Genomic DNA, 195,488 nt, shown 5'->3' with positions numbered 1-195,488 from the left:
GCCTGAGGATTCTACCACAGCCGCCAATCCTTGTCAAATCGAGCGCTGCGGGCGATTTTCTCAGTTGTGAGTGTCCTGTCTGGCGAACCAGACGCTTCGTTGACAGCCCGGGGATTCTACCGCAGATTGGCGGCGTTGTCAAATGCCACATTCCTGATCCACGCGCGCATGAACGGACGGAACCGCGAAGGGCACGAAGACCGCGAAGGGATCGGGGCGAGGGGCTATAGGTTTTTTGCCTATACGCTGGCCCCTCGCCCCTGCCCCCCGATCCCTCATATGTTGTATGTTCTATGTGTAATGGTTCATCACGTTAACCACCATCGTTCTTTTCCACCCTTCCGTCCCGCCAGCGGGAAACGCAGGGGGCTTTAATCCCCCTGCACCCCCTCAAGGGCACGACGCGACCAAACGCCATCCATTGATGAACCTGCGGATGCGTGGTGGACAGCGAAAACCAACCCTCGATGGGGGTGGATTGCGGCAATACACTGGTTGCCAACGCAATGAACCAATCCAGCTATGTTCTCTGCTCTCTGTTCTGAGTTCCTTTATGATTTGCGTTGCTTGCTAAATTCTTTGCGAAATTTTTGGACTTTGGGTGACACCACCGCCATACAATAGGGCTGGAATGGGTGATGAGCAAAATATTCTTGGTGATAATCCTCGGCCTCATAGTAATTATTAATTGGCGTAACTTCGGTCACAATCGGGTCGGGCCATTGACCACTCGCGTTCAAATTGGCAATCGCTTGTTCTGCCAGCACCTTTTGCTCACCATCGTGATAAAAAATGACTGAGCGATACTGTGGCCCTACATCATTACCTTGGCGGTTCAATGTTGTTGGGTTATGGGTGGCAAAAAAGACATCCAAGATTTGGCTAAAATTGAGCACGCTTGGATCATAGGTTAAGCGCACAACTTCTGCATGGCCCGTTTTTTTACCACAAACCTCTTCATAGGTTGGGTTAGCAACATGGCCACCAGCATACCCCGATTCAACACTAATAATTCCTTGAAGGTCATCAAATACGGCCTCAGTACACCAAAAACAACCATTACCAAGCGTTGCTTGGGCATATTGTTGAGTCATTTAGTTAACTATCCTTTGCTATCACAGCTCCTAGCTAGAGAGCTAGACAGAATAAAATTTCCCACTAGAAAGGCCTAAATCGTCCGTTATTAAGTATACTCCAATTCTTGACGAAAATACACTAGAATAATTCTTGACTTTGTTTATCAAGTATGTTATATTCCTCGCAGCTTAACAATCTATACCCGTTGCACTCATCCAGAGGAGCGGAGGGATCGGCCCGACGAAGCTCCAGCAACCATCCTTAACCTGATCAGTTAAGTATAAGGTGCTAATTCCGACAGTGATGTCTGACAGATGAGCAGTAGTGTGTGACAGCAATGCCACGATCCCTGCTCCTCATCTGCCCAATATACAGATGAGGTTTTTTTATGGTCATGCACGCAACTCTGCCAAGCCGCGAGGCGCTAACAGCCCTCGATACACAATTAACTAGCCAAACTCCACAAGCAATTGTGCGGTGGGCGATCGATCACTATTTTCCAAACCTCGCCCTGACGTGCTCGTTTGGTGGCTCTTCTGGCATGGTGTTGCTCGATATGGCGCTCAAAATCGAGCCAAATCTGCCAGTGTTGGTGCTTGATACTGGCTTGCTCTTCAGCGAAACCTATGCCTTGGTTGAGCAAATCGAAAAGCACTACGGAATTACGGTGCAATATTCGCGCCCAACCCAAACCGTGGCCGAACAAGCTGCAACCCACGGCCCAGAGCTTTGGGGCACGAATCCCGATTTGTGCTGCAAGCTGCGGAAGGTCGAGCCACTCAAAAATGTGCTTGCGCCATACGACGCGTGGCTCACCGCGCTGCGCCGCGACCAAAGCAGCACTCGCGCCAATACGCCGGTGGTTTCTTGGAACGACAAACATCAATTGGTTAAAATTTGCCCCCTAGCCTTGTGGACTGAACGCGATATCTGGCGTTACATTCATGCCAATGGTGTGCCATATAATCCATTGCTTGACCAAGGTTATACCAGCCTCGGATGTCATACTTGTACAAGCCACCCTGTGAACGGTGACCCACGCAGCGGACGCTGGGCTGGCTTTAATAAAACCGAGTGTGGACTCCATATCTAAGTTTCAAGCTTTCGTTATGTTATGTGTAATCAATGCTGATTATCATAAAGTCACTACTTTATGGTAGCTATTATTCTATGTTCGAGGGTGTGCTTCAATGGCTGTTTCATCATTAATTTTGCCTCACGGCGGCACGTTGGTCAATCGGATTCCTACTGGTTTGCTGCGCGAAAACTTGTTGCAATCGGCCCAAGAGTTGCCGCAGATTGTGCTCGACGAACCACATCGCGCTGATCTCTTAATGCTTGGGATTGGCTCGTACAGCCCCTTAACTGGTTTCTTGAATCGCCACGACTATAAGACGGTCGTTGAAACTATGCACCTCAAAAATGGCTTACCTTGGTCGATTCCCATCACCTTGCCAATCAGCGAAGACCAAGCCTACGATTTGGTGCTTGATCAGCCAGTGGCCTTAACCGACGAGCAAGGCACAATTTTGGCAGTGCTCGAAGTTGAAGATATTTTCCCCGTCGATGTTGAATACGAAGCCCAACATGTGTATCGCACAACCGAAGGCACACACCCAGGCGTTGCGCGCTTGTATGCGGCACCCCGCTGGCGAGTTGGCGGCTCGATTTGGTTGTTGCAGGTTGAACAAGGCGCGTTTCCACACTTGCCACGCACACCCCAAGAAGTTCGTCAATCGATTAGCGACGCTGGCTGGCGCACGGTTGTTGGTTTCCAAACCCGCAATCCTGTGCATCGTGCCCACGAATATATTCAAAAATGTGCCTTAGAAGTTGTTGATGGCTTGTTATTGCACCCCTTGGTTGGCACTACCAAGAGCGATGATGTTCCTGCTCCAGCTCGCGTGCGTTCCTACGAGCGCTTGCTGCGGGAATATTATCCCGCTAATCGAGTGTTGCTTGGCGTTTTCCCTGCGCCAATGCGCTATGCAGGCCCACGCGAAGCGATTTTCCACGCCTTGAATCGCAAAAACTATGGCTGCACCCACTTTATCGTTGGCCGCGATCACGCTGGGGTTGGCAATTATTACGGCACCTACGATGCGCAAGCGATTTTCAGCGAGTTTGATCCTGCTGCCTTGGGCATTACGCCATTGTTCTTTGAACATACCTTCTACTGCCAACGCTGTGGCGCGATGGCCTCGGCCAAAACCTGCCCTCACTCCCACGAACACCACGTTATTTTGAGTGGCACTGCCGTGCGCGCGCTCTTGTCACGCGGCGAATTGCCACCACCAGAGTTCAGCCGCCGCGAAGTTATCGAAGAACTGATCGCTGCTTGAGCTAGAGAACATAGAACATAGAGCATAGAACATAAAATAGACAGTTCTGTGCTCTCACAACAAGGAATTTGTGTATGAGCCAAGGTTATATTATTTGGTTTACCGGATTATCAGGCGCAGGCAAATCGACGATAGCTGCGGCATTGGCTGAAGTGCTACGCGAACGCGATCAACGAGTTGAAGTGCTTGACGGCGATGTAGTGCGCACCCATTTGAGCAAAGGCTTGGGCTTCTCCAAAGAAGATCGCGATACTAATGTACGCCGGATTGGCTGGGTTTGTGATTTAGTTGCGCGCCATGGCGGAGTGGCAATTGCCGCCGCTATCTCGCCCTATCGCCAAACTCGCGAGGAAATTCGCGCCAGCACCGCCCGTTTTGTCGAAGTCTATATCGATTGTCCCTTGGAAGTGTGCATCGACCGCGATGTTAAGGGCTTGTATGCCAAAGCCTTGGCTGGCGAAATTCCCCATTTCACTGGAGTTTCCGACCCATACGAACCACCAACCAACCCTGAGGTGGTGATTCCAAGCCATGCCGAAGCGCTCGATGCCAGTGTTGCTCGCATTATCAACAAACTTGAAGAACTTGGCTATCTACTGACGGTTGCCGCCGTTGAGGAGGTCGCATGACTGCTACAACCCAAAAACTTAACCCTGTAGAACTACAAAAACTCGAAAAAGATGGCTTGGCGGTGCTCGACGATATTTATCGCTACGCCCAAAGCGGCGATATTAATAACGTAACCGAAAGCGATATGAACCGTTTCAAATGGTATGGTTTGTATCACGATAAGCCCAAAGATGGCTTTTTTATGTTGCGAGTGCGCTTGCCAGGCGGCATTATGACTGCCGATCAGGCTGATGCAATCGTACACTTGGCTGAAACTGTCGCTCCAGGGCGGGTCGAAATCACCACCCGCCAAACCTTCCAATTGCATACGATTGCCCTGCGCGATATTCCAACCGTGTTTCAGACCTTGGAAAGCGTTGGCCTTTCGTCAATTGAGGCTTGTGGCGATGTGCCACGCAACGTCGTGAGTAGCCCAGTTGCAGGCATTGCCGCGGATGAATGGCTCGATCCACGGCCATTTTTCAAGGCACTCGACGAGCATTTTGCTTATAACAGCGATTACTCCAACTTGCCGCGCAAATATAAAATTTCGGTCGCTGGCGGCGGCCTCGACGCAACCCAAGCTCCAATCAACGACTTGGCCTTTACCCCAGGCCGCAAAGAAATTGATGGCGAAAGTGTGCTGGGCTATAACGTTTGGGTTGGTGGCGGGCTTTCGCACGAGCCGTATCTGGCGCAGAATATTGATGTTTTTGTGCCTGCCGATCCTGAATTGGTGGTTGAAGTAGCGCGTGCAGTAACCTTGGTTTATCGTGATTTTGGCTACCGCGAAAAGCGCAACCATGCACGGCTCAAATATCTGATTGCCGATTGGGGCGCAGAACGCTTCCGCGAAGAGGTCGAGCGCTATCTTGGCCATACCTTGGAACGAGCGGCAACCGATGTGCCGCCAGCAGTCTATAGCGGCGATGTGGTTGGCGTGTTTCGCCAAAAACAGCCAAATCTGTATTGGGTTGGCTTGCTTGTGCCAACTGGCCGCATTACGCCAGCCCAAATTCGCGAGGCTGCCCGTTTATCACGCGAATATGGCCAAAGCGAAATTCGCCTGACCCACAGCCAAAACTTGCTACTGCCCTACATTCCCGAAGCTCGCTTGGAGGCCTTGCTGGCCGAGCCGTTATTGCAAGAATTACAGCCAAATGGGCCGCGGATTCAACGCACGGTGGTGGCTTGTACTGGTTTGCCCTACTGCAACTTTGCCACGATCGAAACCAAAGAAGCTGCATGGCAATTGGCCGGAGCTTTGGATAGCAGAGTTGAGCTTGATGTGCCGTTGCGCATCCATCTTTCAGCCTGCCCACACTCGTGCAGCCAACATAGCATCGCCGATATTGGCTTGCAGGGCGGCGTTATTCGCAACCCAGATGGCAGCAAAAACAAGTTACCAGCAGCCGATATTTTGCTTGGTGGCGCCTTGGGCGACGATGCAACAATTGCCCGCCGCGTCGCAACCAAAGTACCTTGGTCGGAGCTAGCCGAGCGTTTGGGCAACTTGGTAACGACCTACCAAGCCCAACGCACCAGCCCCGAAGACCAGTTTCGGCATTGGGCCAAGCGCCAAAGCGACGAGCAATTGCGCGACTATCTCGGCTTTGGCCAGCCAGAAACTGAAGAAGGCGTTTGGACTGAAGAAGGCTCGTGGAATAAAAGCCGCTAGGATGCAGGATGCAGGATGAGGGATGAGGGATGAGGGATGAAATAGAGAACATAGAACATAGAACATAGAGCAGAGGGGGCGGGGCGAGGCGCACTACCAATCCGCAAGTTCATCAGCAACGCTTGCGTACCGCAAAATGTCCTTGAGGGGGTACAGGGGGATTAAAGCCCCCTGTGTCTCCCGCTGGCGAGACGGAAGGGTGGAAAACCGCAGGATGAAGGATGAGGGATAAAAGATGAAGATTGATCGGTTTATCAATGGATGCGGTTCAGCCATCAATTGCCCTTATGCTGGTTAACAACCTTGCAAGTGATGGCTCGGGGTGAGGGCCGCTCATCATGGCGCAAATTCAATAGAAAATAGTTGCTTTATGGCTTCGCAAAAGCGCAATGTTGTTTATACTAGGCTTGCCCACATGATCTGCAATGTTGCTTTTGCCCAACCACCGCTGTTTGGCGCTGCTGTTGCTTCAGCGGCTCAAGGCTGATCGTTATGTATCCAATAGTGTTGACCAATTTAGCCCAACAACGCTGTGTTGTGGTTGGCGGTGGCACGGTAGCTGAGCGCAAAGTTGCAGGCTTAATTGCAGGCGGCGCAACGCCAATCGTTATCAGCCCCGACCTCACAACCCAACTTCAGCACTGGCAAGCCAACGGCCAAATTCAGCACCTTGCCCGTGAATACCAAACTGGTGATTGTGATCAGGCGTTTTTGGTTGTTGCCGCAACCAATCAGCGCTCAATCAACCAGCAAATCGCCCAAGAATGCCACAACCACCCAATCCTCCTCAATATCGCCGATGCTGCTGAAGAGGGTAATTTCATCACAACCGCAAGCCATCGCCAAGGCTCATTGTTGTTTAGCGTCAGTAGCAGCGGGGCTAGCCCAGCCTTGAGCCGCTATCTACGCCAACAGCTGAGCAGCTATTTTGATCAACGCTATGCCACGCTGGCCGATGTTGTCGCAAGCCAACGCAGCCAACTTGCCAGCCTCAGCAGCGCCGAACGCGAGCGCTATTTTGATCAATTGCTCGCTGCATTAGCTGAAGAGCCAACCACGAGACCCAATCACTTGCCAACGGAGGATCTATGACACGCGAAGGCTTTGTTTCATTAGTTGGAGCTGGCCCAGGCTCCGCCGATTTAATCACGGTCAAAGGCTTACGCCGTTTGCAAAGTGCCGATGTGATCGTATTCGATGCCCTAGTTTTGCCCGAATTATTGGCCGAAGCTCGCAGCGATGCCGAATTAATTCCGGCTGGCAAGCGCGGCGGCCAACATTCTGCCAGCCAAGATTGGATTAACGCAACCTTGATTGAGCATGCCCAACGCGGCAAATTAGTCGTGCGGCTCAAAGGCGGCGATCCATTCGTGTTTGGGCGGGGCGGTGAGGAAGCAGCAGCGCTCAGCGCCGCCGGAATTGCATGGGAAGTTGTGCCAGGCATTTCTTCAGCGATTGCCGCCCCTGCCTATGCTGGCATTCCAGTCACCCATCGCGACGTTGCTTCATCGGTGGTATTTGTAACTGGCCACGAAGATCCCACCAAGCCAACCAGCCGCATCAATTGGCAGGCTTTGGCCCAAGGCGTTGATACCTTGGTCTTTTTGATGGGGATCTCGCGGATTACCCACACAGTTGCCAGCTTGATTGCCAATGGGCGGCCAGCCGATACCCCAACCGCAGTAATTCGTTGGGGTACGACTGAGCAGCAAAAAACCGTGGTCGCGCCGCTTGATCAGATTGAGGCCGCAGTTAAAGCCGCTGGCATTAGCGCACCAGCAATTTTGATTGTAGGCGAAGTCGTGGCGCTACGCGAACAACTCAACTGGTTTGAATCGACGGTGCTCGAAATGCCCGAAGTTGTGCGCGCATTTGCGTAGCGAGAGCATAGAGCAAAGAACATAGAACATAGTTTCAACCGCGAAGAACGCGAAGGTCACGAAACTTAGTTTTCGCGTTCTTCGTGTTCTTCGTGGTTAAATCTCATCCTGCATCGCTAACAATTAGCCCCTTTTCAAAACACCCCTGCTATAATGCTGCTAGCACCCACATGACGAGGAGCATCATTATGTCAAAACTGCGGCTAGCAGTCATTTTGAATCCCCATTCCAATCGCCAACGAGCAGCTCAGCAAGCGCCTCACATTATGGCAATGTTGCGCCATTTTGGGCTTGAAGCAAGTTTATTTAAGACCACTCACGTTGGTCATGCCACGAGTTTAGCCCAACAGTGCGTTGCCGAAGGCAGGTGGGATGGCATCATTGCTGCTGGCGGCGATGGCACGATCAACGAAATTGTGAATGGCATGGCTGGCTCGCAACTGCCGCTCAGCTTTGTGCCGCTTGGCACGGGCAACGATTTTGTCAAAATGCTCAAATTACCAAGCAATAGCATTGTTGAGGCAATTCGTTCGATTGCCAATAATCAACTACGCCAGATCGATCTGGGCATGATTAATCAGCATTGGTTTATCAATGGCGTGGGTATTGGCTTGGATGCGAATGTGGCAATTGAGGCCCAAAAACTCAAACGGATCAAAGGTGGCTTGGTCTATATCATTGCGGTGCTTAAATCGATTTTGCGCTACGAAGCCCGCGATCTGCTGATTGAAACCGACGATTTAACTCTGCAACAACGGATCAACATGGCGACGGTTGGCAATGGTGGCTATCATGGCGGTGGCTTTTGGGTCACACCTGCGGCCAAAATTGATGATGGCTTGCTCGATGTGTGCCTAACTGGCGAGCAATCGCGCTGGTCGATGGTGCGCGATTCAACTCGGGTGCGTCAAGGCAGCCATGGCAATTTACCAAGTGTGACAATGCTCAAAACCCGCACCTTTAAGCTCTATAGCGAGCGGGGCGTACCCGTTCATGTCGATGGCGAAGTGTTTAGTGCCAACCTGAACGAGATCAGCATCAGCATTCAGCCAGCAGCATTGACAATTCGGGTGTAGAGGGTTTGTTATGCAAATTATATTATTGGGCATTTTAGGCTATTTAATTGGCGGAATCCCCTTCGCTGTGCCAGTAGTGCGCTGGCTGAGCGGCCACGATGTGCGTGCGACTGGCTCGGGCAATGTGGGGGCGCGCAACTCGTTGCGAGTGGCTGGGGCTAGGGCTGGCGTGTTAGTTTTAGTCCTCGATGCGCTGAAAGCAGCAATTCCTATGCTGGTAACTGATGCGCTATTTGCCAACACATTGGCAGTTGCAGTAGTTGGAGTGGCTGCGGTTTTGGGCCATTGCTACTCGCCCTATTTATTGCTGCGCAGTTTTGCAACCCCATGGCAACATTGGCGGCACTGGATGCTGCTTGTCGGCGGCCAAGGTTTAGCTACCGGGCTAGGCGTGATTAGCGTGTTCACACCAATTTTGGCTTTGCCACTTTTAGCTGTAGGCGCATTTTTTGCCTTGGTGCTGAAGCGTAGCAGTTGGGCAGCCCTGGTGATGATCAGCGCTGCCCCAATCGCAGCCTATCTGCTTGGCTATCCAGATGTTATTTGGCTCAGCATTACAGCATGTGCCATCGTCATCCTCACCAAGCTTTGGCAAGATTATCCATTTAAAGATTGATATTTAACCACGAAGAATACGAAGGACACGAAGGGCGAGAGCTAATGATTATAATAATCGCTGATCCCTCGCCCTTGAACCCTGACCCCTACCTACTAGCGCCCCCAATCGATGCTACCTTCTGCATCGACATTTTGAATCAACGTGGTGCTAAGTTTGGTTTTGGGATCGTACAGTTGAATCGTGCCACTGCCACCTGGGGTGCACGCATAGCCATCATTAGCACACACCACCAAGGCCAAAATTTCGCCAGCAGGTGCCCAAGTAGCTTGCGAAACAAACTCGGTGCCATATTCCACCAAAGCTGAAACCTCAATCGCTGAGCCAATATAATCGGCAACTTGGGGTTGATTGCCAGTACTCATCACATTCAACATTGGGCTACCTTTGGCTCCGAGTGAGATATAGGCAGCGCCATCGCCGCGCAAGGTTGGCCGCACGCTAGCACTTTGTACATCCATCGCCAAACCAATCGGCTTTGTGCCACCATTAATCGGATCGATCTCTTCAAGCGTGCTGAAATCGATCAAGATCCGATAGCCAATAAAGCCAAAGCTATACAACCTGCTGCCATCGCGATTCCAGAACGGCGCATAGAAAATCCGCCGTGGATCAGGGAAAGCGGCGTTTTGCACTGGCGCGCTGACCGGAGTCCAGCCATTTTGACCTTGGCGTCCAACGAGGCCAACCGTGTTGAAGCCTTCGTTAATATCGCCAATTGTTGGCGACACATAAGCCAGGCGTTTGCCATCTGGCGACCATGCTGGTTGGCAGCCTTGGGCAAGGGTTGTGCTGGTATTGCTGTTCAAATCGACCACGATCAATTGGCTATCATTGGCACATGCCAAGGGATAGCGATTGTCGGTGCTCCCGCTGACCACTGCCAAGGCCGTGCTATCTGGTGCCCAACGCGGCGCTTCGTTAACATTGGTGGTCAAGGCTTGGGCATTTTCACCATCACGATCGGCCACAAACAAGGTGCGATTAGCCAAATAGGCGATTTTGGTGCCATTTGGCGAAACCCGCGCCAACTCGCCACGTTCAGCAACTAATTGTTCGGTTTTGAGCTTAACATCGTAGCTCCACAAGCCACCAGCCCGCTCAAAATAGATCCAGCCGCTGTTGGCGCTTGGTGGCGCTGGGGTTGCGGTTGGTTCGGGCGTTGGGGTTGCGGTTGGCAAGGGAGTCTCGGTTGGCGTTGGGCTTTCCAAGGGTGTTGCGGTTGGCAACGGCGTGACCGTAATTGGGCCAAGATTGAGGGTTGGGGTTGCCTGCACAGCGCTTGAGCGGGTTGGCGTTGGCGCGCCAGGCTCAGCGGTTACGGTTGCTGTGGCAGTTGGGCGTTGCAGCGCTTGGTTTACTAAAGCAATAGCCGTTGCAGTTTGTTGACGTAAATTCGGGGTAACGGTGAGATTAACAGTTGCTGGCGTTGCGCTACATCCTCCGAGGATTAGCGCCAAGAGCAACCAAGAAACCAATCGACGCATACGCCTTTTCTCCTACACAGTAACTTAGTCGTACCCAGTCAGCGCTCGCTGCGCGTGCTGAGTCAATAATGTCCAATAGAGTTGCTCAATCTGGGCAACAACCACCGGCGCGGCCAATCTGGTTTGCGCGGTTTGGTGGGCAGCTTGGCCTAATTGTTTGGCTCGCTGCGGGTTTGCCAGCAATTCTGCCGCTAATCGACCAAGTTGTTGGGCTGAGTGAGCCAAGTAGCCGTTATAGCCATGAGTAATCAGATCTGGCGTGCCGCCCGTGGCCATTGCCACAATGGGCATGCCAACTGCACATGCCTCCAGCAAAACTCGACTCAGCGGCTCGCCCCAGGTTGAGGGAAAGAGCAACAATTTGGCCCCCGCCATCAGGCGCAAAACCTCGTCATGCTCAACCCAATCCAGTGCCAGCACCTCAACACCTTGAGCTTGAATTGCTGCCACGAGAGCTGGATTCTGGCCACCAGCAATCACTAAGGTTGTATTGCCACCAGCAGCGCGCATGCTTGCCATGATTTCAGGCAGCAAATAGGCACCTTTGTTGCTGGCCAATTTGCCAGTGAACAACACATACGGTTGATTAATGGTCGTTTGGGCAGGTGTTGCTAGCACTTTGGCAATCGCAGGCAGATTAACCATATTTGGGATAGGCCATAGTTTTTCGGGCGCAATCAGCGGGCTAAGCCGCTGCGTAATGTAAGCGCTCAACGAAATGACTGCATCGCAGGCCTGCAAAAGCTGTCGGCGCCAACGCATATGGGCCTGAACATAGGGCATAGCCAACAACGAGAGCGCTCCCAACAAAGGCTTGCGTCGCGCCAGCAAATCAGTCGCGGTTGCCGCCCAACCAAACTTGTCTAAGGGAACATTATCGCCATGTAAGTTGGTGCCAAAATAATGGTTTGGCCAATGATCGCGCACCGTTGCCACCACAGGCAGATTAAGCTGTTGCCCGGCAAGCACTGCTGCGCCAATGCCTTGGACGTGCTGACCATGGATAATCACATGTTCGCGTTGATCGCCAATAGTTTCGACAATTGCTTGAGCAAATTGCGGCCAGAACAATTCAAAGCGCGACCAATTAGCCACAAACGGCAAGCGTGAAGGTTGATAGCCAACCTCAATCACAGGCACGCCTGCCTCAACCCGTCGTTGTAAGCCGCGAAGCCCAGCTTTGGGAACCAAAGCAGTTACCTGATGGCCGCGTTCGAGCAACGCCAGTGCTAAGGCATGGCTGCTCCAGCCTGCGCCACCAGTTCGCGGCGGAAACACATCGCTTGGCAAAAGCACATGCAGCGGTTTCAGCGCTGGGTGATCATCGTTTGTAGAATTTGCTTCAAGGCTTGGCAATGTTGCTCCCATGAATAATGTTCAACCACACGTTGGCGAGCATTTTGGCCCCATTGTTGGCGTTGCGGGTCGTTGGCAACTGCCTGCATTACCCGCGCAAGATCGGCAATATTGCCTGCTTCAAACAACCCGCCTTCCTGCTGTGGTCGAATAATCGTATCCAACGGCGGAATGTTTGCCGTCACCACGGGCAAGCCTGCGGCCATATATTCGTAAATTTTCAGCGGCGACCAAAAGAAACCTGCTGCTTGCAAAGCCGGATGGCGCACCGGATTGAATGGCGCAACCCCAACGCTCGCTTGAGCCAATAAGCCAGGCACACGTTCATGAGCCACGGCGCCAGCCCACTCAAAATGTTCAGCATAGGGCGCTGCGAGTCGTTGCGCTTCTGCTTGTTCAGGGCCGCTGCCAATTAATAAAAATTTCGCCGTGCTGCCTTGCTGAATCAAACGAATTGCCGCTTGAATAAAATCAGTCACGCCATGCCAATGCCGAAACGAGCCAAGAAACACAAACACTGGCTGAGCTGGAGGCTTGGTTTGGGAGCTGAATGCCTGCACATTCGCGCCCCATGGCAATTCAACAATTCGGCTGCGCTCGATTTCTGGCGGCACCGTTGTATGGAGCGGAGTTACAATTTTGCTGCTATGCCGACATTGCCACGCAGCCCAACGCCGCATTGGCCCAGAACTGCCAGGTAAAAGCCAGCTCAAAGCATCGTCTAGTTGGCGTTTGCGCACCTGTGGCGGGTCAACAATTAAGGCATTAACTTCCAACAAGGTTGGAATCTTTTGGCGAGCCGCCGCCAAAATGCCTGCGCCAGCAAAGTTGTAATAGCGCTCCATCACTGCATCGGGCTGCAACTCGCGGACTAAGCGCGCAATCGCTGGATAGCCCAACAAACTTAAGGGCTTCGGCAAATCGGCTTCATACCACGTAATTGAGCCAGTTTGACGCTTGGGCAATTGCCATGGCTTGCGCCGTTGGCCTTGGGCTGGGCGCGTCACCACATGCATTTCCACGCCAAGTTGGGCTAGCCCTTGGGCGACTTCGGTTGTATGAATTGCGCCACCAAACGCGCCAGGCACCCGAATACCACTGGCGATATATAAGACTTTCACAGGCAATCCCTACAGTTTGTCGTTCAAGCTTTATTATAGCTGCAAACGCCCAGCATAGAACAAAGAATATAGGGGCTGGGGATCAGGGATCAGGATGTTTGGCTATTGACTATTGATTTTTGATTTCAGCTACGTTAAATTAAAAAAGATAGAGATCGAGCTACCACAAAGCCCGATCCCCATCAACCAACAACCGATCTCCAATCATCTCGGCTCTCGTTTTGACTTCTGACTTTTGCCCTTTGATTTCGCGCTTATTCTGCGGTTTGCTCTAAGGCAGCTTGCACAAAATCGCGGAATAATGGATGTGGATTATTTGGCCGCGATTTGAATTCAGGGTGGAATTGCGAAGCCACAAACCATGGATGGTCGCGCAACTCAACAATCTCGACCAAACGGCCATCAGGCGAGTGCCCGCTAATCACAAAGCCTGCTGCTTCCATGGCTTTGCGATATTTGTTGTTAAATTCAAAACGATGGCGATGGCGTTCCAGCGCCAATTCACGCCCATAGGCTTTGGCTGCTTTGCTGCCTGGCGCTAAAATACAGGGGTACACGCCCAACCGCATCGTGCCGCCCTTGTCGCTAATATCCAATTGATCAGGCATAAAGTCGATCACCGGTAGCTTGGTATTAGGATTAAACTCGGTTGAGTTGGCATCGGGAGCATTTAATGCAAAGCGTGCAAATTCAATCGTGGCGCATTGCATACCCAAGCACAAGCCCAAGAAGGGAATCTTGTTTTCGCGGGCATAACGCACAGCGCGAATTTTGCCCTCAACGCCGCGATAGCCAAAGCCGCCAGGCACGATAATGCCTTGCACATCGCCAAGCATCGTCACTGGATCGGCAACTTCGAGTTCTTCCGATGAGACCCATTTGATCGCAACCTGAATATCTTGGGCCCAACCAGCATGACGCACCGATTCGGCAACGCTCATATAGGCATCGCGCAATTCAACATATTTGCCAACGATTGCCACGGTTGTATGGCGTTTTGGTTGTTTGATACGGGCAACCAACGAGCGCCATTCATCGAGCTGCACTGGCTGCGCAGCCAAGGCCAAGCGTTCACAAATTAAAGCGCCTAAGCCTGCTTCTTCCAAAACCAACGGCACTTCGTAGATCGTTTCGACGGTTGGCAGGGCTACCACAGCTTCGGTGGGCAAATCAGCAAATAGCGCGATTTTCTCGCGAATTTCATCATCAACTGGCAAATCGGAGCGACAAAGCACGACCGCTGGCGAGATGCCGACGCGGCGCAATTCGGCAATTGAGTGTTGGGTTGGCTTGGTTTTGAGTTCGCCGCTGGCTTGCAAATAGGGCAGCAACGTGACGTGAATATAGATCACATTATCGCGGCCTACATCTTTTTTCATTTGGCGAATTGCTTCGAGGAATGGCAAGCTTTCAATATCGCCAACCGTGCCGCCAATTTCCACAATCACCACATCGGCGCTAGTATTTTTGGCCACCAAAGCCACGCGGCTCTTAATTTCGTTGGTAATATGCGGAATAACCTGAATCGTGCCGCCGAGGAAATCGCCACGGCGCTCTTTTTGAATCACTGAAGAATAAATTTGACCGGTTGTGATGTTATTAACGCGGGACAAATTTTCATCAATAAAGCGTTCGTAATGGCCCAAGTCGAGGTCGGTTTCGGCACCATCTTCGGTCACAAAGACCTCACCATGTTGGTAGGGCGACATTGTGCCGGGGTCAACATTGATATATGGATCAAGTTTCTGAATTGAAACGCTAATACCACGACTTTTCAGCAAACGGCCCAGCGAGGCCACGGTGATCCCTTTGCCCACCGATGATGCTACGCCACCCGTTACGAAAATATACTTCGTCATTGACTGTGCTCCGCGTTAAATAAAAAATCCGCACTGAATACATCAGTACGGGCCTTGATTATACCATAGATGGGTTGATTGTAGATTGTGGCTTAAATGAAAGCTACCAAGTTTAAGTTTAAGGTTTCATCAATTTAAATCGATCACCACCCCTCCGCCCCGCCGTTAGGCGGGGAACGCAGGGGGTTTTCATCCCCCCGCACCCCCTAAAGGGCAATTTGTGCATTGTAATCGGACTAAAAGCTAGCCAGAATTATTCTTTTGACGCGAATTGCTTAATCTTAATCAGGGTTATTGGCCTCAACCGAAGCCATTACTTGGTGCAGCAAGCGTTTAAGCTCAAAATAATCGCTCGCAGTGAGGCCGAGTGCCTTAAAAATCGAGGCTGGGACGTTGCTAGCCTGTTGGCGCAAAGCCCGCCCAGCATCGGTTAATTGAATTTCAACTTCACGTTCATCGCTGGCGCGGCGTTGGCGCTGCAAAAAGCCAGCACTTTCTAGTCGTTTGAGCAATGGCGAAAGCGTCCCCGAATCAAGCTGAAGCTGCTCACCAAGCTGCTTGACGGTTTGGGCTTCGTGCTGCCACAACACCAACATCACCAAATATTGCGGGTAGGTCAAACCCAACGCCTCTAAAAGTGGCCGATACGCCTTGTTAATTGCGCGTGAGGCCGCGTACACATCGAAGCACAATTGCAGCTCCAACAATAAGCCTTGGTCTGCCAAATTCATCGTCGGCCTCCTGTGTTTTACATAGCAGCACCGTAGCATGAAAATTAGCTCTTGACAAATTGAATTGCGCACAATATAATTGCTATAAATATAAATTCATTATGTTTGTAAGGAGATTTAGATTATGGCACTTAAAACCTTATATACGACCACGATGACTGCAAGCGGTGGACGCGCTGGCCAAGTAACCGCACCTGATGGCAGCTTGACCCTCGATTTAGCAGCGCCCAAGGAATTAGGCGGGCCTGGTGGGGCGACCAACCCTGAGCAATTGTTTGCTGCTGGCTATGCTGCCTGCTTCCATAGCGCCTTGAGCTTGGTTGCCAAACATGCCAAAGCCGATGCTAGCGATTCAAGCGTGACTGGCACGGTCAGCCTTGGCGCAAATGCCCAAGGTGGCTATGGTTTGGCCGTAACCTTGACCGTTGATTTGCCCAAGGTCGAGCGCGAAACTGCCTTGGCGTTGGTCGAAAAAGCGCATACCGTTTGCCCTTATAGCAACGCAACTCGTGGCAATATCGACGTTGAATTGATCGTAAAATAACCAGCAATCACAACTAATACAGCATAGATTTAACGCAGCGGCGCAGAGAATAGTTTTTTCTCTGCGCTGTTGCGTTAATCGCAATAGGATGATTTTCGAGTATAAACAACCTTAGGCTTGCAGAACGTACAAATCTTTAGTTGCTTAACCCCGTGATGCGTTGCAAGCGCTCAGCAGCGGGTAATAATGGGCAATCGTTACAGTTTTGGCCGCCCTCAACTTGATAGTACAAGCAACAACCACCACGCTGCAGGAACGTTGCACATTGATCACTGGCCGTATTCAGCTTCATATAGCCAGTTTTGCTGGCCTTCATAGCAGAACCTTTGGCGCCAACGAAGGCCAAGCCTTCTGCACAGGCAACATCAACTTGCTCAAGGCGCTGGCCAACCCGCAAGAAAATGCCTGCACAGCGATCAGCAATAATGTTCCATTGGGCACGTTGGCCTAAGCCTGATTGCTCAGCGACCAATTGCACTACCGGAACCAGATGCTGCTCGAATTGCTGGCGTAATTGTTCGCGCAGGCTAGCTTTATCTGCAAGCACAGTCACTCCAGCGTGGGTTTGATCAGCTGCTAAGCCGAAAAAACGCTGCGAGCCAAAGGCGACTGTGGCCTGATTACCATTGGCGTTGCTGGGGAAACGCGCCAATACATTTGAGCGATCCATGTCGGGAATTCGTTGATCGATCAATAAACTAGCAATCGCCGCCCCAGCCAAATACCAAACATATGAACTAATAAAGAACGAACCTGCCAGCCGACGCTTGGTCAGTTTGCGAGCTTCGGCAAAGCTTTCAAGAATGCTGCTCAGCACCGCTGGATCGGTCAATGCTGTAGCCGAGACCCAATCTGGCTCGTTTGGTTCGACAATCTGCGCAACTAAGTATTGATCCAAGGTCGCGGCGCGTTCGAAGCTTTGGGCAAGTGGGCTACGTTCTACATGCATAATCATATCCTCGATGAATCGCTAGGTTTATTGCTTGGTCAAGCTCTTGACAACGCGTTGGGCCAGCACTTCTGCTGATAAAGGGCCACCAAAGAACCAAACATCGCCACCCAATGGATAGGCTTGGCCCTTCTTCACAAAATCAAGGCTATCCCAAAATGGTTTGATCGTCCCGCTAGCAAATGGGTTGTCATCATCGGCCACAACATACATAAAATGCACGTCGCCCAGCCCAGCCAAGACTTCGCTGCTTACGGTCGAGAAGCCATAGACTTGGAAGCTGCTGTCAGTCCAGGCATTTTTAAGGCCAGTTTTAGCGATCAATTTGGCAATCATCGAGTTGTCGGTAAACAAGCGAATTTCGGCGGCGCTGTTTGAGGTGTAGGCTTGCGCCAACACATAGGGAGCATTTTCAAAGCCTGCTGCGGCCAAGGTTTGTTTGGCTTCGGCGTAGGTTTGCTCCATCTTGGCCAACACAGCCTTGGCTTCATCGGTCTTGCCTAGCACATCGGCAATCGTGTTAAAGGTTTCGATCATTTCAGTGTATTGATCGCCTGATTCAGGATAGGGATTGAAGACCAAGGTAGGGGCAATGGCGCTATATTGAGCATAGTTCTTTTCAGCATCATATTTAAGCGCAATAATCAGATCAGGCTTGATTGCAGCAATCGTTTCGAGGTTGGCCTCGCCACGGGTGCCAACATCAACCGCAGCTGGGCCTAATTCAACGGGAACATCGACCCATTTGTTGTAGCCTTCGATGTCGGCAACCCCAGCTGGTTGCACGCCCAAAGCCAAAAGATTTTCCACATAGACCCATTCGAGCACAACAACCTTTTGGGGCACGCCAGTGATCGTGGTTTCGCCCATCACGTGCTTGATCGTGCGCGTGCCAGTAGCATCAGCTGGAGCAGTTGTTGCTTCAGCAGCAGCTTCGGTGGCAGCAACAGTTGCTTCGGGCGCAGTCGTCGCGGTTGCGGCGGCAGCGGTGGTTGGGGCAGTTGTAGGGGCTTGGGTTGCTGCCGATGAACCACAGGCAGCCAAAATGCTGACCAAGCCAATTAATGCCAAAAATCGTTGCATTGTTGTATCTATTCCTGCTGGCAGCTTGCAATTCTCAAACGGCCAGCGCTAAATCAGGCTTATTTGCTTTCCGACAAGAGTGCTTCGGTGACCCGTTGAGCAAAGACTTCGGCGGCAATAGGGCCACCAAACGTCCAGGTTTGGCTATCCAAGATGTGGGCCTTGCCAGCTTTGACAAACTCTAGGCTATCCCAGTAGGGCTTGATCGCAGCACTTTGGAAGGGATCGTTATTTTCTTCGGTAATGTAGAGCATGTGAATATCGCTGAACTGAGCCAAGGCTTCAGTGCCAACCGACGAGAAGCCCCAAACTTGATAGGTTGGGTCTGACCAAGCGTTTTTCAAGCCCAAACGTTTGACAATTTCCATCACCGCGGCGTTGTCGGTAAACAAACGCACTTCGGCAGCGTTGTTGCTGGCGTAGGTTTGAGCAACCAAGACCTTGGCATCAGCCAAACCAGCAGCAGCCAACTGTTCTTTGGAATCAGCAAAGGTTTGTTCCATCTTGGCCAACACTTGCGCGCCTTCAGTTTCTTTGCCCAAAACGGCGGCAATTGTGCTGAAGGTTGTGGTCATTTCATCGTATGGATGGCCTTCACCCTCTTTCAAGTAGGGATTGAACATCATGGTTGGCGCGATTGCATTCAATTGATCGTAGATTGTTTCGCCGCGCAACGAGCCAACCAAAATCAGGTCTGGCTTCAATGCAGCAATCGTTTCAAAATCTGGCGAAGGATTTGCCCCAATTGAAACTACGCTCGAATCAATCGTCAGCGGCAAATCGACCCACTCAGGATAATTTTCCAAATCGATAGCGCCAACTGGTTGCACACCCAAGGCTACAACATCTTCCAAATACATCCAATCAAGGGCAATCACCCGCTGGGGAACATTGGGAATGCTGATTTCGCCCAACGCATGACTGAAGGTGCGGGTGCCACTGATGGCAGTTGTATCGCTAGCAGCGGTGGCAGTTGGTTGAGCCACAGCGGCTTCGGTTGGCGCAGTTGTTGCGGTCGCGGCGGCGCTGGCCTCGGTTGGAGCCGTCGTCGCGGTCGCTGAAGGGGCGCTGGTTGGGGTGCTAGCTGCACCGCCACAGGCTGCTAACACCGTCAATAGCAAGCCACAAGAGAGTAAACGAGTAAAACGAACCATTGAAAGTTACTCCTAGGGTTAAGCGCGGCTGCCAACAGCATCCGCATATAGGGTATCTGTAGGTTCCGCAGCACACAGACCATACGGAATGCACAATGGCACACCGCTGCGCGGATCAGGGATAACTTCAGCTTCGATGCCAAATACAGCGCGTAATAACGACGGTGTAATTACCTCGCGCGGCGATCCGGCGGCTTGCACAACGCCAGCCCGCAGCGCAATCACATGATCAGCATGGCGCGTGGCATGGTTCAAATCATGCACTACCATCACAATCGTGCGGCCTGATTGGCGATTAAGCTGTTCTAAAAGCTGTAAGACTTCAACTTGATGGGCCAAATCCAAAAAGGTCGTTGGCTCGTCAAGCAGGATAATATCGGTTTCTTGGGCAAGGGTCATAGCGATCCATGCGCGTTGGCGTTGGCCGCCAGAAAGCGCATCGACCGCCCGATCAGCCAATTCGACCATGTTGGTAATTTCAAGCGCCGAGCGCACGGCTTGCTCATCTGCCGCCGACCATTGTTGAAACCAGCGCTGATGCGGATAGCGACCTTGGGCCACCAACTCACGCACAGTCAAGCCTTCAGGCGCAACCGGATTTTGCGGCAAAATACCGAGTTGGGTTGCCAATTGGCGGGTCGGGATGCGTTGCACATCGTGGCCATCAAGCACAACTGCGCCATGCTTGGGCTTGATCAAACGGGCCAAACCACGTAACAAGGTCGATTTGCCACAGCCATTGGGGCCAATCAAAGCGGTAATCTGCCCAGCAGGCAGCGTGATCGACAACTGATCGAGAATGTTGGGGCCATCGTAGCCCAAGGTTAATGTATCGGTTGCTAACATCACGTCCTCACTTTGTTTTGGCATGCTGGTAGAGCATTGTCAGGAAAAACGGTACGCCAATCACGGCGGTCACAAGCCCACAGGGAATTTCGTTGGGCGCGGCAATCGTCCGGCCAATCCAGTCGGCGGCTACCAACAACAGCGCGCCAAGCATGCCAGCGGTCGGCACAAGCCCCGTGTGATCGGTACCAACCAAACGCCGAGCGACATGCGGCGCAATCAAGCCAACAAAGCTAATTACCCCAGCCACGGCAACGCTTGCGCCAGCCAAAGCCACCGCAATCAATAAGATCCAAGCCCGTTGGCGACCAACGCTTACGCCCAAACCTAAGGCGACATCTTCGCCAAGGTGCAGGCTATTCAGTTGGCGCGCTTGAAACCACGCCAAAGGCACAGCAATCGCGACCCACGGCGCAAAGGCCCAAAAATCGGCCCACGAGCGGCCATAAACGCTGCCCGTTAGCCAAATCATGGCCCGTTGTACATCGTAGATATTGCCAATCGTAATCACCAAGGTTGTGACGGCAGAACCAACCGCACTCAAGCCAACCCCGATTAAGATCAAGCGCATCGGCGAATCGCCACCCTTGCGCCAAGCCAAAACATACATCAAACCAGCAGCAACCAAAGCGCCAGCAAAGGCCGCGACGGGAATCCAGCGAGCAGGAAAATCGCGCACCAAGATTGTCAACACGACTGCGACTAAACCAGCACCAGTGTTGATGCCCATAATGCTTGGGTCGGCCAATGGATTGCGGGTCAAGCCTTGCAGCAATGCGCCAGATGTGCCAAGCGCCAAGCCAACCAAGGCCGAAAGCAGCATCCGTGGCAAGCGCAGGGTCCGCACAATCAGCACATGTTGCGGATCGCCTGTTTCCATGCCGAGCAAGGTTTTAACCACATCCAATGGGCTAATTTTATATTCGCCAACGCCCATGTTGATGATCATAATTGCCAGCACCAGCAGCCCAACAAGCAGCCCAACCCTGGGCAAACGGCGGTCGATGCGCAACGAAAAGCGCACATGCTTGGGGCGAATGGTAATCCATGGAAATGTTTTCATCGTTGCACCCGCCAGCGTACAAGGTAAATAAACATTGGGCCGCCGAGTAGGGCGGTAACAACGCCAACTGGAATTTCCATCGGGCGCACAACAACCCGCCCAATAATATCGGCCACGACCAGCAGCAAAGCACCGCCAATGATGCAATAGGGCAAAAGCCAACGATAATCGATGCCAACAATAAAGCGCATAATGTGCGGCACCAACAAGCCCAAAAAGCCAATTGGTCCCGCCAAGGCAACCGCGCTGCCAGCCAAAAGCACCACGGCAATTGCCGCAATCACTTTGACCCAGCCAGTGCGTTGGCCTAAGCCCCGCGCCACATCTTCGCCCAAGGCCATTGCAGTGAGCGAGCGCCCAAGGCTCAGCGCCAAAACCATGCCAACTCCAACGTAGGGCAGGCTAGCGGCGATTAAGCCCAAATCGCGTCCGGCAACCGTGCCCGCTAACCACAAGCGCACTTCATCAAGTGTTTGTTGATTGAGAATCAGAATGGCGCTGGTAAACGAGCTACAGAAGGCTGTGATCATGGCTCCGGCTAGGGTTAATTTGAGCGGAGTTGGCCCGCCACGGCCCAAAGAGCCAAGGCTATAGACCAGCACAGCAGTAACCGCTGCCCCAGCAAAGGCAAAAATCGAATACAAATTGAGGGTTTTGATCTCGAAGAAGGTGATTGCCAGCACCACGCCCAAGGCTGCGCCGCTTTCAATGCCCAACAAACCTGCGTCGGCAAGTGGATTGCGGGTCAAGCCCTGCATAATTGCTCCCGCCAAAGCCAAAATAGCTCCAACAATCGCTGCCACCAGTACCCGGGGCATGCGTAGGGTGCGAATAATCAGGTGTTGGGTTGAAGTAGGATCGTAGTTAAATAATGCTGCCCAGACTGTGCTTGGCGCAACATCGGCTGCCCCAAAATTAATGCTGAGCGTCATAATCACCAGCAACAGACCAGTTGCTAGGAGCAGGCCGATGGCTAAAGCAGCAGCGGCGCGACGTTTCGGTTTGGGCTGCGATGTTGATTGTGCAAGAGTAACCGCCACGTTGATAACTCCGTCGATCAACCGTTTTTAAGCGCAACAAGACGACCAACGCCCAAATGCTTGGCTCGGAAATCGTACATTGCTCAACGGTTGGGGTAAACTTCGCCGCAAAATTCAGCTTGAATAATCCAAAACTGAATTAATAAAGACAATTTAATCTGTCTTTATTGTCTTTATTGCGGCTAAGTATAGTCGCTTCAGGCTATTTGTCAAATCAATGATTGGAAGAAGTTCTAGTTAAAACAGTTTACTCTATATTATCCGTCTTTATTATTGAAATGATTGGCTAAAAGACCCAAGCATCGAGAAGAATCGCAGCATCGATGCTGACAATGAGATCATCGATGTTAATAGAATATTTGTGCTATAAACAAACGATTTAGGGTATCATAAAGCCATAAATTACTATTTCGCTTACTGCTCAATTTGCTTGCTGAAGCAGATTAATCGCAGCCATGGAGCTATTCAAACCATTCAGAAGCTATGTGGACAAAGCTTCACCCACGTGCAGCAAGTGTTTCACCTAAACTGAGTTTTAAGCGATAATATAGAAGGTAAAGATGCCACGTCGGAACAGATAAAGGAGTCAGTAATGACTGGGGTACTTTCTTTCTACCGAACATCCATCGGGAAGAAGGTCGTGATGGCCGTGACGGGCCTGATTGGCGTGGGCTTCGTCATCGGGCATATGCTTGGCAATCTCCAAATTTATTTGGGAGCCGAAGCATTGAACAAGTATGCGGCGTTTCTCAAGAGCACTGGCGAGTTGCTAGTGGTTGTGCGGGTTGTGCTGCTCACCGCAGTTATTCTGCACATCATCGCTGCCGTGCAATTGACGATTGAAAACCGCAAATCGCGACCGCAACGTTACGTCAAGAAACAACACGTCGAATCGACCTTCGCCAGCCGCACCATGCGCTATGGCGGGGTAATTTTGCTGTTGTTTATCGTCTACCACATTTTGCACTTTACCATCGGTAAAGCGCCTGGTGGACCACAACCGTTTGACGTACACAATGTTTACAACAATGTGGTCTATGGCTTCCGCAATGTTTGGGTTTCGCTCTTTTATATTCTAGCGATGCTCGCCCTTGGGTTGCACATGGCTCACGGGGTTTGGAGCTTGTTCCAAACTTTAGGCTTAAACAACCGCCGTTTTAATCGGTTGCTGCGTAATGCTGCCCTCGGCATTGGCACCTTGTTGTTTTTGGGAAATATTTCGATTCCGATTGCGGTCTTAGTTGGTTTCCTAGAACCAGTAGCGAAATAGGTGACGCATTATGCAATTGAATGCCAAAATTCCAGCAGGGCCGCTGGAAGATAAATGGGATCAGCACCGCTTCGACATGAAGTTGGTCAATCCTGCCAATAAGCGTAAATACACCGTTTTGGTGGTTGGCTCAGGTTTGGCAGGCGCTTCTGCTGCTGCTTCATTGGCCGAGCTTGGCTATAACGTCAAGTGTTTCTGCTTCCAAGATAGCCCCCGTCGTGCCCACAGTATCGCGGCGCAAGGTGGCATCAACGCTGCCAAGAACTATCAAAACGACGGCGATAGTGTGCGCCGTTTGTTCTACGATACGATCAAAGGCGGCGATTATCGCGCCCGCGAAGCAAATGTGTATCGTTTGGCGCAAGTCAGCGTCAACATTATCGACCAATGTGTGGCCCAAGGTGTACCATTCGCCCGCGAGTACGGCGGCGTGATGGCCAACCGTTCGTTCGGTGGCGCCCAAGTTTCGCGTACCTTCTACGCGCGAGGCCAAACCGGCCAACAATTGTTGCTCGGCGCATACTCAGCGCTCGAACGCCAAATTGGCTTGAAAAAAGTCGCCATGTATTCGCGCTGCGAAATGTTGGATATTGTTTTGGTTGATGGCAAAGCGCGTGGGATTATCACCCGCGATTTGATCAACGGCAAGATCGAACGCCACGCAGGCGATGCAGTTGTGTTGGCAACTGGTGGTTACGGCAACGTTTTCTACCTTTCAACCAACGCCAAAGGCTGTAACGTAACGGCCAGCTATCGCGCTTACAAACGTGGCGCGGCGTTTGCCAACCCATGTTTTACCCAAATTCACCCAACCTGTATTCCAGTTGCTGGCGATCACCAATCAAAATTGACCTTGATGAGCGAATCGTTGCGCAACGACGGCCGGATTTGGGTTCCCAAGAAGGCTGGCGACACTCGCGCTGCCAAGGATATTCCCGAAAGCGAACGCGATTATTATCTCGAACGCAAATATCCTTCATTCGGCAACCTCTCGCCGCGTGATATTTCCTCACGCGCTGCCAAAGAAGTGTGTGATGAAGGTCGTGGCGTAGGCCCAGGCGGCTTGGGCGTGTATCTCGATTTTGCCGATTCGATCAAGCGCTTGGGTAAAAACACCATCGCCGAACGGTATGGCAACTTGTTTGAGATGTACGAACGAATCACTGGCGAAAACCCCTACGAAGTGCCAATGCGGATTTATCCCGCCGTGCACTACACGATGGGCGGCTTGTGGGTCGACTACAACTTGATGAGCAACGTTGAAGGCTTGCACGTTTTGGGCGAAGCCAACTTCTCTGACCACGGCGCCAACCGCTTGGGTGCGAGCGCCTTGATGCAAGGCTTGGCCGATGGCTACTTCATTTTGCCCTACACGATTGGCAACTATATTGCCAGCGCCAAATTAAACCCAGTCACAACCGATCACCCAGCCTTTGTGGAAACAGAGCGCGAAGTAACTACCCGCCTGAGCCAATTGCTGCAAATCAATGGCAAACGCTCAGTCGATGATTTCCACCGCGAACTTGGCAAAGTGATGTGGGATTATTGTGGAATGGCGCGCAACGATGCTGGCTTACGCACCGCCTTAGAACGCATTCCACAAATTCGCGAAGAATTCTGGCGCGACGTGCGCGTGCCAGGCAATGGCGAATACTTCAACCAAGAGTTGGAAAAAGCAGGCCGCTTGGCCGACTTCCTCGAATTTGCCGAATTGATGTGCCACGATGCCTTGATGCGCACCGAATCGTGTGGCGGTCACTTCCGCACCGAAAGCCAAACCGAGGATGGCGAAGCCAAACGCGATGACGAAAACTTCACCTTTGTGGCCGCTTGGGAATACAAGGGCGTTGGCACCAAACCAACCATGCACAAAGAAGTTCTCGAATTCGAAAACGTTCACCTTTCAACTCGTTCGTACAAGTAATCGCTGAGGTGCTTCAATGAAGTTAAAATTGCACATTTGGCGACAAGATAACGCCAAAACAGCGGGCAAAATGGTTAGCTACGATGCCAACCATGTCAGCCCCGATATGTCATTTCTCGAAATGCTCGATGTGCTCAACCAAGAGTTGATCACCAAAGGCGAAGATCCAGTTGCCTTCGACCACGACTGCCGCGAAGGCATTTGCGGTGCATGTTCGATGGTGATCAACGGGATTCCTCACGGGCCACAACGGGCAACCACCACCTGCCAATTGCACATGCGCTCATTCAAAGATGGCGACGAAGTGTATATTGAGCCATGGCGTGCCGAGCCATTCCCTGTGATCAAGGATTTGGCCGTTGATCGCGCTGCCCTCGACCGGATTATTGCCGCTGGTGGCTTTATTTCGGTTGGCACTGGCGCACCACCAGATGGCAATGCAATTCCGATTGCCAAAGAAATTTCCGATTTGGCAATGGATGCTGCTGCTTGTATTGGCTGTGGGGCGTGTGTCGCCGCATGTCCAAACGGCTCGGCAATGTTGTTCACCGCCGCCAAGGTCTCACACCTGAACTTGCTGCCTCAAGGCGAGCCAGAAAAAGACCAACGGGTGATCAACATGGTTGCCCAAATGGATGCAGAAGGCTTTGGCAACTGTACCAACTATGCAGAATGCCAAGCAGCCTGTCCAAAAGAAATTAGCATTCAATTCATCGCCAAGATGAACCGCGACCTGATTCGGGCCAAGCTACGCGAAGGCAACAACGCAGGCTCGGGCAAAACCGGCGGGGCGTAAGAACTAGGGATCGGTTGTCGGTAAAAGGGGATCGGGCTGGTACTAGCTCGATCCCCTTTTTTGATTCACGAAGCGCCCGAAGAGCACGAAGGGATGAAACCGCGAAGGACACGAAGAACGCGAAGTTTTTAGCCACAGATTGACACAGATTAGCTCAGATTATTATGTCCCAAAGCCTTTAGCCTCTCACCTCTGATCCCTGACCCCTATGTTCTATGTTCTATGTGTACTGGTTCATTGCATTAGCAACCGCAGCATTCCCGCATCGCAACCCTATCCCAAGGGTTGGTTGCGACTGAATACCACCCACGGAACACCACCCATCCGCAGGGTCATCAACAGATGCGGTTCGGTCACGAATGGTCCTTGCGGGGGTGCAGGGGGATGAAAGCCCCCTGCGTCTCCCGCTGGCGGGACGTTTAAGGGCGGACAGGGACGCACACCGCGTGTTCACACAACGACCTCGGGTTGGTATACTGGGTGGTGACGAAACCAAACCCATCCCAAAACCGAGGTCGTATGCTGAGTATACCAGCCCTTACCGCGTGGATCAACACCATCCTGCTCACCGCCGTCCCGACTCTGTCGCCCTGGACGGCCCGGCGGCTCACCGATTGGCGCGTCAGTATCCTGCTCATGCAGTCCATCACCACCCGCGTCGTGGCCTGGGGCTGTGCCCTTGGACTGTCCACCGCTGCCCGCGCCGCCAGTCACGAACGGCGACTGCGCCGCACCTATCGGGATCCCCAGCTGTCGTGGTCGTTCCATCGGGCCATCCTGACCACCACCCTACGCTTCGCCCCTGCGGAAGCGGTCACCGTCATCATCGATGAAACGACCCATACCGACCACTGGACGCTCCTCACCGCTGCCCTCTGGTATCACGGACGCGCCATTCCGCTGGCGTGGGTGCTCCATCCCGGCAACACCCGCCGCGCCACCGCCTTCTGGACGGATACCGCCACCCTGCTCGATCGCGTGCGCCAGGTCATTCCGCCCACCACGCCCGTCATTGTCGTCGCCGATCGTGCCTTTGGCTGTCCCGTCTTTACCGATCAGGTGGCAGCGCACGGCTGGCACTGGGTCGTGCGCGTGCAAGGCCACACCCGGCTGCGGCTGCGGGGCCACACCGAAACCATGATCCGCACCCTAGTGACGCGGGGCCAGCGCGTGGCACGGCGCGGACTGGCCTTCAAGAAGGCGGGCTGGCGGACGGTGACGGTGGTCGCGACGTGGGCCGCCGACGCACAGGAACCGTTGCTGCTGGTGAGTAATCTGGCAGGGATTGGCATGATCCGGCATGCCTATGGGCGGCGGTCCGCGATTGAAGCGCTGTTCCGGGATTGGAAAACGGCAGGCTGGCAGTGGGAGGCGAGCCACACGCGGAGCCGCACGACCCAAGAAGCGCTCGTGCTGGGCATGGCGATCGCGACCGTGCTGCTGCTGCAGATCGGGACAGCGGAGGCGGAGGGGGTACTCGCCGAGCGGGGAGACTGCCCCAGCCCGCGCCGCCCATGGGCGGCGCGGGACAGTCTGTTTCGGTTGGGGCGGTATGGGCTGCTACGCTGGCTATGGACGGGCACGATGCCCGCGCTCGGGGATCGGCTGTCGCTGGCGGGAACGGCGCTGCACGAACGGTGGGCAACGACCGTGACGCGCGGTGGCCGGCTCGGAACCGTCATGCCCTAACATCCATGACTACCCATTTCCTAACCTGTCCGCCCTTAAACTGGCGGGACGGAAGGGTGGAAAAGAACGATGGTGGTTTATGTAATGAACCATTACATCTATGTTCTATGTCCTTTGCTCTATGTTCTACTCTTCAACGAGGATAAACAATCATAGGAATAACCTTGCCAAGGGCGAGCGGCACGCTTTGTTGACCAGTCATAATATCGCAAAAAATCAACAAGGCTTGGTTATCAACATAGGCAATCATTCCGAGCAGCGTGGGGCTAACCAACTTAATCGAGCCAGTGTGCGCAGGCAAAACAATTGTCGTTAATTGTTGCTGATCTGCGACTCGAAATACTAAGCCCTGCCGTTGCTGTTGAATTGGCGAAGCTGCATCACAACTTGGACCAGAAGGTCGCCATTGCCATGGAGTGCGGGGGTCGCAACTGAGGGCCAAAAGATACTGGCTATCTGGTGTCCATAGCATCATCGTAGGATCAAATGGTGAGCTATGATGGTCAAAACGCTTGCGCACCATATCGGGATTAATGCCCGTGGCCAAATCACCCAATGGCTGCTGCTGCTCAAGCGAATATAAACGAATCGTACCCGAAGTTGGCTCAACAGCTTCGCTTACCGTAGGATGATAGAGATAGGCTAAATAACGGCCATCCGGCGAGATGGATAGATTGTCAATGTCGGTTGTATCAGTATTCTGCCCAATAATCAGATCGGTCTCGGTTTGCAGATTCTTAATTCCAAAGTTGGGATGCCAAGAGCTGCCGCCATGGGCCAATAAGCCATGCTCAATATCTAAAAACGTGTCGCCAATTCCACCTTCGCCAGTAAGCTGAATTGATTGCTTGAGATCAGCTTGGGTTGGATCAAAGAGCCTAATTGATGCCGATGACATTGGTCCATTGATTGAAGAGAGTTCATAAATGCCACTCGCAGTCCACCCAATAAACCAGTCAGTAACTTTCAGGTTGCCTTGAGATTCGTTCAATAACTGCCTAGCCCCTGTTTGTAGATTGATCATTTCAAGTTGGGTTCTATCCGCTAAACTGGTTGCACCCAAACTAAAAGTTCGCATCGCTACATAATCAAGCTTGGGTGAAAATTGAAAGTGTCTGCGCCACGAAATCTCGATGTGATCAGTAAATATCTGAGCTGCAAACGCTTGGTCAGGCAGCGGATTTGGCCGATAGAGGATAGGCAAGGGCAATCCTTGCTCTCGATAGATCAACCCATCGGTTTCGGTGGTAATCATGGTTTGCTGACCGAGGCCATTGATCGCAAGCAGGGGTGCAGGATAAATACTTTCCTCAACCCCAACCTCAGCAGAAGTCAAATGAATTGCCTCAGGATCTTTTTTGGTTAAGGCCAACCAAACTAATGGCTCAGTTTGGGTCAGCACTAAGGGGTTAGTTAACGATGTGGCTTGCAAATCGGTGGTTATCGTAATCGTTAAAGGGCCTGTCTGAGTCAATGTTGGGGTAATTTGATCGGTCTGACTGCTGCTAATCTGTGGTGCTGAACACGCTACAAGCAAGCATAAAACGCTCAATAGGCCACAAAACCCAATCCACCAAGCTTTGCGCATGGTTCCTGTCCTCACTCATAAACTAGGATCTCTCGTACTATAGTAAGCACAGGATGTCTTCAAATGTTATTGAACTGATAAATTGCTGAAACAATGGGATCAGGCTGGTGCTAGCTCGATCCCATTGTTTGATCCACGAAGGGGAATAAGGATAGTGGCGTTGGACTAAGCGCAATCCATAGACGATAGCCTGATATTCCGCCATATTATTGGTTGCGGCAGGCGCTTGTTGCAGCGCCCAATACAAAATTGTGCCATCATTTTGGCGAATCACAATCCCTAGACCAGCCCAACCTTGCAGCTTGCCAGGGGTTGCATCAATTTGCAGCCAAATATTCATTGCGCCCTCAACACAATCATGCTACTTACGATACAACTTAGGCCAAGGAGCATTGCCAACACGACAAAACAACCACGCACCGACCATTGAAGGGTTTGGAATCGCTGGCCATTTGGTAAGGCAACCAACACCAACAGGCTGACCAAGGCAAGAAGCAGGAATAGTCCAACCAAGCATGCCATTGATCAATCCTTTCATTTCAGCCGTTTATTCAATACGACAATCACCCCAGCGAGTGCGCCGAGAATTGCCAAGAGCAACAGCCCAATTAAACATGCCATGTGCTACTCCTTTCTGATAAATATGCATCTTTATCCTATCATTTTGATGTATCTTATTCTCTGTATTGTGCGTGAATATTGGTGTGTAGTAGGCGTTATTAGCCTACAGCAAACCCTAAATACCTAAAAAAGGGTATATATATGCGGTACTTTAGGGCGATGGTCTATGGCAAAAGGAGGCTGAATGATGGCCGAAATTATCAAGCTGGAGCAGATTTGCCAAGCGGTTGGTGACGGATTTCGCTTAGTTCAAGGTCAACGTGGTTGCTCGATGGCGGCTACAGAACACTATGTTGCTGATTGTTTAGGCATGGGCGTTGAAACACTCCGTTCATTGCGCTATCGCTCACGCAACCGCGCTACCGTCGACGATAAAACATTAGCAATGTTGGTTTGGATTGCGCTCGCTGAAGGTCGGGCTTCGCTGTAATGGCTCAAAACGATAATGAGCGCCACTAGTCTGATTCTGCCTGAACCGCTGAATAGCTCATGGCTTGAACGCTATCTGCAAAGCCCGTTTAAACAACCGCTTGAACCAGTATTGATCAAGCAGGTTGTGCAGGGCCTGATTGGGATTGAACTGCCACACCACGCCACGCTGGTCAAAACACCATTAGCGCAACATCCAAAATCCGGTAATGCAGCCTTTAAGCTCATAACCATGGTGATCGTGCTGCTCATTATGGGAGTCCTTATGCTCTAGCAGCATTGGGCTTTCTGCGCTAGAATTGGAGCTATTCAGCAAACAACGGCGTTCGGATGAGCGTCGTTGTTTGCTGAATGAAAGCCGCTGAATTCCCAAGCATAGGCCAGCATGCTTGACAGATTGTGTATACTGGAAAAAGTGGACACAAACATCTAGCTAATTACATTTCAGTTGACTATAATCGAAGGCTGTTATATCTGATGATAGCTTATGGTAAATCAATAACCCTGCATGGAACTACCAGAGCACATTCATTTTGAAAAGTGGACACAGGAGTTTATCTCACGGCCCCGACCGCGAGGGGTTTAAAACTTTGATCAAGCTCAAAATCCTGCGAAACAACACGGGTTGGTTCATCTCACTGCCCCCAACCGCAAGGGGATTAAAACGGCTAGTGCTAAAAGCCAGTAATACCTGTATGTATTGTTCATCGCACTGCCCCGACGGCGAGGGGATTAAAACTTGCTCCGCCCATTCAATGCGAACAATCTCTACCGAGGTTCAGATCACTGCCCCGACCGCGAGGGGTTTAACCTAACTTGGTGAGCCGGATGGGGATCGAACCCACGACCAAGTTTAAATTAGTTTCCCGCTAGTCAGGGGTTTAAAACAGTGCGCCTCAGTATGGCTGAGGATGTTGAAGCATTTAATGTGGCCCAAACCTCTGGAAGTTACGCTTGTGGATTTTCCTATATTCGTAAAAAATGCGCAGCCCTCGCGACCATAGCGGTCGCGAGGGCTTTTGTTGTGGTTGCAAAAATCGCTTCAAGCTTAGCTTCGTGGCACTTCGTGTTCTTCGTGGTTTCAAACGTCATCGGTCTAGTCACAGATTACTCAGATGTCCCCTTGTTCTTCATCCTTCATCCCTCATCCTTATCAACGCTCTGCGCCTCTGCGTTAAAAGTGTGACCTATAAGCTTCGTTGGATTATGTCCTATAGCCTCATCCCTCATATTTTCATCCCTCGTTCTTCATCCTTCATCCTTATCAATGTTCTATGTTCTTTTTACTCGATAACCAACACTCCGCCGCTATCGCTCATTTGTGTGCCACCTTGGCTGATGCTCACGCTGTTGCCGTTGCGCTGCACGCTGTAGCCAGTGTTTGGCTGCAAGCCTGTGATCAACTGCAAGTTGGCAGCACTTGGCGTGCTATATTCGATTGTGGCAAACGCTTGATTAACATTAATCGGGAACAGCACCACCTGCGAGCCGATTTGCGCCCCAACATAATTGCCCGAAGTCGCCTGAATTAAGCTCACGCTGACTGGCGTAATGCCACTATCGGTCGCTTGGAGCACTTGCAAAAAGCGCACATCCTGCGGATTACCAGGCGCGTCGATCCGCAAACGCACGTTCATTGGATCATCGCTAGCAGCGGTATTTTCAACCTGTTGATCGCTGGTGTTGACGGCGGTTAATGTGGCGTTGGCTGGCAATAAACTCGTGATATTCAGGCTTTGGCCGCCAGCTGTCGTCATCGTCGCTCGATTGGCGTTGATCGTCGCCGGCGTGGGCAATTGTAGCCACCAGCGCTTGAAGCGATTGGCGGTTTGCGACGTGCCACGATCATAGGTCACAATCGCATCAGGCTTGAGCCAAACAATCGAGCGGCTGGCGTGGCTAATGTCGGTCGTTGCCTCATTTTCGCTGTTGTAGAGATTGGTAGCATCGCCCAACGCATAGACAAAACGGCTATCAAGGCTATTCGCGACCAACATAGGATCGCCAGTTGGCACTAAATTCCATTGCGAGCCACGGCGCCAGAGATCGATCCGCCAATCGCTTGGGTCGCGATCAGGTTGATCGTTTTCGAGCGCGATCAGGTTGCGAAACTCGGAGCTAGCAATGCCTTCGGCAATATCGGCGTAGCCAGTGCGCGCCTTGGTCAGCCATTCGCCTTTGCGATACCACTCAAAATGGTTGCCATCGGCCTGTTGATGGTCGATAAAATTCCAGCTTAGGCTGAAATTGAACCAGCCTGCATCATCGGCCCAGCTGCTACGCGAGAAAATTTTGTGCATGCCCTCGGCGTAAAAATCAAGCGCCATGCTTGGCCGTGGGTCGCTCGCCGCAGCTGCGGTTGGGTCAAACAGCATAAAATAGATGATTGCATCGCGAAAATCATTCGGGTTGCCAACCCGTTCGATCAAGCCCTCAGCGCCACCAGGCGGGGTCACGGTTTCGATCCAGCGCACTTTGGCCAAACGTGCAGCATTGCCAGTCCGTTGATCGTACATCCCCAACGAGCCAAAGGCGTTGATAAAATCAACCAAATGATAGCTCTGGGCATCGCCATACCACGCTGGCTGATAGACCAAGCCATGATTGGGATCGTTGGTGGGATTAGAACTCAGCGAATGCAAATAGCTGGTGACAAAATCATCCCAAAATGGATTTTCGCTGAGTTTGCAATGCTGGCCACACGTATCTTTGCCTGCTGTTTGCAAGGCCAGCAAAAATTGAATCGCATAGCTGGCGGTTTGCGGGCTATATTCAAAGCCTTCGGGCAACAGGCCGCCCTTGCTATCGGTGCGGGTCAGATGATCAAAAATATACAACCAAGCACCCGTGGCATTATCCAAATAATTACGCAATTGGTTATTAGGGTCGTCGTTGGCATCAAATGCTAATGCCATCATGCCCAAATTGCGCATATGGGCCACAAAATAATTATTGCCAGCCCAACGCACTTGCTCAGTATTGGCAATTAAGCTGGGATCGTTGATCACGCCAATTGGCTCTGGATGATGGTAGGCGCGTTGAACAATTTCATCTGACCAGCGCAAAAATACGCCGCGAATCGCTGCTTTATCACTAGCACTCAAGACTGGATAAATCCAATCAACAACCAGCGGAAAGGCCTCGCCATGCCAGCGCGCGCGGTTAGAATCCTCGGTGAAAAAGCGCGGACTACGAAATGGTGGATAGCCAGTCGATTGAGTTTCAGGGCAGAGATAATCATCATTTTCGGCTGGGCCTTGGGCGGCAATATTAATAATGTACAGCAACAAGGTTCGCGCCCGTTGGGCATAATCGGCGCGCGCTGCCTCGTTCGGCTCGATCAACGACATAAAAGCAAACAGCTCTGCATACATTTCGGTCGGAAATTCTTCATATTCGGTGCTGCCACAATCGCGGCTTGGCACGTCGCCAGCATCCATGGTGATTTTGGCTTCTTCCGCCACCAATTTTAAGCCATCACGATAGAGCGGGTTGCTATCGCTGGTCCAGGCTCGCAGCCGAGGCAAATCTGCTTGGGTCAACCACAAGCGTGGATGCGCATTAGGGTCGCCAGTCATCACCACGGGCAAGCTGGTTTTGGTCGAATCGGGCGGCAAATTGGTAGCTTCAGGATTAACGCTTACGCTGGTGGAGCCACTTGGAGCTGGTGCTGCAACTCCACAACCCATCAAGATTAGCAGCACAACAAACATTGATATACGTCGCATACATCCTCCACAATTAATTAGCGTTTGGCAAAGGGCAAATAGACTTGAGCTAACAGCGCCGCCGCTTCGACCGCGCCAATATCACAACCAGCAACTCGGGCTGCGCCCCGTTGATCGCTCACTGGGCAAAGGTTGGGGTCGGCAGCATTGATTAATGGGCTGGTTGCGAGCGGCGTATAAACAGGCATGGCAATCCGCCCACCATTCACTTGCAACCCAGAAAGCTTAAGATCGCTCAGGTTTTGCTGATCGCTGGCAGTGTCCAAGCCAGCACATGTGCCATCGCTCAGATTAAAGCCCAACGATTGCACAGCGCTGCCGCCACAGTTGTTGCTTGCGCCCGCCACAACGCTATTGCCAATTTGAATAATTCTTGGTTGCTCAGTCGTCAAAGGCGAATCTTCATACAGTTCGGTGCCCGCCAAGGCTGTGTTGTTGTAAAACGTGCTGTTGGTAATTACTGCATACCGCGCTTTGTGATAGAGGCCACCGCCAAATTGATCAGCCTGATTTTCGGCAACCGTCACGTTGCTCAAGGTCAAGTTATCATCAGAATCTTGGTAAATTGCGCCACCATGGCCAGCAGTTGCCACATTGCGAATCAGGCTCGCATTGCTGATAAAGAGTGTGCCATTATCGTGAAAAATGCCACCGCCGCCGTTTGTGCCAGTCGCCATATTGCCCTCGATCAGCAGATCGACTAATTCGGCGTGGCTGCCATAACTGCTGATTGCGCCGCCTTCATCTGCTTGGTTGCCAAGCAAGCGCGAGCGTTTGAGCAACAAGCGTCCACCACTATTCCAAATTGCGCCGCCCGTCCCGCTGACAGTGTTGGCTTGCAACAAGCTATCGGTGATCGTCAGGCCGCCAGTATTTTCCAGCGCGCCGCCATAACCGCCACTATTTTCGAGAAAATTACTAAATCTGATGGTTACTGAGGCTTGATTGTGGATGAAGATTGCGCCACCATCACGTGCCTGATTCTGGTAAAAGCGCGTATTGTTGATGCTGGTTGGCCCAACGCTATAAATCGCGCCGCCGAAGGAGTTAATATTGTTGGTTGGTGCTATATTCGCTGTAAAATCGCTATTGTCAATGGTTAATGCGCAGCCATCGCTATAAATTGCACCGCCTGAGGCCGAGCGATTGCCAGCAAAACTGCTATTGCGAATCGTCAAGCTGCTACCGCTGCCTTCAAAACAATAGATTGCCCCGCCTTGATCAGTCGCTTGATGGTTGTTGAAATGCACCCGATCGAGCACAACCGTCGCCCCAACCAACTCTAAGGCGCCGCCGCCAACTGGCGAAAAACCAGCTTCGAGCGTGAGATTACGCAACGTAAACTGAATTTCGCCATTGGCAACGAACAAACGATTGAGATTACGCCCGCTCAGCGTAATTTGATTTGCCCCATCAATCGTGGTAGAACTAACCAAAATCTTATCGCTGCTCAGGTTGATTGTGGCTGGGCCGCCGCAATTAAAGCTGATAGTGCCGCCATTGGTGAGCGCAACATCAAGCGCCGCCTCGCTGCAACTTGCTGGCGTGCCAGTCCCCACAACCCCAGCCATTGGCGCAGCCTGAACCTGAAATGCCAACGCCAACGTACAACAACCGATCACCAGAACGTATAAAAAGCGCATTCCAACCTCCAGCGTTGTTTTTGTTCTTGGTTGGTTATAGCAGCAGCAAGCAGCAAAAACTTGACATTTCCTACCAGTCAAGCGGATTGGCCCAAACGCAGCAGGCGCAATCGGGCAGGCGCAATCCTAGCTACGAGGACTGAACAATGACTCAACATGCCATCAATTCACCAGCGTTTGGCAAGCAATTACGCTTGTTGCGCCGTCGGGCGCGCCTAACCCAAGCAGAATTAGGGATTGCGGTTGGCTATAGCGATGCCCAAATTTGTCGGCTTGAAACAGGTCGTCGCCCGCCCGACTTGATTACCTTGATTGCGCTCTTTCTGCCAGCGTTGGATCTTGAGGCCCAATCGCAGGAAGCGCAGCAGCTTTTGGAATTAGCGGCGGTTGCGCGCGAAGAATTAATCGCCGAGCCAGCCAACGGGCCAACCACTCCAATTTCCAAGCAAGCAAGCCCATTGCTGGCGAGCCATTTGCCAAGCCCAACCAGTCACTTTTTCGGGCGCAAGCCAGAACAAGAACGAATGCTGCACTGGCTGAACAATCCCCAAATTCGCTTAATCAGCCTCGTTGGCTTGGCAGGGATTGGCAAAACCCAACTGGCGCTACACTGTTTGCATCAATTTGCCAGCCAAGCTCAATATCAATGTGTGTTTGTTGATCTGGTTAGCGCCAGCGAGCCAGAATCAATGATTCAGGCGATTAATAAAGCGCTTGATCTGACGGAAAGCCCCGATGAGCAACCGATCATTTCAACGATTAACCAGCTTAGCCAACAACCAAGCTGTTTGCTGCTCGATAATTGTGAGCAAATTCAAGCAGCAAGTCGGGTGATCAACCAATTGCTACAAGCCGTGCCAAACCTCAAATTGATCGTTACCAGCCAACTTGCCTTGCGCTTGAACGACGAATATGTGCTGCAAATTACACCTTTGGCCGTGCCAAATTTGTTGGCTTTGCCAGCGTTGGCCGAATTAGCCCAAATCGAAGCCATGGCCTTGTTGTTGGCTCGTTTACAGGTGCATCACCCCAAGCTTGAACTGACTGAGAAAAATGCACTGGCACTGGCTGCCTTGTGTGTGAGGGTCGATGGTGTGCCGCTGGCGCTGGAGTTGGTTGCCGCTTCTGGGCGCTTGTTCGATCCCGAAGCTTTGTTGAGCGAATTGGCTAGCCATTTTTTGAGTATGCGGCGGCGAGGCCGCGATTTGCCTTCGCGCCATTATTCGGTCACAACCGCGCTAACCTGGAGCTACCAACAGCTTGATTCAGCGACGCAACGTTTGTTCGAGCGGCTGAGCGTGTTTGTGAGTGGGTGGACGGTCGAGAGTGCGCTGGCGGTTTGTAGTGCAGAACATGAGCGCCATGAGTTAATCGAACAATTAAATAGCTTGCTTGATCATAGCCTAATTCAACAACAGAACAACGAAGCTTCAACCCGCATGCGTATGTTGACCATGGTGCGCACGTTTGCCCAAGAGCAAGCCCAAAAGCATACTGAAACCGATCTGCTTAATCAGCGCATGCTTGCTTATCAGATTGAATTGGCGCGCCAAGCAGAACAGGCTTTACGCACGGGCAATAGTCAGGCGCAATGGATTCAGCATCTCGAAGCTGAACACGATAACATTCGAACGGCGCTAAATTGGGCTTGGCAACATAACGCCCAGCAGCAAGCAATTCAGTTAATCGGCTATATTTGGCGTTTTTGGTATATGCGTGGCTATTTGCGCGAAGGGCGGCGTTGGTTTGAAAAACTGCTAATCAGCTATGAACCAAATGCCGATGTGGATTTTGCGCGGGCGCTCGATGGCGCGGGCATTTTGGCTTGGCGCCAAAGCGATTATCAACAAGCTGAACAATGGTATCAACAAGCCCTAGCCATCTACCAAACCAACCAACACCGCTCAGGGCAAGCGCAGGTGTTAGGCCATTTGGGCTTGGTGGCGATGGATACTGGCGCATATCATCAAGCGGCAGCCTATTACGAACAAAGCTTGCCGCTCTATCAAGCGCTTGCTGATCAAGCGGGCGTTGCAGCAACCTTACACAATTTGGGCAATCTGTATTGCCAGCAATCAGAAAATCAACGAGCTAGCGAGTTATATCAAGCGTGTTTGCAGATTTATGCGCAGTTGGGCGACCAATCGGGCGTTGCCTTAATTGCCTTGGGCCTTGGCGCAATTGCCCGCGATGAACAACGCTTGGAAGCAGCCCAAGCTTCATTTGAACAAAGCCTGAATTTAGCACGCGAGCTAGGCGACGAGTGGAATGAGGCAACAGCGCTGATTAATTTGGGTAATATTGCAGCCGATGTGCACCAGCCAGCCCATGCCTTAACCCATTATCGAACCGCAAAGCAAATTTTTGAGCGTTTAGGCGACCAACAATCGCTGTGTTTGCTCGAAAATCGGATTGCCAATGCCTATTGGCTGCTCGGCGAGCATGCTCAAGCCCAAATTGGCTATCGTCAATGCCTGATGTTAGCCCATGCAATTGGCTTCGATGGCGGCATTATTGAAGGCTTAGAAGGCATCGCCCATTGTTTGAGCCAAAGCCTGCCGACCAGCGCCGCCCAACTGCTGGCCTACGCTGCTCACTTGCGCAACACCAAAGGCTATCCAATGATTCCCGCCGATCAACAGAGCTATAATCAGATTGCGCAAACAATTCAAGCGCAGTTAAGTGCCGAAGCATGGCAACAAGCCACGCAACAATGCCAGCAATTGAGCTTGCAACGAGCTATCAGTTTGGCGCTTGCCAATTAACTCCTGCTTGCGCTTGATTGACGATCAAGCTTGGCTGATTATAATGGTTCATTGGATTGACCAAAGCATGGTTTCTGCTCACCCCAACCTCTCTCCCACGATGAGGGACAAGGGGTGCTTTTGCTGGTTGCTGTTATTTAGGTATTAGCACAATAGTCTGTTGCTTATAGTTCTCTGCTCAGAACCCAGAAATGACAGGTTCATCACTGTATGCTTTCGTACCACCCAATGTTCTTTAAGGGGTGCAGGGGGCTGAAACCCCCCTGCGTCTCCCGCCTTGAGGCGGGACGGAAGGGTGGTGAACCTGATATATGCCAATATTCCTTGATTCGGTAAACATGGTCTTAAGTGAACAAGGAGTAATGATCACTGCTGCGGGCCAATCCAATAAACCATTACATATAAGGAAGCATATGCGTACCATTGATCTTGCTACATGGCCCCGTCGCCAGCACTTTGCCCACTACCATAGCATGACCTACCCGCACTTTAGTTTAGCTGCCAACATTGATATTCAAACCTGGTATCAGGCGATCAAAGCCCGCCAAATGCGATTAAGCACCAGCCTAACCTTTGTTTTTGCCCGAGCCGCCAACGAGCAAGTGGCGTTTCGCTGGCGCATTCGCGGCGATAGCGTGGTTGAACACGATCAGGTTGATCCATCGCCAACGGTGTTGCTCGATAACGATTTATTTAGCTTTTGCGTTATTCCCTATCGCCCAACGTATGCTGAATTCGAGCCACTTGCTGAGGCCAAAGTTGCCGCAGTCAAGACCAACCCAACGATGAGCGACGAGCCAGGCCAAGATAATCTGCTCTACATGACCAGTATTCCGTGGGTCAGTTTTACGGGCATCATGCACCCAGTTCACCTCAACCCAATCGATTCAGTGCCACGGATTTCGTGGGGCAAGCACACGCTTGAAGGCCAACGCCGCCTTATGCCCTTAGCCGTGCAAGTCCATCATAGCTTGATGGATGGCTTACATGTTGGGCGGTTCTATGAGCGCGTTCAAGCCATTTTAGATAATCCCGATGAGTTTTTAGGCTAGTTGAGGCTAAAAAGAAATGCGAGTGGGCATGCTGCTCATCATTGCCCGCTTGCATTCAGTAACGTTCTTAGCAAAATTGACGTATACACTCCTGCATTCAATTTGTTAAAGCTATGAGGGATGTATGCGTCGAGGTTTGTTACTTGGGCTTGGGATTTTATTGTTGGCTAGCTGTGGTCGGGCCAAAAATACGGTGATGCCAACGAGTGTTGCCCGTTCTGTCGTGAACGTATCCAATACGCCGCTGCCCAGCCCAATGTTGGTTGAAGCCACGCCCTTGGTCAGTTCGGTGCGTTCGGCTTCGAACCTGCGCGCCGAGCCAAATACCGAGGCAGCGATTATTACTACGGTTGATCCGCAAGCTACGATTGTGATTTTGGCGCAACGCAACGATGCTGATCAGCTGTGGTATCGGGTGCGGGTCAATGATTATCTTGGTTGGATGAGCGCCAGTGTCTTCAATTTGCCAGCTCAGCAACAAGCCAGCTTGCCTTGGGAATATGCCCTAATTGCAACCGCCTCGCCAACATTTCGGCCAACGACTCGGCCATACGCAACCACCCGACCCTATGCAACAGCTCGGCCACGGGCAACGACCAGACCGCAGGCTCCCAGTCGCCCAAACAAGCCAAAGCCGCCGACAACCAATAAACCACAGCCCGCCAAGCCGAAGCCGCCGACAACTAATAAGCCACCAAAATCAAAACCACGCCGCTAATGCCACCGAGAATTAGCAAGCGTGATTAGGAATGAGCAGCTGTTTATGTACCAAAGCGCTGGGCATTACGGGCCTGCGCTTTGTGCTTTTCAGTCTCACGATCTTTAGCTGGGCTGGTTGTTTGCAACGCATCCAAAAGGGTTTGGGCATTGGCAGTTATCGCCATAACCGCAGCCTCAAAGGCCTCGCGATTGGCAGCAGAAGGCTGATTGAAGCCGCTAATTTTACGCACAAATTGTAGCGCAGCAGCTTCGACCTCAGCTTCACTAGCTGGTGGCTCAAAATTAAACAATGGACGAATATTGCGACACATCAGGCCTTACTCCGCTGCTGGTTCAATACGCTGATATTTCAGCATTGCCACGCCAGTGCTCATGGTGCGGGTTTCGACCAGTTTGAGGGTTGCGCTTGTGCCTTGGTGAAAGAGGCGTTGGCCTTCGCCAAGCACAACGGGATAGATCAACAGCCGATATTCATCAATCAAATTTTGCTTGATCAAGCTATCGGATAAAACGGTGCTACCGTAAATCAACAAATTTTGCTCTTTACGCAGCTCGCGAATTTGATCTATAACATCGCCCTTCAAAAAAGTAGCGTTCCACTCTGGGGTTTCGAGTGTGCTAGTTGGTACATATTTGGGCAAGGCATTCATGTGTTCAGCGCCTTCGTCTTTGGATTCGGGCCATGCTTGGGCAAAACCCTCATAGGTTACCCGACCAAGAAGCAACGCCGTACATTCAGCAGATTCTTCAGCCTTGAATGCGGCAATATCATCAGCCCAATACGGCATCGACCAGCCTGGATTTTCGACCACACCATCGAGCGAGACAAACATGGTTAGTACAATCTTACCCATACGTACATTCCCTTTACACTAATAGAACATATTTGCTATAATATAAGCACTACTTCAAAAAGTCAAGCCCTAATTTCAGGTATACTTGTAGATAATCCTATTGTTGAAGTATATGTTAAAGCATGATGAATAATCGCAGTTACAATCAATATTGTGGGCTATCTTATGCCCTCGAAATTCTCGGCGAGCGTTGGACAATACTCGTGATTCGTGAGCTTATTGCTGGGCCACGGCGCTTTAAGGATTTGCTTAACGGCCTGCCGGGGATTAGCACCAACCTGCTCACCGAGCGGCTCAAACATCTTGAACAGCAGGGCCTAATCGGGCGCCAAGTGCTAGCACCACCAGCTGGCTCAACCGTCTATGGCCTGACCGATGTAGGCCGTGGGCTTGAGCCAAGTTTGCTCGAATTGGGTAAATGGGGCAGCCAATTTATTCCCGTTAACAGCGAGCATGTGCATCTGTTGAATATTGGCTCGTATGCCTTAACGCTCAAAACCTTTTTTCGCCCACAGCAAGCCCAATTCCACGAACGCTATCAATGGCATGTTGATGGCGAATTGCTGAGCGTGACGATTGATCATGGTCAATTAATCGTTCAGCAAGGGCCAAGCCAGCAGCCAGCAATCATTCTGCACACCACCATTGAGCACTATTTACAACTATTGCAAGGTGCGCTCACGCCTGAGCAAGCAATTGCCCAAGGCCTTGTCCAGGTTCAGGGTGAGCCGAGCGGCCTCACCCGTTTCCTTAGGTGTTGTGCAATTAATCCACCAGAGTAACTAGCCTTGGCCTACAATCAACAACGCTAAAGATTTTTTGCAGGCTTGACAAACCTTTAAATTCCATTAATATAGTCGGTATCGTTTCCGGAAACGATACCGACTATATATTTTTAGCAGTACGATGCAGGTTTCCGTTCCGCAGGCCCACCATATCGCATTGTTGGATAGCTGATTTCGAGGATGAAACTGGGTTTAATCGACGGAGGAACGCAATGCTTACTCATGTTTGGCGTAAACTGGCGGCGCTTGGCCTTGCCCTCAGCATGCTGTTTACGTTTATTACAGCGGCTCCCCAAGCGGCATTTGCCGCAGCACCACTCAACCAAACCATTTGGCTCCGCGCAGTTTCCAGCGGCAAATATGTTTCGGCGGATAGTAATCGCGGAGCCAATACGCCGTTGGTCGCCGACCGCGATGCTGCCAGCGGTTGGGAACAATTTCAGGTTGTCGATGCAGGCAATGGCAATATTGGCCTGCGTGCCGTGGCCAATGGCAAGTTTGTTTCAGCAGACCAAAATTTTGCCAATACACCCTTAGTTGCCGATCGCGCCACAATGAGCGGCTGGGAAGTGTTTCAATGGGTCGATGTGACGGCGGGCCAAGTGCAATTGCGCTCGGTTGGCAATAACAATTTCGTTTCCAGCGATCTCAATCTCGGTGCTCACGCGCCCTTGGTTGCCAACCGCCCAAGCGCTTCTGGCTGGGAAACCTTCAATTGGGGCATCGTTGGGGCCAATCCAACCCCAATTCCAACCACCCCACCAGGCACAACGCCTGATTTCGGCCCAAATGTTTTGCTGTTTGACCCATCAATGTCAACCGCTTCGATTCAAAATCAAATCAATACTGTGTATGGGATTCAGCAAAATAGCCAATTTGGCTCAGAGCGTTATACCTTAATGTTTAAACCAGGCACCTACAACGGCCTAAATATTCCGGTTGGTTTCTATACCCAACTGCTCGGCGTTGGCGCATCGCCAGATAGCGTCAACATCAATGGCAGTGTCTATTCAAATGCCTATTTGGGCAACGATAATGCGACCTGTAATTTCTGGCGCGGCGCAGAAGGCTTGTCGATTACGCCTGCCAACGGCACAATGCAGTGGGCAGTTTCGCAGGCCGTGCCCTTCCGCCGCATGCACATTCGCGGCAATATGAAGCTCAACCAAAATAACGGTTGGTCGAGCGGTGGCTGGATGGCGGATGTGTTGGTTGATGGCAATGTTAATTCTGGCACGCAGCAACAATGGATTTCGCGTAACACCCAATGGGGCAGTTGGACTGGCTCGAATTGGAATATGGTGTTTGTTGGCGTGACCAATCCGCCAGCAGGCAATTGGCCAAACCCACCATATACCAAAATCGATCAAACCCCGATTGTGCGTGAAAAACCCTTTGTGACGGTCGATGCTGCTGGCAATTGGGGCGTGCGCGTGCCAAGTTTGCGCACAAACAGCAGCGGCATCACATGGGCTGGCGGTTCAACTCCAGGCACAACCATCGCCATGAGCCAATTCTTTATTGCCAAACCAAGCGATAGTGCAGCTACAATCAACGCTCAATTGGCGGCAGGCAAGCATTTGTTGTTGACGCCAGGCATTTACGCCTTGAACGACACAATTCGGGTCAATAACCCAAATACTGTGGTGTTGGGCTTGGGCTTTGCAACCTTGCGCCCAACCACAGGCTTGGCTGCAATGACTGTGGCCGATGTTGATGGTGTAACGATTGCTGGCGTCTTGTTTGATGCAGGCGTAATCAACTCGCCAGTATTGTTGGAAGTTGGGACAAACGGCAGCAACGCCAACCATGCAGCCAACCCAATCGTCTTGCACGATGTGATTTTCCGCGTTGGCGGGGCCGCCGCCGGCAAAGCTTCAACCAGTTTGCGCATCAACAGCCATAACACGATTGTTGACCACACCTGGGTTTGGCGCGCCGACCACGGCGATGGCGTTGCTTGGAACAGCAACACCGCCGCAAATGGCTTGATCGTCAATGGCAATAATGTGACGATTTACGGCCTGTTTGTCGAGCACTATCAACAATATCAAGTGCTTTGGCAAGGCAATGGTGGCCGCGTCTACTTCTATCAATCGGAAATTCCCTACGATCCGCCAACCCAAGATAGCTGGCGCAGCGCGGCGGGAGTCAACGGCTGGGCATCATACAAAGTTGCCGATAACGTGACCAGCCACGAAGCTTGGGGCTTGGGCATTTACAGCGTTTTCACCTACCCCAACGTTTGGCTAACCCGCGCGATTGAAGCGCCAAACAACCCCAATGTACGCTTTCACAACATGATTTCGGTGGCAATTGGGGCCAATGGCGGCATTAGCAACGTCATTAATAATACTGGTGGCTCGACCCAACCCAATGTCAGCTACACCCCCAAAGTAACCAATTATCCCTAATTAACGCCGTTGGATAGCTCAAAACAGCGCTTGGTTGGTAGCCAAGCGCTGTTTTTTGGTAGACGCTGCTCGCGGGCTATGTTAAACTTGCGCCGCAAGCCAAAACCTGCATCCAAAGGAGTGTGCAATGTCGCAAGCATTAACCTATGCCAGTTATTTGAAAATTGACGAACTGCTAAATTTACAAGCTCCCCGCAGTCATGGATCCAATGGCCCTGAGCACGACGAATTATTGTTCATTGTGATTCATCAGGTCTATGAGCTGTGGTTTAAGCAAATTTTGCATGAGCTTGATTATTTGGGCGAACTGCTACGCGCCAACGACACAGGCCGCGCTAACCAAACCATCCGTCGCATTTTGACAATTCTCAAAACGATTGTGGCCCAAGTTGATGTGATGGAAACGATGACTCCATTGCAATTCAATGCCTTTCGTGGCTCGCTCGAATCGGCCAGCGGCTTTCAATCGCTGCAATTTCGCGAGATTGAATTTGCACTTGGCCACAAACGGCCAGCAATTTTGCAGCATTTTAGCGCCTTGCCAAGCCATGAACGGCTCGAACAACGCTATCAGCAAGCAAGCTTGTGGGATAGCTTTTTGCACTATTTGCAATTGAATGGCTATGCAATTCCGCAGGCGCAAATTGAGCGCGACGTAACCCAAGCGCTAGCAGCAGCGCCCGAAATTCAAGCAATCTTAATTACGGTCTATCGCCAAAACCCCTTGGTGAGCAACCTCTGCGAACGATTAATCGACCTTGATGAAGGCTTTCAAGAATGGCGCTATCGCCATGTAAAAATGGTTGAGCGCACAATTGGCATCAAGCAAGGCACTGGTGGCTCAAGCGGCGCGGCCTATCTCGCCAGCACGATCAAGCCATTCTTCCCTGATTTATGGGCAATTCGCGCCGATTTATAAGCCCAAAAAGTGCTCGGATCAGCAGTTGATTCGAGCACTTTAATCATTATGTCATCTCAACGGCGAGCAATTGGCACATACACCCGAATATTGCTCGGAACTTGATATTCGATGCGTGGGCCATAGTGCGGCAGTGGCTTGCCCAATTCAAACGCGCCCAAATCGGGCTGGTTATCAGTTACAAACGGATCGTTGAGGTTGGCAATCACAGCGCCTTTGTTGATTGCCACCGATGTGCTTTTCAAGCGCAAATCTGCTTCGCCAACTGGCGAGGCCACATCGACCGAAGCTGGCAAGGTAGCGTTATTTACATCGTTAAAACTGACGGTTACGCCATGGGTTTCGACCCCAATTGCTTGCAAATCGCTCAAGCGCTGATAGCGTTCGTTATTCCATTTGAAATCGGGAGCCGATGCTGAATCGCTGGCATGGTTAGTTCCCCAGCCATTGTAATCAACATCGCGAAAGCCTTCATCGGCGATGGTCATAAACTCAAAGGCATAGCGCGTGCCCAACATCAGATTATTGCGAATAATTGTGTTACGCCATTGTTGACCATCGTCGCTAAAAGCATTGCCGATGCGGGCTGAGCTATTGTGGGCAATAAACAGGCCGGTTGGCTGGTTGTGTAATTTAAACGGCGTACCAGCAAGATTAAAAAAGCTATTGCGGAACAGATAGGCAGGCCCGCCATAAATTGGCTGAACACTAATCCCCATGCGCGCATTGGTTACGCGATTATTCCAAACCCGCGTGTTGGCTTGGTTATAATCAATTTCGATCCCATCGTCAACACAAAATGCAGCATCGTTGTTGTGCACATCTTGGCCATAGGTGCTTTGAGCAGCCCATGGTTGCAGCGAAATACAATCACCAAAATTCATGACGCTGTTAAAAGCCACAATATTGCCAGTACCGCGTAAATCGATGCCCCGTTCGCTGGGAATACCTGTGCCTGGCCAAGGAATACGGCCAATAATCGTATTATCGAGCACCGTTTGATTGTATTCTTGGTGAGTTTGGCGGCGGTTGTAAATGCCAAAGCCAACATCACGAATAAGATTGCGGCTAATCAGAATATCGTGGGTATGTTGGGCATCAATGCCCCAAGCACCATGTTGAATCGTCAAGTTTTCGATAATCACAAAGCCAAGGGTTTGATTGCTCTCACCGAGGGTTATTACGCCACGGGTTGTATTGGCGCCATCGATAATCGCCCGCTGATTGGATGGGCCGCTGATGCGGATTGGCTGAGTTTGGGTGCCGCTGGTCAGAATTTGAAACGGCTGATACGTACCAGCTGCCAAGGTAAAAGTATCGCCTGGCTCGGCAGCGTCAACTGCTGCTTGGATACCCTTAAATGGATCATTGAGCGTGCCAGTACCGCCGCCATTGCCGGGAATCACAAAGCGTGTGCGCACGGTTGGGCCAAAATCGGCAAGGCTGCGCGTGCGTTTGGTGAGCGTGCGGGTTGTGCTACCGCCATCGGGGTCGGTTAATGTAGCCCGTAGTTCATACTCGGTGCCAGCATTAAGCCACATGGCGCTGGCTGCGTGATAGTTACGATTGAGGGCTGCGCCTTGGACAATCGTGCTGGGGTTGGCTCGCATTGCAGGTGCAGCAGCCCGCCAAACTGTACTTCCAACCAAGCGATATTCTAAGTTTAGGCTGCTATCGCGATCAGTATCGCCGCTGATTGCCCATGTTACGCCAATATGAGCGAAGCTGGCATCGGCGCGTAATTCGCCTGCCACAACCGCGCTTTGCGGAGCAGCCACCCCAACCTGAGCCACCAATACACCGAGAAGAAGTGCGATAAGGATGGATTTCAAGCCTGCCTCCAAAAAATTAATAATAGTTAGGCAATGAAGGCAGGATTATAGCATGGATAATTTAAGCTAAAACAAAACAACGTGAGGGTTACTCACGTTGTTTCTTGGCGGGAAGGGAGGGATTCGAACCCTCGGAAGGTGTGACCCTTCGACGGTTTAGCAAACCGTTGCTTTCGTCCACTCAGCCACCTTCCCGTATCTATGGTGGAGGAGCAGGTGGGATTCGAACCCACGAGGGCTTTGACACCCTAACTATTTTCAAGACAGTCGCCTTCAACCGCTCGGCCACTGCTCCGGACGAAATTCGTATTTACTTGTTTACGAGGCGTAATTATACCAGCGAAGCGCTTGCTTGTCAAATTCTGTGCTGCTGGAGGTTGAGGATCAGGGTTTAGGGATCGGTTGATCGTGCGCTTGTTTCACCACCCTTCCGTCCCGCCAGCGGGAAACGCAGGGGGTTTTCATCCCCCTGCACCCCCAAATGTTTCTCCGTGGATTATTGATATGCTTTACTTCCCAACCTTCGTGCTCTTTGTGCCCTTCGTGGATCAAAACTTCGCGTTCTTCGTGGTTTCAGGTTTTCCAGACCCCGATTCCCAACAACCGATCCCCAGCGTTATTGCTTGCGAGTAAACAGATAGGTTTCGGTGCCAATATCCATCGTCAAGGTTGGTTGGTTGTTGGCATCAACATCGGTTTTGAAGGGAATGCCAGTGAGTGGTGGCGTTACTGAGAGGTAGCCATCAGGCTCGCCTTGTTCGTTCAGCAAGGGCTTAAATTGGGTCTGAATCGCCCCAATATCGAGCCATAATTCCTCACCATTGAGCAGCAAGGTCACATCGCCCAAGGCTGGGTTGGTATAGTTGCCCAACAATGGCTCGGCACTGGCAGGGTCAAATTCGGGTGCAATTTGTTTGCTGATTTTGCCTAGCGATTCGTCGATGGTTTGAGCGCTATAGGCTGAGGTTTCGGCGGCTTTGCTTGGTTGATTGAAGGCTAATTCAAAGTAGCGGTCGCTAATGCTGGTGGCAAAATGGTTGGCATATTGGCCGTTGCTCAACACAACAATCCCAATCTTGGCCGCTGGAATAAAGGCAAACTCCGATGAGAAGCCAAAGGTCGTGCCGCCGTGGGCAATAAATTCCAAGCCATGATAATCGCTGATCATCCAGCCCAGCCCGTAGCTGGTTTTGGCATCGATCGCAACTTGCGGCTCCCACAATACATCAAGATTTTGATCGGAGACTAAGCGCTCGCCGCTAGGTGTAATGCCATGATTGAGCAGGGTAATCAAGTAGTTGCCCATATCGTTGGCCGTCGACCATTCGGTTGCGCCTGCTGGAGCCACGCCCTTGATCGCGAATTCCATACTAATTGGCATGGTTTGGTAGGTTGAAGTGGTCAGATCCAAGCCATGGGGCAAGGCATGGTTGGGGCTGGCTTCAACAACTGCTTGCTCAAGCGTAGTGTTGTTCATACCCATAGGTTTGAGCACCCGTTCGGTGAGTGCTTGGGCAAAAGTTTGATCAAGCTGCGTTGGATCGCCACCGCTGGCAGCTGCTGCCGCAAAGCCACCAATTGCGACCATCTGATTGCTATATTGGAAGGCCTCACCAAAATCGGTAAAAAACTCAAAATCAGCAACCGAGGCAATAATCCCTTGAGCATCCAAATCTTCGGCGTTGAAAATCATCTCGAAATCGCGGCGCGGCACGCCAGTACAGGCACAAACCAAGTGACGCACGGTAATTTGCTTGGTGCGCTCAGGATCTTTAACTTTGAAGTTTGGCAGCAGATCAACAACTGGTGTATCCCAATCGAGCTTACCTTGATCGACCAAGGTCGCCATCAATAAGGTCGTTAAACTTTTGCCTGTTGAGCCAATCATCAGCTGGGTATCTGCATCGATGGGTGCTTGTGAAACGACGTCGCGCACGCCAAAGCCATTGCTATAGACGATTTTGCCATCTTGGACAATCGCCACGCTTACCCCAGGAACCTTATATTTGGCTTGCTCAGTTTGAATAAAATTTTCTAATTCGCTGATCAGTTCTGGCCCAACATCAACTCGTTGATCAGCAGTAACTATAGTTTTGTTCAGTGCCAAAATTGTATAGCCCGATTGAATGATGCCAACTTGGGATTGGCGTTTGGCAATCGTGGCATTATCGCCTTGAATCAACATCAAATAGGCTACATCTTCGTGCAATTGAGCCATTGCCACCGTCGATTGGCTGGGATTTTTGGTATCGTAGGCAGCAACCAAGGTTTTTTCGGCTCCGTTGGGCGAAGGCACTTCTTGGCTATCATCGGGCGTGAGTTTAAAGCTTGGGTCTGCTTGTTGCCAGCCCAATTCAATTGCTTTGGCAAGGTCGGCTTCCTCAACACTTAGCAGAGCAATCTTTATTTTCTGCTCAGGATCGTTGAGCCGCACAATTCCAGCTTCTTCGGCAAGTTGCCAGTTGGTAGGAATTGGCACCGAGAATAATTGGCTGGTGCTGGTATAGATCGTTGAGCTTTCAACACCAGCACTTGGGCTGCTTGGGGCCGTGGTGGCAGTAGCGGCGCTGGTTGGTACAGCAGTTGCCGCACTTACGCTGGTTGGCGCAACCGTCGCAGTTATTGCGCTTGTCGCGGTTGATTGGGGATTAGCAGAAGTACAACTGGTTAAGAGCATTGCCGCCGTCCCGGTCAGCAACATCCAGCGTTGCCATTGGGGCAAAAATTTAGCAAAATTCGACATAAACTACCTTTCAACCTAACACAATCCAACAATCACGTTTCCAAAAGAACGTTTATGAACATTGCAGTGATTGCAGAAAGCATAGTTGATTGATAGCTGCTTGAGCTAGGTTAATAATGCTGAATTGCTCTCGCTCAAAATACAAAGCTAGCCACTCAATCTAGCAGGTAGGCTCTCGTACCAAAGATCGAGACTGGCTCATCTTGTTTAAGGATTAGCGTTTCAAACGGCGCTGAGCCTCTCGTCCACTAAACAAACGAGAGGCTCAGCATAGAAAGTTCGTTTAGCAATTACGAACATTATCGATCATGGTATCCAAACAAGATATAGCGGGGTCGCGCTATAGACGCTGCCATGAAGATCCATAAATTCGACCGTTAGTGACTGGCCAGCTCTTGGCAGTAGCACACTTGCTGGAACTGCGACCAAGGCCGCCTGCGGCTGGCCATTGATTCCATATTCATAGCGGAATAGCTCAGTTGTGCCAGCCCGTAACACCACCGCATCATCCACGAGTCCAGGTACAAGGCTCGTCGGGCTGGCCGAAAGCCAATAATTCCCGCCAACTGACATGAGCGTTGGCAAGGTCATTGTAGCCGAGGTAAAGACAAATCCAGGAGTGGCAACTGGACTCGTTGGGACAGCTGACGTTGCTAAAGTGGCAATCACGCTGGGTTGGCCTTTGGTCACAAATGGCACATATTGAATATAGTTGACTGGTGTGCTAGTTGGCGTGTTGGTTGGGGTATTCGTCACCGTTGGCGTGTTGGTCGGCGTATTGGATGGCGTTGGGGTATTCGTCACCGTCGGCGTGTTGGTCGGTGTGTTGGATGGTGTTGGGGTATTCGTCACCGTCGGCGTGTTGGTCGGTGTATTAGTTGGCGTGTTGGTCGGTGTATTAGTTGGCGTGTTGGTCGGTGTATTAGTTGGCGTGTTGGTCGGTGTATTAGTTGGCGTGTTGGTCGGCGTGTTGGTCGGTGTATTAGTTGGCGTGTTGGTCGGCGTGTTGGTCGGTGTATTAGTTGGTGTGCTGGTTGGGGTTGCTGTTGGCGGCACAGTATTCGTCAGGGCAAAACTAGCTGGCTGCGCAAGCGCCGGGCTAACATTAGCGGTAACTGTATAACTGCCATCGATGCTATTAGCAGTAAACGCGACGCTAGCTTGGCCATTCGCATTGGTCAGCGCCGTATTGCCGTTTGGAAAGCTTCCGCTGGCCCCACTGGCTGGTGCATTAAACGTAACTAGCACATCAGGAATCGGATTATTGTTCGAATCCAGAACCGTGGCTTGAAGTTCGGTTGCAAAAGCCGTATTCAGCTGCGCACTTTGAGGTGTACCCGCAGTTGCGCTGATACTGGCTGGAGTTGGGGCAACAATCGTCACCAGCCCGCTCGCGCTGGTAGCACTCTGCCCATCAGGATTGGTTACGGTGATGGTTCGTAAACCCAAGCTAGCACCCGTTGCGACACTCATATTCAGCGAAATTTGGGTTGGGCTGATGTAGCTGACGCTATTGACCGTCACGCCACCGCCATTCACACTGGCCGCAATGCGATTGGTAAAGCCAGCGCCAGGATCATAAAAACCAGAGCCAAGGCTTGAAGTGCCAGTCAGTGTAATCGTGGTTGTTGCGCCTTGCTCAACTGTGGCGACACTACTGCTTGAAGGAGTCGCTGGTGGTGGGGCGAGCACCTTAACAACTTGCACGCCATACGAATCGGTTGCATTGGTAAATTCTTGAATTGTCCACATAGTCATGTCGTCGCTGGGGTCAAGGTTGGTGTATGAGGTTGGCCCCCAGAATCGTCCAGTAGTTCTGCCAGGATCGCCTGCTGGATTATAATCAAACGTGGTGGCAGTATACGGAGTTGGCGCTTGGGTTGTTCCAAGTGGGTCACTAGCTAGGCGGCTGGTCATTGCTGCGTCAATGCGGGCGTTAACTCCTGCACGGCTAAAGCCGAACACAGCATGGCCTTGGCCAGAGACAGCAACCGTTGGCAACCAGTAAAAAATCGGGTTGGTTGCAGCCGAATCAAAAATGGTGCCTGCTTGCCGTAAACTTGGGGTCGTGGTGAGATTTTGAATCTCATACCAGCGCACTGAATTGCGGGCACCTGTTGCCGTACTGGCAACCCCTGAACTATTCGTTCGAAAGCTGTGGGCCATCCACAGGCGACCATTACGAATCATCGCGCTATACAATCGATCATCACTGCCATCAAGCTGACCGTTTGCCCCGCCAGTATTACCGAGGTGAGGAACCCGCGTCGGAAATGTAGTAGTAGGAACTGTCAGCGAAATATTGCCAGACAACGTCGGTGTGCCAGCAGGATCGTTCACCCGCCGAAACATAAGCGTGCTAAACGTTGCATTGTCAACGCCAACAAAATAGCCCTCGGTTGCAGTTGCGTCGAAATTATCAACTCCTTGGGGCGCAAATGGGCCAGCACCAGTTCCACCAGCAACTAAGCCAACAAACGAGGTAACAACAATTGGCCCAGCACCAAGAATCGAACTTTTGCGCACGACATAGCCATTTGTACCAACCAAGCTACCACTGGTCGAAAACAGATTAGCTCCAATGTACAGCGCGTTAACATCGACACCTAAGCTTGGAAAATCCATCACATCGGTGGCACTGCCTTGAAAAAAGAAAAATGTCCAGACAGTGCTTGGGCTAATGACTCCAGCACTGGCAGCATCGCTCACTGCAAGCAGCATCCGATTAGGCTGAGTGCCGCCTTGACCAGGCAGATCGATCGCGGTCAAGATCCAGCGCTGGGTTGTGCGATCATAGCGAATGCGTGGTTCCCTGGTGAGATTATTGGCGATCGGCGGGGTCATAACCGAGGCAAAAAAGCTATCCAAGCTGCTATCAATCACACCATCGGCAACTCCAGTGGCTTTGCTGAAGCTGCGCACCCGACCATTGATAGCCACGACAAATTGGCTTGGCCCAACTGTGCCCATGGTACTTGGCGGAAAGCTACTGCTATCGGCCAGCGTTGCCCCAGTAAAATTGGTGCTCAAGCTTACTGAGGCTGTAGAACCAGCTACAGCAAGCTGGGCTGGAGCAGCAGGGCCAATCAGCGGCGGCCATTGGCCAACTCCAAGGGCTTGATGATTTTCGGCCAAATGCTGGCGATTAACCTGAAAGCGCGGCGTGGACTGGCGTAGGGTTGCTGGCGATCGATCAGCGTGCGCTTGGCTAGCCATAATCGCCGCAGTCGTCCGTTGCACGCCAAGCATGCCAGTTTGCGGCACACCCCGCGTTTCGCCAACAGCCAGTGATCGAGGCGCAGCAGTGAACTCAGCCCGAGCACGAACGCTGGTGTCGGTGTAGGCCATGGTTACGAGCAGAAAGGTCATGATAATACAATGAACCGGCTTCAACCGCATGAAATTCTCCTTGCACTGTGGATGAGCATTCGATAATGGTCGGAAAAAGCGCCTGCGCTCTCAGATTCAGCGCTCATTGCAGCAGCCTGCGATTCAGGCAAACGATATGCGTGGCTTGAGGGATGAAGCAATCGTAGCATAGTTCATCACCCAATGCAGCTATGAGTTTTACCCCTGCTCAAGCAAGGCTGTTAGGCTTGATAGTTTGTAACATTGGCTCATTCAGCGGAATGCAAGCTAAAAATCGGGGTTGGGCTAACTTTGCCTTTTAAATTGATTGTACCCAAATCAACACAACGCAACTGGGTATGAATTAACTGTTGCAAACCAGGCTCAAGCAAAATCTGGTCAAGTTCGGCGGCTGCCATCAAGCGCGCAGCAGTATTGACCACATCGCCAAGCAAATTAAACTCGCGTCGCCCACGTGGCTCGCCAATTTCGGCGGCAAAGGCTGGGCCATAGGCTAGGCCAATTTTGCAACCAATCCGTTGTTGATAGTTGCGAAATGCTAAGGCTGGAGATTGTTCAACTAAGCGTTGGATTGTAAGTGCAGTTCTGGCTGCCCGCAATGCATCATCAACATGCGCCCCAGTTACCCCAAAATGAATCAAAATATTCGAGCCAGATTTATCGTAGGTAACGTTTTTGAGCATGCCGCCAGTTGTTTCTACCGCTGCATTGATCAGCGCAAAAATGCGCGAATAGGCGGTGATCAGCAAGGGTTCTTCAGCAGGGTCGAGATATTCGGGCGCGTCGCTGATGCCGCTCAGGTTCATATAAATCACTGGCAGTTTCAGCCATTGGGGCGGCACTTTGCGCTGGGCAGCGGTTTCAACCAACAAACCCAACACCGATAAAGGCAAAAAACTAGCCAATGGCTCAATCGCGGTCAGCATTTCTTCAATTTCGCGCACCAGCGCCTCAACGCTGCGATCGAGCAAAAATCCGCCAGCTTGGCGCCGTTTGGTCGGGGCAATATCGTACTCGCCCAAGGTTTGCTCGGCCAAATCATCACAGACCAAGGCATAGCCATCTGCCAATGGCTCGCAACGATACAAACCAGCAATTGCGGTTTGGGCAGCTTGGCTCAAGCACACGCGGCCAACTTCGCCAGCACCCTCAGCATATTTGGTGGTTTGCACCGCCTCGCCCAACAAGACATACTCCATGCGTTTGGGCGTGCCAATATCGGCGGCAATAAAGCGCCCACGATGCAGGCCAATCCGCATGCCAAGCGAAATAACTCCTTGCGGGGTGGTTAATTGATGAAATTGAGTCATTGCCCGTTGCATGCGCAGCCCTGCCCGTACAGCCAACGCGGTATGGTTGCGCTCACCATCAGCAGGAAACTGCACCAGCATCGCATCGCCTGTCCATTCCAATAAATTTCCGCCAGATTTACTGATAATTTCGACCATCTGGGCAAAATAGGTATTCAACACGTTTAATACTTGGTCGGTGGCCTGCGCATCGCCGTGGGCATCCATCAAGCTGGTAAAGCCCGCCAAATCGGTAAACATCAATGTGCCTTCTTGCCATGCAGAACGAGCGATGCCTGGAGTTGGCGGCGTTTCGGCCACAAACCGCGGCACATAATCGCCAAGCATGCGCCGCAACGTGCGCAAATGCTCAAATACCTGAATTAAACGCTCAGGGATTGGCTCGACCCAAACTGAGGCATACAACATTGCTGGCAACAATGAACGGAGCCGCGGCTCAAGCAAGGTTAATGGATGGGTTGGCATAGTCCGACTCCTTGACCACAGGATAGATGCAGCTCAAGTATACAGCGCATCGCACACAGCAACCACACAATCTCTTCATTAGTTCCTCACACTCGCTGGCTAGAATGATAAGCAGATTGAATCCTATTGTGGAGCGTTCGCATGAAACCTTTTACCCGAGCATTAATCACCAGTATGCTGGTTGCCTTGTTAACCGCCTGTGCCAGCAATCAAACGTCAACAACCACCGTTAATTCGGTTAATGGTGGCCAAGCGACAAGTTCAAATTCCGTCACAGTAAGCAGCCCAACCGTTGTTGTACCAACCGTTGAATCAATTGACGAAGTGCTGGCGAGCAAAGCCACGCCTCACGACACAGCCGCCGATTTGAATTGGCAAAATGCTGATCTGATTGAGATTAAACTCAACGATAGCAGCATCAGCGCCAATAACCCAAACGTGAAGATCGATGGTACGACTGCCACAATTAGCGCAGCAGGCAGCTATCAACTCAGTGGTAATTTGAGCGATGGCCAAATTATTGTAGATACAGCCGATCAGGATTTAGTGCGTTTGATTTTGAATGGCGTAACGATTCATAGCTCGACCAGTGCGCCAATTGCGATTATGCAAGCTGAACAGGTGGCAGTTATTTTAGCTGATGGCACGCAAAATACGCTTTCCGATACGGTTGATGCTTCAGCCAATGCAGCAAGCAGCGAAGATTTACCGAATGCTACGCTCTACAGCAAGGCCGATCTTTCAATTGATGGCAATGGCAGTTTAACGATTCAGGCCAATGGCAACGATGGCATTAGCAGCAACGATGGCTTAATCGTCAATAGTGGCACAATCGCTATCACCGCGCTTGATGATGGCTTGCGCGGCAAAGATTATCTGGTAGTCAACGCTGGCACAATTAACATCAATGCCCAAGGCGATGGCCTAACCGCTGATAATGAAGAAGATCCCAGCAAAGGCTATATTTCGATTGCTGGCGGCAAGTTAAATGTTACGGCTGGCGGCGATGGCCTGAGTGCAATCACCGATATTTTGATCGATGCTGGCGAACTGACAATTAGCGCAGGTGGCGGCAGGAGCGCAAGCATCAACACCGATGCTTCGGCCAAGGGCTTGAAGGCAGGCCAAAATATGGTGATTGGCGAGGCAACAATCACGATTGATGCAGCAGAAGATGCGCTTCATTCCGATAATAATGTGACGATCAACGCTGGTACGATTGGCCTTGCTGCTGGCGACGATGGCGTGCATGCAGACGCGACGCTCACAATCAACGGCGGTGATCTGACGATCAGCAACTCCTACGAGGGCTTGGAAAGCGCTGTGATCACAATCAACGAAGGCAATATTAGCCTCGTAGCCCAAGACGATGGCGTAAACGTGGCTGGGGGCGACGGTTCGAGCATGCAAGGTGGTGGAATGGGGCGGCCAGGCCGCAACGATAGTTTTGCTGCTAGCAATTACTTCTTATCTATCAACGGCGGTACGTTGGTCGTCGATGCTGCTGGCGACGGCTTGGATGCCAATGGTTCGATCATGATGAACGCTGGTTTGGTGCTGGTGCATGGGCCAACCGCGCAAATGAACGGTGCGTTGGATTATGATGGCAGCTTTGCCTTAAATGGCGGCACCTTGGTTGCCGCTGGCAGCGCAGGCATGGTGCAAGCGCCGGATAGCAGTTCAACCCAAGCATCGGTGCTGATCAACTATAGCTCGGCCCAAGCAGCAGGTAATCCCGTACAAATTCTCGATCAATCTGGTCAAGCGCTGGTGAGCTTTACGCCCCGCAAACAATACCAAGCCTTGGTCTTCTCGTCGCCAGCCTTGCAACAAGGCGCCAGCTATACGATCAATAGTGGCGGCACGCTCGAAACCAGCGCCAGCGGCTATGCCCAAACAGCTGCCAACGCTGGCGGTACGGCTTACGCAACCTTTAGCGTTAGCGAGATCGTGACCCAAGTTGGCCAACGCATAGGGCGGCAACGGTAATGAAGGATGAAGGATGAATTATGAGGGATGAAAGCAAAAGTCAAAAGGTAGAAATCAAAAATCCACATCAGGAACAACCTTATAACGCAGAGGCGCAGAGCATAACGAAATTATGAAGGATGAGGGATGAAGGATGAATCCAATAGCCCATAGCCTAACTTCGTGCCCTTCGTGTCCTTCGTGGATCAAAAACTAAACCTTCGCGGATCAAAAAATAGACCCCGAACTTTCAACAAGCCTAGCTATGCCTCGTTGCATGGTTGGGCTTGTACCATTTAAATTCTCTAGTTCGGCTAAAATAGGCCTAGTTCGTTAGCGAGGGAGCACATATGGCGGCAAGCAGCAAAACCCAACATTGGCAGATTGGCCTGATCCTTGGATTTTGGCCAATCGTGCTCTTCGCCTTATTCAACGATTCGGCCTGGCTCAACGCCCAAGGCTTCAACGGCCAAATGATCAGCAACCTGGCTGCACCACTCTATTTTGGCTTGATGCTCTATCATTTGCGCCCCGATCAGCGGCTGATTGCCCTCGTATTTGTGCCATTCTCGGCGCTTGGCGAATATGTCTTTAGCTTGCTACTTGAACTCTATACCTATAAATTTGTAGCAATTCCCATCTATGTGCCATTTGGCCATGCAATTTTGCTCGGCACAGGCCTGCAGATCAGCGAATTGGCTTGGGTTAAGCAACACGCGCAGCGCCTACGTTGGGGCTTGTTGCTCGGCCATGCAAGCCTGTTTCTTGGAGCATGGCTGCTCTTTGATGATAGCCTAAGCGCGATTTTTGGCCTTATTTTCAGCCTCATTCTGCTGCTCTTTCGGGCGCAGCTTTTGCACCTGATCATGGGCTTTCTGGTGCTGTACATCGAACTAATGGGCACATGGCTTGGCTGTTGGCGCTGGGATCTCAATCCGCTCAACGGGCTACTACACACGACCAATCCGCCAGTCGGCGCATTTGTGTGCTATGTCATCGCCGATATTATTGTGATTATGAGTTTGCGCTGGAGCCGCTGGATGTGGGGCTATCGCCACAATCGCCATGCCAAAGGTTCTGCTGCCTATTATCAACAAAAACTGGCCCTAACGAAGCACATTTATGCTGATCAGGCCAACGAGCCAGCAACCAACGAGGCTGATGGCTTTGGCAAAGGCTATGCACTTGGCACAGTTGGCTTGCGTTATGTCGAATTGAATCAACTGCCTGCGGCAATCACCTGTTTCGAACGCACGCGCCAATTGGCTCAAAGCCGCAACGATCTAGCAATTTTCCATTTGGCTGGCTGGCATTTGGGCAAGGTGTTGTGGCAACAAGGCCAAACCCAACCAGCCTTGGTTTTACTAAATGCTTATGTCAATTATCTCGAAACGACCAACCGAGCCCAAGCCAAGCAATTCGCGGCGCAGCTTCAGGCCCTCACACAAGCCTAGTGCAGTTGATCCGTTAAGAGTTCAGGCAGCAGGATGTTAGGGGTCAGGTTAAAGATATATCACTCCTAGCCCCTGACATCCGATGCCTATTCTCCTCTGCGTTAAACCTCGTAACATTTTTTCGCCACGAATTCCACGAATTGCACGAAGGGATGAGGCTATGAGGTGGCAAGAGCCGAATCAAAAAAATCTGTGGCAAAAAATAGAGCTTTGGCTCGGCAAAAATTGCCCCACTATGCGCTGCAAAGCCAATGCTCAGGGTGAGGCGCTGAATTTCGACCCGCGCCTGTTGGCTGATCCAAAAAAACCGCGTGGTATTGCCGCCAGAAAGCGCCATCGTGCAACACTTTTTGGCTACTGAGCACAATGGTGGGTGGATTCGGGCCACAATTAAAGCTTAGCGTACCACTAGCTGCTTGTGCACCTGGAAAAAGCTGGCGGGCGTGCCTGTCCCAACCACAACGCTATCGGCGGCAACGGGCTTACTCTGCCAAAATTGGGCCAACCCAAGCACGATCAACCCGCTCAAGAACATTTTTATGATGGCAGCAGCATAGCAAACTGACGGTCGCAACATTTGACATTTTCTACTAAGGTTATTCAAGGCTTGAATTTGTGGGCTGGCTCAGGCGTTGACGTTCATCTTTCAGGCCAACCCCAGTTAAACGCCGTTGCCGCGCTTGGCCCAACAAATAAACCAATAATTCACTAGCCGCTGCATAGCTCAGGCCTTGGGGATGAATGTTGGAGATGCAGTTGCGTTCAGCATCGGTGCGGCCACGCTGCGGTGCATAGGTTAAATAGATGCCCAAACTATCGGCTACGCTCAAGCCAGGCCGCTCACCAATCAGGATTACGACCAACTCGGCGCCCAATAATTCGCCTATCTCGTCGCCAATCGCCACTCGTCCTTGCTCAACCAAGCTCAACGGCGCCAGCGACCAACCAAGCTCGCTCAATTGTTGCTTGATCAACCTGAGCAATGGCGCAGCATGGCGTTCAATCGCCACCGCCGATAAACCATCAGCAACCACTAAGGCTATAGTCGCTGGGGCAGACTGCAATGTCGCAAGCTGTTGGCGCGAATCAGCATCCAACATACGGCCCAAATCTGGTCGCTTGAGATAGCTAGCACGATCCACAGCTGCACTTTTGAGCCTGAGAATGTGTGGGAATTCAGCCTGCACTGTGCTAGCCAACGCCGCAAAATCAACGTGGGCATGGACTGCATCGCGAGCCAAGGCATGGTCTTGTTGAAAGGCCAAATGGGCTTTGGTTGGCAAGCCATCACCAACTCGGCCCAGCCCAATCCGCGCATTGGTGAATTGGCGCAGGCGTTGCCAAAGTTGCGCACTTTCTGGTTGTTCGGCCATTACAATCCTCCCAACTGAGCGGCTGATTGCAACAAACGATGGCGCTCATTGGCAATCAACAAGCCTGCTTGATCGACGATTCCAAGCTGTTGCAGCCATGCTTCAAACTCTGGCGCAGGCCGCAGGCCCAAGCTGCTTTGCACAAAACGAATATCATGATATGAAGTGCTTTGATAATTCAGCATAATATCATCAGCGCCAGGCACACCCATCACATAGGTACAGCCAGCGCTCGCTAAGAGCACGAGCAAGTTATCAATATCGTTTTGGTCGGCCTCTGCATGGTTGGTATAGCAGGCATCGCAGCCCATCGGCAGGCCCAACAATTTGGCACAAAAATGATCTTCTAAGGCGGCGCGGGTAATTTGCTTGCCATCGTAGAGATATTCGGGGCCGATAAAACCCACCACTGTGTTGACCAACAACGGCTCAAAAGCTCGCGCCACAGCATAGGCCCGCGCCTCGCAAGTCTGTTGATCAACGCCATGATGAGCATTGGCCGAAAGCGCACTGCCTTGGCCAGTTTCAAAATACATCACATTATTGCCAACAGTACCTCGACCCAACGAACGGGCTGCTTGATTGGCCTCGTTCAACAGCGCCAAATCGATGCCAAAACTGCGATTGGCAGCCTCGGTACCAGCAATCGATTGAAACACCAAATCAACCGGAGCGCCACGCTCGATCACCTGCAAGGCGGTGGTGACATGGGCCAACACACACGATTGCACGGGCATGGCATAGCGCTGACGTAATTCATCAATTAAATGCAAGAGGCTAGTCATGGCTTGCGGGCTATCAGTCGCCGGATTAATCCCAATCACTGCATCGCCGCAGCCATACAGCAAACCATCGAAAATTGCCGCCGCAATGCCCTGCGGATCATCGGTGGGATGGTTGGGCTGCAAGCGCGAGGAAAAACGGCCTGCCAAGCCCAAGGTATTGCGAAAGCGGGTGATGACTTGGCATTTTTTAGCAACCGCAATCAGATCTTGGTTGCGCATAATTTTGGCAACTGCCGCCGCCATTTCAGGCGTAATACCAGCCGCCACCACCGCCAACTGCTGGCTGTCAGTACGATAATCGAGCAACCACTCGCGCAAACCACCAACCGTCAAATGGCGAATTGGCGCAAACGCCTGTTGATCATGGCTATCGATAATCAAGCGGGTAACTTCATCGGCTTCATAGGGAACCACTACTTCGTTGAGAAACGTGGTTAATGGCAGATCAGCCAAACACCATTGCGCCGCCACTCGTTCCTCTGCATTGGCAGCGATCAAGCCAGCCAAAGCATCACCTGAACGCTCAGGGGTTGCCTTGGCCAACAGGGTTTTAAGCGAATCGAATTGATAACGGTTTTGGCGAATTGTATGCTGATAGATGGTCATAAACAGCCTCCTACAGCGCAAGAATGGTCAATTATGGCATTCTTTTTTATCAGTTGCAATGGCAATTAGGAGTCAGGGGCGAGGGATTAGGGGTCAGGGATGAGGCAACGAAACCACGAAGATCGCTAAGAACTCCAAGTCAACCCTTGAATCAGATACAAATGATATAGGCTTTTGGCAGATAAAACAGTACTTTGTGCAATCGGTGGCTACAACAATAACTATTCGTGGAATTCGTGGCTAAAAATAGATGTTTGGATCGTTCGTAATCTATCCCTATGTTTGATTTTGTGTTTCTCCTCCCTTCCGTCCCTCCGCTGGAGGGAAACGCAGTGGGTTTTCATCCCCCTGCACCCCCTAATCTTCGTTTATAGAATTGTTATTGCAATTGCTAATCCCCAGAATTCTTGTTCACCAGCTTCGTGCCCTTCGCGGTTTCAGCTCTTTGTGCGCTTCGTGCCCTTCGTGGATCAAAACTCCTCAATAAGTTCTCAGTTATTAATTGATTTTAACAGTTATACTTAATTGCATGAGTAGGGTCTTTTAGTTGTTGAGGAATTCATGATGAACCGATTGTGGTTACGATCAAGAATCGTGATCGTTGTTATGGTTTTAGGCCTGCTAGCGGGCTATCTGCCGCTACCAAGCTTCGCCAACGCGCCAACACCCGCTCCAACGACGCTGCAAGCTGCCTTTGATCAGGCTGCTGCCGAGTTTGCTGTGCCAAGCGAATTGCTGTTGGCCTTGAGCTACAATCTTTCGCGCTGGGAGCATCATTCAGGCCAACCAAGCACCAGCGGCGGCTACGGGGTTATGCACTTAACCCAAATCGATCTTGACCATTGGCAGGCGAGCAAAGGGCTTGATTGGGCTACACCCTTTGCACAGCCTGCCGAATTTCAAACCCTCGCCCAAGCTGCCGCATTACTTGATCAACCAACCAGCAATTTGATCAACGATCCAGTACAGAATATTCGTGGTGGCGCGGCCCTGCTGGCGGAATATAGCCGCAGCATCAACCCCAAATTGCCAACCAACCTAGCCGATTGGTATGGTGCTGTCGTTTTGTATAGTGGCAGCAAGGAGCGTTCGACCGCCTTTGGCTTCGCTGATCGGGTATATGCAACCCTACAACAAGGCGCCAGCCGTCGGCTTGAAAATGGTGAACAGCTGAGCCTTGCATCACAGGCAGTTACGCTCAATCGTCAAAGCGCCGCCAATTTGCCACTCTTGCAGAGCGATGATTTTCCCTTGGATTGCCCAGTGACGCTTGATTGCGAAGTTATTCCTGCTGCCTATGCCTTGAACGACCCCAACAATCGTGGCAATTATGGCAACTACGATTTAGCCAATCGCCCAACTGATGGCTTGGATTATCGCTACATTTTGATTCACGACACCGAAATTACTTATACTCAGACCATAAATGTGTTTCAAAACCCATTAACCAAGGCCTCGACGCATTATGTCGTTCGCGCTAGCGATGGCCACATTGCTCAAATGGTCGAGAACAAGAATGTGCCATGGCACGCAGGCAATTGGGATGTGAACGGCCATGCGATTGGGCTTGAACACGAAGGTTATGCAATCGAAGGCGCAAGCTGGTATAGCGAAGCAATGTATCAAGCTTCGGCCCGCCTCACCCGCTATCTGGCCGATAAATACCAAATTCCGCTTGATCGCAGCCATATTATCGGCCACGATGAATTGCCCGGCCCGCTACCACAGCATCAAGCAGGCATGCACTGGGACCCAGGTCCGTTTTGGGATTGGGCGCATTATATGGATTTAGTGCGTGGCGGCCCCGCCCAAATCAGCAATCCCGACCCACAATTGGTAACGATCAACCCTGATTTTGCAACCAACATGCCAGCCATGACCTACTGCTACACCAGCAATGATTGTCGCGCTGTGCCAACCCAAAGCGCTAATTTTGTCTATTTACACACCCAGCCTAACGCCAACGCGCCATTAATTAGCAATCAATACATTGGGTCAACGCCAACCCACGCCAATAATTGGGCCAATAAAGCGGTTACTGGTCAAACCTATGTTGTGGCTGGGCAACAAGACGCGTGGCAAGCAATTTATTTTGGCGGTCAAAAGGCATGGTTTTACAACCCAAATGGCGTGAACACCACTGCTGGCCAAGGGCTAAAAGTTCGGCCCAAAGTTGGCCAAGCCAGCATTCCGGTCTATGGGCGGGCCTATCCTGAGGCAGCCGCCTATCCACAAGGCATCACGCCGCAAGCAATTACGCCAATTTACACCCTGCCTGCTGATAACGTGGTGGTGGCGACCAAACTGTACACCAGCACCTACTACTCATCACCAGTCTACACGCCAACGCTTGATCCACGTTCACACGTCGTGGTGAGCGGCCAAACCAAGTATTATCAAATCAATTTCAATCATCGCTTTGGCTTTGTCAAAGCAAGCGATGTTGAAGTGCAATCGAGCGTGCTGAGCTTAACCACGCCACAAACTGAGCAAGGCAGCATCAGTGGCAACAGCATTACCTACACATTAACTTTGCGCAATCTTAGCCAACAAACCGTGCCGATTAGCCTCAGCCTCACAGGCAATACATGGCCAACCACGCTCACCAGCGCCGTGCCAAGCAGCCTTGGGCCAAACACCAGCCAAACGATCACGCTACGCGTCGATCTGCCAGCAGGCCAAAACCCGAGCAGCGATCAGGTTTGGGTTAAAGCGCAAACAAGCGCCGACCAACCACGTAGCGCTGTTCTGCTACTTCGTTCGCAGCTTGGCATGCCAAGCTTCTTACCAGTAGTTGGCAAATAAGAAACAAGTAATGCCGTCGAGCATTCAACTCGACGGCATTACTTGTTAAAACTCAACCGGCAGTTCGATCATGCCGCGAATCAGCATGCCAGGCCGCCAAATCAGCTCTTGGGCTGGCACAGCCAAACGTAAATTTGGCAACCGTTGCACCAACGAATTGATCGCAATTGCGCCTTCGAGGCGGGCCAATGGCGCGCCCAAACAATAGTGAATGCCATGGCCAAAGGCAATATGGTTGTGCTCGCTACGCGTAATATCAAGCTGATCAGGCTCGACAAAATAGTTCGGATCACGATTCGCTGAGGTAATTACGGCCAGCACTTGCTCACCCCGCGGAATCGTTACTCCAGCAAATTCAACATCTTCGCGCGCCCAACGCAGGGTTGAGGTTTCAACTGGGCTATCGAAGCGTAGCAATTCTTCGACGGTGTTGCGAATCATGTCGGGATTTTCGCGCAACAATTTCAATTGCTCAGAATGTTGCAACAACGCCAACATACCATTGCCAATCAAATTAACGGTGGTTTCGTGGCCTGCAATCAACAAGAAAAACACCAACGAAAACATTTCTTGCTCGGTCAGTTTATCGCCAGCTTCTTCAACTTGCACCAAAGCGCTGGTCAAATCGTTGGTCGGATTGGCCCGTTTTATCGCAAATAACTCACGCAGATAATTGCCAAATTCTTCCATCTCGCCCGCCATGCGCGTAAAGCGATCTGGTGCGGGATCGACAGTCACCACCAAGCCCGACCAATAGCGAAATTTCTCGCGCTGATCTAATGGTATGCCCAACAATTCGGCAATCACGGTTAATGGCAGGGGAAAGGCATAAGCGGTGAGCAAATCGGTGCTGCGTGGCCCAGCCAGCATGGCATCAAGCAACTCATCGGCAATTTGCTGAATCCGTGGCCGCAGTTGCTCGACCAATTGGGGCGTAAAGGCTTTATGCACCATGCCGCGAATCCGCGTATGATCAGGCGGATCGATCGCCAACAAATGTTTGAACAACAATTGGACGACTGGAGGCATCACGGGCATGAGCTTTTGCTCTTCAGGGGTAAGCACTTTGCGCCAATTTTTGATAAAACGTGGGTCTTTCAGCGCGGCCTTAACATCTTCAAAACGGGTAATCATCCATAAACCACGGCCATCGGGTAGGGTAATGCGGTGAACAGGGGCTTCGGTACGGAGTGCAGCATAGGTTGGGAAGGGATCTTGGACGAATTGCTGATTAAATACCTCTGCATAGGTCGAATGGATCATCGATCCTCCTCTACATAGGACTAATCCATTGGCTTATCTTATGCTGCTTTTGATAAAGATCAAGTGGGCAAATTGGCTAAAGTTATGGTTTGAATTGCCTGATCGACGCTCCTGGCATGTATTTGGTTAGTAATTAATTGTTGGTTTGTTTTCACCACCCTTCCGTCCCGCCTCAAGGCGGGAAACGCAGGGAGATTTAATCCCCCTGCACCCCCTCAAGGACATATCGTGGGCAGAATACATCAAGTGATAAAACCAGCATGGCACGATTCATATAAGGAAATGTTCTCTATTCATGATTGAAGCCCAAAGCTTCAACTGTCAACGCATCGATTTCGCGCTGGCCATTGGCGTGATTCACGATGCTAAATCCGCCAGCATAGTCCCACATCGTCCAGCCAATATTGAATTCTTCGAGCACGCTGCGCAGATCGTGCAACCATGCAGCGCGATCTTCAGGCTTGCTCTTGAAGCGATAAACCCCAAATTCGTTGCAGGTCAAACGCACCTGATGCTTTTCGGCCCACGCCACTGCTTGGCCAATCCACTCGCGCAGCGCCGCGCAGTTCCAGCGCTCTTCGCCATAGCTCAAAGCAGCCTCACGCGCAACTTCATCGTGAATGTTGGCAACAATCGGTGCTAAGGCTTCAGGGCTTGATGGATAGGGCAAATATTCGAGATGTTGCCAATAGGGCGAACCCCAGGTTGCTGCCTGATGGCTAAACGTATGTGGATCATAGCAGTGGAAATTGTAAATAATATTTGGATCAGCCAAAGGTTCAAGTTCAATCAATTCGGCAATGCTCGACCACTTATGGCCAGTCGCAATCAGGGTGTGGTTGGGCGCACCAGCGCGCATTGCGGCCAATAATTCAGCCTGCACAAAGGCCCATTGTTGGGCATCGGTCACAACTGGCTCGTTCAAAACCTCTAAAAAGAGCATTTCTGGATCGCGCTGGGCCAAATGCGCCGCCAACGCTTGCCAAAAACTAGCAAAGATTTTGACCAAGCTTGGCGAGTTAAACAAGCGCTGCTTGAAATCGTCCTCGGGATGCAAATCGACAATGACTGCCAAATTATGCGCCAACATCAGATCGATTGCGCGATCAACTTCGGCCAAATAGATTGGATTCAACACACTTGGGTTGCTTTCATCCAACAGCAAAATTGGGTTGAGCGTAAAACGCAGGTGGCTACAACCGATCTTGGCTAGCAGCGCAATATCGTCTTCGCTATTGTAATTGCGCAAATGCTCCAAACTATACTGGTTGCTATAATCTTGGGCAAACCAATGGCTCAAATTGATGCCCCGTGCCAATTTGGCAAACCGCGCATCGCTCATTGCAGTTTGTGGGTTCGACAACGTTGTCATAATTATTCCTCACATAAAAAAACACGAAGCAACCAAGGCTTCGTGTTTGAACGACAAACTATTTGGCTTCGGCTGCGTCCTTATTGAGGCGCGGGCGTTTGAAGCGCATCGTATCCGAGCGCGGAATTTTCGGCACACTATCAATCAAATTACGGGTATATTCTTGTTTGGGTGCGCGAAAAATTTCCTCAGCTGTATTATATTCAACAACTTTGCCATGATACATCACGGCAATTTGGTCGCTCATATGCTCAACCACAGCCAAATTATGCGAGATAAACAGATAGGCCAAGCCCAATTGTTTTTGCAAATCTTGCAGCAAGCGCAAAATCTGGGCCTGAATCGAAACATCGAGCGCACTCACAGCTTCATCACAAATCAACAATTTGGGATTCAAGGCCAAGGCGCGGGCGATGCCAATCCGTTGTTGCTGGCCGCCAGAAAACTCAAATGGGAACGCATTGGCGGCGCCAACATCGAGCCCAACCAGTTCGAGCAACTCGTGCACGCGCTTGGTGCGTTCGCGCGCAGAACCAACATTATGAATTAACATCGGATCTTCAATCGCGCTATGCACGGTCATCATTGGGTTGAGGCTGGCCAATGGATCTTGAAAGATCATCTGAATATTGCGGCGCTTGGTGCGCAAGGCTTTGGGCGAGAGTGACGTAAAATCAACCCCATCGAAGAAAATGCGACCTTTCTCAGGATCGTACAAGCGAATAATACAGCGCGAAAGCGTCGATTTGCCCGACCCAGATTCGCCGACGATGCCTAAAGTTTCGCCAGCATTCAGGGTTACGGAAACATCTTCGACTGCGGCAAAGCGGCTTTTGTCGCGCATAAAATATTTGGAAACGCCCTCAACTTTGAGTAAGGGCTGGCCTGTTTCAGGCGTGGATTGGTTGAGCGACATTGAGCATCACCTCCGCTGCTGCTGCATCACCTTGTTGCGCCGCCTTCACCACCTCATCGGCGTGGAAACAAGCAACCAGGTGATTCGGTTCGATTGTGGCTAATTCGGGCTTGCGCTCTTGGCAAACGCTGGTTTTGAAACTACAGCGTGGCGCAAACGGGCAAGCAGTATGCACTTTCAAGGCGCTTGGCGGGTTGCCAGGAATTGGCTGGATGGCAGTTTTGCCATGGCCAATTTCCATAGTGCTGTTGAGCAAACCCAAGGCATAGGGGTGCGCTGTGTGCTCAACCAAGCGATCAACCGTCGCCATTTCGACAATTTCGCCAGCATACATCACTGCCAATTTATCGCAATAGTTGGTGGCCACGCCCAAATCGTGGGTAATGATAATCATGGCCATGCCAGTTTCATCCTGCAACGATTCGAGCAAATCCAGCACTTGGGCTTGCACGGTTACGTCAAGTGCTGTGGTTGGCTCATCGGCAATTAGCAATTTGGGCTTGAGCGCCAAAGCCAAGGCAATCATCACCCGTTGGCGCATGCCGCCAGAGAATTGATATGGATAATCGTTGAGCCGCTTGGCAGGCTGGGGAATCCCGACCCGATCCAGCAGTTCAATCGCCCGTTCTTTGGCTTCTGCTTGTGAATAAATTTTGCGCATGCGCATACTTTCGGTAATCTGCGCGCCAATCTTCATAATTGGGTTGAGGCTGGTCATTGGGTCTTGAAAAATCACCGCAATATCACGACCACGCACATCTTGCAACTCGCGCGGCGCCATTTTGACCAAATCAACCCCATTGAACACCGCCGAGCCACCGACAACCCGTCCGGTGCGGCCAATCAAACCAAGCAACGAAAGCATCGTTACCGATTTGCCCGAGCCTGATTCGCCGACGATGCCGAGGCTTTGGCCAGCCTCAAGCGTAAAATTCACCCCGTTGACCGCATGCACCACGCCACCAGGCCGTTTGAACTCAACTTTGAGATCCGTGACTTCTAACAATGGCGCACTCATTAGCGTTCCCCTTTCGTGTTGAAGATTTCTTGCAAGCCATCGCCAAACCATGTGAAGGCTAAGAGCGTGAGACTAAACAAAAGGGTTGGCCAAACTGCCAAGTGGGGAAAACCACGCATTTTGTTGATCCCCAAGTTAATCAAATTGCCCCACGATGGCTCTGGTGGCCGAATCCCAACCCCAATGACCGAAAGCCCAGCTTCGGCAACCATGGCGTAGGGAATCCCAAAGCTCAGCGCCACCGCGATTGGGCCAAGAATGTTGGGGAGCACATATTTGGTAATAATGTGCCATTCGCTTGCCCCCAAGGTGCGGGCAGCCTGCACATATTCCTGATTTTTGAGCGAAAGCACTTGACCGCGAATCAACCGCGCATAGCCAGCCCAGTTGGTTATCGCCAAGGCAATCACAATCGTAGTTACTTTTTGGCCGAGGGTCGTTGCCAAAATAATCGCCAACAAGGTTGAAGGAAACGAATTGAAAATCTCAACCAAACGCATCAAAAAGGTGTCAACTAAGCCACCGCGCATGCCCGAGACTGAGCCAATCGCTGCCCCGATAATCAGCGAAAGAATCGAGGTGCCTAAGCCAACAATCGCTGCCGTCCGTACCGCATAAATGATCCGACTTAATTGATCACGGCCAACATCATCAGTTCCAAACCAATGTTCGCTGGAAGGCAATTGCCATGTTGCAGCCAAATTCTGATCATTATAGTGATAGGGCGCGATTAATGGGGCGAAAATGGCGATGATGACAAAAAGGATGACCAAAACTAAGCCAACCAAGGCCATGGTATTACGGCGATAGCGCCGCCAAAACACCTTGAGCAGCGATTCCGCAACCGGAAGCTCATCTTGGGTTTGGGGTTGTGAAAGCTGATTAACTGCCATGATACAAGCTCTCCTTTGAGACTAGCGTGCAACAAATTAGGCTTCGAGCTTAATCCGCGGATCAAGGATGCTATACAGGATGTCGGCTAAAAGGTTGGCCAACATCACCCCAAGGGCCAAAATAACCGTGCTGGTGATCACCAATGGGTAATCGCGGGCACCAAGCGCGGTGGCAAACAATTGGCCAATCCCTGGAATCCGAAAGATATTTTCAATCCAAACTGAGCCAACCAACGCATAGGCAATTTGGGGCGCAGTTGTTGTTACCACAGGAATCAAGGAGTTGCGTAGCGCGTGGCGCATAATCACGAGGCGTTCAGAAATACCTTTCGAGCGTGCAGTGCGAATAAATTCTTGGCTCATGGTTTCAGCAACTTGGTTACGGGTAAAGCGCGCAATCCCAGCAATTGGCCCTAGCGCTAAAGTAAGCACTGGCAAAATCAATTGTTTAATTGTCGGAAACGGCGTATCCCAGCCCCCATTGGGCAAAATCTTCCAAACCTGACCGGAGAAAATCAGAATCAGCACAATCGCCAAGACATAGACGGGCACAACTTGGCCAACCATCGAAAAGCCAGTCACAATGTAATCAACCCAAGAATTGCGCCGGAACCCAGCAATCACCCCGAGCGGAATCCCAACGATCAGCGCGAGGCCAATCCCAAGGAAAACGATCAGCAAGGTTCGCGGCAAGCGTTCGCGCACCATATCTTGGATTAAGATGCTTGGGCTTTGAAACGAAGGGCCAAAATCGAAGGTAACCGCATTTTTGGTATACGTCCAAATTTGCATATATAGTGGTTTATCGAGGCCATAGCGTTCGTCAAAGAGTGCTTTTTGAATTTTGAAGGTTTCGCTATTACTGTTTGAGAGTGTGGTCATCGCGGCCACTGCTCGCTGCACATCCATAAAATTGCCAGGCGCTTTGGCAAGCAGGGTATAGGAGATTGCAATAATCACCACCAGCGAGACTGCCATCATCGCCAAGCGCTTGAGTAAGAAGAAGATAAAATTGACTCGCATAACGACCCTACCATTGCTAAATGACAAGTAATCAACAGTGCATTCCATCATGGCAGAGCCGGCGATCAACTCTTACTGCCGTGTGTCAGGAAGAATGCGTGCAGTGGTGGTAACTGGCGGGTGTTGTTCTACACCCGCCAGTTGCGCCAAACTTATTCAGTCCACTGTAAATATTGATATTGGAAGATCCCGCCCCAAGCCAGTTTGTTAATCACAATCCCTGAGAGGCGTGCATCGGTTGCGTAGTACAACTTGTCGTAGTAGATGGGGATCATCCACGCTGAGTCGATTGCCAATTGTTGAATTGCGGGCAAGGTTTCCCAAGCTTCGTCGAGGGTTTGGCCAGCCAATTTCAACATCAAGCGTTGGGCTTGTTTGTTTTCGTCGGTACGATAATCATACCACGTTGAGTCTTGTTCTTCCTTCAAGAGCAACAACAAGCCATCTTTGTAGGCGGTCAGTTTTTCAGCGTCGTCTTTAGCAGCGGTAAAGCGTTCGTTGATTGCATCCCATTGCTCTTTGAAGCTTGGGGCAGCGGCAGCTTTCGCCGAGATTTTGGCCATTTCTGGCTCTTCGATTTTGTTAATTTCTTGGCGCTTAGCCCAAGCAGCTTCGGCGCGGGTGGTCAAAGCAGCCCAATCGCCAACGGCTTCGGTGCTGCTCACAGCATCAATTTGGGTTTGATATTCAGCGTACTTGGCCATGCCACCTTCTTTGTAATCCATGAAATACCAAATGTGGTTGGTAGCCAAGGTCAAGTCGAGTGGTTGGAACCAGTTCATTGGGCCGCCAAGGGTGGCGAAGCCTGGTTGAATATCTTTGTTGTAGTTTGCCCATTGGATGTTTGAATAGACTGGACCTTCGTTGTTTTGAATCACAACCTTGACGCCCAAGTTATCTTGCCACATCTTGACGACGGCTTCGATCCAAGGCATTTGGGGGTCGTTTGATGGTGGAGCATAGAAGGTCAATTCTGGGAAGCCAGCGCCATCTGGATAGCCAGCTTCGGCCAGCAATTGCTTGGCCTTGGCTACATCGTAGCTCAAGCTCTTCACTTTATCCTTGACTCGCACATCGCTGTTGAAGGTGTCGGTTGGCACAGCCAAGCCCTTCAAAATTTGGTCGGTGATGGCTTTTTTGTCGATTGACAAGGCAAATGCTTGGCGCACCCGCACATCTTGCAATGGACCAGCATCTAATGAGCGGTTGTATTCGATACCCTTCCAAACGATTGGGTTTTCTTCGCTCTTGATGTTGTCTTTGATGTCGGGGTTGCCTTGAGCGTAGGCCAATTGGCTGGCATCTTCAAGGAAGGTGAATTGGATTTCTTGGTTTTCGAAGGCTTGTAAGCGGGCGTTTGCATCGGCGTATGGGCGCAACACAATCGTGCCTACGTTGCCAATGCCATCGCCAACATAATTGGGGTTGCGCTTGAGCACAATATCGCCGCCGCTGACCCACGATTCAACAACGTATGGGCCGTTGTAGACAGCGTTCTTGGGGTCGAACCAATCGCTGGGGTTTGCTTCCAAGCTCTTGGCGTTGATTGGCATGGCGTTCATCACTGGCAAGAAGTTAATGAAGGCAGCATTCGGCTGGCTCAAGGTAACTTCGATGGTGTAATCGTCGACCAATTTGAAGCCGACTTCATCAACCCCAACTGCACCAGCTTTGAAAGCATAGCCATTTTTGACATAGCCCATCATGCCTGCCCACATTGGAGCATCTTTCAATTCTGGGCCAGCTGCGCGAACCCAAGCAGCATAGAAATCTTTAGCGGTAACGGGGTCGCCGTTCGACCATTTTTTATCTTTGCGGAGCTTAATCGTCCAAACTGTGTTATCTGCTGAAGGCGTAGCGCTTTCGGCAATTTTTGGCACGATGTTCAACTGTTGATCGTAGCCATACAAGCCTTCAAACACAACCCCTTGTGAGACAAACAATTGAGCTGACCAGTACGCATGGTCAAGGCTGGTAATCCCACCTTGTTGGAAAGGCAAGGTGACGGTTACATCTTTGACATCGGTACTAGCAGGAGAAGCTTGGACATCGGTGCCAGCGGTTGGGGCAGTCGTAGCTGAAGCATCGCTAGCAGGAGTGGCTTGGGTTGAACCGGTCGTGGTTGCAGTTGAGGCGGCACCGCCACAGGCTGCGAGGATTGGCAAAACGAGAATCAGGAGCGCAATCAGGCCCCACAAGTTTTTTGGCTTCTTTACCATGGGAATTTCCTCTTCTTTGAGCAAATTGAATCCAAAACGACGTACTACAATGTTAAGCGTTTGGGTTGCTAATTCGATCGTCGATGAGCCTCCTTAGCTAGAGACAATCAAACTTGATCATTCTCACAAGCCTGTTCCAACCGAGAAGCTAGCTAGATAGGTGCTTCTGATGCCGTTGTCGAAGCAAGCAGGTGCATGCTGGGTCGTGGTTGCCAAACATTTAGGTGGGAGATTAACTACTTTTTTTAGTAAAGAAAATAAGTTCCCTGGAGGCTATTGCAGTTTTATTATGAGCGATAGACCGGTCTCTCAAGCCGATAACCGCCGATTTAGCACTGCCATAGTCGCTAAATGTCCCGCAAACGTGAAATTCACTGAAGAGCTATTGAAATTTGTGCTTATTATAGAAGAATTGCTCTAAATGTCAAGTTGTTTTTTTACTAAAAATTTTAGAAAAAGATTTGAGACATATTCTTTAGATTAGCTTAATAGACTCAGCACGGCATGCCACCTGATCACTCGTAGACTCGTACAATGCGTCAAATATCCAGAGCAATCAGCAATGTTTGTTGTTTCAAATAGCCCAATAATTGATAAAGGTGATTTAGATGAAGCCATTACGCGAGCACACCATCTCTGAGATAATTGGCGGCGGCGGGATTATTCTCGGTATGGGAGTTATACTTTTATGCATCATTTTTGGAGTAGATCTCAATAATTGGAAGATTGATTGGCAGCCCTACCCGCTATATCCGCAGCGAATCGGCCAAGTAAGCTATAGCGAAACATCAAACCAACATCAGGCCAGCTTTACCAGCGCAAGCAGCATCGACGAAACCTTCGCATGGTATGCGCAGAGTTTTGCAACTCAACTTGTAGTAGCACAACCAGAGATTGAAAACTCACAAATTAAACAAACGACTTATTCACTATGTACAGGTATGGTTATAACTATTCATGGCACAATCAAAACTCGTGAAGTTAAAGTGCTGATGCGCAAAAATTTCCGAATTTATCAAAAACCACCATGTAAACAAAAATCCGACTACGATCGATAACCGACTAAACTAAAAAACCCCTCGCCAAAAAAGGACGAGGGGTTGCTGCTATTACGAACGAAACCTACTGCTGAGCTAAAATCGCCTCTGCCTCCGCCACGCTCAAAACCCGACCATGGCCAGCCAACGGCCCTGTTCCAGTTGAGAACAACCGCCCGCCTTCGCGCAAGTTGCCCAAATCCATGGCAGTTGCGCCCAAGGCTTCGATCAATTTAATCACAACCTGTTTGGCCGCGGGATCATCGCTTGCCACAAACAAGGCTTTGGGCGTTGGCGTTGCCTGCAAATGGGCTAAATCGGCAAATGGCTGATGATTAAAGGCCTTGACCAAACGTGATTGCGGCAAGAGTTCAGCCACAATTTCGCTTGAGCCACGCCCAGCCAAATCGTAAAAATCGCCTGACTTTGGCCCAAAGCGATTATTGATTACGTCAACTAATATGCCTTGATAAGCAGCCAAAGGCTCTAAGGCTGCTGGAATATGCTGCCAGCGCACGACCAACATAATCATTTCAGCCTGTTGCAATTCGCTTGGCGTAACCGCCGTAACCTGCGGCCCAAGTTGCTCGATGAGTGGTTGCAACGAGGCTGGACCACGCGAGTTTGCCAACAAAACCTGATGCCCACGTTCAACCAGCAATTCACAAAATAATTGACCAACCTTGCCAGCACCTAAAACCCCAATTAACATCATTGCCTCCCAAGCAAAGTTATGTGCAGCCTTCACTATAACGAGTTAGAGCTGGTAAACGATCAATAGCAAGATGGAGCAAGGGCCTGTCCATTGGCACAGGGACGAGGGATGAAGGATGAGGGATGAATGTTATCAAAGCCAATAGCCAACACCCTATAGCCGATAGCCCTTCGTGCGCTTCGCACATTAATGTTTAACGCAGCGGCACAGAACATAAAGGGCTATGGGAACGTCATCAAAATAATCTGGGCAATCTGTGGCTAAAATAATGTTCATTGCTTCGTGCTCTTCGTGTTCTTCGTGGTCAAAAACCCCACTATGTCTTTTCTCAATTCCGATCCCCGATCCCCAACACCCAATCCCCAACTCCCAAACTATCGTCCCGAAAAAGATAGCGCCTACAATCAACACTAACTGGGATTAGTTTGGCAACGCAACAATGCTATAGTCAGCCATTCGTCTTTTGAGGAGAATAATGATGAGTAACCAGCCTAATTACTACCCGTCAACTCCACCCAACAACCAACCAAACTACCAAGATCCTAATCAAGGCCAGTATCAGCCGCAAGCGCCCTATGGCCAAAACCCATACCAAGCCCAGTATCAACCGCAAGCGCCCTATTATGTGCCGAATATACTGCAGACCGATCCCAAAATTGATCGACGGCGTTCGAATATTGCCTTTGGATTGTGTATTGTGGCGATTATTATTGGTGGGTTGCTGCTCAATACCAATGCTGGCAGTAGCGATCCTATTGTTTCGAGCATCTTTTTTGTGCTTGGCACAGTTGCGTGGGTCACTGCATGGTGCTTTTCAACCAAGAGCAAGGGCTATTCGCCATGGCTGGGTTTAATCTCAATCTTAGGGGTTTTGGGCATGATCGTATTAATGATTATTCCCAATCGCAACAAAATACGCTATTAAAAAGCTGCGCTGCTTGAAGCTCAGGCAGCGCAAATCAAACTTAATAGGTTTAGGCTTCGGCTGCTGCCAAGGCTGGATACAATGGTTGCAACGCAGGATAAATTGCCCGATAGGTTGCATATAATTCTGCATAGCGCGCTTGGTCGGCGCTTGGCTCGGTAGGGTCGCTCAAGCGCACAGTCGCCGCGACTGCTTGATCAACATCGCTAAACCAGCCAGCACCAACCGCCGCCAACAAAGCAGCACCATAAGCAGCCCCCTCGGTCGTACTCACCCCAACCAAGGGTGCACCTAGCACATCGGCCAAAATTTGCCGCCACAAGCGATTGCGCGTGCCTCCACCAGAAGCCCGAATCGCACCAATGGTACCGATTCCAGCTTGGCTCATTAATTGAAGGCTATCGCGCAACCCAAAAGCCACACCTTCGAGCACCGAGCGGGTAAGGTGCGCTTGGCTATGGCGCACAGTCAAGCCAATAAAACCACCACGGGCCAAGGGGTCGGGGTGCGGCGTGCGTTCACCAGTCAAATAGGGAGCAAAGAACAAGCCAGCGCTGCCAACCGCTACCTGTTCGGCAGGCTCGAGCAATTGATCGTAGCTTAATTGTGGGGCAAAGGTATCGTGATACCAGCGCAAACTACCAGCAGCGCTCAGCATCACGCCCATTAAGTGCCAGCGCCCAGGCACTGCATGACAAAAAGCGTGCAAGCGGCCTTCTGGCTCGATAATTGGGCTGGCTGTTGCCCCAAAGACTACGCCCGAAGTACCAAGGCTTAGCGCAATGCTGCCAGCTTCAACCACGCCAGTTCCCACTGCATTAGCCGCTTGATCGCCGCCACCGCCAACGACCGGAATGCCAGCCACCAAACCCAAAGCTGCGGCAGCCTCGGCATGTAATTGGCCAGTAACCGAAGGGCCTTCAAACAAACGCGGCAACCACGCAAGCTCGACCTCAAGTGCCTGCGCTACTTCCGCCGACCATTGGCGGCTGCGCACATCCAACAACAGCGTGCCTGCACTATCGGAAACATCGCTGGCAAACTCACCAGTCATACAATAGCGCACATAATCTTTGGGCAACAAAATATGGGCAATTTGGGCATACAGCTCTGGCTCGTGCTGCTGCACCCACAAAATTTTGGGCGCAGTAAAGCCCGTTAATGCGCGATTGCCAGTCAATTCGATCAGGCGTTGGGCGCCAAGCCGCTGGGTAATTTGCTCGCACTGCTCAGCAGTACGCTGATCGTTCCAAAGCAAGGCTGGGCGTAACACCTCACCAGCTTGATCGAGCAAAACAAGGCCATGCATTTGGCCCGCTAAGCCAATTGCCACAATTTCATTGGCTGCTACGCCTGCTTTAGCCAAGACCTCTTGGGTGCTTTCGCAACAAGCCTGCCACCACAAATGCGGCGCTTGCTCGCTCCACAACGGGCGCGGCGTTGCATACTCGTAGGTCGCCTGACCAATTGCCACCACCGCGCCTTGTTGATCCATTAACAGGGCCTTGGTCGCCGTCGTCGAAATGTCATAACCAAGTACATATGCCATGCTGATGCTCCATACAATAAGCCACAAAGCAATATAACTTCGTGCGCTTCGTGTTCTTCGTGGTTAAAAGCTTACCGAACACCCATCAAAAGTCAAAAGGCAGAAGGCAAAAGTCAGAAGGATGAATTATGAGGGATGAAGTCAATAGCCGATAGCCTAGATGCAATCCGTGCTTGACCCCTGACTGCTCATCCCTGATCCCTCAATTTAAACATTGCTTGTAATACTTTTGCTGCTTGAGTGTAGTTTAAGTGCGTCAGATAAGTGAGGCAGTAATGATTAGGATTCAGCAACCAACGCTTGATACAAGCACAACCCAAATTGATTTTGGCGAACTGTACGCACAACATTACCCGGCAATTTATCGTTATATTGGCTATCGCGTACGCGACCCGAGCATCAGTGATGATCTCGTTGCCCATACCTTTGAACGGGCAATGACCCGGATCGAAACCTATCGGCCTGAGCGTGGCTCGCTCGGCGCGTGGATTTTTGGCATCGCCCGCCACTGTGTTGATAGCCATTTTCAGCGCCAACGTCGCCAACGTTGGCTCTCATTGGATTTTATTCGTGAGCATGCTGCCGATAATAGCGACTTGCTAGCCGATACTGTGCGCGGCGAAACCCATCAGCAACTGCACCAAGCCTTGGGCAAACTCAAAGCCCATGAACGCGATGTGATTGCCTTGAAATTTGGGGTGGGCCTCAACAATCGTCAAATTGCCGAAATTACCGGCCATAGCGAAAGCAATGTAGGCGTGATGCTTTATCGCAGCCTGCAACGCCTGCGCCAATGGTTGCCAAATACAGGATACGAACAATGATCGACAAGCAAATCCAGCAATTTAATGCTGATGTTGACCATTTGCTCAGCACTGGTCAACTACCATCGTCCGCTGACGCTGATCATCAAGCCCTACTTCAGCTAGCTCAACAGTTAGGCCAAATCGGTTTGCAGCCAAACAGCACGCAGCAGGCGGCTACCGCCAAACAAGTACAGCAGCTGCTTGGCAATCGCAAACCACTGTATGGAGGTTTTATGTTGAAATCGAAATTGCGCATCGGCTTAGCACTCGTTATGGCGCTCGTTGTGGCAACTGTGGCAGTACCGCCATTACGCAGCTATGCAAGCCAAATTTTGCACCAAATTGGTTGGTTGACCGTGAATAATGGGCCTACAAAAGCTGAACAAGTGTTCACAGCTACCGAGGAGCCACCAATTCCAAATCAGGCAACCGCTGCACCACCAGTGCTCAGCGATGCAAGCCCATTCGATGCTACTTACCTACCAGCAGGCTACGTCGCCACACCTGGCTACAGTGGACGCTACTATTTCAATGAAAGCGCAGCCGATTCAATCACTGTTTGGGTGCGCAGCCTTGAGGAGGGAAGCACCTTAAGCGTTGGCGCTGCCAGCACCACCCAAATTACGGTGCGCAATAAACCAGGTTTATATATCGAGCAAGCTCCGTTATATGTCAAAAATTCGGAAGGCCCAATCTATCAAGAAAATCTCGAAACGGTCTCGGTTAACTTAATTCTCTGGGAAGAAAACGGTCAAATTATCACCGTTGAGAGCTACAAACTTGATCAAACGACACTCTTGCAAGTTGCTGAGGGCTTGCAAGCCAACTAATCCAACAAAGCTGCTGTTGCTCGAATCAAGCGTTCTAACTCCTCTAAGGCTTGGGCAATTGATTCGGGCTGCTGCTGAAGCAGGCTAAATATCCGCGCAACCTGCTGATCATAGCCAGTTGGCACATGCTTAAATCCACCTGCCAGCGCAACCGATCCTTTTTCGTTCATCCAATATTGCTGATTGAGCGCAAAAAGTGTTTGGGTCAAGACCATAACCGACCGAAAGCAACAGCCTGCAATATACGCCGAATCACCGTGTTTCACTGCTTTGCGCGCATTAGCGAGGGCAAAATCAGCTTCCCAAAAACGCTCCAAGAATGCTGCTTGTAACGTAGGTGGGTAGGTGTGCAGCTGTTGCTTGAGGTTGGCCACGCTCGAATGGGGATCATACAAGGGCTCGCAAAGCGCCACTTCAGCCAGATAAATCGCCGAAACAAAGCCATGCGGATGGCCTGGCTGATAATCAATTGTCACTTGACCCGCTTGGCAAGCAGCCAGCACCTGCTCAACCTTGTTCAAATCGCGATAGAGCCAATCGACAGGCATAGCATGGATCGTCAACCAACCACCACCGTTAATCCACGGCCCCCAACCACCGATTTCGGTCAGCAGTTGCTCGCGCTGCAAATCATCAAGCGCCTGTGCATGGCTTTGCAAGGCCACAACATCCAAAGCGCTACGATAATAAATCCCAATATCATAATCCGATTCGGCGTGATGCGTGCCTCGTGCCCGCGAACCACCAAGCACCAAAGCCTCGACCCCAGCCACCGTCCGCAAGCGTTCCACCACCACATCAAGAATTTGTGCAGGCATAAATTGAGTGCTCCTTTTGCAAACGTTTATAGCACAAAAGCAGCACTCTCTCCATTAAACTTATTCCACATCCTGAAAATGGATTAAACGTGTACCCATGTCAGCTCGCCAGATTTGTGCCTCATCGCGCACAATTGTCAATGGAATTTGTAAATGCCCTTGAATAAATTCGATTCCACGCTGATTTAAACAACGAGCTTTATTACTATTACAATTTTCGACTAATGCCCAAGGAGCTAAACTCAGTTTATTATGGTTCCCATACGCACTCGCACCAACTAATTGATAGATTTGTGATTTTATAATCGTTCGAGGTGTACCATTATTCCATAAATACAGCAGAAAATCTTTATAATAACTAGCAAATGTTTCTTTTCGACGAGCTTGAGTAGTCATTACAATCAATCCTTTCATGGTTATATCAATTATCAAAAGCTATAATTATCAAGATTTGGAATAGCAAAACCGTTATATTTAAAGTATTCTTCCCACGCTGGAACTAACTGGTAGATCATATGAATATTTGTACAACGCTGGCAAGTATAGGCATAATTTTTATTAACGACCTTAACAAGCATTGGAATTGAGCAAAGAGTATATAGAGCACTAGGAATATGCTCAGGTCTGATTGCGCGGGGTTTGTCACAGCTTGTACAATTTTGAGTGATGAATCCGCCTTCACGACTAACAACAATGAGGCTGCGGCTAGCACAACAATGTGACGATTGAAGGCTATACAATAGCGACTTTGCCATCTTAATAATCCTTTCGTTAATCATCGTTAGTAGATTAGCTGCAATTAATCGTTAAATTTTGCCTGATCACCATTAAAATAAAAAACACGCCCAAGGCGTGCTTCCAATAAAGGTTTGTGGTTTGTTTTGGTTATTGCGGTGGGTACAATTGAACATGCACATTTGGCACGCGCTCAAAGGCCTTGATGATTAGTGGCTCAACGTCGGCCCAAGCTAAGCCGCCATAGCCACAGCCCAAAGCAGGCACCGCCAGCGAATCAAGCGAATACGCTGCCACTACAGTGATTAAGGCATCTAAGCCGCTCGCAATATCGGCCAAGCGCGATTGCTGCTTCCAATGTTGCTTTGTAGGGAAATTGATAATTGTAATTGGCTGCTCAGCGCTTGACTCAATAAACACAAACATCGAGCCAAGCTTCACCACTCCAGCCCGACAAGCGTTGACATAGGCTTGATAATTGGCAGGAAAGGCTTGGCGAAATTGGAGCGCCAAGCCCTTGCCCATTAATCCAACACAATTAACTGGGTTTACTAAGGCCGCAGTTTTAGCTGCTAATAAATTTCCTTGGCAATATTCAAGCATGGTAATGCTCACTTCTATCGTTCGCCACCCTTCCGTCCCTCCGCCGGAGGGAAACGCAGGGGGTTTTCATCCCCCTGCACCCCCTAAAATATATTTGGTGGATTATGAAGATCGTTCGATTTCCCCAGCATGCATATTCTTCGTGGCCTTCGTGTTCTTCGCGGTTCCAATCCCCAATCCCAATAACCGAAAATTCGCATTGTGGATTATGAAGATTGTTCGATTCCCCATAATGCACATGCTTCGTGTTCTTCGCGGCTCCAATCCCCAGCCCCCAACAGCCGATCCCCATTAGCTTTGATACATTTGAATCCAATTGCCACAAGTGTCATCGAAGATCGCAGCGCGGGTTGGCCCCATGTCGGTGGGTGGGCTACGAAATTCAACGCCCAAGCCCTGCATGCGCTTATATTCTGCATCAATATCTTTAACTGCTAAGCTCAAACAAGGGATGCCATCGGTTTTAAGCGCCGCTTGGTAGGCTTTAGCTGCCGGATGATTATTTGGTTCGAGCACAAGTTCAATTTCATCGGGCGCTTCGGGCGAAACGACGGTTAGCCATAAAAATTCGCCAACGGGCACTTCATACTTTTTGATAAATTCTAGATTTTCGGTGTAAAACTTCAAGGCCTTGGCTTGGTCATCGACAAATACGCTAGTCATCTTGATTTGCATAGTACTCACCCTTTACTATAAGAACATATGTTCTAAACAGTATACACGTGTTGTCAAGCAATTGGTAAGCTAATGCTAAAACTTGTTCCTTCGCCTACGGTCGATTCAACCTCGATTTGACCATCATGGGCTTCAACAATCGCTTTGACAATTGCCAAACCCAAGCCAGTCGAGGCTTGATCTTCACGTTGGCGCGAGCTATCGCCACGGTAGAAGCGGGCAAAAATATGCGGTACATCAGCAGCAGCAATGCCGCTGCCAGTATCGCGAATAATCAGTTGCACCTGTTGCGCTTGGCGCTTGGCAATCAGGCTAATGCTGCCCGCTTTGGTATGGCGCAAGGCATTATTAACCAAATTATTCAAGACCTGGGCCATGCGATCAGTATCAACCGCCACCGAGGGCAGGCCTTCCTCAGTTTCAAGCTTAAGCTCAAGTTGTTGGCGCTCAGCTTGGACAAACGCGCCCAAGACTGTGCGCTCCATCAATGCCGCTGGATCAACCAAACGTCGATTGAGCGAGAGTTCGCCAGCATCGGCCAACGAAAGTATCCGCAAATCGTCAACCAAGCGCTGAAGATGGGTCACTTCATCAAAAATTACAGTGTAGATCATCTCTGAGGGCTGCAAAACGCCATCGCGCAAGCCTTCTGCATAGCCGCGCAAAATGCTCAGCGGCGTGCGCAAATCGTGAGCAAGATCGGCAGTCATCTGCTTACGCAAATGGGTAGCTTTGCTCAAATCGGCACTCATATGATTAAACGAACGGGCCAAATCGCCAATTTCATCATTTGAACGCACCGCCACCTGTTGCTCCAAATGGCCAGCAGCCATGGCTTGGGTTGCCACCGTCAACTCGCGCAACGAGCGGGTTAGCCGCCGCGCCAAAAACGTTCCAACCAACAAGGCAACGCTGGTAGCAAAAATCGCACTGATCGTAATCGCCCACGTAATCCGTTGATCAAAGGCAAGCTGGCCCGGCGATGGCCCAGTTTTGGTCAGCATTTCGGGGCTGAAGGCAGGTGGTTGCACGCCTTGAATAATCCCAAACGCAATATAGCCCACAGTTTGATTGGCAACAGTCAACGGTTGGGTCGCATCCAAGATAGCTTGATCAACCGTCACGCCTGGAAGATACGGGCCATTAGCCAAAACCACCTTGCCATCACGGTCAAACAGGGTTGCGCTACGCCGATAAAAGGCCAAATCGGGCGCTTGATTGATCTCGCTTTCTAGGCCATCCCAGCTGGCATGGCTCACATAATAATTGGTCACGGCAGTGATCAAGGCCGTTTGATCGCGCTCAGAGATGAAACGATCAAATTCGTTGCGCGCACTTTGGCGGGCCAACAAGGCCACGACCAAGGCCCCAATCAAGCCAACGCCCAAGAAGGCAATGGTTAATTTCCAAGTCAATGAACGGAGTATCATGCTTCAGGCCGTTTCGGGCGGGCAAAGCGATAGCCAACCCCATAGACAGTTTCGATATAGCGCGGGTTTTTCGGGTCGGGCTCGATTTTGCTGCGCAAATTGCGAATATGCACATCAATTGTGCGTTCGTAGCCCTCATACGCCTGCCCCGACGTGCGATCAAGCAAATCTAAGCGTGAAAATACATGGCCAGGCGAGGCCATTAATGTCGCCAAAATTTCAAATTCCGAGGGCGTAAGGTCGACTATTTGCTCGCCAACCAGCAAAGTACAAGCAGAGCGCTCGAGCACAATCTCGCCGATGCGCAGCATATCGGCTTGGGTTGGCGCTTTATAGCTTCGGCGCAAAACCGCTCGCACCCGTGCCATAACTTCGCGAGCATTAAATGGCTTGGTAATATAATCATCAGCACCCAGTTCCAAACCAATAATTTTATCGTGGTCTTCAATTTTGGCAGTTAATAAAATAATTGGCGTTTCTGCTTCTTTATTCCAAGCACGCATAAAATCAAGCCCGCCAAGCTCGGGCATCATAATATCAAGCAAAATTAAATCGGGCTTAACCTCACGCGCCACATATAATCCTTCACGACCGTTTTTGGCCTCAAAAACGTTAAAGCCTTCATTTTGCAAATAACTGCGGAGTAATTCACGCAGCTTTGCTTCATCATCGATGACTAAAATTGTTTGAGCCATTGGGCGTTTCCAATCTCCCGCAACGGGTGCAAACAAGCAGCTAGAGCCAAACAAGATCGCGACGGCGACGCAACCGGCGCATACCAAACGCCACCAACGCAATAATAATTGCCATGATAGCAGCATTGCGAATGATATGGACAAAACCACCTTCATGATGATCGCCACCACGCTCGCGGCCAGCAAATTCAGGTCGGGCTGTGTTAGTCGATTGATCAGTTGTTGATTGTTCAGCCTCAAGCGTCAATTGGCGTTCAGGCCGCCCAGCAGCAAAGCCAGCTGCCGCGCTACTTGGCACCAAGGCCACCAAACCGCCAATTACCAAGGCCGCAGCCAGCGCGATAATAACGATGCGTCCCAATAATTTCATGATGATTGCTCCTTGGTAGCTAATTGAGTGGCTGGCTTGTGCAGACGTTTGGCAATTGGCTGAAGCAGATAGCGCTTTGAGCTGCGCACAATCCAATCCCAATGCAACGCCAAATGCAAGCCTATCAGCACTACGCCTACATTGGAAGCAAGCCCGTGCAGGCTGCGCCACGTCATATTGATGGGTAATTCCAGGCCCAACAAGGGCACAACCGTTTTGGAGATCATCACGCCAGTAAACATGATGATCGTCAGATCAATAAACAGGCCAATATTTAACATGTAATTAATTCGTTGTTGCCATGCCACGTTGCCAAAAAGCTTCTTCGTGATCGCCACAATCCATTGCCAGTGCAAGAGCAAGTGCACCACCACCATTACTAACAAACCCATGCTGAGCCATTCATGAATTGGCTCGCCAGTGGCGTTGGGTGCGGTTGCGAGTAAAAAGCTCATTCCGATCACGAGATCGACGAGATAGTTTGTTTTACTTCGATTGCCAGTTTTGGCCTTAGTTGCCGTCTGCATACGCTCGTCCTTTGATGGTTAAGGTTGTTCAAATCGCTGAAGCTAGTTTAGAAAATAATTGTTCAAAGATTATGAAGAACTCGCCAACAATCTATTGGGATTAAGCCCAACGACGGATTCCAATCGGTCTGAGGGCTATGGCTCAAGCGCAGGCACATCGGCTATACTGCCAGCAGATTCAAATTCATCAATAGTTGAAGGATTGCAGAATGGCTAAATTAAATCAAATCATCGCGGTCGAAAAAGGGGTCAAAAGCCGTTCATTTTCCGAGCTGACCGAAGCTCATCAAGCATTGCAAAAACAAGCGCTCTTGGCAGGGATTAGCCGCACCTATCGACCAAAAGATGAAGAAGGTGAACAATTACCGCCAGAATCGACCAAAGTTCAAATGCGGGCTGAAGAAATTATTCGCCAAACGAGCACAATTTTAACGCGTTTATTTGATGTTACTGCAACCAAAGATTGGACCAATTGCCTTGCCAAAGCCGATGTTGTGGTTGATGGCCAAACCTTGCTCAGCGATGTACCAGTTGCTTATTTGCTCTTTTTAGAAAAACAATTAGTTGATTTGCAAACCTTTGTGCGTAAATTACCAACCCTTGATGCAGCCGAAAGCTGGAATCTTGATCAATCAACCGATACATGGGCAACCGAGCCAGTACAAACCGTGCGCACCAAGAAAATCCCCCGTAACCATGTTAAGGCTGAAGCAACCGAAAAGCACCCAGCTCAAGTTGAAGTGTATTATGAAGATGTGATTGTTGGCTATTGGCGCACGATTAAATTCTCAGGTGCATTACCAGCTCGCCGCGTTAACGAATTGCTCGAACGAATTAGCAAATTACAACAAGCAGTCAAATTCGCTCGCGAAGAAGCCAATAATACTGAAGCAGTTGAACAAAAAGTTGGCGAACGTTTCTTGAGCTATTTGTTTGGGGCATAGAACAGAGAGCAAAGAACAGAGAGCAAAGAACATAGAACAGAGAGCCTAGGGGAATTTAACGCAGAGGCGCAGAGAACTAAATTTCACACGAAGGCTTGAAACCACGAAGAGCACGAAGAGCACGAAGTAAGGCTATCGGCTTTTGACTTTTGATTTCATCCTTCATTCTCTGCGCCTCTGCGTTAAAACTTAATCCTTGTGATAATTGGAATTATGATGCAACAAGCAACAATTCCGTGGCAACTCTATGCGGCATGCTTGGTTGGTGCAGCAATTGGCGATGCCCTCGGCGCAACTTTAGAATTTCAGCGCCCAGGCAGCTTCGCACCAATCAGCGACATGTTTGGTGGTGGTGTATTCAATTTGGCTCCTGGCCAATGGACAGACGACACCGCCATGCTACTCTGCCTTGCTGAAAGTTTAATCGAATCCAAAGGCTTTGATCCAGTGGATCAAATGCAGCGCTATCGGCGTTGGCTCAAAGCAGGCCATTTAAGCAGCACTGGCGGCTATATCGATAGCGGGCGCACCATTCGCGAGGCGATTAACTATTTTATTCAAACGGGTGATGCCTATGCTGGTGACCAAGATCGTTGGTCGGCGGGCAATGGCTCGTTGATGCGGATTGCACCAATTGCGCTTGCTTATGTCAATAATCCCCAATTGGCTGATAGCTACGCAGCGGCTAGCTCACGCACCACCCATGGCAATCAAATTGCGATCGATGCCTGTCGCTATTTCACTGGCTTGATTATTGGCGCATTACAAGGCGTGCCGAAAACGCAGCTTTTAGCAGCCAACTATCATCCATTGCCCAATTATTGGCAGCAGCATGCGCTTAGCCCTGAGATTGCCGAATTCGCTGCTGGTTCATTCCGTGAGCGCCAACCACCAGCAATCGAGGCCTTGGGCTACGTGCCACGCACGCTTGAAGCAGCATTATGGGCGTTTTATCACAGCACTTCATTTGAGCAAGGCTGTTTATTGGCAGTTAATTTGGGCAACGATGCTGATACAACCGGAGCAATTTATGGCCAGCTAGCAGGCGCCTACTATGGTGAGGTTGTGTTGCACTCGCCCTGGGCCAAGCAACTTGCGCTTAAACAAACAATTGCTACATTTGCGGTTAAATTGTATCTCTTGGCAAGGGGTCAGGGGCCAGTTATGATCCACGAAGGACACGAAGAGCACGAAGGTATGAGGGATTAGGGTTTAGGGAACCACGAAGGACACGAAGAGCACGAAGCACATGAATGAAGATTATTTTAGCCACGAATTACACGAATTACACGAATAAACATTATTTTAGCCATAGATTTATTGGATTATCATCCAAAAGCCCATAGCCCTCAGCTATACGTTCTCTGCGCCTCTGCGTTAATCAACTGATCCACGAAGGACACGAAGAGCACGAAGGATGAGGGGCTAGGATTAAAGTATAGTTTTAATGCCTAGCCCCTGAATCCTGACCCCTCTGCTTCAAAATCCCCCATCTCCGACCCCCAACAACCGATCCCCAAGTCTTACGGATAAATCCGATAGAGTTGACGTGGGAATGGAATGGCTTCGCGGATATGACGCGTGCCAGCAAGCCAAGCAACACAACGCTCGATGCCCATACCAAAGCCAGAGTGCGGTACACTACCGTAACGTCGCAAATCTAAATACCATTGGTAATCGGCGACATCAAGGCCATGCTCACGAATACGGGCTTCGAGCAACTCTGCATCGTGAATCCGTTGCGAACCACCGATAATCTCGCCATAGCCTTCGGGCGCGATCAAGTCGGCGCAGCGCACCACTTCGGGGCGGCCTTCAGCTGGTTGCATATAGAAGGCTTTAACCTTGGTTGGATAGTTGTAGATAAACAAGGGCTTATCAAACAAGCTGGCCAAGTAGGTTTCGTGAGGCGCGCCAAAGTCGTCGCCCCATTCCAAGGGCGCTAATGGTGCATTATCGGGAGCGACCGTTGCTCCAGCAGCCACGCCTTCTTTGATCTTTTCGATTGCTTCGTCGTAGCTGATGCGGGGGAATGGTGGCACAATATTTTCGAGCTTCGAGGTATCGCGCTCTAAAATTTTGAGATCATCCTCACAGCGATCAAGCACGCGCTGAACGATATAGGAAACAAAGTTTTCTTGTAGTTCCATATTATCGTCTTGGTCGGCGAAGGCAAATTCTGGCTCGATCATCCAAAATTCGGTGAGGTGACGGCGGGTTTTCGATTTTTCAGCCCGAAAGGTTGGGCCAAAACAATAGACCCGTCCAAAGGTAGCCATGCCCGATTCAACATAGAGCTGGCCGGTTTGCGCCAAATAGGCATTGCCCAAATCAAAATATTCAGTTGCAAACAAATCGCTGGTGCCTTCAGCGGCGGTTGCCGTCAGAATCGGCGAATCGTAGCGCACAAAATGCTCGCTATTCAAATATTCTTGGGCAGCGGCAATGACTTGAGCGCGAATGCGCAGCAAGGCATGTTGTTTGGCCGAGCGCACCCACAAGTGGCGATGCTCCATCAAAAATTGGGTGCCATGCTCTTTGGGAGTAATTGGGTAATTTTGGGTTAGATGCACAATTTCAATATCAGTCACATCTAATTCAAAGCCCAAGCTTGAGCGTTCGTCGGCGCGCAACGTGCCATGAATATAGCACGACGATTCTTGAGTTAATTCCTTGGCGCGAGCGAACACCTCTTCGCTGACGTTCTTTTTAAACACCACACATTGAATGGTGGCGGTACCATCGCGTAATTGAATAAAAACCAACTTGCCTTTTTCGGTTTTGTTATAGACCCAACCAGCAAGTTTTACCGCTTCGCCAACGTGGTCGGCGCTATCGCGGATATACATCGAGGGCAGCAGTGCCATAGATGCTCCTTCCAACAAAACAACACGATGGCGATGCACCAAGGCACCGCCATGTTTCTCGCAATAATACCATGTACTGCCGCAAGCCAATACGTGATGGGTTATGTCGATAGTTCGTCATGATCAAGTATTGCCAACTCTTCGGCGCTGGGGGTTTGCGAAACAACTTTGCCGAAAATTTCGCGCTCTTTATTATCGCGAATCATAAATGCGCGTTTGCGAGCTTCTTCTTCGCCATACTTGCGCACCGACACCGAAGTCCGATGAATTTCATTCGGGCGCGGACACCAAGTTATTTCATAAACATCACGCAGATAGACTTCACCTTTGCGATTGCGATCCTTGCGGCGCACTCTGGTCACGCCAATTTTGCCAGTCGCATTGCGGCGACTAACCGTAACCACCGGGCGATCAGTCCGTGGCTTGCCCAACTCGCGTTCGGCCTCGTCACGAAAATCCAAAGCAGCAGCCAAAGCGCCTTCGCGACCATCGTAGAGCATATCACTGAAGAACTTAACTCGTTGTTGGCCTTTGTAGAACACCCGCACATACCAGCCATGTGTCCGTTTGATCTCACGATCTATCCGGCTGATACCCTTGTAATGCACATCAGGGTCAACCGTTTCAATGTGGGGGCGCCCTCGTTCGCGCTTAATTGAATCGCGATACTCTAAAGCATTGCGCAGCGCATTACCAGAGCCATTGAACGCATTGTCGCTGAAAAACTTGCTGAACAATTCACCATCGATCCTCACCCGCACCCACCAACCATACGAATTGGCCTCGACGTTCTCAATCCGTCGGATGTTTTTGTACTTTTGTTGTGTTGCCATATGCATCCTTGTCCGTTGGTGTAAACCTCTACTCAGTAACCCTTCTCTCATGGTTAGGAAGAGGTAAAACGTAGCACGATTATAACGCGAAAATCGCTTATTGAATCTATGCAGTTGGCCCTATCTACATGGGTAGCTTTTGGATAACCGCAGTTGGTATATAGCTGCCTAGCAACTATGGGCAGTTAGCGGGCAAGTGGGGGATGGAGATAAATTGTTCTAATCCTTGTGGTGAAAGTTTCGATCACCTCATGGACATCGCTGGCAAAAAGTGGATCGTAGGTTGCATGACCGACATACCATTGTAGCACGTTGGTACAGCGAGCAGCAATAATTACATCAAGCAGCTTGGAGGTGGCTTCGTCCCATTGTTGAAGCTGACAATAGCCCTGCAAAAAGTTCTGCCAAATACCATCCCACTGAGGGGTGATCCGCCAACGGCCCACTGCAATCGCCACATCATACAGCCAATAGCCAAAGCCACAATCATCAAAGTCAATCGCACGTGCTGCACCATCGGCAAATAAAATATTGCCCCAATGTGGATCAGCATGAATCAAGCCATAAACATCGCGACCTTTGCCAAGCATCCGTTCAACTTCAGCAAAATCATCCATGGTTTGTTGTAAAAGTTGATGATGTTGGGCCGGAATCGCCGCCCAAACTGTGGCATGATCAGCGCCATTGCTCACATTAGCCCCAAATTGGCCTTCCCAATCCCAACTGCGGCGCTGAAAATCGCGCGGCAAAACCCAGTTTTGGGCATGCTGGTGCAACTGGCCAACGAGCAGCCCTAGTTGTTGGCAATGGGCTGGCGTAGGATTATTGATTTGCAAACGGCCATCAAGCCATTCCATCAACGAGCAATTATAACGATGGGGAATTTCGGCAATCTGCACGCTTTGCACATAATGACCATCTAAGCCAGCAACTGGCAAGGGCACTGGCAACTTAGCTTCTTCAGCCAAGGCTTTGAGCCATTGCAACTCAGAATTAATTTCGGCAGCGCTGTTGTAGTTGATGCCATGTAAGCGCAGCAAATAATAGCCAGTTCGATAAAACCCAGTCTGCGAGCCATCTCCTGCCGCAGTTTTGACCCGATAGGTGGTATTTTCGCCATGATTAATAAATGTTAGTTGTTCGGCTTTGATGCCAAACGCAGCCAAGGCTGCCTCGGCCAAGCGTCGCCGCCGCTGGTGCTGACCGCGCTCAGTCAATTGATCAAATGCTTTCATTGCCAAAGACTCCCGTCTAGCATAACCAAGCAAGTCTAGCCGATTGGACTAGCGCTGCACTCCATCGCAAGCCTGAAGCAGCTTCAGCAATTGGTATGCTTCTTGCTTCGCTACACAGGGAAGTGTGGTTATGTGTTAAGGAGATAAAGATTATGTCAAACGAAGAAAAAAAACAGCAATTTCCACCCCAAACCCAAGATCAACAGCCTGGCATCGAATCGGAAATGCAGCCCAAGCCCAAAGCCCAAGATCGCCGCTACCAAGGCAGCGACAAACTGAAGGATAAAGTTGCCTTAATTACTGGGGGCGATAGTGGGATTGGGCGGGCAGTTGCGATTGTTTATGCCAAAGAAGGCGCTGATGTGGTAATCAACTATTTGAATGAACATGACGATGCGCAAGAAACCAAACGCTTAGTCGAGGCTGAAGGCCGCCGTTGCTTGCTCTCGGCGGGCGATATTGGCGATGAAGCTTATTGCCAAAGCCTCGTCGAGCAAACAATAGCGAAATTCGGCCAGCTTGATATTTTAATTAATAATGCAGCCGAGCAACATCCGCAAGAATCGATTACTGATATTAGTGCCGAGCAATTGGAGCGCACCTTCCGCACCAATATTTTTGCCATGTTCTACCTGACCAAAGCAGTATTGCCCCATCTCAAAAAAGGTAGCAGCATTATCAACACAACCTCGGTCACAGCCTATCGTGGTAGCCCGCAATTGCTCGATTATTCAGCAACTAAGGGCGCAATTGTGGCATTTACCCGCTCGCTCTCGCAATCCTTAATCGAAAAAGGCATTCGGGTTAATGGCGTGGCTCCCGGCCCAATTTGGACTCCGCTCATTCCAGCAACCTTCGAGGCTGAAAAAGTTGCGACCTTCGGCAGCGATGTGCCGATGAAACGCGCAGGCCAACCAGAAGAAGTCGCCAATTGTTATGTGTTTCTGGCCAGCGACGATGCCTCGTATATGGCGGGGCAAATCTTACACCCCAATGGTGGCGAAGTGATTAACGGCTAACTGAGGCCATGTTTTTCGAGCCGATAGAGCAATTGATGGCGCGACAAGCCCAACAATTCGGCGGCGCGGGTTTTATTGCCATTGGCTTGCTGCAACGCTTGCTGCAATAAACTGCGCTCAACTAAATCGAGTTGCAGGCCTGTTGCGGGCAACGCAATTGGCTCGGCACTAGCCAAGGCCAGATCATGCGGTAAATGCTCAGGCTGAATCGTTTGGCCATTCGCCGCCAACGCCGCCCGCTCCAATACATGACGCAATTCTGGAAGATTGGCGCTCCAATGGCTTTGCTCAAGCTGTTGGAGCGCTGCTGCACTTAATGATTGCGCTTCAAGCCAAGCTTTGGCAAACAAGCCAATATCGCTGCGGCGTTGGTTCAAATTAGGAACCTGAAGTGTTGGCACTGGTTGTTCAGGCAATTTAAGGCTGGTCACTATGATCCTCGGTTGGAGGGTTTGGTCCAAAAGCCAATCGAGCCACCCCAAGCCATGGCGAATTAGCACACTCCCTTGGCCAGCCTCATTCAGCGCAGCTACGAGCATCGGCTCAGTCAATAACGCGCCATCAAGCTCAATCAAGGGCGCATTATGGCGCTGGCTCGTTGCGTGCGCATACCGCCCAAGTTGGGCCTTACCAACCCCAGCTTCGCCAACCAATACAAGCAATGGCAAGCGATCGATCATACGCTCAAGTTGCTCACGACAGGCCAACCAAACAGGATGGCTACCAATTAAACCAGCAATCGTCGCTTGTTGTTGGCTTTGGCGCAAATAGCGAATTTCTTGCTGGAGTGCGGCGCGCTCCAAGGCCCGTTGCAGCTTAAAACCAATTTCTTCCAAATCAAAGGGCTTGCGCAAATAATCGGCAGCACCCCGTTGCATGGCCTCAACCGCGCTCGCAACCGTGCCATAGGCGGTCAACATTAGCACCACCACATCAGGCCAGCGCTCACGCAAACGGGCCAAGGTGGCCAGCCCATCCATGCCTTTTAATTTCAAATCGAGAATCACCACATCAGCAGGCTGATGGCTCATGGCCGCTAAACCATCGTTGGCATTGGCCGCGACTGCTACCTCATAGCCTTGGTCGCTCAAGGCTTCGCTCAGCACCCAACGCAAATTTGCTTCATCGTCAATTACCAAGACGCGCTTGCTCATGCTTGTGCTCCTTGCCGCAATAGTGGTAGCCGTAAGCGCGCTAAGCTGCCTTGGGTTGGGGTAGCTTCGAGGCTAATTGTGCCGCCATGTTCGGCAACACTGCGCGCAACCAAGGCCAAACCCATGCCTGTGCCATCGTCTCGCGTCGTAAAAAAGGGATCAAAAATTCGCTCACGAATCGCCAGATCGATTCCGATCCCTTGATCCTGCACATGAATTTCAAGCTGATCCGCAACAAGGCTTTTGATAGCAATCGTTTGCCCTGCTTGGCTTGCTTGCAGGGCATTCAAACTCAGGTTTAACAGCATTTGCCAGATTGCATCGCGATCAGCTTCAATCCATGGTTCACTAGGATCGAGGCGAAGCTGCAACGCAACGCCATGTTCTGCTGCCAGCGGCTCACAGGTAGCCACAAATTCGGCTAATAATTGGTTGATTGCCAAGGGCTGGCGTTGCAACGCTTGGGGCTGGGCATAGTTCAACAGCGAGCTAATCAAGCGATCCAAACGATCAACCTCGCTATTAATCACGCTTGTATAGTGGGCCAATTGTGGTTGCTGGGCCAATTTATGGCCCAAGAGTTGGCTGGTGGCGCGCACAATGCCCAACGGATTACGAGCCTCGTGGGCGAGGCCGCCAGCCAATTGACCGAGCGCTGCCATGCGTTCAGCTTGGCGAATGCGCTCGGCGATCGCTTGCTGCTCACGAATATCCTCAAATACCAAAACCGCTCCAATTGGCTGGCCCTCCACATTATGTAAGTCCGAGCGCCGCACCGCCAACGCTCCTTCAGCAAGTTGCATTTCGCTATAGCCATTGGTTTGGGGCAATTGGGCAAGGCTTGGAGTCGGCTGCAATAAATGTTGCGCCGTTGGATTTTGCAACTTCAACTGTTGCTGCTCAATTGTGGCAACACCCACCGGCAGGCTTGCCAGCACATCGTGAATATACACTCGCAAGCCTTCAGCACGGCTGTGGGCTTGTTGTTCACGCTCGGCTAAGCTGCCAAGCAAGCCTGCCACCACAATCAAGGTCGCCATCTCCAGCGTATTATCGAGTAAGCTATTGGAGGCATGGGCATCAAGCCAATGGGCATGCGGCAAATAGACCAATGCGGTGACGAGCGCCAGCCCTAGCCCAAATGTACGGCCCCACATCACCGCCGCCACGCCAACCGGCACATAATACAAACTGCGATAAATCGAATGATAGGGCAAAAGATGGGCGCTGGTCAGATAATGCAGCGCCGTAATAATCAGCTCGCTGCTGAGCACAAACCACAACCAATGCCGTTGCTGAACAACCTTAACCATAAAATAGCCTCGTAGTTTGATGCCAATCGTTATTAGTATTGTAAATTTATTCTGTTTAGCAAACAATTTTTTATAGAATTCTTGCTGTAATCCTGCGCAGAATGTGGCATTTGCTACAGTTTGTGGCATTTGCTACAGCTAAATCCTGTTAAAAAGCCGAAAATTGCCCAAAACTAGCCACCGCTGCCAAATATGGGTAGGTTAAGGCTAGGCAAATTTGGTTTGAAAGGAACTTAACAATGCAACGATGGATGATAGTTATAATGCTTGTTTTCTTGCTCGCAGGCTGTAGCACCAGCAACGACGATCATGGCGGCGATCATGCTACCGAAGCTCCCACAATGGATCATGGCAGTATGAGCATGAGCGATCTCCAATTTCTTGATGGCATGATTGAACATCATCGCGGCGCAATTGCCATGGCCAAGGATGCCCAAAATCAAGCCAGCGATCCCCGCGTGCAAGAGTTAGCTAAGCAAATTATCGCAGCCCAAGAGCCAGAAATTACCCAGCTTGAAGCGTGGCGCAAAGCCTGGTTTGGCGATGCCCCAGCCAGCGACCTCAGCGCGCTACATATGGGTTCGATGGATGTTCCCGCAGGCAGCGAAAGCTATGATCGGCGCTTTTTGAGCGCGATGATCAGCCACCACGATGGGGCAATCGCGATGGCCCAGAGCATCAAAACTAGTACCCAACGCAATGAACTCAAAAGCTTTGCCGATGCAGTGATCGCTGCCCAAACTGCCGAAAACCAACAAATGCAGAGCTGGTTACAGGAAATCAAGTAGGTGGCAGGGGCCAGGCATTATGATTGGGTTGCTTAATGCAAATCTGGCCCTGACGCCTGAATCCTGACTCCTCGCGCTTCGTGTCCTTCGTGGATCAACAAAACACCAAATCGCCCATAGCCTAAAAAACTGCGGTATAGTGTTGACTGTGATTGCTCCGCTTCGAAGCAACATCTGTTAAGGAAGCACTATGCGTCGTGTTGTGATTACAGGAATGGGAATTGTTTCGCCGTTGGGTTGCGGAGTTGAGGTTGTTTGGCAACGCTTATTGGCGGGCCAATCGGGAATTGGGCCATTGCCAGAGCAAATTAGCGCAGGCTTGGCCAGCACGATTGGCGGAGTTGTGCCAAGTTTGGCAGCTGATCCAGTGGCTGGCTTTGAGCCAAGCGCCATCGCCAATAGCAAAGAGCTACGCAAAATGGATCGCTTTATCGTTCTGGGCTTGGCAGCCGCCGCTGAGGCCTTGCAGCAAGCGCAATGGCAGCCAGAAACCGAATCAGCCCAAGAGCGCACAGCAACCTTGATTGCTTCTTGCGTTGGCGGCTTTTCGACCATTACCCAAGCAGTGCGCACTTTAGATAGCAAAGGCCCACAGCGGCTCTCACCATTTACCGTCCCAGCCTTTTTGATCAATCTGGCAGCAGGCCAGATTTCAATTCGTTATGGCTTTCGCGGCCCAATTGCTGCGCCAGTCACCGCGTGCGCTGCCAGTTTGCAAGCAATTGGCGATGGTGCACGCTTAATCCACAGTGGCGAGGCCGATGTTGCGGTCTGTGGTGGCACCGAAGCAGCGCTTGATCCAGTCAGTTTGGGCGGATTTGCCGCCGCTCGCGCCTTGGCAACCGAATTTAACGCCAATCCAACCAGTGCCTCGCGCCCGTTTGATCAAGCTCGTGATGGCTTTGTGATGAGCGAAGGCGCAGGCGTCTTGGTCTTGGAAGATTTAGAGCATGCCTTAGCCCGTGGCGCAACACCGTTAGTTGAAGTAGTTGGCTATGGCACAACCGCCGATGCCTATCACATCACTTCTGGCCCAGAAGATGGCTCAGGCGCAGCCAGAGCAATGCGCTTAGCATTACGTCAAGCTCAAATCTCGCCCGATCAAATTCAACATCTGAATGCGCATGCCACCTCGACCCAAGTTGGCGATCGCGGTGAGTTGGCAGCAATCAAGCAGGTATTTGGCGAAAACTCAGGTTTAGCCGTGAGCGCCACCAAATCATCAACTGGTCACTTGTTGGGTGCTGCTGGCGCGGTCGAGGCAATTTTCACCGCCTTGGCGATTCGCGACCAAATTGCTCCCGCCACGCTCAACTTGGAAAATCCTGATCCAGCTAGCGAAGGCATTGATTTGGTTGCAAAAGAGCCACGGCCAATGCCAATCGAATATGCCCTATCCAACGGCTTCGGCTTTGGCGGAGTCAACGCCAGCGTGATCTTCAAACGTTGGCAAGGCTAGAACCAAAGGATGAAGGATGAAGGATGAAGTAAGAACAGAGAGCAGAGAACATAGAACATAGGATGATTAGTAAGGCTCTAGGCTATTGGCTTGCGGAACATGTGGTGGGAAACCACAGAATTCTGCTCGACCATAACCTAGAGCCATACTTCGCGCTCTTCGCGTTCTTCGTGGTTTCAGCCCTTCGTGGATCAATCATTTAACGCAGAGGCGCAGAGAAAGAATGCTATGGGCTTTTGGAACAGGAATCAAACAAATCTGTGGCTAAAATGTCCTTCGTGCGCTTCGTGCCCTTCGTGGATCAATTCGTTAACGCAGAGGCGCAGAGAAATGAAGGCTTCAGGTGTTGAGCTATCAAAATGTTTGGTAGAATACCACTAGTTCCAAAAGCCTATAGCCGATAGCCATCAAAGAAACCCAAAAGCCCCACTCATCGAATCAGAGTGGAGCCTTTGAATAATCTAAAGCGCAAGTTTGGCCAGCATTACTGGCCCCCTAGCCCCTGAACCCCGACCTCTCGTTGCTACTGCAACTTCTTTTCCATTTGCGCTTGCGATTCAGTTGCGCGCCAGCAAGCCACAAAATGGCCGCCACCATAATCTTGGAATGGTGGATCTTCTGCTTTGCACTTGTCGATCACAATTGGGCAACGAGTATGGAAGTGACAGCCAGAAGGTGGATTAAGCGGGCTTGGCACATCGCCTTGCAAAATAATTCGCTGGCGTTGTTTCTCAACCTCAGGATCGGGAATCGGCACTGCTGAGAGCAAGGCTTGGGTGTAGGGGTGCATTGGGTTGGCATAGAGCTGCTTCGAAGGAGCCAACTCGACCATTTTGCCCAAATACATCACCGCCACCCGATCGCTAATGTGCTTCACCACACTCAAATTGTGGGCAATAAACAGATAGGTCAAACCAAATTGGCCCTGCAAATCTTGCAACAGGTTGATAATTTGGGCTTGAATCGACACGTCGAGCGCAGAAACAGGCTCATCGCAGACGATAAAATCTGGTTCAACTGCCAAAGCGCGCGCAATCCCAATCCGTTGGCGCTGGCCACCAGAGAATTCGTGCGGGTAACGGTTGATAAAGTACGGGTTGAGACCCACAACCCGCAGCAATTCCTCGACCCGCGTGCGCACCTCTTTGCCAGTGCGCAAGTTGTGCACCCGAATTGGCTCGCCCACAATATCGCCCACAGTCATGCGTGGATTGAGCGAAGCATACGGATCTTGGAAAATAATCTGCACTTTGCGCCGCATCTGGCGCAATGATTCGCCGTTGAGTTTGGTCAACTCTTTGCCATCAAAGTTGACCGTGCCAGCGGTTGGGCGATGCAACTGCAAAATTGCCCGCCCTGTCGTCGATTTACCACAGCCTGATTCACCCACCAAGCCGAGGGTTTCACCGCGTTTAACTGAAAAGCTCAAGCCATCAACTGCTTTAACTGCCCCAACCGTGCGGCGTAATAAACCGTTGGATTTCACTGGGAAGTGCATTTTTAAGCCGTTAATATCGAGCAGATTCTCATTTTGTACTGCCATGTGGCCTTCCTCTGGTTCTACGATGCTTGTTCGTGGGCTAAAACATCCTCAAGTGCTGCATCCAAGACTGCTTGTTCTTCGGCAATTTTCTTTTCAGCCATCACTTGGCGCTGATCACGATCAATATCGAATAAGCAGGCCGCCGTGTGATCGGGCGCAACTTGGCGCAAGCTTGGGGTTTCGATCCAGCATTGCTCTTGCACAAAATCGCAGCGTGGCGCAAATGGACAGCGATTGGTCTTTTCCAACAAATCTGGTGGAAGCCCCGGGATTGGCGTGAGTCGGGTTTGAATTCCATCAAGCCGTGGAATCGAATCGAGCAAGCCAATCGTGTAAGGCATGCGTGGATTGCGGAACAGCTCGTTGGTCGACGCTTGTTCGACCACCCGCCCAGCGTACATCACAATCACGCGGTCGGTCATGCCAGCCACAACCCCAAGATCGTGGGTAATGAAAATAATCGCCGTCCCCGTCTCGTTCTTGAGACGGTTAAGTAATTCAAGAATTTGCGCTTGAATAGTTACATCAAGTGCGGTCGTTGGTTCGTCGGCAATCAACAGCTCAGGGTTACAAGCCAAACCCATGGCGATCATCACCCGTTGGCGCATCCCGCCAGAAAATTGATGCGGAAAATCGTCAAGTCGTTTGTCGGGCGCTGGAATCCCAACCATTGAGAGCAAGTCAATGGCTCGATTGCGTGCCTGTTTTGCAGTCATCCCCATGTGCAATTGCAACGATTCAGTCATCTGCTTGCCAATCCGTAGCACCGGATTGAGCGAGGTCATGGGGTCTTGGAAGATCATCGAAATCCGATTACCACGGATTTTGCGCATCTCCGACTCGCTAAAATCGACTAGATTATCGCCATCAAACAAAATCTGGCCGCCAGCAATTTTGCCTGGGGGTGAGGGAATCAAGCGCATAATCGAAAGTGATGTAACGCTTTTGCCCGAGCCAGATTCGCCGACGATCCCGAGTGTTTCGCCGCGATTGACCGAAAATGAAACATTATTGACAGCATTGACCACGCCATCAGCGGTTTTAAATTGAACTTGTAGGTTTTTGACCTCAAGCAAAGGTGCTTCAGCCATATGTGCTCCTCATGATGTCGAGCAATTTGTCTTGATCTATTGACGGGGATCAAGTGCGTCGCGTAACCCATCGCCCAATGCCACAAAGGCAATCGTAATTGAAGCAATCGCAATCGCCGAGGCGATCAAAATCCATGGTTGCGAATCAATCGCCGACTTACCTTCCAAAATCATCTGGCCCCAACTGGTAGGAAATGGATTATTTGGGTTGGTATCAGGCTGGATGCCAATCCCCAAAAAGCTCAGGGTTGCTTCGGTAACAATCGCGCTTGGCACAATAAACGCGCCTGCCACAATAATTGGAGCCAAGGTGTTGGGCAAAATGTGGCGAAACAAAATTGAGCCACGGCGAACCCCAACTGCCTCAGCGGCTTCAACAAATTCTTTTTCTTTTAATGAGAGCACTTGGCCACGCACCAAGCGCGCAACACTCGCCCAGTTGACAGCTGAGAACGATAAGAAAATCAGCAGCAAGCCATTAAACGTCTTGCCAAATGCGGTCTGGCTGAAGGCCGTTTGCACAATAATAAAGAACAAGATATCGGGCAACGAAAAGATAATATCAGTGAAGCGCATGAGCAAACTATCAAGTTTGCCGCCAGCAAAGCCTGAAATCAAGCCAATCGTAATCCCAATCGTCAGGGTAAAAATCATGGGAATAAAGCCCACAACCATCGAAACCCTGGTTCCATAAATCAAGCGACTAAGCACATCACCGCCAGCAGAATCGGTTCCAAGCGGAAACTTCCAAATCCCACTGCGTTTAGGGGTTTTCTCATCGACAACCCACGCTGCTTGGCGATAAACGCCCCGTTCGCGTAATTCGGTTGTGGTTGGGCGGCCAGGCGAATGCGGGGCAATGACTGGAGCAAAAATTGCGACCAACGCCAGCAAAAACAAATAAACAATACTTGCCATTGCTAAGCGATTGCGGCGCAAGCGCAGCCATGCATCGCTCCAAAGACTCCGAACAGGCCGCGTAAATTCTTGGGCTTGGGCAGGATTCGTCCCTGCCACATTCGATGCGGTTGCCATAGTTCGGGTCTCCTAGCTGTTACGAATCCGTGGATCAATCAAGCCATATGAAAGGTCGACCATAATATTGCCCAAAGCAACCAGCAATGAGAAAAAGAGGGTCGAACCCATAATCATTGAATAATCGCGGCTTCCAATTGCCCCAATAAATTCACTGCCAATGCCGGGTACTCGAAAGACTGATTCGATAATAAACGAACCAGTAACCAAGCCAGCAACCGCCGGCCCCAGAATGGTGATCACCGGAATCAGGCTATTGCGCAGGATGTGGCGCATAATCACCACCCGATCACCGAGACCTTTAGCTTTGGCGGTGCGAATATAATCTTGGCGTTTAACTTCGAGTACACTACTGCGAGTCAAGCGCGTAATATACGCCATTGTGCCAAGCCCCAAGATAATTGCTGGCGGGAAATATGACATACTAAAGCCTTCCCAGACCGAAGGATCTTTAATCGGGGCAACGCCAAAGACCTTGCTCATTACCAGCAGCAAAACCAAACCAGTCACGAAGGTTGGCACCGAAAAGCCAATTGTCGAGATAATCAAGCTAAAGTAATCGAAAATCGTATTTTGGCGCAAGGCCCCGAGAATCCCTAAGGGAAAACCCACTACTAAGGCAAAGGTAAGCGAGATTAAGCCAAGCCGCAAGGAAATTGGAAAGGTTTGTTTAATTTTATCTTGAACCGTTTCGGTCCCTTTTGAGGCATAGGTTGGCCCCAAATCACCTTGGACTGCGTTCAACATATAGTTGCCAAATTGACTATCGAACAAGCCACGAACTGCCGCGAGCGGGCCATCGGAACTCATACGATTATTAAATTCGGCAGTATTGAGCCAAGCTGGTTTATCTAAGCCAAATTTACGATTAAGTAGGGCAATCGTTGACGGGGCAACTTCTTTCTCTTGATCAAATGGCCCACCTTTGGCCTGTTTCATCAGAAAAAAAGTGATTAATGCCACGAGAAACAACACCGGAATCATCGCCAAGACGCGACGAATTATAAAGCCAATCATGCCATGCCTCCATTGGCGCGAGAGCGAGCCGGGGTGTTGCCTCGCGAGCCTTGATTGCAATTTAAACAGGGTGCTTGCAAAAAATTTAAAGAGTGGGAGCTAGGTTTGGGTGGGGAGCAGCGCAGGCCCGCGCTACTCCCCAGAAGGTTAAATCAATTACTTGATTTCGATGCTGTATGAAGTCCATTGGCCAGGGAATTGATCATCAGCAGCGGTCTTTGAGAAGCCGCTTACGCGTGGGTTGATCACGTATTTATTCACCCGGTTGTACATCATAGCGGTTGGCAAGTCACCAACGATCAACTTTTGGGCAGCGCCGTAGGCTTCCAAGCGGGTTGCGTCGTCGGTGCTGGTGTCGGCCTTGGTCAAGAATTCGTCAACCGCTGGGTTGCCGTAACCTTGGCGTTGGGCAAAGGTTGCGTTGCTGTTCCAGAACACGCTCAACCAGTTTTGAGCATCAGGATAGTCTTGAATCCAACCACCCAATGACAATTGAGGATAGGTCGAGTTATCTTTCTTAGCAGCGGTCAAATCTTTGCTTGGCAATGGCAACAACTTAACTTCAACACCCAAGACTTCGCGGAAGGTGTTGGCCAAGAACTCGTGGCGAGCTTGGTTGGCGGTGTCGTTGCTGCTGTAGGCCATGGTGATTTCTGGCAATTTTTCAGCTGAGCCATAGCTTGATTCAGCCAAAGCTGCTTTCGCTTTTTCTGGGTCGAAGGCAAAGCGATCTTCGGTTGCATCATAACCAGGAATCCCTTGAGGAATCCAGGTCAGGGTTGGCAAACAGTCGCCGTTGCGAATCACTTCACAGAAGGTATCGCGATCGATCGCGTAGGCAAATGCTTCACGCACCTTGAGATCGTTGAATGGTTCCATGGTGGTGTTGAATTGCAAACCGGTCGTGTTGGCACCTGGGTACGAAATGTACAATGGGCCAAGGTCAGCGTCACTTTGAACAGCTGGAATTTGGCTTGGATCTGGAGTGAAGATATCAAGTTGGCCAGTGCGATATGCTTCCAAGGCAACTGATGAATCGTCGATGTAGATCATGCTGATGCCATCAAGCTTGGCTTTGTTCCAGTAATTTTCGTTACGCACAAAGTCAATTTGTTGGTCTTCAGCAATCCGGCTGAATTGGAATGGGCCGTTACCAACTTGCGCAGCAGGATCTTTCCACCAGTTTTCGCCACCTTTTTCGATCAACTCTTGCTTGGCTGGGTACATAACCCACAAGCCAGCAATCGTTGGCAAGTAAGGAGCAGCTTGAACGGTTGAAATGACGATCGTCTTATCGTCTGGAGTGCTAACACCCAAAGCAGCTTTAGCAGCATCGTACTTTGCGGTATCGGTGATGGCCGTACCAGCGAAATCAGCACAGCCAGTAATATCAAACAAAATTGATTGATATTCGCCAGCGGTCACTGGGTCACAGGTACGTTGGATCGAATAAGCAAAGTTCTTCGAGGTCAACGGCGAGCCATCGCTGTATTTGAGGTCAGGGCGCAAAGTGAAGGTAAATACGGTACCATCAGCATTGGCTTCCCATTTCTCGGCAGCACCAGGCACGGTTTCCAGTTTGTCATTGAGGCGGGTTAGGCCTTCGTAGTTTTGCGACAGCAACACGATTTCGGCGCTGTACGAGCTTTTCTGTGGATCAAAGACATCTGGATAGGCAACTTGGTGAACCCGAAGGATGTTTCCGTCAGTTGCAGCTGGTTCTACGGTTGCTTCTACGGTTGCTTCTGCGGTTGCTTCTGCAACAGGCGCAGTCGTAGCAGTTGCTTCAGCACCAGTCGCAGGTGCGCTGGTAGCGGTCGCAGCGGCAGGTGCAGTCGTTGGAGTTGCATCCCCAGCGCCACAAGCGGCCAAGGTTGGTACGGTCAATACCATTAAGGCCAATAAGCGGGTCAAACGACGTTTGAGCATGAAGGCTATCTCCTTAATTCAACGAGTACGAAAACCACCACAATGATAATCCCTGCTGTGTCACCCATCACCCCCTTTCAACAATTTTGGGATGCAAGCACAGCCTAGGCTGGCAGAATACTCCATGATGCCCGTGATGAATTCATCACATAAAATAGCAAATAGAAGCTTGAGCATGGTTGGCCACCTGGCCCGCCACCACGAACGCGGCGCTCATAACTTGGGGTCGATTTAAATCGTTGAAGTAAGCTGACTTTTGGTGCTGCATGGGTTAATTCTTGCTGCAATGCATCACGAAACAGCATGTCCACGGTAGTATCATCAAGATCAGTGTGAACTGGCATACGTAGCTTCCTAGCCTAATAGAGCAAAGAGTCGGTTAGGCCTACCAAGGTCGTGCTTGGTAGTTGGGCAAGTTGACGATGCAACAAGGCCTCAATCGCAGCACTATGCTGCGGTTGCCCCCACAGCCTTAACAACAATTGGCGTGCCATCACAAATGAATAGGCAAACTGGGCGTTGTTAAGCACATCATATGGAATGAATAATCCGTGTCCCTCTATGGTAAAGCTATTTGCCACCGCCCGCAACATGGTACTGCGCCATGTCTGGGTATAGGTCAGATTACTTTGCCACAGAACCGCCATCAATTCGCTTGGTGGCTGCAAAATATCATCTAAATGAGGCCCAAGCAGCGTCTGTAAGCGATCACTTGCTGCCTCATCACTCCGATATTGCTGATCAAGCAACAAGCGTTGCATGCCCACCGGAGCCATCCGTTGTTGGCGTTTGACTGTGCGAATGTTGCTTTGCAACCATTGCGGCTGCATATAGACACAGTTAATTTGGGCCAACAATGAGCTTTGATCACGATCAACAGGATGTTCAGCATCCAGCGTACCAGTAATAATCACATTACTCGGCAAGGCTGGCCATTTGTGTGGCGGATAACCACGCATCACCAAACGGGTAATCCCATCAGGATCACGACTAACATTCGCAAAGTAGGTATAAATATCGTGAGGCCGTAGGTTATCGAGACAGAGGAAGAACAAACGCCCAGCGTTAGCTGGCGCAGCAGCATTCTCCAATGTCTCGACAAACTTCATCCACCCAAACCGATCTTGTATTTCGCTTGCTTGCAGGCTGCTACCAAGATTCACATAGATATATTGATCATCAAATGGCAGCACCAAGGCCTGGGCAAACAAGCGGGCCAATTCAGTTTTGCCCTGCCCGCTTGGCCCAAACAACAAGACAAAGGGGCTGGTTTTGATTGCAATCAGATAATCAATCACCAACAAGGGCGGAATCGCATATCCGGCGGCATGACAATAGGTCAACACCTGTGCTATCAACCGATGTTCGTCGGCGATAAGATGGTGAAAGCCGGTGCCACGCTGCAAACTGGTTGGTGGGGACATCCAGTCCCCTGATTGATCATGCATTTACTGAATCGTACTACCAAATGTAATCACTGATGAATCGCCGACGTTCAGGTGTTGGAATTCGCCTCTGATATGCGCGCCTTCACCGATGAGTGAGCCTTCTAAGGTTGATGACTGAATGCTGGCTCCTTGGTTGATAATCGAATCGCGGACAATCGAATCGACAATCACGCTATGGTCGGCCACCGAGACAAATGGCCCAATAATCGAGTTGCGAATCTCCACATGCTCGCCGATGAACACTGGTGGAACGATAATCGCGCCGTCGCGTTGTTCAACATTGCCAGTTTCATGTTGGAGCAAATAGCGATTGGTACGCAACAAGGCGGGAGCCGTGCCACAATCTTCCCACATGGTCGCAGTTTCAGCGCTGAATTTGGTGCCATTGCTAATCATCAATTGCAAGGCATCGGCCAGATAAAACTCACCTTTGGTTTGAATGTTCTTTTCAATCAAAACATCGATTGCTGCAAACAGGTCTTTAACTTCACGCACATAATAGGCGCCAATCAAGGCCAAGTTGGAGACGGGGGTGCTTGGTTTTTCCACCAGCTTGGTAATTACCCCATCTTCGAGTAATGCCACCCCGAAACGAGAAGGATCATCAACTTCGCTTACATAGATCACGCCATCTGCGTCGGTTTGGTTCAAAACATTCAGGTTTGCTTCAAAAATCGTATCAACAAACAAAATCAGGGTTGGGCCAGAAACCATATCTTGGGCCAAGGCAATGGCATGGGCTTGGCCTTTAAGCTCAGTTTGCTCAACAAAATGGCTCTTGAAGTTATAGTTCTTGCGAACATATTCCTCAATTTGTGTACCCAAATACCCAGTAATAAACACCACATCATCGATTGGTAAAACTTTAAGCTTATCGAGCAAGTGGCCAATCACGGCCTTACCTGCCACGGGAACCAACGGCTTTGGACGAGTATGGGTATGTGGTCGCAGGCGGGTTCCAAGACCAGCGGTAGGAATAATTACATTCATACTGCATTTTACGGTGATAAGCAGCCGTTAAACGCCGCTCGTCAACCGTACTCCCTTTCATTGATTTGCAGAATTTAGCGTTTGTTTTGGAATGCATGCACGCAGCTTGTTGCCGCGTGGAGTACAAACCCACGGTACACTGAGGACGCATTGAGTATATCAGGCAGCCTGATGATTGGCAAATATCCCAATCCCTAGGCCATCAGCTAACGCATAGCTCAAACTCCGTTAAGGCCTATGTCACCCTCTGGAGTGAGGTCGCACGCCGCAAAACTAGCCCTTTCCTTCCACAGCGGCTACGGACTATTGAACCATGGCATGTATGCAAGAAATTGCATATACTTTTACTAATTAAACAACCATCACTTGTTAATCCACTTCATTGGCGCAAGCATTCCATAACAAACCATGCAATCGCCCACGAGTCCTACTGTAAATTAGCTAGTAAGGTTGGATTGTTACAGTACATTTGGATACGAGCAGATCAGAAGGTACAATTTTAGGAGATACCCATATGCCAACCATCTTAGTTGTTGATGATATGCCTGACAACCGTCAGCTTTTAGGAATAATGCTCCAACGGTCTGGTTATACAACCGAGATGGCTCGTGATGGGGTCGAAGCCCTGGAAGCTATTCAAAAGAGCCAACCAGACCTTGTATTGCTTGATTTGAATTTGCCACGCATGGATGGCTGGACGGTCTGCCGAACGGTCAAAGCTAGCCCACACTTGGCTCATATCCCGATTGTAGCGTTAACTGCGAGTTGCAGCCCTGGCGAAGTCAAGCAATTGATGACCCCCGACTGGACTGATTATGTCAGCAAGCCCTTCGACGTTATGTCATTAATGGAGAAGGTCAAACTCTGGCTCGCCGGTTCCAATCAATCCAAGCCATGGTATAGCTAAGCCCCAAGCGTCAATTAAATAGATAGCGGTAGTTGAATTGCTTCAACTACCGCTTTTTTGTTTCAGCGCTGCTTGCTTTAGGTCGACGGCGCTTGAATAAACTGCAACATGGCGTTCCACAAATCGCGCAGGTTGATTGGCTTGGAAACATAGCCATCGCAGCCAGCAGCCAAGGCCTTTTCTGCGTCGCCCTTGAGCGCGTTGGCAGTCACAGCCACAATAGGAATCGTAGCGGTCAGGGGGTTATCGCGTAAGCGGCGCGCCACCTCATAGCCATCAATATCCGGCAAGTTAATATCCAATAAAATGATGTGGGGCGTATGTTCCAACGCAAGTTCAATTCCCGTCGAGCCATTGATCGCTTTGACCATCTGGCAGCCACGAGCAATTAACAGCCGCTCCACCAACAACATATTATCAGGGTTATCTTCGATATATAAGACAACGGTTGTACTCATTGGTCCTCACTATCACGCTCTTTGTGTTCAATGACACTCACAACCTGTTCGACAAAGGCAACCGGTGAAAGTGAGCCCTTTTGATACACAGCACGGGTATGGGTGGCTAAATGATGGCGTTCATCGGGCGTAATATCCTTAGCGCTCACCACAATAATCGGAATATCACGGGTTTTAGGGTGCTGGCGCAAGGTGCTCATCACCTGAAACCCATCCATGTTGGGCATCATTAAATCCATCACGATTGCATCGGGCAAACGCTCAATTGCTTGGCGCACGCCATCAGCACCATCGTTGGCCCTATAGACCCGATAGGCTTTGCGGCGCTCAAGAATTCGCTGCACAAGCTGCGCATCGTCAGGATTATCATCAATCAACAACACCGTTGTTGCTTTTTCGTTCAATTGCTCAAGCGCTGCCTGGAGGCCTTCTTGAGGCGCTGATTGCTGCGTATCGCTGACATGCACATCGATGTGCCATTGATCGTTGAGCACATGCTTATCGACCGGAAAAGTGTGTCCGGTACAATTTACCACAATTAGTTCTTCTGGGTTAACTTGGCCTTGGGCCACCATCTTTTGCAGACCAGCAAACGCCACCGCCGTTGCCGGCTCGACCGAAATACCTTCGGTGCGGGCCAACAAGCGCATAGCACTAAACGCTTCTTCATCGGTCACCGCTTCCATCGTGCCGCCAGAAGTTTGGATGCGATGCCAGAGCCGCGTATAGATTTTGCCAGGATCGCCAGTCGAAAGAATTGCGATTCTGGTGTTTGGCACTACTTTTTCGGCCACCGATTTGCCTGCATGAAACGCTTGCACCATTGGCGAGCAGCCATCAGCTTGAATGATCGCAGTTTGCGGCACCCGCTGGGTCAAGCCCATGGCATGCAATTCTGCAAAGCCATGATACACGCCTAACGGCCCTAGGCCGCCGCTCACCGCCTGAATATACCAATCGGGCGCTTGCCAGCCAAGTTGCTCACAAATCTCGTAGCTAATCGTTTTCATGGCTTCGCGGGCTGGAATGCTATTGGCCCCACGGTCGTAGATAATATTGCGGTTTTGGGCAAAATCAGCGGCAATCTGCTTGGTTTGATCATAATTGCCACTCACTTTGATCACCTCGGCCCCAAACAAGGCTGCTTCGCGCAATTTAGCCTCTGGCACAACGCTGGTCATAAAGACCCAGAGTTTGATGCCTGCTGCTGCACAGGCCGCTGCATAGGCCACTGCTGCATTGCCAGTCGAGGCAATCACGCATTCGCGAATGTTATTGGCAACCAAGGCCGCCACTGCCAGCGCCGCCTGCCGATCTTTAAACGAGTTGGTTGGGCTATAACGCTCATCTTTGATGTACAAGCGGGGCAAGCCCAACAAGCCGCCAAAACGGTGGGCATGCACCAAGGGCGTGCCGCCAACATAGGTTGGCGAGCTTGGCGCAGGCACTGGCAAGACGCTAGCATAGCGCCATAACGTCTGGCCAGTTAGTTGCTGATTGCTCACCAACTCGCGAAAACTTGCATAATCGTAATGAGTTTCAAGCCAATCATTCGCGCATTGGGCACAGCTATTCGAGCTACGAAAGGTGTATGGCTGAATATGGCCACAGTTTTGGCAAACTAAATCTGTCATAACGCCCTTACCACCACGCGCTTATGCCTCGGCACAATGCGCATAACCATTACTCTACAGATATAGGCTGATTGGCTGGCGCTTCGTTAGGATCAATTTCATCTTCGCTGGCGTTGATTGGCAATTCAATTGTGAAGAGCGAGCCTTCACCAGGATTGCCAGTACTGACCATTGAAAGTTTGCCGCCATGCATTTCTACCAAGTGGCGACTAATTGGTAAGCCTAAGCCCGTACCGCCCGCCTTGCGGGTTGTCGAATTGTCAACCTGATGGAATTCCATGAAAATCGTATCTTGATTATCCAGCGGAATCCCAATGCCTGTATCTTGGATTTTAATCATACGGGTCGTTGGCGTTGTGTCAATGCCTATTATCACCGAACCTTGCTCGGTAAATTTCAAAGCATTGCCTACGATGTTCAATAATACTTGGCGGATGCGGAAACGGTCAGCATAGACTGGCAATTTGAGCTGCGGCTCAATATCGACCTTCAGTTCCAGATGTTTCTGGGTGGCTAATGGCCCAACCGTGCTGGCAACCTCGTGCAACACTTCAACTACATCGAAAGTTTCGCGGAACAAGGTCAGCTTGCCTGATTCGATCTTCGCCATATCCAAAATGTCGTTGATCAAGTTGAGCAAGTGGCGACCGTTACGATGAATAATGCTCAAGTCATTATGAATCAGGTCGTTGATTGGCCCGTTGATACCTTCGAGAATAACCTCGGTAAAGCCAAGGATCGAGTTGAGCGGCGTGCGCAATTCGTGCGACATATTGGCCAAGAAGGCGGATTTCAATTGGTCAAGCTCTTGCAAGCGCTGCATTGTGGCGGTTTGCTCCACGAACAAGCGCGCATTTTGCAAAGCAATCGCAATTTGGCTGGCCAAGGTCGTTTGAATCTTGCGGTCATCATCAGTAAAGATATGGTCTTTGTCTGATTGAATATCGAGCACACCCAAGAGCATCGAGCCAGCGATCAGCGGCGTGGCCATTTCAGCGCGGGTTTCGGGCAAGAGTGGGTGCGGCAAGAAGCTTGGGTTTGAACGCACATCATTTTCAATAATTGAGCGGCGTGCCCGACCAGCTTGCGCCACCAGCGATTGCTCGCGATCTAATGGAATCGTGCGACCTTCCTTGACCATGGTGCGGCCAATTTCGCCAGCACCGAAGGCCAATTCAAATTGTTGGTCATCAGGGTTGTACAAATAGATGTGAGCGTGGTAAAGGCCGAATCGATGTTTGGTCAGATCAACCACCGTTTGCAGCAATTCTTCCACATTCAACAGACCAGCCGCCGAGGTACTGACCTGGGCCACGGTTTCGAGTTCGAGTGCGCGATATTCCACTTGGGTCAGCAGTTGTTCACGCTCGCGCTGAGCGTTACGTTGTTCAGTCACATCTTGAATCAGCGAAAGCACGCCAGTTAATTGTTGGTTCTCGTCGAACATTGGCACCGAGGTTGAATCGACAGAAACCCGACTGCCATCAAAGCGCAGCACATCAACCAACTCGTGAGTTACTTTTTTGCTGCTTAGGGCTTTGAACAAGCCAGTTTCATGCACTTCCAATTCTTTATCGGTGGATTCATGCAAGAACTTCGGTCGTGGCAAGTCTGCTTGGTCTAAGACCGCAGCGCCCATCTGGCCAGCTACGCCCAAGATTTCCATCGTCGAGCGGTTGATCAACTGGCTGACACCCTTGTTATTGACCACGTACACACCAATCGGCATGTTATCGAGAATCGCTGTGAGCAAGCGTTCTTGTTCAATTGTTGCTTGCAACAAGCGTTCACGTTCTTGTTCGTTCAGCTTGCGGTCAGTAATATCTTGCAGCAAGGCAATGCCGCTAATAACTTGGCCTTCGTTGTTGAACACTGGTGCACCGCTGGCCAACACTGTAAAGCTGCGGCCATCAGCGTGGCGTATATCAAATTCAGCTTGGCCCCGCTCGCCATGCTTCAAAGCGCGGAACACAGGAATCATGTTAGGATCAAATGGTGTATCCGTGCCAGGAATAAACAGTTTATAAGCCTCACTAATCGATTCCAACTGCTCGGAATCAACGTCACCCAATGGTTGGCCGACGATTAATTCAGCGCTTTGGTTACGCAGTTGCATTTCAAACTGTGCGTTATAGACCACCACACCCACCGGCAAGGCTTCGAGAATACCTTGCAGCGTTCGGCGTTGGCGATCAATTTCGAGCAAGGTTTGTTCACGTTCTTGTTCGTCGCGCTTACGGTCGGTAATGTTGCGGCCAACACTCATAATCAATTCTGGGCTGTTGGTTTGATCATCAAGAATTGGCAGCAACTGAAAGTCGAACCACGTTTCCTCGCCACTCAAGGTAAACATTGATTCACGAGTAAGGCTCTGGCCAGTATTGAAAATAATTTCTGCATCTTCGCGGCGCGCTTCAACCGTTGAAGGCAAGAAAATTTGCTCATCAAGCAAGCCAACCAAGTCATCAGGTTTCTTGTCGAAAATCCCAGCCGCAAAATCGTTGATATATTGCAAGCGATTCTCACGGTCGAAGATGAAGACCAAATCGCGTGATGATTCAGCCAGCGAGCGATAACGGGTTTCACTATCGCGTAAGGCTTGTTGTTGCTGCTTGGCTGCGCTAATATCGTTGGCAATTTTCAAGTAGCCAGTTACTTCGCCTTGGCGGTCGCGCAACGCCGTAATCGACAGCAAGACGGGGAAGCGCCGACCATCACGGGCCACATACGTCCATTCAGTGTTTGATGGCCGTCCGCGCTGTGCATCATAGACCAAGGCATCGTGTTTGCTCAAGGTCATTCCTGTTTGCTTGCGCAATTGATTGGAAAATTGCTCAACTTCTTCAGGGTCATTAGCTAATTCAACCAGAGTCTTACCAATCACTTCGTGAGCCTCGTAACCAAGCATTTGCTCAGCAGTGCGGTTGAACGAGGTAATTTTGCCATCGAGCGAGGTTGCAATAATCATATAGTTGGCGCTATCGAGCATGGTTTGCTGGAAGCCCAAGGATTCTTGCAAGGCTTGTTGAGCCTCGACCCGCTCGCTGACATCTTGCTGAACGCCGATAAAGTTGATCAACTCGCCATTTTCATCAAAAACTGGGTTGATGTCGAGTTCGTTCCAGAACAACGTGCCATCTTTGCGATAGTTGCGCAACAACACGCGAGTAGCGCGTTTTTCGCGAATCGCATGACGTAATTCGCGCAAGCCTTGTTGGTCGCTATCATCGCCTTGCAAGAAACGGCAGTTTTTGCCCAGCACATCTTCAGGCGTATAGCCTGTAATCCGCTCGAAGGCTGGGTTGACATACACCACTGGCATATCAAACTGATAGGGATCAACAATTACAATCCCGTCGTTACTGGCGGTGATTGCGCGTTCGCGAATTCGCAACAGTTCTTGGGTGCGATTGATTTCTTCGAACGATTGGGCATTTTCCAACCCAACCGCCACTTGGGCTGCAATCGATTGGAGCAGGGTTGCGTCGTCGTTGGTCAACGAATTGACTTCAGCATTTTGCACGTCCAATACGCCGAGCACTTCATCGCCTAGCATAATTGGCACAGCAATTTCAGCCTTGGTTTCGGGCAACAAGGGGTTGGCCAACCAGCCTGCTTCTTTGCTTACGTCGGGAATCAAGACCACATCTTTGGTGCTGGCAGCACGACCAACCAAACCACGACCTTGCGGAATGCGGTGATTGCGCGCCAACAAAGTGCGACCTGCTTGGCCCGTACCACCCATCATCACAAAATCATTAGTTTGCTGATCAACCAGGTAGATGTGAGCGTGATAGTAGTTGAAGGTATTTTTGAGCTGCTCAACCACTTCCAACACCAATTGGTTGGGATTCAAAATCGTTGACAGTCGACGACTGACCTCGTTGGAGGTTTCCAAGGCGATTGTGCGTTGTTGCAAGCCTTGCAGCGTTTGGGCCAATTGCTCCGACATACTATTAAAGGTTGTCGTGAGCTGGCCAATTTCGTCTTGCGAGGTTACAGGCGCACGGGTTGATAAATCGCCAGCCCGAAAGCGCTCAACAAAAGCGGTCAAGCGTTCAATTGGCGTGGTCAGAATGCGCGCTGCAAAGACAGCGATCATACTAATCCCAACCAAGAGCACCAACACAATCAAGGTTGTCGAACGCTCAGATTGGCGAATTGGCGCTAAGAAGGTTGATTCGCTTTGGTGATAGAGAATCCGCCATTGGACGGTTTTGGTCGCTGTATAGGCATAAATATCGTTGCCTTCAGGATCAGGATCGCCTGGTTTTTGCTCTTCAGCAACCGAGCTTGGAATGGTGATCACTTGGCCTGTGCTTTGAGGATCGAGCACCACACCCTTGATTGCATTAATCAGGGCTGGATATGGTACAAGCAAATTAGAGGCATTGATATTTTGCAAGCGCCGTTCGTCTTGCAAGCGTTTAATTTCATCTGGTTGCAAAGTATCGGCAATTTTATACAAAAGGGTTAATTCGCTGCCTTGGGCGATGCGCATGCCATATTCATCAAGCACGACCCCGAATGAGTTTTGCCCAGCGCGGTCGTTGCTACGGGCAACCAACGATTGAATAATGCTGGCGCTGTAGCGAATCCGCAAAACGCCAATAATTTCTTGGCTTTGCGGGTTGCGTACCGGTGTACTGAAATAAATTGAAGGCAAATTATCATTGCCGAAGGTAACTGGCGAAATAATGCTTTGGCCGGTCCGAATCGCATTTTGATAATACGACAGGCCTGAATCATTGACCCCAACATTGGTTGGAACCGTATCGACCAAGACAATGCCACGATTATTCAGCAAAGCAACCGAAAGCGTATCGTTATTTTCGGTCGTAACTGCGCGAAACAAGTTACGCGTATCGCGATCTTGGTCGGGAACCAAGGTGTTTTGTTCGGCAGCCAGCAAATATTCGCTGAGTTCAGGAATCCGCGAGAGCGCGCTAACCCGGTTGATATTCCGATTGACAAAATCGTCAATTTCGTTGGCAATATTGGTCGCGTTGACCAAAATCAAACTATTAGCTTGGTTGGTTAGCGACGTTCTGGTGGAGCGCAGGGTAATAAACGAGATAATCGCAATTGGTAGCGTTGTTACGAGCACAAACGAGATCAGGATTTTATTGCGAATTGAGAGCGTGCCAAATTCGCGAAAGACAAAGAAGATCAAGATTAATATGGCTGCGATAGCCATCACAGGCATATAAATTTCTTGATTGCCCGAAACCCGAACCTCTTGAATATTGAGGAAGGTTTTGAGCAAGGTTGCAATCACGCCAAGGCTAATAATCCCCAAGATAACTGGGAAAATATGGCGTTCAGGGAGGGTTTGGATCGAAATGACCAGCACAAAGAAGACATTTAAAATCGAGAGCATAAAGCCAAACTCAGCAATAAAGAGCTGGCTCGGGAAGGTGGCAACTGCAATCGAGATAATTAAACTATAGGCGCCAGCGATCAGCCAGCCTTTTCTGGCTGCGATCGTTGCACATAAGCCACCGATTGTTGCCACAACAATGCTGATGATGCTCATGTAATTTTGCCACGATGGCACGCGCGCTGCTTCTAAGCCATAGGGAATTGCCATGATGAAGCCAACAATCATGGTAAAAATACCAAAGCGAAGAATGCGCTTGAGCCGAATGTTATTCAATGTGCTATGCGAGATTCCACTAGCCATAACCCTACCTCGTATACTGTGCCAAATTTGCGCTTGGGAAGAATGCTGCCAACAGGTGTTGCAGATTAACCTAAAGAGAACAACTGCATTGTGTGATTATACCTATTTCCAACCCAAATTGACTGCTATTGCTGGTTGTCCTTAGTCCCGTTTATGCTGCAACTTGGGGGGGATATTTATTGACCCGATCATTGGATAAGGTTTAAAAGCATTTCAATTCGTTGGAAGGCTTCGATATAGCCATGGTTGGTATAGGCGGTCAAATGTGGGTCATCGCAGCGAATATTTTCTGCTTGGGTATCCAAACGGCTATGACGTTGGTGCACATGGCTCAGCAAGGCTGAACCAACCGCCGTTGGATCACCAGCTTCAGTATGCAACCGAATATGCGACATGACCAACGGTTGGCGCCGGAAAATGCACCAACCGCGACCACCATCGGGTAAACTCACGCGGCACCCTTCGACCATAGCCATATGGTCATAGGAATCAGCTTGGTTGGTCCATGGCACGCCTTGCGCTTGTTGGCGCACGAGGCGTTGCAGTTGTGACCAATCGAGCCATTCGACCGAGCCAACTGCGGGAATTTTGACCGGGCCTGGAGGTCGCCGCATCACCAGCAGTTGGTTGGTTTCCTCAAAGCCGAGCGCCAAAAAAAGCTTATGCGCTGGCGTGTTATTCAAAATAACTTCAAGCTGCACATATTTAAGCCAATGCTGGCGTGCTGCTTCGACCATCGCGATCATCAAAGCTCGCCCAATGCCACCCTTGCGCCTATTGGGCAACACGCCCAGCCGGGTAACCCAGGCATGGTCGCGGCGCACGCCCAGCATTGCAAGGCCCATAATGTCGCCATCGGCCTTGGCGACAAACGAGGCATCTAAGTTAACATCATATAACCGAATATATTCAGCGAGCCGCTGACTGTTCATTGGCATTGGCACAATATAATCGATCCGAGTCTGGTTATAAATTGCGACCAATTCATCAATGGTAAAGCTGGCTGCGGGAGTAAGCTCTATGGCCGAACCATCGTGAAAACCATCTGTTGTCATATAGATCCTTGATAGCTGGAACCTATTTAGGAGAGGTAACTGGCAATCGCTTGAGCAAAATCAACAACTGACAGCGGTTTGCGAATAAAGCCATTACATCCATAGGCGCGAACCATTTGGCGGGCGGTTTCTTCGGGCCAAGCAGTAAAGACCACAATCGGAATGTTTTGGGTTTCAGGCGTGCCGCGTAAAACCCCAGCCACTGTTTGGCCATCTGCATCAGGCAAGCCTAAATCAAGCAAAATCAGGTCGGGATGTTGTTCGAGCGCCATATCCAGGCCACTAGCAGCATCAGCCGCTTCGAGCACCGAATAGCCATAGGCATTCAAAACTCGGCGCGCCAAAGCAGCGTTGTCAGGAATATCTTCAATCACTAAAATCGTCGGCATAAATACCTCTATTCTTGATCGTACCGTCGTCTATTGTAACGGGTTTGGTAGATCGTGCCTAGACCATTTGCTGACGGGATCTTAACAATTTGACCAACCTTGGCAATTGCAGACCACAATGATTCATGCCAATTAAGCGATTCGGATAGCGCGTTTAGGGCTGTTCGGTCGCCAATTCTTGCACAATCGCCGGAATAATTTGCTCAAATGGCGTGGTTGGACGTTGGCTCAGAATTAGCCATTGGGTCTCGCCAAGAATTTGAATCAACTGCGGTTTGAGTTTGTCGATCGCTGCATGAATTTCACTATCAATTGCTTCGTGATGCAGCACGATCTGAATCAAATTGGCGCTTGCTTCAGCTTGATTGGTTGCTAAACGCCATTCTGCCAAAGCAACCAAACTATGTAAACATACTAAGGTCATATGTTTGGTATAGCCCAAGTTTAACGCTTGGTAAAGATAATGACGTGCTTCGTCCCACGCTTGCTCAACAATTGCTAAACCGCCAAGATTAAGCTGATTGACCGCAATGCCAAAATCGTGGCCTTGCTCGCGCGAGGTTGCCAAGCCTTCGCGATAGGCTTCACGGGCAACCTGATAATCGCCACGCGCAAAAGCCACAACCCCAACATTACTTACGCCGCTAATAATCCCGCTGTGATAGTTGGCGTGACGCGCCCGATTAACGCTGGCCAAAAAATGTTGTTGGGCGGTATACAAATCGCCTTGCACATAGGCGATATTGCCAAATTGGCGCAGCACATCAGCCTCGCCCACGCCATCGCCGATCCGTTGGGCAGTTACCAACGCCGAATCCAAATTGGTCAGGGCCATACTGTGGTCGCCCAGCCGCCAGCGGGCTTGGCTCAAATTGAATTGCATCCGCACAATTTGTTGTTGGGCAGCAAAATCGTCGTCAACCGCCAACAAATGCAAGGCGCGCTCGAAAAAGGGAATTGCCTCGCGATAGCTACAGCGCAGCAGCGTTTGCTCGCCAGCTCGTTGCAAGGCCTCAATCGCCGGCTGGCGGCTTTCTGGCTCATCAGGATCAATCGCATGGCTCCAGTGGTGAGCCAAAAGGCTACTGCCAGCTTCGACCAAATGCGGATGTTCGCTGACGTACCATTCAGCAATTGCTCGATGTAAGGCCCGCCGTTGGCCAAAGAGCAATAACGAATAAGCCACATCATGGATAATCGCTTGGCTAAATTGATAGCCCTCGCTGGCCTCGTGAATAAAACCTTGTTGGATAAGCAATTGAAGGTGGGCTGCTATATGCTCACGTTCGTGGGCTAAAGGATAAATCGCCTCAAGCACTGCCAGTTGAAATTCATGTCCAATCACGCTAGCGATTTTAAGCGTCAATTGGGGCTGCGGCGGCAGTTGGTCAATCCGACTCACCAGCACGCCTTGGATAGTGCTTGGCAAATTGAGTTTTTCAAGCTGGCTAAATTGATCAAGCTTGCAAATGCCGTTGTTAATTCGAATCATTCCGGCGTTGCGCAAAGCCTGAGCAAGCTCGATGCTCCACAAAGGATGGCCAGCCGCCCGTTGATTAATAAACGAGGCCACACTTGGCGGAATTGCCTGCACGCCCAACGATTGGGCAACAACTGCAATACAAGCCACTGGATCAAGCGCTTGCAAGTGCAAAACCTGCTGGGCTGCAAGGCCCGCTAGTTTAACTGGTGAAGTCGTAATCAAAATAATTTCAGGCTGTTGTTGCAACAGCTGCTCAAGCGTGTTGAGCGCCAGTGAATCGAACCATTGCAAATTATCGATGCACAGCACTAAGGGTTTTTGCTGATGAAGTTGGCTGAGTGCATGGCCAATTAATTCATGAATGATTTGGACTTGTTGCGCTTGATCAAGCATGGCGTTGCTTTCGGCGCGGCCTGGTAATTCCAAAACATCGTGCAACAGCTGCACCGATTTGGCCAGTTGGTCGGGCAAGTGCAAGCGTTGAATAATTAATTGATAGCATTGGCTGGCTTGATGTGGCCATTGCTCAACCGCCAAACAGGCCTCAAGCAACAAGCGCCAGCCTGGATATTGGGCCGATTGCCGCAAACTGCTGCTGGTAATCAGCAAGACTTGGCGCTCGTAGTGCTCGGCAATTTCAACCGCCTCATACAATAAGGCCGACTTGCCCATGCCACTCTCGCCAGTCAGCATCAGATGTTGAATTGTGGGCTGAACTTGGGTAAAAAGCTGCTCAATCTGACCGCGCTCGCGGCGGCGCCCAATCAAGCGCCGAGGCCGAATCTGGTCGGGGCTATAGTTGGTTTGTTGTGGGCGATAAATTGTAATCGGCTGGCTTTTGCCTTTGATCAGAATTGGTGGCAATACTTGAAAACGTACTTGTTGTTGGCTAGCTTGGGCAGTGGTTTGGTCGCATAAAATTGGCGCAAGATTGGCTTCCATCAAGCGCGCCGCCCGATTGACCACATCGCCAATCATGGTAAATTCGCGTCGCTGGCTATTGCCAATTTCGCCACAAAACGCTGGGCCAGTTGCAATGCCAATTGTGTGAGTTAAACTCAATTTGGTGAGCGCGGTCGAGGCTTCGAGCGCAGCCCGCACCGCCCGTTCAGCATCATCGCGATGTGAGAGCGGCGGCAAACCAAAAGCCACCAACAAACTTACACCTTTATCGTCAACCGATAATTTATCGATGCTACCTTCGTAGCGAAAAATAACCGTTTGCAAGGCGCTAATTGCTGCTTGCACTTGCTCAAGGGTGGTGAAAAAGCTCAAGGCTGGCACATTAATAAACATCACACTCAGATGGCGCAATTCGGCCAGCCATTCGTGCAAGCCTGCATTGATGCGCGCTATCACCGCAGTTGGCATAAACGGCGTCAATTGTTCAGTTGGATAGTTGGGCAGTGGCTGATTAATCTCAGGCAAGGGCAGGTTTTCAGCTAATGCGGTTAATCGAAAGGCTTGGGCACGTAAATCCTCGCCTTGGCCTTGCTGGCGAATCAACGAGCGCGCTTCTGGCGACATGACGACTTGGCCAGCATGGGTTTGTGAGCCAAGCAAATGCACTTGCAGCAAGGCCTCGCCGCTAATCAATTGTTCCCAATGATTATTCACGCCGCCCACGATAAAGTTTGAAATCGAGCCAGCCCCAATTTGCACCCGAATTGCCAAGCGTTCAGCAGTGCTGGGCAAGGTGAAGCTTGCTTGAATCGCTAGGCCACATTGGGCTGCAAGCTGGGTTGTCTGACGAAGTTGCTCAAGATCATCGGCCATCCAGATTGCGATCAATGCATCGCCAGCAAATTTAACCACATCGCCGCCATGGGCAATGACGGTATCAATTAATTGGCTAAACGAATCGTTGAGCACATCAGAAATATATTCGAGAATCGTGGTTTGATCGTAGGCAAATTGCTCGCTGAGCCGACTGAATCCAGCAAAATCGGCAAACAAAACCGTAGCCAATTGATCTTCGGCCAGCGGTTGGCGGAGTTGTTGCTCGTCAATGAGCCGTTGCAGGACATAGCGTGGCAGAAAACTGCTGATCTGAGGATTGGCGGCCATGCAGGTGCGTCCTTTATCAAACGATCAACGCTGAACGTGGATTAAGCTTAAAATGAATGCATCCATCGTAGCGGGACTAGAGTAAGATCGCAAGAGACGATTTTACTATTTCAGGGGTGAATTTTGTGGCTACTTTACGGCTGGGACATTGGTTATGGGTAGGCTATTTATTTGTTTGGGCTTGGAGTGTGCCCTTGTTGGCGTTTGACCTTGTGCCTGCTGGCGGCGAATTTATGGCAACCTTGATGCTGGTTGTGCCTGGCGGCTTAGCTGCTTGGTGGTTGGTTCAACGCTACGGCAGGATGGGCTGGCTGAGCACTGGTATTATTGGCATTGGATCATGGCTAACCGAGCATCTCGGCGTGAGCACTGGCTGGCCGTTTGGAGCCTATCAATATAACGGCGTGCTGCTCCCAGAGATTGTTGGAGTTGTGCCCTTGGCAATTCCATTTGCATGGTTGTTGGTTGTGCCAGGCGCGCTTGAATTGAGCAGGGCGCTGATGCCCAAGGCTGGGTTTTGGCCACGAGTGCTGGGCGCTGCTAGCTTGGCAATGCTGTTCGATTTGGTAATCGAGCCAGTTGCTGTTTATATCAACCGCTATTGGACATGGCTTGAATCAGGGCCGATCTTTGGGATTCCAACCGCCAATTTTGTGGCCTGGTGGGCCTTGGCCTTGATCTTGGCCTTTGCAACCGAAGCGCTGTGTCGCACGCCAATCAATCAGCCAGCAGAACATACTAGTTTGACACTGCCAATCGCGATTTATTTGCTAAACTTGGCCTTGTTTACAATCGTGAATCTGACCCATCAACAGTTGGCCGCAGGCACACTGGGTTTATTGCTGCTCGCTGGATTTGGCTGGCGCTTGCAGCAACAACAAACACGCTGGCATTGGAAGTATGATCAATTAACCAATTAAGCTTATGCCAACAGATTCCGCAAACGAGCAGCCAAGCGATCAAGCAACGGCGCATCCGCAGCAACCAAGCCTAGTTGGGCCGCTTTATGGCCTATCACTTGGGGAATCGAGCTTTGGATCGTGACCTGATTCAAATCCCATAATGGTTCACGTTGGATTTCTAGGCGCGGCCAACCGTGCACCTTGCTCAAATGGTCGGCATAGCCGCGCGCGGCCAAGGGCAAATTATGCTTTTCGGCCACAAAGCGCCGAGCATTCTGCTCCAAGGTTGCGCGCAACGCCACATCGGCCCATAAACGCTCTGTATAAGCAGCGATCACAGTAACTTCATCGCGGTCAACTGGCACATGGGCCACTACATCGGCGGGCAGTTCGCTAAATGTCGCAATATCGCTGACCAACACCGCTCGCCCAGCGCCCAATAAGCGCAGCAAACTAGCCGAAGTCTCGCCAGCAGAAGGATAGCGCCCATTGAAGCAAAGATCAGCGGCAGCAACATAGCGATTGAAATCAGCGTGATCAACATAGCCCGTCACCTGCACGCTATCGCCCAACTGCAAGCGTTGCAGCAATGCTTTAAGATCGTAGCTTGGCGAGACGCTGCCAACCAATATATAACGCGCATCGGGGTAACTGCGGCGAAATTGGGCAAAAGCTTGCAAGGCCTGTTCGATCCGTTTGTAGGGGTTGATATGGCCAAAACTAGCCCAAATTGGAATCTCAGCGGGCAGTTGCAGCGCTTGGCGGGCAGCCAAACGATCGGCTGGGGGCAAAAGCGGCACGCCCATTGGCACGAGCGAGCTTGCCAAATCGGGGCGTTGCTTTTGCCCGCGCGCAAGCACATAGTTGCTATGAGCAATCAGGCTGCTGGCTTGGGCAATCACTGGCTCAGACAGCGGAAAATCAAAGACTGCATCGCCAAGCTGGCCGCGCTCCATGCGTTGGGCCAGCTGTAGGCCCTGTTCAGCATAATAGTGCTGCATTTGTTGGCGATAGCTGGCCAAATTTTTGAGCCGATTGGCTGCATGCCAAAGCATTAAATGGTGTAATACATAATCGTGTAGTACTACAATCCCCGGCAAGCGCTGCAAACTTTGCCAAAAACGGCTATGCGCTGGGCTGTTGCCCATGTGGTAGATAATTGCATCGAAGGGTTGGCGCGCATGCTGCTTGGCTAAATCGCTAATTCGAATAACTGGCAGGCTAGCAATTAACTGTTGATTGGTTGGCTGAACCTCATCATCAACCACAACGGTTAAATCAACATACTGCCCCAAATAGGGCAATAATTCCTCGCTATAATCCGAAATGCCCGATTCAACCGGATTGACCGGAGTGCAAAAAGCCACACGCTGCATGACACGCCTCAACTAACATTTTGGCTATAGTACCTTAAATGCCGCTAGTTGCTGCATATCGGCCACGCGATTGAGATTATGTAAACATTGCAACCATGGGCTGGCGTTGGCAATTGACCAAATTTGGGGCTGCAATTGGGCAATAATCCTGATTAATTGATGCTGGCCAGCTGCCAATGCTTGTGCAAAGATTGGCAAACAATTGCGCTGATAGAGGGCACATAACGGCTCCCAACCAGCATGATGTTGCTCAGCTGTTTGGCGCTGTGGTACGACCGCCAAGCTATGGCGTGGTTGGGCCAGTAATTCAGCCAAAAACGGGGTTGCAAGCAAGGGCAAATCGGCGGCCAGCACCAACGTCCATTCGCTGGCATAATGCTGCATACCAGCCACAATTCCGGCCAATGGGCCTGCGTTGGGATAGCGGTCTTGCACCAAGGGCACGCCTAATTCGGGCCAAGCGCTAGGATCATTGAGGCTAACAACGACCTGATCGCAGACCGTTTGGGCAACTGCCAAGGTATGTTCGAGCAAGGTTGGGCCTGCTTCGCCCCATAAGCGCAGGCGGCGTTTATCGCTGCCAAAACGCCGCGCCTGACCACCAGCAATAATCACACAGCTTAAATTGATTGCCATTAGCGGCTCAATTCGGCAATTTCATGCTTAAGCGCTTCAATCTCCTCAACCAGATTATTGCGTTGATTAACGAGATAAACTGGAATTTGAATGCCATGACTTTCAATCTGGCTCTCGATGGTTTGCAAATTCCGTCGTTTGATTGCTAAACGTTGTTTTAAATTATCCAAATCTGAGTTATCGCGCTGATTCGGTGTATTTGTTTGATTGAGATTCCCCTGAATAGTACTACCTGCATGGACAACACCAACATTAAAATCACCATTATAGGTATTGCCACTGCCAGCCAGATTACTGACGCTATTGCCTGTTGCTGCGTCAGTTGGGGTTTGGTCAGCAGCCTGATTCAACGGGCTTGAGGTACTTGGTGGCGTAAAGAGCAAGCCATCCTTGGCGCGCATATAAAGGGTTGACAAGCCCCAATCGACATTATTAATCCCTTCGGCAATCACCATGCGTCGGGCGCGCGAAACGCATTCATCAATGGGCTTGAAACTAGCAAAGGCCCGATAAAACTCACTAGCAAACACATTAGCGGCGCTATCGGCAACCGAAGCTTGCATTGCCACAACAGCTGGAACATTCACCGCCATCAGTGCTGGAGCAATGCTTCCTAGCAAGCGGGTTACAACCGTTCCGGTTTGGCATGCATTCAGCACAACCAAACGAATTGGCGAACCTTCTAAAGCAATTGAAAGTTGGCGAGCCGAAAAATCCTTGCGTTTGCCATTTGCATCTTCAAAAATTAACTGCCCAGTGTTGCCATTCATAATGCCATGGCCAATAAAATGTAGCACATGGGGCTGGTAATCTTGAATTGCGAGATTAAGCTTACTGCCCGTTACATGGGCTAATTCAAGCAATTCAAGTTTTTTTGCTTCGATTAATGGCTGAAGCTGTTGACGAATTGCAGCAACTTCGCCAGCAATATTTAAACTGTAGCCTAATTGTTGATCAAGCTCACTAGGAGCAGCCCAAGCGAGCAGCATTTTCAACGGTGTATCAGATGCCAAGGTTAATGCTGGCACTGGCTCGTTTCTGGGCAAAAAACGACAAATTGAGTGCCGCGTAACCAATGGCGTGCCCGCATCATCACACGCAAACTCCCACGGAATCGCGGCAACATCAACTTCGCTTGGTTCAATTGATAAGCGAATCCGTATATTTTTATCCTCAGCCTTAGCCCGATTGCGCTCGCTTATAAATGCTGTGCGCACATCACCAACCAACAAACAGTTATAGAGCAAACTGCCAAATTCAATGACTTGATCTTCATTTAAGCTGTGATTGCCATAGCCAAGCAGCATATTAAACGTTGTGTATATCGGATTATCTTCAGCAGGCAGCGTTAAACTTGACCGATATTCCTGACCATCGGCAGTCGAAATTCGAACTGGATAGTGGTCGGATTGTTTGGCATCAACGCTAATTCGTAGATCAAGATATTGGCTCATCATCAACTCCATGGCGCTAGAGAGCGAAACTAGCAGCATCATACACTGAAAGATCTTGTCAGGGCAAGGGTACGCTTTTTGATCCACGAAGGACACGAAGAGCACGAAGGACGTAACTGCAAAGCGCGCGAAGTTGAGTTTTTAGCCACGAATTCCACGAAAGACGAAACCGCGAAGAGCGCCAAGGTCTTTTTTTAGCCACGAATTCGCACCCCTCATCCTTACATCCCTCATCCCTCATCCCTCATCATTTGCTCCGCGCCTCTGCGTTAAAAACCCATCCACGCAAGAACCGCAACACCCCGATAGCCAAAAGCCGATAGCCTGATCCCCACCCCCAACAACCGATCCCTAGTTCCTATGTTCTTTGCTCTCTATTCTATGTTCTCTCTTCTAACACCTCATCTATAATTGAAGCACAATTAAAAGGGGCTTTTTATGAAATTTGTTTCATTTCGACGGTATGGCGAAGGCTCTGAGGCGCGGGCTGGCGCCTGGCTACCGATGGGCATTATCGATCTGCAAGCGGCAGCAGCCTTGGTTTTTGAGGATCTGCCCCACGATTGGTCGCTGATGAGTATGCTCCAACACGAAGCCGATGGCTTTGGCATTGATGCAGCAATCCAGATCGTTGCCGCAGTTGTTGATGTGCTTGGTGGTGACGGCGATGGCATTGAATGGGATGATCCCGATGCGATCAATAGCATGCTCTCGCTGGGCGGCGAAACTGTGATTTACCCGCCAGATAGCGTGCGTTTATTAGCGCCAATTCCTCAGCCTCCAACCATTCGCGATTTCTATGCTTTCGAGCACCATGTGCGTGAGATTCGCGCCCAACATGGCCGCGACGTGCCTAATTCTTGGTACGATATGCCAGTTTTTTATTTTGGTAATCCCACAACGGTCGTTGGGCCAGATACTGATGTGATGATGCCACGCACTAACCAGCTTGATTACGAGCTAGAAATTGCGGCGGTGATCGGCAGGCCATGCCGCGATATTGAGCCAGCTGAGGCCGAATATTATATTGCTGGCTTGATGATTATGAACGATTGGTCGGCGCGCGATATTCAGGCCCGCGAGATGAGTGTTGGCTTGGGGCCAGCCAAGGGCAAAGATTTTGCCACCTCGTTTGGACCAGCCATGATCACGCTCGATGAAATTGAGGATAAAGCCCTAGGCGATGGCCGCTACGATTTGGCAATGGTCGTGCGGGTTAATGGCGAAGAACGCGGGCGTGGCTCGTTTGCTGATATTTACTACACGTTGGGCGAGTTGATTGCCCAGGCCTCGCGTGATGTAACGCTGCTGCCAGGCGAAATTATCGGCTCGGGCACGGTTGGCACTGGCTGCTTGCTCGAAACCACCCACGGCGAAGGCCCATGGCTCGAAGTTGGCGATGTGGTCGAGCTAGAAATTGAACGAATTGGTATATTGCGCAATACAATCGTCGAACGCGATTAATCGCAAACAGTGGTGGCAGCCAACCCAACTGCCACCACGCCTCGGCAAACTACGCTTGGCCTACGGCAACTTGTTTAGCTGATTGCTGCGCTAAAATCGCGAAAGTTTTGCGCACTGCCTCGACCGCAGGCAACGGGTTATAGCCCAACTCGCGCTTGGCTTTGGCAATTGATAAGCGCTGTTCAACTCCGCAATATAAGCCAACTTGGCTACGCAAAATCAGCGGTTCACGCCCTGTCAGATTTGCAACCACTTCCATCATACTAGCGGCAACGCGCGTAATGCCTTTAGAAACGCGCATTGGGATGTTAATTTTGGGGTTGAATTCTTGACCAATTTCAAACAAGCGCCGCAAGGGCAATGATTGATCGTTGGCCAAAATATAGCGTTCGCCAGCTCGGCCTTGGCGCTCAGCGGCAATCAAGCCTTCGGCCACATCAGCCACATCGACAAAATTAAAATCCATGTTGATGTCAAGCGGCAACTTATTGCTCAACACCAACTCCAAAATACCCAGCGATGGTGTAGTACGGCCATTTGGGTCGCCGATAATTGTGCCTGGCAAGCCCGCCACCATATCCAAGCCATATTCCTGCGCCAACGTCCAAGCCAATTGCTCCGAGGCAATTTTCGATTGATAATAGGGATTGCCATAGGTATATTGGTTCCATGTGGTTTCATCAGCGGGAGTTTGGCGCTGTGGATTATTTTTATCCACCGCCGCAATCGAGCTAACATAGACCACCCGTTTAACCCCAGCCTGCGCCGCTGCGCGCAGAATATTGCGCGTGCCTTCCACATTAGGCTGAATAATTTCGCTTTTGGGATTACGCGACCAGTGCTTGAATACCGCAGCCACTTGATACAGCGTGTCAACCCCAACCAAGGCTTGCTGCAACGAATCAATATCCATCAAATCTGCATACACCTGCTCGTAGCCAAGCTCAGGCTTGATTTGGCTGCGATTACGCACGCTTGCCCGCACATTAAAGCCCTGTTCAACCAACCTTTGGGCCAATACCGAGCCTAAGTGACCATTCGCTCCAGTAACTAAAACACGCTTGCTCATTGTAGTTCCTTTCAATTAATAAACTAGATAAACAGTTTATCTAGTTTTGGATAAAAAAACATCGCGAACAAAATAAACTAGATACAAAATAGAGCTAGTTTATCTCAAAAAAATCAATCGATCGAGAGATCGGCCAAAGAAACTGCTTGCAACTCGCGTTTCATGGCATCCTCGGCACGCTGAAAGCTATCGAGCATGCGTTGACGAGCAGCCAGCGCCGATTCTTTTTGCTCTTTGAAGGTGATATTAACGCGAAATAAGGGCTTGGCTTGCTCAATCGCATTAAAAATATCCAGCAAGCTAATCGCTGTGCTTGCGCGGGTAAGCCGCACGCCACCTTTTGAACCCTCACGGGTTTCAATCAGGCCATTATTGGTCAAGGCTTGGACAACTTTGACCACGCTTGGCTTGGCAATCCCTAAAAAATCGGCAATTTCGTGGGTTGGCACGAAATCGTAACAATGTTCCTCGACTTTATAGGTGATGTAGAGGCTGATGGCAATTGCCTGCGAAAACGCCAGTGAATAACTCATAATGCTCAACAATAATTTATACTAGATATATTGTATATTGAGTTTTTTGTTTGTCAAGCATGAATTTTAGCTCAGTGGATACAACAATCGCCTATACAGGTGATGTTGCAGCAAGCAAGCATTTGCTACGATTAATCAAGTTCTTTTGCGAAGAGGTTGCTATGCAGATCGAACGCATCGTTCGGTTTGGGAGTCTCTTTGGGCTAAGTATCGCGTTGCTTGGCTGTAGTCGCGCCAATCGTCAACCAAGCACAATCGTGCCGATCGCAACCAACCAGCCCAACCAAGCAGCGTCCGAAGGGAGCATTCACGACCAAGATTTGCTGGTTGATGGGGAAAATCGCCATTTTAGCTATTATCTGCCAGCCAAACTAGACCCAGCTGGAGCAGCCTTGATTTTTATGTTGCATGGCGGCGGCGGAGCAGGCGCTTCGGCCATGAATTTAACCACCCAAGGCCGTTGGAACACCCTTGCCGACCAGCATGGCTTTATCGTGGTCTATCCTGATGGAATGAATCGGCGTTGGAACGATTGCCGCGCTGATTGGGATAATCCTTCGACGAGCGATGATGTGCAATTTATCAGGAGCTTAATTGACCATTTTGCCCAAGCGTATTCAATTGATCAGACCAGGGTTTATGCCACAGGCCACTCGAATGGCTCAATGATGGCGCTGCGGCTTGCGCTCGAATTGCCTGATCGGATTGCAGCTGTGGTTGGTAGCGCTGGTTATATGGCTCAAAATAGCCAGTGCACAGCGGTTGGAACACCTGCGCCATTGATGCTCGTGGCTGGCACTGCCGACCCAGTTATGCCGTATGCAGGTGGCGCAATTGATATTCCTGGCGAGAGTAAGCAAGGCATGGTGCTTTCCGCCGAAGCAACCATCCAACTTTGGCTTGAAATGCTAGGCATAACCACGGCCCCAAGCATCAGCCAACTGCCTGATGTTTATCCCGCAGACAACAGTACAGTTACAATTAATAGCTACGAAGATAGCCTCGTGCGTTTCTATCGAATTGACGGCGGTGGTCATAACTGGCCAAGTTTAGAGCAAGCAGCCCGAGTGAACCAGCGCCAGAATCCCCAAAACCGTGATTTTTACGCCGCCGACGCTGCTTGGGAATTTATGCAACAGCATCGGCTTGCGAAGTAGTAACCTCAAATTCATATACCCAAACAAGGATGAAGGATCGATAAAAACGGGGAAATTTCATCCTTCATCCTTCATCCTTCATCCTTCATCCTTCATCCTTCATCCTTCATCCTTCATCCTTCATCCTTCATCCTTCATTTTTATTCCTCGCTGGCCGATTGGACAGGTCGAAGCCTGTCTAGTTGCGCTGCCAATTGCCCCACTACTGGCTGAGTCGTCAACCAAGACCGATCGCTATACTGCTTGGCAGATGGAGGTTGGCAATGAACAACAACGATTTTCAAGGCTGGTGTGCAACCTTAGCAACGGTCTGGAACCAAGGCAAGCTTGCAGCATTAGGCCAACTATTTAGCCCAACGATTCGCTATCAAGAACACCCGTTTGAGCCTGCCTTGCTTGGGCTGGCGGCGGTGGTTGGCTATTGGCGCAGCACCTTAGTGCAACATCAGCATGTCGAATGTGCGATTACGCCAGTGCTGTTTGCTGAAGGACGGGGCGTGGCCGAATGGCGCACCAAACTCTATCATCAACAGCAGCAACAAACCCAAGATTTAGCTGGAATCTTTATTGTGGATTTTGATGCCCAAGGCCAAGCCTACGAACTGCGCGAATGGTGGCTGGCCAAGGCAGTTGAGGAGCAAATACTATGCAACGCATTGGATTAATTACTGGCGCATCACGTGGTTTAGGCTTGGCCTTGGCCCAAAAATTAGCCTTGGATGGCTGGCATTTGATCATTACTGGGCGCGGCGCAACAGCGCTGGAACAAGCCCGTGCCGCCTTGGCAAGCAGCACCAGCGTCCAAGCAATTGCTGGCGATATTGCCGACCCAGCCCATCGTCAAGCCTTGGCAATTGCAGCCCAAGAATGGGGCGGCTTGGATCTGTTGGTCAATAATGCCAGCATTTTGGGGCCAAGCCCGTTGCCAAGTTTAGTCGAATATCCGCTTGACCAGTTGGCTCAAGTCTATGCAATTAACGTTTTTGCGCCGCTGGCAGCAATTCAAACCCTAACGCCAAGCTTCAAGCCCAGCATTCGAATTATCAACATCAGCAGCGATGCGGCGCTTCAGCCATATGAGGGCTGGGGCGGCTACGGCTCTAGCAAAGCAGCCCTCGATCAAGTAACCGCAATTTTAGCTGCTGAACAACCAACGTGGCGGGTCTATAGCCTTGATCCAGGCGATATGAACACCCAAATGCACCAAGAGGCGTTTCTAGGCGAGGATATTAGCGACCGCCCGCCACCAGAGGCCAGTGTACCAGCAATCCTACGGCTAATTAATGATGATGTACCAAGTGGCCGCTATCGTAAGGAATAGAATCGAGGGATCGGGGATCAGGGGCTAGGGTTCAGGAGCTGGGGAGTGCATGTTGGAATTCCAGCAGCTCAATAATCCAACAGCCAATAACCATTTTTCGCCACAAATTGCCCGAATGACACAAAGAATTCGCCACTAGTCCAAATCCCATAGCCTATGTTCTATGCTCTTTATTCTATGTTCTTGTAAATCATGAAAGTGAGCTTGGTATGCTTACAACGATAGATTTTGAATTACCGACCATCCTTGAGGCGGGCGAGCCGCCCGAGGCACGCGGCCTAGAGCGCGACCAAGTGCGCTTGATGGTGTCGCATAGTCGCTCAAACCAGATTGAGCATTATCGTTTTAATCAATTGCCAACGATTTTACAGCCAGGCGATGTGCTGGCAATTAATACCAGTGGCACGCTGAATGCGGCAATTCCTGCAACAACCAAGGCGGGCCAGCAATTAATCGTCCATCTTTCAACCCAATTGCTGGCCGAGCTGTGGATGGTTGAAATTCGTTTGCCCCATGGCACGAGCAGCCAGCCCTACCGCGAAGCGCTTGCTACAACCAGCCTCGCTTTGCCTGCTGGTGGCTCGCTTGACATTCATCGCAGCTATGCTGCCAACGGCGCAACGACCAATCGCTTGTGGATTGCGAGTTTGCGCTTGCCCAAACCCTTGCCCAAGTATCTGGCCGAGCATGCTAAACCAATTCATTATAGTTATGTCGACCAAGATTGGCCCACCAGCTACTATCAAACCGTCTATGCAACCGAGCTTGGCAGCGCCGAAATGCCCTCTGCAGGCCGCGCTTTTTCTGAGCGCTTGCTGACGCGGTTGGTTGCTCAAGGCATTCAAATTGCGCCCTTGCTGCTGCATACTGGCGTGGCCAGCCTTGAAGATCACGAGCCGCCGTATGCAGAATGGTATAGCCTGCCAGCAACCAGCGCCGATTTGATCAATCGCGCCCGCGCCGATGGTCGCCGTGTGATTGCAGTTGGCACCACCAGCGTGCGAGCCATCGAAAGCACGGTTGATCAACGAGGTTTGGTGCATCCGCAAACTGGCTGGACTGAATTGGTCATTACCGCAGAGCGCGGTTTGCGGGCGATTGATGGCATTTTGACTGGCTTGCATGAACCAAAAGCTACCCATTTGGCGATGTTAGCAGCCTTGGCGGGCTACGAACATTTGGAATTATGCTATCGCGCTGCCTTGGAACAGCATTATCTCTGGCATGAATTTGGCGATTTACATTTGCTCTTGAGCTAATGTCATTCGCAAGGTTGATCTTCGTGCAGGCATTGTTGAGCATAATGCTTGCACGATGTTGTTTAAGGGTAATTTATGGCAACCATGCATGCGAATGAGTTTCCAATTGATCAAGTTTTAGTACAAGCGCTGATTACCAGCCAATTTCCCGAATGGGATGATTTGCCGTTGCACAAGGTTGAATCGGCTGGAACTGACAATGCGCTTTATCGCTTAGGTGAGACCATGGTTGTGCGTTTGCCACGCATCGCTTGGACGATTGATCAAATTGCCAGTGATTTTCGGTGGTTGCTATGGTTGCAACCTCAACTGCCGCTCCAGATTCCCCAACCACTTGCCCAAGGCCAACCAAGTGCTGCTTATCCTTGGCAATGGGGCGTGTATGGCTGGCTCGCTGGCGAAAATGCAGTTACTGCAACACCCAAAAATCCACATGTAAGTTTAAGCCAATTTCTGCATGCCTTGCAACGGATTGATTCGCAGCACGGCCCTGTGCCTGCTTCGCCAACTGCGCGTGGCGTACCACTGATTCAGCGCGATGCAGCCACTCGCGCGGCGCTGGCCGAAGCCCAAAATCTCGTTGATGCAGAACTGGTTTTGGCGGTGTGGGAGCATGCAATTCACATTGAGCCATGGCAGCATGCACCGGTCTGGATTCATGGCGATTTGCATGCTGGCAATTTATTGGTTGTTGATGCGCAAATTAGTGCGGTGATTGATTTTGGCGCCTTGGCAATTGGCGATCCCGCCTGCGATTTGTTGCCAGCTTGGAATTTGTTTGATCGCCAGATGCGGCTTGCGTTTCGCACGGCGATGAATATTGATCAAGCGACGTGGTTACGGGGCCGAGGCTGGGCCTTGTCGGTAGCGCTGATAGCCTTGCCCTACTATCAACACAGCAACCCATTTTTGGCCAATATGGCGCGGTATAGCATTCAGCAAGTGCTTGATGATTGGGACTTGGAGCAAAAATGAGCATCTATTTGACCCAATTAATCTATCTCCATCCAGGCCAAAGCGCAGCCTTTGAGCAATTCGAAGCCTTAGTTTTGCCCTTGCTGGCGCAGTATCACGGGCATTTGTTGTTGCGCATTCGGCCAACTCCCGAGACGGTAATTGAGCAACATATCGAGCAGCCTGATGAAATTCAGCCGCTTGAATTTGCTTCAAGCGCCGATTTTGAGCGCTACCTTGCCGATCCACAGCGCCAACAATTTTTATATTTGAAAGCTCAGTCGATTCGCTCAAGCTTGGTTATTCATGGCCCAAAGCTTTAAATTGGCACTAGTTCATAAACCAAACTCAGCGTCGCTTCGATCTGCATTAAATTGAAACAAGCGAGATCGAGATGGGCCAAATGTTCAGGTATATGCCGAAATCCAATCAAAATAATTGGAATTGGCTGATTTAGTATATCTCTGGTATAAAAATAAATTCCTAGTGGATCGCGAAAGCCTTCGATAAAATGATCAATGATGTAGATCAAATCTGGTTTCAATTGATCAATTGTATCTAAGGCTTGCTGAATACGATCACAACCAACGATTCTATAGCCCTGTTCAATTAATTCTTCAGCTGTAGGTGGAATTGCCGCAGTTTGGGCAACAAGCATAATCAAAGGCTGCATCTTGACTCCATCAACTAAAGAGTTTACTTTCAGCGTCAATAGGGAAATTTAAGCATGGAAAAACATTACGATCGTAGAGCATTACTACAAGCCTATATTGCAACTCAAACCCCCTATGGCCACGAGGACATTCGGCGCTTTAATGCGCGACGCTTAGCCGTTTTAGAGCAGGCTTTTGATTTAACTATCTCAGAAGCAGGGATTAACAATAAAGCCAATCGTCAACTATGGCGATTATTTAGCGCTACAATCGATTCGTATCGCAGCAGCCGCACTCCTGGTAGCGATTTTATGGATAGCAGTTTAATAATGCAGCAGCTTGATACGTTGGGAACGCAAGCAGCAGCGCTGTGCTCGCATTGGAAGGCGATCGATAGTGCCGCCGCCGCGAGCAAACACAGCCATCTGGCAATGCTCGACGAACTATTCAAGCTACTTTGGGGCAACATTACCCTAGTCGTTACATCGCAACAGCTCAAGCAGCGTGGCTTCGATGATACTCAGGAACCAAATTGGCTTGATTATGAGTAAGTAGCGCCTCGATTGGGTAGTCACGACCCTTCCGTCCCGCCTCAAGGCGGGAAACGCAGGGGGCTTTAATCCCCCTGCACCCCCTCAAGGGAATTTGATAGCAGGCAAACAATATCTGATGAACCTATCATGCGGTGGTTCGAAACGAAAAAACCTTGTCAATTAAGCCTTGACAACTAACGATAGTTACGTTATCCTAGCTTCATCAACTAACGATAGTTACGTTATCTATAAAGGAACTCGAACGATGGCACTGTTTGACCATAAACTAGCCGAGGAAATAACCGCCTTAGTGCTGCAACGCTACCGCAGCTTGGGCCATGCCTTAGGTGCAACCACCTTGGCCGAGGAAGCAGCAGCCGAAACTGCTTTTCAACATAATTTAAATTTGTTAATCGAGGTTGCCAACGGGCGGCATATGCGCAACGAAATTATGTTGCGGCGAATCGAATTAGCACTTGAGCAATTGCTTGATCTGTTGTTGGGCAATGCGCTGCAAAGCAAAGCAGTTTTTCCTGAAGATTTTTGGCAAAGTGAGATTGGCATTTTGGTTTCGCGCACCCGTTGGTGGCTCTCCGCCGAGGATCTGATTACGATCAGCAATGCTGCGGCCTTGGCGTTTGGCCAAAATAACCAAGCCAACCGCATGCGCATTGCCCGCGCAATCGACAACGGGCTCTTGGATTGGGTTCCTGATCCGTCAGTTGCCAACCCGCAGCAAAATCGGCGGGTCTTGCGTTCGCAAGTTGAGCGTTTGCGCGATTTGAGTCGCTTGCCAGAGCTTGGCGATTAAAAAAAGGAGTCATCATGAACCAGCCAATTCCTCAAACTGCCGTTGAATTAGGCTTGATGCAGGGCTTTCCACCTGCATCAAGCGTCCAACATGCGCAACAATTGCTCAAGCCCTACAATCGTTGGAGCTTCCAAAACATTCAGTTGCTCAATCCGGTGGCCGATGTTTGGCATGGCAATGGGCCAAGCAGCGAATTTAGCTACAATCTCCAAGACTTGGATTCAATTCGCTATAAAAATTACCTCAGCCAAGAATTTGACTTTAATCATATGGTTGAGCAAAGTTACACCGATGGAATTATGGTTTTACACCGTGGCAAGGTAATTTATGAACGCTATTTGAACGGTATGCAACCCCAAACCCTGCATGCTTGGGCTTCGGGCAGCAAATCGGTTACTGGAACTTTGGCGGCGTTGCTGGTTGCTGAGCAATTGCTCGATCCGCAGGCAACGGTTGCCAGCTATTTGCCCGAATTAGCTGATAGTGGCTTTGGCGCTGCAACCCTTGCCCAGGTGCTTGGCATGAGCACAGCAGTTGGGTTTAGCGAGCAAACTGGCAATCTGGTAACTGAAAATTTCAACTATGGCGTGGCCTTGGGCTGGAATGAGCGCCCTAGCGAGTATGACGGCCCAACCAATGTCTATGAATTTCTGCCGACGATGCTGAAAACTGGCGAGCATGGCCAGCGCTTTAGCTACCAAACGCCAAATACCGATGTTTTGGCTTGGATTATCAAGCGGGTGCTAAATTGCAGTTTGGCCGAGGCCGTATCGCAGCATATTTGGCGCAAACTTGGCGCTGAGCGTGATGCGCTGTGGGTGGTCGATTCGGCCTGTGCTGAAACTGCTGGCTCTGGTTTTTGCTCGACGCTGCGCGATATGGCGCGCTTTGGGCAAATGTTGCTCCAACGTGGTTCGTTCAATGGCCAGCAAATTCTGCCCGCAACAGCAGTTGCGGCGATTGAGGCTGGCGGCGATCAAGCAGTCTTTGCCAATAGTGCAATTGCCCACCCAAGCAACGCCAACTATTCCTACAATTACCAATGGTGGAACACTCATAATCAACACGGAGCCTATATTGCCCATGGCTATGGCGGGCAGATGCTGTACATTGCGCCCAAAGCTGAGCTGGTGTTCGCCAAAATGAGTTCGTATCCCACGCCTACGCCCGATGGCTCGGAATTTTACGCCGCGATGGGAGCCATGCCCAGCCTCATCGCCGCCTTACAATAAGCAATAATTTCAGCGTCATTCACCCCAAAGCATTTAGCGAACGATCAATCGTTCTCTAGACCCATACTCCAAACGCACGATTGAGCTATGCTAATCACCAGATGATCAATTGTTGATAGCAAATCGAGCTACACTGCCGCTAGGCGGTGTTTACTTTCTGTGCGAGGAAATATGCAGCCTGAATATGCCATTCGAACCGTCAATTTGCAACGGACTTATAAAACCAAAGAGCGCGTCTTGAAGGCACTTGATGGGGTTGATTTAGCAGTACGTCCAGGCGAATTATTTGGTTTTTTGGGGCCGAATGGCGCTGGAAAAACCACCACAATTAAAATTCTGACCACGCTGTTGTTACCAAGTGGCGGCACTGCCGAGGTTTGGGGCTTTGATGTGTTGCACGAAGCCGATGCAGTGCGCCGCCATATCAATATGGTTTCTGGTGGCGAATCGTCGGGCTATGGCTTGCTCACCGTGCGCGAAAACTTGTGGATGTTTACCCAGTTTCATGGCATGGACAGTAAAGTAGCTAATAAACGAATCGACGAATTGCTTGAAGTTATGGGCTTGGCTGATCGGGCCAAAACCCGTGTGAGCTTTCTATCAACTGGCTTGCGCCAAAAAATGAACTACATTCGTGGCTTATTAACCGACCCTGATGTGTTGTTTCTTGATGAGCCAACGCTTGGGCTTGATGTTGAAGCGGCGCGAACCTTACGCACCTACACCCGCCACTGGCTTGATACTAACCCTGGCAAAACCGTCGTTTTGACTACCCACTACATGCAAGAAGCCGACGAATTGTGTGATCGGGTGGCAATTATTAGCGGCGGCACAATTTTGGCCTGCGATACGCCAACCAGCCTCAAATATTCGTTGCAACAAGATGTGGTTTTTCGCCTGTTTACCACGCCAGTTGCGCCAGCCTTTTTGCAAGCAGTCGAGCAGATTGCGGGCGTGCAAAGCATCAGCCAACGCAGCGGCGACCAACGTGATGAATTAAGCTTGATTCTACGTGACGATGCGATTTTGCCCCAAGTGTTGAGCCAACTTGCCAACCATAATGCTGGCTTGTTATCGCTCGAAAAACGCCAACCAACGCTCGAAGATGTTTTTGTTAACCTCGTCGGCCACTCGTTATCCGAAAGTGAGGCCACTGCATGAGCGTGATTTTAGATAAACATACAGCAGTCGAGCGCGAGCCGAATCCACGGCGTGGCAAAGGGCCAAGCGCTTTTACGATCTTTTGGCGCTCGGTGATTGGACGCGCCTATCCACGGGTCATCGGCATTCAACGCGAACTGAGTTGGTTGTTCTTCGACATCTTCTTGCCGTTTATGACCACCATGTCGTATGTGTTGGTTTACGAGGCAATTGGCGCACCCGCTTCATACAAAGGCTTAGTGTTGGTTGGCGGCGCAATGACGGCCTTTTGGCTGAATGTGCTTTGGTCGATGGCCATGCAATTGTATTGGGATAAAGAGCAGGGCAATTTGCAGTTGTATATGCTCGCGCCAACCTCGCGCATGGCAATTTTGACTGGTATGGCCTTGGGTGGTTTATTCTCAACGACCATTCGAGCAACGATTATTCTAATTGGCGGCTCGTTGATTTTTGGCATTAGCTATCAAGCAACCAGCTGGTTAGCCTTGATTGGCGTTTTCTTCTTGTCGCTGATTGCCTTGTATGGCATGGGAATGTTGCTCAGCTCAATTTTCTTGGTTTATGGGCGGGGCGCTTGGCAGATGACCGCTGCCTTGCAAGAGCCAGTGTTCTTTGTCTCTGGCTTTCACTTTCCGGTCAAAGCCTTGGGCACGGTGGTCGCAACTGGTGCTTCAATCGTGCCATTAACTTTAGGCCTCGATGCGATGCGCCAACTGCTGTTTCCTGAGATGATGCAGCAATTTCAATTTCTGAGTGTTGGCAGCGAAGCCGCAATTTTAGCTGGCCTAGCCTTATTCTTCGGCCTTTTGGCCCGCTGGTCGTTGCAGCGTATGGAGCGCAAATCGCGCCAAGATGGCCGCCTAACCGAACGAGGCAATTAAGCGCAAAAGTCAAAGGGCAAAAATCAGAAGCAAGATTAAAGCATTCCAAAGATCGGAATGTTCATCAGTTTTGCGTTGTGATCTCCTTAGTATTACGTTTTGATTTTTGCCTTCTGGCTTGAGTTTGGTCATTTTGACTTTTGATTTTTGCCTTCTGCTTTTACTAAGGGGTTTTTATGCAGCGATTTTGGCAGGCGTTTCGGGTTGGCGCTTGGTTGGGTTGGAAAACCGAGAGCAACTGGACGAATCCGCTTTTTTATATTTTGTGGTCGCTTTTGCTGCCGATGTCGAATGGCTTGATTATGACCATGATGTTGCGGGTGTTGCAGCGCACTGGCAATGCAAGCGGCGCTGATCTCTTGCCCTACGTGTTTATTGGCACAGTTGTCTATTCGATTGTGGCCTTGTTGCTCGATAGCATGGCGTGGGCAGTGCTCGAAGACCGCGAACGAATGGGCATGCTCAAATATATTGCGATCACACCATCGTCGATGTATGGCTATTTGTGGGGCCGTGGCTTTGCCAAAGTTTCAATCAACTTTTTGGCAGTGCCATTAACTCTGACCTTTGGCGCTCTGGTTTTGGATATTCCAATTCGGCTGAGCACAATTGATTGGCCCTTGTTGCTGGTCGTTTCTTTGCTGGGGCTACTCATTGTGACCTTTGCTGCCCAGATTTTGGCTGGCGTAACCTTGATGATTGCGCGCCATGCTGGCTTTGTCGGCCAAGCAGTTTCCGGCGCGCTGTACCTGTTCACTGGCGCGTTATTTCCCATTACAGTGCTACCCAATTGGATGCAAGTGATCACCCGCGCCGTGCCGCTTACCTACTGGCTTGAGGGCATGCGCCGCGCCTTGTGGGTCGATGCGCAGAATCCTGTCTACAACACGGGACTGAATCAATTGAGCACCAGCAATTTATTGCTGATTTTGCTGGGTTCAGCAATAGCCATGGCCGTCATTTCAATTCCATTACAGCGCCGCGCCGAACATCGCGCCAAAGAAAAAGGCTTGTTGGATATGAACACGGCCTACTAGGGCGTAAACAAAACCTTGCCGCCAGTCATATTGGCTTGGTACAATTCAAGGGCGTTTTGGGCTTCGTGGAGCTTAAAACGCCCTTGAACCGTTGAAGTCAGCTCATCAAGCAGCAGTTTTTGCACATTTTTGGTGATTCGGGCAAAATTCAATGGATTAATCTGGCCGATCCAATCGGTGAGCCAAAACCCGGTGACATGTTTATTTTCAAAAATTAAGCTGCGTGGATCGATCTGGCAGGCACTATCAGCCAAGGCTCCATAGACCATAATCGTGCTACCTTTGGGCATTGCGCTCACCACCTGCCCCACTAATTCCCCGCCAACTGCATCAAAAGCCAAATTTGCCTGCTGTTCATGGCACAGTTTGCTCAGCATCTCAGCAAAATCAGGGCTGCTCGAATTCAGCACATATTCAGCTCCCAGCGCTTGCAATAATTCAACTTGGGCTTCACGGCGAACAATATTGATCAGGGTCAGTTTTTCGCGCTGGGCCAAACGCACGAGCATGCGGCCCAATTGACTGGCGGCAGCGGTTTGCACTACGGCTTTGGCTTGGCGCTGGCGAGCAATATCGATCAACGCCCAAGCACTGACAGGATTAACAATTGCTGAGGCTGCTTGCTCAAAACTCAGGCTCTCGGCCAAAGGCAAACATTGGCGCGCCGCTACAATAACATAATCTGCCCATGCGCCATCGTCTTCGGGAGCTTGGGTTGCAAAAGAAACCCGCTTGCCAAGCAGCACTTTGCTATATAATTGATCGCCAGTACTCACAATTGTGCCGCTACCTTCAAAGCCCGGCACCGCAGGCAGTGGCTTTGTGATACCATAGCTACCATTTATAAACATCATATCCGAGGGATTGATTGGCGTAGCAGCAACTTTGACCAGCACTTCGTGCGCTTTGAGCGGACGCAAATTGCGCTCAACCAGCGTAAGTTTCGCCAAATCGCCACTATAATCGCTGATAATCAAGGCTTTAGTACGAATAATCGTTGGATCAAAGGTTGGTTGTTCGCTCATAAATCCAGATCCTTCTCTAGGCTTTGCGCTGCTATCATACCGCGTTTTGGCCTGAATAGTCGCCCGATTCTAGTAATTCGCTACTTGACGCTACATTATTTTGCAGTATGATCAAGATAGTTAGTTAACTTAACTAAATTGTAAGCGGCAATGTAGCCGTTAGATATAGTGATCTACCATGACAACAAGCCGTGAATATGCCCAACAATTCATTCAATTGATCGATCGGACGAAGCGCATGCCGATGGATGGAGCCTACGCCAAAATTCATGATTTAGGCTTATCGCATTCACACTTACGCGCCATGTTTATTTTGGAAAACCAGCCAGGCTTGCCGATGAAGGATTTGGCCGAGGCCTTGGCTATGACGCCGCCCTCGGTAACCGTGCTAACCCGTAAACTTGAAGCCAGCGGCTTGCTTGAACGCCTGCAAGATCAGGTTGATAGTCGGCGGGTTTTGTTGCGACTGAGCACTGATGGCGCACGCATGCTGGCCGAAATGCACAATGCCCATCTTGATCGTTTTACTCAATTGCTGAGCGGGCTTTCGCCCAGCGATCAAGCCCAATTTTTAGTCCTGATGAATCGAGCAGTCGAGGCCTTGGAACGGATGTATCGCGAGGAATCTGAGGCTTAAAAGCAGTTTCCATTCCGCTCTGATTAGATTGGACATCAACATCAACTGATGATCACCACCCTTCCGTCCCGCCTCAAGGCGGGAAACGCAGGGGGCTTTAATCCCCCTGCACCCCCTAAAGCAGATTTAGCGGATAGCAGTGGAACATCGATGAAATCCAAAACCATTTAATAATGGATAAATGTATTGGTTTATTGGATTGACAACCGGGGTATTCCCGCAACCTAACCCCATCGAAGGGTCGGTATTCGCAGTCCACCACGCATCCGCAGGTTCATCAATGAAGGTCGTTTGGGCGCAGATTGTCCTTGCGGGAAACGCAGGGGGCTTTAATCCCCCTGCACCCCCTAAAGCAGATTTAGCGGATAGCAGTGGAACATCGATGAAATCCAAAACCATTCAATAATGGATAAACCCTACAATTCAACTCCACTCATTGCACTTAGGCAATGATCTGTTCTTGATCGTCGATATTGTTCCAATAGGCGTGGGTCATGCGCTGCGAATTGAAGGCTGCGCCGATTTGGCCATTGCTGGCAATCAAAATGAGGCCGCCCTCGCCGCCTTCGATCCGTTGTCCCAACACAGCAACTGCGGCCTCGGCAGCCGCCTGCACATCCATGCCACGTTCGAGATTTTCGATTGCTCGCCGTGCCAGCAAGACGCGCGCAATCGTTTCGCCCCAGCCCGTGGTTGAGCAACCGCCAGCATGGCTATCTGCATAAAAACCACCGCCAGGAATTGGCGAATCGCCGATGCGGCCCAAGGGCTTGCCGCTCATGCCGCCAGTTGAAGTGGCCGCCGCGATATTGCCCAAGCCATCGAGTGCAACCGCACCCACCGTATCGGCAATCGTTTCAGCATCAGTGCTACCCGAATCAACCTTAAAATCGCGATCGCCGCTAGCCCATTGGGCATGGCGCCGAGGCGTGATCAAGCTGGCATTATCGACAAACTCAACTCCAGCAGCGCGCGCTACCGCCTCAGCATCAGCCTTGGCAAACAAAATATGCGGAGTTTTCAACACCGCTTGAGCGGCCAAAATTGGGTTTTTGATGCCCTCGATTGCGCCAACCGCGCCAACATCAAGGCTTGTGCCATCCATCAAGCCAGCATCCATTTGGACAAAGCCTTCGCGATTGAGCACGCTGCCATAGCCAGCATTGAAGGCGGGCAAATCTTCCAAGACGATAACTGCGGCGATTGCGGCCTCAAGCGCCGTGCCACCAGCTTGCAACACTGCTTTGCCTGCACGCAAGGCTGCTTGGATTCCAGCGGCATGGTCTGGGCGCAATGATTCGGGAATATCGCCAGCGCCACCGTGAACGGCAATTGCTAAGGGCATAGATACCTCGTTAATCGAATTAAATTAAAAAACTACGCCCAGCATTATACGCTAGACGTAGTTTTATGTTTAGAAGGCTTTTTTGAGTAAACCAATCGCGCCTTGTTTCCATGGCACGCGGTGGGTCACCCCTGAAGCGTTAGCAAAGGCGTGGCGATTGTCGATATACCACTTGAAGTTGCGCAACAAGGCATCTTGGTTCGAGAATTTAGGCTTCCATCCAAGTTGGGTTTCGGCCTTCTCGATTGAAACAAACGAATCTTTCGAGGCGGTTTCATAAACCCACTTGTAGAGCGGCGAAACTCGCAAGAATTCCAAGGCGCGCAACGTCCAAATTGCGGGAGTTGCAGGCGAACCAATAATCTTTTTGCCATGGCCAGCGTAATCAAGCACTGCTTGATAATCTTCCTTCATGGTGGCGAATTCTTTGGCCCCAATGTTGAAGGTATCGTTGGCAACTTCAGCAGGCAAGGTCATCGACAAATAAATCGCATCGCAAAGATCTTCCACATCAAGCAATTGATAGCGATTTTTGCCATTGCCGATCATCGGGAAATTGTGGCCATCAAGTGCCCAATCGAAAAGCAAGGCAAAAACGCCAAGCCGTTCTGGCCCAATGAACGATTTTGGCCGAATAATTGCCACTTCCATGCCCTTAGCGCGATGTTCCAAGGCCACATATTCAGCCATCACTTTGGCTTTACCATACGGGCCAACACCATCCAAACGGTCGTTTTCAACCAATGGATGATGGTCGGGAATGCCATAAACGGCAGTTGATGAAACGTGAACCACCCGTTTTACGCCATGTTTTTTGGCCACATCAAGCACATTGCGCGTGCCATCAATATCGGTCGAGAAAATATCCTCGGCTGAATAAAGTGGCAAGGCAGCAGCAGTATGCACCACGAAATCGACCCCTTGCATGGCGCGATCAAGCCCTGCAACGTTGCGAATATCGTCCTTAATGATCGTAATATGATCTTTGAGATCAGGGTACGTCCAATCAGCAAAATCATATGAAATAAGGTCGTAGCCTTTGGCATCAAGGTAGCGCAAGAGGTTAATCCCAAGGAAGCCAGCGCCGCCTGTTACTAACACTTTTTGACGAGTCATGATTGTATACATCCTCAAATAATTCTATTTTAGATTATTTGCACATAATATCACAAATTGTTGCTGCTATGCTACACTAGAGGTTAGGGAGTAGGGGTCAGGAGTTAGGGATCAGTGATCAGGATTTGGATGACAGGGATTCTATACATTTGTTCAAGCATAATCTGAACCCTGAATCCTGGCCCCTTCAAATAACAATTTCGCGCATGAGGCGCTGTTTGATATGAGTGTTGATGTTGAAGTTCTGCGGCAATTGACCCGTTTTGCTGCGCTTGATCCAGTAGCTTTGCGCGATCTTGCCAGAGCAATGGAAGTTCGTTCGTTTCGGCCTGGCCAATATTTGGTGCTTGAGGACGACCCGCGTTTTGGCTTGTTTGGCATTTTAGAAGGCAGGGTGCGGCTTTCGCGCACTGCCAACGATGGCCGCGAGCAGGTGCTTTCAATCGCCGAAACTGGCGAGCTGTTTAATATCGAGCCGTTTGTTGATGCAGGCCCAGCGCCAGCAACCGCCCGCGCGATGGCTCCCACCCGGTGCGTGCATTTACCAACTGCGGCCTTGCCCGATGTGTTGCGCAGTCACCCTGAATTTAGCTTGATTTTGCTACGCGATTTGGCAGCCCAAGCCCGCGATTTAGCGGTGCTGCTGGAAGATTTGGCGTTTCGCACAGTACGCGCCCGTTTGGCACGGATTTTGTTGCACGAGGCTGCTGATGGCACCGCTGCTTTAACTCATCAGGAGTTGGCGGCGCGGGCTGGCACGGTGCGCGAAATTATTGGCCGCACCTTGCGCCAAATGTCCGATGAAGGCTTGGTGGAGTTGGCACGCGGCCATGTGCTGGTACTTGATGTGGATGGTTTAGCAGCGCTAATCGAAAATTAAGCTAATTCAATATATTCGTACACATCGCTCAGCTTGAGGTGCGCATTGATCGCCTCAAGCTGAATTGTTTGCTCTAGCGACCAAAACTCAATCAGCAACCAGCGGTGATCATTTTGACGTAAATACAACTCACAATGACAGCGATCTTGGGCAATTACAAGGTAAATTTGAAGGCTACTGATAGTTCGATAGTGTTCAAATTTCATTCCTCGATCATAATTTTCTGTGCTCGGAGATAATACTTCGATTAAACATGTTGGATTAAGTAATGTGTCTGGCCGCTCACTTCCAAATTCAAATGCTCCACATGCAATAGAAATATCAGGATAGGTATACAAGCCAGTTTGGCTGATTTGTAAACACAGATCGCTTGGAAAAACACGACAAGTGCTTTTGCGTAATTGTTGATGCAAACTTGCAATTATGTTGCTGACAATTAAATTATGTCGTGCACTTGCCCCAGTCATTGCATACACTTTACCTTGATAATATTCATGTTTAATCCCAGTTTGTTTTTCAATTGCAAGATAATCAGCAAATGTTTTAAATGGTATAGACTCTGCGCTCATAACGACTCCTTAGGTATACGTTGGTTTCATAATTCCAAAAAGCGCTTGACTGCTTGCTCGGAGCTAAGTTGTGGGTCGCTTTTGAGCCATTGTTGCTGCAAGCGTAAAAATGGCACAATATGGTGGGTGCCAAGCTGCACTTCGCGCAAATAGAGCCTGCTCATGGGGTAGGCTGCCTCGTAATAACCAGAGCTATGAAAGCGTTTGACCGTGGTATCAACATCGTACATCACCACCCGATGTTTCACCCGCCAGCCTTGGGGCTTGCGTTCGGCAATCGCATATTTGGCCCAAGGGCTGCCATCAAGTGGCTGGCCAACCGCGCCTGTGGTGACGATCATGCGCTCGCCCCAAGGCCGAAATTGTGGAATATGGTTGTGCGAGCGAATAATCGTTTGGGGCGTATCGACGAACATCGCTGCTAATTCGCGCTGCGGCGTAATTGCAAAGACCGAATCTTGGTCGTGACGCGGCGAGGCATGCACCACTAAAAGCTCATCAGTGTGGTAGGTTGTGGCCAAATCGTGCAGGGCGGCGCGTTCAGCTTGGCTAAACTGATTGACCGTCCAAAGCGAGGGCTTCCACAAATCGCTAGCCCACTCTGCTGGCCGCACCGGCAAATCGTAATCGCGGATGTAGCGTTCATGATTGCCCGCCAAGAGCGTGTAGCCTGTGGCTCGGGCTAAATCCAAGCATGCCCGCGGATCAGGCCCGCCGTTGATCACATCGCCATTAATGACGACGTGATCAACCGCTTGGGCTTGTAAATCCTCAAGCACAGCCTCGAAGGCGGCTAAATTACTATGAATATCGCTGAGGATGGCAATGCGCATTATTCTGCATCTGGATCTGTGGGTGGTTCCCACGGATACACAATCCACTGATCGGTTTCAGCGGCATAAAAATCGGGCCGACCTTCAACTTTGGATGAACCTGGTTTGAAGTGGAGCACAGCAACTTCATAATTTGCACCAGCAGTATCGAGCCGTTGCTTTACCGCAGCAATCGTGCGCCCACTATCCCAAATATCATCGATCACCAATAATTTCTTGCCCACAATCAGCGGATCGCTGGGAAATTGCAAGAACGTAGGAATTTCACGGGTTGTCCCAATTCCAGTGTAGAATTGCACCGCAGCAACCAGAATATTGCGCCAGTTGCGACGTTGGCTAATCAAACAGGCTGGGATCATCCCGCCCCGTGTGACAACCAGCAAGGCATCATAATCATTATGTAATTGTTCGTTAATAATTTCAACTAGTGATTGGATTTCATCCCATGAAAGGACGTGTTTAATCGTCATACGTTCTGCCTCGTTGAATCGCATTAGGCCTCTCACCGTGGGGTACCTCCCCACACTAGGCGGTAATGAGCGCCGTCAATTAAGCTATTCGCGATATTGTACCAGATAGGAGCTAGTATGAAACATTCTTCAACTGCGATCGCGCAACTGTTACTTGAGGCCGGAGCTGTCGTGTTGGCGCCAGATAAGCCCTTTCGCTTTGCATCGGGCATTCTTTCGCCAATTTATTGCGATAATCGTTTGCTTTTGGCCCAAGTCAGCGCCCGCCGTACCATCACCGAGGCTATTTGCCAGCAAATTGGCGATGAATTGTTGAACACCGAAGTGATTGCAGGAACTGCCACTGCTGGCGTGCCATGGGCAGCATGGGTTGCCCATGAATTAAGCTTACCGATGGCCTATGTGCGTTCAGGAGCCAAAAAATATGGCCGTGGCCAACAGGTCGAAGGCGGCGTGCAGACCAATCAACGGGTCGTTGTAATTGAGGATTTGATCAGCACTGGCGGCAGTGCCTTAGATGCAGTCGCCGGGTTGCGCCAGATTAACGCACTTGTGGCCGATTGTTGTGCAATCTTTACCTACGAGATGGAAGAATCGAAACAGCGCTTTAATGCAGCTGGCGTGCGCCTCATGACCTTAACCAATCTTTCAACCTTGTTGGAAGTCGCCGCCCAGCAAAATTATATTCGCCCAGAACATCGCAGCCTGATTAGCGATTGGGCCACCGATCCCGCTGGTTGGGCCAGCCGCGCTGGCATCAGCGCCGAATAATATTCCCCACACTTACAGATAACAACTTAAGCGCACGAAGATTTAAACTCTTCGTGCGCTTTGCGCTTAAACCACTGTCCAAGGCATCAATGTCGCAATCACCCGTTCGATATGGCGTTCTAGTTCTGCCTGCTCAAGAATATCGATTTGCGCCAAGGCGTTACTGAACGAAGCCAGCGCCAACGGTAAAACCCCCAAAAAAAGAATTGCCAACAAAAAAGTTGGGTGGCTAAATTGTTGCAATTTGCCCTCAGCCCGAATTGCCTCAAAAAATGGTTGCATCATGGCGCTCAGCGGGCGCAACTGTTGCATAAAATAATTTAAGCGTTCGCCGCCGCTAATGCTTTCATGCACCATCAAGCGTGGTACCTCGCAAAAACTGGCCGAGAGCCGAATAATCGTGCCAACCGAACGTCTGATCACGGCACTTGGCTCGTGCTGCTCAGCAATTGCTGCATTGACCAAGGGCAAGAGCGCGGCCAAATATTCCGCCAGCGCAGCATCAACCACCGCCTGCCAAATCGCTTCTTTCGAGCCAAAATGATGCCGCAATAAGCCATGGGTCACCGCTGCATGGCTCGCAATATCGCGCAAGCTAATACCTTCGAAGCCTTGCAGGGCAAATAAATGGCGCGCGCTGAGCAAAATGCGCTGGCGGGTTTGTTGGGCCGTACTCTCCGATTGGCGGCCACTGAGTTTTTCGTTTGCTTGGTTCATGATTGATCGTTTCTAGCCTAAAAATCGCGCTTGACAAATTATGCTATCCGATTGTATAGTCACTGTCAAATACTACACAAATGGATAGTAAAAATCAAAAAGGAAATCCTGATGACTGAAACTGCGTTGAAAAACACTGCCTTGATTGCGCCAGGCCCACGTGGGCGGTTACTAGTTGGCAATTTGCACGATTTTATTGATGATTTTTTGCTGACGATGGATCGCGATTTTATTGCCTATGGCGATATTGTGCGCTACCGCATTGGCTCGCGCGTAATGCATGTGGTTTCAAATCCGCATTATGCTCAGCATATTTTGGTTGATCATCAGCGTGATTTTCCCAAAGTTGGCGGCAATGGTGGCTTAGAAATCATCGCAGGCAATGGCTTAATTTCCAATCCTAGCCCTGAATCGTGGCTGGTGCAACGCCGCATGATGCAGCCGATGTTCCATCGCAAACGCTTGGCAGCAATGGGCGAAAAGATTGATGCTGCCGGAGCACGTATGCTACAACGCTGGCAAGCCTTGCCCAATGCAGCGCCGATCGATATGAACCACGAGATGCTACAAGTAACGCTCGACATTATTATGCAAACGATGTTTAGCGCCGATATGCTCGGCGAAGTTGGCAAATTGGCGCCAGCAGTCACAGCGGCGGTCGATTATGCCAATTATCAAATTTTCAATCCCTTTAGCTTGCCGTTGCCCTTGCCAACCAAACGCAATCGGGCCTATATGCAAGCGCGCAAAGTGCTTGATAGCATGATTTTTGGCTTGATTCAGCAGCGGCGGGCAATGAACGAGCCGCTTGGAGATTTGCTCGATATGTTGCTTGAAGCCCAAGATGCGGACACTGGCGAGCGCATGAGCAATGAGCAGATTCGCGATGAGGTGCTGACGATCTTTGCTGCTGGCCATGAAACCACTGCCAATACCTTGACCTTCGCTTGGTATTTGCTCGGCGAGCACCCCGAAATTCGCCGCCAATTGCAGGCTGAGCTTGACCAAGTGCTGCAAGGCCGCGCGCCAAGCGTCAGCGATTTGTCAAATTTGCCCTACACCAACCAAGTGTTTAAAGAAGCAATGCGCCTATATCCGGCAGCGCCAATTACTGGGCCACGTCGCGTAACCAAGCCAACCCAACTTGGCGGCTACGATTTGCCAATCGATTCGCGGGTGATCGTGAGCATCACCAATTTGCATCGCCATCCAGCGTTTTGGGCAAACCCGTTGGAGTTTGATCCAACTCGGTTTGCGCCAAACGCCCAACAGCCACGCCATCATTTGGCTTTTATGCCATTTGGCGCGGGGCCGCGCAAGTGCATTGGCAATAATTTGGCCGAGATGGAAGGCGCACTCTTGTTGGCCTGCGTGGCTCAACATTACAACCCGCAACTGCAAACTGGCCACCAAGTTCAGCCAGAAATGGCAATTACAATGCGCGCCAAGGGTGGCATGCCAATGCTGCTCAAACGGCGCTAAATTGGTCAGCCCCACAATCATTCCGTTGATCGTGGGGCTGGCAAACTAGGTTTCTTTCAACAATTTATAATCATCGGGATTATCGAAGCCAGCGATCCAAGCGGCTGCTTGATGGCAACTGCGCATCGATGGCGGCACGCGCAAAACATAACGACGATCGGTCGAAGGACATTGCACCGCCAAACACACCAAATCTTCATCGTTGGGCATTGGCATTTGCAGCAACCGCCGCACGCCACCAGTATCACGGTCGCGATCAAGCTCTTTGGCTTCTGCTTGGGCAAAAAACTCTTCGTAGCCTTTGCGTTCAAGCAACACGCGGCGACGCTCAACATTCACTTCGTCGATAATTTCGCTGACGCTGATCGTCTCAGGTTGAAAGGCGATGCGCTCATCGATTGGTACGCCATTCCAGCGCAATTGGCTAACTTGGCTATGTTCGGGCAAACTGGTAATTTCGGTATTGCCCAAATCGAGCCACGAATGCACCACCAAACCAGCTGGTAACTCGGTGAGACTGCTGCATCCACGCACGCTTAATTGGGCTAATTCGCCAAGCCATGCTGGCAAATTGGGCATGTTGATGCAGTTGCGCGCTACAATCCGGCCAACGCTGATGCGGCCTGCGCTTGGCCAACGCCGAAAATTAACACAATCGGTCAAATCGAGAAAGTTTACATCAATACCTTCGGGCAAGCTTTCGAGCGCACTGCAACCACGCAGCACCAACGAGCCAACCTTCAGATTGCGGGGCAAGCTTTTGAGCTGAATATTGTTGCTGAGATTCAAGCGATTTTGCACATGCACCAAGGGCAAATGCTCAAGATTGGTATTACGCAGATCAAGTTCAAAGCAGTGCAAACCTTCAGGAATGCTGGTCAAGCCAGTACAACCGCTCAAATCCAAACGGCCTGCGTGCAAATCGCTGGGCAAATAGCGCAATTTAGTACAATGTTTGGCTTCGATTGCGGTTGCGACAATGCCGCGTGGCAAAAATTCAATATCTTTATCCAACACCAACGTGCCACTAATTGGCTGGCCACCAAGATCTTCAACACCAGCGCGAATTTGAGCTAAGGCTGTGGCGGCAGTCATCATTTCATCGTGCATCAAACTATCCTCAAAGGCTGGTGGTAATGGGCAAGCATTACCACCAGCAGCAGCATTAATCAACAACCCGCCGAATTTCTTGCGGTGAATATTCGCGTTGCATCCAGACCCGATAATTGCCGCGTGGCAATTCGATCATGGAATGTTCTTCGTGAATCAGTTGGGCGTTATCAGCAGTCACTTCGACGAACAGTGAATCGCCGCGTTGCCACAGCGCAACCGTATCGGCCAATTTGAAACGATGGCTATGGCCAGTGACTTCGCCATAAGCTAAGGTTGAGCCATTACGCGGCGTTGCATCACTTGGAATTTGATCAATTGCTGCGATGAGGACATCACCATGTCGCCACATTTGCAAGCCCTTTCTGCTCAGCTGAGCACTAATGCCGCTGCGAATGCTGCCGTTCCAGCGACCCTTCCTGAGCTAGTATAACGCCGCGCCGTGTCAAAGAATGTCACAGCAAGCCTGCAATGATTATGAATAAAACAGTGTGAACCGATCCTAGCCAATTGATTTATTGCCTAACAGCGCTATACTGTGACTAGTTTACAAATGAGGATAAACAAGGAGCTGCTATGCGCGATTTTTGGCCACAAGTTCAGGCCTTAGCAGGCGAAACCTTAGCTACTACAGTTCAACGCCGTTTGTTCACAATTCTTAGTGTCGATGCAGAGGAACTATGGTTAGAACCACATCGAACTCGTAAAAAGCGTTGGCTGCGGCGCCGAGATTTCGAGGTTTTATTGCAGAGCGGGGTTGATTTGAAGCGTTTAACCAGAGCTGATATTGCTGAGCAGATGCCCAATGCCCGTTTTAATACAGCCTATGTTTATACTATTTTGGCCCATTTGGGGATTATTGATGATTAATTGGGCATCACATGCAACATCGAAGCTAAAAAGCGATGCCCATTGCACAATTTAGTCAGGCTTACGAGGCATCGCTGCTACAATACCAACGGCCAACCACGGCGACGCTCGCGCCGCTGCTATCAGTAACGACCAAGTTTACCCGACCTGTGCGGCCAAGCGTACAACCACCATACACCGAGCTACCAGCATTCTGCATAATGTCTGCATTCAGTCCAGCACTCCACGTATAGCTATAGAGACCGGTTCCACCGCTCGCGTAGGCATCGCATGCGAATGCGCCACGATTATGCTGAATACCATTGCTATAACAATCAACTCCAGCGGTCAACGGCCCAAACAGCGGCGCTGCTGCCGCCGGAACCAAGGGCGCTACGGCCAAAACACAGGTTGCAACCAACAAACCAACCAACCGCCGTGATATTTTGAGCATTGCCAAATCCTTCCATATTTTAGCAAATTTCCTAGCTAGGTACATAGCTCAAGATTATTATTCATTTTACAGTGTTAATCAATAGGCGATTCATGAATATTTCATTAATAAATATTAAATTAACGCAGGCGTTGCGCCAATAAGCCTTTGACCAAGCCGAGGATTACAAATGAAATAACCAGCAGCAGCAGGGCCAAAACCAGCGCCACATTTAAATCTTGCTCAAAGCCTTGGTAAATTGCCAAGGGCATGGTTTGGGTGCGGCCCACGAAATTGCCAGCAAAAATGATGGTTGCCCCAAACTCACCCAAGGCTCGAGCCCAAGTCATCACGGCTCCGCTCACCAGGCCTGTCCATGCCAAGGGAATGCTGATAAACCAGAAAATTTGGCGCGAATTGGCTCCATCAAGCGCCGCTGCATCCTCAAGATCATGGTCGATGGTGGCGAAGGCAGCACTAGCAGCTTTGATGTAGAACGGTGAGGCCACAAACACTTGCGCCAACACCACCGCTGTTGTGGTAAAGGGCAATTCAATCTCAAGGATGCGCAGATATTGCCCAAGCAAGCCACGCCGCCCAAAGGCCATCAATAGGGCAATGCCAGCCACTGAGGGCGGCAAAATCATCGGCAAATCAATCAAGGTATCGAGCAAGCTTTGGCCGCGAAAGCGCGGACGCGCTAGCAAAATCGCAATTGGCGTACCAAAAAGCAGCGTAATGAGCATACTGCTACTGGTGGTCAAAATGCTAAGGCTGAGGGCTTCGCGGACTGTTTGCTTGGCAAAGGTGCTAGCTAGGGCAGCAACTGGCACGCGCAGCGCTAAGGCAATTAATGGAATCAGCAAAAAGCCCAGCAACGGCAAACTAGCAAGGATAAGCCAACATTGACGGCCAAAGCGCTTGTTTCGCATGAATCTTCCATAAAAACAGGATAGGTTGGAGCCTATCCTGTTGCCAAGTTTGGGCAAATATCCAGTTTATGCCGCAGAACACCACGCCCCAAGACCCACGCTGTGGGTTATCCGCGTGGGATGCATGCGTGCTCGTTCTGACGAAGAGTAGTTTTAAAGATAGCAATAGCAGGCTCTTTTATGAATAGTAATCAAACGTGGTTCGGTTGTTTTGACTGCGTGCAACCTACGCTATTCCATACAGTCAAAAAACGACTATTATCACGTATAATAGCCGTCGCTATGCCTTCCTTGGTTCGGTGTAGCCGCGCCCTCAGCTGTTGGTAGCAGAGCGAGGGCTTCAATTATTATCCTCGGCTTTGTGCTCTCCGTGTTTCAGTAGCTCACCAGGTGCAACACCTAGCAATGTTGCCAGTTTGTCTAGCGCCTCTAGATTTACCTCTGTTGTTTCGTTATACCAGTAACGCCGGATCATTCCAATGGTCAGGCCGCTTTAGCGCTGCAACTGTGACATGTTAAATGATTTCTTCATGGATGAGTAATACACCCCGCTTCACGCCCAATCGCTTACGCACGACCCAATCAAGGCTATTATCGCGTTGTGTCCCCAACACGAGATGCGAGGGATTACAGCAAACACTATTCGCGCATCGGTGTCGAACCACCAGTTTGCTATCAACTGCCCCATAGGTAAGCGCGTAGGCAAGTCTGTTTGCGACCATATATCTGCCCGGCGAAATCTCAATAGATCGAGGGCTGTATCCCTTGCCACAAGGCCAACAGGCATCAGGACCACCAGAATGATCCACTTTTGCCCAAAATGCTGCTATCAACTCATCTGTTATGCCATCCATTGTTATACCCCACTGCGCTTGGTGTAGCCCTCATCCGACCCTTGATCGGATTCCTGTGGCACACCTGGCTTGCCGCCGAAAAGATCTGAAACAGTTACCCCTAACGCCGTTGCGGCGCGGTCAAGAGTTCTTCTGTTGAGTTGATCTGTCCTGTCGTGCCAGAGATTGTGGGCTGTTGTGTAGGACAACTCAGCCTTACGTGCAAAGGTTGTTATGTTCAACCCCTGTTCCTCGGCAAGTTCTTTGATTCGCAGATAGGTCATTTGCCGCCTCCTAATAGAACAGTCCAAGGTACAGTATAAGACTATACATCTCTCTAGTCAATGATATATAATTCTCTATTGAATAACTCTATAGAGTGTGCTATACTTTTCTTATCAATAAACAAAAGCGCCCTGTTGGTGCTATGAACATCAACAGGGCATAGTCACAGAAAGATTGAGGCTTTCAAATGACCGCTACTAATTCTACCACACCAGCCTTCACTAAAGAAATCCGTTTCGACCGTATCACCGAAGACTTTGCCTTGTACCTGAACGGCGAATTGATCGGCTATACCAGTTCCTATAGCGAGGGCGAGAGCCGCTTGAACGAATTGGTCTATGATCTGTTGCGCCGCGCCGCGCATGCCGATATGAGCGACCTTACACCCGAAGAAGCTGAAGTTGCCTTGGAAGTTGTCACCGCCTTGGCTGCTGAAGAAACCGCTGAAGTCATCATTGAAGAAGTTATGGTTGTATCATCTGAGGATGCAACCCCTGAACCAACGGTTGACGAACTAGCACCCGCTATCCCTGCTGCACCAACACCTACCTTCGTCGCCCTTGACCCTACCTTACCCGCCAGAGTTGCCTACCAACTTGGCGACCTTGACATTGATTTGACCGATGGCGTGCTAGAGATTGCCAGCGGCAAGGTGTGCTTACGCTTACGCCCCTATGATGCCCACTTACTCCTGACCTTCATGCGCATGCCGCAGGTGGTTGCCATGATTGAACAGAATGAGCGAGCTAATCAACAGCGCGTTCACGATGAGATTGAATATGCCCAATGGCAGGAACGCTACGGGCGGTAGGGTTCGCTGATTAGTAGGAAGCCTGATTATGCGAACTGTGACCCGTTGCTATAAATACCATCTGCAACCCACACCTGCCCAGGTCGAAACCTTGGTCCAGTGGGCAGGTTGCCGACGCTTTGTCACCCAGCGGGTACCCGATTGGGCATTGCACTGCAAGCAAACCCACTACCAAGCAACGGGTCAACGGCTGAGCTATCAACGGCTTGCGGCGATGCTGGTTGGTTTGAAACGTCAGCCCAAAACGGCATTTTTGCGTGATTGTCATTCGCAACCCTTGCAACAAAGCCTGATGGATTTGGAAATCGCCTTCACCAACTTTTTCGCCAAACGCGCCAAGTATCCGCGCTTCAAAGCACGCAAAATCACGCCGCACAGTCTGCGTTTCCCTCAATGCGTGGTCGTGGTCGATGAACACACGATCAGCGTGCCAAAAATCGGGCTGATGCGGGCGATCATTCATCGGCCACTCATGGGGATAGCAAAGGGCGCAACGATCAAACAAGATGCCACGGGCACATGGTGGGTTGTTTTTGTCTGTCATATCGACCGCCCTGATACTCTGCTCACTGTGGATCACCCTGTAGGCATTGATGTTGGGTCAGGCGTTGGCTTCGGCTTCGGGGTCGGTTTGCTCTGCTCACTGTGGATCACCCTGTAGGCATTGATGTGGGGCTTGAATCCTTCACCACGCTGTCAACGGGCGAGAAGACCGTACCACCCAAGTTCTACCGCCGCAGCCAGAAGAAACTTGCCCGTGCGCAGCGCAAACTTGCACGCGCTCAAAAGGGCAGCAACAACCGCGCTAAAGCCCGTAAGCGTGTCGCAAAAATTCACCAGAAAATCAACAACCAACGCGCCGATTGGCTTCATAAGCATGCGTTGGGGATCGTTCAACGATTCGACGTGGTGTGCATCGAAGACCTGACTATTAAAGGCCTCGCGAGAACCAAGCTGGCTAAGTCATTCAGCGATGCCGCCCTGAGTACCTTCATGCAACGATTGCAGGAAAAGCCGAATGGCACGGACGACGGGTGATTAAGGTTGGGCGGTTCTACGCCTCATCAAAGACGTGTCATCACTGCCAGACCAAAACCGCCTTGACGCTGGCGGATCGGGTGTGGACATGCTCCACCTGTGGCACGACCCATGATCGGGATGGCAACGCCGCGATCAACATGTTGCATGAAGGAATACGCCTGCTTGCCGTTGGGACGACGGAAAGCCAAAACGCTGCTGGAGATGGTGTAAACCCAGCGAAATGCTGGTAGCTGTCGTTGAAGGCAGAAGCCACGCCCCTCGTGGGCGTGGTAGTTCACTCTACCGTGATTTTGACCAGCTTTTTAATTTGGTTGGCGTTTGTGGCACTTGGCACAATACTGGTAAAACTGCCATCGCTATCCAGCGCAATAATCGCTCGTGGATCGGCAGTTAAGTCGGCAATTGGCACAACACTTTGGTTGCCATCGCTGCCAATAAAGGTGAAGGTTTTGGCATCGGCCTTGGGTTGAATTTGAATTAACAGTTGGCCAATGCCTAGGCCACGAAAACGCTCATCAGCAAATTCGACTTGTTGGAGTTCGTAGGTTTTGAGCAAATCGGCGGTCAAGGTGAGCGGAGTCGTCAGATTGCCTTCAATCAACAGTTGGTTGGTCGTGCTCGCTGGAGCATCGCTGACGGTGATAAAGCCATAACGCAGCAAAATTTGCTGGCCTTCAGTCGCCAAAACCTGATCGATAAAGGCTTGCGCTAAGCTTGGGTTGGCACTATTTTGAGTAGTTGCAATCGGATATGTGGCGATCGTATTCAGTTCATCAGGAATTGTCAACGTGCCAATGCTACCATCGCTAATCGAAGCGGCATCGGTGCTATAGACAATGCCTGCATCGGCCTCGCCAAGCGAAATTTTGCTCAACACGGCTTTGACATTGGCCTCATACGAAACCACATTCAACAAGACGGTTGGGCTATAGCTAGTGCCATATTCTGGCAAGGCGGAAGCTTTGGCCAAAAAATCCAAGGCATAATTGCCAACTGGCACACTAGCACTGGCCAAAACCAGTTTCAAATTGGGCTTGGCTAAATCCTGCAAGCGTTGAATTTGGCCAGGATTATCTTGGGGATAAATCACAATCAAGCGATTGCGGGCAAATGGTTGGCGCGCTGCATCGTTAATCACGCCAGCATCAACCACGACTTGCATTTGTTGCGAGTTTGCCGAAGCAAAGACATCGGCGGGCGCACCTTGGATCATTTGGGTTGCCAATTGATCGGAGCCAGCAAAATTGAAATTAATCTTCGTACCAGGATGGGTTGTCTGAAAGTCGTTGCCAATTTGCGTAAATGCGCCAGTGAGCGAGGCTGCCGCAAAAACATTAATCTCGCCACTCAAGTTTGGGGCAGCGTTGGTTGGGTTGGCGGGGGTGGTTGGCGCAGGCGCGTTTGTCGCGCCACAGGCCAATAACCCAAGGCTCAACCCGAAGAATCCGATTCGATGCAGCAGCTTCATTCTCAACGTCCTTATTCAGACCCACAATTAGGGTTTATTGCCGTTTTCAAGCGCCTAGCATACCACGTTAATCAAGTAAGAAGGAAGAATTATGAAGGAGGAAAGTTAAAGGCGGATTTGGAATTGCGAGCTTGATCCACGAAGGACACGAAGGAACACGAAGGACGAAACCGCGAAGAGCACAAAGAGCGCGAAGGTTAAGTTTTTTTGCCACAGATTGCCACAGATGTTGAGGATTGGGCTTTGGGTTCTTGGCTATTGGCTTTCATCCTTCATAATTCATAATTTCGCTATGTTCTATGTTCTTTGCTCTTTGTTCTTCCTTTCCAATCTCCAACCCCAACAATTCACCAGCGCATATCAGCAATTTCTCAGCTGCTTAGCATTTGGGTTCATTATCAGCTTGGTATAGTAGGAGCAATCCACATTTGTGAGTGAGGACGAGACGAATGCGACGATCATGGCTCTTTGGCTTGGCTGGAATCTTCAGTGCTTTATGGCTCATGGTGGCGTGTGGCGTTCCAGACCAACACAGTAATCGGGCAGATCAAACCACCCCAACGTCGGCCCAAACTAGCCCCTTGACGATTGTGATTACGACAAGCGCTAACTTGCAGGCCGCCTCGTTGACCAACCCCTTGGTGCTAACCCAAACCGAGCCGTTGGTTTGGTTGGCATTAGCCAAAAAAGACCCAGCCATAAGTGCATTGCTCCCAGCTGAGGTCGGTGTTGAGGAGGGTATCTATCCAGCCCAATTACTTTCAATTAATGGCCTTGGTCAGCAAACCACTATTACCATCGAAACCTATGGCTTGATCGATCGTGAACAAGGCTTGCCGTTACCAATTTATGTACCCAACCCTCTCCACGACAAACCCTTTTCAGCTCGCGTTTTTACGGATCATGCCGAGATTTCATGGCAAATTGACGCTCAATTTTCACCCAAGCTTGATTATGTAGCCGTTCGCAGCTTGAAGGTTGGGGAATCAACCTCATCGGATACAACTAGGCTAGAATTAACCAATCTACAGACTGGTGTTACAAGCTATATCGGCGAAGTAGCAACCGATTTTCGCGTACAACACTATTTCATTGGGTGGTCAGATAGCGGCATTTATGAGATTTCAGGCAGACATAGTTCATCAATCCACCGATTTGATCCAAGCAGTCCTGAGTCAAATACTAAGGAGGGGTATTGGAATGTTGGTGGTGAAGGAGGGTTTGATGATTACTTCATCGATATTCAGCATGGCCTATTGGCGTTTGCTAAAGCAGGCGAAAAATCCATGGTTGGGATTAAGCATCTGCAAACCAATACTGATCTGGTTGTTGAACCAGCGAATGATACTGTTAAGATTGACCATTTATCAATCTCGCCAGATGGCCGTTATTTAGCCTATCTTTATCACCCAACAAGAACCGAAGATATTGATCCGACCCCAGGCAACATTCGCTTATATTCGATTGAACAGCAACGCGCCTTGGGCGAATTGGCAATTGAGGTAAATCCTGATACTGTGCGTGAGAAGTTAACTCATTATATTTCAGCAGTTGATGGAACGATGCTGCTGTGGTCAACTGATAGCCAATATCTCTTAGCCTTGACCTGTGACCCGCAGACTCCATGGAAATGGAACCAATCTAGAGCCACCGCCACCTGCGATGAGGCCTCGCCAATTAAACAGCAACGCCACGCCCTCGTGTTTCGCATCGCCGATCAACAACAACTAGCTGATATTGTTTTACCGGCCCGTACTGGCTCGATCAAGTTGATTCGCCCCAATCTGTTGGCAATGATTGCGTATGTTAAAGGCGAAGCATTGTTGATTTTCTGCGATCTTACGACTGGCCAGCAAACCCTCCCACTGGCGCTTGGCAAGGTCGTGCCGCTGATCGTCTATCCCCGCTAGGTTAATTCGGATAGCTTTAACGCAGAGCCGCAGAGGAAGTGAGGCTCTGGGCTATCGGCTATTGGGAGAATAGGTGAATTTTGCAAAGAAGCTGGGGATTGAACCCGTACCCGATCCCTAGCCCCCGATCCCTAGCGCGAAACCACGAAGAGCGCGAAGCACGATTTTTAGCCACAGATTGGCACAGATTATTCAGATTATTGTTCCAATAGCCGATAGCCATCAGCCAAAAGCCTATAGCCCTTCATGCTCTGCGCCTCTGCGTTAAAATACCGCTCCCCAACTCCCTATGCTCTTTGTTCTTCCTTGCCAACTCTCAGCTTTTGACTTCTGACTTTTGACTTCTGACTTTTGACTTCTGACTTTTGGCTTAGTCGCGCCACCATGTGCTTAGGCCAACTGGCTGGCTTGGCTCGACTGGCTGTCCAAGTTGCGGGGTGAGAATAGCAATTGGGCTGCCCTCAGCGGCTTTGAGCAAGCGCTCAATCGGCTCATCCCACGCGTGCAGCGAGAGGCAATAGGCGCCCCAATGCACGGGCAACATCGTGCGAGCTTGCAACATTTCGGCTGCTTGCAAGGCTTCTTCTGGCTGCATATGCACGCCTGGCCACGCAACATCGTATTGAGCCATTTCAATGGTGGCAAAGTCGAATGGGCCATAGCGTTGGCCAATATCCTCAAAACCAGCAAACATGCCACTATCGCACCCAACGTAAATGCGGGAGCTTGGACTCATCACGACCCACGAAGCCCACAGCGTGCTGTTGCGTTTGATCCCACGGCCAGAGAAGTGTTGAGCTGGCACGGCGGCAATCGTCAAATCAAATTCAGCCAAATGCAGTTCTTCCCACCAATCAAGCTCGTGGATGCGGCTGCTGGCAACGCCCCAATGCTCCAAATGCGCGCCAACTCCCAGCGCTGTGACGAACGGCATTGTGCCCCGCGCCAGCCAGCGAATCGTCTGTTTATCAAGATGATCGTAATGGTCGTGCGAAAGCAGCACTAAATCGATTGCTGGCAATTGCTCAAGCGCAATCGGCGCATGTTGAAAGCGCTGTGGCCCAATGCCTTGGACTGGCGATAAATGCTTAGCCCAAACCGGATCGGTCAAAATTGTGATCCCAGCAAATTCGATTAATAAGGTTGAATGGCCGAGCCACGTCACCCGCAAGCCTGATGCTGGCGGGGTTTGATGAAAGCTTTGGCCGGGCCAGGCGCTTGGCAGTGGCTTGCTTGGCCGCCGTTGTTCTTTGCCAAAAAATTGGCGCTGCAAGGTCGAAAACATTGAATTCGCTTGCATCATCGTGGTTGGATACAAATTTTGAAATTGGTTATTGCGATAGTATGGCGATGCCAACATACGTTGTTTTCGACTGCGCATGAGCGTTCCTCAAACAGAAAATTTAGCTGAATTGAGCATAACACGCTGGCAATCAAATAATCGGCCAGAATGATGAATAAGTTATGATCAACCATTAACGGCGAGGCTTTGGGGTACAATGAATTGCGATGTTGTGTTGTGAGGATCTTCAGCAATGCCTATTTTTGAACCAATCGGCCTCGCCTATATCGAGCTAGCTTTTCGAATTAGCCAGCATATCGATGGCTATGTTGATGCCTATTGTGGCCCAAATTATTTGCGCGACCAAGTGTTGGATAGCGTCACTTGGCCAACCAATCAGCTGGTGCAAGCTGCCGACCAATTGCTTGAGCAGATTGAAACGAGCGATTTGCCAATTCGCCGCCGCACCTATTTGCGCAAGCAAGTTGCAGCCATGGCGACAACCTGCCGTCAATTGGCAGGCGAGCAGTTTGATTACCGCGAGGAAGTGCGGCGCTGCTTCGATATTGAGCCAGCGATGATCGATGAAGCGCTGTTTGAAGAAGCAATTGAAGAACTCGATAGCTTGTTGCCAGGCCAAGGCGATGTGCTTGAGCGGACCCAAATCTGGCGTCGCCAATTTGAGATCAGCGGCGAACAAGCACGCCCGTTAATCGAGGTGATTGAAACTGAATTGCGCAGCAGAACGTTGGCCCTGTATCCCTTGCCTGCCAGCGAAAAAGTTGATTTTCGCTTGGTCAACAATCAGCCATGGAGTGGCTATAACTGGTATTATGGCAATTATCATTCGGCGGTTGATATTAACACCGACTTGCCAGTTGCGCTCAACGGCTTGACAAGCTTGGTTGCTCACGAAGCGTACCCTGGCCATCACACCGAACATTGCATCAAAGAACGCGATTTGTACGCAGACCGAGGCTGGGCCGAGCACTCGATCTTTTTGCTCAACACGCCAGAATGCGTGATGGCCGAAGGCATCGCCAATAGTGCTGTGGGCGTCTTATTCACGCCCAAAGAATTGGTTGAGTGGCAAGCCCAAAATCTTTATCCCAAGGTTGGCATCGCTGGCGACCCTGCCCAAGAACTGCGGATTAACCTTGCAATGAAAGCTTTAGCTGGGGTGGCTGGCAATGCAGCCCTGTTATTGCACGCCGAAGGTCGGCCTGCCAATGAAGTTGTGGATTATTTGGTGCGTTATGGGCTGACCAGTGAAGAGCGTGCCCAACAACGCATGCGCTTTATCAGCGCTCCCTTGTGGCGAGCCTACATCTTCAGCTATTTCTACGGCGAGCAACTGATTAGTCGCTGGTTTGAGCGCGGCGATCGGGTCGAACGTTTTGGCACCTTGCTCAGCGAGCAAATTTACCCATCACTGCTTGAGCAATGGGTCATTGAGCAAGCAAATCAGTGTTATAAAGGGTAAAAAAAGTTTACTAGCAAGCAGGGAGATTTGGAATCAATCCTAGCAGCAAATAGCGCTTATTCACCACCCTTCCGTCCCGCCTCAAGGCGGGAAACGCAGGGGGCTTTAATCCCCCTGCACCCCCTAAAATAACATTTGTTGGTAGGCTAAGTAGCCAATTCATTCAAGAGAAAGTGCGGTTGATTGATCGCCCTGGCCAATCATTTAATCTATTTAGCTCCCTTAACCAAGTTGCTGATTAAGCCAATTCACCACCACTTGCAAACTATCGAGATTAATTTCGTGGCCCATGGTAAATTCATGATATTCCAACTGGACTGGCAAGGTTTGCAGAAAATCGCGAATCGCTCGCCCATACTGAATTGGAATCACCTCATCGTAGAGGCCATGGACTGCTAAAATTGGCTTGTTGGCGATATGCTCGCGGTCGGTTTGCGGTCCAACTTCGGGCATCCAACGGCCACTCATCAAAATAGTGCCCGCAATGAGTTCTGGTTTGGTCAGGGTTGCGCCCAAGCTCATAATTGCGCCCTGCGAAAAACCACCCAAATAAATTCGCTGCGGATCGCAATCGTAGGCGCTGCATGCCTCGCCCAAAAAGCGCTGGACTGTTTCCCAGCTTTGTTGGGCTTGGTTGGTGTCGATATTAAACCCTTTGGCATGCCACTGAATATCGAACCACGAAAAACCACCAAATTGGTAGCGATGCGGCGCCCGAGCAGCAACCACACACAAACGCGGGTCAAGATATTGGGCTAATGGCAACAAATCGCGTTCGTTCGATCCTACGCCATGTAACATCACCAAAAGCGGAGGTTTGCCGTTCGCACTTGGTTGACGAGGTTTGGCAACCTCGTGAGTGAGCGAAAATTGACTCATATTGCTTCGTTACTCCTTAGGCCCAACGGCGACCGCCATCAACAAAGATCGTTTCGCCAGTAAAATAGGGCGCTTCGACGATAAATCGCACGGCTTTGGCAATATCTTCGGGCACGCCAAGCCGTTTAAGTGGAATTTTGTTAAGCGCATTGCTATCTTCGTGCCAACCATCGGGCAAGAGTGCCACGCCCGGCCCGACCGCGCCAACCCGAATTTTGGGAGCCAAGGCCAAGGCCAAGCCACGGGTCATCATAATAATTGCGGCTTTGGTCATGCCATAGGGCACAAAGCTGGGCCATGGCACTTCGCCGCCAACATCGGCAATATTCACAATCACGCCATGCTCTGCCATCAATGTGGCGGCTGCTTGAGCACAGAAAAACGGCGCACGCTGATTAATCGCCATCAATGAATCCCATTCTTCGATCCTCACGCTGCCAACTGGGGTACGCGGAAAATCGGCAGCGCTATTGACCAACACCGCCAACGTACCACAACGGGTTTCAATCGCCGCAAACATGGCTTCAATCGCCGCAACATCGCGCAAATCGGCGCTATAAGCCCACGCTTCACGGCCAAGAGCCTGAATTTCAGCACAGGTTGCTTCAGCCTCAGCGTGCGATGAATTGTAGTGAATAATTAAATCGTAGCCTGCGCTGGCTAATTCCAAGGCGATGGATTTGCCCAAACGACGTGCGCCACCAGTGACGATTGCCCAACCATTGCTCATAGCTTCTCCTCAGCCTGCTTCTGAAAAATCAACAAAAATTGATGCACCTGATTGGCAACAAAACTATAGGGATAGCCAAACGGATACAACATTGCACTTTGATCGTACCAAATCCGATAGCCGCGATAGCGCAGTTGCGACAACTGATACAACGCTGACACAATATCGGCATGGAGCATGTTATGATGCTCAGGAGTTGGTTGCAGGTCTTTGACAAATAAGACCAAATGGCCGCCAACCCGCAGTGGTTGCAAGCTTTGCGCCACAATCTTGGTGAGTTCGCGCAGAAAGGTTGGGTAGTCTACATTGCCCAAATCAGCAGGATCGTCGGTGAAGGGCGTGGCAGCAGCATTGCCATGTTTGCGGCGCTGGCCAGTTCGCGCCCGACTGAGCATCGAGCTATAGGGCGGGTCGGTCAAGACCAAATCAAATTGCTGGTGCTGAATGCTTGGGCTATTGAGCACTTCGCGGGCATCGCCCTGCAAGACAGGCAAGCGGGGTAAAGCCAAGGCATCAGCCGCTTGGCCATACAATTCAATATACTGCTGCGATAATTCAATGCCGATTGCTTGGCGTTGGGTTTGGGCGCAAGCGAGCAAGGTTCCACCAACTCCGGCAAACGGGTCGAGCACCCAACCGTTTGGTTTGGTAAAAAACCGAATAATTTCGCTGAGCAACGCTGGTGGTTTGGGCGATGGATGCGCTTTGCGAATGTGATGCGCTGCTGAGGCAGAGCCACGGGTTGGGTAGGCACTGGCTAAAACTGGCCCCGACCATGCCGCCCATTCTTCAGGCGTTAAATCATTGAGTGGCGTTGGCGGCGTACCAGTAAGCGCAATCGATCGCGTTGCATACAGCCATTCGCGGCCCAGCAAATCGTTTAACTGGTTGCGGTGGTGCGGCTGTTGCGCTTCTGAATCGCTCATAGCGGCTCCTTCTTTCGCTAACACAGGCTGGCGCTATTGTAGCATTGAACGAGTCGGCTTTGATTGGATTGTTTTAGAATACTTATGTTAAGGAGAACTGTGTATGAGCGACCAAACTTCACGCGCTGCCTATGCGAATCAAGTGCAAATTAGCGGTAGCCCTTACGATTTTACCATCGACTTTGCCTGTGTCGAAGATGTGCGCAATAACACCGCTAGCGTGCAGCCAGTAGCGCGAATAATGATGAGTCCGCAACATACCAAGGTACTTGCTTTGATGTTGCTGAAACATGTTGCCGCCTATGAGCATGCTATCGGCGTAATTGAGCTACCAAGCGCATTATTAAACGACATGAAACTTGGCAACTTAGAACATTTTATTAGCCAAGTTAATTTAAACGAATAACCAAAATGACGCTTGAGGAGAATGTAAATGTCGAATCCATCGCGCTTGCTTTCGCCATTGCCCGCTAGCCGCAATCGTTGGTATCATCGCTTGCCCTTGGGCTGGGTGATTGTGCTGGGTTTTTTAATTGTGGCCTTGTGTTACCCAGTTATTTATTTTGGGCGCACCGCCGTGTCGCTCATCTATATTGACCAAGCTGATAACGCTATGCTCAACGGCAAGTGGGATACGGCCCGCGCCGCTTATGTAAACGCCATGGATTGGAGCGTAGAATACGAGGAACCGTTTGATTTGCGCTGGAGTTTGGCGCTCCGAGCAGATGCAATTCAGGCAGCTGTTGATGATTTTAGTGCGGTGATTAAGCAGCATCCTGATCGCTATATGGCCTATTGCTATCGCGCTGAAGCCTATATGGATTTGGATTTGCATGCCGAGGCTTTGGCTGATTTTCAGGCCTGTGTTGCGCGTGATCCAAGCCCAACTTGGCGCGCCAATGCTAAAAATATGATCGATTTTTTGCAAAAATAATGGAAGCACTGTAATGCATGGATTATTAATTATTGGTCATGGCAGTTTGTTGCCAGCTTCGGGCGCAACCATGTTGCGCTTGGCGGCGCGGCTGCGCGAACGTGGCGTGGCCGCCTTAGCCGAGGCGGGCTTTCTTAATTATAGCCAGCCTGATTTGGCCCAAGCAACCGCCCGTTTGGTCGAGCAGGGCGCAACCGAAATTAGTGTGTTGCCCTATTTTTTGATCGATGGCTATTTTGTGCAGGTCACGTTACGTCAACAAGTTGAGCAAATCGCCAGCTATTATCCACATGTGGCGTTTAATCTTGCTCCGGCGTTTGGCGAGCACCCAGCCTTGGCCCAATTAGTGCAAAAACGTGCAGATCAAGCATGGCCAGCGCTTGAATATGCTCAAGCAGGGTTGTTGATTTTAGTTCATGGTAGCCCGCGCCCAGCCTCAAATGCCCCAATTCAGGCAGTGGCCGAACGAGTGCTCCAAGCCACGCCATGGGCCGCAGTGCAGGTCTGTTTTATGGATTTAAATGAGCCGAGCATTCCTGCGGCGCTTGATGAATTGATCGCCCAAGGGCTTGAGCAGATTGTGGCCGTGCCCTATTTTATTCAATTTGGCAGCCATGTGCGCGAAGATTTGCCCGAAATTATTCAGGCAGGCCGCGAACGCCATGTCCATGTGCAGATTGTGCTGGCTCAGCACCTCGATTATGATGAATTATTGATCGATGTCTTGACTGATCGAGCAGCTGAGCGACGGTCAATCCATGGCTGAGGTTGCGGAGGAAGCATGCAGCGTTTTCCAAATAGCCAAATCCATAGCTGGGATTTAACCCCTGAGCAAGCGATTGATCTACAAATGCAGCTGCGCGAGCAAGTGCGAATCGTTGATGATTTTGCCCAGCCATTGCAAACCGTCGCCGGAGTCGATGCAGCCTTTGAGGATGATGGCGCAACGACTCGGGCAGCGATCGTTACATTGAATTTTCCAGCGCTCCAGCCAAGCGAAAAAACCTTGGTACGACGACCAACCACCTTTCCCTACATTCCAGGATTATTGTCGTTTCGCGAAATTCCCGCCGTTTTGGCGGCGTTGGAGCAATTGCAGCATTTGCCCGATATGCTGCTCTGTGATGGCATGGGCATTATGCACCCACGCCGCTTTGGCATCGCCGCCCACTTGGGCATTTTGACTGATCTGCCGACAATTGGCGTCGGCAAAAGCTACTTATGTGGCAAACACGCGCCAGTGCCCGACGAGCAAGGCGCGTGGGTTCCAGTCTTTGATAAAGGCGAACAAATTGGGGCCGTCGTGCGCACCCGCGCTGGCACCAAGCCACTCTACATCTCGCCTGGCCATCGAGTAAGCATTGCCACTGCGGTTGATGTGGTGTTGCGCTGCACAACCAAATATCGTTTACCCGAAACCACGCGCTATGCCGACCAACTTTCCAAAGATAAAGCCAATAATGGCGGGTTGCAATTGCCACTAGGCTAAGCATGCCCTCATCCCAACCCCTCGTCCAAATCCAGTGGGCGAGGGGCTTTATTATGTAGTTCGAGCGCAAATTTCAGCTCTATGTTCTATGTTCTGCGCTCTATGTTCTATGTTCTATGCTCTATGCTCTATGTTCTGCGCTCTTCTTCGCCATCAACAACTCATCGTGATATTCACCATCGTAATAAATCGCCATTTGCTCAACCCCATAGACGCTATAGCCACAGCGGCTATAGAGCTGAATTGCGCTGGTATTGGCAACATGAACCATCAGGCGAATAATTGCGACTGATTGTTGCCAAGCCCAAGCCTCGGCCATGGCAAAAAGCTGGCGGCTGAGGCCTTGACCACGCCACGCAGGGTCGGTATACACGCCCCAAATGGTTGCTTGATGGCGCGATTTGACTCCACTCTCGCGCCGAATGCCAACCGTTGCCACAAGTTGCGCTTCATGCAGCGCCACAAAAATTTGCTGCGTGGCAGGGTTCAGATTGGCAATGCGTTCTTGCCAATGGCTATCAGGCTGGGCGGCACTTTCGGCGTAATCCGAGCCAAAAAAGCTGGGGTGTTGTTGCAAGGCTTGCAAGCGCAAACGCTTGAATTCTGGCCAGTCCTTGGTTTGAATGGTGCGCAGGGTTATCTCGCCACGTTCAGTTACAATCAGCATTCGGCTATCTCCACAGGTAGCAATCAAACGCCACCATGGTACAATAAGCGCGAATTCTTTCTATACAACTTGAGGTGGATATGCTGCTTTTGCTGATCAAATTAACGATGCTTGTGATAATGCTTGCAGGAGTAGTGGCGGTAGCCTATCAATTAACTCAGGCCGCACGCGGTAAGTCATTGGCCCAAGCCAAACCAGCAGCCACGCCAGCCAGCGAAGGCGAGGAAGTTGCTTAATGGCATCGCGCATTCTACACCTTTCCGATTTGCACGCAGGCCCACCGTTCAACCCCGAAAAAGCCAAACAAATTCTTGAGGCTGCTTGGCAAATCAAGCCAACATTAACGGTGTTGTCTGGCGATTTTGTGCAACGGGCCGATATTAAAAGCCAATGGCTGACTGTTCGCGATTTTATCGCCCAATTGCCCCAGCCAACGATTGCGGTGATGGGCAACCACGATGTGCCGCTGTATAACGCACTCTATCGTATGCTGCGGCCCAATTATTACTACAAAAAATATATCTCGCCAATTTTAGAGCCAGTTTGGGGCAATGAGGATTTTGTGGCGGTTGGGGTTAATACGACCCGCTCGTTCACGGTCGATGGTGGCAAATTGACCGACCAACAATTGCTGCAACTTGATCGCACCTTGGCGCGCTATCCAGATAGCTTATGTAAAATCGTGATTATGCATCATCATCCGGTTATGCCGCCAGGCGAAACCCGCGATGTAATTCAGAACGCAGCGGCGGCCCTAAAAACCTTCGATCGCAGCAATGTTGAGTTGGTGTTATGTGGCCACACTCATGCCTCGTACATCGGCAACACGCTGGAATTCGACCCCGATTTGCGCCAAGGTACGGTGATTGTGCAAGCAGGCACCGCTACCTCGCGGCGTGGGCGGCGTTGGTATCGCGGTAAAAACGCCTTCAACGTGCTAGAAATCGAGCAGATGCGCACCGTTATTACCCAATATTTATATTTGGAAGATGCAGCCCGCTTCTTGCCTGTCAGCCAACACCAATTTCCGCGCCGTTCAGCAGGCGTGTACGCGCTGCCATTGAACGAAGCAGTGCTCGAAATTGTTGAGCCGAATGCCTAAACCAAGCGAGCGCTGAAGCTTCAGCGCTCGTTCTGTTTTCAATTTAAGGTTGGCTTGGAACTTCAAAGCCACTATTTGCGACAAGCCACGTGCCATCATCTTGCTCAACAAGCTCGACCAATTGGTTGGCGGGATAATTAATCGACGCACCATCATCCATCTGCCCGACCAAGGTGCCATTAATTTGCACATAAGCCCGGCCATCTTCAATCTTTTCGAGCGTATATTGATCATTTTGATAATCGATTGATTTGATTCGTGGCATGACCTGCCGTAGCTGCCAACCAGCATCACGCCGCATCTCGGGCACCATCAATGCGACCATCCGATCAACATTCCGTTCTTCAGTTGCTGCAACAAATGCCTTGACTTGGTTGACGGGTGCGGTATCATCGCCACCACAGGCTGTGAGTGTTAGCAAAAGGCAGCCTATAAGCAACTGTTTGAAACGCATGGGGAATCCTCCAGCGTGCTGAGTGTTTGTCAGGAGGCGATTATATCATGAGCCGTCGCATTGCACTTGTTTTTTGTTTGATTTTGCTGGTCGGCACCCCAGCCGCTGCCCAAAATCCCTTAATGAGCCCACCCAACGACCCCGATGCCAATAAACAATGGGTTATTCGTCAGCTTGGCCTTACCTGCGCTTGGGAACACCTCACGGGCAGTTCCGATGTAACCGTGGCCGTCATCGACTCCGGCGTTGATATGAATCACCCAGATTTGGTCGATATTTTGCGCACCGACGGCTTTGATGCAGTCGATGGCGATGACGACCCGTCTGATGAGAATGGCCATGGAACCCACGTTTCAGGCATTATTGCCGCCACAATCAACAATAGCAAAGGGATTGCAGGGGTTGCTGGCGGAGGCACGCGCATTTTGCCAATTCGGGTGATGGCCGCCGATGGTTCTGGCAGCAATCAAGATATTATTGCTGGCATTCGCTATGCGGTCAGCAAAAATGTCCAGATTATTAATATGAGCCTTGGCTCGATGTTGCCACTCGATAGCGAAGATATTGTTGCCGCCATTCAAGAAGCTGATGCTGCTGGCGTGCTGGTGATTATCGCCGCTGGTAATTCGTTTGTGCCCTTGCCCAACTTTGCCTTTGGCGTCGAAGAGTTTGCCATGGTCGTGGCCGCAACCGACCCCGAAGATCGCAAAACCGACTTCTCGAATTATGGCAATTGGATTTCGGTTTCTGCGCCAGGCGCAGGCATCTACTCGACCATGCCCACCTACGATGTCTACATGACCAGAGATTTGCCCGCCGAAGAACGCTTCAACAAAAACTACGATCAAATGAGCGGCACCTCGCAGGCCACGCCCGTCGTTGCAGGCTTGGCGGCATTGCTCTTTGCCCAGCACCCCGATTGGAATGCAGACCAAGTGCGGGCCGAAATTGAAAAAACTGCTGATGATATTTCGGCGCAAAATCCAATTAAGCGCTATGGCCCAGTCACCTATTTCGAGCCAAGCAACCTTGGGACAGGCCGAATTAATGCTTGTAACGCGCTTGGCGGGCCAATTAAGGGCAGTGCTGCAGCAGTTGGCGGCCCCGAAGCCAAATCCAACCTGATCAAACTGCTTGGGTTTAGCGCCGTCATGTTGGTGGTGTTGGGTGGCTTGACGGTGTTCTTGGTGCGCCGCCGCAAGCAAAACTCGCGTCCAGCGGCAGTTCCTGCTGGCGGGTTCGCGCCACCGCCGCCAATTCAGTATGATCAAGCAATGCAACAACCGCCAATGTACGATCAACGCAACCTTGCCTCGCAACCAATCGTCGGATCAACACCACCGTTGAGCCAGAGCTACGCACCGCCAAGCGCAGCGCCAGCAACTGGAGGGCCAGCGTGGGGCAAATTGACGGTTGTGCGCGGAGCTGAATTGAACAAGTTCTATTTGCTGCGCGAAAATCAAGTGTTTATTGGCCGCGAAGCTGGCTTAGATGTAGCAATTAGTGGCGATAGTACGGTTTCACGACGGCATACGATTCTCTATCGCGATCCGCGTGGCATTGAAATTGAAGATGCAGGCAGCAGCCATGGCACGAAAATCAATGGCATTCCAGTTCAAGGCCGCCAATTGGTTCGCCCTGGCGATGTGATCGAAGTTGGGCAGACGCACTTACGTTTTGAGGGCTAAAATTTGGAACTAGCACTTGCATTGTTGATTATGTTTTTGGGCTTGGTCAGCGTGGTTATTTTGCCAATCTTGCCGGGCGCAGCCTTGATTTGGCTGGGGGCGTTGCTCTACGCCTCCATGACTGAATTTGTGGTGGTGGGCTGGGGAACCTTGGCTGTTTTAGGCGTGATTGCGCTAATTGCTATGACCAGTGATATTTGGGTTGGAGCCTTGGGGCAGCGCCGTGGCGGAGCCTCAATTTGGGCTACAATCTTTAGTATGATTGGTGGTATTATTGGCCTATTCATCCTGAACATTCCAGGCATGTTGATTGGTTCGATCATAGGGGCATTATTGCCAGAGTGGCAACGCTGGCGCGATGGTAAATTCGTGCTTGATGTTTCATGGCGCACCATCAAAAATTGGCTCGTAAGCATTGCAATACAGGTTTCACTTGGCCTCGTAATGGTTACGATCTTTTTGGTGCGCGTGATAACTGGTTAAGCAACCCTAGGCGAAAACCAACGTATAGGCTAACGCTGACAGAAGAATGCGTCACAGTTTTGCCGCTTCTGGCAAAACCAGTGGCGCATTTTAGAGCAAAGCAACGAAGTGGCGAGAGCTGTCAATCCACTTTGAAAGGACATCAACCATGAATATCAAACAGCTACTCATCGGGAAGCCGTTTCCCAGCAGTAGTGCCCATCACGAACGGCTCGACAACATTCGCGGATTGGCAGTCTTTGCATCCGACCCAATTAGCTCCAATGCCTATGCCACCGAAGCAATTATGCGGGTGTTGATTTTGATCAGCGCCGCTGCCTTGAGTTACACCTTGCCGATTGCAATTGGGATTGCAGCCTTGGTGCTATTGGTCGTATTGAGCTACAACCAAACCATTCACCACTACCCGATGGGTGGCGGCGCATATATGGTCAGTAAGGATAACCTCGGTCGCACAGCTTCATGGTTGGCAGGTGCTTCGATTCTTAGTGATTATGTGCTGACGGTGGCGGTTTCGGTTTCGGCAGGGGTCAAAGCAATTTCTTCGGCCTTTCCCGATGTTGCCTTTTTCCATGAGCACCGGGTGTTAATTGGCATTGGGATTATTCTGTTAATTACCTGGCTCAATTTGCGCGGGGTGCGGGAAAGCGGCACCATCTTTGCAATCCCCACCTATGCCTTTGTACTTGGGGTTTTTGTGGTGCTAGCGGTTGGCTTAGCCCGCTACTTTGGCATTTTTGGCGAGCCATTGCCACCACGCAGCGTTGCCACCGATGAAACTGCGCGCTCAGGACTTGATAACTTTGGCTTTATTTGGCTGGTGCTACGGGCCTTCGCTGGCGGTTGTACTGCTTTGACTGGGATTGAAGCAATCAGCGACGGTGTGCAGGCCTTCAAAAATCCGGCCCCCAAAAATGCGATCATCACGATGCGGGCGATGGCAATTATGGCCATGACTTTGTTCATTGGGATTAGCTTTATCGCGACCCATATTCCAATTACAATTTTGCATGAAGGCGGCGAGAGCGTGCTTTCGCAGATGACCCGCACGGTTGTGGGCAGCGGTTTTCTCTACTACTGGGTTCAATTTACCACAATGTTTATTTTGATCCTAGCAGCCAACACCGCCTATGCAGACTTCCCACGGATCGCTGCGTTTTTGTCGAATGACGGCTTTTTGCCACGCTGGCTTTCGCGTTTGGGCAGTCGCTTGGTCTATAGCTCAGGGGTGATTGCGCTGGCCTTCCTGTCGTCGCTCTTGCTGGCAGTCTTCGGCGGCGAAGAACATCATCTGTTGCCGTTGTATGCAATCGGCGTGTTCCTCTCGTTTACGCTTTCGCAAGCAGGCATGATTGTGATGTGGCGCAAGGTTGCCAAACTCAAACCAGGCGAAAGCCTCAACACGGGCATCACAACCTTGCACTACGAGCCAAACTACAAGCTCAAACGGATTCCAAGTATCATTGGGGTTGGTTTGACGGCGATAGTGCTGGTGGTGTTGACGGTTACCAAATTCACCGAAGGCGCATGGCTGATTATTCTGGCGTTGCCTTTGATTATGCTGTTATTCCGCACAATCAAGAAGCACTATGACCATGTTGCGACCAATTTGAGCCTGACCGGGCTTACACCAAGCGATTTGCGTTCGCCTGCCGATGTGGCAATCGTGCCAGTTGGCAGCATTCACCGTGGCTCGTTGCGCGCGATCAAATATGCCTTGAAGCTGACCGACGATGTGCGGGTGGTGCAGGTGGTTGGTAGCGAAGAAGAAGAAATCAAAACCCGCAAACGCTGGGAACAGTGGGATGAGGTTTTGGGCAAAGCTAAATTGGTCTTCTTGCACACCGACTACCGTGACTATCTTACACCGCTGGTTGATTATGTCGACCAAGTCAATAATAAAGAATTTCCAGGTGATCTGATTACGGTGGTTATTCCAGAGTTTGTGCCCGATTCAACGCTTGCCAAGGCGCTCCACAACCAAACTGCTGTGATGCTGTTGCTGGCATTGCGCAAATATGAAGACGTGGTAGTAATTAGCGTGCCCTATCACTTGCACGCGCTGCCCGGTAGCACTGAAGATATTGTGGTCAAACATTCTGCCTAGCTCTCAATCAACGGGCTTGATTCAGTTCAAGCCTGTTGATTCCTAGTTCATATTCGTTAATAAATCTCATTGACAAAAGCCTTGAGTGGACTATAATCAAGCCTATGTTCACCGCCGACATACCACTTGTATAGTTGGCGGTTTTTTATGCAAACGGAAACTGGTATGCGCTTTCAGCTCCACCGAACCAACTTAACCAATGTCGGCTTACCGTATTGCTCCCAACAAGCACGGCACTCACCCCATTCTCCCCCAACTGCCTAACACCACCACAACAATAATGCTCCAATAAGTGCTGTTTAAGCTGGCTAACCGAGGTGTCACTAGCTTGAGCTTGCTTAATTGCGACCTTTCATACAGAACATTTATTCAATTTAATGACTAATAACCCTCAATTTGAGGAAACGCCAAGGAGTTTCGTCCATGTTGACGCAATTAAAACGGGTTTTAGTGGGAAATCCGTTGGAAACTGCTGCCCAATCGCATGAGCGGCTGGATAAAAAAACCGCGCTGGCCGTCTTTTCGTCCGATGCGCTCTCATCGGTCGCCTATGCCACCGAAGAAATGTTGGTGCACCTTGTGCCAGCGGGCGTGATTGCATTTAGCACCTCGCTCTGGTTGGGCATCGGGATCGCTGTGTTGCTGATGATCGTCACCATTTCGTATCGCCAGACCATCACTGCCTATCCCAGTGGCGGCGGCTCGTATATCGTCGCCTCGGATAATCTCGGCACGCTCGCTGGCTTGATTGCTGGCGGCGCATTGTTAATTGACTACATTCTTACTGTAGCAGTATCGATCTCATCTGGGGTTTCGCAATTGATCTCGTTGGTCGAGCCACTGCGCGAATATCGGATTGAAATTTGTATTATTGGGATTGTGCTGCTAACGCTGGCCAATTTGCGTGGGATTCGCGAATCAGGGGCGATTTTCTCGCTGCCAACCTACTTCTTTGTTAGCATTATTCTGCTGACGCTTGGCTATGGCTTCTACAAACAGCTGACTGGCACGATTCAGCCCTTGGTGCTTTCGGATAGCCTAATGGGGCCGCATGAACAAAGCTTTTCGCCCTTTGGAACCGAAGGCATAACCGCCTTCTTGCTGATGGGCGCGTTTGCCTCTGGCTGTTCGGCGCTCACTGGGGTGGAGGCAATCTCGAATGGCGTGCCAGCCTTTCGCAAGCCAGAGCCGCACAATGCCCGCGTGACCATGGTTTGGATGTCAGGCTTACTGTTGGTGATGTTTGCTGGCATCACTTGGTTTGCACATAAATACGGCGCCCGCCCACAATTCAACGAAACCGTGATTTCGCAAATTGGGCGTGGCATTTGGGGCCGCACCACGGGCACAGAAACTGGTTTTCCAAAGGTCATGCATGGCATGTTGCAAATCTCGACGGCAGCGATTTTGCTGGTTGCGGCCAATACCAGCTACGCCGATTTTCCGCGGTTGATGTCGTTGCTGGCGCGAGATGGCTTTTTGCCGCGCCAATTCTCATCGTTGGGCGACCGCTTAGTCTTTTCCAATGGGATTATTTTTCTATCGCTAGCGGCGGCGCTGTTGGTGATTGGCTTCGATGGCTCGGTCACCAATTTGATTCCCTTGTATGCGGTTGGGGTGTTTCTTTCGTTTACGCTCTCGCAAGCGGGCATGGTTTTGCGCTGGTTGCGGCTCAAGAGCAAGGGTTGGCAACTTAATTTAGTTGTTAATTTTGTTGGGGCAATCGCCACCGGAATTGTGCTAATTATCAACGGCACGACCAAATTCAAAGAAGGCGCATGGCTGGTCGTAATTTGTATTCCGATTTTAGTGTTAATCTTTATGACGATCAATCGCCACTATAAAGGTGTGGCAAAACAACTTTCCTTAGAAGGGTTTAGCAAACCAGCTGCTTTAGAAAATAATGTGATTGTACTGGTTTCATCGTTGCATCGTGGCACGGTAAAAGCCCTCGAATATGCCAAATTGATTGCCCCGGGCAAGGTTCGCGCCTTATATATTGAATTTGAGCATGAGCACGAAAAAACTGCCCGCTTACAAGAGCGTTGGCAAAACTGGGAACCAGATGTGCCCTTGGATATTGAAATATCTAAATATCGCTCATTATTACGCCCAATTTTACGCTACGTTGACCGAATTGAAGCTGAACGCCATGATGATATTCTGACGATCATTTTGCCTGAATTTATTCCGGCACGAATTTGGGAATATGCCTTGCATAATCAAACTGCCTTCTTCTTGAAAGGTGCACTGCTATTCCGGCGCAATAAAATCGTGATTAGCGTGCCCTACCATCTTGAACGTTAAACTTAGCAACTCTTAATCAAAAAAACGCTCGAACTGCCTCAACAGTCGGGCGTTTTTTCTTGACAGGCAATGATGGGCAACGTATGATTACCGCCGTCTAAACCGACACCCACCACAAGCTTAGGAAGGTCAGAAGTGATGTATTTTGTGAGTCAAACCAAGCGCCGCCTAACAGCAGGTCTGTTTGGCGCGGTTGCGTTGGTCCTTGCCGCCTGTGGCAGCAGCAATCCGCCACTGACGGGAATTGTAACAGATAGCTATACCCAAAAGCCCGTTGCTGGAGTAACCGTTCAAGTTGGCGAAGTAAGCGCGACAACTGATGCTGCTGGCAAATGGACGATTAATGAATGGGAAACCACCAATTCGTTATTGGTTCAAGCCAGCGATTATAGCTCAGCCACGCTTAGTTTGGCCGATAAAACCCCAGTCAACGAGCAAACGCCGGTAGAAGTTAATCTGACGATTCGGCCCAATACGATTAGCGGGGTTGTGCTCGATCAATACTCACAACAACCTGTCGCGGGCGTGACAGTCAAAGCTGGCAGCAGCCAAGCCACGAGTGGCACTGATGGCCGCTACAAGTTGACCAACGTCGACGAAAAAGCCGAAGTTGTGATTGTGGCGAGCGATTACACTAGTGCCACTGCAACCCTCGAAAAGCAAACTAGTTATGATGTGTCGTTGCGCCCAACCAGCTTAACTGGCATCATCAGCGATAAATATAGCCAAAAGCCCGTCAGCGGCGCCACCGTCCAGGTTGGCAATGCCACGGCTCAAAGCGATGCAGAAGGCCGCTACACGGTGCGCAACATCGATTTGAATGCGCCAGTGGTGTTTAGCGCCACTGACTATAGCAGCCAAACCTTGGAATTGCCACAAGCAGCCTCGTTGGATGTCGTCTTGCGACCTTCGACGGTGCGTGGCTCAGTCGTCAATAGCGAAACTGGCAAGCCGCTGACCAAGGGCACGGTTATCGCGATGGTCAAACCATTTGAAGGCGCAGACGAAACCTACCCCTACACGGGCACGGCAGTCACCATGACCCGGCTCAAGCCCGATGGAACCTATGAATTAACTGGTGTTCCCGAAAATGCCCAAATTCAGGTGCTCTCACCTGGTTATCGCAAGGCATGGACGGCGCTTAGCGATGGCAAATTCACCGCTGATCTCGAAGCAGAAGAATTTGTCGCCAAAGCGATTTATATTACCGCAGCCACTGGCTCCTCGAAAGCTGCATTAACCGAATTGTTTGATCTGGTTGATCAAACCGAAGTTAATGCGATTGTGCTTGACATCAAGCTCGATATTGCTGGCGAAGTTGGTATGGTAGGCTATATTTCCAAACATCCGTTGGTCATCGAAGCAGATACTGCGGTTGATTATTTGGATATGGAATGGATTGTGGCCGAAGCGCGCAAACGCAATATCTACTTAATTGGCCGGATGGCGGTAATGCGCGATAATAGTTTGGCTGATGCCCACCCTGAATGGGCCGCCCAAAGCCGGGTCACTGGCGGCGTTTGGGAAGATGATGGCGGGTTGAAGTGGCTTGATCCATTCAACCAGAACGTCACCGAGTATAATGTTGGCGTTGCCAAAGAAATTGCCGATTATGGCTTTGATGAAGTACAATTCGATTATATTCGCTTTCCATCGGATGGCAGCACCAGCAATTTGGTGTTCTCGCAACCGATCGATCCAGAAAATAATCCTGAAGTGATGTACGAAGCGATTGGCGATGTGCTCAAACGCGCCCACGGCGATATTAACGGCGCAGGCGCATTCTTCTCAATTGACGTGTTTGGCTATGCAACATGGCGCAACATGTGGGAAATTGGCCAAAGCCTTGAAATTATGGCCGATCACACCGATTATGTGTGTGCAATGGTCTATCCATCACACTACGATCGCAACGAGTTGGGCTTCGATAACGCCGATGCGCACCCCTACGAGATCGTCAAAGATAGCATCGAGAAGGGCCAAAAGCGCATGGAAGGTAAATATGCAGTGCAACGGCCTTGGCTGCAAGCCTTCACTGCAACTTGGCTCAACCCAGTCACCGAATATGGGCGCACCGAAGTTCGCGCTCAAATGCAAGCTGTCGCCGAGGTCGAAGGCACCTATGGCTGGATTCTCTGGAATGCTGCCAATTATTACGACCCAGCTTGGCTTGATTAATTAAGTTCTCAAGCATCAAAAATTAAGGGCTATAGGCCGCAGTTGCATTCGTGACTGTGCCTATAGCCTATAGTCCTTAATTTTCCTGTATCGATGAGGTACCTATGCGCCGTAAGTTTTTCATGGCAGCAGTTGGATTATCGCTGGTGCTCAGTGGCGTGGCGTGGCAGGCGAATGCCCAAACCAGCCCTGCGAGCAAGGTGCAAACTGCCACCTTTGCCCAAACATCGGTCGCCGATTGGCAAGCTGGCACGCTCGAAGGCTTGTTAGTCACCAATAATAGCGATGGCGAGTTGCGGCTCGATCAAACGGCAACGCAGGGTACATTCACATCGGTTGCCCACGAGGTTCCATTTGTTTGGAATGCGGTTTCAGCACATTGGAATTTTGATTTGCCAGTTGGTACCAGCCTCAGCCTCAAGCTGCGCACCAGCGCCAATGGCACCGAATGGCGCGAATGGCAAACCCTGAATGTAGCCCAAATTTTGGCCGAAGGCGAGCAATTGCTTGGGCCAATTGGGGTTGAAGCTGGTTCACGTTGGCTGCAATATCAGGTTGATTTTGCTAGCAGCAATCAACCTGCCGCACCGAGTTTGCAAGCCATCGCTTGGCGCTTTATCGACACCAGCAATGGCCCAAGCCTAACCGATCAGCTTAATCGGGCGCCTGCTGCGTTTGGTGGCACAACGTTCACTCGCCCACCGCAAGTGATTAGCCGCACTAGCTGGGGCGCCTTGCCTGGGATTCCTAATTTGCTGCCCTCACGGCCCCGCCGCATCGAATTAGTCAGTTTGCCCCTCAATAACCAGGCTGATCCACCGACCATGTTGCGAGCCTTACAAGCAGCCGCCCAAGCAGAAGGCGCAGCCGATCTGCCCTATCAATTTGTGGTCGATCAAGCTGGCAATGTCTATGCTGGGCGCAACGGCTTTCCTGCCAGCAATGGCACGATTCGCTTAGCCTTGCTTGGCGAATTAACCGATGCGGCGCGCACTGGCTTAGGCCAAATTATCGCCTGGATCAGCGAAGCCTATCGCTTGCCGCAAACCTTAACCGTGCTTGGCGGCTTAGATGTTGAGCAAGCTGAATCGATTCGCCGCACTGCTGACCAATTGACCGTGCGCAAACGTTTGACCTTTGTTGAAAGCAACACCCGCGATTACAACGAGCGGATTATGTTGTTCAATCCATCAAACCAAATTGCGCGCACAATCGTCACCTTCTTGCCCGGCCAAACCAATGCTGTGCGCCGCGAATACGAAATTCAGCCAGGCCAACGGGTCAATATTATCGCCAACGAAATTTTCAGCGATACCTTCAACTTGCCAATCGAAGTTAGTTCCAACCAAGCAATCGTCGGTGATCGCACAATGTTATTTGCCAACGATGCGCTGGGCGAATCGGGCATTAGCCGTTGGAGCCGCACCTGGTATTTTGCTGAAGGCGATGGTACCAACGATCGCACAAGCTTGCTGTCGCTCTACAATCCACAGCCAAGCGAAGTTGTAGCAAATTTGCTGATTATGCCAACCGATGGCATTACCACCACGCGCCAAGTATTGCTGCCACCATTTACCCGCACCCAAGTCGATTTAAGCAACAACTATCCCAAAGCCTTTGGCCTGCGAGTCGCGGCAACTGCCCCGATTGCAGCCGAACGCACGGTGTTGGTTGGCCCAACCAAGGGCGGCGGCTTCTTGACCAAAGGCGCGATTGCACCATCAAATACCTGGTATTTTGCTGAAGGCGCAACCCTTGACCCGTTTGTCACCACCTTGGCCTTGCTCAATCCAAATCCAGTTTCGGCAGCGATTACGACAACCTTTATGACTGAGGAAGGCTCGACCTTCACTCGCCGTTATCAAGTGCCAGCCTTGGCGCGGCTCGATGTCGATATGCGCGAAATTGTGCCCTCGCCGCAAGGAGTTGGCACGATGTTGACCTCAAGCCAGCCGATTGTGGCCGAACGCACCAGCTATTTCAATAGCGGCAATAGCGCCACCAACAGCATGGGTGCTGCCGAGCCAGATTATGTTTGGCACTTTGCCGAAGGTCGCACCGCTGACCCAGCAACCGAATTTTTGCTGGTATTGAATCCAAATCAGCGCCCAGCTCAAGTCACGGTTACGCTTGGCAAGGAAGATGGTACGACGCAAGTGGTTGAATACACCATTCCGCGCACAGGCCGCATCTCGGTTTTGCTCGATACGATTGACCCAAATTTGCAATCGCACACGATCACGGTTGCCTCGAATTTGCCAGTCGTGGCCGAACGCACAATTTTGATCGACAATACCAGTGGCGGCGGTGGCCATAGCGCCCTCGGCACGCCCGAACGTTAACCAGCAAACAACCGGATTGCGCATGCAGTCCGGTTGTGTATTTTAGAAACAAACGCTTATGCCAGAATTACCAGAAGTCGAAACTGTTCGTCGTTCGCTTGAGCAAGAGCTAGTCGGGCGGCGCTTTGTCGCCTTACGCAGCCTTGGTTGGCCCAAAATTGTTAATACCCACAGCCCTGAGCTTTTTGCGGAAGCCATCGCCCAACGTCAAATTCAGCAGGTGCTACGCCGCGCCAAATATTTGCTGATCGAGCTCGATAACCATGAAACCTTGATTGTGCATCTGCGCATGACCGGGCAAATGTTGGTTGTTGCCGCCGATCATCCTGCCGACAAGCATACCCATGTGGTCGTCGAGTTGGATAATGGCCGCGAGTTGCGCTTTCACGATCCACGTAAATTTGGCCGCTGGAGCTTGGTTGACCGCAGTGGCGTAGACGAACTGCATCAACGCTTGGGGCCAGAGCCATTGGGCGACGATTTTACGCTAGCCGATTTTAGCCAGCGCTTGCAACGCAAAGCCACCAAAATCAAGCCAACCTTGCTCGATCAAAGTGTATTAGCAGGCGTTGGCAATATCTATGCAGATGAAGCCTTGTGGCTAGCCAAAATTCATCCCTTGCGGTCGGCCAAAAGCCTCAATCCAGTCGAGGTTGCGGCGCTCTTCGAGGCCATAAAAATTGTGCTACGCAACTCGATCGAGCATCGCGGCACAACCTTGGTCAACTATCGCGATGCCTATGGCGCAAGCGGCGAAAACCAATATCACCTTGAAGCCTATGGCCGCACTGGCGAGCCATGCCGCCGCTGTGGCACGCCGATCGAGCGCATCGTCGTGGGGCAACGCGCAACCCATCTTTGTCCGGTTTGCCAGGTTTAAGAACAAAGAGCATAGAACATAGAACATAACGGTTAAACAATATAGGAGAGATTCTATGGTTAACGCAGAGGCGCAGAGCAGTGAAGAACAAAGAGCATAGAACATAGAACATAAGGGTTAAGCAACGAGTACAGAAGTTATTACGGTTAACGTAGAGGCGCAGAGCAAATACTTTAATGCTCTGCGCCTCTACGTTAATTTCCATGCTTTTGAGTTGGCCAACAATTCTTTTGCATCCCAAAAGCCTACAACCTTCTTCGTGAATCTTCGTGCTCTTCGTGGTTAAAACTGGCCCCGCTAAATCAGCTTGAGGCTAGGGGTGGCATCGAGCGACCAATCTTGTTGCAGGCCTGCCTGATAGCGATAATAGGCGGCAGCGCCGATCATGGCGGCGTTATCAGTGCAGAGCCAAATTGGCGGGTAGGCCACCGGAATTGGCTTGGCGGTAGCGCTGAGCCGTTCGCGCAAGGCGGTATTGGCGGCAACTCCACCAGCCAAAATAATCGTTTTGGCTTTGTATTCGCGGGCGGCGGCAACCGTCTTTTGCACCAACACATCAACCGCTGAATCTTGGAAGGCGGCAGCAAGTTGGGCGGTAAACGCAGGATCAACTTCAGCCAGTTTGACTTTTTCCATGCGCTCACCCAACCGATCATTCACCACATTCAGCACAGCGGTTTTAAGGCCGCTAAAGCTCCAATCGTAGGTTCCGCGCAACCAAGCGCGCGGCAATTTGAGCGCGCCAGGGTTGACCCCACGGGCAACTTTCTCCATTTGCGGGCCACCAGGGTAGCCCAAGCCCATAATACGGGCCACTTTATCGAAGGCCTCGCCCACCGCATCATCGCGGGTTTGCCCAAGCAAACGATAATCGCCATGATCGTTGAGTAGCACGAGCGCTGTGTGGCCGCCAGAAACAATCAAGGCCACGCACGGAAATTCGGGTGCTTGATAAGCCAATTCTTTGGCCGTATGCAACCACGAAGCATAAATATGGCCTTCTAAGTGATTGACCCCGATAAACGGCAAATTGCGCGACCACGCAATTGCTTTGGCGGTGTTGATACCCGTTAATAAGGCGCCAGCCAAGCCTGGGCCATAGGTTGTGGCAATCGCATTGATTGCGCTCCAACCACCAGGCACTTGGGCCAGCACCGTATTAATTACCGGAGTAATAGTTAAAATATGCTGGCGTGAGGCCACTTCGGGCACAACACCACCATACCGCTGATGAATATCGATCTGCGAAGCAACGCTATTGGCCACAATTTCGCGCCCATCGCGAATCACTGCGGCAGCGGTTTCATCGCACGATGTTTCAATCGCTAAAATCGTAAAGCCTGGGGGCAATTGATGTGACATGGATTCCTACGTTCTATTTCACCTAGCTGTCAGTTGCGTTGGATTGACGCTGTGCCGTGGCTATGGCATGATACGAGTGGATAAAAACGACAACACCCCGTTTTTGGGGTGCTGTCGTGCGTTTAGTGCTGTGAAGTAGCTTCCCCAGCGTGGCTATCCACGACGACTTGGGTATCGTGAGCATCTTGATTGGTTGCATCTTCATGCTCATGGCCGTGGTCTGCATCATGATGGTCATGATGGCCATGGCCACCAATGTTATATTCACGGACTTCGCTGGCGGCTTTAACCCGCCGATCATATTCGCCATCGATGGCATCGCGAAATGCCACAAAAAACTCTTTAATGCCCATTACGGTTCTCCGTTGAATAATCTGCTGTCGCATTATACCAAAAGTGGCAGCACGGTGTAAGAAAGAATAGTATTCATGTCAACTGTTGGTTGTTTAATTTTACACGGCTTTACGTCATGCGCCGATTCAGTCAATCGCGTGCCAAGCCGTTTAATTCCGCATAACATTCCGTATCGTATGCCCTATTTGCGTGGTCATGGCACCTTGCCCGAAGATTTGCAAGGCGTGACTTGGCACGATTGGTATGCTGATGCCAATGCAGCCTTTCGCGATTTACGCCGCGAGGTCGATAAAGTTATTTTGATTGGGCTTTCGATGGGCGGCTTGGTTGCCAACCATCTGGCCGCCGCGCATCGCGACGAGGTGCTTGGCGTGGTCAGCGTGGCCGCAGCCATGCGCTTTCACTACAAACATGCCGATCGGGCACGTTATGTTGCGCCAATGCTGGGCATGTGGGGCGACGAAAACCGCGATATGGGCGCTGGTTGGTACGATAAAGAGACAGGCCGCCAACATGGCAATTATCGGCGCTTTCCTGCTCCGGCGTTTGTCTCGTTATGGCGCTATGCTAAAGTCGTGGAACAACAATTGCCACGAATTACTGCGCCAATCTTAATCATTCATTCACATCAAGATCGTACAATTCCAACTGCTGCTGCCGAAGCCATCTACCGCCAAGTCGGCTCAGTCGATAAACAATTAATCTGGTTCGATAAAAGTGGCCACGAAATGCTGCGCGATGGCGAATCGCCAGCAGTTTTAGATGCGGTTGAAGCCTTCGTGCTGCATCATCGTGCGCAATATCAATCATCAACAAACAAGGAGTAGTTAGCTGCATGCCTGCAAAAATCGATACACCTGAGGAATCGACCAACGGGTCAGCCAACGATCTATCGCTCGATGCTGAGCATGTTAGTAGTCAAGCTACCACGCCCTTGCCCACGCACTCACGACCCAAGAGCAAGGCTAGTTCCAACCCTAACGATGCAGCGTTAATGAATGAACTGCTGTTGAATAACCAAGCTGCTCCTGCTCGCCCACGGGCGCGCACGGTTCCCCGCGCCGAGCATGAAGGGGCCTATGTGCGCGTACCCAAAGCTGTTTCAAGCGCAGTTGGCGCAGGCCCAACCTCACGGCCTTTGCCACCCAAACACAAACAACCCCCAGTCAAAACAACCTCACGCGGCGCTGGCTGTGGCATGATCGCGCTTGGCATCTTGCTGGCAGTTGTCTTGGTTGGTGGCGGTACGGCCCTTTGGGGCTATCTCAAGGTCAAGGGTGCTACCAGCGATATGTTGGTCACAATTCCAACGCCAGAGCGCAATGTGGTTGAGAATCCAAATAATCCAAATTCGCCGCCAAACCAGCCACTCGCGACCCCCGATATTGTCAAAGATCCCTTTAACTTGTTGTTGATTGGGGTCGATTTACGCGAAAATGATACTGAAGCACGTACTGATACAATCATCGTGCTGCATGTTGATCCAGCGCAAAAATGGGCCAGCATGGTTTCAATTCCCCGCGATAGTTGCGCCGAAATACCAGGCTACGATGAGCCAGGCACCTGCTCGCAACGGATCAACGCGGCTTATGAATTGGGCTATAAACGCGGAATCGAGAAAAAAATGGCCAATCCTTCAACCGAAGGCATGGCCCTAACCCGCGATACCGTCGCCAATATGCTCAACCTCAATATCGATTATGTCGCCCAAGTTGATTTCAAGGGCTTTCGCAAAATTGTTGATGCAGTTGGTGGCATCACAATCAATGTCCAACGCCCGCTCTGGGATGCGTCGTACCCAACCGATGATGGCGATTATGGTCTGATTCGGCTGTATATTCCTGCTGGTTTGCAACACATGGATGGCACAACCGCCTTGCGCTATGCCCGCTCGCGCCATCAAGATGCAGATTATGGCCGCTCACGCCGCCAACAAGATGTGATTCGAGCGTTCGTGCAAACCCTCAAAGACAAAGGCTTGTTTGATCAAATTGATTCATTGAACAGTCTCAGCGAACAACTCAAAGGCTCGTTCTACACCGATCTGCCAATTACCGACCTTGGTAATTTGCGCGCTTTGGCCGGGCTGGGCACCGACATCGCCAATGGCCGCATCAAGAGCGTCAAATGGGATACCAGTGCGGTCGCAGGCTATATTGATGAATACAAATATGTGCCAATTTGGGATCAATCGAGCATCAATGCAACCGTGAATGAGCTGTTGACCTCGCCAATTCCCGATACCAACAGCCCAGTTGATGGTAGCTCCAACACGCCTTCAGACGATAATTTGAGCATTGAAGTGATCAATGGTGCCCAAATTAGCGGCTTGGCGGGCGATGTTGCGACCCACCTTGAAAATCGTGAATATCAATTACTGGCCTCTTCAACCGCTTCAACCGTCTACGACACCACCAAAATTATCGATTTTGGCAATCATAAAGAGCTGCGCGAGCAACTAGCCGCCGAATTGGGCATCAACAGCCGCAACATCATTGTGGTGAGCAAAACCAGCCCCGCGCCGGAACAACCAAAGGGCGATCCGGCCTTGGTATTGCTGCTTGGCCGCGATTACGACGAAAGTTGGCGCACGCCCTAAGTTTTACCTGCGCCTTACTCGTTTAGCTGAAATTTGTGGTCCACATTGGCAAAGCAAGCTCGCGATGGTGCTATAATAGGCCCATTGTATCGGCAATCGGACAACTGAAGGATGACGCAGCGTTGTGCGTCGGATGGCTCACTGCATGCTGCGGTGAGCTTTTCATATATCCCAAGGAGGATAACCCCATGCCAATCGATTGGAGTGCTAAGTTCGCGTTTGAAGGGCTGACCTATGATGATGTGCTGTTAATTCCAGCCTACTCTGATGTCTTGCCCTCGCAAATCGACGTTAGCACGTGGCTAACCCGCGAGATTCGTTTGAATATTCCAGTTGTCTCGTCTGCGATGGACACGGTGACTGAGGATCGCATGGCGATTGCGCTTGCTCGCGAAGGTGGCCTTGGCATTATTCACAAAAATATGGCTCCTGCCCAACAAGCAGATTTGGTGCGGCGGGTCAAGCGCTCAGAAAGTGGCATGATTACCGACCCAATTACCTTGCGCCCAGACCAAACCATCGGCGAGGCGTGGGAACTGATGAGCGATTACCATATTTCAGGGGTGCCGATTACCAGTGCTGCTGGCGAATTGGTTGGGATTCTCACCAACCGCGATTTGCGCTTTGAAACCGACCCCATGCGCAAAATTAGCGAATTGATGACCAGCGAAGAACTTGTGACCGTGCCCGTTGGCACAACCCTCGATCAAGCCAAACAAGCCTTGCACCAACATCGGATCGAAAAGGTTTTGGTTGTCGATGAACATGGCAAACTGACTGGTTTAATCACGGTCAAGGATATTCAAAAGCAGATCGAACATCCTGCCGCCACCAAAGACGCGTTTGGCCGCTTGCGGGTTGGCGCTGCGGTTGGCGCTTCACCAAGCGAATTAGAGCGGGTGAACTTGTTGGTCGAAGCAGGCGTTGATGTGATTGCAGTCGATACCGCCCACGGCCATTCCAAAGCAGTGCTCGATGCAATTGCCCGCATCAAACACCAATATCCCGACCTGCAAATCATTGGTGGGAATGTGAGCACCGGCGAAGGCGCACGTGCCCTGATCGAACACGGTGCTGATGCGGTGAAGGTTGGGCAAGGCCCCGGCTCGATTTGTTTTGAAGGCTCGACACAAATTTTGATGGCAGATAACAGCGTTAAAGCGATTGCCGAGATTCAAGTAGGCGAACATGTCATCACCCATCAAGGTCGTTCGCGAGTCGTCACCAAAACGTATGAACGAGCGTATCAAGGCAATTTAGTTGAGCTTAACATTAGTGGCACGCCAGGCACCGTTAAGGTTACCCCAAATCATGAGTTTCTGGCTGTAAGTTTTGATGTTGACCCAGCATTGCGCGCCAAAAATGGTGCCAAATACTTTTTCAATAAACCCAAATACAACCATGGCTTACGCTGGGTGCGAGCAGATGAACTGAAGCCACAAGATGTTGTTGCAATTCCTAAACAGCGCTATCAGGTCTCAAGTCATCAGTTCGATCTGCATAGCATCGTTGAACATTATCAATTCAATGAGCAAGCAATTTGGGCGAATAAGCCTAGTCGGAACCTCAATCAGCAAACCTATGCTGATCTAGCCAGCCAATTCGCCACAACCGAGCGTGTTATTGGCACGATTGTGACGCAACAACGCAAGCTTGTCGATACCTTGAGCCAAAATGTTAATGCCTACCTAGAATCCAACAACTATATCCGTGAAATGCAAGCTGAGCCGATTAAGCGCTATATTCAACTAGATTCGGCCTTTATGCGCTTATTTGGCTATTTTCTTGCAGAAGGTTATGTCGTTGGAGTCCCAAACAACCGCCAAATGCGGATTGCTTTTGGTAGCCATGAAATGCACTATGCTGAAGATGTTCAAGCGCTAGTTGCTCAAATTTTCGGTTACAGCCAAACGTCAATTCGACCAACCAAAAATAACGCTTTAGAACTCCTGATCAGCAATCATGCAATTGCTTGTTTCTTTGCTTCGCTTGTACCGAGTGGCGCAGCAAATAAGCGCATTCCAGCCATTATTTTAAACCAAACGCCTGAGTTATTGCATCAATTATTAGTTGGAATGTTACGCGGCGATGGCTCATTGAAGAATCCTAAGCGAATTGCCTATAAAACGGCATCACCGCATTTGGCCTATCAAATTGCTGAAATTTGGTCGCGCTTAGGCTATTTGCCATCAATCCAGCAGATTCCAGCAAGCCGTGAGGGCTGGTCAGACACCTATCATGTGCGGATTAGTGGCGCTCAGTGTGTTACATTTGCCGCCGAGTTTCCCGAATTAGGCTTGCATTTTAATGAAGCTCCACCAACAAAACAAGAGTTTTTTGCCGACGATGAGTATATGTATGTAACGATTCTTGATACTCAACTGCTGGAAAATCAAGCGCTTAATGTTTACAACATTGAAGTTGATGAGGATCATACCTATATCGCCAATCGGGTTGCAGTTCACAACTGTACCACGCGGGTGGTATCTGGGGCGGGGATGGCCCAAGTTACTGCTGTTATGGAGTGTGTGAAAGCAGCCGAAGAAGCAGGCGTGCCAATCATCGCCGATGGTGGCATCAAGTATAGCGGCGATGTTGCTAAAGCCTTGGCCGCTGGCGCACACACGGTTATGCTCGGTGGCTTGTTGGCAGGCACCGACGAATCGCCAGGCGAGATGATTCTCTACCAAGGGCGCTCGTTCAAATCCTATCGCGGCATGGGTTCGATTGGCGCCATGCAGCAAGGCAGCAGCGACCGCTATTTCCAAAGCAATCAGCCCGCCCGCAAACTGGTTGCCGAAGGGATTGAGGGCATGGTGCCCTACAAAGGCGCACTGGCCGACACGATTTACCAATTGGTTGGCGGCTTGCGATCAGGCATGGGCTACGTTGGGGCACATAATGTTGATGAGCTGCGTAAAAACGCCCGCTTCTCACGGATTTCGCCAGCAGGCTTGGCCGAAAGCCACCCGCACGATGTGACAATTACCAACGAAGCACCAAACTACGAACGCCGCGGCTAGAATTCTCAAACAGCCCTGCTTCCGTACAATCGGAAGCAGGGCTGCAATTTTTAGCCAACTTGGGCGCTATCGTTACCAACAGCAGCCAAAGTTTCTTTTAAATGATGGCCTTCGTGCCAGATACACCCACCAGTTTGGGCAACTGGCGAAGCTGCCTCGCCACCCCAAGGCGCAACCATTGGCGCTGCGATTTGTTCAGGCGTAAAGCTTGCCAATGTATCCTTGATTTGCTGGCGCACTGTTGTCCATTGATCGAGCGCTTGTTCGTAGCTCAGGTGCTTGCGTTCGCCAACCGTGCGCGCATTGAAAGCATTCAGCCCTGCATCGTCGCCTTCCAAATCTGGCATTTCGGTCAGGTAGCTTTGGCCTGCTTGATGGGCCTGCAAACCCTTCAAAAACTCTTCTTCCCAAATCGTCAGATGGCTAATAATATTGGTGACCGTCCACGGGCCATCAGCATAAACCAAGGCATTTGGGTCAAGCGCGCCAAATTTGGCTTGATTCGCCGCCCGATCAGCATCTAAAGCGGCGATCATCTTGGCAACAGTAGCGTTTTGCATCTGATACACACTCCTATAACAGAACGTATGTACGATTATAGCTAAATAGCAACTAGATTAACTCAGTCTAAAGATTGAGTTACTTGCCTTGCCATTTCGCAGCCCGTTTTTCCAAGAATGCGCTGGTGCCTTCTTTAACATCTTCGGTCATGCAGAGCTGGCCAAAGATGCCATTTTCGTAGGCAATTGCATCGCGCAGGCTCATTTCAGCACCACGATTGATTAAACGCTTGGCTAGAGCCGTCGCCAATGGCGCATTTTTGGCAACCTTGGCGGCCAGTTTATGCGCTTCATCAAGTAATTCTGCTGCTGGCACGATTTTTTCAATCAAGCCAAGCCGTTGGGCTTCGCTCGCCGAAATTCGCTCGCCTGTCAGCACCAAATATTTGGCCACGCCAGTGCCAGCCAAGCGTTGCACGCGCAAGGCGCCACCCCAGCCAGGCACCAAACCTAAACCAACTTCGGGCAAGCCAACTTGGGCTTGTTCGCTAGCAAGCCGAATATCGCAGCCCAAGGCTAGCTCAAAGCCGCCGCCAAGCGCAAAACCGTTGATCGCAGCGATTGTGACTTGGGGTAATTCGCCAAGTTTCCACAAGACAGCATGCAAAGCCTCGGACATTTGGCTGCCCTGCAATGAGCTTTCGATGCTGTTGACTTCGCTAATATCAGCGCCAGCAACAAAGGCTTTTTCGCCAGCACCAGTAATAATCAAGGCGCGAACGCTGGAATCTTGGGCTAATTGATCGACCGCTTGGCCCAATTCGCGAATCGTTGCGCTATTTAAGGCATTTAAGGCCTTAGGCCGATTGACCGTTATAACCGCAACGTGCTCGTTAATCTCAAATACAATATTTTCAAATGCCATAGAAACCCCTAGGTAAGTATGAATTATGAAGGATGAGGGATGATGTTTCAATCAACCATCATCTACAGGTATATGCAATCAGCATATTTTATTTGATCAACGCTGAACATATGTAAGGATGAGGGATGAAGTTTCGATCAAACATTAATAGAATATTGCTCATCTCGCACGATTTATGAGTCGAAAATGCGCAGAATCTAGTGAAAGATCAAACAAATTCATAGAAATGAAGGATAAAGTGATTCATCCTTCATAATTTATCCTTCATACTTATAAAAGCCTTGGCCCGATTTGCGCCCGAAGTGGCCTGCTAGCATCATGCGCCGCAGCAATGGTGGCGGGGCAAAGCGTGGCTCGCGAAATTCATCAAACATAATATTGGCAATCGAGTAGACCGTATCAATGCCCACAAAATCGAGCAAGGTTAATGGCCCCATCGGATGCCCACAGCCCAGTTTCATGCCCTCGTCAATATCTTCGCGCGTAGCAACGCCGCTTTCGAGCAGGCGCACTGCATCGAGCAAAAACGGCACAAGCAACCGATTAACAATAAATCCGGTGGTGTCACTGGTATCGATTGGAGTTTTGCCCAAAGCGCGGGTAAATTCGTGCAATGCGGCAATTGTTTCATCGGAGGTCGTCAGCGCGCGCACAATCTCGACCAATTTCATAACTGGCACAGGATTGAAGAAGTGCAAGCCAGCAAAGCGATCAGGGCGCTTGGTGACTGCTGCCATTTCCATAATTGTTAGTGATGAAGTATTGGAAACAAAAATCGTGCTGGGGGGACACAATGCATCAAGCGCAGTAAAGACTTCGCGTTTGGCTGGCAACTGCTCAACAATCGCCTCAATAATCAAATCACAATCAGCCAAATCGTCGAAGCTGGTGGTGCCATGCAAACGGGCCACGCTTGCATCGCGGTCGGCGGCACTAAGCTTACCTTTGCTCACATCCTTTTCCAAAATAGCATTGATGCGAGCCAAGCCTTTATCCAACACAGCTTGATTAACTTCCCGCACAACCGTCGTGAAGCCTGCTTGGGCGGCAACTTGGGCAATGCCCGCGCCCATCAAGCCACAGCCAAGTACCCCGACTTTTGTGATCGCCATCGATCATCTCCTTGTGCTACAACAAGCAATCTATTGGCGCTATTATAGCCGACTTAGAATGCACTGCGTCACATGGAAGGATGAAAGATAAAGTATGAGGGATGAAGGATGAAAGATAAAGTATGAGGGAGAAGAATCAGCGTTTAACGCAAAGCCGCAAAGAATTAAGGGCTATAGGCTTTTGGCTGATGGCTATCGGCTAGTAAGAACAATAATCAAATAAATCTGTGGAATCTGTGGCTAAAAACCGTGCTTCGTGTCCTTCGCGAATCAGCGTTTAGCGCAGCGGCGCAGAGATTTATGAAGGATGAGGCTTTGGGCTTTGGGGAATACTAATCAAATCAATCTGTGGCTAAAAGCTTCGTGTTCTTCGCAGTTTCTATGCTCTATGCTCTATGCTCTATGTTCTATGCTCTTTGCTCTTTGCTCTCCTTCGTGGCAGCAGTGGCCAGCTAGCAAAAGACCTCATTGCTGATAACTGACCACTGCTCGCCGCTGGTAGCTTAGTTGTGGCTAACTGGTTGTGGTTGGCCTTTGCTATCCTCAGGCACTTTGGTTGGCGCTGGCACTGGTGCTGGCGGCTCTTTGGTTGGACTTTCCACAGTTGGTTGTGGGGTTGGAACCTCGGTTGGTTTAATATCTTCAGGCACTTTGGTTGGAAGTATCGCCGTTGGGTTACGCACAACAACTGTTGTTGCACTAGGCAGCCCAATGCTTGGAATTTCGGTTGCTAACGGCACATTGGTTGGAGCAGCTGTTGGCAAGGCCGTTGCTGTCGGCACCTCGGTTGCCGTTGGCACCTCGGTTGGCACCTCTGTGCTGGTTGGTAACATTGTTGGCACAAGGGTAGCCGTCGCAATCGGCTTGACGACTGGCGCTGGAACCTTGGTTGGCTTCAAGGTTGGCAAGGCTGTGCTCGTCGAGGTGGGCAAAACGACCTCGGTTGGCTCAAGAGTTGGGGTTTGGGGCTTGGGAGGCACGCGTGGGTTGGCAATATTTGGCCCAACTGTTGGGTCAGATAAGATAATTGGCTGATCGGCGATTGTTGGTTCAAGCAAAAGCTTGACCATTTGGGTTGGCGTAGCCGAAGCACTCGCAATGATCCGCTGACTACTTTGATCCAGCGTCTCAATCAAATCATGGTGCTTAAGGTCATCGCTCAGATTTTCGGTTGGAATAATCGCAATCGTCGTTTGCAGTTGTTGATTGACCTGGCGCAACTGATCGCGCCGCGGATCGTTGGTATGGGTTGGCGCAAGCGCTAGCTCGATCGATTGGGTTTCATTCACCACTTCATCAAGCAAGCTATTGGGCACCGGTTTATTTAACGCCACCAAGCTAGCAATTTCGCGCTGGCGTTCATTGACCAACTCAATGCGCACAGCCAACTGCTGATCGCTTGGGGTAAAAGCAAGGCTTAGCGATTCGCTCCAGCGTTTAATCCCATATAGATTATCGCCGGGCAGCGCACTTGCTGAGGCCGATAAAACAAAATTGCCACTCAAGCAAAGCAAGAACACAATCGTGGCAGTTGCCCACAACCAACGTTGGGTTAGCAGCGAACGGCGTTGCTTCGGCTTTGCGCCGGCCTGTGCCCGATAGTGTTGGGCTAAACGCAGAAAATCGGCCTGCGCTTGACTTGCCCGTGGTGGCAGAGTTGGCGCTTTGACCTGTTGAAGTTTGATCAACGGATTAATTAATTGGCGAATAGCGTCTGCATGATGAGGATACTGCTGGCAGAGCGTTTCGAGGCTAACCCCATTCTGCCAAGCATCAATCACCAGCTCGCTCAAATTATCATTCATTAGTCCCCCACTGGTCGAAGTAATCGACCTAGCGCGTTAAGTGCCCGATGCTGTAATGCTTTGATAGCACCTTCGCTACGACCAGTGATTTGCGCAACATCACGAATACTCCGATCTTGCAAAAATCGCAGTATGATCACTTCAGCTTGCTCATCGGTGAGTTGCTGTAACGCCGCATAGAGTTCAGCATGATCCAACGATGCTAACGATTGTTGATCAGGCCCGTCTGCAGGATCAACCACCGTATCAACTAAGGTTTCCTGTTTGCGTCGCCCTTGACGGCGTAAATGGTCAACGACCCGATCGTGGGCAATGCGATATAACCATGAGGCGATGCTCCAACCTTGATAATTGAATGAACCAAGACCTTCAAGCATCTTGATAAATACATCGGCGCGGATATCTTCAGCAGTTTCACGGTCGCCGATGCGATAATAAATATAACGAAACAACGCTGGCGAGTAGGCCTCGTAAAGGTGTTGCAGCACTGCATGATCGTAGGCTTTGGCGCGTTCGATAATTTCTTGATCGCTGAGAGACTCGATCAAAACGAGCATCCCCTTTCAATGTATACCGTCTGAATGCTCAATTCGTTACGGTTAAGATCGTTAACGTTTTCGCGCATTCATCCCCATGGTACAATAGCTTGCGTCTCAGCGCACAGTCATTGGGTTTTAGCCTGACTGCGCCTATCAATGGGCTGCCTCAACTGTCATTATGTAGATCACAAAGGAGTGTTCATGGCATCGTCAGTGGCCTTACCAGCGTTTCAATCAAGTGCTCGCTTAGCTCGTTGGTTGATTCAACCAGGTGCTGTGGTTGCAGCAGGCCAGATTGTGGCTTTGGTTGTTGATGCTCACGCTGAATGGGCGATTCCAGCCAACCACGCTGGAACGATTGCAGCATTATTGGTAAATGAGGGAGCCAGCCTCGATGCAACCACTCCATTATTACAATTTGTTGAAACGGTGTCAAAACGTCAACTTGCTGTCACCCCCTTGGCACGCAAGATTGCTGAACAGCATCAGCTCGATTTAAGCACAATCAGCGGCACATTGGCTGATGGGCGGGTTGGCAAACGTGATATTTTAGCTCTCTTGCCTGATCACGCCGCAACCATGCCCAATCCTACCGAACAACTAGCAGCCCCAGCAGATGGTTTTTGTGTCGCCGAACAAATGGGCAATGCTTTTGCCCAATCAGAGCAGGTAATTATTGTGCCTGCGCCAACCAGCAAACCAGCCCCGCATCCAAACCAACAGCCAAGCAGCATACAAGCGTGGACCAACGAGCAATACCAAGAGATTGAATTGCGCCAAATCGCTGCCGCAACCATTCCGCAAGCCTATTGCTCACACCCAGTCAGCGTCGATCGCTTTGCGCCGAGCGAGCTAACCGCTCAACTGCTCTTGGCAACAATCCAGGTGTTACAACGCCACCCATTGTTGCGCAGCCTTTGGGTCGATGGCGATCGGCTAGAACGCGCAAGCTTGCATATTCATGTCGAGCATCCAGCAGGCAGCGCCAGGATTCCCTTTGCAGCCGATCTCAATTTGCGCGGCTTGCAACGAGCATTAAGCACCAACGCAAATCAGCAGCCCTGCGTGTTTAGCGTTATCCAAAGTGATGTAAATCTGTGGAGTGCAGCGCCGATTCGCTATGGTCAATCGGCAACCTTGCACATCGGCGGTGTGCGCAAAGTTTTAGTTGGCGAGGTACTACAAATCAGCCAACAAGCAATTGCAACCCTAAGTTATGATACCCGCTTGATCAGCGATTCTGATGCCGAAGCATTTTTAGCCGATTTAGCCAAGGCTGTTGCTTAATGATTCTTTCGCCCGCGTCCAGTGGGCGAGGGGGCTGGCTTACAAGAGTAGGTTTTAAATTGCAGCACGCAGCGAACTATTAATCCCATGGTTCATCGGTGAATGCTTGCGACCCTTAACATGTCCTTGAGGGGGTGCAGGGGGCTTTAATCCCCCTGCACCCCCGCCTGGAGGCGGGACGGAAGGGTGGTGATCGCGATCGCTTGTTAAAACCGGAGGGGGCTGGGGGTGAGAGAACACTCTAGCTAGGGCTGAAGCGGCTGAATTGCCACCGCATCAGCCCAGGTGATTGTGCCAGGAATCGCACTCAGGCCAATGCGGCCAATTTGCCCAGGCTCAAACCAAAATTCGCCCAAACTCAGCCAACTCCCAGCATGCTTTGCTTGATCAATCACGATTTCGCTCATGCCATCGCTATGAGCCACCCGATAATGCGCCGTGCCTGCATTGGTCGCCATATTTGGAATAAACACAAGCACACGATAGCGGCCTGCTTGGGCGATCCATGGCCGCCAGAGACTTTGACCACCACTGTTTGTCCAATGCGAGCCATTGAAATTTCCAGCAGCATCGGCCTGCCAATGGCTACCATAGCGGGTCGTCGTGGCCGGATCGCTATCGTCGGCCAAACTGCTCAGCGCTGGTTGATTACAACTATCAACTTGATCAAGCCAAAGCCAGCGGCTACTTGCACCAGCAGGATGCGCCGCCCATGGATCAGGCAGATTGCTGCACCAACCAGCAGGATCAACATCGCGGCCCAAGCGCTGAATGCTCAAATGCAGATGGTAATTAACACTACAGCCAGTTTGACCAACCACCCCAATCAAAGCAGATTGGGCAATTTGGCTGCCAGCTTGGACATCGACCCGCGCCAAATGCCAATACGAACTGCGATAGCCATTGCTATGTTGAATTACAACCACTCCTGCAGGCGTGGCGCAACCGCTATCAACCCAGCCAGCAAACAGCACCGTGCCCGCTGCCACCGCCAAAATTGGGCTATCAGCAGGCAAATCATAATCCCAGCCATTATGCCCATCGTAGCCCAATTCGAAGCTTAATCCATTGCTCAGCATCGTTCCATCGGCCTTGATCAAGGGATATTGATGGTCGAATTGGGCAATTGGATGGTTGGCAGCATTAAACGGCGTGAACATAAATGGTTGATCAGCAACCGGATTGTAGATTGGCTGACGTGGATCGCCCATAATTGGCGTGACTTGGGCCACCCAAGCTGCGTTCCCACTCCCAAGCAAGCCTTCAAGTTGCTTTCGATTGTGCATTTTCGTCAAAACCCGCAACAAGCTGGCATTGGCCAAATCTAAGGGCTGCTCAGTCGACCACCACGTTCCATCGTTAAGTTGAAAGCTGTTGGTTAATGGTTGGCTCAAGCCCTCGCGCAAACTAAGCGTGACCCACAGCACTTGTTGCGGAAAGCCAGCTTCAGGGCCGCCAAAAGCAGTATCAAAGGCTAACGGGTTGGTTAAAGCGTGATTGATTGTCAACAAACTTACCACTACCAAGGGATTGATATTCCAGCGCAGGGCTTGCCCAGTGATGATATTGGCAGCAGCTTGCTCCATGCCATTGCCAATCGCAAAGCGTTGGTCGGCCAAGGCTGGCAGATAGTTGGCGATAAGACTGGCCACCGTTTGCGCATCGCCATAACGTGCATCTTGCAAACGCACCGCATCAATTAATAACGGCAATTGACGCTGCTCGCCAGCACTACCGATGCCAGCGCCATGAGCAAACGGCGTTGCAAGCGGCGTTTCAGGGTGGGTTTGGGGCGCAGTTTGAGCCACAGGCCGCTCGCCAAAAACCGTTGGCAATAAAAATGGCACTGGCAACACTAAACATAAATCGAGCAATAACAGTACGATCAACGGCTTGGGCAAGCCGCGATCAAAACGCCATGCGCGCTGCAATCGGCGATGAGGAAGAAGCGAACGGCGAGCCATAAACCAAACTCCTGCATACAAAAACTGCTCCAAGCGTAGCTCGCAGCGCAGCAAAATGCTAGCTCCACAGATTACTAACTGATGTCAGCAGCGGTCGATCACGCAGCATACAAGAACGCCTCACCCACGTTGTGCAGGCGAGGCGTGTTGGGACTATCCAACAAGCAGATTTTTACTGACGCGCCACAAACGGTAACCAGACACCATAGCGTTGATCGCGCTGGCTCAAATTAACAATTAATGGGCTAATAACACCACGCGCATGAACCAGAACTTGATAACTTCCCGCCACAGCGTTGGCAGTCAGCATAGCGCTATGCAGACCATTGCTAGTGGTTGAAATGGTGAACATAGCGGGATTGAGGCTAGCCCCAGTGGTTGGCGCGCTCAAGGAAATCAGACCACCAGGCCCAACTGGCTCTTCGGCAGCATTCGCGGTTATTGTAAAAACCAGCGGCGCAGCAAATGGCGTGTTGGTCAGAGTCGTTTGTTGGTCACCACTAACCAGATTGAGGCGAAATCCCTGTGATTCAAACGCGCCAATATCGCAGCTTGCAGCGCGGGCAATCCCACGTTGATCGCTCGTTGGGCAGTGTGCAGCGCCAGCTGCATCGATTGCAGGACTCCCAGGCAATAACGCGTAGCTAGCAGTCGAGCCGCCATAATTGGCCAATGGAGCGAGCAATGGCGCTGTGTTGCTCAGGGTGTTGGTCGTCGAGCCGCTTAAACTCGCGGCGCTCACATCGCCAAGCAAATTGTAATCGCCAGAAACGAAATTGCCCGCCAAATCGTTGGCTAAGCCATTTTTACGATTATTGCTGATCAACGAATTTGTCAGCGTAACAATCCCTTCAACCTGACGAATCCCTGCGCCATTCAAGCCAATTGTTTGGTTATCGGCAATGGTGCTGTTGATTAGGTTGAGTGTGCCATCGTAGTGCATAATTGCGCCGCCGCCA

174 protein-coding genes, 2 tRNA genes and 1 riboswitch (1 of these 177 cut by a window edge) are annotated in these 195,488 nt (G+C 50.6%); of the genes, 76 read left to right on the top strand and 100 right to left on the bottom strand.

All coding sequences use genetic code 11. The features are described from left to right. Positions 1 to 551 precede the first annotated feature (551 nt). A complete protein-coding gene (msrA, locus tag SE18_RS07665) occupies positions 552 to 1,094 on the bottom strand; it encodes a peptide-methionine (S)-S-oxide reductase MsrA (RefSeq protein WP_054533845.1) in 543 nt (180 codons plus the stop codon). Positions 1,095 to 1,285: 191 nt separating this feature from the next. Further along, positions 1,286 to 1,398: riboswitch (SAM riboswitch) on the top strand. A 67-nt stretch (positions 1,399 to 1,465) separates the two neighbouring features. On the opposite strand from msrA, the gene SE18_RS07660 reads away from it, so the two are divergent. From SE18_RS07660 to SE18_RS07625, 8 genes are all read left to right on the top strand, one after another. After that, positions 1,466 to 2,170 carry a phosphoadenylyl-sulfate reductase gene (locus tag SE18_RS07660; protein ID WP_083469775.1) on the top strand — a complete coding sequence of 235 codons (705 nt, stop codon included), beginning with the start codon at positions 1,466 to 1,468 and terminating at the stop codon, positions 2,168 to 2,170. Positions 2,171 to 2,267: 97 nt separating this feature from the next. Then, on the top strand, positions 2,268 to 3,419 hold the full coding sequence (gene sat, locus SE18_RS07655) for a sulfate adenylyltransferase (RefSeq protein ID WP_054533844.1): 1,152 nt from the start codon (positions 2,268 to 2,270) through the stop codon (positions 3,417 to 3,419). 74 nt (positions 3,420 to 3,493) lie between these two features. Continuing rightward, complete coding sequence (gene cysC / locus SE18_RS07650; protein WP_054533843.1) at positions 3,494 to 4,048, top strand: adenylyl-sulfate kinase; 555 nt, start codon at positions 3,494 to 3,496, stop codon at positions 4,046 to 4,048. Next, positions 4,045 to 5,706 carry a nitrite/sulfite reductase gene (locus SE18_RS07645; RefSeq protein WP_054533842.1) on the top strand — a complete coding sequence of 554 codons (1,662 nt, stop codon included), beginning with the start codon at positions 4,045 to 4,047 and terminating at the stop codon, positions 5,704 to 5,706. The genes cysC and SE18_RS07645 overlap by 4 nt, the downstream gene beginning before the upstream one ends. Positions 5,707 to 6,198: 492 nt before the next feature. Continuing rightward, entirely contained in the window at positions 6,199 to 6,798 is a 600-nt protein-coding gene (locus SE18_RS07640; RefSeq protein WP_054533841.1) for a precorrin-2 dehydrogenase/sirohydrochlorin ferrochelatase family protein, read from the top strand. Beyond that, positions 6,795 to 7,586: a uroporphyrinogen-III C-methyltransferase gene (gene cobA, locus SE18_RS07635; protein WP_054533840.1), complete on the top strand. Its 792-nt coding sequence runs from the start codon at positions 6,795 to 6,797 to the stop codon at positions 7,584 to 7,586. The genes SE18_RS07640 and cobA overlap by 4 nt, the downstream gene beginning before the upstream one ends. 188 nt (positions 7,587 to 7,774) lie before the next feature. Beyond that, positions 7,775 to 8,662 (top strand): diacylglycerol/lipid kinase family protein, encoded by an 888-nt coding sequence (locus SE18_RS07630; RefSeq protein WP_054533839.1) that lies wholly within the window; start codon positions 7,775 to 7,777, stop codon positions 8,660 to 8,662. A gap of 10 nt (positions 8,663 to 8,672) precedes the next feature. Beyond that, positions 8,673 to 9,278, top strand: a complete 606-nt coding sequence (locus tag SE18_RS07625; protein ID WP_054533838.1) for a glycerol-3-phosphate acyltransferase — start codon at positions 8,673 to 8,675, stop codon at positions 9,276 to 9,278. Between the two features lie 95 nt (positions 9,279 to 9,373). Here the strand turns inward: SE18_RS07625 and SE18_RS07620 are convergent, their stop codons facing one another. The 5 genes from SE18_RS07620 to SE18_RS07600 form a co-directional block, all read right to left on the bottom strand. After that, entirely contained in the window at positions 9,374 to 10,765 is a 1,392-nt protein-coding gene (locus SE18_RS07620) for a TolB-like translocation protein (RefSeq protein ID WP_054533837.1), read from the bottom strand. Between the two features lie 24 nt (positions 10,766 to 10,789). After that, positions 10,790 to 12,133, bottom strand: a complete 1,344-nt coding sequence (locus SE18_RS07615; RefSeq protein WP_201783478.1) for a glycosyltransferase family 4 protein — start codon at positions 12,131 to 12,133, stop codon at positions 10,790 to 10,792. Next, complete coding sequence (locus SE18_RS07610) at positions 12,073 to 13,242, bottom strand: glycosyltransferase family 4 protein (RefSeq protein WP_054533850.1); 1,170 nt, start codon at positions 13,240 to 13,242, stop codon at positions 12,073 to 12,075. Before SE18_RS07610 ends, SE18_RS07615 begins: the two co-directional genes overlap by 61 nt. A gap of 254 nt (positions 13,243 to 13,496) precedes the next feature. Then, positions 13,497 to 15,101 carry a CTP synthase gene (locus tag SE18_RS07605; RefSeq protein ID WP_054533836.1) on the bottom strand — a complete coding sequence of 535 codons (1,605 nt, stop codon included), beginning with the start codon at positions 15,099 to 15,101 and terminating at the stop codon, positions 13,497 to 13,499. 281 nt (positions 15,102 to 15,382) lie between these two features. Beyond that, complete coding sequence (locus SE18_RS07600) at positions 15,383 to 15,832, bottom strand: MarR family winged helix-turn-helix transcriptional regulator (protein WP_054533835.1); 450 nt, start codon at positions 15,830 to 15,832, stop codon at positions 15,383 to 15,385. A 124-nt stretch (positions 15,833 to 15,956) separates the two neighbouring features. On the opposite strand from SE18_RS07600, the gene SE18_RS07595 reads away from it, so the two are divergent. After that, positions 15,957 to 16,376, top strand: coding sequence for an organic hydroperoxide resistance protein (locus tag SE18_RS07595; RefSeq protein ID WP_054533834.1), 420 nt, complete (start codon positions 15,957 to 15,959; stop codon positions 16,374 to 16,376). A gap of 136 nt (positions 16,377 to 16,512) precedes the next feature. On the opposite strand, the gene SE18_RS07590 is transcribed toward SE18_RS07595, so the two are convergent. The 6 genes from SE18_RS07590 to SE18_RS07565 are packed head-to-tail and all read right to left on the bottom strand — an operon-like array spanning position 16,513 to position 22,511. Then, the gene (locus tag SE18_RS07590) at positions 16,513 to 17,325 is read right to left on the bottom strand and encodes an IucA/IucC family C-terminal-domain containing protein (protein ID WP_054533833.1); all 813 of its coding nucleotides are present in this window, start codon (positions 17,323 to 17,325) and stop codon (positions 16,513 to 16,515) included. A 27-nt stretch (positions 17,326 to 17,352) separates the two neighbouring features. Further along, the gene (locus tag SE18_RS07585) at positions 17,353 to 18,408 is read right to left on the bottom strand and encodes an ABC transporter substrate-binding protein (protein ID WP_054533832.1); all 1,056 of its coding nucleotides are present in this window, start codon (positions 18,406 to 18,408) and stop codon (positions 17,353 to 17,355) included. A 59-nt stretch (positions 18,409 to 18,467) separates the two neighbouring features. Further along, positions 18,468 to 19,562 (bottom strand): ABC transporter substrate-binding protein, encoded by a 1,095-nt coding sequence (locus SE18_RS07580; protein WP_054533831.1) that lies wholly within the window; start codon positions 19,560 to 19,562, stop codon positions 18,468 to 18,470. 18 nt (positions 19,563 to 19,580) lie between these two features. Next, positions 19,581 to 20,408 (bottom strand): ABC transporter ATP-binding protein, encoded by an 828-nt coding sequence (locus SE18_RS07575; protein ID WP_054533830.1) that lies wholly within the window; start codon positions 20,406 to 20,408, stop codon positions 19,581 to 19,583. Between the two features lie 7 nt (positions 20,409 to 20,415). Further along, positions 20,416 to 21,471: a FecCD family ABC transporter permease gene (locus SE18_RS07570; protein ID WP_054533829.1), complete on the bottom strand. Its 1,056-nt coding sequence runs from the start codon at positions 21,469 to 21,471 to the stop codon at positions 20,416 to 20,418. After that, positions 21,468 to 22,511 (bottom strand): FecCD family ABC transporter permease, encoded by a 1,044-nt coding sequence (locus SE18_RS07565; protein ID WP_054533828.1) that lies wholly within the window; start codon positions 22,509 to 22,511, stop codon positions 21,468 to 21,470. Before SE18_RS07565 ends, SE18_RS07570 begins: the two co-directional genes overlap by 4 nt. Positions 22,512 to 23,103: 592 nt before the next feature. On the opposite strand from SE18_RS07565, the gene SE18_RS07560 reads away from it, so the two are divergent. The 4 genes from SE18_RS07560 (at position 23,104) to SE18_RS07545 (ending at position 28,190) form a co-directional block, all read left to right on the top strand. Then, positions 23,104 to 23,781, top strand: a complete 678-nt coding sequence (locus tag SE18_RS07560; RefSeq protein WP_054533827.1) for a succinate dehydrogenase cytochrome b subunit — start codon at positions 23,104 to 23,106, stop codon at positions 23,779 to 23,781. Positions 23,782 to 23,791: 10 nt separating this feature from the next. Beyond that, positions 23,792 to 25,705: a fumarate reductase/succinate dehydrogenase flavoprotein subunit gene (locus SE18_RS07555; protein ID WP_054533826.1), complete on the top strand. Its 1,914-nt coding sequence runs from the start codon at positions 23,792 to 23,794 to the stop codon at positions 25,703 to 25,705. A 16-nt stretch (positions 25,706 to 25,721) separates the two neighbouring features. Next, positions 25,722 to 26,501: a succinate dehydrogenase/fumarate reductase iron-sulfur subunit gene (locus tag SE18_RS07550; RefSeq protein WP_054533825.1), complete on the top strand. Its 780-nt coding sequence runs from the start codon at positions 25,722 to 25,724 to the stop codon at positions 26,499 to 26,501. A gap of 519 nt (positions 26,502 to 27,020) precedes the next feature. Beyond that, positions 27,021 to 28,190: a transposase gene (locus SE18_RS07545; protein ID WP_054533824.1), complete on the top strand. Its 1,170-nt coding sequence runs from the start codon at positions 27,021 to 27,023 to the stop codon at positions 28,188 to 28,190. Positions 28,191 to 28,323: 133 nt separating this feature from the next. On the opposite strand, the gene SE18_RS07540 is transcribed toward SE18_RS07545, so the two are convergent. From SE18_RS07540 to SE18_RS07530, 3 genes are read right to left on the bottom strand one after another with little or no spacing between them, the layout of a single operon-like run. Then, positions 28,324 to 29,778, bottom strand: coding sequence for a hypothetical protein (locus tag SE18_RS07540; protein ID WP_054533823.1), 1,455 nt, complete (start codon positions 29,776 to 29,778; stop codon positions 28,324 to 28,326). A gap of 37 nt (positions 29,779 to 29,815) precedes the next feature. After that, on the bottom strand, positions 29,816 to 30,118 hold the full coding sequence (locus SE18_RS07535) for a reverse transcriptase-like protein (RefSeq protein WP_054533822.1): 303 nt from the start codon (positions 30,116 to 30,118) through the stop codon (positions 29,816 to 29,818). After that, a complete protein-coding gene (locus tag SE18_RS07530) occupies positions 30,115 to 30,300 on the bottom strand; it encodes a hypothetical protein (protein ID WP_054533821.1) in 186 nt (61 codons plus the stop codon). Before SE18_RS07530 ends, SE18_RS07535 begins: the two co-directional genes overlap by 4 nt. 283 nt (positions 30,301 to 30,583) lie before the next feature. On the opposite strand from SE18_RS07530, the gene SE18_RS07525 reads away from it, so the two are divergent. Together SE18_RS07525 and SE18_RS07520 are read left to right on the top strand one after the other, a co-directional pair. Beyond that, positions 30,584 to 30,829, top strand: a complete 246-nt coding sequence (locus SE18_RS07525; protein WP_054533820.1) for a hypothetical protein — start codon at positions 30,584 to 30,586, stop codon at positions 30,827 to 30,829. A 15-nt stretch (positions 30,830 to 30,844) separates the two neighbouring features. Continuing rightward, complete coding sequence (locus tag SE18_RS07520) at positions 30,845 to 31,102, top strand: hypothetical protein (protein ID WP_054533819.1); 258 nt, start codon at positions 30,845 to 30,847, stop codon at positions 31,100 to 31,102. Between the two features lie 1,009 nt (positions 31,103 to 32,111). Here SE18_RS07520 and SE18_RS07515 read toward each other — a convergent pair. Continuing rightward, complete coding sequence (locus SE18_RS07515; RefSeq protein ID WP_152976573.1) at positions 32,112 to 34,556, bottom strand: hypothetical protein; 2,445 nt, start codon at positions 34,554 to 34,556, stop codon at positions 32,112 to 32,114. A gap of 17 nt (positions 34,557 to 34,573) precedes the next feature. After that, on the bottom strand, positions 34,574 to 36,199 hold the full coding sequence (locus SE18_RS07510) for a choice-of-anchor Q domain-containing protein (protein ID WP_054533817.1): 1,626 nt from the start codon (positions 36,197 to 36,199) through the stop codon (positions 34,574 to 34,576). 146 nt (positions 36,200 to 36,345) lie between these two features. On the opposite strand from SE18_RS07510, the gene SE18_RS07505 reads away from it, so the two are divergent. From SE18_RS07505 to SE18_RS07495, 3 genes are all read left to right on the top strand, one after another. Beyond that, positions 36,346 to 38,964, top strand: a complete 2,619-nt coding sequence (locus tag SE18_RS07505) for an ATP-binding protein (RefSeq protein ID WP_054533816.1) — start codon at positions 36,346 to 36,348, stop codon at positions 38,962 to 38,964. A gap of 413 nt (positions 38,965 to 39,377) precedes the next feature. Further along, positions 39,378 to 40,016 carry a chloramphenicol acetyltransferase gene (locus tag SE18_RS07500; RefSeq protein WP_054533815.1) on the top strand — a complete coding sequence of 213 codons (639 nt, stop codon included), beginning with the start codon at positions 39,378 to 39,380 and terminating at the stop codon, positions 40,014 to 40,016. 124 nt (positions 40,017 to 40,140) lie between these two features. Then, the gene (locus SE18_RS07495) at positions 40,141 to 40,734 is read left to right on the top strand and encodes an SH3 domain-containing protein (RefSeq protein ID WP_054533814.1); all 594 of its coding nucleotides are present in this window, start codon (positions 40,141 to 40,143) and stop codon (positions 40,732 to 40,734) included. A gap of 43 nt (positions 40,735 to 40,777) precedes the next feature. Here SE18_RS07495 and SE18_RS07490 read toward each other — a convergent pair whose 3' ends face one another. Both SE18_RS07490 and SE18_RS07485 read right to left on the bottom strand, forming a co-directional pair. After that, positions 40,778 to 41,047: a DUF2277 domain-containing protein gene (locus SE18_RS07490; protein ID WP_054533813.1), complete on the bottom strand. Its 270-nt coding sequence runs from the start codon at positions 41,045 to 41,047 to the stop codon at positions 40,778 to 40,780. Between the two features lie 6 nt (positions 41,048 to 41,053). Then, on the bottom strand, positions 41,054 to 41,590 hold the full coding sequence (locus SE18_RS07485) for a dihydrofolate reductase family protein (protein ID WP_054533812.1): 537 nt from the start codon (positions 41,588 to 41,590) through the stop codon (positions 41,054 to 41,056). Positions 41,591 to 41,712: 122 nt separating this feature from the next. On the opposite strand from SE18_RS07485, the gene SE18_RS07480 reads away from it, so the two are divergent. The 3 genes from SE18_RS07480 (at position 41,713) to SE18_RS07470 (ending at position 45,708) form a co-directional block, all read left to right on the top strand. After that, positions 41,713 to 42,372: a winged helix-turn-helix transcriptional regulator gene (locus tag SE18_RS07480; RefSeq protein ID WP_083469771.1), complete on the top strand. Its 660-nt coding sequence runs from the start codon at positions 41,713 to 41,715 to the stop codon at positions 42,370 to 42,372. Positions 42,373 to 42,587: 215 nt separating this feature from the next. Then, a complete protein-coding gene (locus tag SE18_RS07475) occupies positions 42,588 to 44,789 on the top strand; it encodes a hypothetical protein (protein WP_054533810.1) in 2,202 nt (733 codons plus the stop codon). 127 nt (positions 44,790 to 44,916) lie between these two features. Further along, on the top strand, positions 44,917 to 45,708 hold the full coding sequence (locus SE18_RS07470) for a tryptophan 2,3-dioxygenase (protein ID WP_054533809.1): 792 nt from the start codon (positions 44,917 to 44,919) through the stop codon (positions 45,706 to 45,708). Positions 45,709 to 45,764: 56 nt separating this feature from the next. On the opposite strand, the gene SE18_RS07465 is transcribed toward SE18_RS07470, so the two are convergent. The 6 genes from SE18_RS07465 to SE18_RS07440 all read right to left on the bottom strand — a co-directional run bounded on the left by SE18_RS07465 (position 45,765) and on the right by SE18_RS07440 (position 55,427). Next, entirely contained in the window at positions 45,765 to 47,540 is a 1,776-nt protein-coding gene (locus SE18_RS07465) for a right-handed parallel beta-helix repeat-containing protein (protein WP_152976572.1), read from the bottom strand. Between the two features lie 105 nt (positions 47,541 to 47,645). Then, positions 47,646 to 47,735, bottom strand: a tRNA-Ser gene (locus SE18_RS07460). Positions 47,736 to 47,745: 10 nt separating this feature from the next. Beyond that, positions 47,746 to 47,835 (bottom strand) — tRNA-Ser (locus SE18_RS07455). A gap of 321 nt (positions 47,836 to 48,156) precedes the next feature. After that, positions 48,157 to 50,283 carry a serine hydrolase domain-containing protein gene (locus SE18_RS07450; protein ID WP_054533807.1) on the bottom strand — a complete coding sequence of 709 codons (2,127 nt, stop codon included), beginning with the start codon at positions 50,281 to 50,283 and terminating at the stop codon, positions 48,157 to 48,159. 306 nt (positions 50,284 to 50,589) lie between these two features. Next, positions 50,590 to 53,682: an Ig-like domain-containing protein gene (locus tag SE18_RS28125; protein ID WP_054533806.1), complete on the bottom strand. Its 3,093-nt coding sequence runs from the start codon at positions 53,680 to 53,682 to the stop codon at positions 50,590 to 50,592. 218 nt (positions 53,683 to 53,900) lie between these two features. After that, positions 53,901 to 55,427, bottom strand: a complete 1,527-nt coding sequence (locus SE18_RS07440) for an adenylate/guanylate cyclase domain-containing protein (protein ID WP_054533805.1) — start codon at positions 55,425 to 55,427, stop codon at positions 53,901 to 53,903. 141 nt (positions 55,428 to 55,568) lie between these two features. Between SE18_RS07440 and SE18_RS07435 the strand changes: the two genes are divergently transcribed. The 3 genes from SE18_RS07435 to SE18_RS07425 all read left to right on the top strand — a co-directional run bounded on the left by SE18_RS07435 (position 55,569) and on the right by SE18_RS07425 (position 59,210). Beyond that, on the top strand, positions 55,569 to 57,416 hold the full coding sequence (locus tag SE18_RS07435; protein ID WP_054533804.1) for a carbohydrate-binding domain-containing protein: 1,848 nt from the start codon (positions 55,569 to 55,571) through the stop codon (positions 57,414 to 57,416). Positions 57,417 to 57,745: 329 nt separating this feature from the next. Beyond that, a complete protein-coding gene (locus SE18_RS07430; RefSeq protein ID WP_054533803.1) occupies positions 57,746 to 58,849 on the top strand; it encodes a hypothetical protein in 1,104 nt (367 codons plus the stop codon). A 160-nt stretch (positions 58,850 to 59,009) separates the two neighbouring features. Continuing rightward, a complete protein-coding gene (locus SE18_RS07425) occupies positions 59,010 to 59,210 on the top strand; it encodes a hypothetical protein (protein WP_054533802.1) in 201 nt (66 codons plus the stop codon). Positions 59,211 to 59,246: 36 nt separating this feature from the next. Here SE18_RS07425 and SE18_RS07420 read toward each other — a convergent pair whose 3' ends face one another. From SE18_RS07420 to SE18_RS07410, 3 genes are read right to left on the bottom strand one after another with little or no spacing between them, the layout of a single operon-like run. Then, a complete protein-coding gene (locus tag SE18_RS07420; RefSeq protein ID WP_054533801.1) occupies positions 59,247 to 59,426 on the bottom strand; it encodes a hypothetical protein in 180 nt (59 codons plus the stop codon). A 19-nt stretch (positions 59,427 to 59,445) separates the two neighbouring features. Continuing rightward, entirely contained in the window at positions 59,446 to 60,222 is a 777-nt protein-coding gene (gene eutC, locus SE18_RS07415; RefSeq protein WP_054533800.1) for an ethanolamine ammonia-lyase subunit EutC, read from the bottom strand. After that, a complete protein-coding gene (locus SE18_RS07410; protein ID WP_054533799.1) occupies positions 60,222 to 61,613 on the bottom strand; it encodes an ethanolamine ammonia-lyase subunit EutB in 1,392 nt (463 codons plus the stop codon). Before SE18_RS07410 ends, eutC begins: the two co-directional genes overlap by 1 nt. A gap of 564 nt (positions 61,614 to 62,177) precedes the next feature. Between SE18_RS07410 and SE18_RS07405 the strand changes: the two genes are divergently transcribed. Further along, the gene (locus SE18_RS07405; protein WP_054533798.1) at positions 62,178 to 64,418 is read left to right on the top strand and encodes an N-acetylmuramoyl-L-alanine amidase; all 2,241 of its coding nucleotides are present in this window, start codon (positions 62,178 to 62,180) and stop codon (positions 64,416 to 64,418) included. Between the two features lie 45 nt (positions 64,419 to 64,463). Here the strand turns inward: SE18_RS07405 and SE18_RS07400 are convergent, their stop codons facing one another. From SE18_RS07400 to SE18_RS07370, 7 genes are all read right to left on the bottom strand, one after another. After that, positions 64,464 to 65,681: a cytochrome P450 family protein gene (locus tag SE18_RS07400; protein WP_054533797.1), complete on the bottom strand. Its 1,218-nt coding sequence runs from the start codon at positions 65,679 to 65,681 to the stop codon at positions 64,464 to 64,466. 289 nt (positions 65,682 to 65,970) lie between these two features. Beyond that, positions 65,971 to 67,053, bottom strand: coding sequence for a glycoside hydrolase family 5 protein (locus SE18_RS07395; RefSeq protein WP_054533796.1), 1,083 nt, complete (start codon positions 67,051 to 67,053; stop codon positions 65,971 to 65,973). Between the two features lie 58 nt (positions 67,054 to 67,111). Next, on the bottom strand, positions 67,112 to 67,969 hold the full coding sequence (locus SE18_RS07390; RefSeq protein WP_054533795.1) for an ATP-binding cassette domain-containing protein: 858 nt from the start codon (positions 67,967 to 67,969) through the stop codon (positions 67,112 to 67,114). Next, positions 67,944 to 68,987 (bottom strand): ABC transporter ATP-binding protein, encoded by a 1,044-nt coding sequence (locus SE18_RS07385; protein ID WP_054533794.1) that lies wholly within the window; start codon positions 68,985 to 68,987, stop codon positions 67,944 to 67,946. The genes SE18_RS07390 and SE18_RS07385 overlap by 26 nt, the downstream gene beginning before the upstream one ends. Then, positions 68,987 to 69,880: an ABC transporter permease gene (locus tag SE18_RS07380; protein ID WP_083469769.1), complete on the bottom strand. Its 894-nt coding sequence runs from the start codon at positions 69,878 to 69,880 to the stop codon at positions 68,987 to 68,989. Before SE18_RS07380 ends, SE18_RS07385 begins: the two co-directional genes overlap by 1 nt. Before the next feature lie 36 nt (positions 69,881 to 69,916). Beyond that, positions 69,917 to 70,903: an ABC transporter permease gene (locus SE18_RS07375; RefSeq protein WP_054533793.1), complete on the bottom strand. Its 987-nt coding sequence runs from the start codon at positions 70,901 to 70,903 to the stop codon at positions 69,917 to 69,919. A 152-nt stretch (positions 70,904 to 71,055) separates the two neighbouring features. After that, on the bottom strand, positions 71,056 to 73,122 hold the full coding sequence (locus tag SE18_RS07370) for a peptide ABC transporter substrate-binding protein (RefSeq protein WP_054533792.1): 2,067 nt from the start codon (positions 73,120 to 73,122) through the stop codon (positions 71,056 to 71,058). Between the two features lie 608 nt (positions 73,123 to 73,730). On the opposite strand from SE18_RS07370, the gene SE18_RS07360 reads away from it, so the two are divergent. Then, a complete protein-coding gene (locus SE18_RS07360; RefSeq protein ID WP_054533790.1) occupies positions 73,731 to 74,180 on the top strand; it encodes a hypothetical protein in 450 nt (149 codons plus the stop codon). A gap of 64 nt (positions 74,181 to 74,244) precedes the next feature. Here the strand turns inward: SE18_RS07360 and SE18_RS07355 are convergent, their stop codons facing one another. Next, a complete protein-coding gene (locus tag SE18_RS07355; RefSeq protein ID WP_083469768.1) occupies positions 74,245 to 74,874 on the bottom strand; it encodes an NADPH-dependent F420 reductase in 630 nt (209 codons plus the stop codon). A 478-nt stretch (positions 74,875 to 75,352) separates the two neighbouring features. Between SE18_RS07355 and SE18_RS07350 the strand changes: the two genes are divergently transcribed. Beyond that, positions 75,353 to 75,799 carry a hypothetical protein gene (locus SE18_RS07350; RefSeq protein WP_054533788.1) on the top strand — a complete coding sequence of 149 codons (447 nt, stop codon included), beginning with the start codon at positions 75,353 to 75,355 and terminating at the stop codon, positions 75,797 to 75,799. A gap of 49 nt (positions 75,800 to 75,848) precedes the next feature. Here the strand turns inward: SE18_RS07350 and xylB are convergent, their stop codons facing one another. After that, entirely contained in the window at positions 75,849 to 77,348 is a 1,500-nt protein-coding gene (xylB, locus tag SE18_RS07345) for a xylulokinase (RefSeq protein ID WP_054533787.1), read from the bottom strand. A gap of 275 nt (positions 77,349 to 77,623) precedes the next feature. Here xylB and SE18_RS07340 point away from each other — a divergent pair, with 275 nt between their 5' ends. Together SE18_RS07340 and SE18_RS07335 are read left to right on the top strand one after the other, a co-directional pair. Continuing rightward, on the top strand, positions 77,624 to 78,172 hold the full coding sequence (locus SE18_RS07340) for an RNA polymerase sigma factor (protein ID WP_054533786.1): 549 nt from the start codon (positions 77,624 to 77,626) through the stop codon (positions 78,170 to 78,172). Beyond that, positions 78,169 to 78,984, top strand: a complete 816-nt coding sequence (locus SE18_RS07335; RefSeq protein WP_054533785.1) for a hypothetical protein — start codon at positions 78,169 to 78,171, stop codon at positions 78,982 to 78,984. The genes SE18_RS07340 and SE18_RS07335 overlap by 4 nt, the downstream gene beginning before the upstream one ends. Here SE18_RS07335 and SE18_RS07330 read toward each other — a convergent pair. The 8 genes from SE18_RS07330 to SE18_RS07290 form a co-directional block, all read right to left on the bottom strand. Continuing rightward, positions 78,981 to 79,802, bottom strand: a complete 822-nt coding sequence (locus SE18_RS07330) for a nucleotidyltransferase domain-containing protein (protein WP_054533784.1) — start codon at positions 79,800 to 79,802, stop codon at positions 78,981 to 78,983. The two genes, SE18_RS07335 and SE18_RS07330, sit on opposite strands and share 4 nt — an antisense overlap. Before the next feature lie 60 nt (positions 79,803 to 79,862). Then, positions 79,863 to 80,198 carry a hypothetical protein gene (locus SE18_RS07325; protein WP_054533783.1) on the bottom strand — a complete coding sequence of 112 codons (336 nt, stop codon included), beginning with the start codon at positions 80,196 to 80,198 and terminating at the stop codon, positions 79,863 to 79,865. A gap of 489 nt (positions 80,199 to 80,687) precedes the next feature. Continuing rightward, positions 80,688 to 81,140 (bottom strand): macro domain-containing protein, encoded by a 453-nt coding sequence (locus tag SE18_RS07320; protein ID WP_054533782.1) that lies wholly within the window; start codon positions 81,138 to 81,140, stop codon positions 80,688 to 80,690. 291 nt (positions 81,141 to 81,431) lie between these two features. Next, positions 81,432 to 81,815, bottom strand: coding sequence for a VOC family protein (locus SE18_RS07310; protein ID WP_054533780.1), 384 nt, complete (start codon positions 81,813 to 81,815; stop codon positions 81,432 to 81,434). A 53-nt stretch (positions 81,816 to 81,868) separates the two neighbouring features. Continuing rightward, positions 81,869 to 83,245: a sensor histidine kinase gene (locus tag SE18_RS07305; protein WP_054533779.1), complete on the bottom strand. Its 1,377-nt coding sequence runs from the start codon at positions 83,243 to 83,245 to the stop codon at positions 81,869 to 81,871. After that, positions 83,242 to 83,940, bottom strand: a complete 699-nt coding sequence (locus SE18_RS07300) for a response regulator (RefSeq protein ID WP_054533778.1) — start codon at positions 83,938 to 83,940, stop codon at positions 83,242 to 83,244. The genes SE18_RS07305 and SE18_RS07300 overlap by 4 nt, the downstream gene beginning before the upstream one ends. 40 nt (positions 83,941 to 83,980) lie before the next feature. After that, positions 83,981 to 84,310 (bottom strand): hypothetical protein, encoded by a 330-nt coding sequence (locus SE18_RS07295; RefSeq protein ID WP_054533777.1) that lies wholly within the window; start codon positions 84,308 to 84,310, stop codon positions 83,981 to 83,983. Beyond that, the gene (locus SE18_RS07290; RefSeq protein ID WP_054533776.1) at positions 84,307 to 84,837 is read right to left on the bottom strand and encodes a DUF4405 domain-containing protein; all 531 of its coding nucleotides are present in this window, start codon (positions 84,835 to 84,837) and stop codon (positions 84,307 to 84,309) included. Before SE18_RS07290 ends, SE18_RS07295 begins: the two co-directional genes overlap by 4 nt. A gap of 209 nt (positions 84,838 to 85,046) precedes the next feature. Here SE18_RS07290 and SE18_RS07285 point away from each other — a divergent pair, with 209 nt between their 5' ends. Both SE18_RS07285 and SE18_RS07280 read left to right on the top strand, forming a co-directional pair. After that, complete coding sequence (locus tag SE18_RS07285) at positions 85,047 to 85,781, top strand: DUF7873 family protein (RefSeq protein WP_054533775.1); 735 nt, start codon at positions 85,047 to 85,049, stop codon at positions 85,779 to 85,781. 216 nt (positions 85,782 to 85,997) lie between these two features. Further along, positions 85,998 to 86,990 carry an ADP-ribosylglycohydrolase family protein gene (locus SE18_RS07280; protein WP_054533774.1) on the top strand — a complete coding sequence of 331 codons (993 nt, stop codon included), beginning with the start codon at positions 85,998 to 86,000 and terminating at the stop codon, positions 86,988 to 86,990. A 314-nt stretch (positions 86,991 to 87,304) separates the two neighbouring features. Here SE18_RS07280 and asnS read toward each other — a convergent pair whose 3' ends face one another. The 3 genes from asnS to SE18_RS07265 form a co-directional block, all read right to left on the bottom strand. Beyond that, the gene (asnS, locus tag SE18_RS07275; protein ID WP_054533773.1) at positions 87,305 to 88,648 is read right to left on the bottom strand and encodes an asparagine--tRNA ligase; all 1,344 of its coding nucleotides are present in this window, start codon (positions 88,646 to 88,648) and stop codon (positions 87,305 to 87,307) included. Between the two features lie 101 nt (positions 88,649 to 88,749). Continuing rightward, positions 88,750 to 89,481: a hypothetical protein gene (locus SE18_RS07270; protein ID WP_054533772.1), complete on the bottom strand. Its 732-nt coding sequence runs from the start codon at positions 89,479 to 89,481 to the stop codon at positions 88,750 to 88,752. A 185-nt stretch (positions 89,482 to 89,666) separates the two neighbouring features. Then, on the bottom strand, positions 89,667 to 90,716 hold the full coding sequence (locus tag SE18_RS07265; RefSeq protein ID WP_054533771.1) for a phosphotransferase enzyme family protein: 1,050 nt from the start codon (positions 90,714 to 90,716) through the stop codon (positions 89,667 to 89,669). Between the two features lie 152 nt (positions 90,717 to 90,868). Here SE18_RS07265 and SE18_RS07260 point away from each other — a divergent pair, with 152 nt between their 5' ends. Continuing rightward, positions 90,869 to 91,735, top strand: coding sequence for an SDR family oxidoreductase (locus SE18_RS07260; protein ID WP_054533770.1), 867 nt, complete (start codon positions 90,869 to 90,871; stop codon positions 91,733 to 91,735). Here the strand turns inward: SE18_RS07260 and SE18_RS07255 are convergent. Beyond that, a complete protein-coding gene (locus SE18_RS07255) occupies positions 91,732 to 92,889 on the bottom strand; it encodes a sigma-54-dependent transcriptional regulator (RefSeq protein WP_054533769.1) in 1,158 nt (385 codons plus the stop codon). The two genes, SE18_RS07260 and SE18_RS07255, sit on opposite strands and share 4 nt — an antisense overlap. Continuing rightward, a complete protein-coding gene (locus tag SE18_RS07250) occupies positions 92,886 to 94,202 on the bottom strand; it encodes a two-component system sensor histidine kinase NtrB (RefSeq protein WP_054533768.1) in 1,317 nt (438 codons plus the stop codon). Before SE18_RS07250 ends, SE18_RS07255 begins: the two co-directional genes overlap by 4 nt. A gap of 263 nt (positions 94,203 to 94,465) precedes the next feature. On the opposite strand from SE18_RS07250, the gene SE18_RS07245 reads away from it, so the two are divergent. Continuing rightward, entirely contained in the window at positions 94,466 to 94,990 is a 525-nt protein-coding gene (locus SE18_RS07245) for a DUF305 domain-containing protein (protein ID WP_054533767.1), read from the top strand. 190 nt (positions 94,991 to 95,180) lie between these two features. After that, positions 95,181 to 96,449 carry a beta-ketoacyl-ACP synthase II gene (gene fabF, locus SE18_RS07240; RefSeq protein WP_054533766.1) on the top strand — a complete coding sequence of 423 codons (1,269 nt, stop codon included), beginning with the start codon at positions 95,181 to 95,183 and terminating at the stop codon, positions 96,447 to 96,449. Positions 96,450 to 96,972: 523 nt separating this feature from the next. Here fabF and SE18_RS07235 read toward each other — a convergent pair. The 8 genes from SE18_RS07235 to SE18_RS07200 form a co-directional block, all read right to left on the bottom strand. Further along, positions 96,973 to 97,992, bottom strand: a complete 1,020-nt coding sequence (locus SE18_RS07235) for an ABC transporter ATP-binding protein (protein ID WP_054533765.1) — start codon at positions 97,990 to 97,992, stop codon at positions 96,973 to 96,975. Positions 97,993 to 98,009: 17 nt separating this feature from the next. Further along, entirely contained in the window at positions 98,010 to 99,083 is a 1,074-nt protein-coding gene (locus SE18_RS07230; RefSeq protein ID WP_054533764.1) for an ABC transporter ATP-binding protein, read from the bottom strand. 36 nt (positions 99,084 to 99,119) lie between these two features. After that, positions 99,120 to 100,118 (bottom strand): ABC transporter permease, encoded by a 999-nt coding sequence (locus SE18_RS07225; protein ID WP_054533763.1) that lies wholly within the window; start codon positions 100,116 to 100,118, stop codon positions 99,120 to 99,122. A gap of 12 nt (positions 100,119 to 100,130) precedes the next feature. Beyond that, the gene (locus SE18_RS07220) at positions 100,131 to 101,135 is read right to left on the bottom strand and encodes an ABC transporter permease (protein ID WP_054533762.1); all 1,005 of its coding nucleotides are present in this window, start codon (positions 101,133 to 101,135) and stop codon (positions 100,131 to 100,133) included. A 156-nt stretch (positions 101,136 to 101,291) separates the two neighbouring features. Further along, a complete protein-coding gene (locus SE18_RS07215) occupies positions 101,292 to 103,064 on the bottom strand; it encodes a peptide ABC transporter substrate-binding protein (protein ID WP_054533761.1) in 1,773 nt (590 codons plus the stop codon). Positions 103,065 to 103,168: 104 nt separating this feature from the next. Beyond that, positions 103,169 to 103,408 (bottom strand): hypothetical protein, encoded by a 240-nt coding sequence (locus SE18_RS07210; RefSeq protein WP_054533760.1) that lies wholly within the window; start codon positions 103,406 to 103,408, stop codon positions 103,169 to 103,171. A gap of 15 nt (positions 103,409 to 103,423) precedes the next feature. Then, positions 103,424 to 104,488 (bottom strand): AAA family ATPase, encoded by a 1,065-nt coding sequence (locus SE18_RS07205; protein ID WP_160319478.1) that lies wholly within the window; start codon positions 104,486 to 104,488, stop codon positions 103,424 to 103,426. A 24-nt stretch (positions 104,489 to 104,512) separates the two neighbouring features. Beyond that, positions 104,513 to 105,502 carry a sugar phosphate nucleotidyltransferase gene (locus SE18_RS07200; protein WP_054533758.1) on the bottom strand — a complete coding sequence of 330 codons (990 nt, stop codon included), beginning with the start codon at positions 105,500 to 105,502 and terminating at the stop codon, positions 104,513 to 104,515. Between the two features lie 514 nt (positions 105,503 to 106,016). Between SE18_RS07200 and SE18_RS07195 the strand changes: the two genes are divergently transcribed. Beyond that, complete coding sequence (locus SE18_RS07195) at positions 106,017 to 106,409, top strand: response regulator (protein WP_054533757.1); 393 nt, start codon at positions 106,017 to 106,019, stop codon at positions 106,407 to 106,409. A 77-nt stretch (positions 106,410 to 106,486) separates the two neighbouring features. On the opposite strand, the gene SE18_RS07190 is transcribed toward SE18_RS07195, so the two are convergent. The 6 genes from SE18_RS07190 to SE18_RS07165 all read right to left on the bottom strand — a co-directional run bounded on the left by SE18_RS07190 (position 106,487) and on the right by SE18_RS07165 (position 119,178). Continuing rightward, the gene (locus tag SE18_RS07190; protein WP_054533756.1) at positions 106,487 to 106,867 is read right to left on the bottom strand and encodes a response regulator; all 381 of its coding nucleotides are present in this window, start codon (positions 106,865 to 106,867) and stop codon (positions 106,487 to 106,489) included. Continuing rightward, complete coding sequence (gene thrC / locus SE18_RS07185) at positions 106,864 to 108,501, bottom strand: threonine synthase (protein ID WP_054533755.1); 1,638 nt, start codon at positions 108,499 to 108,501, stop codon at positions 106,864 to 106,866. Before thrC ends, SE18_RS07190 begins: the two co-directional genes overlap by 4 nt. A gap of 49 nt (positions 108,502 to 108,550) precedes the next feature. Then, entirely contained in the window at positions 108,551 to 114,184 is a 5,634-nt protein-coding gene (locus tag SE18_RS07180) for a PAS domain S-box protein (protein WP_054533754.1), read from the bottom strand. 188 nt (positions 114,185 to 114,372) lie between these two features. Further along, on the bottom strand, positions 114,373 to 115,239 hold the full coding sequence (locus SE18_RS07175) for a GNAT family N-acetyltransferase (protein WP_054533753.1): 867 nt from the start codon (positions 115,237 to 115,239) through the stop codon (positions 114,373 to 114,375). Between the two features lie 26 nt (positions 115,240 to 115,265). Then, complete coding sequence (locus tag SE18_RS07170) at positions 115,266 to 115,628, bottom strand: response regulator (RefSeq protein ID WP_054533752.1); 363 nt, start codon at positions 115,626 to 115,628, stop codon at positions 115,266 to 115,268. Positions 115,629 to 115,782: 154 nt separating this feature from the next. After that, the gene (locus SE18_RS07165; protein ID WP_054533751.1) at positions 115,783 to 119,178 is read right to left on the bottom strand and encodes an adenylate/guanylate cyclase domain-containing protein; all 3,396 of its coding nucleotides are present in this window, start codon (positions 119,176 to 119,178) and stop codon (positions 115,783 to 115,785) included. A gap of 125 nt (positions 119,179 to 119,303) precedes the next feature. On the opposite strand from SE18_RS07165, the gene SE18_RS07160 reads away from it, so the two are divergent. Further along, positions 119,304 to 120,098, top strand: coding sequence for a carotenoid biosynthesis protein (locus SE18_RS07160; protein ID WP_054533750.1), 795 nt, complete (start codon positions 119,304 to 119,306; stop codon positions 120,096 to 120,098). Between the two features lie 2 nt (positions 120,099 to 120,100). Here the strand turns inward: SE18_RS07160 and SE18_RS07155 are convergent, their stop codons facing one another. Genes SE18_RS07155 through SE18_RS07145 form a run of 3 tightly spaced genes read right to left on the bottom strand, consistent with a single transcriptional unit; the run spans position 120,101 to position 123,546 of the window. Continuing rightward, entirely contained in the window at positions 120,101 to 121,456 is a 1,356-nt protein-coding gene (locus SE18_RS07155) for a glycosyltransferase family 4 protein (protein WP_054533749.1), read from the bottom strand. A 24-nt stretch (positions 121,457 to 121,480) separates the two neighbouring features. Beyond that, the gene (locus tag SE18_RS07150; RefSeq protein ID WP_054533748.1) at positions 121,481 to 122,092 is read right to left on the bottom strand and encodes a molybdenum cofactor guanylyltransferase; all 612 of its coding nucleotides are present in this window, start codon (positions 122,090 to 122,092) and stop codon (positions 121,481 to 121,483) included. Beyond that, positions 122,092 to 123,546: a CHAT domain-containing protein gene (locus SE18_RS07145; RefSeq protein ID WP_054533747.1), complete on the bottom strand. Its 1,455-nt coding sequence runs from the start codon at positions 123,544 to 123,546 to the stop codon at positions 122,092 to 122,094. The genes SE18_RS07150 and SE18_RS07145 overlap by 1 nt, the downstream gene beginning before the upstream one ends. A 438-nt stretch (positions 123,547 to 123,984) precedes the next feature. On the opposite strand from SE18_RS07145, the gene SE18_RS07140 reads away from it, so the two are divergent. After that, the gene (locus SE18_RS07140; RefSeq protein WP_054533746.1) at positions 123,985 to 125,010 is read left to right on the top strand and encodes a fumarylacetoacetate hydrolase family protein; all 1,026 of its coding nucleotides are present in this window, start codon (positions 123,985 to 123,987) and stop codon (positions 125,008 to 125,010) included. A gap of 49 nt (positions 125,011 to 125,059) precedes the next feature. Here the strand turns inward: SE18_RS07140 and SE18_RS07135 are convergent, their stop codons facing one another. Then, positions 125,060 to 126,079: an NAD-dependent epimerase/dehydratase family protein gene (locus tag SE18_RS07135; protein WP_054533745.1), complete on the bottom strand. Its 1,020-nt coding sequence runs from the start codon at positions 126,077 to 126,079 to the stop codon at positions 125,060 to 125,062. Between the two features lie 113 nt (positions 126,080 to 126,192). Next, positions 126,193 to 126,612, bottom strand: a complete 420-nt coding sequence (locus SE18_RS07130) for an RrF2 family transcriptional regulator (RefSeq protein WP_054533744.1) — start codon at positions 126,610 to 126,612, stop codon at positions 126,193 to 126,195. 161 nt (positions 126,613 to 126,773) lie between these two features. Between SE18_RS07130 and SE18_RS07125 the strand changes: the two genes are divergently transcribed. The 6 genes from SE18_RS07125 (at position 126,774) to SE18_RS07100 (ending at position 131,626) form a co-directional block, all read left to right on the top strand. Next, positions 126,774 to 127,769 (top strand): extracellular catalytic domain type 1 short-chain-length polyhydroxyalkanoate depolymerase, encoded by a 996-nt coding sequence (locus SE18_RS07125; protein WP_160319477.1) that lies wholly within the window; start codon positions 126,774 to 126,776, stop codon positions 127,767 to 127,769. Between the two features lie 263 nt (positions 127,770 to 128,032). Continuing rightward, on the top strand, positions 128,033 to 128,434 hold the full coding sequence (locus SE18_RS07120) for a nuclear transport factor 2 family protein (RefSeq protein WP_054533742.1): 402 nt from the start codon (positions 128,033 to 128,035) through the stop codon (positions 128,432 to 128,434). Next, a complete protein-coding gene (locus SE18_RS07115) occupies positions 128,416 to 129,090 on the top strand; it encodes an SDR family NAD(P)-dependent oxidoreductase (RefSeq protein WP_054533741.1) in 675 nt (224 codons plus the stop codon). The genes SE18_RS07120 and SE18_RS07115 overlap by 19 nt, the downstream gene beginning before the upstream one ends. Before the next feature lie 209 nt (positions 129,091 to 129,299). Beyond that, positions 129,300 to 130,349 carry an S-adenosylmethionine:tRNA ribosyltransferase-isomerase gene (locus SE18_RS07110; RefSeq protein ID WP_054533740.1) on the top strand — a complete coding sequence of 350 codons (1,050 nt, stop codon included), beginning with the start codon at positions 129,300 to 129,302 and terminating at the stop codon, positions 130,347 to 130,349. Between the two features lie 75 nt (positions 130,350 to 130,424). Continuing rightward, positions 130,425 to 131,324, top strand: a complete 900-nt coding sequence (locus SE18_RS07105) for an aminoglycoside phosphotransferase family protein (protein ID WP_054533739.1) — start codon at positions 130,425 to 130,427, stop codon at positions 131,322 to 131,324. Further along, a complete protein-coding gene (locus SE18_RS07100) occupies positions 131,321 to 131,626 on the top strand; it encodes a hypothetical protein (RefSeq protein ID WP_054533738.1) in 306 nt (101 codons plus the stop codon). The genes SE18_RS07105 and SE18_RS07100 overlap by 4 nt, the downstream gene beginning before the upstream one ends. Here SE18_RS07100 and SE18_RS07095 read toward each other — a convergent pair. Continuing rightward, entirely contained in the window at positions 131,623 to 131,976 is a 354-nt protein-coding gene (locus tag SE18_RS07095) for a hypothetical protein (RefSeq protein ID WP_054533737.1), read from the bottom strand. The genes SE18_RS07100 and SE18_RS07095 overlap by 4 nt on opposite strands. Positions 131,977 to 132,030: 54 nt before the next feature. Here SE18_RS07095 and SE18_RS07090 point away from each other — a divergent pair, with 54 nt between their 5' ends. The 6 genes from SE18_RS07090 (at position 132,031) to SE18_RS07065 (ending at position 137,611) form a co-directional block, all read left to right on the top strand. Then, positions 132,031 to 132,507 carry a hypothetical protein gene (locus SE18_RS07090; RefSeq protein ID WP_054533736.1) on the top strand — a complete coding sequence of 159 codons (477 nt, stop codon included), beginning with the start codon at positions 132,031 to 132,033 and terminating at the stop codon, positions 132,505 to 132,507. A 247-nt stretch (positions 132,508 to 132,754) separates the two neighbouring features. Next, on the top strand, positions 132,755 to 133,300 hold the full coding sequence (locus tag SE18_RS07085) for a hypothetical protein (RefSeq protein ID WP_054533735.1): 546 nt from the start codon (positions 132,755 to 132,757) through the stop codon (positions 133,298 to 133,300). 14 nt (positions 133,301 to 133,314) lie between these two features. Next, positions 133,315 to 134,532 (top strand): serine hydrolase domain-containing protein, encoded by a 1,218-nt coding sequence (locus SE18_RS07080; protein ID WP_054533734.1) that lies wholly within the window; start codon positions 133,315 to 133,317, stop codon positions 134,530 to 134,532. A 171-nt stretch (positions 134,533 to 134,703) separates the two neighbouring features. Beyond that, positions 134,704 to 135,693 carry an ABC transporter ATP-binding protein gene (locus SE18_RS07075; RefSeq protein WP_054533733.1) on the top strand — a complete coding sequence of 330 codons (990 nt, stop codon included), beginning with the start codon at positions 134,704 to 134,706 and terminating at the stop codon, positions 135,691 to 135,693. Further along, the gene (locus SE18_RS07070) at positions 135,690 to 136,574 is read left to right on the top strand and encodes an ABC transporter permease (protein WP_054533732.1); all 885 of its coding nucleotides are present in this window, start codon (positions 135,690 to 135,692) and stop codon (positions 136,572 to 136,574) included. The genes SE18_RS07075 and SE18_RS07070 overlap by 4 nt, the downstream gene beginning before the upstream one ends. 176 nt (positions 136,575 to 136,750) lie before the next feature. Further along, entirely contained in the window at positions 136,751 to 137,611 is an 861-nt protein-coding gene (locus SE18_RS07065) for an ABC transporter permease (protein ID WP_054533731.1), read from the top strand. On the opposite strand, the gene SE18_RS07060 is transcribed toward SE18_RS07065, so the two are convergent. Further along, positions 137,608 to 138,636: a zinc-binding dehydrogenase gene (locus SE18_RS07060; RefSeq protein WP_054533730.1), complete on the bottom strand. Its 1,029-nt coding sequence runs from the start codon at positions 138,634 to 138,636 to the stop codon at positions 137,608 to 137,610. The two genes, SE18_RS07065 and SE18_RS07060, sit on opposite strands and share 4 nt — an antisense overlap. Before the next feature lie 178 nt (positions 138,637 to 138,814). Here SE18_RS07060 and SE18_RS07055 point away from each other — a divergent pair, with 178 nt between their 5' ends. Next, the gene (locus SE18_RS07055; protein ID WP_054533729.1) at positions 138,815 to 139,273 is read left to right on the top strand and encodes a MarR family winged helix-turn-helix transcriptional regulator; all 459 of its coding nucleotides are present in this window, start codon (positions 138,815 to 138,817) and stop codon (positions 139,271 to 139,273) included. Between the two features lie 442 nt (positions 139,274 to 139,715). On the opposite strand, the gene SE18_RS07050 is transcribed toward SE18_RS07055, so the two are convergent. Both SE18_RS07050 and SE18_RS07045 read right to left on the bottom strand, forming a co-directional pair. Next, entirely contained in the window at positions 139,716 to 140,618 is a 903-nt protein-coding gene (locus SE18_RS07050) for an isoaspartyl peptidase/L-asparaginase family protein (RefSeq protein WP_054533728.1), read from the bottom strand. A 69-nt stretch (positions 140,619 to 140,687) separates the two neighbouring features. Continuing rightward, positions 140,688 to 141,734: an NAD-dependent epimerase/dehydratase family protein gene (locus SE18_RS07045; RefSeq protein WP_054533727.1), complete on the bottom strand. Its 1,047-nt coding sequence runs from the start codon at positions 141,732 to 141,734 to the stop codon at positions 140,688 to 140,690. A 223-nt stretch (positions 141,735 to 141,957) separates the two neighbouring features. On the opposite strand from SE18_RS07045, the gene SE18_RS07040 reads away from it, so the two are divergent. Continuing rightward, a complete protein-coding gene (locus SE18_RS07040) occupies positions 141,958 to 142,614 on the top strand; it encodes a Crp/Fnr family transcriptional regulator (RefSeq protein ID WP_054533726.1) in 657 nt (218 codons plus the stop codon). Here SE18_RS07040 and SE18_RS07035 read toward each other — a convergent pair. Genes SE18_RS07035 through SE18_RS07025 form a run of 3 tightly spaced genes read right to left on the bottom strand, consistent with a single transcriptional unit; the run spans position 142,611 to position 144,486 of the window. Continuing rightward, positions 142,611 to 143,183: a Uma2 family endonuclease gene (locus SE18_RS07035; RefSeq protein ID WP_054533725.1), complete on the bottom strand. Its 573-nt coding sequence runs from the start codon at positions 143,181 to 143,183 to the stop codon at positions 142,611 to 142,613. The genes SE18_RS07040 and SE18_RS07035 overlap by 4 nt on opposite strands. Positions 143,184 to 143,209: 26 nt before the next feature. Beyond that, the gene (locus tag SE18_RS07030; protein WP_054533724.1) at positions 143,210 to 144,016 is read right to left on the bottom strand and encodes a metallophosphoesterase family protein; all 807 of its coding nucleotides are present in this window, start codon (positions 144,014 to 144,016) and stop codon (positions 143,210 to 143,212) included. Next, complete coding sequence (locus SE18_RS07025; protein ID WP_054533723.1) at positions 144,016 to 144,486, bottom strand: phosphoribosyltransferase; 471 nt, start codon at positions 144,484 to 144,486, stop codon at positions 144,016 to 144,018. Before SE18_RS07025 ends, SE18_RS07030 begins: the two co-directional genes overlap by 1 nt. Positions 144,487 to 144,603: 117 nt before the next feature. Here SE18_RS07025 and pyrE point away from each other — a divergent pair, with 117 nt between their 5' ends. Continuing rightward, positions 144,604 to 145,257, top strand: coding sequence for an orotate phosphoribosyltransferase (gene pyrE, locus SE18_RS07020; RefSeq protein ID WP_054533722.1), 654 nt, complete (start codon positions 144,604 to 144,606; stop codon positions 145,255 to 145,257). A 66-nt stretch (positions 145,258 to 145,323) separates the two neighbouring features. Here pyrE and SE18_RS07015 read toward each other — a convergent pair whose 3' ends face one another. Continuing rightward, positions 145,324 to 145,974 (bottom strand): TetR/AcrR family transcriptional regulator, encoded by a 651-nt coding sequence (locus SE18_RS07015; RefSeq protein WP_054533721.1) that lies wholly within the window; start codon positions 145,972 to 145,974, stop codon positions 145,324 to 145,326. A 111-nt stretch (positions 145,975 to 146,085) separates the two neighbouring features. Between SE18_RS07015 and SE18_RS07010 the strand changes: the two genes are divergently transcribed. Then, positions 146,086 to 147,456: a cytochrome P450 gene (locus SE18_RS07010; RefSeq protein WP_054533720.1), complete on the top strand. Its 1,371-nt coding sequence runs from the start codon at positions 146,086 to 146,088 to the stop codon at positions 147,454 to 147,456. 45 nt (positions 147,457 to 147,501) lie between these two features. Here the strand turns inward: SE18_RS07010 and SE18_RS07005 are convergent, their stop codons facing one another. Next, positions 147,502 to 148,566: a DUF6745 domain-containing protein gene (locus SE18_RS07005; protein ID WP_152976571.1), complete on the bottom strand. Its 1,065-nt coding sequence runs from the start codon at positions 148,564 to 148,566 to the stop codon at positions 147,502 to 147,504. A 55-nt stretch (positions 148,567 to 148,621) separates the two neighbouring features. Further along, positions 148,622 to 148,918, bottom strand: coding sequence for a hypothetical protein (locus SE18_RS07000; protein WP_054533718.1), 297 nt, complete (start codon positions 148,916 to 148,918; stop codon positions 148,622 to 148,624). A 224-nt stretch (positions 148,919 to 149,142) separates the two neighbouring features. Between SE18_RS07000 and SE18_RS06995 the strand changes: the two genes are divergently transcribed. Further along, positions 149,143 to 149,436 carry a hypothetical protein gene (locus SE18_RS06995; RefSeq protein WP_054533717.1) on the top strand — a complete coding sequence of 98 codons (294 nt, stop codon included), beginning with the start codon at positions 149,143 to 149,145 and terminating at the stop codon, positions 149,434 to 149,436. A 61-nt stretch (positions 149,437 to 149,497) separates the two neighbouring features. Here SE18_RS06995 and SE18_RS06990 read toward each other — a convergent pair whose 3' ends face one another. The 5 genes from SE18_RS06990 to SE18_RS06980 all read right to left on the bottom strand — a co-directional run bounded on the left by SE18_RS06990 (position 149,498) and on the right by SE18_RS06980 (position 151,897). Next, complete coding sequence (locus SE18_RS06990) at positions 149,498 to 149,869, bottom strand: hypothetical protein (RefSeq protein WP_054533716.1); 372 nt, start codon at positions 149,867 to 149,869, stop codon at positions 149,498 to 149,500. A gap of 119 nt (positions 149,870 to 149,988) precedes the next feature. After that, positions 149,989 to 150,780 carry an ABC transporter permease gene (locus SE18_RS06985; RefSeq protein ID WP_054533715.1) on the bottom strand — a complete coding sequence of 264 codons (792 nt, stop codon included), beginning with the start codon at positions 150,778 to 150,780 and terminating at the stop codon, positions 149,989 to 149,991. A 340-nt stretch (positions 150,781 to 151,120) separates the two neighbouring features. Continuing rightward, positions 151,121 to 151,261 (bottom strand): helix-turn-helix domain-containing protein, encoded by a 141-nt coding sequence (locus tag SE18_RS28325; protein WP_407928475.1) that lies wholly within the window; start codon positions 151,259 to 151,261, stop codon positions 151,121 to 151,123. 34 nt (positions 151,262 to 151,295) lie between these two features. Beyond that, complete coding sequence (locus tag SE18_RS28320) at positions 151,296 to 151,502, bottom strand: HNH endonuclease (RefSeq protein WP_407928474.1); 207 nt, start codon at positions 151,500 to 151,502, stop codon at positions 151,296 to 151,298. A gap of 134 nt (positions 151,503 to 151,636) precedes the next feature. After that, a complete protein-coding gene (locus tag SE18_RS06980; protein WP_054533714.1) occupies positions 151,637 to 151,897 on the bottom strand; it encodes a helix-turn-helix domain-containing protein in 261 nt (86 codons plus the stop codon). A gap of 188 nt (positions 151,898 to 152,085) precedes the next feature. Here SE18_RS06980 and SE18_RS06975 point away from each other — a divergent pair, with 188 nt between their 5' ends. Genes SE18_RS06975 through SE18_RS27945 form a run of 4 tightly spaced genes read left to right on the top strand, consistent with a single transcriptional unit; the run spans position 152,086 to position 153,980 of the window. Further along, the gene (locus tag SE18_RS06975; RefSeq protein WP_054533713.1) at positions 152,086 to 152,709 is read left to right on the top strand and encodes a hypothetical protein; all 624 of its coding nucleotides are present in this window, start codon (positions 152,086 to 152,088) and stop codon (positions 152,707 to 152,709) included. A 28-nt stretch (positions 152,710 to 152,737) separates the two neighbouring features. Beyond that, positions 152,738 to 153,370, top strand: coding sequence for an RNA-guided endonuclease InsQ/TnpB family protein (locus SE18_RS27955; RefSeq protein ID WP_236706824.1), 633 nt, complete (start codon positions 152,738 to 152,740; stop codon positions 153,368 to 153,370). Between the two features lie 8 nt (positions 153,371 to 153,378). Beyond that, a complete protein-coding gene (locus tag SE18_RS27950; RefSeq protein ID WP_236706822.1) occupies positions 153,379 to 153,747 on the top strand; it encodes an RNA-guided endonuclease InsQ/TnpB family protein in 369 nt (122 codons plus the stop codon). Further along, the gene (locus tag SE18_RS27945) at positions 153,744 to 153,980 is read left to right on the top strand and encodes a transposase (RefSeq protein ID WP_236706819.1); all 237 of its coding nucleotides are present in this window, start codon (positions 153,744 to 153,746) and stop codon (positions 153,978 to 153,980) included. Before SE18_RS27950 ends, SE18_RS27945 begins: the two co-directional genes overlap by 4 nt. Before the next feature lie 44 nt (positions 153,981 to 154,024). Here the strand turns inward: SE18_RS27945 and modA are convergent, their stop codons facing one another. Then, the gene (modA, locus tag SE18_RS06965) at positions 154,025 to 155,218 is read right to left on the bottom strand and encodes a molybdate ABC transporter substrate-binding protein (RefSeq protein ID WP_054533712.1); all 1,194 of its coding nucleotides are present in this window, start codon (positions 155,216 to 155,218) and stop codon (positions 154,025 to 154,027) included. 449 nt (positions 155,219 to 155,667) lie between these two features. Here modA and SE18_RS06960 point away from each other — a divergent pair, with 449 nt between their 5' ends. Further along, positions 155,668 to 157,128 carry a hypothetical protein gene (locus SE18_RS06960; RefSeq protein ID WP_054533711.1) on the top strand — a complete coding sequence of 487 codons (1,461 nt, stop codon included), beginning with the start codon at positions 155,668 to 155,670 and terminating at the stop codon, positions 157,126 to 157,128. A 370-nt stretch (positions 157,129 to 157,498) separates the two neighbouring features. On the opposite strand, the gene SE18_RS06955 is transcribed toward SE18_RS06960, so the two are convergent. Beyond that, the gene (locus SE18_RS06955) at positions 157,499 to 158,509 is read right to left on the bottom strand and encodes an MBL fold metallo-hydrolase (RefSeq protein ID WP_054533710.1); all 1,011 of its coding nucleotides are present in this window, start codon (positions 158,507 to 158,509) and stop codon (positions 157,499 to 157,501) included. 154 nt (positions 158,510 to 158,663) lie between these two features. Here SE18_RS06955 and SE18_RS06950 point away from each other — a divergent pair, with 154 nt between their 5' ends. After that, positions 158,664 to 159,893, top strand: coding sequence for a hypothetical protein (locus SE18_RS06950; RefSeq protein ID WP_054533709.1), 1,230 nt, complete (start codon positions 158,664 to 158,666; stop codon positions 159,891 to 159,893). Between the two features lie 222 nt (positions 159,894 to 160,115). Here the strand turns inward: SE18_RS06950 and SE18_RS06945 are convergent, their stop codons facing one another. From SE18_RS06945 to SE18_RS06935, 3 genes are read right to left on the bottom strand one after another with little or no spacing between them, the layout of a single operon-like run. After that, positions 160,116 to 160,772 carry an alpha/beta hydrolase gene (locus tag SE18_RS06945; RefSeq protein WP_054533708.1) on the bottom strand — a complete coding sequence of 219 codons (657 nt, stop codon included), beginning with the start codon at positions 160,770 to 160,772 and terminating at the stop codon, positions 160,116 to 160,118. A 16-nt stretch (positions 160,773 to 160,788) separates the two neighbouring features. Continuing rightward, positions 160,789 to 161,502, bottom strand: coding sequence for an SDR family oxidoreductase (locus SE18_RS06940; protein WP_054533707.1), 714 nt, complete (start codon positions 161,500 to 161,502; stop codon positions 160,789 to 160,791). After that, positions 161,499 to 162,428 (bottom strand): site-specific DNA-methyltransferase, encoded by a 930-nt coding sequence (locus tag SE18_RS06935; protein WP_054533706.1) that lies wholly within the window; start codon positions 162,426 to 162,428, stop codon positions 161,499 to 161,501. Before SE18_RS06935 ends, SE18_RS06940 begins: the two co-directional genes overlap by 4 nt. A 103-nt stretch (positions 162,429 to 162,531) precedes the next feature. Between SE18_RS06935 and SE18_RS06930 the strand changes: the two genes are divergently transcribed. Genes SE18_RS06930 through nfi form a run of 4 tightly spaced genes read left to right on the top strand, consistent with a single transcriptional unit; the run spans position 162,532 to position 164,851 of the window. Next, positions 162,532 to 162,834, top strand: a complete 303-nt coding sequence (locus SE18_RS06930) for a DUF3467 domain-containing protein (protein WP_054533705.1) — start codon at positions 162,532 to 162,534, stop codon at positions 162,832 to 162,834. A gap of 27 nt (positions 162,835 to 162,861) precedes the next feature. After that, positions 162,862 to 163,362 (top strand): tetratricopeptide repeat protein, encoded by a 501-nt coding sequence (locus SE18_RS06925; protein ID WP_054533704.1) that lies wholly within the window; start codon positions 162,862 to 162,864, stop codon positions 163,360 to 163,362. Positions 163,363 to 163,375: 13 nt separating this feature from the next. After that, entirely contained in the window at positions 163,376 to 164,128 is a 753-nt protein-coding gene (locus SE18_RS06920) for a sirohydrochlorin chelatase (protein ID WP_054533703.1), read from the top strand. Between the two features lie 15 nt (positions 164,129 to 164,143). After that, a complete protein-coding gene (gene nfi, locus SE18_RS06915; protein WP_054533702.1) occupies positions 164,144 to 164,851 on the top strand; it encodes a deoxyribonuclease V in 708 nt (235 codons plus the stop codon). Between the two features lie 121 nt (positions 164,852 to 164,972). On the opposite strand, the gene SE18_RS06910 is transcribed toward nfi, so the two are convergent. After that, positions 164,973 to 165,518 carry a GNAT family N-acetyltransferase gene (locus SE18_RS06910; protein ID WP_054533701.1) on the bottom strand — a complete coding sequence of 182 codons (546 nt, stop codon included), beginning with the start codon at positions 165,516 to 165,518 and terminating at the stop codon, positions 164,973 to 164,975. A 235-nt stretch (positions 165,519 to 165,753) separates the two neighbouring features. Here SE18_RS06910 and SE18_RS06905 point away from each other — a divergent pair, with 235 nt between their 5' ends. Beyond that, the gene (locus SE18_RS06905; RefSeq protein ID WP_054533700.1) at positions 165,754 to 166,620 is read left to right on the top strand and encodes a metallophosphoesterase family protein; all 867 of its coding nucleotides are present in this window, start codon (positions 165,754 to 165,756) and stop codon (positions 166,618 to 166,620) included. A 43-nt stretch (positions 166,621 to 166,663) separates the two neighbouring features. Here the strand turns inward: SE18_RS06905 and SE18_RS06900 are convergent, their stop codons facing one another. Continuing rightward, positions 166,664 to 167,074 carry a hypothetical protein gene (locus tag SE18_RS06900; RefSeq protein ID WP_054533699.1) on the bottom strand — a complete coding sequence of 137 codons (411 nt, stop codon included), beginning with the start codon at positions 167,072 to 167,074 and terminating at the stop codon, positions 166,664 to 166,666. A gap of 47 nt (positions 167,075 to 167,121) precedes the next feature. On the opposite strand from SE18_RS06900, the gene SE18_RS06895 reads away from it, so the two are divergent. The 7 genes from SE18_RS06895 to mutM all read left to right on the top strand — a co-directional run bounded on the left by SE18_RS06895 (position 167,122) and on the right by mutM (position 179,059). Then, on the top strand, positions 167,122 to 168,762 hold the full coding sequence (locus SE18_RS06895) for a S8 family serine peptidase (protein ID WP_054533698.1): 1,641 nt from the start codon (positions 167,122 to 167,124) through the stop codon (positions 168,760 to 168,762). A gap of 3 nt (positions 168,763 to 168,765) precedes the next feature. Then, positions 168,766 to 169,245, top strand: coding sequence for a DUF456 domain-containing protein (locus tag SE18_RS06890; RefSeq protein ID WP_152976570.1), 480 nt, complete (start codon positions 168,766 to 168,768; stop codon positions 169,243 to 169,245). Between the two features lie 148 nt (positions 169,246 to 169,393). Further along, positions 169,394 to 171,352, top strand: a complete 1,959-nt coding sequence (locus SE18_RS06885; protein ID WP_054533696.1) for an APC family permease — start codon at positions 169,394 to 169,396, stop codon at positions 171,350 to 171,352. Between the two features lie 423 nt (positions 171,353 to 171,775). Next, positions 171,776 to 173,659 carry an APC family permease gene (locus tag SE18_RS06880; protein WP_054533695.1) on the top strand — a complete coding sequence of 628 codons (1,884 nt, stop codon included), beginning with the start codon at positions 171,776 to 171,778 and terminating at the stop codon, positions 173,657 to 173,659. A 138-nt stretch (positions 173,660 to 173,797) separates the two neighbouring features. Then, entirely contained in the window at positions 173,798 to 175,837 is a 2,040-nt protein-coding gene (locus SE18_RS06875; protein ID WP_054533694.1) for a putative glycoside hydrolase, read from the top strand. Positions 175,838 to 175,941: 104 nt separating this feature from the next. Beyond that, complete coding sequence (locus SE18_RS06870) at positions 175,942 to 178,179, top strand: DUF5719 family protein (protein WP_054533693.1); 2,238 nt, start codon at positions 175,942 to 175,944, stop codon at positions 178,177 to 178,179. A 58-nt stretch (positions 178,180 to 178,237) separates the two neighbouring features. Beyond that, a complete protein-coding gene (mutM, locus tag SE18_RS06865; RefSeq protein WP_054533692.1) occupies positions 178,238 to 179,059 on the top strand; it encodes a bifunctional DNA-formamidopyrimidine glycosylase/DNA-(apurinic or apyrimidinic site) lyase in 822 nt (273 codons plus the stop codon). A 297-nt stretch (positions 179,060 to 179,356) separates the two neighbouring features. On the opposite strand, the gene tsaD is transcribed toward mutM, so the two are convergent. After that, positions 179,357 to 180,421 (bottom strand): tRNA (adenosine(37)-N6)-threonylcarbamoyltransferase complex transferase subunit TsaD, encoded by a 1,065-nt coding sequence (gene tsaD / locus SE18_RS06860; protein ID WP_054533691.1) that lies wholly within the window; start codon positions 180,419 to 180,421, stop codon positions 179,357 to 179,359. A 122-nt stretch (positions 180,422 to 180,543) separates the two neighbouring features. Continuing rightward, the gene (locus SE18_RS06855; RefSeq protein WP_054533690.1) at positions 180,544 to 180,774 is read right to left on the bottom strand and encodes a hypothetical protein; all 231 of its coding nucleotides are present in this window, start codon (positions 180,772 to 180,774) and stop codon (positions 180,544 to 180,546) included. Between the two features lie 75 nt (positions 180,775 to 180,849). Between SE18_RS06855 and SE18_RS06850 the strand changes: the two genes are divergently transcribed. From SE18_RS06850 to SE18_RS28245, 3 genes are all read left to right on the top strand, one after another. After that, on the top strand, positions 180,850 to 181,602 hold the full coding sequence (locus tag SE18_RS06850) for an alpha/beta hydrolase (RefSeq protein ID WP_054533689.1): 753 nt from the start codon (positions 180,850 to 180,852) through the stop codon (positions 181,600 to 181,602). Between the two features lie 8 nt (positions 181,603 to 181,610). Continuing rightward, on the top strand, positions 181,611 to 183,374 hold the full coding sequence (locus SE18_RS06845; RefSeq protein WP_054533688.1) for an LCP family protein: 1,764 nt from the start codon (positions 181,611 to 181,613) through the stop codon (positions 183,372 to 183,374). 188 nt (positions 183,375 to 183,562) lie between these two features. After that, positions 183,563 to 186,397: an IMP dehydrogenase gene (locus tag SE18_RS28245; protein WP_330218463.1), complete on the top strand. Its 2,835-nt coding sequence runs from the start codon at positions 183,563 to 183,565 to the stop codon at positions 186,395 to 186,397. A gap of 50 nt (positions 186,398 to 186,447) precedes the next feature. Here the strand turns inward: SE18_RS28245 and SE18_RS06830 are convergent, their stop codons facing one another. From SE18_RS06830 to SE18_RS06810, 5 genes are all read right to left on the bottom strand, one after another. After that, a complete protein-coding gene (locus tag SE18_RS06830; protein ID WP_054533687.1) occupies positions 186,448 to 186,957 on the bottom strand; it encodes a DinB family protein in 510 nt (169 codons plus the stop codon). Between the two features lie 79 nt (positions 186,958 to 187,036). Continuing rightward, entirely contained in the window at positions 187,037 to 187,822 is a 786-nt protein-coding gene (locus SE18_RS06825; protein WP_054533686.1) for an enoyl-CoA hydratase/isomerase family protein, read from the bottom strand. Between the two features lie 257 nt (positions 187,823 to 188,079). Then, positions 188,080 to 188,934, bottom strand: coding sequence for a 3-hydroxyacyl-CoA dehydrogenase family protein (locus SE18_RS06820; RefSeq protein ID WP_054533685.1), 855 nt, complete (start codon positions 188,932 to 188,934; stop codon positions 188,080 to 188,082). Between the two features lie 503 nt (positions 188,935 to 189,437). Continuing rightward, positions 189,438 to 190,739, bottom strand: coding sequence for a DUF5667 domain-containing protein (locus tag SE18_RS06815; RefSeq protein ID WP_054533684.1), 1,302 nt, complete (start codon positions 190,737 to 190,739; stop codon positions 189,438 to 189,440). Then, positions 190,739 to 191,287 carry a sigma-70 family RNA polymerase sigma factor gene (locus SE18_RS06810; protein ID WP_160319476.1) on the bottom strand — a complete coding sequence of 183 codons (549 nt, stop codon included), beginning with the start codon at positions 191,285 to 191,287 and terminating at the stop codon, positions 190,739 to 190,741. Before SE18_RS06810 ends, SE18_RS06815 begins: the two co-directional genes overlap by 1 nt. 192 nt (positions 191,288 to 191,479) lie before the next feature. On the opposite strand from SE18_RS06810, the gene SE18_RS06805 reads away from it, so the two are divergent. Then, positions 191,480 to 192,565, top strand: a complete 1,086-nt coding sequence (locus tag SE18_RS06805) for an E3 binding domain-containing protein (protein ID WP_054533682.1) — start codon at positions 191,480 to 191,482, stop codon at positions 192,563 to 192,565. Between the two features lie 245 nt (positions 192,566 to 192,810). On the opposite strand, the gene SE18_RS06800 is transcribed toward SE18_RS06805, so the two are convergent. After that, positions 192,811 to 194,529 (bottom strand): peptidoglycan DD-metalloendopeptidase family protein, encoded by a 1,719-nt coding sequence (locus SE18_RS06800; RefSeq protein ID WP_054533681.1) that lies wholly within the window; start codon positions 194,527 to 194,529, stop codon positions 192,811 to 192,813. A gap of 172 nt (positions 194,530 to 194,701) precedes the next feature. Further along, positions 194,702 to 195,488: the end of a right-handed parallel beta-helix repeat-containing protein gene (locus SE18_RS06795; RefSeq protein WP_054533680.1), read on the bottom strand. The gene runs 3,641 nt beyond the window's last position; 787 of the gene's 4,428 nt are visible here — the last part of the coding sequence; the start codon falls outside the window, past its right edge — the gene reads right to left on this strand; it ends in the stop codon at positions 194,702 to 194,704.

The sequence above is a fragment of the Herpetosiphon geysericola genome, assembly GCF_001306135.1.
Classification (GTDB): Bacteria; Chloroflexota; Chloroflexia; order Chloroflexales; family Herpetosiphonaceae; genus Herpetosiphon; species Herpetosiphon geysericola.
This window is presented reverse-complemented; position numbering and strand designations above follow the sequence as displayed.

Excerpts from the sequence above, each read along its gene's own strand:
- msrA (WP_054533845.1), bottom strand. The coding sequence starts at position 1,094 with ATGACTCAACAATATGCCCAAGCAACGCTTGGTAATGGTTGTTTTTGG.
- SE18_RS07660 (WP_083469775.1), top strand. The coding sequence starts at position 1,466 with ATGGTCATGCACGCAACTCTGCCAAGCCGCGAGGCGCTAACAGCCCTC.
- sat (WP_054533844.1), top strand. The coding sequence starts at position 2,268 with ATGGCTGTTTCATCATTAATTTTGCCTCACGGCGGCACGTTGGTCAAT.
- cysC (WP_054533843.1), top strand. The coding sequence starts at position 3,494 with ATGAGCCAAGGTTATATTATTTGGTTTACCGGATTATCAGGCGCAGGC.
- SE18_RS07645 (WP_054533842.1), top strand. The coding sequence starts at position 4,045 with ATGACTGCTACAACCCAAAAACTTAACCCTGTAGAACTACAAAAACTC.
- SE18_RS07640 (WP_054533841.1), top strand. The coding sequence starts at position 6,199 with ATGTATCCAATAGTGTTGACCAATTTAGCCCAACAACGCTGTGTTGTG.
- cobA (WP_054533840.1), top strand. The coding sequence starts at position 6,795 with ATGACACGCGAAGGCTTTGTTTCATTAGTTGGAGCTGGCCCAGGCTCC.
- SE18_RS07630 (WP_054533839.1), top strand. The coding sequence starts at position 7,775 with ATGTCAAAACTGCGGCTAGCAGTCATTTTGAATCCCCATTCCAATCGC.
- SE18_RS07625 (WP_054533838.1), top strand. The coding sequence starts at position 8,673 with ATGCAAATTATATTATTGGGCATTTTAGGCTATTTAATTGGCGGAATC.
- SE18_RS07620 (WP_054533837.1), bottom strand. The coding sequence starts at position 10,765 with ATGCGTCGATTGGTTTCTTGGTTGCTCTTGGCGCTAATCCTCGGAGGA.
- SE18_RS07615 (WP_201783478.1), bottom strand. The coding sequence starts at position 12,133 with ATGGGAGCAACATTGCCAAGCCTTGAAGCAAATTCTACAAACGATGAT.
- SE18_RS07605 (WP_054533836.1), bottom strand. The coding sequence starts at position 15,101 with ATGACGAAGTATATTTTCGTAACGGGTGGCGTAGCATCATCGGTGGGC.
- SE18_RS07600 (WP_054533835.1), bottom strand. The coding sequence starts at position 15,832 with ATGAATTTGGCAGACCAAGGCTTATTGTTGGAGCTGCAATTGTGCTTC.
- SE18_RS07595 (WP_054533834.1), top strand. The coding sequence starts at position 15,957 with ATGGCACTTAAAACCTTATATACGACCACGATGACTGCAAGCGGTGGA.
- SE18_RS07590 (WP_054533833.1), bottom strand. The coding sequence starts at position 17,325 with ATGCATGTAGAACGTAGCCCACTTGCCCAAAGCTTCGAACGCGCCGCG.
- SE18_RS07585 (WP_054533832.1), bottom strand. The coding sequence starts at position 18,408 with ATGCAACGATTTTTGGCATTAATTGGCTTGGTCAGCATTTTGGCTGCC.
- SE18_RS07580 (WP_054533831.1), bottom strand. The coding sequence starts at position 19,562 with ATGGTTCGTTTTACTCGTTTACTCTCTTGTGGCTTGCTATTGACGGTG.
- SE18_RS07575 (WP_054533830.1), bottom strand. The coding sequence starts at position 20,408 with ATGTTAGCAACCGATACATTAACCTTGGGCTACGATGGCCCCAACATT.
- SE18_RS07570 (WP_054533829.1), bottom strand. The coding sequence starts at position 21,471 with ATGAAAACATTTCCATGGATTACCATTCGCCCCAAGCATGTGCGCTTT.
- SE18_RS07560 (WP_054533827.1), top strand. The coding sequence starts at position 23,104 with ATGACTGGGGTACTTTCTTTCTACCGAACATCCATCGGGAAGAAGGTC.
- SE18_RS07555 (WP_054533826.1), top strand. The coding sequence starts at position 23,792 with ATGCAATTGAATGCCAAAATTCCAGCAGGGCCGCTGGAAGATAAATGG.
- SE18_RS07550 (WP_054533825.1), top strand. The coding sequence starts at position 25,722 with ATGAAGTTAAAATTGCACATTTGGCGACAAGATAACGCCAAAACAGCG.
- SE18_RS07545 (WP_054533824.1), top strand. The coding sequence starts at position 27,021 with ATGCTGAGTATACCAGCCCTTACCGCGTGGATCAACACCATCCTGCTC.
- SE18_RS07540 (WP_054533823.1), bottom strand. The coding sequence starts at position 29,778 with ATGCGCAAAGCTTGGTGGATTGGGTTTTGTGGCCTATTGAGCGTTTTA.
- SE18_RS07535 (WP_054533822.1), bottom strand. The coding sequence starts at position 30,118 with ATGAATATTTGGCTGCAAATTGATGCAACCCCTGGCAAGCTGCAAGGT.
- SE18_RS07530 (WP_054533821.1), bottom strand. The coding sequence starts at position 30,300 with ATGGCATGCTTGGTTGGACTATTCCTGCTTCTTGCCTTGGTCAGCCTG.
- SE18_RS07525 (WP_054533820.1), top strand. The coding sequence starts at position 30,584 with ATGATGGCCGAAATTATCAAGCTGGAGCAGATTTGCCAAGCGGTTGGT.
- SE18_RS07520 (WP_054533819.1), top strand. The coding sequence starts at position 30,845 with ATGAGCGCCACTAGTCTGATTCTGCCTGAACCGCTGAATAGCTCATGG.
- SE18_RS07515 (WP_152976573.1), bottom strand. The coding sequence starts at position 34,556 with ATGCGACGTATATCAATGTTTGTTGTGCTGCTAATCTTGATGGGTTGT.
- SE18_RS07510 (WP_054533817.1), bottom strand. The coding sequence starts at position 36,199 with ATGCGCTTTTTATACGTTCTGGTGATCGGTTGTTGTACGTTGGCGTTG.
- SE18_RS07505 (WP_054533816.1), top strand. The coding sequence starts at position 36,346 with ATGACTCAACATGCCATCAATTCACCAGCGTTTGGCAAGCAATTACGC.
- SE18_RS07500 (WP_054533815.1), top strand. The coding sequence starts at position 39,378 with ATGCGTACCATTGATCTTGCTACATGGCCCCGTCGCCAGCACTTTGCC.
- SE18_RS07495 (WP_054533814.1), top strand. The coding sequence starts at position 40,141 with ATGCGTCGAGGTTTGTTACTTGGGCTTGGGATTTTATTGTTGGCTAGC.
- SE18_RS07490 (WP_054533813.1), bottom strand. The coding sequence starts at position 41,047 with ATGTGTCGCAATATTCGTCCATTGTTTAATTTTGAGCCACCAGCTAGT.
- SE18_RS07485 (WP_054533812.1), bottom strand. The coding sequence starts at position 41,590 with ATGGGTAAGATTGTACTAACCATGTTTGTCTCGCTCGATGGTGTGGTC.
- SE18_RS07480 (WP_083469771.1), top strand. The coding sequence starts at position 41,713 with ATGATGAATAATCGCAGTTACAATCAATATTGTGGGCTATCTTATGCC.
- SE18_RS07475 (WP_054533810.1), top strand. The coding sequence starts at position 42,588 with ATGCTTACTCATGTTTGGCGTAAACTGGCGGCGCTTGGCCTTGCCCTC.
- SE18_RS07470 (WP_054533809.1), top strand. The coding sequence starts at position 44,917 with ATGTCGCAAGCATTAACCTATGCCAGTTATTTGAAAATTGACGAACTG.
- SE18_RS07450 (WP_054533807.1), bottom strand. The coding sequence starts at position 50,283 with ATGTCGAATTTTGCTAAATTTTTGCCCCAATGGCAACGCTGGATGTTG.
- SE18_RS28125 (WP_054533806.1), bottom strand. The coding sequence starts at position 53,682 with ATGCGGTTGAAGCCGGTTCATTGTATTATCATGACCTTTCTGCTCGTA.
- SE18_RS07440 (WP_054533805.1), bottom strand. The coding sequence starts at position 55,427 with ATGCCAACCCATCCATTAACCTTGCTTGAGCCGCGGCTCCGTTCATTG.
- SE18_RS07435 (WP_054533804.1), top strand. The coding sequence starts at position 55,569 with ATGAAACCTTTTACCCGAGCATTAATCACCAGTATGCTGGTTGCCTTG.
- SE18_RS07430 (WP_054533803.1), top strand. The coding sequence starts at position 57,746 with ATGGCGGCAAGCAGCAAAACCCAACATTGGCAGATTGGCCTGATCCTT.
- SE18_RS07425 (WP_054533802.1), top strand. The coding sequence starts at position 59,010 with ATGAGGTGGCAAGAGCCGAATCAAAAAAATCTGTGGCAAAAAATAGAG.
- SE18_RS07420 (WP_054533801.1), bottom strand. The coding sequence starts at position 59,426 with ATGTTGCGACCGTCAGTTTGCTATGCTGCTGCCATCATAAAAATGTTC.
- eutC (WP_054533800.1), bottom strand. The coding sequence starts at position 60,222 with ATGGCCGAACAACCAGAAAGTGCGCAACTTTGGCAACGCCTGCGCCAA.
- SE18_RS07410 (WP_054533799.1), bottom strand. The coding sequence starts at position 61,613 with ATGACCATCTATCAGCATACAATTCGCCAAAACCGTTATCAATTCGAT.
- SE18_RS07405 (WP_054533798.1), top strand. The coding sequence starts at position 62,178 with ATGAACCGATTGTGGTTACGATCAAGAATCGTGATCGTTGTTATGGTT.
- SE18_RS07400 (WP_054533797.1), bottom strand. The coding sequence starts at position 65,681 with ATGATCCATTCGACCTATGCAGAGGTATTTAATCAGCAATTCGTCCAA.
- SE18_RS07395 (WP_054533796.1), bottom strand. The coding sequence starts at position 67,053 with ATGACAACGTTGTCGAACCCACAAACTGCAATGAGCGATGCGCGGTTT.
- SE18_RS07390 (WP_054533795.1), bottom strand. The coding sequence starts at position 67,969 with ATGTCGCTCAACCAATCCACGCCTGAAACAGGCCAGCCCTTACTCAAA.
- SE18_RS07385 (WP_054533794.1), bottom strand. The coding sequence starts at position 68,987 with ATGAGTGCGCCATTGTTAGAAGTCACGGATCTCAAAGTTGAGTTCAAA.
- SE18_RS07380 (WP_083469769.1), bottom strand. The coding sequence starts at position 69,880 with ATGGCAGTTAATCAGCTTTCACAACCCCAAACCCAAGATGAGCTTCCG.
- SE18_RS07375 (WP_054533793.1), bottom strand. The coding sequence starts at position 70,903 with ATGCGAGTCAATTTTATCTTCTTCTTACTCAAGCGCTTGGCGATGATG.
- SE18_RS07370 (WP_054533792.1), bottom strand. The coding sequence starts at position 73,122 with ATGGTAAAGAAGCCAAAAAACTTGTGGGGCCTGATTGCGCTCCTGATT.
- SE18_RS07360 (WP_054533790.1), top strand. The coding sequence starts at position 73,731 with ATGAAGCCATTACGCGAGCACACCATCTCTGAGATAATTGGCGGCGGC.
- SE18_RS07355 (WP_083469768.1), bottom strand. The coding sequence starts at position 74,874 with ATGATGTTAATTGGGGTTTTAGGTGCTGGCAAGGTTGGTCAATTATTT.
- SE18_RS07350 (WP_054533788.1), top strand. The coding sequence starts at position 75,353 with ATGAGTAACCAGCCTAATTACTACCCGTCAACTCCACCCAACAACCAA.
- xylB (WP_054533787.1), bottom strand. The coding sequence starts at position 77,348 with ATGGCATATGTACTTGGTTATGACATTTCGACGACGGCGACCAAGGCC.
- SE18_RS07340 (WP_054533786.1), top strand. The coding sequence starts at position 77,624 with ATGATTAGGATTCAGCAACCAACGCTTGATACAAGCACAACCCAAATT.
- SE18_RS07335 (WP_054533785.1), top strand. The coding sequence starts at position 78,169 with ATGATCGACAAGCAAATCCAGCAATTTAATGCTGATGTTGACCATTTG.
- SE18_RS07330 (WP_054533784.1), bottom strand. The coding sequence starts at position 79,802 with ATGCCTGCACAAATTCTTGATGTGGTGGTGGAACGCTTGCGGACGGTG.
- SE18_RS07325 (WP_054533783.1), bottom strand. The coding sequence starts at position 80,198 with ATGACTACTCAAGCTCGTCGAAAAGAAACATTTGCTAGTTATTATAAA.
- SE18_RS07320 (WP_054533782.1), bottom strand. The coding sequence starts at position 81,140 with ATGCTTGAATATTGCCAAGGAAATTTATTAGCAGCTAAAACTGCGGCC.
- SE18_RS07310 (WP_054533780.1), bottom strand. The coding sequence starts at position 81,815 with ATGCAAATCAAGATGACTAGCGTATTTGTCGATGACCAAGCCAAGGCC.
- SE18_RS07305 (WP_054533779.1), bottom strand. The coding sequence starts at position 83,245 with ATGATACTCCGTTCATTGACTTGGAAATTAACCATTGCCTTCTTGGGC.
- SE18_RS07300 (WP_054533778.1), bottom strand. The coding sequence starts at position 83,940 with ATGGCTCAAACAATTTTAGTCATCGATGATGAAGCAAAGCTGCGTGAA.
- SE18_RS07295 (WP_054533777.1), bottom strand. The coding sequence starts at position 84,310 with ATGAAATTATTGGGACGCATCGTTATTATCGCGCTGGCTGCGGCCTTG.
- SE18_RS07290 (WP_054533776.1), bottom strand. The coding sequence starts at position 84,837 with ATGCAGACGGCAACTAAGGCCAAAACTGGCAATCGAAGTAAAACAAAC.
- SE18_RS07285 (WP_054533775.1), top strand. The coding sequence starts at position 85,047 with ATGGCTAAATTAAATCAAATCATCGCGGTCGAAAAAGGGGTCAAAAGC.
- SE18_RS07280 (WP_054533774.1), top strand. The coding sequence starts at position 85,998 with ATGCAACAAGCAACAATTCCGTGGCAACTCTATGCGGCATGCTTGGTT.
- asnS (WP_054533773.1), bottom strand. The coding sequence starts at position 88,648 with ATGGCACTGCTGCCCTCGATGTATATCCGCGATAGCGCCGACCACGTT.
- SE18_RS07270 (WP_054533772.1), bottom strand. The coding sequence starts at position 89,481 with ATGGCAACACAACAAAAGTACAAAAACATCCGACGGATTGAGAACGTC.
- SE18_RS07265 (WP_054533771.1), bottom strand. The coding sequence starts at position 90,716 with ATGAAAGCATTTGATCAATTGACTGAGCGCGGTCAGCACCAGCGGCGG.
- SE18_RS07260 (WP_054533770.1), top strand. The coding sequence starts at position 90,869 with ATGTCAAACGAAGAAAAAAAACAGCAATTTCCACCCCAAACCCAAGAT.
- SE18_RS07255 (WP_054533769.1), bottom strand. The coding sequence starts at position 92,889 with ATGAGCAAGCGCGTCTTGGTAATTGACGATGAAGCAAATTTGCGTTGG.
- SE18_RS07250 (WP_054533768.1), bottom strand. The coding sequence starts at position 94,202 with ATGGTTAAGGTTGTTCAGCAACGGCATTGGTTGTGGTTTGTGCTCAGC.
- SE18_RS07245 (WP_054533767.1), top strand. The coding sequence starts at position 94,466 with ATGCTTGTTTTCTTGCTCGCAGGCTGTAGCACCAGCAACGACGATCAT.
- fabF (WP_054533766.1), top strand. The coding sequence starts at position 95,181 with ATGCGTCGTGTTGTGATTACAGGAATGGGAATTGTTTCGCCGTTGGGT.
- SE18_RS07235 (WP_054533765.1), bottom strand. The coding sequence starts at position 97,992 with ATGGCAGTACAAAATGAGAATCTGCTCGATATTAACGGCTTAAAAATG.
- SE18_RS07230 (WP_054533764.1), bottom strand. The coding sequence starts at position 99,083 with ATGGCTGAAGCACCTTTGCTTGAGGTCAAAAACCTACAAGTTCAATTT.
- SE18_RS07225 (WP_054533763.1), bottom strand. The coding sequence starts at position 100,118 with ATGGCAACCGCATCGAATGTGGCAGGGACGAATCCTGCCCAAGCCCAA.
- SE18_RS07220 (WP_054533762.1), bottom strand. The coding sequence starts at position 101,135 with ATGATTGGCTTTATAATTCGTCGCGTCTTGGCGATGATTCCGGTGTTG.
- SE18_RS07215 (WP_054533761.1), bottom strand. The coding sequence starts at position 103,064 with ATGCTCAAACGTCGTTTGACCCGCTTATTGGCCTTAATGGTATTGACC.
- SE18_RS07210 (WP_054533760.1), bottom strand. The coding sequence starts at position 103,408 with ATGCCAGTTCACACTGATCTTGATGATACTACCGTGGACATGCTGTTT.
- SE18_RS07205 (WP_160319478.1), bottom strand. The coding sequence starts at position 104,488 with ATGTCCCCACCAACCAGTTTGCAGCGTGGCACCGGCTTTCACCATCTT.
- SE18_RS07200 (WP_054533758.1), bottom strand. The coding sequence starts at position 105,502 with ATGAATGTAATTATTCCTACCGCTGGTCTTGGAACCCGCCTGCGACCA.
- SE18_RS07195 (WP_054533757.1), top strand. The coding sequence starts at position 106,017 with ATGCCAACCATCTTAGTTGTTGATGATATGCCTGACAACCGTCAGCTT.
- SE18_RS07190 (WP_054533756.1), bottom strand. The coding sequence starts at position 106,867 with ATGAGTACAACCGTTGTCTTATATATCGAAGATAACCCTGATAATATG.
- thrC (WP_054533755.1), bottom strand. The coding sequence starts at position 108,501 with ATGACAGATTTAGTTTGCCAAAACTGTGGCCATATTCAGCCATACACC.
- SE18_RS07180 (WP_054533754.1), bottom strand. The coding sequence starts at position 114,184 with ATGGCTAGTGGAATCTCGCATAGCACATTGAATAACATTCGGCTCAAG.
- SE18_RS07175 (WP_054533753.1), bottom strand. The coding sequence starts at position 115,239 with ATGACAACAGATGGTTTTCACGATGGTTCGGCCATAGAGCTTACTCCC.
- SE18_RS07170 (WP_054533752.1), bottom strand. The coding sequence starts at position 115,628 with ATGCCGACGATTTTAGTGATTGAAGATATTCCTGACAACGCTGCTTTG.
- SE18_RS07165 (WP_054533751.1), bottom strand. The coding sequence starts at position 119,178 with ATGGCCGCCAATCCTCAGATCAGCAGTTTTCTGCCACGCTATGTCCTG.
- SE18_RS07155 (WP_054533749.1), bottom strand. The coding sequence starts at position 121,456 with ATGCAGCGTGTGGCTTTTTGCACTCCGGTCAATCCGGTTGAATCGGGC.
- SE18_RS07150 (WP_054533748.1), bottom strand. The coding sequence starts at position 122,092 with ATGGCAATCAATTTAAGCTGTGTGATTATTGCTGGTGGTCAGGCGCGG.
- SE18_RS07145 (WP_054533747.1), bottom strand. The coding sequence starts at position 123,546 with ATGAGCCAATATCTTGATCTACGAATTAGCGTTGATGCCAAACAATCC.
- SE18_RS07140 (WP_054533746.1), top strand. The coding sequence starts at position 123,985 with ATGAAATTTGTTTCATTTCGACGGTATGGCGAAGGCTCTGAGGCGCGG.
- SE18_RS07135 (WP_054533745.1), bottom strand. The coding sequence starts at position 126,079 with ATGAGCAAGCGTGTTTTAGTTACTGGAGCGAATGGTCACTTAGGCTCG.
- SE18_RS07130 (WP_054533744.1), bottom strand. The coding sequence starts at position 126,612 with ATGAGTTATTCACTGGCGTTTTCGCAGGCAATTGCCATCAGCCTCTAC.
- SE18_RS07125 (WP_160319477.1), top strand. The coding sequence starts at position 126,774 with ATGCAGATCGAACGCATCGTTCGGTTTGGGAGTCTCTTTGGGCTAAGT.
- SE18_RS07120 (WP_054533742.1), top strand. The coding sequence starts at position 128,033 with ATGAACAACAACGATTTTCAAGGCTGGTGTGCAACCTTAGCAACGGTC.
- SE18_RS07115 (WP_054533741.1), top strand. The coding sequence starts at position 128,416 with ATGCAACGCATTGGATTAATTACTGGCGCATCACGTGGTTTAGGCTTG.
- SE18_RS07110 (WP_054533740.1), top strand. The coding sequence starts at position 129,300 with ATGCTTACAACGATAGATTTTGAATTACCGACCATCCTTGAGGCGGGC.
- SE18_RS07105 (WP_054533739.1), top strand. The coding sequence starts at position 130,425 with ATGGCAACCATGCATGCGAATGAGTTTCCAATTGATCAAGTTTTAGTA.
- SE18_RS07100 (WP_054533738.1), top strand. The coding sequence starts at position 131,321 with ATGAGCATCTATTTGACCCAATTAATCTATCTCCATCCAGGCCAAAGC.
- SE18_RS07095 (WP_054533737.1), bottom strand. The coding sequence starts at position 131,976 with ATGCAGCCTTTGATTATGCTTGTTGCCCAAACTGCGGCAATTCCACCT.
- SE18_RS07090 (WP_054533736.1), top strand. The coding sequence starts at position 132,031 with ATGGAAAAACATTACGATCGTAGAGCATTACTACAAGCCTATATTGCA.
- SE18_RS07085 (WP_054533735.1), top strand. The coding sequence starts at position 132,755 with ATGGCACTGTTTGACCATAAACTAGCCGAGGAAATAACCGCCTTAGTG.
- SE18_RS07080 (WP_054533734.1), top strand. The coding sequence starts at position 133,315 with ATGAACCAGCCAATTCCTCAAACTGCCGTTGAATTAGGCTTGATGCAG.
- SE18_RS07075 (WP_054533733.1), top strand. The coding sequence starts at position 134,704 with ATGCAGCCTGAATATGCCATTCGAACCGTCAATTTGCAACGGACTTAT.
- SE18_RS07070 (WP_054533732.1), top strand. The coding sequence starts at position 135,690 with ATGAGCGTGATTTTAGATAAACATACAGCAGTCGAGCGCGAGCCGAAT.
- SE18_RS07065 (WP_054533731.1), top strand. The coding sequence starts at position 136,751 with ATGCAGCGATTTTGGCAGGCGTTTCGGGTTGGCGCTTGGTTGGGTTGG.
- SE18_RS07060 (WP_054533730.1), bottom strand. The coding sequence starts at position 138,636 with ATGAGCGAACAACCAACCTTTGATCCAACGATTATTCGTACTAAAGCC.
- SE18_RS07055 (WP_054533729.1), top strand. The coding sequence starts at position 138,815 with ATGACAACAAGCCGTGAATATGCCCAACAATTCATTCAATTGATCGAT.
- SE18_RS07050 (WP_054533728.1), bottom strand. The coding sequence starts at position 140,618 with ATGCCCTTAGCAATTGCCGTTCACGGTGGCGCTGGCGATATTCCCGAA.
- SE18_RS07045 (WP_054533727.1), bottom strand. The coding sequence starts at position 141,734 with ATGACTCGTCAAAAAGTGTTAGTAACAGGCGGCGCTGGCTTCCTTGGG.
- SE18_RS07040 (WP_054533726.1), top strand. The coding sequence starts at position 141,958 with ATGAGTGTTGATGTTGAAGTTCTGCGGCAATTGACCCGTTTTGCTGCG.
- SE18_RS07035 (WP_054533725.1), bottom strand. The coding sequence starts at position 143,183 with ATGAGCGCAGAGTCTATACCATTTAAAACATTTGCTGATTATCTTGCA.
- SE18_RS07030 (WP_054533724.1), bottom strand. The coding sequence starts at position 144,016 with ATGCGCATTGCCATCCTCAGCGATATTCATAGTAATTTAGCCGCCTTC.
- SE18_RS07025 (WP_054533723.1), bottom strand. The coding sequence starts at position 144,486 with ATGACGATTAAACACGTCCTTTCATGGGATGAAATCCAATCACTAGTT.
- pyrE (WP_054533722.1), top strand. The coding sequence starts at position 144,604 with ATGAAACATTCTTCAACTGCGATCGCGCAACTGTTACTTGAGGCCGGA.
- SE18_RS07015 (WP_054533721.1), bottom strand. The coding sequence starts at position 145,974 with ATGAACCAAGCAAACGAAAAACTCAGTGGCCGCCAATCGGAGAGTACG.
- SE18_RS07010 (WP_054533720.1), top strand. The coding sequence starts at position 146,086 with ATGACTGAAACTGCGTTGAAAAACACTGCCTTGATTGCGCCAGGCCCA.
- SE18_RS07005 (WP_152976571.1), bottom strand. The coding sequence starts at position 148,566 with ATGCACGATGAAATGATGACTGCCGCCACAGCCTTAGCTCAAATTCGC.
- SE18_RS07000 (WP_054533718.1), bottom strand. The coding sequence starts at position 148,918 with ATGTGGCGACATGGTGATGTCCTCATCGCAGCAATTGATCAAATTCCA.
- SE18_RS06995 (WP_054533717.1), top strand. The coding sequence starts at position 149,143 with ATGCGCGATTTTTGGCCACAAGTTCAGGCCTTAGCAGGCGAAACCTTA.
- SE18_RS06990 (WP_054533716.1), bottom strand. The coding sequence starts at position 149,869 with ATGCTCAAAATATCACGGCGGTTGGTTGGTTTGTTGGTTGCAACCTGT.
- SE18_RS06985 (WP_054533715.1), bottom strand. The coding sequence starts at position 150,780 with ATGCGAAACAAGCGCTTTGGCCGTCAATGTTGGCTTATCCTTGCTAGT.
- SE18_RS28320 (WP_407928474.1), bottom strand. The coding sequence starts at position 151,502 with ATGGTCGCAAACAGACTTGCCTACGCGCTTACCTATGGGGCAGTTGAT.
- SE18_RS06980 (WP_054533714.1), bottom strand. The coding sequence starts at position 151,897 with ATGACCTATCTGCGAATCAAAGAACTTGCCGAGGAACAGGGGTTGAAC.
- SE18_RS06975 (WP_054533713.1), top strand. The coding sequence starts at position 152,086 with ATGACCGCTACTAATTCTACCACACCAGCCTTCACTAAAGAAATCCGT.
- SE18_RS27955 (WP_236706824.1), top strand. The coding sequence starts at position 152,738 with ATGCGAACTGTGACCCGTTGCTATAAATACCATCTGCAACCCACACCT.
- modA (WP_054533712.1), bottom strand. The coding sequence starts at position 155,218 with ATGAAGCTGCTGCATCGAATCGGATTCTTCGGGTTGAGCCTTGGGTTA.
- SE18_RS06960 (WP_054533711.1), top strand. The coding sequence starts at position 155,668 with ATGCGACGATCATGGCTCTTTGGCTTGGCTGGAATCTTCAGTGCTTTA.
- SE18_RS06955 (WP_054533710.1), bottom strand. The coding sequence starts at position 158,509 with ATGCGCAGTCGAAAACAACGTATGTTGGCATCGCCATACTATCGCAAT.
- SE18_RS06950 (WP_054533709.1), top strand. The coding sequence starts at position 158,664 with ATGCCTATTTTTGAACCAATCGGCCTCGCCTATATCGAGCTAGCTTTT.
- SE18_RS06945 (WP_054533708.1), bottom strand. The coding sequence starts at position 160,772 with ATGAGTCAATTTTCGCTCACTCACGAGGTTGCCAAACCTCGTCAACCA.
- SE18_RS06940 (WP_054533707.1), bottom strand. The coding sequence starts at position 161,502 with ATGAGCAATGGTTGGGCAATCGTCACTGGTGGCGCACGTCGTTTGGGC.
- SE18_RS06935 (WP_054533706.1), bottom strand. The coding sequence starts at position 162,428 with ATGAGCGATTCAGAAGCGCAACAGCCGCACCACCGCAACCAGTTAAAC.
- SE18_RS06930 (WP_054533705.1), top strand. The coding sequence starts at position 162,532 with ATGAGCGACCAAACTTCACGCGCTGCCTATGCGAATCAAGTGCAAATT.
- SE18_RS06925 (WP_054533704.1), top strand. The coding sequence starts at position 162,862 with ATGTCGAATCCATCGCGCTTGCTTTCGCCATTGCCCGCTAGCCGCAAT.
- SE18_RS06920 (WP_054533703.1), top strand. The coding sequence starts at position 163,376 with ATGCATGGATTATTAATTATTGGTCATGGCAGTTTGTTGCCAGCTTCG.
- nfi (WP_054533702.1), top strand. The coding sequence starts at position 164,144 with ATGCAGCGTTTTCCAAATAGCCAAATCCATAGCTGGGATTTAACCCCT.
- SE18_RS06910 (WP_054533701.1), bottom strand. The coding sequence starts at position 165,518 with ATGCTGATTGTAACTGAACGTGGCGAGATAACCCTGCGCACCATTCAA.
- SE18_RS06905 (WP_054533700.1), top strand. The coding sequence starts at position 165,754 with ATGGCATCGCGCATTCTACACCTTTCCGATTTGCACGCAGGCCCACCG.
- SE18_RS06900 (WP_054533699.1), bottom strand. The coding sequence starts at position 167,074 with ATGCGTTTCAAACAGTTGCTTATAGGCTGCCTTTTGCTAACACTCACA.
- SE18_RS06895 (WP_054533698.1), top strand. The coding sequence starts at position 167,122 with ATGAGCCGTCGCATTGCACTTGTTTTTTGTTTGATTTTGCTGGTCGGC.
- SE18_RS06885 (WP_054533696.1), top strand. The coding sequence starts at position 169,394 with ATGAATATCAAACAGCTACTCATCGGGAAGCCGTTTCCCAGCAGTAGT.
- SE18_RS06880 (WP_054533695.1), top strand. The coding sequence starts at position 171,776 with ATGTTGACGCAATTAAAACGGGTTTTAGTGGGAAATCCGTTGGAAACT.
- SE18_RS06875 (WP_054533694.1), top strand. The coding sequence starts at position 173,798 with ATGTATTTTGTGAGTCAAACCAAGCGCCGCCTAACAGCAGGTCTGTTT.
- SE18_RS06870 (WP_054533693.1), top strand. The coding sequence starts at position 175,942 with ATGCGCCGTAAGTTTTTCATGGCAGCAGTTGGATTATCGCTGGTGCTC.
- mutM (WP_054533692.1), top strand. The coding sequence starts at position 178,238 with ATGCCAGAATTACCAGAAGTCGAAACTGTTCGTCGTTCGCTTGAGCAA.
- tsaD (WP_054533691.1), bottom strand. The coding sequence starts at position 180,421 with ATGTCACATCAATTGCCCCCAGGCTTTACGATTTTAGCGATTGAAACA.
- SE18_RS06855 (WP_054533690.1), bottom strand. The coding sequence starts at position 180,774 with ATGGGCATTAAAGAGTTTTTTGTGGCATTTCGCGATGCCATCGATGGC.
- SE18_RS06850 (WP_054533689.1), top strand. The coding sequence starts at position 180,850 with ATGTCAACTGTTGGTTGTTTAATTTTACACGGCTTTACGTCATGCGCC.
- SE18_RS06845 (WP_054533688.1), top strand. The coding sequence starts at position 181,611 with ATGCCTGCAAAAATCGATACACCTGAGGAATCGACCAACGGGTCAGCC.
- SE18_RS28245 (WP_330218463.1), top strand. The coding sequence starts at position 183,563 with ATGCCAATCGATTGGAGTGCTAAGTTCGCGTTTGAAGGGCTGACCTAT.
- SE18_RS06830 (WP_054533687.1), bottom strand. The coding sequence starts at position 186,957 with ATGCAAAACGCTACTGTTGCCAAGATGATCGCCGCTTTAGATGCTGAT.
- SE18_RS06825 (WP_054533686.1), bottom strand. The coding sequence starts at position 187,822 with ATGGCATTTGAAAATATTGTATTTGAGATTAACGAGCACGTTGCGGTT.
- SE18_RS06820 (WP_054533685.1), bottom strand. The coding sequence starts at position 188,934 with ATGGCGATCACAAAAGTCGGGGTACTTGGCTGTGGCTTGATGGGCGCG.
- SE18_RS06815 (WP_054533684.1), bottom strand. The coding sequence starts at position 190,739 with ATGAATGATAATTTGAGCGAGCTGGTGATTGATGCTTGGCAGAATGGG.
- SE18_RS06805 (WP_054533682.1), top strand. The coding sequence starts at position 191,480 with ATGGCATCGTCAGTGGCCTTACCAGCGTTTCAATCAAGTGCTCGCTTA.
- SE18_RS06800 (WP_054533681.1), bottom strand. The coding sequence starts at position 194,529 with ATGGCTCGCCGTTCGCTTCTTCCTCATCGCCGATTGCAGCGCGCATGG.